Consider the following 220402-nt stretch of genomic DNA (forward strand, 5'->3'; position numbering starts at 1 on the left):
TTGCCGACCTTCACCTTGTAGAGCGGCGGCTGCGCGATGTAGATGTGGCCGCGCTCGACCAGCTCGGGCATCTGCCGGTAGAAAAACGTGAGCAGCAGCGTGCGGATGTGGGCGCCGTCGACGTCGGCGTCGGTCATGATGATGATGCGGTGGTAGCGCAGCTTGGCGACGTTGAAGTCGTCGGCCCCGCCGCCTGCACTGCTGCCGCCCGCGCGGCCGATGCCGGTGCCCAGAGCGGTGATCATGGTGAGGATTTCGTTGCTGGTGAGCAGCTTCTCGTAGCGCGCCTTCTCGACGTTCAGGATCTTGCCGCGCAGCGGCAGGATGGCCTGGAACTTCCGGTCACGGCCCTGCTTGGCGGAGCCGCCGGCGGAGTCGCCCTCCACCAGGTAGACCTCGCACAGCGCCGGGTCCTTCTCCTGGCAGTCGGCCAGCTTGCCCGGCAGGCCCATGCCGTCGAGCACGCCCTTGCGGCGTGTCATTTCGCGGGCCTTGCGCGCGGCTTCGCGGGCACGGGCCGCTTCGATGATCTTGCCGCAGATGGTCTTGGCGTCGCTCGGGCGCTCCTGCAGGTAGTCGGTGAGCAGGCGCCCGACGATGTCCTCGACCGGCGCGCGCACTTCGCTCGACACCAGCTTGTCCTTGGTCTGGCTCGAGAACTTGGGCTCGGGCACCTTTACGCTCAGCACGCAGCACAGGCCCTCGCGCATGTCGTCGCCGGTGACCTCGACCTTCGCTTTCTTGGCGAATTCGTTTTCTTCGATGTACTTGTTGATGACGCGCGTCATCGCCGCGCGCAGCCCGGTGAGGTGGGTGCCGCCGTCGCGCTGCGGAATGTTGTTGGTGAAGCACAGCACCTGCTCGTTGTAGCCGCTGTTCCACTGCATGGCGACTTCGACGCCGATGTGCGTGCCCGGGATGCCGCCGTAGGTGTCGGCCGGCTTCTCGCCCATGGCGTAGAAGACGTTCGGGTGCAGGACGGTCTTGCCCTTGTTGATGAAGTCGACGAAGCCCTTGACGCCGCCGGCGCCAGAGAAATCGTCTTCCTTGCCGCTGCGCTCGTCCTTCAGGCGGATGCGCACGCCGTTGTTCAGGAAGCTCAGCTCGCGCAGCCGCTTCGAGAGGATCTCGTAGTGGAAGTCGGCGTTCTCCTTGAAGATCTGGGCGTCGGGCAGGAAGTGCACCTCGGTGCCGCGCTTGTCGGTTTCGCCGATGACCTTCATGGGCGAGACCTCGACGCCGCTCACCGTCTCGAGCAGCCGGTTCTGCACGAACCCGCGGCTGAACTCGAGCTCGTGGATCTTGCCTTCGCGCCGCACCACCAGGCGCAGCATCACGCTCAGTGCGTTCACGCAGCTCACGCCCACGCCGTGCAGGCCGCCCGAGACCTTGTAGCTGTTCTGGTTGAACTTGCCGCCCGCGTGCAGTTCGGTCAGCGCGATCTCCGCTGCCGAGCGCTTGGGCTCGTGCTTGTCGTCCATCTTCACGCCGGTGGGAATGCCGCGGCCGTTGTCGGTGACGGAGATCGAGTTGTCGCTGTGGATGGTCACGACGATGTCGTCGCAGTGCCCCGCGAGCGCCTCGTCGATCGAGTTGTCGACCACCTCGAACACCAGGTGGTGCAGGCCCGTGCCGTCGGAGGTGTCGCCGATGTACATGCCAGGGCGCTTGCGCACGGCCTCCAGCCCCTCGAGGATCGTGATCGAGCCTTCGCCGTAGCTGCTGTCGGCGGGCGTGATCTCGATCGGCACCGCACCCTCGATCTCGGGCGTGTAGACCGGTTCGGTGTGGGGTACTTGGGGCTTGTTGTCTTCTGCACTCATTCGGATATTCCTCTGTCGCTCACGGCATTCACGGGATGTTTCGGGCTCGGGGAGCCTGTTTTTCCTGCCTCTTGAAAGCGCAAACCCGCGGAGGGCCGCGGGCTGTCTGCGCAAGGCGCTGTGTTTTCTTTTCGTCTAGATCCGCATCGGCATCACGACGTACTTGAAGGATGCGTTCTCGGGGATGGTCAAAAGCGCCGAGCTGTTCGAGTCGGCGAGGTCCAGCTTGACCATGTCCTGGCCCATGTTGGTGAGCGCATCGATCAGGTAGGTCACGTTGAAGCCGATCTCGATGCTGTCGCCGCCGTAGTCGATGTCGAGCTCGTCCTGCGCCTCTTCCTGCTCGGCGTTGTTCGATGCGATGCGCAGGGTGCCCGGCTCGATGTTGAGCCGTACGCCCTTGAACTTCTCGCTCGTCAGGATGGCGGTGCGCTGCAGGCTCGCGAGCAGCGGCGCGCGGCCGAGCGTGACGCTGTTCTTGTGGTTCTTCGGGATCACGCGGTTGTAGTCGGGGAACTTGCCCTCGACCAGCTTGGTGACGAATTCCATGCCGCCGAAGCTGAACTTGGCCTGGTTGTTCGCGAACTGCATCTCGATGGCGCCTTCGGCGTCGGACAGCAGGCGCTGCATCTCGAGCACGGTCTTGCGCGGCAGAATCACCTCCTGGCGGGGCACTTCGACGTCGAGCGTGGCCGACGAGAATGCCAGCCGGTGGCCGTCGGTGGCCACGAGGCTCAGCTGCTTGCCTTCGGCCACGAACAGGATGCCGTTGAGGTAGTAGCGGATGTCGTGCACCGCCATTGCGAACGACACTTGCGAGAGCAGGTCCTTGAGCGTCTTCTGCGGCACGCTGAAGACAGGACCGAAATTGGCGGCTTCCTGCACCAGCGGGAAGTCCTCGGCCGGCAACGACTGCAGCGTGAAGCGGCTCTTGCCGCCCTTGAGCACCAGCTTGCTCGCGCTCGACTCGAGGCTCACGGTCTGGTCGGCCGGCATGGTGCGCAGGATGTCGATCAGCTTGCGCGCGCCGATGGTGGTGGTGAAGTTGCCTTCGTCGCCGCCGAGTTCGGCCGTGGTGCGGATCTGGATCTCGAGGTCGCTGGTGGTCAGCTGGATCTGGCCGCCGGTCTTGCGGATCAGCACGTTGGCGAGGATCGGCAGCGTGTGGCGCCGCTCCACGATGCCCGCCACCGACTGCAGCGCGGCAAGGACCTTGTCCTGGGTTGCCTTCAAAACGATCATGTCTTCTTCCTCTTCTCTTTTATCTCTTCGAATCCGCTGAAGGTGCCATTCTCCGCTGTCGCGAGGCGCCGTTTCGGCCATTCCGATGACATTCGCGTGTCAGCCCTTGAGCGTCTGCTCGAGCACGTGGAGCTGCTGGTTGAGCTCGGTGAGCTGCTGGCGCTCGCCCGAGATCTTGCGCACCGCGTGCAGCACCGTCGTGTGGTCGCGCCCGCCGAACAGCTCGCCGATTTCCGGCAGGCTTTTCTGGGTGAGCTCCTTGGCCAGGTACATCGCGATCTGCCGCGGCCGCGCGATGCTGGCCGGGCGCTTCTTGCTGTACATGTCGGCGACCTTGATCTTGTAGTAGTCGGCCACCGTCTTCTGGATGTTTTCGACCGAGATCTGCCGGTTCTGGATGGACAGCAAGTCGCGCAGCGCCTCGCGCGCCAGGGCGATCGAGATCTCCTTCTGGTTGAAGCGCGAGTACGCAAGGATCTTGCGCAGTGCGCCTTCGAGCTCGCGCACGTTCGAGCGCACGTTCTTGGCGACGAAGAAGGCCACTTCCTCGGGCATCTCGGCCGATTCGGCGCGCGCCTTGTTGATCAGGATCGCGACGCGCATCTCGAGTTCGGGCGGCTCGATGGCCACGGTCAGGCCCGAATCGAAACGCGAGACCAGCCGCTCGTGGATGTCGGCCAGGCCCTTCGGATAGGTGTCGCTGGTCATCACGATGTGCGACTTCTTGGCCAGCAGCGCCTCGAACGCGTTGAAGAATTCTTCCTGCGTGCGGTCCTTGTTGGCGAAGAACTGCACGTCGTCGATCAGCAGCAGGTCGAGCGAGTGGTAGCGTTCCTTGAACTCGTCGAAGGTCTTGCGCTGGTAGGCCTTGACCACATCCGAGACGAACTGTTCGGCGTGGATGTAGAGAACTTTGGAATCGGGCCGGTCGGCCAGCAGCCGGTTGCCCACCGCATGCATCAGGTGGGTCTTGCCCAGCCCCACGCCGCCATAGATGAACAGTGGGTTGTACAGGTGACCCGGCATGCCGGCCACGTGCATGGCCGCGGCGCGCGCCATGCGGTTGGCTGTGCCCTCGACCAGCGTGTCGAAGGTCAGGCCCGAGTTGAGGCGGTTCTTGAAGCCGGCAGCGGCCGGCTCCTCGCCGGGGCCGGCCACGTCGCGGGGCACATCGGTTTCGGCCAGCACCGCGACCGGTACAGAACGCACGGGCGCCTCGCGCGGAGCAAGCGCTAACTCTACTGTGACAGGCTGGCCGTACATCTTCTCGGCCATGGCGGCGATCTTGCCGGCGTACTGGGCCCGGATCCAGTCGAGCTTGAAGCGGTTCGCCACAAACACCGTCATGCGCGAGAGATCGTCCGCGACCTGCGCCGTCAGGGGCTTGATCCAGGTGTTGAATTGCTGCTCGGACAGCTCTTGGGCGAGCTGGTCGACACAGGCCTGCCAGAGGCTTTCACCGATGCCGTCAGTCGACATGGGTGCTTGTAAAAGTAGTGCGTCCCTCGTCCATTTTTTGGTATATGTATTGTGGATATTCTCTGCTGCAAGCGGCCTGCATTCTAACTTGTCAAAACCTTATCCACACCCTTGGAAGGGCACATAAAGGCCCGCAATCCTGCTGGAAGTTTGGCGGCGCGCCGAATGTTTGCGATAATTTCGGGTTTCCCTGAAAACCTTGTTGCGTTCTTCGGGGAGCCTTCGAACCCGGTTCGATACAAGAGTCGAATAACGCTCCCAGCGCCCGCATGACTGCTGCGGCCTTCCAGGCCCGGCGGGGATACTGCGGATCTCGGGGGCACCAGCAGGAAATCTCATCATGAAACGCACTTACCAAGCTTCCAAAGTCCGCCGCGCCCGTACCCACGGCTTCCTGGTCCGCATGAAGACCCGCGGTGGCCGTGCCGTCATCAACGCACGCCGCGCCAAGGGCCGCAAGCGCCTGGCCGTCTGACGACAGCCGATCCCCTGCCGTTGCCAGCAGCCGAACCGCCCGCGCCAGCTCCCGCAGCCAGCGTTCCCGGCGCGTCCGGCCCGGCTTCCATGCAGCGGCTCAAGACCCGCGCGCAGTTCCAGGCCGTCCTCGCAGGTGCAACCGTGGCGCGCACCGCGCATTTCGCATTACATCGCTGCGCGCTCGACACCACGTCGAGCGCGCAGCCCTTGTTTGCGTCCGACGATGTCTGGCTCGGGGCCATGGTGCCCAAGCGCTGGGCGCGTCGCGCGGTCACGCGCAACGCGATCAAGCGGCAGATCTATGCCGTGAGCGCCACGCACGGCGGCGGCCTGCCGCATGCCGCCCATGTGGTGCGCCTGCGCGCAGCCTTCGATCGCAAGGAATTCGTGAGCGCCACCTCGGACCGGCTCAAGGCCGCCGTGCGTGCCGAGCTGCAGCAGTTGCTGGCGCGCGCCGCACGCCCCGCTCCGGCGCCATCGCGATGATGAAGCGCCTGCTGATCGCGCTCGTGAAGGGCTACCGCCTGCTGCTGAGCCCCTGGCTCGGCCAGTCGTGCCGCTTCGCGCCGACCTGCTCGGTCTATTCGATCGAGGCGCTCGAGGTCCACGGTGCCTGGAAAGGCAGCTACCTGACCCTGTACCGCATTGCGCGTTGCCAGCCCTGGTGCCAGGGCGGGCACGATCCGGTTCCACCGAAATCACAGCGTCGCACTGAGCGGTCAGGCTCGCTGTTTTCGTCTCTTCTCTCCTCCGACAAGAAGTCTTCGTCATGAACGATATACGCCGCACGATCCTGTGGGTGATCTTTGGTTTCTCGCTGGTGCTGCTGTGGGACCAGTGGCAGGTCTTCAACGGCAACAAGCCGACCTTCCTGCCCTCGACCAAGCCGGCCGCGGTGGCCGCCAACACCCCTGCCGACGCCGCACCCGGCGCCGGCAGCAGCGTGCCGGCTGCAGCCCCCGCGGGCGCCGGTGCCGTGCCCACGCAGACCGCGCCGGCGGCGCCGCGCGAGCAGGTCAGCGTGACGACCGACCTGTTCAAGGCGGTGATCGACAGCGAGGGCGCTACGGTCAACCACCTCGAGCTGCTGCAGTACGAGGAAACGGAAGGCAGCAGCAAGCACGTCGTGCTGTTCGACAACAGCTCGCCGGCCACGCGCTACGTGGCCCAGACCGGCCTGTTGAACCAGGGCGGCAGCGACCGCTTCCCGAACCACCTGACGCCGATGACGCCGAAGGCCGGCCCGCGCGAGATGGCTCCCGGCCAGGACACGCTCGAGGTGAGCTTCGAAAGCGAACCCTCCGGCGGCCTCAAGTACGTCAAGACCTATGTGTTCCGGCGCGCCGACTACGCGATCCGCGTGCGCCATGAGGTCGTCAACGTGAGCGACCAGCCGCGCGACGCGCAACTCTACCTGCAGCTGCTGCGCCACGGCACGGTGGCCTCGAGCACGATGTTCGGCACCAACACCTTCACCGGTCCGGCGGCCTACACCGAGGAGAAGAAGTTCCACAAGCTCGACTTCGCGGACATCACGAAGAACAAGGTCGAGCCGCCGCCCGCCGCGAACGACGGCTGGATCGCAATGGTCCAGCACTACTTCGTCTCGGCCTGGCTGCTCAAGGGCGACCCGGCCAGCGAACAGCTGCGGCGCGAATTCCGCGTCAAGGACCTTGGCAACAACCTCTACACCGTCGCGATGGTGGCCACGCTGCCGAAGATCGACCCGGGCCAGACCCAGGTCGTCAACACGGCGCTGTTCGCCGGTCCGGAGGAAGAGCAGAAGCTCGAGGCGATCGCGCCGGGCCTCGATCTCGTCAAGGACTACGGCATCTTCGCGATCATCTCCAAGCCGCTGTACTGGCTGCTGTACCAGCTGCACGGCATCCTTGGCAACTGGGGCTGGGCGATCGTGGCGCTGGTGGTGCTGCTGAAGGCGGCCTTCTACTGGCTCAATGCCAAGGCCTACGCGAGCATGGCGAAGATGAAGGCCGTCAACCCGAAGATCATGGAAATGCGCGAGCGGCTGAAGGACAAGCCGCAGGAGATGCAGCAGGAAATGATGCGGATCTACAAGACCGAGAAGGTCAACCCGATGGGTGGCTGCTTCCCGATCCTGATCCAGATCCCGGTGTTCATCGCGCTCTACTGGGTGCTGCTCTCGTCGGTCGAGATGCGCCATGCGCCCTGGATCGGCTGGATCACCGACCTCTCGGCGCCCGACCCCTGGTACATCCTGCCGATCGTGATGACGCTCACCTCGCTGTTCCAGACCTGGCTCAACCCGACGCCGCCCGATCCGATGCAGGCCAAGCTGATGTGGATCATGCCGCTCGCGTTCAGCGTGATGTTCATCTTCTTCCCGGCCGGCCTGGTGCTGTACTGGATCACGAACAACGTGCTGTCGATCGCGCAGCAGTGGTTCATCAACAAGCGCCTGGGCGTGCTCGGCAAGTAGCCGCACAGCGCCCCAGCCATCCCCGAAGGGCCGCGCAAGCGGCCCTTTTTTGCTGAAAGAATCCACCCATGCTCGCCCGCACCACCGATCCCATCGCCGCCATCGCCACCGCCCCGGGGCGCGGGGCGGTGGGCATCGTGCGCGTGTCGGGCGTGCGGCTGGCGCCGCTGGTCGATGCGATCTGCGGCCGCCCGCTCAAGCCGCGCGAGGCGACCTACCTGCCGTTCCGCGATGCCGAGGGGGCGCCGATCGACCATGGGCTGGCCATCCACTTCCCGTCGCCGGCCTCCTTCACCGGCGAGGACGTGCTCGAGCTCCAGGCGCACGGCGGCGCGGTGGTGCTGCAGCTGCTGCTGGCGCGCTGCCTCGAGGCCGCGGCCGAACCCGATCCGGTCACCGGCCGCCCCCGCCTGCCCGGGCTGCGCGTGGCCGAGCCTGGCGAGTTCAGCCAGCGCGCCTTTCTCAACGGCAAGATCGATCTCGCGCAGGCCGAGGCCATTGCCGACCTGATCGACGCCAGCACCGAGGCGGCCGCGCGCAGCGCCGGGCGCTCGCTGTCGGGCGCCTTCTCGCGTGAGATCCATGTGCTGCGCGATGCGCTGATCCACCTGCGCATGCTGGTCGAGGCCACGCTCGACTTTCCCGAGGAAGAGATCGACTTTCTCCAGAAGGCCGATGCCGCCGGCCAGCTTGCCGCGCTGCAGGCGCAACTGGCGGCGGTGCAGCAGCGTGCGCTTCAGGGCGCGCTGCTGCGCGAGGGCATCAAGGTGGTGATCGCTGGCCAACCCAATGCGGGCAAGAGTTCGCTGCTCAACGCGCTGGCGGGCGCCGAACTCGCGATCGTGAGCGCGGTCGCCGGCACCACGCGCGACGTGGTGTCGCAGACCATCCAGATCCACGGCGTGCCGCTGCATGTGGCCGACACCGCGGGCCTGCGCGAGAGCAGCGACGAGGTCGAGCAGATTGGCGTGGCGCGTGCCTGGGGCCAGATCGAGAGCGCCGATGCGGTGCTCTTCCTGCACGACCTGACGCGCGCGGACCAGCCGGCGCACGCTGCCGCCGACGCCGACATCCTTCGCCTGCTGCAGCAGAAGCTGCCCGCCAGCGTGCCGGTGCTGCACGTCTGGAACAAGCAGGACGCCGCGTCCGCAGCGGCCCCGCCGGAAGGCCTCGCGCTGTCGGCCAAGACCGGCCTCGGCATCGAGGCGCTGCGCGAGCAGCTGCTGGCGCTGGCCGGCTGGCAGGCGGTGCCCGAAGGCACCTACCTCGCGCGCGCACGCCATGTGCAGGCGCTGGGCCGGGTCGAGGGCCATCTCGCACTGGCTGCCGACCACCTGGCGGCGCGGGCCCAGTCGCTCGACCTGCTCGCCGAGGAGCTGCGCCTGGCGCAGAACGCGCTCAACGAGATCACCGGCGAATTCGGCGCGGACGATCTGCTGGGCGTCATCTTTTCGCGCTTCTGCATCGGCAAATAGCGATCCGGGTCGCGAAAACCTCACGACATGTGATCGAAACCCGCGTCCTTCGCCGATACTCCGGCGCAAAGATCCGGGGGTTGAGGAACACATGTCCATCCAGAACCTGAGCCGCGCCATTGCGGACAACAACAGCAGCGACGCCTTTGCGCTCACGCTCAACGTGCAGCAGTGGGAAACGCTCGCAGGCTACCTGCAGCCGATCGACACCGCGGTCGGCGACATCCTGATCGAACAGGGCACGCACGACCGCTCGGTGTACTTCGTCGAGAGCGGCGCGATCAGCGTGCACCGCGTGAGCAGCAAGGAGCAGATGAAGCTCGCCGTTCTCATGTCAGGCGCGGTCGTGGGCGAGGGCTCGTTCTTCTCGCGCGAGCCCCATCCGGCCAACGTGGTGGTCACCGGTGCGGGGCGCGTCTGGCGCCTCACGGCGATCCGCTTCGCCGAGATGTCGAACCGCCAGCCGAACCTGGCGCTCGAGATCGCGATGGGGCTCGGTGCGGTGATCGCCAAGCGCATGGCGCACCGGTCCAAGCGCGTCGCGGTGACCTGAGCGGGTCGTCCCACCAAGGTTTTCGGCGCAAACGGCTCAGCCCTTCTGCAGTCGCTCGATTGCCACCGCGAGCGCGGCGGGCTTGCCCGAGAGCACCAGGGTGTCGCCGTCCACCAGCACCGTGTCGCCGTTCACCGCCTGGGCGTGGCCCTGGCGCCGCAGGGTCGCGACGCGCACGCCGAGCGTGTCGAGCGCCAGGCGCGCGAGCGACTGGCCGACCGCGCGTGCGCCGGGGTTGAGCGTGAAGGTGTTGAGCCGCTCGTGGTCGATCTCGTCGGCGTTGTCGTCGTCGGCACCGTGGAAGTAGCCGCGCAGCAGGTTGTAGCGCGCATCGCGCAGGTCCTGCACCACGCGGATCACGCGCCGCATCGGCACGCCGACCAGCGCGAGCGCGTGGCTCGCGAGCATCAGCGAACCCTCGATGGCTTCGGGCACCACCTCGGTCGCGCCGGCGGCGCGCAGTTTCTCGAGATCGAGATCGTCCTGCGTGCGCACGATCACCGGCACCTGCGGCGCATGGGCGCGCGTGTTGGCCAGCACCTTCATTGCGCCTGGCACGTCGAGGTAGGTCACCACCACGGCGCTCGCGCGCGCCAGGCCCGCGGCCATCAGCGCCTGCAGCCGCGCGGCATCGCCGAACACCACGGAGTCGCCCGCGGCGGCGGCCTGGCGCACGCGGTCGGGGTCGAGATCGAGGGCCATGTAGGGAATGCCCTCACGCTCGAGGATGCGCGCGAGGTTCTGGCCGCAGCGCCCGTAGCCGCAGATGATCACGTGCTGCGCGGTGTTGATGGTCTTGCGCGCGATCGTGGTCATCTGCAGCGACTGCTGCAGCCAGTCGCTCGCCACCAGCTTGCGCACGATGGCGTTGGTGTACATCACGATGAACGGCGTCGCGAGCATCGAGAGCACCATCGAGGCCAGCACCGGATGCGCAAGCCATTCGGGCAGCAGCGCACGGTCCTGGGCCAGCGTCAGCAGCACGAAGCCGAATTCGCCCGCCTGCGCGAGGTAGAGGCCGGTGCGCAGCGACACCCCGGCCGTTGCCCCGAGCACCCGCGCCAGCAGCGTCACGAGCGCCAGCTTGAATGCCAGCGGCAGCACCAGCAGCACCGCCACCAGGGCCCAGCGCTCGACCACGATGTGCCAGTCGAGCGACATGCCCACCGTGATGAAGAAAAGCCCCAGCAGCACGTCGTGGAACGGGCGGATGTCGGTCTCGACCTGGTGCTTGTATTCGGTCTCCGACACCAGCATGCCCGCGATGAAGGCGCCGAGCGCCAGGCTCAAGCCCGCCAGTTCGGTCAGCCATGCAAGCCCGAGCGTCATCAGCAGCACGTTCAGGATGAAGAGCTCTTCGCTGCGCCGGCGCGCCACCAGCGTGAGCCACCAGCGCATGACGCGCGGCCCGCCATAGAGCAGCACGCCGATCAGCAGCACCGCCTTGACCAGCGCGTAGCCGAGGGCCGTGGCCAGCGTCTCGGGCGGCGCCCCCAGCGCCGGAATCATCACCAGCAACGGCACCACCGCCAAATCCTGGAAGAGCAGCACGCCCATGACGCGCCGCCCGTGCTCGCTTTCGAGCTCGAGCCGCTCGGCCATCAGCTTGACCACGATCGCCGTGCTGCTCATGGTCAGCGCGCCCGACAGCGACAGCGCGGTCTGCCAGCCGAGCTGCCAGGCCGCCGGGAGCCAGGAGGCGATCAGCAGCGCCCCGGCCGTGGCGAGCGCCATCGTCAGCAGCACCTGCAGCAGGCCCAGCCCGAACACATGCTTTCGCATCGCGCGCAGCTTGGGCAGGCTGAACTCCAGCCCGATCACGAACATCAGGAACACCACGCCGAACTCGCCGAGATGGCGGATGCCCTCGGAGTTCTGTGCCAATGCGAACGCATGCGGCCCGATCAGCACGCCGGCCGACAGATAGCCGAGCATCGGCGGCAGCTTGAGCGAGCGGCACGCCACCACGCCGATCACTGCGGCGAGCAGGTACAACAGCGTGAGGTCGAACGAAGACATGGCTGGATGCTAGTCGAAGGGACTACAGCAATGTCCGTGCCCTGCGCCGCCCCGTAAAATCCGGCGATGAGTTCCGCTCCCCTGCCCCCCGCGGTCAACGCCGATGCCGTGCTCGCGCGGGCGCGCGCCACCTTCGACATCGAATCCGAGGCCGTGAGCGGCCTCAAGTCGCGCGTGGGCCCGAGCTTCGTCGAGGCGGTGCAGAAGATCCTCGAGGTGCGCGGGCGCGTGGTCGTCATGGGCATGGGCAAGAGCGGCCATGTCGGGCGCAAGATCGCCGCCACGCTCGCGTCCACCGGCACACCGGCGATGTTCGTGCATCCAGCCGAGGCCAGCCACGGCGATCTCGGCATGATCAAGCCGGTCGACTTGGTGCTGGCCATTTCCAATAGCGGCGAGGTCGACGAGCTCACCGTGATCCTGCCGGTGGTCAAGCGTCAGGGCGTGCCGCTGATCGCCATCACGGGCCGCCTCGAATCCACCCTTGCGCGCCATGCCGACATCGCGATCGACGCGGGCGTGGCGAAGGAAGCCTGTCCGCTCAACCTGGCGCCGACGGCAAGCACCACGGCCCAGATGGCCATGGGCGATGCGCTGGCCGTGGCCCTGCTCGACGCGCGCGGTTTCGGCTCCGAGGACTTCGCGCGCTCGCATCCGGGCGGCGCGCTCGGCCGCAAGCTGCTCACCCACGTGAGCGATGTCATGCGCTCGGGCGACGATGTGCCGCGCGTGCCGCCCACGGCCACCCTCAGCGACCTGATGCGCGAGATGAGCGCCAAGGGACTGGGCGCGACGGCGGTGGTCGATGCGGAGGGCCGTGCCATCGGCATCTTCACCGACGGCGACCTGCGCCGCCAGGTCGAAACCGGCGGCGACCTGCGCGGCCTCACCGCGGCCGACGTGATGCACCCCGGCCCGCGCACGCTGCGTGCCGATGCCCTGGCGGCCGAAGCCGCCGAACTGATGGAAGAGCACCGCATCACCAGCGTGCTCATCGTCGACCCGGCGGGGCTCCTGATCGGCGCGCTCAGCATCAACGACCTGATGCGCGCGAAGGTCATCTGATGCCGATCGACTTCCAGGCCGAGACCTTGCTCGCCGCGCAGGACGTGCGCATCGCGTTCTTCGACATCGACGGGGTGCTGACCGACGGCGGCGTCTATTTCACCGAGCATGGCGAAACCCTCAAGCGCTTCAGCATCCTCGACGGCTACGGCCTCAAGCTGTTGCGCCTGGCCGGCATCACGCCTGCAGTCATCACCGGGCGCGACTCCAAGCCGCTGCGCGTGCGGCTCGAGGCGCTCGGCATCGAGCACGTGCGCTACGGCACCGAAGACAAGCTGCCGGCGGCCGAGGCCATGCTCGCGCAACTGGGCTTCAGCTGGGCGCAGGCCGCAGCCATCGGCGACGACTGGCCCGACCTGCCAGTGCTCGCGCGTGTCGGCTTCGCGGCGGCTCCGGCCAACGCGCACGCCGAGGTCCGCGCCACCGCGAACTACGTCACCCGCGCCCGCGGCGGCGAGGGCGCGGCGCGCGAATTCTGCGATCTGCTGCTGACCGCCTGCGGCCAGTACCGGCGCCTGCTCGACGCCGCGCGGGGTCCGGCGCCATGAAGCGTGGCTGGGACCTGCTGCGCGACGGGCTCGATCGCGCCACCATCTACCTGCCGATCATCCTGACCGCGGCGGTCGCGCTCGGCACCTACTGGCTGGTGCGCAACGCGCCCAAGCTGCTCGAGCCCACCGTGAAGGTCGCGCCCACGCACGAGCCCGATTACTTCATGCGCGGCTTCGTGATCAAGAACTACCTGCCCAACGGCGACCTGCGCAGCGAACTCCACGGCAAGGAAGGCCGGCACTACCCCGACACCGACACCATAGAGGTCGACGAGCTGCGCATGCGCTCGGTGTCGCCGCAGGGCTTCACCACGCGCGCCACCGCGAACCGCGGGCTGTCGAACTCCGACGCCAGCGAGATCCAGTTGTTCGGCAATGCCATCGTCATCCGCGACCCGGCCCTGCAGCCCAACGGCAAGACCACGCCGCGGCTCGAGTTCCGTGGCGAGTTCCTGCATGTGTACCTCGACACCGAACGGGTCACCTCGAACAAGCCAGTCACGCTGATCCGCGGTACCGACCAGTTCACCGCCGACAACCTCAATTACGACAACCTGAGCGGGGTCGCCAACCTGACCGGCCGCGTGCGCGGCGTCCTCGTGCCCTCGGCGGCCGCCGGCAAGGCGCGCTGAACGAGGCCGGGCACCGAAGAAGGCAACCATGGGCACCGCCGCACCACCGCTTGTCTTCATCACCGGCGCTTCGAGCGGCATCGGCCAGGCCCTGGCCGCCTGCTTCTACGACGCGGGCTACCGGTTGGCCCTGGTGGCCCGGCGTACAGCCGAGATCGAGGCCTGGGCCGCCACGCGCCAGCTCGATGCGTCGCGCTGGCGCATTTACGGCGCCGACGTGGCGCAGACCGACAGCATCGTTGCCGCGGGCGAGGCCTGCATCGCCGAGCAAGGCCTGCCCGACGTGGTGATCGCCAATGCCGGCATCAGCGTGGGCGTCGACACCGCCGAGCGCGACGACATCGAGGTGATGGCGCGCACTTTCGCCACCAACAACGTCGGCCTGATGGCCACCTTCCATCCGTTCGCCGCCGCCATGCGCCAGCGCGGCAGCGGGCGGCTCGTCGGCATCGCGAGCGTGGCGGCCATCCGAGGTCTGCCGGGCCACGGCGCCTATTGCGCCAGCAAGGCCGGCGTGGTCGCGTACTGCGAAAGCCTGCGCGGCGAATTGCACAAGAGCGGCGTCAGGGTCGTGACGATCTGCCCGGGTTATATCGACACGCCGCTGACGCGCGGCAACCGCTATGGCATGCCCTTCCTCATGCAGCCCGAGGACTTTGCGGCGCAGGCGCTGCGCACCATCGAGGCCGGCAGCAGTTACCGCGTGATCCCCTGGCAGATGGGCGTCGTCGCCAAGCTCATGCGCATGGTGCCGAACGCGCTGTTCGACCGCGCGGTGCAAGGGCGCGGCCGCAAGAAGCGCAGCGGCGAGCGCTGAACGCCCTGTCGCCGGACAACGAAAAAGGCTCCCGAAGGAGCCTTTTCTTTGCGTGTCCGTGTGCGTGCAGGACTCAGTAGCCGCCGTTGCCGCCACCGCCATAGCCGCCACCACCGCCCGAGCGGCCGCCGCCGCGGGGGCCGGCACCGTAGGGGCTGCGGAAACCGCCGTCGCCACCACCACCGCCGCCGCCGCCACTGCGGCCACCGCCGCCGTAGCCCCCGCCACCACCGGAGCGGCCGCCGCCACCACCGCCGCCGCCGTAGCCGCCACCACCACCGTTGCCACCGCCGCCGCCATAGCCACCACCGCCGCCGCCGCCGTAACCACCACCGCCGCCACCGTAACCGCCGCTGCGCGGGGGACGCGCTTCCATCGGGCGCGCTTCGTTGACAACGATGCTGCGGCCACCGAGCGGCTGGCCGTTCATGCCATTGATGGCCGCCTGCGCTTCCGCGTCGCTGCCCATTTCGACGAAGCCGAAGCCCTTGGAGCGGCCCGTGTCGCGCTCCATCATGACCTTGGCGCTGGCCACCGAGCCGAATTGTCCGAAAGCCTGTTCGAGATCACCGTCGCGCACCGAGTAAGGCAGGTTGCCGACATACAGTTTGTTGCCCATCCAGGGACTCCTATAAACACATGGCAGGAAAAGCGACGGAGTCCCGAAAGCATGACTCAAACGAGAGCTGTCGAGTCGCGCGAAACTGACCGATCACCGAACTGCCTCCTCGCAAATTGAAGAGGGAGGCTCGTGCATTATGGGTGAAATATGTGAAATGCAAGCAGGAATTTGCTGCCGCCTGTAGTGCCTTCAAAATTTAGAAAAAGTTAGCGCACGCTTTCGGCTGAGGGAGGGCGACCGGCCGCAGCAGGTAGAATCTGCCGCGTCATTGGGGAGTAGCCGCCTTCCATTTGCGAGAAGGGCCCGCGTCAACAGACTTGTCCTGCCCCACACGGGACATGGCGCGTGCAGTGAACACACCTGGCGAGACCTTTGACCGTGCAACTTCGGGAATTTGGCCGAAGGTGTTGCACGGTCAATTGCGTCCTTCGGCCCAAGGAACCCTTTTTCTCATGGAAGCTTTTCTCGTTGCAACCGGCGTGGTCGCGCTCGCCGAAATGGGCGACAAGACCCAGTTGCTGGCCCTTCTGCTCGCGGCGCGTTTCAGAAAGCCCTGGCCGATCGTGCTCGGCATCCTTGTCGCCACGGTCGTCAACCATGCGCTGGCCGGTGCCGTCGGCAACTACATCACGCGCTGGGTCGGCCCCGAGATGCTGCGCTGGATCCTCGGCGGGTCGTTCGTCGCGATGGCGGCATGGATGCTCATTCCCGACAAGCTCGACGACGACGAGGCACCCGCTACCTCCCACTACGGCGTTTTCGGCACCACGCTGGTCGCCTTCTTCCTCGCCGAGATGGGCGACAAGACGCAGATCGCAACGGTGATGCTGGCGGCCCGTTTCACCGAGGCGTACCTCTGGGTGGTCGTGGGCACCACGCTCGGCATGATGCTGGCCAACGCGCCCGTGGTGTGGCTCGGCGAGCGGATCGTGCGCCGGGTGCCGATCAAACTCGTGCACGGCATCTCCGCGGCAATTTTCCTCGTGCTCGGCATCGCCATGATCGCCGGCTGGCCCTGAACGAGCGGCGCCGCGCACCGTTGCGCGGCTATACTTTGTCTTGCGCCGATTTGCTTCAGCTTGCGGGCGCTTTATAAATTCAGCTAAAGACAGTCAGTTGGCGAACAACCCGGCTCGTTTTTGGCGAGGCCGGGTTTTTTCATTCATGTCGTCAACTCCTTTGGTCGTCTCCGCGCAGTCGATGCAGTTCGCGGGCCCGCTGGCCCTGCGCAGCGGTGCCTCGCTCGCGGACTACACGCTGGCCTACGAAACCTACGGCACGCTGAATGCCGAGCGCAGCAACGCGGTGCTGGTGTGCCACGCGCTCAATGCCTCGCACCACGTGGCCGGCACCTATGCAGGCCAGGACCGCTCCGAGGGCTGGTGGGACAACATGGTCGGGCCGGGCAAGCCGGTCGACACCGACCGCTTCTTCGTGATTGGTGTGAACAACCTCGGCTCCTGCTTCGGATCGACCGGGCCGATGCACGTCAATCCGGCCACCGGGCGCGTGTACGGCGCCGACTTTCCCGTCGTCACGGTCGAGGACTGGGTCGACGCCCAGGCCGTGATGCTCGATGCGCTCGGCATCCGCACGCTCGCGGCCGTCATGGGCGGCAGCCTCGGCGGAATGCAGGCGCTCTCGTGGACGCTGCAGTACCCCGAGCGCGTGCGCCATGCGGTGGTGGTGGCCAGCGCGCCCAATCTCACGGCCGAGAACATCGCCTTCAACGAAGTGGCGCGCCGCGCCATCGTCACCGACCCTGATTTCCACGGCGGGCATTTCTACCAACACGGCGTGGTGCCCAAGCGCGGCCTGCGCATCGCCCGCATGATCGGCCACATCACCTACCTCAGCGACGACGTCATGAACGCGAAGTTCGGCCGCATCCTGCGCAGCGCCGTCGAGGGCGAGGCCGAGGGGCTCGACTACCGCTATTCGACGCAGGAGGTCGAGTTCCAGATCGAGAGCTACCTGCGCTACCAGGGCGACAAGTTCAGCGAGTACTTCGATGCCAACACCTACCTGCTGATCACGCGCGCGCTCGACTACTTCGACCCCGCGCGCGCGCATGGCGGCGACCTCAGCGAAGCGCTGGCGCGCGCCACGGCCAAGTTCCTGCTCGTGAGCTTCAAGACCGACTGGCGTTTTTCGCCGGCGCGCAGCCGCGAGCTCGTGAAGGCGCTGCTCGACAATCGCCGCAACGTGAGCTACGCCGAGATCGACGCACCGCATGGGCACGATGCGTTCCTGCTCGACGACGTGCGCTACATGGGCGTGGTGCGCTCCTATTTCGAGCGCGTGGCGCACGAGATCGAGGCCGAAGCGGGCACGGAGGTGGTGCAGTGAGCGACATCGAAACCCAGCGCGTCATCGCGGCGCTCGTGCCCGAGGGCGCGCGCGTGCTCGACCTTGGCTGCGGCGACGGCGCCCTGCTCGACCTGCTGCAGCGCGAGCGCGGCTGCAGCGGCTACGGCGTCGAGATCGCCGACGGCAACGTGCTGAAGTGCATCCGGCGCGGCGTCGACGTGATCCAGTTGAACCTCGACGAGGGCCTCGCGATGTTCGACGACGCTTCGTTCGACGTGGTGCTGCAGATCGACACGCTGCAGCACCTGCGCAATGCCGAAGTGATGCTGCGCGAGACCGCGCGCGTCGGCCGCATCGGCATCGTGGCTTTTCCGAATTTCGCGCACTGGCCGAACCGGATCAGCATCGCGCGCGGGCGCATGCCGGTCACCCGGCGCCTGCCCTACCAGTGGTACGACACGCCCAACATCCGCGTTGGCACCTTCAAGGACTTCGAAGTGCTGGCGCAGAAGAACCAGCTTCGCGTGCTCGACGCTTTCGGCCTGCAGGACGGCCGCTCGGTGCGCTGGCTGCCCAATGCCCGCGCGGGCACGGCCGTGTTCAAGTTCGAGCGGGGCGGTTGAACGCGCTCGGCGAAACGTGAGCTTCACGCTGGCGCAACCGGTCCACAGCGAACTGGTCATCCGCAAGAGCCGGTTTATCGGCTGCGTGCAGCCCGTGGCCGACCGCGCGGCAGCGCAGGCCATCGTCGCCGCGCTGCGCGCTGAGCATCCCGCGGCCGCGCATGTGTGCTGGGCGCTGATGGCGGGCGGGCAGTCGGCGGCGAACGACGACGGTGAACCGGGCGGCACGGCGGGCAGGCCGATGCTCGAGGTGCTGCGCCACCAGCAGATCGAAGGCGCACTCGCAACGGTGGTGCGCTACTTCGGCGGCGTGAAGCTCGGTGCCGGCGGCTTGGTGCGGGCCTATACCGACGCCGTGGCGCAGGCGCTGCTCGGCGCCCCGCTCGTGCCGCTGGTGCGCCAGCGCAGCCTGCAGTGCGCCGTGCCCTATGCGCTCGAAGGCCTGGTGCGGCGCGAACTCGCCGCGGCCGGGGCGGTGCTCGACGGCATCGCGCACGGGGATGTGGTGCGCTTCGACTTCAGGCTGCCGGAGTCGGATGCCGAGGCCTTCATCGCACGCCTCGGCGATGCTGCGCAAGGGCGCGTCGCCTGGCAGCCGGTGTGAGCCGGCGCGGCGGCGGTGCGGGCGGCGTGGGCGGTGGCGTCATCGCGAGGATGCCGCGGCCTGCGAGCGGCACGTCGTCGTCGCCGGGTCCGCGGCGCGCCATCTCGGCCGTGACGATGCCCGTCGGTACCGCCAGCACACCCCAGCCGAGCAGCATCATGACCGACGCGATCGCGCGGCCGAGGTCGGTCTTCGGCACCAGGTCGCCGAAGCCGACCGTGGCCATGGTCGAGATGGCCCAGTAGATCGCCACCGGAATGCTCGTGAAGCCGTGGACCGGCCCTTCGACGACATACATCAGCGTGCCCATCACCAGCACCACCAGCATCACGAAGCCCACGAACACCGTGATCTTGCGCCGGCTCGCCGCCACGGCAGACACCAGCGCGCGGTATTCCACCGAGTAGCGCGAGAGCTTGAAGATCCGGAACACGCGCAAGAGCCGCAGCACGCGCACGTCGATCAGGTAGGCGAGCTCGGGTGCGAAGGCCACCAGGTAGGTCGGCAGCAGCGCCAGCAGGTCGATCACGCCGTAGAAGCTCAACGCGTAGCGCAGCGGCCTGTTCACGCAGGCGAGGCGCGCGATGTACTCGAGCGTGAACAACGCGGTGAACGTCCATTCGAGCCCGCTGAACAGCGGGCGCCATTGCTCGCGAATCGACTGCACGCTGTCGAGGATCACCACCAGCACGCTGGCCACGATCACCGCGATCAGTGCCAGGTCGAACGCGAGCCCCGCTCGCGTGTCGGCCTCGAAGATCACGGTGAACATGTCGCGCCGCCAGCCGCTCGCCGGCTTGTCGAAGCGCGCGTCGGTGGTCGACGAGACGGCGAAGGTCCGGGCAGCGGGAGCGGAATTCGGTCGGGTCATCTGGATGGAGCTGGCGAGGTCGCGAATGCCTGCGATTGTGGCAATGTGCACGCAGCCGCGATTTATTCAGTTACGTTTATTGCGCAATTAAGTGTCGTGCGCGCCAATGGCGTTCTTACGATAGACCCTTTGTTGAGGAGCTCCCCATTGGCTACACAGTCCCCCTTTTTCGGCAAGCGTGATCGTGACACCGATTCGTTGACCTCCCGTCCCGCGCCGCTGGTGGGCTCGGGCACCAATCTGTCGGGTTCGCCCGTCAATCCGTCGTCGCTCGCCGGCCAGCAGGGCGGCCTCGGCGCCACGGCGGCGGCACCCGCTGCCAAGGAAGGCGGCAGCAAGCTCACCGTCGGCCCGAACATCAAGCTCAAGGGCGTTGAGATCACCGATTGCGACACGCTCGTCGTCGAGGGTCTGGTCGAAGCCACGATGGATTCGCGCCTGATGCAGATCGCCGAACAGGGCGAGTTCAAGGGCTCGGCCGAGATCGACATCGCCGAGATCCGCGGCATCTTCGACGGCAACCTCACGGTGCGCGAGAAGCTCGTGATCCACGCGACCGGCAAGGTTACCGGCAAGGTCCGCTACGGCAAGATCGTGATCGAGGAAGGCGGCCAGATTTCCGGCGAGATCAGCTTCGGCGCCAAGGCTTCGCAAGCCTAAGGGCGCGCCGCGCCTGCTACGCGGCGGGCGGGGTCCATCCGAGGCGCTCGAGCAGGGCACCGGCCGCGGCTGGTGCCTTTTCCTTGGCGCCATTGATGAAATAGACGAACACCTCGCGCTTCTTCGGCGACGCGGTCCATGCCTGCGCGCGCTCGGCCCAGGCGTCGAGCGCCTTTGGCGCATAGCCGGTCTTCTGGCTCGCATCGGCCATCATGAGCCGCGCATAGGCGACGTCGCCTTCGGGTTCCTCGAACGAGGGGAACTTGTCCGCGTCGGTGAACACCGTCGACACCTTGTATTTCTTCGCGAGCGCCTTGTAGGCCGGCGTGATGAAGCTCTCGTGGCGCACGTCCATCACATGGCGCAGCGTGCGGCTGCCCTCCTTCTTCGGCAGCAGCGCAAGGAAGGCCTCGAAGTCTTCGGCATCGAACTGCTTCGTCGGCATGAACTGCCACACGATCGGGCCGAGCTTGTCGCCGAGTTCGCCCACGCCGCTGTCGATGAAACGCGCGATCGACTCGCCCGCGGTGGCGAGCACCTTGCGGTTGGTCGTGAAACGCGACGCCTTCATCGAGAACACGAAATCGTCGGGCGCCTCGCCATGCCATTTGCGGAAGGTCTCGGGCTTGAAGGTGCTGTAGTAGGTGCCGTTGACCTCGATGGCGCTCACCTTGCGGCTCGCATAGCCGAGCTCCTTGGCATGGGCGAGTCCCTTGGGATAGAAGTTGTCGCGCCAGGGCTCGTAGGTCCAGCCGCCGATGCCTACTCTGATGTCCGTCGTCCGCGTCGATGTTGCCTTGGTCACGTTGCGCTCCGGGTTGGGAACGCCGCACTCTACGCGGGGTTGGCGCGAGGCGCAAAATGGGCTTTTGCCTTCCTGCGGAGAACCCCGATGAACGCCCCCCTGCACCGCGAAATGCCCGCCGGCACGCTCGACGCCGAGCGCGCTCTGTCCGACGTCACCACCCAATGGGATGGCGACATCCTCCGGCAGCTCACCGACTACATCGCCATTCCAGCCAAGTCGCCGGGCTTCGACAAGGATTGGTCGGCCAACGGGCACCTCGAGACCGTGCTGCGCAATGCGGCGGCCTGGGTCGAGGCGCAGAAGGTCGAAGGCCTGAAGCTCGAGATCGTGCGCCTCGAGGGCCGCACGCCGGTCTTGTTCTTCGAAGTGCCGGCCACCGGCACCGACATGACCGGGACGGTGCTGATGTACGGCCATCTCGACAAGCAGCCCGAGTTCACCGGCTGGCGCAACGACCTCGGCCCCTGGACGCCCAAGTACGAGAACGGCCTGCTCTACGGCCGCGGCGGCGCCGACGACGGCTATGCGGTCTACGCGAGCATCGCGGCGCTGAAGGCGCTCAAGAACCAGGGCGCAGCGCATCCGCGCATCGTGGGCCTGATCGAGACCTGCGAGGAAAGCGGCTCGTACGACCTGCTGCCCTACGTCGACGCGCTGCGTGCGCGGCTCGGCGAGGTCGAGCTCGTGATCTGCCTCGATTCGGGCGCCGGCAACTACGACCAGCTGTGGCTTACGACCTCGCTGCGCGGCATGGCCAGCGGCACGCTCAAGGTCGAGGTGCTGACCGAAGGCATCCATTCGGGCGACGCCTCGGGCCTGGTGCCCTCGAGCTTTCGCATCATGCGGCAGGTGCTCGACCGGCTCGAGGACAGCAAGACCGGCCGCCTGCTGCCCGCGAGCTTCCACTGCGAAGTGCCGCCGGACCGCCTCGACCAGGCCAGGGCCACGGCCGCGATCCTCGGCGAAGAGCTCTACAAGCGATTTCCGTGGGCGCACTACGACTGCGGCGGCTCGACCATGTTCGCGCTGCCGACCACCACCGACCCGGTGGAGGCGCTGCTCAACCGCACCTGGAAGCCCACGCTGTCGGTGACCGGCGCCGAAGGTTTTCCGGCACTGAAGGATGCGGGCAACGTGCTGCGTCCCTATACCGCCTTCAAGCTGTCGCTGCGTCTGCCGCCGCTCGTCGATGCGGCCCAGGCGGTGCAGGAGCTCAAGACCTTGCTCGAGGACAACGCGCCCTACCAGGCCCGCGTCACCTTCGAAAGCGGCGGCGGCGCCACCGGCTGGAACGCGCCCACGATCACGCCATGGTTCGAGGACGCGCTCAACAAGGCCTCGAACGCGCATTTCGGTGCGTCCTGCGGCTACATCGGCCAGGGCGGCACGATCCCGCTGATGAACATGCTGAGCGCCGGTTTCCCGACCGCCCAGATGATGGTCTGCGGCGTGCTCGGGCCCAAGAGCAATGCGCATGGCCCGAACGAGTTCCTGCATGTGCCCTATGCCAAGAAGCTCACCGCCGCCGTGGCGGAGGTGATCGCGGCGCTGCCGGCGGCCCACCGCGCCGCGGCCGCCGCGTAGGGTCGGTCAGGCCTTCGCGGCGGCCGCTTTTGCCGCGGCGCGCCGGTTGCGCTGCGCGAGCCACAGCAGCGCAGCGCCCGTGATTGCCACCGGCACCAGCGAACCGTAGTTCAGCAGCTGCCAGCCCTGCGTGGTCACCAGCACGCCCGAGGCGAACGAGGTCACGGCGAGCGTGCCGAAGATGCAGAAGTTGAGCGCACCCTGCGCCCGGTCGCGCTCTTCGGCGGTGTAGGCCGTGAGCGAGAGCGTCGTGCTGCCGGTGAAGAGGAAGTTCCAGCCCACGCCCAGCAGGAACAGCGCCACCAGGAAGTGATGCAGGTCCACGCCCGAGAGTGCGACGGCGATGCAGGCCAGGTTGAGCGCCAATCCCACGCCCATGATGGACAGCGCGCCGAAGCGGCGGATCAGGTGGCCGGTGAAGAAACCGGGCGCGAACATGCCGATCACGTGCCACTCGAGCACCAGCGCCGCGTCCGAAAACGGCAGGCTGCAGACCTGCATCGCGATCGGGGTCGCGGCCATCAGCAGGTTCATCACGCCGTAGCCCAGCGCGCCCCCCGCTGCGGCGACGATGAACACCGGCTGCCGCATGATCTCGGCCAGCGGCCGCCCGCCCGCGCCCGCACCTTCACGGCGCGGCGGTGCGGGCGGAAACTCGATGAAGCGCATGAACAGCATCGACAGCAGCGCCACCGCGGCGAGCGCCACGTAGGCGCCCGCGAACGGCACCGTCAACGCCTCGCGCGTGGCGGTGGCCAGGTTGGGACCGAGCACCGCGCCGATCAAGCCGCCCGCCATCACCAGCGAGACCGCTTTCTCGCGCCATTCAGGGCCCGCGAGCTCGGCCGCCGCGAAGCGGTAGAGGCTCGCATTGGCGCTGTAGTAGCCGGCTACCACCGTGGCGAAGCACAGCAGCCAGAAGTTCTTGGTGACCGCCGCAAAGGCGCACAGCAGCGCCGAGCCGAACGCCACCGCGAGGCCGATCTGGAACGACCCGCGGCGGCCGAAGCGCCGCTGCGTGCGCGCCACCACGCCGGTGGCGAGCGCGCCGCCCACCACGTAGCCCATCACCGGCAGCGTCGCCATCCAGCCCAGCGGCGCGATGCTCAGGCCGACCAGGCCGTTGATCGCGATGAAGGTGACGTTGTTGGTCAGGAACAGGCCCTGGCAGATGGCAAGCAGCCAGAGATTGCGGTTCATGGCGGTACGGCAAGAAAAAGCGCCCCGGAGGGCGCGGGATCCACGGCGTGCAAGGCGGGGCTCACCCCTGCCTGTTCTGCAGCAGGCCGCCGAGCGTTCCGAGCAGGTCGTTCGGGTTGTCCACGCCTTGCTCCGGCAGCTTGCCGTTGGGCGTGAGCTGATCGATGAGCACCGGCAGCATGGTGGCCAGCATCGGCAGCAGCGATTGCGCGTTGATGCCGAGCTTGGCCGCGATGTTGGCGATGGTGTCGCTGCCGAGCGCGTCCTGCAGCTGGCCGCCGGAGACCGGCTGGTTCTCTCCCTTGCCGATCCACGAGCCGACCACATCGCCCATGCCGGCCTGCTCGAACTTCGAGACCAGCCCGCCGAGCCCGCCCTGGCCGCCGCTGTTGGAAAGCAGGCTGCCGAGCACGCCCGCGAGCCCGCCGAGTTCTCCCATGCCTGCGCCTGGCGACGACGGCTGCTGCTGAGAGGCGGCGCCGCCGAGCACTTGACCGAGTACCGAATCGAGCATTCCCATGGCCATTCCTTAAGAGAGTGAGAGGACCTGACGGAGCTTACTTGGTGCGCGCCGGCCGCTTGGGCAGCAGCGCAGGGCTCACGTTCTGGACGCCGACCAGGCCGAGCACCGTCACGAGCGAATTTTGCGCGCCCTTCCATGCATCTGTCACGTCGATCGATTCGCTCAGCGCGTGGAAGCCCGCGGCCTTGCCGCCGCCGCCGATGATGATGGCCGGGATGCCGTACGACATCGGCACGTTGGCGTCGGTGCTGCCGCCGCGCAGCAGCGTCTTGTGGCCGAAGGCGCTGTTCGAGCGCGTGGCCGCCTCGACGATCACCGAGTCGGCCGGCGTGCGCCCGCCGGGCCGGTCGCCGATCAGCTTGTTGCTGGCGCTCAGCGTACCGACGCTCCAGCGCTTGTTCTCCTCGGCCACGGCTTCGTCGATGGCGGCGAGGATCTTCTTCTCGGTCTCGAGCAGCGAGGCCATGTCGTCCGAGCGGATGTCGATCGCCATGCGCGCGTCGGGCGCGATGGTGTTGACCGAAGTGCCGCCGCCCACCGTGCCGACGGTGAAGGTGGTCTTCGGGAAGCTCGGCGTGCGCACCTCGGCGATCTTGGCGATCGCGCGGCCCATGCCGTGGATCGCGCTCGGCACCTGGCCGAAGGCCGCGAAGCTGTGCCCGCCCGGCCCCTTGAACGTGACTTCGTAGCGGTGGCTCGCGGTGCCGAGGATCAGCACGTTGCCGTCGGGCGAGGGCTCGAGCCCGACCATGCCGTCGATGTCCAGGTGGTCGCGGAAGATCGCCTTCATGCCGCGCAGGTTGCCGAGCTCTTCCTCGCCGACGTTGCCGACGAACAGCAGGTCGCCTACGGTCTGGACCTTCTGCTCGTTGAGCACCTTGAGCCACGACAGCAGCACCGCGAGACCGCGCGTGTCGTCCGCGATGCCGGGCGCGTGGAGCTTGCCGTCGCGCTCCTTCACCTTCACGTCGGTGCCGGCGGGAAACACGGTGTCGAGGTGGGCCGACACCAGCAGCTTCGGGCCGTTACCCGTTCCCTTGCGCAAGCCCACCACGTTGCCTTCGGCGTCGATGCGCGCATCGGCGAGGCCGAGCGCCTTCATGCGCGCGAGAAAGGCCTCGGCACGCTTCTGCTCCTTGAACGGCGGCGCTTCGATCTCGGTCAGCATCTTCAGGTCGTCGACCGAGCGCTCGTGGTCGGCCTTGACCGCCTCGAGCAGCTTCTGCACCGTGGGCGCCGCCATCAGCTGGCTGAAGGCCTTCTCCACCTCGGGCGACACCTGGGCCGGCGTGGGCGCCACGGCATTGTTCTGGGCCTGCGCGCCCTGCACCGCGCAGAACATCGCGAGGACCAGCGGGGCGAGCGGAGCAAGGCGGCGAAGGGTGCGTGGCGAGCGAAGCATGGCGTGAAGGTCCTTGTCGTGTCGTGGTGAATATCGGTGAAGAGGCAAGGCGGCCCGCGGTGGCGCTACGGCCCGGCGAGCGAGACCAGCGCGGCGAGCGCCGCGGTTTCCGCGCGCAGGACGCGCGCGCCGAGCGTGACCGGCGTGAAGCCGCAGGCCAGCGCCTCCTGTTCCTCGGTGCTGCTCAAGCCGCCTTCGGGGCCGCTCAGGACCCGCACCGCGCGGTCGGCCGGCGAGGATGCGGCGGCCTCGCCGAGGCGCCGCGTGCCGTCGGCAAGGCTCAGCACCAGGCGCAGCGCGGCGTCGTCCGCGCCGGCCGCGGCCCAGTCGGCGACCTTCGAGAAGGCCCGCACCGGATGAATCAGCGGCACGCGGTTGCGCCCGCACTGCTCGCAAGCCGCGATCGCGATGGCTTCCCAGTGCGCCCGCTTCTTCTCGGCGCGCTCGCCCGAAAGGCGCAGCACGCCGTGCGCCGTGGCCAGTGGCTGGATGCTCGCCACGCCGAGCTCGGTGGCCTTCTCGACCAGCCAGTCCATGCGTTCGTTGGCCGGCATGCCGACCGCCAGGTGCACCGGGCGCGGGGCTTCGCGTTCGATCGGGGTGTGGCCGCCGACCACGACCGAGACCTCGCTGCGTCCCATGCGCTCGACCGTCGCCTGGTATTCGCCGCCCGCGCCGTCGAACAGCGTGATCGCGTCGCCCGGCTGCAGCCGCAGCACTTGCACATGGCGCGCCGCGCCCGGCGGCAGTGCGAGCGTGGTGCCGGCGGCCAGGGGGACGGCGCAGTGGAAACGGGGCATCCGTTCTAGACCCGGCCGTAGGCAAAGCCGACCAGCGGCGAGCTACCTTCGATCTCGTCGATCACGCGCAGCAGTGGCGTGAGCTCCATGTAGCGGCTGGCGGTGGAGCGGATGTAGCCGATGAAGCGCGGCGTGTCGGCCAGGTAGCGCGGCTTGCCGTCGCGCAGCGTGAGGCGCGCGAAGATGCCGGCCACCTTGAGGTGGCGCTGCAGCCCCATCCACTCGACCGCGCGGTAGAAGGCGCCGAAGTCCGCGTCGACCGGCAGCCCGGCCTTGCGCGCGGCCTCCCAGTAGCGCACGGTGACGTCGAGCACGAATTCCTCGTCCCAGCTCAGGAAGGCATCGCGCAGCAGGCTCGCGATGTCGTAGCTGATCGGGCCGTAGACCGCGTCCTGGAAGTCGAGCACGCCGAGGCCGGGGCCGGCCGAGCCGCCGCCGGGCCGCCCCAAGGCGGCGAGCGCCCCCTCGGGGGGCAGCGAGGACACGCCAGTGCCGAGCGTGGGGGCCACATCCATCATGAGGTTGCGCGGCATGAAGTCGCGGTGCACGTAGACGCTCGGCGACGCGAGATTGCTCTCGACGATCAGCCTGAAGCTGCGCTCCAGCCGTTCCTTGAGCTTGCCCTCGACGGCGATGCCGCGATGCCGCCCGATGTACCACTCGGGGAACAGCGCCAGCTCGCGCTCGAGCAGCGCCCGGTCGTAGGGGGGCAGCACGCCGGGCCTGGAGGCCAGCTGCCAGCGGATCAGCGCGTTGATGGCCTGGCCATAGAGCGGGCGGCTCGCCTCGGGGCGGGCCGGGTCGATCACGTCGAGCATGGTCTGGCGGCCGAGGTCGTCGAGCAGCAGGAAGCCGTTGGCCCGGTCCCATTCGAGCACCTGCGGCGCCTTCACGCCGGCCTCGGCCATCAGGCGCGCGACCTGCACGAAGGGCTCGCTGTTCTCCTTGTCGGGCGGGGCGTCCATGACGATGCGCGTGCCCGCGGCGCCGCTGGCATCGACGCGGAAATAGCGGCGGAAGCTCGCATCGGCCGAGGCGAGGCGCACGCTGCCGGGCAGCAGGCCGTGCGCGCCGGCGATGCCCGCCAGCCATGCGTCGAAGGCCGCGGCGCGTCCGGGATCGGCCCAGGTCACGGGAATGGCAGGGGCGGCGGGCTTGGCGGCCGGGAGCGAAGGTGCTGTCATGGATAATCGATTCTACAAATCCGCCTGGCGCGGCAACTCCGGCGGCCCTTGCAAGTCGAACGGGTTGCCGCCGGCTCCCGCAAACCGGCCGGCCTGCCGCGCCGTCCTCCCGACGATCCTTCGTTCTGACCGATGCCTACGATCCAAAGCTTCCCCGTTTGGCACCTTGTGCATTCGCAGCGCCGCCCTGCCAGCGTGCGGGCTGCCTGCGGAACGACGCGGCGGGAGGCCTGATGCGCCAGCGTGCAGTCTTCAGGCGCTCCGGTCCGCCCCTGCCGTTGGCGCTGCTGTCGCTGGCGCTGCTTCATGCGCACGGCGCCTGGGCGCAGCCGGCCGGCGGCCTCGACGGCCCGCTCACGCTCAAGCGCACGCCGCAGCTCACCGAGACCTTGCCCGAGGCCGTGCGCAGCCAGCTGCCGAGCCTGATCACCGGCGACCGCCTCTCGGGCCGCCAGGACCTCGAAACCGTCGTCGAAGGCAACGCCACGCTGCGGCGCGGCGATCTCGCCATCTCGGCCGACCGGCTCGAGTATTACCAGCCCGACGACCGCGCCAAGGCGCGCGGCAACGTGCGCGTCAACCAGGCCGGCAACGTGTACGAGGGCCCCGAGCTCGAGCTCAAGCTCGAGACCTTCGAGGGCTTCTTCAACAACGTGCGCTACAGCTTCCTCGCGACCGGCGGCCATGGCGACGCGCAGCGCATCGACTTCGTCGACAGCAACGTCTCGGTGGCCCGCACCGCCACCTACACCACCTGCCGCCGCGAGGACTTTCCCGGCTGGATGCCGGCCTGGCTATTGAGCGCGGCCACGCTGACCACCGACACCGAGGAGAACGTCGGCGTCGCGACCGACGCGCGGCTGAGCTTCATGGGCATCAGCACGCCGCCGCTGCCGAGCGTGAGCTTTCCGCTGTCCAACGAGCGCAAGAGCGGCCTGCTGCCGCCCACGATCGGGATCGACAACACCAACGGCATCGAAATCTCGCAGCCGTACTACTGGAACATCGCGCCGAACCGCGACGCCACGTTCACGCCCACGCTCATGAGCAAGCGCGGCCTCAACCTGGGTTCCGAGTTCCGCTACCTCGAGAAGGATTACAGCGGCAGCATCCGCCTCGACCTGATGGGCAGCGACCGCCTGGTGGGCCAGCGCTACAACGAGGCGAGTGCGCTGCAGCAGCAGCAACTCGCCAACGGCGAGATCTCGGCGTCGGACCTGTCGTTCGGCCGCAGGCCCGGCACCAAGCGCTGGGGCATCTGGGCCAACCACCACCAGGATTTCGATGCCCGGGCGCTGGGGCTCGATTCGCTGTCGGCCAACATCAACATCAACCGTGTCAGCGACGACGATTACTGGCGCGACTTCACGCGCACGCCGACGCTGGCGCAGCGCCAGCTGCCCAACGAAGCCTCGCTCAACTGGAGCAAGGGCGACTGGAACGGCGGCATCCGGGCGCTGCGCTACCAGACGCTGCAGTACAGCCTGGCGCCGATCGTGCCGTCGTACGACCGGATGCCGCAGATCACGGCCAACTACAACAAGTACGACTGGCACGGTTTCGACGTTGCGCTGAACCTCGACTACACGCGCTTCCGCGTCAACAGCATCCTGGCTGGCCAGCCGGGCTTCGACGTGGTCCAGCAGTCGCAGCCCGACGGCGACCGGGCGCTCGCGGTGGCCACGATCAGCCGGCCGTTCATCACGCCGAGTTCCTTCGTCATTCCGAAGCTGCAGCTGAACACGGCCTCGTACAACTACTACCGGCCGCAGGCCGACGTGCCTCGGCTCACGCTCAACGGGATCCAGTACGTCAACGGCGTCCCGTACAACCCGAACGCGCTGTATTTCTTTCCGACCTCGAGCAACCGCACGGTGCCGACCTTCAGCCTCGATAGCGGGCTGATCTTCGAGCGTGACGCGAGCTACTTCGGGCGTGCCTTCCGCCAGACGCTGGAGCCGCGCGCGTACTACGTCTACACGCCGTTCCGCAACCAGAACATGCTGCCGAACTACGATTCGGCAGAGAACGACTTCAGCTTCGCGACCATCTACACCGAGAACGCGTTCTCGGGCAACGACCGCATCTCCGACACCAACACGCTCACGCTCGGCGTGACCTCGCGCCTGATCGACCCCGACACCGGCGTCGAGGCCGCGCGTTTCGGCGTGGCGCAGCGGCTGCGCTTCAGCGACCAGCGCGTCATCCTGCCGGGCGGCGCACCGGTGACCGACCGTGCGAGCGACCTGCTCGTCGGCGCACAGATCAACTGGACGCCCAAGTGGAGCCTGGACACGGTCGTGCAGTACAACCCCGACACGCAGCGCTCCGAGCGCGCGGCCATCAGCGCGCGCTACAACCCCGGGCCGTACCGCAACCTCAGCGCCGCGTTCCGCTACCAGGCGCCGAACACGTCGAGCACCACGAGCATCCCGCTCTCCACCGACGGCAACAAGTCGATCGACGTCGGCTGGCAATGGCCGATCAACGACCTGTGGGGCGACAAGGGCAAGGACCTCGGCCCCGGCAAGGGCCAGGGCGGTGGCCGCTGGTACGCGGTGGGTCGGCTCAACTACAGCCTGCAGGACAGGAAACTCACCGACGGCGTGCTCGGCCTCGAGTACGACGGCTGCTGCTGGATCGGCCGCGTGGTGCTGCAGCGCATCACCACCGGCCAGGTGACGGCCAACACCCGCATCATGTTCCAGCTCGAATTCGTCGGCTTCTCGAGCATCGGGTCGAGCCCCATGCAGGCCTTGCGGACGAACATCCAGCGCTACCAACCCCTGCGCCAGCCGACCGAAGGGCCGAGCCGCTTCACCAATTACGACTGAGACGAGATTGAGCAACGCCATGAAACACACACGTTCCATCCTGACCCTGGGCTGCCTGCTGGCAATGGCCGCAAGCGCGGGCGCGCAGCAGGGGCTGCGTCCCGGCGGCGGCAGCGGCATCACGGACATCATGCGCGCAGGCCCTCGCCTCGCGCCGCCGGCGCCGCGCACCGCGCCGTCGAGTGCGCCACCGGTGCAGCGCGCGGCCGAATACATCGTCGCACTGGTCAACTCGGAGCCGATCACCAACACCGACGTGCAGTCGCGCGTGACGCGCCTGGTCCGCGAAAACCCCGAGGCCGAGCGCGTGCCCCGCGCCGAGCTCACGCGCCTCGTGCTGGAGCGCCTGATCTCCGAGCGCGCGCAGCTCCAGCTGGCGAAAGAAAGCGGCATCAAGGTGGACGACGTCGCCATCGACCAGGCCGAGCAGACCGTGGCGCGGCAGAACCAGCTCAGCGTCGAGGAGTTGCGCCGCCGTGTGATGGCCGAAGGCCTCTCGCCGCGCCAGTTCCGCGAAGACCTGCGCGACCAGCTGCTGCTCACGCGGCTGCGCGACCGCGAGGTCGAGTCGAAGGTCAAGGTCAGCGACGCCGAAGCCGACGAGTACCTGCGCGACCAGCGCAACGCGCCCAACAAGGACGCGTCGCTGCAGAACATCAACCTCGCCCACCTGCTCGTCGCCGTGCCCGAGAACGCCACCGAAGCCCAGCTGGCCACGCTGCAGCAGAAGGCGCAAGGCCTCGCGCAGCGCGCCCGTTCGGGCGAGGACTTCGCCAAGCTGGTGCAGGAGAACTCCGACTCGCCCGACCGTGCCAATGGCGGCGCCATCGGCATGCGCACCGCCGACCGCTACCCGCCGCTGTTCGTTGAAGCCGTCCAGTCGACGCAGGTCAACGGCATCGCCGGGCCCATCCGTTCGGGCGCGGGCTTCCATGTGCTCAAGGTGCTCGCCAAGGCGCAGATCGGCGCGGCCGATGCCACCGTCACGCAGACGCAGGTGCGTCACATCCTGCTGCTGAACGACCCCAAGCGCACCACAGCCCAGGCCGTGGCGCAGCTGGCCGAGTTCAAGCGCCGGCTGCAGGCCGGCACGGCGGATTTCGCCGGCCTCGCGCGCGACAACTCGCAGGATGCGAGCGCCAAGGAGGGCGGCGATCTCGGCTGGTCGCGACCCGGGCAGTTCGTGCCCGAGTTCGAGGAAGCCATGGACCGACTCGCGCCCGGCCAGATCAGCGACCCCGTGGTGTCGCGCTTCGGCGTGCACCTGATCCAGGTGGTCGGCCGGCGCGAAGCCAAGCTCACCCAGGAAGAGCAGCGCGAGGCCGCCCGCGCCGTGCTGCGCGAGCAGCGCGTGGAGGAAGCTTCCAACACCTGGATGCAGGAAGTGCGCGCGCGCGCCTACGTCGAGTACCGCGAACCGCCGCAGTCCTGATGGCACGTCACGTCGCCCGCAAGCGGTTCGGTCAGCACTTCCTGTCCGACGGCGGGATCATCGATGCGATCGTCGGCGAGATCGCGCCGCAGCCCGGCGATGCCATGGTCGAGATCGGCCCGGGGCTCGCGGCGCTCACGCAGCCGCTGGTCGAGCGGCTCGGCCGCCTCACGGTCATCGAGCTCGACCGCGACCTCGCGAAGCGCCTGCGCGAGCATCCGCAGCTCGACGTCATCGAGTCGGACGTCCTCAAGGTCGACTTCGTCGAGGTGGCGGGCCGGTTCGCCACGCCGCTGCGCGTGGTGGGCAACCTGCCCTACAACATCTCGACGCCGATCCTGTTCCACCTGCTGGGCGTCGCCCACCTCGTGGCCGACCAGCACTTCATGCTGCAGAAGGAAGTGATCGATCGCATGGTGGCCAGGCCCGCCACGGCCGACTACAGCCGCCTGAGCGTGATGCTGCAATGGCGCTACGACATGGCGAACGTGCTGTTCGTGCCGCCCGAGAGCTTCGATCCGCCGCCCCGTGTCGACAGCGCCGTGGTGCGCATGGTGCCGCTCGCGCAGCCGCCGGCCGTCGACGCCGCCCGCCTCGGCGAGATCGTCCAGGTGGCGTTCAGCCAGCGCCGCAAGATCATGCGCCACACGCTCGGCAAATGGCTCGAGCAGCACGGCTTCAACGGCGAGTTCGACCTCCAGCGCCGCGCCGAGGAAGTCCCGGTGCCCGAATACGTCGCCCTCGCCCAAGCCGTCCCCCCACCCCAATAGGAAAAGCCCGCCGGAGAGGCGGGCTTTCGTTCGGGAAACACCGCGGAACTGGCTTCGCCAGGCCGCAGGTGTTGCCCCCTCGAGGGGGAGGCGGCTACACGAAGTGAGCCGCTTCGGGGGTGGGTCAGGCTGCAGCGAGCCAGTAGCCCGCGTTGAAGGGGCTGCTCATGCGCAACGCCAGCGGCGAGACGTCGACCAGTTTGTCGGTCGGCATTTTTTCGCCTTCGGGTTCTGCAGCGGCCGCATTCGCGGTGTTGCCGTTGTTGATGTCGATGCCATCGAGTGCTGCGCCGTTGGTCGGCTGAGCCTCGTTCGCCCGTTCTGCTTGGCTGGTGGATGCAGAACGGGCTACAGAAAAGAATAGAAGCACCGGAATGGGACTTTCCGGTCTCCCCAGTAGTCGGCGGCATCCCGGAAGATGTCGAGCAGTTGCTCGCGCGCTTCCTTGTCGAACTTGGCGTTGGCCGGGATCTGCTCGAGCACGATCACGAAACCGGGCTGCGGGCCCGATTTATGCAACGGATCGGTCATGCAGTCGTACAGCGCGTCGAAGTTCTTGCCGAAGTGCGCCGGAAAGGTGAATTGCTGGGCGATCAGGTCCAGCACGTCCTGCTTGGTCTGGGCATTGCCCAGGTTCGCATACAGGAAATGCTGGCCCGCCGCGTTGGCGGCGTCCTGCAGTTCGTTCACGCGGAAGGCGCGAATCGACTGCACGATGTTCGGTCTCACGGAACGAAGGGGTTGAGTCATCTCCGCTGTTTTTTCCATAGTCATCATCATTTCTTCGCAGCGCCTCGGGGCGCCGCTCATGTCTTTGTCATCGCTCATGGCGCGATTCGCCTGAAACTCGCATAGTGGTCCGCCGTGTACCAGCAGGCCTCGGGGGCTGTTTTCTGCGCGCCGCCGCAGACGATGCGCCGCGCACCGCGGTCGCGCGAGCCCGGCGTTGCCACCGTGTACTCGCGGTAATGACCGCGCCGCGCCGGCGGCAAGAGTCGCTCGCGGTTGCCGAATACCGTGCCGTCCTTGTCGTATCGGAAGGGGCCGCCGTTCAGAATGGCCTCATAGGTTCGCCGGCCCTGTGCCGGCAATTCGGACAAGGCGATGGTTTCCTGGGCAGACTTTCCGGTGCTGAACCATTCGCGGGCCCCCGCCCCCGTCGCCAACGCCGCCAGCATCAAGCCGGTGAGCGCAAACTTAGTGACTGAGGACGTGATCGAGGCGTAAGCCGCCATGGGGCACCACAAGAAAAGAGCGGGGATTCCGAACCGCGGTCAACCTTGGGGTTAACCCGCAAATTCAAGCCCGCGAGTGTGCACCACGCTGGCGAAAATAGCAAGCGACTGCTCAAAGTTTGAGCAGTGCAACGGGATGGTGCGTGGCGCCTCAAGTGGGCGGCCACTTCCCTCTATTCGCCTATCGTTCCGCGTTGGCGTCGGCCACTGTCAAGGCCGTCATGTTCACGATGCGCCGAACAGTCGCGCTGGCCGTGAGAATGTGCACAGGTTTGGCCGCGCCGAGCAGCACCGGCCCGATCGCGATGTTGCCGCCGGCCGCTGTCTTGAGCAGGTTGTAAGAAATATTGGCTGCGTCGATGTTCGGGAAAACCAGCAGGTTGGCATCGCCCGCGAGCGCGCTGTGCGGCATGACGACCGCGCGCTGCTTGCTGTCGAGCGCCACGTCGCCGTGCATCTCGCCGTCCACCTCGAGCCAGGGCGCCTGCACGCGCAGCAGGTCGAGCGTGCGGCGCATCTTCACCGCGCTGGGCTCGTTGCTGGTGCCGAAGTTCGAATGCGACAGCAGCGCCGCCTTGGGCTTGAGGCCGAAACGCATCATCTCCTCGGCCGCCATCGTGGTGATCTCGGCCAGTTCCTCGGGCGAGGGGTCGTAGTTGACGTGGGTGTCGACCAGGAACACCTGGCGGTCGGGCAGCAGCAGGCCGTTCATGCAGGCGTAGACCGGCACGTCCTGGGGCGTGCTGGCGCAGCCGCCGGGGCGCTTGCCGATCACCTGGTCGATGTAGTGCAGGTGGATCAGCGTGGTGCCCCAGGTGCCGCAGATCATGCCGTCGACCTCGTCCTTGTGCAGCAGCATCGCGCCGATCAGCGTGAGGCGGCGGCGCATCTCGATCTTGGCGGTCTGCACCGTCTGGCCCTTGCGCTCGGTCATGCGGTGGTAGGTCTGCCAGAAGTCGCGGTAGCGGTGGTCCTGCTCGACGTTGACGATGTCGTAGTCGAGCTCTTCCTTCAGGCGCAGGCCGAACTTCTCGATGCGCTGCGCGATGATGGCCGGGCGGCCGATCAGCGTGGGCCGCGCAATGCCTTCGTCGACCACGATCTGCGCGGCGCGCAGCACGCGCTCTTCCTCGCCCTCACAGTAGGCGACGCGCTTCTTGGCCGCGCGCTTGGCGGCGTCGAAGATCGGCTTCATCGTGGTGCCCGAGGCATAGACGAAGCTCTGCAGCCGGTCGCGGTACGCGTCCATGTCCTTGATCGGACGCGAGGCCACGCCGCTCTCCTCGGCGGCCTTGGCCACCGCCGGCGCGATCTTCATCATCAGGCGCGGATCGAAGGGCTTCGGGATCAGGTACTCGGGGCCGAAGGTCAGCTTTTCGCCGACGTAGGCGGCCGCCACGCGCTCGCTCTGCTCGGCCTGGGCAAGTTCGGCGATCGCATGCACCGCAGCGATCTCCATCTCGTCGGTGATCGTGGTCGCGCCCGAGTCGAGCGCGCCGCGGAAGATGTACGGGAAGCACAGGACGTTGTTGACCTGATTCGGGTAGTCGGTGCGGCCGGTAGCCATGATCACGTCGGGACGCACAGCATGGGCCTCTTCGGGCGAGATCTCCGGGTTCGGGTTGGCGAGCGCGAAGATCACCGGACGCGGCGCCATGCGCGCCACCATTGCGGGCTTGAGCACGCCGCCGGCCGACAGGCCCAGGAACACGTCGGCGCCCTCGATCACCTCGGCCAGCGTGCGCGCCGAAGTCTTCTGCATGTACACGCGCTTGTCGTCGTCCATGAGCTCGGTGCGGCCTTCGTAGACCACGCCGGCCAGGTCGGTCACGAAGATGTTCTCGCGCTTCAAGCCCACCTTGAGCAGCAGGTTCAGGCAGGCCAGCGCCGCGGCGCCTGCGCCCGAGGTCACGAGCTTGACGTCGCTGATGTCCTTGCCCGCGACCTTGAGGCCGTTGAGCATGGCCGCGGCCACCGTGATCGCGGTGCCGTGCTGGTCGTCGTGGAACACCGGGATCTTCATGCGCTTGCGCAGCTCGCGCTCGATGTAGAAGCAGTCGGGTGCCTTGATGTCCTCGAGGTTGATGGCGCCGAAGGTCGGCTCCAGTGCCGCGATGACCTCGACGAGCTTCACCGGGTCCTTCTCGTCGATCTCGATGTCGAACACGTCCACGCCGGCGAACTTCTTGAACAGCACGCCCTTGCCTTCCATCACCGGCTTGGAGGCCAGCGGGCCGATGTCGCCGAGACCGAGCACCGCGGTGCCATTGGTGATCACCGCCACCAGGTTGCCCCGCGCCGTGTACTTGAAGGCATTGGCCGGGTCCTTGACGATCTCCTCGCAGGGTGCGGCCACGCCGGGCGAATAGGCCAGCGACAGGTCGCGCTGGTTGACCATCTGCTTGGTGGCGGCGATGGCAATCTTGCCCGGCACCGGAAACTCGTGGTACTCGAGGGCAGCGCGCCGCAACTGCGCGCGCTTGTCTTCGGGCGTGGGGGTCGAGGGGGTCGAATCGGACATGGGCCGTTGCTCCTAGCAGCGCTTCTTCTGGGGGCGCCGATTGTAGACCTGGGCCTGTGGCGGCAGGCCGCGAGGCCGCGGGTGACGCCATTCTGTTAACACGCTGTGGCAATATGCGCGGTCTGGGGAAAAACACACGAGGAGCGACCATGGCCCTGATGGATTTCATCAAGAAGCAGTTCATCGACATCATCCAGTGGACCGAGTCGGGCGACGGCACGCTCTCCTGGCGCTTCCCGATGGCGGAGATGGAAATTCAGCATGGCGCCTCGCTCACCGTGCGCGAGTCGCAGGTCGCGGTGTTCGTCAACGAAGGCCAGGTGGCCGACGTGTTCGGCCCCGGCATGTACAAGCTCACGACACAGACGCTGCCGGTGCTCACGTACCTGAAGAACTGGGACAAGCTGTTCGAGTCCCCGTTCAAGAGCGACGTCTACTTCTTCAGCACGCGCCAGCAGGTCGACCAGAAATGGGGCACGCCCCAGCCGATCACGATCCGCGACAAGGATTTCGGCGCCGTGCGCCTGCGCGCCTTCGGCAACTACAGCTTCCGCATCGGCGATGCCAAGCGTTTCCACACCGAGATCTCCGGCACGCGCGAGATCTACAGCGTCTCGGACCTGGACGGCCAATTGCGCGGGCTGGTGCTGCAGAACATCAGCAATGCCATTGCCGCGAGCGGCGTTCCCTTTCTCGACCTGGCGGCCAACCAGATCCAGTTTGCGCAGGCGCTCGCCGCGCAGCTCGTGCCCGAGTTCGAGAAGATCGGCATCAAGCTCGAGAACATCACGGTGCAGAACGTCTCGCTGCCCGAAGAGCTGCAGAAGGTGCTCGACCAGAAGATCGGCATGGGCATGGTCGGCAACGACATGGGCAAGTTCATGCAGTACCAGACGGCGCAGGCCATCCCGAAGTTCGCCGAGGGTTCGGGCAACGGCGGCGGCGGCATCGCGGGCGACGCCATGGGGCTCGGCGCCGGCGTGGCGCTCGGCCAGGTGCTGGCGCAGAACCTCGCGCAGGGCCTGAGCCCGAATGCGGCGGCGCAGGCGGCCGCCACGCAGCAGCAGCCGGCCGTGGCGGTGGTGAGCCCGAACGACGTCATGACCACGCTCGAGAAGCTCGGCGAGCTCAAGACCAAGGGCATCCTGACGCAGGAAGAGTTCGACGCCAAGAAGGCCGAACTGCTGAAAAAGCTGGTTTAAACACCGGCGATGGCTGAGCAACCAGGCGCCCAGCGCGCCTACCGTGCGCCCTGCCCCGGCTGCGGCGCGCCGGTCGAATTCAGGTCCGCGCAATCGACGCATGCGGTGTGCCCGTATTGCCAGAGCACCGTCGTGCGCCAGGGCGAGACGCTCGCGCGCATCGGCAAGATGGCGGAGCTGTTCGACGACTTCAGCCCGCTGCAGTTGTTGGCCGCCGGACGCATCAACGATCAGCCGTTCACCCTTGTCGGGCGGCTGCAGTACGGCCATGCCGGCGCACGCTGGACCGAATGGATCGCGGCGCTGGAGGACGGCCGCAGCGGCATCCTCAGCGAAGACAACGGTGCCTACGTCTTCTCGCTGCCCTACGACTTGCAGCGCAGCGCGCCGCCCCCCGTCGACCTGCGCGTGGGCGCGACCAGCGCCTTCAATGGCCAGAGCTTCACCGTGTCGTCGAACGAGCAGGTCGCGCTGCTGTCGGCCCAGGGCGAACTGTCGCACTTGCCCGAACTCGGTCGCGCGTTCCCGATGGTCGAGCTGCGCAGCGAGAACGGGCTGGTGCTCGGCATCGACTACGGCACGCATCCGCCCACGGCCCATCTCGGGCGTTCGGTGCAGCTCGAAGACCTGCAGCTCACGGGCCTGCGCGACGAATCCGCCAAGGACGAGAAGGGCCGCGCGTTCAACTGCCCGAACTGCGGGGCGCCGATCACCGTCAACCTGGCTGACAGCAAGAGCATCACCTGCCGCTCGTGCAACAGCATCGTCGACCTCACGCACGGCATTGGCGGCGAACTGCGGCATGCGGCGCAGGACGAGCCGGTCCGTCCGCTGATTCCGCTCGGCAGCATTGGCCAGCTGCAGGGCGTGCAATGGCAGGTGGTGGGTTTTCAGCATCGCATGGGCGTGGAGCCCGGCGACGACGAGCACTTCGGCTGGAACGAATACCTGCTCTACAACCAGAAGCGCGGCTTCAGCTTCCTGGTCGACGCCGAGGACGGCTGGAGCATGGTCAAGCCGACCACCGGCGCGCCGCGGATGGCCGAGAACGGCAGCAGCGCCACCTACCTCGGCAAGCGCTACCCGCAGCAGTACGCCTACAACGCCGAGACCACCTACGTGGCGGGCGAGTTCTATTGGCAGGTCGAGCGCGGGCAGAAGACGTTCAACCGCGACTTCGCCGACGGCCGCTCGCTGCTGTCGATGGAGCGCTCGGCCAACGAACTCACATGGTCGTCGGGCAACAGGCTCGACAGCGGCGCGGTCTCGGCCGCCTTCAAGCTCGACGACAAGAAGGACATGTTCACGCGCAGCGACGCGCTGCCGGTCAGCGCTGCGTCGGGCATGGGCTGCGGCACCATCATCCTGATCATCGTCGTGCTCTTCATCGTGCTGATCGTGCTGAGCACCTGCAGCGGCCGCAGCAGCGGTTCGTCGACCGGCGGCTACCGCGGATCGGGCGGCTCTTACGGCGGCTACTCGAGCGGCGGCGGCCACAAATGAGCAACAACCCCACACCAACTACGACTGGAGGTCCCCATGGGATTTGAATGGCTGAAACCGGGCGTGGTCCTCGGATCGCTCGTGTATGCGCTGATCGGCGTGCTGATCTTCTGGCTGTGCTTTCTCATCATCGACAAGCTCACGCCCTACGACCTCTGGAACGAGATCGTCGAGAAGCAGAACGTCGCGCTCGGGCTGGTGGTGGCGGCCATGAGCCTGGGCATCAGCATCATCGTGGCGGCCGCCATCCATTGACGGTCGCGCAGTCCGGCCCGAAGGGCCCGCAGCCGGTCGAGATCGCGCTGCTCGCCAGCGTCTTCGTCGTGGCCGCCTGCGGCCTCGTCTACGAGCTCACCGCGGCCGCGCTGAGCTCGTACCTGCTCGGCGACTCGGTGCTGCAGTTCAGCACCATCATCGGCACCTACCTGTTCGCGATGGGTGTGGGCTCGTGGCTGTCGCGCTACTTTGAACGCCAGCTGCCGGCGCACTTCCTGCGCATCGAGCTGCTGGTGGCGCTGATCGGCGGCGCGCTGCCCGCCGTGCTGTTCCTGGCCAACGCCTACGTGCCCGGCGCCTTCCGGCTGCTGCTGTACGGGCTCGTGATGGTGGTTGGCACGCTGGTCGGGCTCGAGATCCCGCTCGTGATGCGCATCCTCAAGCGCAACGTGGTGCTCAAGAACCTCGTGTCGCAGGTGCTGACCTTCGACTACCTCGGCGCGCTCGCCGTGTCGGTGGCCTTTCCGCTCGTGCTCGTGCCGCAGCTCGGCATGATCCGCACCGGGCTGCTGTTCGGCATCTTGAATGCGGCGGTCGCCCTGTGGGCGCTCTGGCTGTTTCGCCACGAGATGCGGCGGGTCGGCGCGCACTTCGTCGCGTGCTTGCTCTCGCTGGCCGCGCTGGTGGCGGGCTTTGCAGGCGCCGACCACATCACCACGCTGGCCGAAGACCGGTTCTACCAGGAGCCGATCGTCTTCAGCGCCAGTTCGCCCTACCAGCGCATCGTGGTCACGGGCGGGCCGCTCGGACACCGCCTGTTCCTCAACGGCAACCTGCAGTTCGCGGAGCGCGACGAGTACCGCTACCACGAGGCGCTGGTGCACCCAGCGATGGCCGCCCACGGTGCGCCGAAGAAGGTCGCGGTGCTCGGCGGCGGCGACGGCATGGCGGTGCGCGAGGTGCTCAGGTACCCGTCGGTCGAATCGGTCACGCTGGTCGAGCTCGACCCGAACATGACGAAGCTCTTCACCGGGCACGAGACGCTGGCCGCGCTCAACGGCCATGCGCTGTCGTCGCCGAAGGTGAAGGTCGTCAACACCGATGCGTTCCAGTGGCTGCAGCAGCAAGGCGGGGCGGACGACACCTATGACGTGATCGTGGTCGACTTTCCCGACCCCACCAACTTCGCGATCGGCAAGCTCTACACCGGCAGCTTCTACGCGCTGCTCGACCGGCGCCTCGCGGCGAGCGGCTACGCGGTGGTGCAGACCACGTCGCCGCTGGTGGCGCGCAAGAGCTACTGGACCGTGGCGACCACCATCGAATCGGTCGGCCTGCGCGCCGCGCCGTACCACGCGCATGTGCCGAGCTTCGGCGAGTGGGGCTTCATCATCGCGAGCCGCCGTCCTTACCGGCTGCCCGACGCGCTGCCTTTGGGCCTGCGCTTTCTCTCGCCCGCCACGCTGCCCCTGATGTTCGACTTCCCGGTCGACATGGCGCGCGTGCCGGCCGAGGTGAACCGGCTGTCCAACCAGGTCTTGGTCACCACCTACGAGCGCGAGTGGGGCAAGGTGATGGGGCACGAGTGAACAGAGGCCCTGGCATGCAGCGACGCGAATTCCTCGGCGTGGCGGCGGGCGCGGCCGGTGCCTTGGCGCTGGCCGGCTGCGAACCGGCGCCTTCGGCCATCGAGGGCGGGTTCGCGGGCAGCGATGTGGCGCGCGGCCACGCACTGCGCGACGGCACGCTGAACGGCCGGCCGGTCGCGGCCACGCGCAAGGTGCGCGTGGTGATCGCCGGCGGCGGCGTGGCGGGCCTCGCGGCGGCGCGCGCGCTGCGTCTTGCGGGCATCGAGGATTTCGCCCTGCTCGAACTCGAGGACGCAGCGGGCGGCAACGCGCGCGGCGGCATGCTCGGTGGCGTGCCCTGCCCGCTCGGCGCGCACTACCTGCCGGTGCCCGGCGACGATGCGCACGAGGTGCAGGACCTGCTCGAGGAGCTCGGCCTGCGCCGGCGCGAGGCGGGCCGCTGGGTCTACGACGAGCGCACCCTCTGCCACAGTCCGCAGGAGCGTCTGTTCTTCCAGGGCGAATGGCAGGAGGGCCTGCTGCCCGTGCAGGGCGTCGGCGCGGACACGCATGCGCAGTACCGCCGCTTCGCCCGCCGCATCGGCGAACTGCAGCGCGCCGCGCGCTTCGCCATTCCCACGCTGCGCGCAGCGCTCACGCCCGCGCTGCTCGCGCTCGACGCCCTGCCCTTCTCGCGCTGGCTCGACGGCGAAGGCTTGGGCGATGCGCACTTGCGCTGGTATCTCGACTACTGCTGCCGCGACGACTACGGCGCCGGCATCGACCATGTGTCGGCCTGGGCCGGCATCCACTACTTCGCGAGCCGGCACGGCTTCCATGCGCCCGGCGAGAGCGATGCGGATGCGTCGGAGCGCGAAGGCATCCTTACCTGGCCCGAAGGCAACGGCTGGCTCACCCAACAGCTCGCCGCGCCGCTCGGCGAGCGGCTGCGCACCGGCCAGGTGGTCGCGCGCATCGCGCAGCTGCGCGGCGGCGTCGAGGTCGATGCGTGGGACGCCGCATCGCAGTCACTGGTGCGCTGGCAGGCCGAGCGCTGCATCGTTGCACTGCCGGTGTTCATCGCCGCGCGCGTGGTCGAGAACGCGCCGCGCGTGCTCGCCGACGCCCCGGCCCACATCGGCCATGCGCCCTGGCTCGTGGCCAACGTGCACCTGCGCGCGCCGCTCGCCGACCGCCCCGGTGCACCGCCGAGCTGGGACAACGTCGTCTATGGCACGCGCGGCCTCGGTTACGTCGATGCGCGCCACCAGTCGCTCGACCCGACGCCGCGCGGCACGGTGCTGAGCTGGTACCGGCCGCTCGGCCCGAGCCGCCACGACGAGGGCGCGGATGGCCGGCGCCTGCTGCTCGAACGGCCGTGGACCGGTTGGCGCGACGAGCTGCTCGCGGAGTTGTCGGTGCCGCATCCCGACCTGGCTTTGCTCGCCACGCGCATGGAGATCGTGCGCTACGGCCATGCCATGGCCGTGCCGGTACCGGGCCTGCTCGCGCGGCTCGGCGCGGCCGACGGCGATGCCGCGCACCGCGGCCACATCACCACGGGCCGCCTCTCATTCGCGCACGCGGACTGGTCGGGCTATTCGATCTTCGAAGAAGCGTTCACGCGCGGGCACCTGGCGGGGGCGGCGGTGGCATGACGCTGCCGGCCCGTGTCACTGCGCCGTCACGGCGCGGCGGCATCGTCTCGCGTTTCGAGCGAGACCTTTCGATCCATGAAGATGCGCCTTTCCGTTCTTTCCTTCGCCGCCGCTGCCGGCGCCCTGGCCGGTGCCGCCGCCGCGCAGGCCCAGACCGCGTTTCCCGCCACGCTCGCCGGCCACGCCGTGCTGCCCGCACAGAGCTTCGTCGCCGTGCCCAAGGACGCGCCGGCCGACTTGCGGCTGAGCGGCAAGTTCACCTCGGGCAAGCGCGTGGAAGCGTCGGGCACGGTCGAGGGCCTGTCGGGCGGCCGCGGCACGGGCGTGTCGCTGCCGTTCCAGGGCCAGCCGCTGCAGGGTCACTCGGGCATCAAGAAGATGGACGATGGCTCGTTCTGGGTGCTCACCGACAACGGGGCCGGCGCCAAGGCCAATTCGCCCGACTTCATGCTCTACCTGAACCGCTACAAGGTGGATTTCGCGAGCGGCAGGTTCGATCGCCTCGACACGGTCTTCCTGCACGATCCCGACAAGAAGGTGCCGTTCCGCATCGTCCATGAAGGCACGAAGCAGCGCTACCTCACGGGCTCGGACTTCGACCCCGAGAGCTTCCAGTTCGCGGGCGGCGCGCTGTGGATCGGCGACGAGTTCGGCCCGTTCCTGATCAAGGCCGACCTGAAGGGCAAGGTGCTCGCGGTGTTCGACACCCAGGTCGGCGGCAAGGCCGTGCGCTCGCCCGACCATCCGGCCGTCACCACGCCCGGCGCGCCGGGCGGCGCGGTCGATTTTCAGGTCAGGCGCTCGAAGGGCTTCGAGGGCATGGCCGCGTCGAAGGACGGCAGCAAGCTCTATGCGCTGCTCGAAGGGCCGGTGTGGAATGCCGAAGCCAAGGACTACGAGCGCGTCGACGGCAAGGAGGCGCTGCGCGTGTTGGAGTTCGACGTGGCGAGCGAGAAATGGACCGGGCGCCACTGGCACTACGTGCTCGAGGCGAACGGCCACGCCATCGGCGACTTCAACATGATCGATGGCACCACCGGCCTGGTCATCGAGCGCGACAACGGCGAAGGTACGGCCGACAAGGCCTGTCCCGAAGGCCAGAAGCGCAGCGACTGCTTCCACGACCTCGCGAAGTTCAAGCGCGTCTACAAGATCGAGATGGGCGACGCGAACGTGGGCGCCGCGGTGCGCAAGATCGGCTACATCGACCTGCTGAACATTGCCGACCCCGCCAAGCGCGCGCGCAAGCCGCTCAACGACGGCGTGCTCAAGTTCCCGTTCTTCACCATCGAGAACGTCGACGTTCTCGATGCGACGCACATCGTGGTCGGCAACGACAACAACTTGCCGTTCTCGAGCAGCCGCGAGCCGAACAAGGCCGACGACAACGAGCTGGTGCTGCTCGAGGTGGGGGCGCTGCTGCAGGCCAAGTAGCAGCGGCACGCGCCCTCAGCCGCGCATCAGCGCCTCGATCTCGTCGGCCTTCACCGGCACCCCGCGCGTGATGAGCTCGCAGGCGGTGTCGGTGACGATCGCGTCGTCCTCGATGCGGATGCCGATGTGGTGGAACTGCTCGGGCACGCCCTCGCCCGGGCGCACATAGATGCCGGGTTCGAGCGTCAGCACCATGCCTGGGCGCAGGATGCGGCTCGGGCGGTTCTTGATGACTTCGTTCGACAGCGGGTCCTTGCGCTCGCTCACCTCGCCGACCTGCGTCGGCTCGACATAGCTGCCGCAGTCGTGCACGTCCATGCCGAGCCAGTGGCCGGTGCGGTGCATGTAGAACTGGAAGTACGCGCGCTTGTCGATCACGTCGTCGACGCTGCCGACCTTGTTGGCATCGAGCAGCCCGAGGTCGAGCATGCCTTGCGAGAGCACGCGCACGGCCGCATCGTGCGGATCGTTGAAACGGTTGCCGGCCTTGGTGGCCGCTACCGAGGCGTCCTGGCTCGCGAGCACCAGGTCGTAGAGAGCGCGCTGCGGCCCGCTGAACCTGCCATCGGCCGGGAAGGTGCGCGTGATGTCGCTCGCATAGCCGTCGAGTTCGCAGCCCGCGTCGATCAGCACCAGCTCGCCGGCGCGCACCGGTGCGGCGTCGGCGCGGTAGTGCAGCACGCAGGCATTGGCGCCCGCGGCCACGATCGAGCCATAGGCCGGGTACTGCGAACCGCCAAGCCGAAATGCGTGCAGCAGCTCGGCGTCGAGGTGGTATTCGCGCACGTCCTTGCCCTCGCGCAGCATGCGCGCCGACAGCTGCATCGCGCGCACGTGCGCGTGGGCGCTGATGTCTGCGGCGCGGCGCATGATGTCCTGCTCGTGCGCGTCCTTCACGAGCCGCATCTCGTCGAGCGGGCTGCAGAGGTCGCGCTGCGCGTCGGGGCACAGCGCGCCGAAGCGCACGCGTGCGCGCACCGACTGCAGCCAGCCGTCGATGCGGGTTTCCAGGCCCTGGTGGGTGGCGAACGGGTACCAGACGACGTCGCGGTTCTCGAGCAGCTTCGGCAGCCGGGCGTCGAGCTCGCCGACCGAGAGGGCCGCGTCCACGCCGAGCGCTTCGGGCGCGGCCTCGGGGCCGAGGCGGTAGCCGTCCCAGATTTCGCGCTCCAGGTCTTTGGGCGCGCAGAACAGCGTCGCGCGGCCGTCGCCAGCCAGCACCAGCCAGGCGTTCGGCTCGGTGAAGCCGGTCAGGTAATAGAAGTAGCTGTCGTGACGGAACAGGAAGTCGCTGTCGCGGTTGCGCTGGCGCTCGGGCGCGGTCGGCACGATGGCAATGCCGTCCTTGCCGAGCTGCGAGGCGAGGCGCGCGCGGCGCTCGGCGTAGATCTGGCGTTCTGCTGGGGTCATGTTGGCGTGTTCAGTTGAAGAAGCCGCTCCGGCGTGCCCACGTCGGTCCAGGGGCCGGTGTGGAGTTCGGCGCTCACGCATTCATTGTCCATCGCGGCGCGCAGGATCGGCGCCAGCGGGGCTTTGGCGCCTTGGGGGTTGCCCGGCGGAATGTCGCAATAGGGCGGCGCGAACAGCGCGCGGCGGTAGAGGCCGATGGTCGAGAAGGTGTATTTTTTTTCGCTCGCCTGGTTCAGCGCGAGCCCGTCGGCCGAAAGCCCGAAATCCCCGCGCGGGTTGTGCGGCGGGTTCGGCACCAGCCACAGGTGGGCGAGCTTGCCACTGGCCGCGAAGCGGTCGACCACCGCCTGCTCGAACACGAAGCCGGGCGCGAACACGTCGCCCGCCGCGACCCAGAAGATGTCGCCGAGCAGCGGCAGCGCGCGCACGATGCCGCCGGCGGTCTCGAGCGCACCGCCGAAGTCGCGGCCCTCGTCGGAGTAGGCGATCGACAGCGCGCCATGCCCTTCGAGCACGGGCCGCGGTCCGAAGCGGCGCACGATCTGCTCGCCGAGCCAGGCCGTGTTGACCACCAGATCGGTGAAGCCGCCGGCTGCCAGCGCCTCCATGGGCCACTGCATCAGCGGCTTGCCCTGCACTTCGAGCAGCGGCTTGGGGCACGCGTCGGTGAGCGGGCGCATCCGTTCGCCGCGGCCCGCCGCGAGGATCATCGCCTTGGCGCTCACGACCCGACCCGTCCGCGCTGTAGTGCATTGCGTTCGCTGCGCGCAGGCTGGAACAGTGCCACCAGGCAGTCCATCAGCGCCTGCGCCTTGGCGGAATGGTCGGCACCGAAGTTGCACACGTACACGTCGAGCGTGGCGCCGCGCAGCTCGGGCCAGGTGTGCAGGCACAGGTGCGATTCGGCCAGCAGCACCGTGGCGGTGACGCCGCCCGGCCCCTGCGGCGTGGGCGGGAAGCCGTGCACCAGCTGCCCGACCGGCTGCAGCCCGGCGGCTTCGACGGCCTTGACGCAGACGGCGCCGAGCGCCTCCTTGTCGGTCAGCCACTGCATCGCGCATTGGCAGTCGTGGAGGTCGGCGGTGAGGTGCAGCCCGTGCATGGGGGCAACTCTAGCAGTCCGCGCCACCCGCGCCGGCACGTAAACCGCGTCCGCAGGGTCCCCGGTGCCTGGTCGGGTGTTCGACCGCTGCCGGAGGCGGTCCGGGCAGGCCCGGTAAAATCGCGGGTTCTCCCCAATCCACACACCCGAAAGTCCAACGCCCATGGCAAACCAAGCCCTGATGGCCAACGCGATCCGCGCGCTGGCCATGGATGCCGTCCAACAAGCAAACTCCGGCCATCCGGGCGCACCGATGGGCATGGCCGAGATGGCCGTCGCACTCTGGGGCGAGCACCTGCGCTACAACCCCGCGAACCCGCACTGGTTCGACCGCGACCGCTTCGTGCTCTCGAACGGCCACGCCTCGATGCTGCTCTACGCGGTGCTGCACCTGTCGGGCTACGACCTGCCGATCGACGAGATCAGGAACTTCCGCCAGCTGCACAGCAAGACCGCGGGCCACCCCGAGGTCGACGTGACCCCCGGCGTCGAGACCACCACCGGCCCGCTGGGCCAGGGCATCACCAATGCCGTGGGCTTCGCGCTGGCCGAGAAGCTGCTCGCGGCCGAGTTCAACCGCAAGGACCACGCGGTCGTCGACCACCATACCTACGCCTTCCTGGGCGACGGCTGCATGATGGAAGGCATCAGCCACGAAGCCTGCGCGCTCGCCGGCGCCTGGCACCTGAACAAGCTGATTGCGCTGTACGACGACAACGGCATCAGCATCGACGGACAGGTCAAGCCCTGGTTCATCGACAACACCGAAGAGCGCTTCAAGGCCTACGGCTGGAACGTGATCGGCCCGGTCGACGGCAACGACGTCGCCGCAGTGTCGAAGGCCGTCGCCAAGGCCAAGAAGGAAGACAGCCGCCCGACGCTGATCATCTGCAAGACCACCATCGGCAAGGGCAGCCCGAACCGCGCCGGTACCGCCAAGGCGCACGGCGAGGCGCTCGGCGCCGACGAGATCAAGCTCACGCGCGAATCGCTGGGCTGGACCGCGCCGGCCTTCGAGATCCCGGCCGAGGTGTACGCCGCATGGGACCACAAGGCCGAGGGCGCCAAGGCCGAAGCCGCCTGGAACGAGCGCTTCGCCGCCTATGCCCAGGCCTACCCCGGCCTGGCCGCCGAGTTCACCCGCCGCATGAAGGGCGAGCTGCCGAAGAACTTTCATCAGGTGGCGTTCGACACCGTGGTCGCCGCCCACACCAAGGGCGAGACCGTGGCCAGCCGCAAGGCCAGCCAGCTCGCGCTCGAGGCCTTCACCGCCGCGCTGCCCGAAATGCTCGGCGGCAGCGCCGACCTCACCGGCTCGAACCTCACCAACACCCAGAGCACCGCCGCGCTGCGCTTCGACGCCAAGACCGGCGCCGTGGTCATGAGCGCGCCCGCGCAGCAGCCCAACCAGGGTGCCGAGGACGAGCCCAAGCCCGACAGCACGGCCGACAAGGCCGAGCCGCCGCACGGCGTGATCGGCCGCCACATCAACTACGGCGTGCGCGAGTTCGGCATGGCCGCCATCATGAACGGCGTGGCGCTGCACGGCGGCTTCATTCCCTATGGCGGCACCTTCCTCACGTTCAGCGACTACAGCCGCAACGCGATCCGCATGGCCGCGCTCATGAAGCGCCGCGTGGTCCACGTCTTCACGCACGATTCCATCGGCCTCGGCGAAGACGGCCCGACGCACCAGTCGATCGAGCATGCGGCATCGCTGCGGCTGATCCCGAACCTGGACGTCTGGCGCCCGGGCGACACCGCCGAGACGGCCGTGGCCTGGGCCGTGGCGCTGCAGAACCAGTCGCGCCCCACGGCGCTGCTGCTGAGCCGCCAGAACATCGCCTATGCACCCAAGGGCGACCTGGGCGACATCAGCCGCGGTGCCTACGTGCTCGCCGAGCCCGAGGCCGTCGGCCTCAAGAGCAAGAAGACTGCGGCGGTCATCATCGCCACCGGTTCCGAAGTGCAGCTCGCGCTGGCCGCGCAGAAGCTGCTTGCCGAGAAGAAGATCGCCGTGCGCGTGGTCTCGATGCCCTCGACCACCACCTTCGACCGCCAGGACCTGGCCTACAAGAAGAGCGTGCTGCCGAAGAAGCTGCCGCGCATCGCGGTCGAGATGGGCTGCACCGCCGGTTGGTGGAAGTACGGCTGCGCGGCCGTCGTCGGCATCGACAGCTACGGCGAGTCGGCACCGGCGCCCGTGCTGTTCAAGCACTTCGGCTTCACGGCGGAGAACGTCGCGGCCACCGTGGAAGCGGCGCTGCGCGACTGATCCGGCGCTTGGCCCTCTTCTCGCCCGAACACTAGTTTTTCAACCTTAGGAGCAAATCAGATGGCAATCAAACTCGGTATCAACGGCTTCGGTCGCATCGGCCGCAACGTGCTGCGCGCGGCCGTGCAGAACTTCAAGAACGACATCGAGATCGTCGCCATCAACGACCTGCTCGAGCCCGAATACCTGGCCTACATGCTCCAGTACGACTCGGTGCACGGCCGCTTCAAGGGCGAAGTCACGGTCGAAGGCAACACGCTCGTCGTCAACGGCAAGAAGATCCGCCTCACGCAGGAGCGCGATCCGGCGCAGCTGAAGTGGAACGAAGTCGGCGCCGACATCGTGCTCGAGTCGACCGGTCTCTTCCTCACGAAGGAAACCTGCCAGAAGCACCTGGACGCAGGCGCCAAGAAGGTGATCATGTCGGCCCCGTCGAAGGACGACACCCCGATGTTCGTCTACGGCGTGAACGACAAGAAGTACGCCGGCGAGGCGATCGTCAGCAACGCCAGCTGCACCACCAACTGCCTGGCACCGCTCGCCAAGGTGCTGAACGACAAGTGGGGCATCAAGCGCGGCCTGATGACCACCGTGCACGCCGCCACCGCCACGCAGAAGACCGTGGACGGCCCGAGCAACAAGGACTGGCGCGGCGGCCGCGGCATTCTCGAGAACATCATCCCCTCGAGCACCGGCGCGGCCAAGGCCGTGGGCGTGGTGATCCCCGAGCTCAACAAGAAGCTCACGGGCATGAGCTTTCGCGTGCCGACCTCCGACGTGTCGGTGGTCGATCTGACGGTCGAGCTCGAGAAGGAAGCTACCTACAAGGAAATCTGCGCCGAGATGAAGTCGCAGAGCGAAGGCGCGCTCAAGGGCGTGCTGGGCTACACCGAGGACAAGGTGGTGGCCACCGACTTCCGCGGCGACCCGCGCACCTCGATCTTCGATGCCGAAGCCGGCATCGCGCTCGACAGCACTTTCGTGAAGCTCGTGAGTTGGTATGACAACGAATGGGGCTACTCGAACAAGTGCCTGGAGATGGTGAAGGTCGTGTCGAAGTAAGGCTTCGCGGCTTCAATGAAAAACGCGTCCGAGGGCGCGTTTTCTTATGGCGAATGACGCAGCGACTCAGCGCAGCTTCTCGTTCCTGCGGATCTCGCTGCTCAGTTGCGACGTGAGTCGGGTTGCGGCGCGTCGCGCGGCGAGTCCGTAGTCGCCCTTGAATTCGCCGAATTCTGCCGTGCCGTTGCCGACCGCACGCACGCGCGCGACCTCGGCGCCACCCGCGTCGCTCACGAGGCAGTTCACTTCCGCGGTGAACGACGTTGGCGGCCAGGTGAGCCACGACGACGAACTCGAGTCGGTCTTGATCTGTGGCGTGAATACCAGCGAGATGCCGGCGGCCTCGTTCGCCTTGGCATCGCCCGCGGTGCGCAGCACCACCACGTCGCGGTAGACCGCGCGCAGCGCATCGCGGATCGACTTCTCGAGGTCGCGGTAGGGGTAATAGCTCACCCGGTCGCCGCTGCCGCCCGCGGTGGTCACCTGCTGGTCGCGCTGGGCGTCGGTCATGACGTAAGCGACTTTCTTCGGTACGAGGTGCGCCACCGATCGCGGCGGCGCCGTCTCGGTGATCATGGTGATCGGATGGGAACAGGCCCCGAGCAGCGAGGCCATGGCGCCGGCCAGCAGAAGGCGGACGGTGGCCCGAAGGAATGATGGCATGGTGCGGCTTGCTCCAGTGTCAGGGCGCGATGGCCGCGATGAACTGCGGGTCGGCATACACCTCGCGCAGCAGGGCCCGAACGAGCCTTGGATAGGCCGCCTGCCCCGCAGGCACCGCCACGATGTTGGCGTAGCTCGAATCGAAGGCGATCTCGCCCCGGTAGGTCTTGCGCAGCCGCTGCGCCGCTGCGCGCGAGACCACGATCTCCACGTCCATGCGGCCGGTGCCGTTGATCACGCCGAGGTCGAGTTCGTTGACCAGCAGGCGCGCCGCGATCCGCGTCGGCGCCTTGGGGTCGTAGACCGAGATCTCTCCCAGGTCGCGGACCAGCGCGTCTTCGAGATAGCGCGCGAAGCTGCCGCTTGGCGAAAGAAGCCTTGCACGCCGCAGCGCCAGGCTGTTGACGCTCGCGTTCGGATCGGTGGGCTGTACCCTTGCCACGGCCACCGCGCCCGGACGCGTGGCTTCGAGCCGGTCGAGCGCTTCGTAGTCGGCCGCATAGGGTGGCGCGGAAAGTTGGGCGCAGCCCGATGCCAGCAGCGCCGCGGCCAGCAGCCAGCGGCGCGTCCTGAAGATCGCCATGTCCTGATTCCCTCTTCGTGATGCCTGCTCCCGGCGCGAGGGTAGCAGGCATTGCGTCGCCTGCGAAGCCGGCTTCAGACCGGCTCGAGCACGTGGATCAGCTTGCTCGCGACCAGCTCCTTGGTCTTCTCGCCGTGCGCCTTCATGTGGGGCGCCACGCCATGCGCCTGCAGATGGGCCAGCGTTTCCCACTTTTCGATGACGACGAAGGTGTCGGGTCCGAAGCTCGCCTTCGAGGCGGGGATGCCCTGCGCGTCGATGGTGGCGCCGTATTCGATGCAGCCCGCCTCGGCCAGCACCGCCGCGCGGTTGGCGGCAAAGGCCTCGAGCAGTTGCGCGCGCTGGCCGGGCTTGGCGGTGATGACGGCGACGACGTGGATCATGAGGGAAGCTCCGTAGATGGTGAATGTCTGGAACCGCCGAATCTAAGAGATCGGCCGGCCCGGCGCCGGTCCCGTGCGTGACCCTGCTTCGCGCGCAGGCCGCGCGTCAACGGTCCGCCGCATCCTTCCACAGGTGCACCAGTGCCTCTGGCGCCTCGGCCTCGGGCACCTCGAAGCTGACCGAACTCGAGTGCATGGCACTGCTGCTGCTGCCTTGCACCAGCACTTCCACGCGGTAGAAGCGCTGGTCGCCGCCCGCAGCGCCCGGACCGCTGGCAGCACCCGCGTGCGGTGCGGCGCTTTGCAACGCCGCGTCGATCTGCTGGCGCAGTTCTTCGCTGCAGTTGCCGAGCTGATAGCTGCGCGGGCGCGAAAGGCCCGGCACATAGGCCAGGCCGCCCTCGCGCGTGAGGCGCACGATCGTGGCCTGGTCCAGGGGCGGAAGCTGAATCATGATGCGGTGACTCCCACGGTGTTCCATGCGGCGCCCACGGCCTGGTGGGCCGCGCTGCCGGCGCCGAAGCGCGTCGCGGCATTGTCCAGCGTCAGCTGGGCGAAGGCCGCAAAGTCGGCATCGCGGCGCAGCCGCCGGTCGCACACGGTGTCGTACCAGACCCGGCCCGCGCTCTCCCAGGCCATGCCCTGCAGCGCCGTGGCGGCAAGATGGAAGGCGCGGTTCGGAATGCCGGAATTGATGTGCACGCCGCCATTGTCCTGCCGCGTGGCGACGAAGTCGCGCATGTGGGCGGGCTGTGGGTCCTTGCCCAGCACCGGGTCGTCGTAGGCGGTGCCCGGCTCGGCCATCGAACGCAGCGCGCGGGCCTGCACCTTGTCGGTAAAGAGCCCGGCGCCCACGAGCCAGTCGGCCTGCTGCGCGGTCTGCTGCAGCAGGTACTGCTTGACCAGCACGCCGAAGACGTCGCAGACCGATTCGTTGAGCGCGCCCGACTGGCCCTCGTAGCGCAACGCCGACTCGTGGTCGATGACGCCGTGCGTGAGCTCGTGGCCGATGATGTCCACCGCGATGGTGAAGCGGTTCATGACCTCGCCGTCGCCGTCGCCGAACACCATCTGCCGCCCGTTCCAGAACGCGTTGTCGTAGTCGACACCGTAATGGACGCTGCCGACGAGCGGCAGGCCGGCGCCGTCGATGGAATCGCGCGCGTAGACCTCGCGGTACAGGCGGTAGGTGGCGCCGAGGTGGTCGTAGGCCTCGTCGGCCGCGACGTCGCCGGTGGCGGGTTGTCCTTCGGCGCGCACCAGCCGGCCCGGCAGGTCCATGGTGTGCCCCACATCGTGGATCGCGCGCTCGGGTGCATCGCGCCGCACGTAGCCCGGCGCCGGGCCCGACGACAGCGTGTGCGAAGCCACCGCCTCGCGCAGCCCGCGGTGCTCGCGGTCGATCATCAGCGTCTGCGCCGCCCGGGCGCTCGCATGGGGGCCGGCGCGCTCGGCAAGCCGGTCGAGCAGGTACGGCGGTATGAAGCTTGGCGCGAGGATCGGCGGCGGGCGAAGCGGCATGGGTGGGTCTCCGGTGGGCCTTGTCGGCGACGCGAATGACGGTAGCAGAAAGCGTCGACCGGGATCGCTTCAGGCCTTCGGCGGCGCGCCGTGCAGATGCCGAAAGCGAAATGACGCCTGCCACAACGTTACGACTGCAACACACACTCGCCGGGACCGCGCCTTGTCGAGGCCATAGGATGGAGGGCTGTCACACCCACCGGCCTGCCCATGTTCATCGTCAGCCTCACCTACACCCGCCCGCTCGAAGAAGTCGATGCCTTGATGGACCCGCACATGACGTGGCTCAAGAAACACTATGCGAGCGGCCTGTTCGTGGCCTCGGGCCGGCAGGTGCCGCGCACGGGCGGCGTGATCCTGGCGCGATCGGGCGACCGCGAGGCGCTCGAAGCGGTGCTCGCGCGCGACCCCTTCGTGCAGGGCGGTGTCGCGCGGATGGACGTGACCGAGTTCGTGCCGAGCATGACGGCGCTCGGCGTCGAGATGCTGAAGAGCTTCTGACGCCGCCCGGCGACTGAACCTTAGTCCCCTTGCGCGCCCGGCGCTTCCTCGCGTCCGTCCGGGTGCCGCGCGAAGCGCGCGGCATCCCGGCCGTGCACCGGCGCGGAGTCGGGCCAGGGCCAGCCGCCGAACTGCGTGCGCCGGTAGTCGGCCATGGTCTGGCTGATCTCGGCCTGCGTGTTCATCACGAAGGGCCCGTACTGCACCACAGGCTCGGCAATCGGGCGGCCCTGCAGCACGAGGAATTCGCTGTCCGCCCGATCGCCGGCGGCCAGTTCCACGGCCACGTCAGCGCGCAGCTCGACTGCCGCCGGGCCCTGCACGCGCTCGCCCGCGATGTGCGCCTCGGCACCCTTGAAGAAGTACAGCATGCGCCGGGTGCCTTCGCCCGTGGCGGCCGGCAGCGTCCAGCGCGCACTGGGCGTCATCTTCACGGTCCAGATCGCGACATCGGCATCGGCCTGTGCCGCCCATGAATCAGGCGGCGGCGCGAGCGCCTCGACCGCGTCGCGACTCTCGGATGTGCTGCCGAGCCGGCCCGCGATGACCGCGACCTCGGTGCGACCACCCTTCGCGTCGTCGGACACGAGGCGCGGGATCGCGTCGGACCAGAACATCGTGAAGTGCGGCTCGGCCATCTTGTGACGTGCCGGCAGGTTGAGCCAGATCTGGAACAGCTCGAGCGGATTGGGCGCGCCCGTGTCACGCAAGGGGAACATCTCGGCATGCACGATGCCCTTGCCTGCGGTGAGCCACTGGACATCTCCGCCTCCGAAGCGCGCCGTGGCGCCCAGCGAATCGGAATGGTCGATCAAGCCCTTGCGGACGATGGTCACCGTCTCGAAGCCGCGGTGCGGATGCGCCGGAAAGCCCGGCACCGTTTCGCCGTGGTACATGCTCCAGCCGTCGGTGCGGCTGAAGTCCTGGCCGATCTGGCGGCCGGTCAGCGGCGCATCGGGGCCCATTTGCGCATTGCCCTTCGGATAGGCATCGTCGTGGTAGACGCAGAACAGGAAGGGGTCGATCGTCGCCCAGGGAAAGCCCAAGGGCTGGATCTTCACGATGGGGCTGCGGTGGTCTTTGTCGTCGGTCATGCCGGTGTTCCTTCTTGGCAAGTGGGGCATGGCCGAATCTGCCACGCCGGTTCCTTGCATGTCGGGGCGCTCGCGGCGCGCGGTAGACCCCTTTCGCGCAACGGTGAGGAGCGCGTATGGAACGATGGGCATGGCTCGGACTCCTGCGCTTCGCTTCAGGCGCCCTGCTGTGGCATCTCGGCGTTCGGGTCCATGTACACCAATTCCCAGAGGTGGCCGTCGATGTCCTGGAAACCGTGCCCGTACATGAACCCGAGGTCCTGCGGCGGGCGCGGCAGCGTGCCGCCCGCCGCCACGGCCTTGGCCACCAACTCGTCGACCTCGGCGCGGCTCTCGCACGAGAGGCACAGCAGCACCTCGGTGCTCTTGCTGGTGTCGGTGAGGCTCTTGTCCGTGAAGGTCTTGAAGAAGTCCTCGACCAGCAGCATCGCGTGGATGCTGCCCTCCTCGATGACCATGCAGGCCGCGTTCGCGTCGGTGAACTTCGGGTTGAAGCTGTAGCCGAGCGCGCCGAAGAAGGCCTTGGACTTGTCGAGGTCCTTGACGGGAAGATTCACGAAGATCTGCTTGGTGGCCATGGAGTGTTCCTTGGATCGATGAGGTGTGGATCGGATAGGGGACGGCGTGTTGTGTACGCCGTCCACAAACGATAACAAAGAAAATGTACGGCGTCCACATCTATTTTCATGCGCGCCGATTTTCGGGTTCGATCACGGCAGGGCATCATGGCCGCATGGAAATCGAGTTCAAGTTCTGCATTCCCCCCGACCGCCTGAAGTCCGTCGAGGCCGCCCTGCGGCGCGGCACCGTGGCTCGCACACGGCTGCAGGCGCGCTACTTCGACACCGAAGACCAGCGGCTGGCCGCCGCGGGCATCGTGCTGCGCCTGCGCAAGGAAGGCCCGCGCTGGGTCCAGACCGCCAAGGCCACGGGCGACAACGCACTGCACCGCCTGGAGCACAACGTCGACCTCGGTACCGTCGGCGCGGGCCGTGCGGCGCCTGCGATCGATCCGCAGCGCCACCAGGGCACGCCGGTGGGCGACCGTCTCGCCGCGGTGCTGGCCGAGCGCGGCGCCACGCTGGTGGAGCGCCAGTCCACTGACATCGTGCGGCTGACCCGCGACGTGCGCACGACGGGCGCCGGGGCCGCGGTGGTGGAGATGGCGCTCGACGTGGGCAAGGTCGTGGCGCATGCCGGCACGCCGATGCAGCGCGAATCGCCGGTGTGCGAACTCGAGCTCGAGCTCAAGCGCGGCGACGTGCAGGGCCTGGTGACGCTGGCACAACGGTGGTCGCAGCAGCATGGCCTTTGGTTCGGCACCGTGTCCAAGGCCGAACGCGGCGCGCGCCTGCTGGCGGGGCTCGAGCGGGTCCCGGCCGTCAAGGCCGAGGCGCCGCGCTTCGCCAGCGACGCCGCCAAGGGGATCGGCGGCCGCGCGATCCAGCAGGCCGTGGTGGCGTCCTGCGTGGCCCAGATGCTGCCCAATGCCAGCGAGCTCGCGGCCGGCAGCGGCGACGAGGAGCAGGTGCATCAGCTGCGCATCGGCATCCGCCGCTTGCGCACCGCATTGCGTGAACTGGCGGAACTCGATGCGGATAGCGCAGGGTTCGATGCCGCCGCCTGGGAACCGCCGCTCGTGGGTGCCTTCCGTGCGCTCGGCACCGTGCGCGATCGCGAGCAGGTGGCGCAGCTGGCCGAGGCGCAATGGCGCGATCTGCCGACCGAAGCGCAACCGCCGGCGCTTGCGGCCCCGGGGGGCGGCGAAGGCAGCGCCGACGAGGCGAACTCGCCCGGCGACGTGGTGCGCGCACCGGCCTTCCAGTCGGTGCTGGTCTCGCTGATCGGCTTCACCGCGGCGGCGCCCGATGGCGCCGGCCTGTCCGCGGGCGATGCCCGGCGTTTTTTGCGCCAGCGGCTGCGGCGCCTGCACCGGCAGGCGGTGCGTGACGGCCGGCGCTTCGAATCCCTGCCCACCGAGGCGCAGCACCGCGTGCGCAAGCGGCTCAAGCGCCTGCGCTACCTGGCCGAGTTCGTGGCGCCGCTGTTCGAGGCGGGCAAGGCCGGGCGCTACCTCGAGCGCCTGCGCCCCGCACAGGACGCACTCGGGGCGTACAACGATGAAGCGGTGGCGCTCGCGCTCTACCGGGAGGTCGCCGACAGCGACCCGCGGGCCTGGTTCGCGGTCGGCTGGTTCAGCGCCCGCCGCGCCGCGGGGGCCAAGGCCTGCCGCAAGGCGCTCGACCGGATCGCGGATGCGCCCCGGTTCTGGAAGCGGCGGTAGTTAGCAGCCGCCGGCGACGGGCTCAGTGGTGGTGCCCGTGTGCTCCATGCACATGCCGGTGCTCGATTTCCACCGGCAGCGCCTCGCGCACATCCGTCACGGTCAGGCTGAACTTCAGCGCCTTGCCGGCCCAGGGGTGGTTGCCGTCGAGCAGCACGACGGGGCCTTTGATCTTCGTCACGGTGAACACATGCTCGCGGCCGTCGTCGAGCCGGCCCTGCAGCTGGCCGCCCACCTTCACGCCGGGCGGAAAGTCGGTCTTGGGAATGGTGCGCACCAGCGATTCCTCGCGCTGGCCGAACGCGTCCTCGGGCGCGAGGTTCAGCGTGGCCTGGAAGCCCTTTTCCTTGCCTTCGAGGGCTTCCTCGATCTTGGGCAGCGTGTTCTCGTAGCCGCCGTGCAGGTAGGCCATGGGCTCGGGGTTCGCCTCGATGAGCTTGCCCTGGGCATCGGCCACCTTGTACTTGAGCGTGACGACGGTGTCTTTTGCGATTTTCATGGCGTGCATTTTCAGTGCAAACGAGAAGGTCGTGCAGCGTGCGTCCGGCGGGCGGCTGCGCCAGAATCGCTCGCACCGCACCTCTTTCGCCGCCCGCCTCCCCGCCATGAACATCGTCGACGCCTTCCTTGCCAGCGCCGCCCGCTTCGTCGAGATCCGGCGCGACATCCACGCCCATCCCGAACTCGGCTTCGAGGAACACCGCACCGCCGAAAAGGTGGCCGGGCTGCTCGCCGAATGGGGCATCGAGGTGCACCGCGGCATCGCGGGCACCGGGCTGGTGGGCGTGCTGCGCAAGGGCACCAGCGTGCGCACGATCGGGCTGCGCGCCGACATGGACGCGCTGCCGCTCGAGGAAGCCAACGCCTTCGCCCACCGGTCCACGCACGCCGGGCGCATGCACGCCTGCGGACACGACGGCCACACGACGATGCTGCTGGCCGCGGCCTGGCATCTGTCGCAACAGGGGCCGGATGATTTCGACGGCACGGTGCATTTCATCTTCCAGCCGGCCGAGGAGATGGGCAAGGCGGGCGCGAAGAAGATGATCGACGAGGGCCTGTTCGAGCGCTTCCCCTGCGACGCGGTGTTCGCGCTGCACAACTTTCCCGTCGGCGAGGTGGGCCGCTTCGCGCTCAACGAGGGCGCGCTGATGGCATCGAGCAACACCTACAAGGTCACGATGCAGGGCCGCGGCACGCATGCGTCGATGCCGCACACCGGCATCGATCCGGTGGCGGCGGTGGTCACGCTCGCGCAGCAGCTGCAGACCATCGTCGCGCGCACCATTCCGAGCACCGAACGTGCCCTGCTCGCGGTCACGCAGCTGCAGGGCTCCGATGCGCCGAACGTGATTCCCGACCTGGCTTCCGTCGGCGGCACCATCCGCACCTTCTCGGTCGAGGCGATCGACCGGATCGAGGCGCGCCTGCGCGAGGTCGCCGCGGGCGTGGCCGCGGCGCACGGCTGCACGGCCGACGTGTTCTTCAAGCGCTCGTCGCCGCCCGTCGTCAACCATGCGGCCGAGGCGCGTTTCGCGGCCGGCGTGATGCGCGAGGTGGTGGGCGACGACATGGTCACCGACGACTTCCCCGCCGTGATGGGCGCCGAGGACTTCGCGCACATGCTGCTGGCGCGGCCCGGCTGCTATGCCTTCCTGGGCAACGGCGACGGCGATCACCGGCTCGAGGGCCACGGGCCCGGGCCTTGCATCATCCACAACACCTCGTTCGATTTCAACGACGAGATCATCCCGATCGGTGCCAGCTACTTCGTGAAGCTGGTGCAGCGCTGGCTGCCGTCGGGCACCTGAAGAAGTTTTCCCTTCCCTTCCTGTTGATGATGAAAGCGGCCCCTCGATGAACTCCACGACTTCCCTCACCCGACGTTCTCTCGTGGCTGCCGCGGCAGCCGCTCTGGCCGTGGGCGGCGCCGGCCTCGCCCATGCGCAGCAGCGCGTGATCCACATCGTCGTGCCTTTCGGCACCGGCGCGGTGCAGGACACGGTGGCACGTGCCTTCAACAGCGAACTGGGCGCGGCGCTCAATGCCAGCGCCGTGGTCGAGAACCGCGCGGGTGCGGGCGGCACCGTGGGCGCGGCCGTGGTGGCCAAGGCAGCGCCGGACGGCAACACGCTCGTCCTCGCGGCCGCAAGCCACCACATCGCGGGCTTCCTCTACAACAAGCTGCCGTACGACCCGCTGAAGGACTTCGCCGGCGTGGCCTACATCGGCAACGCGGGCTATGTGCTGGCGGTGACGAGCGGGCTCAACGTGTCGAACACGGCCGACTTCATCAAGGAGGTCAAGGCCAACCCGGGCAAGTACAACTACGCGTCGGCGGGCAACGGCAGCGCCACGCACCTTGCGATGGCCTCGTTCCTCGCGAAAGCGGGTCTGCAGATGACGCACATCCCGACCAAGTCGACCGGCGAAGCGGTCAACGAGGTGCTCGCGGGCCGGGTGCAGGCGGTCATCTCCTCGAGCATCGGCGTTATGGGCTTCCAGGCCGATCAGCGCATGAAGCTGCTCGCCTCCACCGGCCAGGCGCGCAGCCCCTTCCTGCCGCAGCTGCCGACCGTGGCCGAGAGCGGCCTGCCCGGCTACGCCTTCGATTCGTGGATCGGCCTGCTCGCGCCAGCCGGCACGCCCAAGACCGAGGTCGAGCGTCTCAACGCGGCCGCCAACAAGGTGCTGGCCGAGCCCGCGATCCAGGAGCGCTTCAAGCGCCTGGGTGTGGAGCCGCGCACGCGGACGGCCGAAGCGTTCCAGAAGCTGCTGCGCGCGGACTGGGACGCCATGGGCGCTGTGGTGAAGGCCTCGGGCGCGAAGGTCGATTGACGACCCGGCTCAGCGCGCGGCGGGCACCGCCAGCGGCGGCAGTACGCCGCGCTGGGCATGCTGGCTGAGCCAGATGCTCGCGATCACCACCAGGATGCCCACGACCTGCAGCACCGACAAGGTCTGCCCGAGCAGCGCCCAGCCGAGGATCACGGCCGTCACGGGGCTCAGGAAGGTCAGCGGCGCGACGGCCGCCGATTCGAGCCGGGCCACGCCGCGGAACCAGATGATGTAGGTCACGGCGGCGCCGATCAGGCCGAGCCAGGCGAAGCCGAGCCAGTTCGTGGCCGTGAGCACGGGCAGCGGCGGCTCGAGCCAGAGCGCGAATGGCAGCAGCAGCAGACCGCCCGCGGTCAGTTGCCAGGCCGTGAAGGCCAGCGCCGAAACCGGTGGCTGCCAGCGGCGGCTCAGCACCGTGCCGAAAGCCATCGACACCGCGGCAGCGAAGGCCGCGGCAATGCCGATCGCATCGAGCCGGGCATTCGGCGTGAGCACCAGCAATGCCACGCCACCGATGCCGACCACGGCTGCGGCCACCGACAGCGCGCGCACGGTCGCGCCGAGGAAGAAGCGCGCGAGGAACACCACGAACAGCGGCTGCACGGAGGTGATCGTCGCCGCCACGCCGCCCGGCAGGCGGTAGGCGGCAAGGAACAGCATCGCCCAGAGGATCGAGAAGTTCAGCGCGCCCAGCACCGCAATGCGGCCCCACCAGGCGCGCTCGGGCAGCTGGCGCACGATCAAAAGCAACAGCAGCCCCGCCGGCAGCGCCCGCAGCAGCGCGACCGTGAGCGGATAGTTCGCGGGCAGCATCTCGGTGGTCACCACATAGGTGCTGCCCCAGATGGCGGGTGCGGTCGCGGTGAGCAGGACGTCGGTGGTGCGGCGGGTCATCGGCTCGACTGTAGCCAGATGTCGAAGACCGGGCGCCGGTCCGGCCTGCTCAGCTGTCGGGCGCGGCGGTCGGCGCGGGTGCCGGCCAGCCGAGCAGCTCGGCCAGGCGCTGCACGGTCCACTCGGCCTCGGCAGGCGAGACGCCGGCCTCGGGCGTCGAAAGCCCCGCATGGATGCGCCGCAGGATCTCGCTCTCGACCGGCACCTCGGTGTGGTGCTGGATCTGCGCGTGCGCTACCAGGTGGCTGGCGAGGTCCTCGCAGACTTCGTAGCGCTCGCGCACCACCCCGATCGGCGCCAGCAGCCGTTGCCGTGCATCGCTGTAGACCGCGAAGAACGAAGGCGGAATGAAGATCTGGTTGTCGTCGGACATCGAAGGCCTGGCAATGCAGTCGCTGCTGCGGTGGCTTGCAATGACAAAACGCGCCCGCGGGCGCGTTCGTCGTTCGTGGCCGGCTGCAGTTGCTGCGAGCCGGCCGCGCAAGCGGGTCAGCCGCCCTTCTTGGCGCGCTTGCCGGGGTTCTTCTTGCTGCGCGTGGCGGTGCCGCGTTCGAGGCTGACCTTCTGGCCGCCACCGGTCCTGGGCAGGGCGTAGCCGGCCAGTGGCGTCGGCTTCGGGCTGGCAATGCGGTCGGCTTCGGTGCGAATTTTCTTGGGCATGGAAAAGCTCGGATAAAAAAGTGGATGTTCGAGGCGCAATTAGGCCACAGCGGGGATTTTGCCTGCCAGAAGCCGAAGCAGCGGCTGTGACAGGGCTTGTTTCTCTCTAGAGTTCGAGCAGGCGCACCTTCACGCTCTTGCCTTTCACGCGCCCGCCCGAGAGCTTGCGCGCCGCCTCGGCCGCGATCTCGCGTGCCACGGCCACATAGGTCGAGAACTCGTTGACGTTGATCTTGCCGATCTGCTCTTTCGCATAGCCGCAGTCGCCGGTGAGCGCGCCCAGCACGTCGCCGGCGCGGATCTTTTCCTTGCGGCCGCCGACGATCTGCAGCGTGGCCATCGGCGGCGAAAGCGGCGCACCCTGGCCCGGCGTGAGCTCGGCCAACGGATGCCATTCGGATTCGCGGCCTTGCAGCTGCTCGATCTTGCCGACGCTGCCCATCTCGTTCATGCTCGCCAGGTTCAGCGCGAGGCCTTCGGCGCCGCCCTGCTGGCCGACGCGGCCGGTGCGGCCGATGCGGTGGATGTGGATCTCGGCATCGGGCGTCACGTCGACGTTGATCACGGCCTCGAGCTGCGCGATGTCGAGCCCGCGCGCGGCGACGTCGGTGGCCACCAGCACCGAGCAGCTGCGGTTGGCGAACTGCACCAGCACCTGGTCGCGCTCGCGCTGCTCGAGTTCGCCGAACAGCGCCAGCGCGCTGAAGCCTTGGGCCTGCAGCACCTGCACGAGGTCGCGGCACTGCTGCTTGGTGTTGCAGAACGCCAGCGTGCTGGCCGGGCGGAAATGATCGAGCAGCAGGCCGACGGCATGCAGCCGTTCGCTGTCCTTCACCTGGTACCAGCGCTGGCGGATCTTGCTGCCCTCATGCTGGGCCTGCACCGTGATCTGCTGCGGGCTCTTCATGAACTGCTGCGCGAGCTTGGCGATGCCTTCGGGATATGTCGCCGAGAACAGCAGCGTCTGCCGTTCCTTCGGGCACTGGCGCGCGACCTTGACGATGTCCTCGAAGAAGCCCATGTCGAGCATGCGGTCGGCTTCGTCGAGCACCAGGGTGTTGAGCCCGGCGAGGTCGAGGTTGCCGCGCTCGAGGTGGTCCATGATCCGGCCCGGCGTGCCCACGACGATGTGCGCGCCGTGTTCCAGGCTCGCGATCTGCCCGCGCAGCGCCACGCCACCGCAGAGCGTGACGACCTTGATGTTCTCTTCGGCGCGCGCAAGACGGCGGATCTCGGTCGTGACCTGGTCGGCCAGCTCACGCGTCGGGCACAGCACCATCGCCTGCACCGCGAAGCGGCGCGCGTTGAGGTTGGCGAGCAGCGCCAGCGCGAAGGCCGCGGTCTTGCCGCTGCCGGTCTTGGCCTGCGCGATCAGGTCCTGGCCGAGCAGCGCCGGCGGCAGGCTGGCCGCCTGGATCGGCGTCATCTGCAGATAGCCGAGCTGCATGAGGTTGGCCAGCATCTGCGGTGAGAGCGGCAGCGTGGCGAAGCCGGTCTTGTCGGCCAGGGGGCCGCTGGCTGGGGAATCGTGGGGGGTCATCGTGCGGCAGCCGAATGGGTTCGCAAAAAAGCAAAAGGCCTTGCCGCGCGCCCGAGGCCGGGCGCCGCAAGGCCCAATGGCTCGTCGCGGATCAGCGGCGAGGGCCGTTGTTGCCGGAGGTCGGCGGGGGGCCGCGGCGCTCCAGGTGACGGAAGGTGATGCGGCCCTTGGTCAGGTCGTAGGGCGAGAGTTCGAGCGAGACCTTGTCGCCCGCCAGGATGCGGATGTGGTGCTTGCGCATCTTGCCGCCGCTGTAGGCGATCAGCTGGTGGCCGTTGTCGAGCGTGACACGGTAGCGCGAGTCGGGCAGGACTTCGGTCACTGCGCCGTTCATTTCGATGAGTTCTTCCTTGGGCATTGTGCGATTACCTCTGAGTCGTCCGATAAGTGTGTGTTGGAGATGGAATCTGGCGTCTTTGTTTCAGCCGGAGCCCGGCAGCGCGAACGCGCCGTGGCACGACTGCTTGTCTTTGCGCACTGCCGGGGCAATGCGCCATTCGCTTCAACAAGAACGAAGACAGTGGTGGCATACATGGGCGCCCGGTCTGGCGCTCCAACACACTGTGAAACCGGCCTGTCACTGATTCACTGATTTACTGAATCGTCAGTGCACAGGCTGGCGGTTGACGAATAACTCCGCCGTGGTCATCGAAACGAACCCGACATTATAGCCCGCAAGGCATGACTGTTGCTTGTCAGTCCTTGCCGAGGCCTCGCGTCGGCCGCTATCCCAGGCCCAGAACGCGCCGGTTTGCCGCCACGTCCACGCCGCCAGCGGCAAAATCGTCGAAGGCCCGGTCGGCCACGCGAATGATGTGGTCGGCGATGAATTTCGCGCCCTCGCGCGCCCCGTCTTCGGGGTGTTTGATGCAGCATTCCCACTCCAGCACGGCCCAGCCCGGAAAGTCGTACTGCGCCATCTTCGAGAAGATGGCCCGGAAGTCGACTTGCCCGTCGCCCAGCGAGCGGAAGCGCCCGGCCCGGTCGATCCAGCTCTGGAAGCCGCCGTACACGCCCTGCTTGCCCGTCGGGTTGAACTCGGCATCCTTCACGTGGAAGATCTTGATGCGCTCGTGGTAGTGGTCGATGTACGCGAGGTAATCGAGCTGCTGCAGCATGAAATGGCTCGGGTCGTACAGCAGGCAGGCGCGCGGGTGGTTGTTCACCCGTTCGAGAAACATTTCGTAGCTCACGCCGTCGTGCAGGTCTTCGCCCGGATGGATCTCGTAGGCCACGTCGACGCCCGCCGCGTCGAAGGCGTCGAGGATCGGGCGCCAGCGGCGCGCCAACTCGTCGAAGGCCTCCTCGATCAGCCCCGGCGGGCGCGGCGGCCACGAGTAGAGGTACGGCCAGGCCAGCGCACCCGAGAAGGTCGCATGAGCGCTGAGCCCGAGGTTGGCCGACGCCTTGGCCGCGAGGTGCAGCTGCTCGACCGCCCATTGCTGGCGCCGCACCGGATCGCCGCGCACCTCGGGTGCCGCGAAGCCGTCGAAGCCCGCGTCGTAAGCGGGATGCACCGCGACCAGCTGGCCCTGCAGGTGGGTCGACAGCTCGGTGATCTCGATCCCGTGGCCCGCGAGCATGCCCTTGACCTCGTCGCAGTAGGTCCTGCTCTCGGCGGCGCGGCGCAGGTCGAACAGGCGTGCGTCCCAGCTTGGGATCTGCACGCCCTTGTAGCCCAGGCCGGCGGCCCAGCCGGCGATGGCGTCGAGCGAATTGAACGGGGCCTGGTCCCCGGCGAACTGAGCCAGGAATATGGCCGGGCCCTTGATCGTTTTCATGGCGTGTCTTCCTTCCGTGTCGTGGCGGCGTTGAAAGCATACTTGGCGTTTCGTCCGACCCGGTGCGAGAAGCTCAAGCGACACAATGGACTTTCCTTTTCGCACAGCTCGCCCCGAACGTTCCGAGATGCCCCAACCCGTCTCCGCCCGGCTGAAGATCGGCCTCTCCGCCTGCTTTTCGCACGCGGACCCTGCGCGCTCGCTGTTCACCAACAAGACGCTGCAGTACGTCGAGCAGTCCATCGCACACTGGCTCATGTCGGCCGGCGCGATGGTCGTGATGGTGCCCTGCCCTACGGGCGAGACCGCGCGTGGCGACACCAAGCTCTCGCACTACGCCGAATGGCTCGACGGCGTGGTGATGCATGGTGGCGCCGACGTCTGGCCCGGCAGCTACGGCGAGGCGCCGCTCAAGGACGCCTGGCTCGGCGACCGCCTCCGCGACCTCTATGATCTCGCACTGGTGGAGGCCTTCGAGCAGGCCGGCAAGCCGATCTTCGGCGTCTGCCGCGGGCTGCAACTGATCAACGTGGCTTTCGGCGGCACGCTCTACCAGGACATCGAGGCGCAGCACCAGCATCCCGAGACCCGGCGGCACCGCGACCCAGTCACCTACGACCAGAATTTCCACGACATCGAGATCGTCGAGGGCACGCGGCTGTCGAAGCTCTACCCCGAGGTGCGCACCGCGCGGGTCAATAGCATCCACCACCAGGGCGTGAAGGACCTGGCGCCGGGCTTCGAGATCGAGGCCTGGAGCCTGCCCGACCGTGTGCCCGAGGCGATCCGCCGCCGCCCCGAGAAGGGGCGCAGCTACATTGCCGCCACGCAATGGCACCCCGAATTCCACAAGTACGGCAGCACCGAGACGGTCGACGACACGCCGATCCTGCACGACTTCCTCTGGGCCTGCGCGACCGCAAAGGTGGCGCCACGCAGCGAGCCCGACAGCGGGCCCGGCCGGATCCGCGACCGTGCGGCGCGGGTGCTGCGCCAGGCGCTGCTGCGGCGCTGAGGGCCGGCCGCGCCCGCGCTGCCGGTGTTATCGGCGCTCGGAGCGGTTCGTCGTTCCGCTGACGCCGGCGTCGATGGTGCCGAACACCGTGATGCCGCTGCCCGACGAGGCCGCGGGGCCGCTGCCGCCCGCCGACCCCGTGCCCGCGCAGCCCGCCGCCAGCGCGGCGGTCAGTACGGCAAGAACAACTGCAATGAATGGCTTCACGGATAACTCCAGGCATGGGTGGGACTGAAGCCCACTATAGGCCGATGCGGCGCCGGCCGCGCCGCAACACACCCGATGGCGGCAGGGTTGTCTTCTTCGCTCAGCGCGGGTCGGTGGCCAGCAGCATCTCGACCATCGAACGCAGGTCGGCCTCGAGCCGCGCGGCGCCGCTCTCCTCGAGCGCCAGCGTGGCTTCGTCCATGTAGAGCCTGCGGTTGATCTCGACCTGGATGCTGTGCCGGTGTCCGGCTGGGCGGCCGTTGCGGCGCACCAGCTCGACGCCCTTGTAGGGATGGTTGTAGTCCACGCTGTAGCCGCGCGCGCGCAGGTGCTCGCAGATGCGCTGCGACAGCGCCGGATCGGCGGTGCTGCCATCGCGGTCGCCGATCACGAAATCGGCGTGCACGAGACCTGGGAAATCGGTCGCATGGCTGCCCGCGACCGCCGGCATCGAATGGCAGTTGATGTGGATGCTGTAGCCGTGCCGCGCATGCGCCGCCTCGATCGCCTCGGCCACGGCGGCATGGTAGGGGCGCCAGCAGTGGTCGATGCGCGCGCGGACCTCGTCCACCGTGAGCAGGCGGTCGTAGATCGGCAGCCCCTCGTCCGTGAGCTTCCAGATCAGGCCCTTGCCGAGCCGCACCTTCGACAGCACCCGCGGATCGTCCGACAGCGGCCCGTCCCACGCACCGTCGAGCAGCGAGGTGTCGAGCTCGGTGAGGTCGCGGTTGGCGTCGAGGTAGCTGCGCGGAAAGTGCGCCTCGATCCACGCGACGCCCAGGGCCGATGCGAAGGCGTAGAGCTTCTCGACGTGGGTGTCCTCGGCGCGGCGCAAGGTGGCGAGGTCGCACACCGGCCGGAAATCGTCAGGGTAGATCGTGCCGCTGTGCGGCGAATCGAGCACCAGCGGCGTGTGCCCGGCGATGCTTGTCACCTGGGCGCGGGTCTGGATCAGTTTCAGGACAGGATGCATAGGCGGTCAGTCCAGTCGGATGCGCGCAAAGGCCGCGACCTTCTTCATCTTCTCGATTTCGCTGTCAATCTGCTTCGCGAACTCGGCCGGCGTCGTGCCCGAGGCATAGAGCCCCTGCAGCGCGAGGCGTTCGCGCACCGAGGCGTCCTTCAGCGCCGTGGCCACCGCCTGCTGCATGCGCTGCGCGATGCCGGCCGGCGTGCCGGCCGGCGCCACCAGGCCGAACCACGACGGGTCGTTGTTGGCCGGGTAACCCAGTTCGCGGTAGGTCGGCACCTCGGGCAGCACGTCGAGCCGGCCGCTCCACGACACGGCCAGCGCCACCAGCTTGCCCGCCTTCACGTGCGGCAGCGAGGAGGCGACCTGGTCGAAGTACACCGGCACCTGGCCCGCGAGCACGTCGTTGATCGCCGGGCCTGCACCGCGGTAGGGGATGTGCACCATCGAGGTTCCGGTACTGCTCTTGAAGAGTTCGCCCCACATGTGGCCGATGGTGCCGTTGCCCGGCGAGGCGTACGACACCTTGCCGGGGTTGGCCTTCAGGTACGCCACGAGTTCCGCGAAGCTCTTCACCGGCAGCACCTGCGGATTGATGACGACCACGCCCGGTGCCTTGACCAGCTCGGTCACGGCCACGAAGCCCTTGACCGGGTCATAGGGCAGCTTCTGGTAGACGGCCGGGTTCACGCCATGCGTGGACAGCGTGGCCACGCCGAAGGCGAGGCCATCGGGTGCGGACCGGGCCACCTCGGCCATGCCGATGGAGCCGCCCGCGCCGGCGCGGTTGTCGATGACCACCGGCTGCTGCAGGATCTTGGCGAGCGGCTCGGAGAGCACGCGCGCGGTGATGTCGGTGGCGCCGCCGGGCGGGAAGGGCACGATCAGCCGAATCGGCCGGCCTTGGGCCAAAGACATTCCAGGAACGACCGAAGCAGCGGCCAGTGCGGAGAGAAAATAACGACGTTGCATGGGGAATCTTCCAATGAGGCGAGGGTGAAAAGGCAAGAAGTTGCCCTTCACATCAAGCAAAGGATAGACCAGTTAATATTCTGATCTGGAATGTTTTGATGGGCATCCTTCCACCATGTCGCTGCGCCGCCTGAACCCACCGCTGAACCTGCTGCGCGCTTTCTCGACGGTGGTGCGCTTCGGCAGCGTGTCACGCGCGGCGGAGGCGCTGCACCTCACGCAGGGCGCCGTCAGCAAGCAGGTGCAGGAACTCGAGCGCTGGATCGGCGTGCCGCTGTTCGAGCGCGCGCGCAAGCGGCTGGCGCTCACCCCCGCGGGCGAGCGCTACGAGAAGGCGGTGCGCGCGGTGCTCGCCCAGCTCGAGGCGGCCACGCTCGAACTCATCACCAGCGGCGACGGTGGCGGGGCGCTGCATCTCTCGACGCTGCCGACCTTCGGCGCCAAATGGCTGATTCCGCGCCTGCCCGACTTCCAGCGCCGCCATCCGCAGATCACGCTGCACTTCGTGCCTTTCGTGCATGGCTACGACTTCGAGCGGCCCGAACTCGACTGCGCGATCCTGTTCGGCGACGGCCACTGGCCCGGTGCCCGCTCGCACTACCTCGCGGGGCAGGATGTGGCGCTGATTGCGCCGCGCGCGGAACTGGCCGAAGTGCGCATCCGCACGCCGCAGGACGTGGCGCGCTGCACGCTGCTGCGCCATGTGACGGTGCCGCAGTCGTGGCTGCAATGGAGCGAGGCGCACGGCGTGCACGGGCTCGATCCGCTGGCCGGCCCGCAGTTCGACCAGTTCCAGACCATGATCCGCGCCGTGATGGTGGGCATGGGCGTGGCACTGGTGCCGCGCTGCCTGGTGCAGGACGACATCGCTGCCGGCCTGGTCGACGAGCCGCTGCCCGAAGGCGGCTACCGCGGCGCCGAAGGCTATTGGTTCTGCTACCCCGAAGGGCGCGGCCAGCTCGCCACGCTCGACCATTTCCGGCGCTGGCTGCTGGCGGACGTGGACCGGCAGGCGGAACCCGCCGGCTGAGCCGGCTACTCGGGCTTGGCGCCCGAAGCCTTGACCGCCGCGCCCCAGCGGCCGATCTCGCTCGCCACGAAGCGGTCGAACTCGGCGCCCGTGGTCGGTGCAGGCTCGGAGCCGCGATCGCGGATGAAGCGCGCCATCTGCTCGGTCTTGAGGACCTCGGTCACTTCCTGGTTCAGCCGCGCCGTGATGTCGGCCGGCGTGCCGCGCGGCGCCATCAGGCCGAGCCAGCCCACGGCCTCGAAGTCCTTCGTGCCCGCCACGCCGCTCTCGCGCACCGTGGGCACGTCGGGCAACTGCGACGAGCGCTTGGCCGAGGTGACCGCCAGCGCCACCGCCTTGCCCGACTTGATGTGCGGCAGCGCCGCCGTGACCGAGTCGACCATCAGCGGCACCTGGTTGCCGAGGAAGTCCGCCTGCGCCGGACCGCTGCCGCGGTAGGGGATGTGGGTCATGAACACGCGCGCCGCCGACTTGAACATCTCGCCCGACAGATGCTGCGTGCCGCCGATGCCCGCGCTCGCATAGCTGAGCTTGCCCGGCTCGGCCTTCGCGCGCGCGGTGAGGTCGGCCATGCTGCGGATGCCGCTCTCGGGCGTGGCCAGGAACACCAGCGGCACCGTGGCGATCAGCGAGATGCCCACGAGGTCCTTGCGCGGATCGAAGCCTGGCTTGGCGTAGAGCGTCTGATTGACCGCCATGGCGCTGCCCGCCACCACCAGCGTGTAGCCGTCGGCCGGCGAGCGCACCACGAAGTCGGTGCCGATGTTGCTGCCCGCGCCGGCCTTGTTGTCGACGATGACCGGCTGGCCCAGCCGCTTGCCGAGCTGCTCGGCGAGCGCGCGCGCGAAGATGTCGGTAGCCTGCCCGGGCGGGAAGGGCACCACCAGCTTGACGGGCTTGTCGGGCCAGGCGGCGGCCGGGGCCGCACCGGCGGCGAACGTGCAGGCCGCAGCGAGCGCGAGGGTGAAATGTCTGCGCTGCATGGCCATCATGGCGCCGACAGGTGCTTGCCCACGATGCCGGCGAGCTCGAACATCGTCACCTGGTCCTTGCCGAACACCGGTTTGAGCTTGGCGTCGGCGTTGATCGCGCGCTTGTTGGTGGCATCCTGCAGGCCGTTGGCCTTGATGTAGTCCCAGAGCTTCTTGATGACCTCGGTGCGTGCCACCGGTTCGGCGCCGATCACCGCGGCCAGCGATTCGCTGGGCTTCAGGCCCGCGCCGGGCTTGCGCGGCGTAGCCGCCTTCTTTGCGGCCGGCGCCTTCTTTGCCGCCGGGGTCTTGCCAGCCGCCGTCTTCTTGGCCGCGGCGGTCTTCTTGGCCGCGGGCGCAGCCTTGCCGAAGGTCTTGCGCGGCGGGAATTTGCTGCCCCCTTCGCGCGGTGCGAATTCGAAGGTCACCTTGCCTTCCTCGGCGTTCCAGGTCAGGAAGGCCTTGAAGGCGCGGCGCGTGCGCATGCTCACGAACTTGTCGAGCAGGTCGGTCTTGCCCGTGGCGAGCAGCTTTTCCATCTGCGCGCGCTCCACCGGCTGTTGCAGGATGATCTTGCCGGTCTTGAAGGTGCAGCTCGGCGTCGGCTGCGCGTTGGTGGGCACCGACTTCTCGCAGACGTAGTTGCTGCCGTGCTCGAACACCGGTGCGCCGCAGATGGGGCAGGGGCCCAGCGTGTCCTGCTCGCTGAAGTCGACGATCTCGCCGGTGTCGCCGTTCTTGTCGTCGCCGAAGTCGAACTCGAGCTTCCAGTTCTTGGCTTCTTCGTCGTACTTCAAGACGATCTCGGAGGTGAACGGCCAGCCCGCCTTGGAGCGGAAGCCCTCGAGCGGGCCGATGTGCTTGTCGCGCAGCAGCGCCTCGGCTTCGGCCACCTCGAAGGTGCGCCCCGCCGGCGACTTGCCGAACGAGAAGCCGCAGGGCTCCTGGCCCGCCTTGCCGGTGCAGCTGTAGCGGCGGTAGTTCTCCTTCACCACGCCGGCGCAGTTGGGGCAGGGCGTGGCGAGCGTGGCGTAGTCGCCCGGCACGGTGTCGCGGTCGTATTCCTTCGCCTTCTTGACGATGTGCTCCGTCATCTTGGCGATCTCGCGCATGAAGGCCTCGCGGCTGAGCGCGCCCTTCTCCATCTGCGCGAGCTTGTATTCCCACTCGCCCGTGAGTTCGGCCTTGGAGAGTTCTTCCACGCCCAGGCCACGCAGCAGTGTCATCAGCTGGAAGGCCTTGGCCGTCGGGATCAGCTCGCGGCCCTCGCGCAGCATGTATTTCTCGGCGATCAGGCCTTCGATGGTGGCGGCGCGGGTGGCTGGCGTGCCCAGGCCTTTTTCCTGCATCGCCTCGCGCAATTCGTCGTCGTCGATGGTCTTGCCGGCGCCTTCCATCGCGCCCAGCAGCGTGGCTTCCGAGTAGCGTGCCGGCGGCCGGGTCTTGAGCGCCTTGAGGTCGGCGGACTCGGTCTGCACAGTTTCGCCCGGTTTCACCACGACGAGGTTCTTGCCGTCCTTCTCGTCGTCGTCGTTGACCGCTTCCTTGCCCCAGATCGCGAGCCAGCCCGGCTTGACCAGCACCTTGCCGTCGCTACGGAACGGGTACTTCTTGCCGCCCGCTTCGACCGTGCTGATACGGGTGGTCACCTGGAATTCGGCGCTCGGGAAGAACACCGACATGAAGCGGCGCACCACGAAGTCGTACAGCTTCTGCTCGGCGTCGGACAGGCCGCTCGGTGCCTGCAGCGTCGGAATGATCGCGAAGTGGTCCGACACCTTGGTGTTGTCGAAGATGCGCTTGTTGGGCTTCACGTAGCTGCCGTCGACGGCCTGCTGCGCGAACGGCGCCAGGTGCTTCATGCCGCTGGTGGCGAGCATCTTCATCGTGTCCTTGACGACCGGCAGGTAGTCCTCGGGCAGCGCGCGCGAATCGGTTCGCGGATAGGTCAGCGCCTTGTGGCGCTCGTACAGGCTCTGCGCCAGCGCCAGCGTGGTCTTGGCCGAGAAGCCGAAGCGGCCGTTGGCCTCGCGCTGCAGCGAGGTCAGGTCGAACAGCATCGGCGAGGCCTGCGTGGTGGGCTTGCTCTCCTCGGTGACGGTGGCGGGCTTGCCGCGCGCCGCATCGGCGATCTCGCGCGCTTCGCGCTCGCTCCACACGCGGTCGGCGCGGATCTCGGCGTCGGCCGCGCCGTCGGGGCCCGGCAGCGGCTTCTTGAAGTTGGCGTCGAACCACTTGCCGGGGTACTGGCCGGCCTCGGCCTGGAACACGCCGTGGATTTCCCAGTAGTCGCGGCTCACGAACTTGCGGATCTTTTCCTCGCGCTCGACCACCACCGACAGCGTGGGCGTCTGCACGCGGCCCACGGTAGTCAGAAAGAAGCCGCCGTCGCGCGAATTGAACGCGGTCATGGCGCGCGTGCCGTTGATGCCCACGAGCCAGTCGGCTTCGGAGCGCGATCGCGCGGCGTCGGCCAGGCCCTGCATCTGCTTTTCGGTGCGCAGCGCATCGAAGCCGTCGCGGATGGCCTGCGGCGTCATCGATTGCAGCCACAGCCGCTTGACGGGCTTGTTGAGGCCGGTCTTGCCGCCCGCGTACTGCTCGATCAAGCGGAAGATCAGCTCGCCCTCGCGGCCCGCGTCGCAGGCATTGATGAGCTGCGTCACGTCCTTGCGCTTGGCCTGCTTGACCACGGCGTTCAGGCGCGTCTTCGTCTTGTCGACCGGCTTCAGGTCGAAATGCGGCGGAATCACCGGCAGGTTCGCGAAGCTCCACTTGCCGCGCTTCACGTCGAATTCCTCGGGCGCCTGGATTTCGACCAGGTGACCGACGGCGCTGGTCACGACGTAGCTTTCGCTCTCGAAATGCTCGTCGTGTTTCTCGAACTTGCCGGCGACCGGCGTCAGCGCACGGACGATGTCCTGCGCCACCGACGGCTTTTCTGCGATTACCAACGTCTTCATCAACATTTCCTAAAAAACAGTTCCCAGGCCGCCGCCGAGCCGCCTCAAGGCGGCCTGCGGCCCTCTCGGGGGGCAGCGACGACACGGAGTGCGGAGCGTGGGGGCCACATACAATCTGCGGCTTCCCGCGTGCGCACGCGCGCACGCGCATGTGTGCATATTCAACCTAACAGACTTCGGCGATGCCTTCCAAATCCACACTTTCCGGCGGCCGCCGCATCCAGACGCGGCGCTCGACCGTCCATGGCAACGGCGTCTTCGCCGTCCAGGACATCGCGGAAGGCGAGAAGCTGATCGAATACAAGGGCGAGGTCATCAGCTGGAAAGAGGCGCTGCGCCGCCATCCGCACGACCCCGCTCAGCCGAACCACACCTTCTACTTCCACATCGACGACGGCCGCGTGATCGACGGCAACGTCGACGGCAACGCCGCGCGCTGGATCAATCATTCGTGCGATCCGAACTGCGAGGCCGACGAGGTCGATGGGCGCGTTTATATCAAGGCGCTGCGCAACATCGCTGCAGGAGAAGAGCTCAACTACGACTACGGCCTGATCATCGACGAGCCCTATACGCCGAAGCTGCTGTCCGAATTTCCGTGCTGGTGCGGTGCGGAGAATTGCCGCGGCACGCTGCTGACGCCGAAGGACGAAGACGAGGAAAAGAAAAAAAAGAAGAAGAAGAAAAAAGCCAAGAAGGCCGAGAAGAAAGCCGAGAAAAAGGCTGACGAAAAAGCCGAAAAGAAGGCGGACAAGAAAGCGGAAAAAAAGAAGTCCGGCAAGGCCAGGAAAGACTGAGCGCATGACCACCACGGCCGCCTGGTTCGAGGACCGCATCGCCGCCGCCGTGGCGCCGCTGCTGCCGGGCTTTGCGGTCGAGATCGCGGCCGAGATCGATTCGACCAATGCCGAACTGATGCGCCGCGCGCGCGCCGGCCGCACCGCGCCCGTGCTGCTGGTGGCCGAGCACCAGACCGCGGGGCGCGGCCGCCTCGGGCGGCCCTGGCACAGCGCGCAGCCGCAGGGCGAGAGCGCCGGCCCCTCGTCGCTGATGTTCTCGCTGGGCCTGCCGCTCGCACCGCGCGACTGGTCGGGGCTGTCGCTCGCCGTCGGCGTGAGCGTGGCCGAGAGCCTCGATCCCTCGGGTGAGGCGAAGGTCGCGCTCAAGTGGCCCAACGACCTGTGGGTCGACGACCGCAAGCTCGTCGGCATTCTGATCGAAACCGCCATGCCGCAAGGCGTGCAGGCGGCCGTGCCGGCACCGCCGCGCTACGTCGTGATCGGCATCGGCATCAACATTGGCCCGCGCGATGGCGAGGGCATGCGCACGCCGCCCGCGTGGCTGCGTCAGTGGCGCCCCGAGGCCCGCGCGCCCGAGGTGCTGGCCGAGCTGGCCGCGCCCCTGGTGCGCAGCGTGCAGGACTTCGAAGCGCGCGGCTTCGCGCCCTTTGCCGAACGTTTTGCCGCACGCGATGCGCTGCGCGGGCGCGAGGTCCAGCTCAGCGACGGCACGGCCGGCCTGTGCGAGGGCGTGGCCTGGGGCGGCGAACTGCAGGTGCGCACCGCCGAGGGGCTGCAGATGATCTCGAGCGACGAGGTCAGCGTGCGACCGCGCGGCATGGCCTTCTGACTAACGGGCGTTCGCCATGAAGCTGCGTCTCGTCCTCGTCGTCCTGGTGCTCGCCAACGTGGGCTACTGGCTCTGGTCGCGCGGCGACCTCGCGGGCTTCGGCATGGCGCCCGCGAGCCTGGACGAGCGCGAACCGCACCGCCTTGCGCGCCAGGTCCATCCCGAGTGGCTCCAGATCCGCAAGGACGGCGGCAGCGTCGCCCCCTGACGGCGCTGCTGGTCGGTCAGGGCGCCGCTGCCTCGCCCTCGAAGCGCACCGTGAAGCGCGCGCCCGGCGGCTGCCGCTCGGGGTGCGCATCCTCGAGCTTCACCTGCGCATGGTGCAGGTTGGCGATCTCGCGCACGATCGGCAGGCCCAGCCCCGAGCCGTCGGCTTCGTTGCCGAGCACGCGGTAGAAGGGTTCGAACACGAGCTCGCGATCGGCCTCGGCGATGCCGGGCCCGTTGTCCTCCACCTGCAGCAGCACCACCTGGCCGAAGGGATCGGCCAGCACCCGCGCGGTGATGACGCCCGGGCGCTCGGCGGTGGAGGGCGTGTAGTTGATCGCGTTGTCGAGCAGGTTGCGCGCCAGTTCCTTCAACAGCGTCGGATTGCCTTCGACCACCACACCCGGCGCGCCTGGCTGAGCCCCGTCGTAGCCCAGGTCAACGCGTTTCTCGATGGCGCGCGGCACCGCCTCGCGCACCACCTCGATCATGAGTCGTGCGAGATCGCAGGGCTGGCGCGCGGTGCCCGCACCGGTGCTCTCGGCGCGTGCGAGCGAGAGCAGCTGGTTCACCGTGTGGGTGGCGCGCACGCTCGCGCGGCCGATCTGCTTGAGCGACTGCTTGAGCTCGTCCGCGTTGGCGCCTTCGCGCTGCGCCAGGTCGGCCTGCATGCGCAGGCCGGCGAGCGGCGTCTTGAGCTGGTGCGCCGCGTCGGCGAGGAAGCGCTTCTGCGTGTGGATCGAGTCGTTTAGCTTGTCGAGCAGCTCGTTCACCGAGGAGACCAGCGGCACCACCTCGAGCGGCACCGACGATTCGTCGAGCGGGCTCAGGTCGCCGGGGCGGCGCTCGCGGATGCGCGCCTCCACCACCGACAGCGGCTTGATGCCGCGCACCAGTGCCAGCCAGATCAGCAGCACCGCCAGCGGCATGATCGCGAACTGCGGCAGCAGCACGCCCTTGATGATCTCGGTCGCGAGGATCGACTGCTTCTCGCGCGTCTCGGCCACCTGCAGCAGCGCAGGCGCCGCATCGTCGTTGCTGGCCAGCCAGAGCGAGGCCACGCGAACCTGTCGGCCGCGCATCTCGCCATTGCTCAGCATCACCACGCCCACGACCGGCGGCTCGTCGAAGCTGGGGTGCGGCACGTCGGCTTCGCCGCTCAGCAGCTTGCCGCGGTTGTCGAGGACCTGGTAGTAGACGCGGTCCGCACCGTCGGCACGCAGGATCTCGCGCGCGGCCTGCGGCAGCACGAACGCCGTCTGGCCCTGCTGCACCGTGGCGAGCCGCGCCAGCGTCTGCACGTTGTATTCGAGCGCCCGGTCGAACGGCGCATTCGCGATGCCCTGCGCCACGAGCCAGGTCACGCCGATGCTCACCGGCACCAGCAGCAGCAACGGCGTGAGCATCCAGTCGAGGATCTCGCCGAAGAGGGAGCGCTGTGCGCGCTGGAAGAGTTTCAAGCGGAAGCCCTGCAACTAAAAGAATCGAAAGCGTGACGTAGTGCGAATGCGAGGGAGTTCCTGGCGCAATCCGCGCGCCGCCCGGTTGTAGTCTCGCCGGGCAGTTTCTGCGATTCGAACAATATTCAGGAGGTTTCCATGAGAGATTATTTGCCGCGCGGGTGCCCCAAACCGGTTTGGGCGGCCACGACCTTGGCGCTGGGCATCGCATTGACCGGCTGCGGCGGTGGAGGCAGCGGTGGCGGCGGCGGACTACCGGTGTTTCCAGTGGCTTCTGCGCCTGCACCGGCTCCCGCACCTCGTCCAGACCAGGAGCCGTTTCCTGGCAGCGAGCCGCTGCCTTCGTTGGCGGCACCGCAACCGGGTTCGACTGCTGCGGCGGGCAATGGCAGCGAAGGCCTCTACTATTCGACGACCGAAATCGTGTTCCTGGGTGGAGACGGCAGCATCGCGACGAAGTTTCCGAGCGGAATCTTGTGGGGGTCGATCGCGGTCGATCGCCTGAACTGGTCTTTCAATGCAGATACTGAGTACTGGCCGTACTCTTTGCCGACTGAGTCGGTAACGGGTTCCGGCACATTCGAGCCGCAGAAATCCATGACGGGCAACCATGTTCGAGGGACTTCCGCCTCTCGCCCATTCGGGCCCTTCGAATACGAGGTCAGCAACGCATTGGCCGTTTCGCAGGAAAGTGTCCTTGGTCGTTGGTCCAGTTTGGACAAGAACGAGTCTCTCAGCATTTCTATCGATGTCGGCGCGCAAGGCGCTTTCACGGGAGAGACAGCGGGCGAGCAGATTGGCGTCTGCCGTATCTCGGGCGCGATCACGCAGGCGCAGCCCGGCACGGCCAAGAACATGTATGGCTTTACCATGAATGCGGTGGATGCCAGCAACAGCGACAGCGAGAAATGCCTGCTGATAACGGACTCCGCCTATCAGGGTCCGGCTGCTATTGCATTTTCTGCCGCTGGCTTCTATGACATCAACGGCTACTATCGAAACATCGTGTTCCTGGCTCGAAATCGGAAGGGGGGCATGTTCTGGGCCGCCCTGCGCAAACAGCGGTGAGGCCGCAGAAGATCCAGGGCATCAACCTTGGATCTTCTCCAGACAGTAGCCCAGTCCGCGCACGGTCGCGATGCGCACCGGCCCCTTCTCGATCTTCTTGCGCAGCCGGTGGATGTAGACCTCGATCGCGTTGAGGCTCACTTCCTCGCCCCATTCGCAGAGGCGCTCCACCAACTGGTCCTTGCTGACCAGGCGCCCGGCGCGCTGCAACAGCACCTCGAGCAGGCCGAGTTCGCGCGCCGAGAGTTCGACCATCTTGCCTTCGATGGTGGCGACGCGGCCGGCCTGGTCGTAGACCAGCGGGCCGTGGCGGATGGTGTTGCTGGTGGCGCCCATGCCGCGCCGCGTGAGCGCCCGCACGCGCGCCTCGAGCTCCTGCAGACTGAACGGCTTGGCCATGTAGTCGTCGGCGCCGTGGTCCAGGCCCTTGACGCGCTCCTCCACGCTGTCGGCCGCGGTGAGCACCAGCACCGGCAATTGCGAACCGCGTGCGCGCAGGCGCTTGAGGATCTCGATGCCGTGCAGGCTCGGCAGGCCGAGGTCGAGGATCAGCAGGTCGAACTCGTTGTGCGTCATGAGCGCGGTATCGGCCTGCGAGCCGTTCGCCACGTGGTCGACCGCCGCGCCGGAGGTGCGCAGGCTGCGCAGCAGAGCGTCGGCCAGCACCTGGTCATCCTCCGCAATCAGAATCCGCATGCGCAACCTCCGGCCGGTTCGGGCGCCGCGCTGGCGCCCTTCACATTTGTATGTCTCCGGCCGAGTCTAGCCCGCTGTGTAGGCTTCGAGACCGATGGTTACCACGGTGGCGACGTCATGGCCGACGCTGTCGCGGAACTCGCGTTCGGCCTGCGTCACGGCACTGCGGAAGGCGTCGAGCCAGGCCAGCCCGTCGGCGGTGAAGCGCACGCGACGCGCCCGCGCGTCGAGCGGATCGGGCCCGCGCGTGACCAGTCCCCAGGCCTCGCACTGGTCCACCAGGGCGCCCATGGCCTGCTTGGTCATGCCCGCGCGGTCGGCCAGGTCGGTGAGGCGTGAACCCTCGCGCGCCAGGTGCCGGGTGATGTGGATGTGTGCGGCACTCACCTGCGCGCGCGCCGCGAGGTTCGAGAGCGCCAGCGGCACCTCGACGTCGTGCGCCATGAGTTCGAGCACGCGCGCGTCGAAGCGCCGCATGGCGTGGCCCAGCAGGCGGCCCAAATGGGTCTGTCGCCATGCGTCGGGGTCGGGGGGGAATGCAATGTCGGCCACGGGCAAATGGTAAAGCAAACTGACCAAAAAATGGGTTTACTCGAATTCACCAAGCCCTACACTACTGTTCAAGCATCCAGCCTGTGATTAAAAGCAGAGCGCTGGCAGTCGCACACAAGTCATTGATTTTTCAGGAGTTTCCACATGGACACAGTCGTCAAGGGCGCAAGCATCTCGGTCGCCAACAGTGAAAAGGCCAAGGCCCTGCAGGCCGCGCTGGCGCAGATCGAAAAGCAGTTCGGCAAGGGCACGATCATGCGGCTCGGCGAAGGCGAAGCGCTCGAAGACATCCAGGTGGTCTCCACCGGCTCGCTGGGCCTGGACATCGCCCTGGGCGTCGGCGGCCTGCCGCGCGGCCGCGTGATCGAGATCTACGGCCCGGAATCGTCGGGCAAGACCACGCTCACGCTGCAGGTCATCGCCTCCATGCAGAAGCAGGCCGGCACCTGCGCCTTCGTCGATGCCGAGCACGCGCTCGACGTGCAATACGCCCAGAAGCTCGGCGTGAACCTGTCCGACCTGCTGATCAGCCAGCCCGATACTGGCGAGCAGGCGCTCGAGATCGTCGATTCGCTGGTGCGTTCGGGCGCGGTCGACCTGATCGTGATCGACTCGGTCGCCGCGCTCACGCCCAAGGCCGAAATCGAAGGCGAAATGGGCGATTCGCTGCCCGGCCTGCAGGCCCGCCTGATGAGCCAGGCGCTGCGCAAGCTCACCGCCACGATCAAGAAGACCAACTGCATGGTCATCTTCATCAACCAGATCCGCATGAAGATCGGCGTGATGTTCGGCTCGCCCGAAACCACCACCGGCGGCAATGCGCTGAAGTTCTATGCCTCGGTGCGCCTCGACATCCGCCGCATCGGCACCATCAAGAAGGGCGACGAGGCCATCGGCAACGAAACCAAGGTCAAGGTGGTGAAGAACAAGGTGTCGCCGCCCTTCAAGACGGCCGAGTTCGACATCCTGTTCGGCGAGGGCATCAGCCGCGAGGGCGAGATCATCGACATGGGCGTCACGGCCAAGATTCTCGACAAGTCGGGCGCCTGGTACGCCTACAACGGCGAGAAGATCGGCCAGGGCCGAGACAACGCGCGCGAGTTCCTGCGCGAGAACCCCGAGCTGTCGCGCGAGATCGAGAACAAGGTGCGCGAGTCGCTGGGCATTCCACTGCTGGCGGCCGATGCCGACGCGCCGCCGCCCGAAAAGGCCGAGAAGCCTGCGAAGGCGGCCAAGGCCGACAAGGGCGAGTAAGGCGAGGGTGCACCGCCGTTGCAGGCCGTGCACGCGAAAGAGACGCATGGCTTTCGGTGCTCCTTCCCTCAAAGGCCGGGCGCTGCGGCTCCTGAGCCAGCGCGAGCATTCGCGCGCGGAACTCGAACGCAAGCTGGCAAAGCACGAGGAAGAGCCCGGCACGCTGGCCCGCGCGCTCGATGAACTCGCCGCCAAGGACTTCATCAGCGAGCCGCGGGTGGTGGCTTCGGTGCTGCACCAGCGTGCCGCGCGCTCGGGCGCATTGAAGGTGCGGCAGGAGCTGCAAGCCAAGGGCATCGCGCCCGAAGCCATCGCCCAGGCGGTGGCAAGCTTGCAGGACACCGAAGTCGAACGCGCCACCGCGCTGTGGCGCCGCCGTTTCGATGCGCCGCCTGCCGATGCGAAGGAGCGGGCGAAGCAAACGCGGTTCCTGCTCGCGCGCGGTTTCTCGGGTGCGGTGGTGGCCAAGGTCCTCAGGAGCGATTTCGATGAACCCACAGACGACGAATGACGAAACCCACGGCGCGCCATCGCGCGTCGTCACGCAGCGCGTGACCTGCGACTGGCGCCGCGCCTATGCACTCGCCGCCGATCCGGCGCGGCTGCCCGACTGGGCCAGCGGCCTGGCCCAAAGCGCGCTGGTGCCGCAGGGCGATCACTGGACGGTGAGCACGCCAGAAAGCGGCGAGGTCCGCATGCGCTTTGCGCCCGCCAACGACTTCGGCGTGCTCGACCATTGGGTGGCGCCCGAAGGCGTGCCCGAGGCCTACCTGCCGTTTCGCGTGATCGGCGTGGCGCCGGGCGTGTGCGAGCTGCAGTTCACGCTGCTGCGGCAGCCGCACATGGACGATGCCGCGTTCGAGCGCGACGCCGACTGGATCGCGCGCGACCTGCAGTCGCTGCGCCAGCTGCTCGAAGCGGCCTGACGCGCGGTTCGCTGTTGGGCGTCTGAGCGGCGCTCAGAGCGCCAGCATCAGCTTGAGGTTCTGCACCGCGGCGCCGCTCGCGCCCTTGCCGAGGTTGTCGAGCCGCGCGATCACCACGGCGTGGTGGTGATCTTCGTTCGGGAACACGCGCAGCTCGAGCTGATTGGTGTCGTTGAGCGCCAGCGCGTCGAGCTTGCCGTCCTCGGTGGGCGGCAGCACCTTGACGAACTGCTCGGGCGTGTTGCTCTTTGCGTAGTGCGCGGCCAGGGCCTCGTGCAGGTCGCCGGCCTTGGGCTTGCCGGGCAGCAGGTCGAGGTGCAGCGGCAGCTGCACGAGCATGCCTTGCTTGAAGTTGCCGACCGAGGGGATGAAGACGGGGCGGCGGGTGAGGCCGGTGTACGTCATGATCTCGGGGATGTGCTTGTGCTTGAGGCCGAGCGCGTAGGTCTCGAACAGCGCCGCCTCGCCTTTTTCGTAGGCCTCGATCATGGTGCGGCCGCCGCCCGAATAGCCGCTGACCGAGGGCAGCGAGATCGGGAAGTCGGCTGGCAGCAGGCCCGCGTCGACCAGCGGACGCACGATCGCGATGGCACCGGTGGCGTAGCAGCCAGGATTGCCGACGCGGTCGGCCGCGGCCACGGCCTGCCAATGGCCGGCGACGAGTTCGGGGAAGCCGAACACCCAGCCGGGCGCCACCCGGTGCGCGGTGGAGGCGTCGATGATCTTGGGCTTCTTGCCGGGCAGCTGGTCGATCAGCGCGACCGACTCGCGGGCCGCATCGTCGTGCAGGCACAGCACCACGAGATCGACACCGGCCATGAGCTCGCGCTTGGCGTTGACGTCTTTTCGCAGCTCGGGCGCAATGCTCACGAGTTCGATCTGCGGCATCGTCTGGAGCCGCTCGCGAATTTGCAAGCCGGTGGTACCGGCTTCGCCGTCGATGAAAACCTTGGCCATGATGGGGTGCCCGATGTGTACGTATTGACCGCAACCGCGCGTCGAGTATTGGTGCGGCGCACCATGATACAGTCCGCGGTTGTTCGCCGCCCCCAGCCGCCAGGCTGCCGTCGCCCGCGAGCAACAGAGCAGAAACAGCTTCAGACGCCAGATCTCCCGTTCTCAACCCCCTCCTTCCGAGAGACATCCCTCATGAAGATCCACGAGTACCAAGGCAAGGAAATTCTTGCCAAGTTCGGCGTGCCGGTGCCGCGCGGCATTCCGGCCTATACGGTTCAGGAGGCGGTCGAGGCCGCCCAGAAGCTTGGGGGCCCGGTGTGGGTCGTCAAGGCCCAGATCCACGCGGGCGGCCGCGGCAAGGGCGGCGGCGTCAAGGTGGCCAAGTCGATCGACGACGTCAAGAAGCTGGCCGGTGAGATCCTCGGCATGCAGCTCAAGACGCACCAGACCGGCCCCGAAGGCCAGAAGGTGCGCCGCCTCTACATCGAAGACGGCGCCGACATCCACAAGGAATACTACGTCTCGGCCGTGACCGACCGCGCGACGCAGAAGGTCGCGTTCATCGCCTCGAGCGAAGGCGGCATGGACATCGAGGAAGTGGCCCACTCCACCCCCGAGAAGATCATCACGGTGTATGCCGACCCCAAGGAAGGCCTGACCGACGCGCAAGCCAAGGAAATCGCCGACGGCATCGGCATGCCGGCCGATTCGACCGCGCAGACGGTCGACATCCTGAAGAAGCTCTACGCCTGCTACATGGAGACGGACGCCTCGCTGGTCGAGATCAACCCGCTCAACCGTGACAGCAAGGGCAAGGTCATGGCGCTGGACGCCAAGTTCAACTTCGACAGCAACGCGCTGTTCCGCCACCCCGAGATCGTCGCTCTGCGCGACCTCGACGAAGAAGACCCGGCCGAAGTCGAGGCCTCGAAGTTCGACCTGGCCTACATCAGCCTCGACGGCAACATCGGCTGCCTGGTGAACGGCGCGGGCCTGGCCATGGCCACCATGGACACCATCAAGCTGTTCGGCGGCGAGCCGGCCAACTTCCTGGACGTGGGCGGCGGCGCCACCCCCGAGAAGGTCACCGAAGCCTTCAAGATCATGCTGAAGAACAAGAACGTCGAGGCCATCCTCGTCAACATCTTCGGCGGCATCATGAAGTGCGACACCATCGCCACCGGCGTGATCGCAGCCTGCAAGGCCGTGAACCTGCAAGTGCCGCTGGTCGTGCGCATGAAGGGCACGAACGAAGCCGAAGGCAAGAAGCTGCTGGCCGATTCGGGCCTGCCGATCATCAGCGCCGACACCATGGCGGACGCGGCCCAGAAGGTTGTCGCAGCGGTCAAGAAGGCCTAAGGAACAAGTCATGTCGATCTACATCAACAAAGACACCAAAGTCATCACGCAAGGCATCACCGGCAAGACCGGCCAGTTCCACACCGAGAAGTGCCAGGAATACGCGAACGGCAAGAACGCCTTCGTGGCCGGTGTGAACCCCAAGAAGGCCGGCGAGTCGATCTTCAACATCCCGATCTTCGGTTCGGTGAAGGAAGCCGCCCAGCAGACCGGCGCCACCGTGTCGGTGATCTACGTGCCGCCGGCAGGCGCAGCCGCCGCCATCTGGGAAGCCGTCGAGGCCGACCTCGACATGGCGATCTGCATCACCGAAGGCATTCCGGTTCGCGACATGCTCGAAGTGCGCAACAGGATGAAGGCCAAGGAAGCCGCCGGCGGCAAGAAGACGCTGCTGCTCGGCCCGAACTGCCCCGGCCTCATCACGCCCGACGAAATCAAGATCGGCATCATGCCCGGCCACATCCACCGCAAGGGACGCATCGGCGTGGTCTCGCGTTCGGGCACGCTCACGTACGAAGCCGTGGCACAGCTCACCGAAATCGGCCTCGGCCAATCCTCGGCAGTCGGTATCGGCGGCGACCCGATCAATGGCCTGAAGCACATCGACGTGATGCAGGCCTTCAACGACGATCCCGATACCGACGCCGTCATCATGATCGGCGAGATCGGCGGCCCCGACGAAGCCGACGCCGCCCGCTGGTGCAAGGACAACATGAAGAAGCCGGTCGTCGGCTTCATCGCCGGCGTCACGGCGCCTCCGGGCAAGCGCATGGGCCACGCCGGCGCGCTGATCTCGGGCGGCGCCGACACGGCCGAAGCCAAGCTGGCCATCATGGAAGAGTGCGGCTTCACCGTGACCCGCAACTTCTCGGAACTGGCCAAGCTGCTCAAGGCGAAGATCTAAGCTTTCGCGTCCTCGCGCAACCACGCCAAAAGAAAAGCGCCCGCATGACCTGCGGGCGCTTTTTTCGCTGCGGGGCCATCGCGCAAGGCAGTACGCTCATGATCAGGCCCATGGAACACTTTTCGATCATCGTCATGCTGCGGCGCGCCTGAACCAAGATGGCGACTGTCGGCGCGTCCTTCTTTACCGCACGCCCCCCGCTTCACTGGGAGTTCGCGGCGCTGACCGATGTCGGCCTCGCGCGCACCCACAACGAGGACGACCTGCTGGTCGACCCGGCGCTCGGCCTGGCGGTGCTGGCCGATGGCATGGGCGGCTACAAGGGCGGCGAGGTCGCCAGCGCCATGGCCGTGTCGCTGGTGCAGGCCAGCTTTGCGCGCTGGTTCGCGCAAGGCGGGTTGCAGGCGCCCGCCCGCGTGGTGCGCCGCGCGCTGCAGGCGGCCACCGACAAGGCGAATGCCGCGATCCTCGGCGCCGGCATGCGCAATGCCGATCTCCAGGGCATGGGCACGACACTCGTGCTGGCGGCGTTCAGGCCGCAGCGCGTGCTGGTCGGCCACATCGGCGATTCACGCTGCTACCGGCTGCGCAACGACAAGCTCGAGCAGCTCACGCGCGACCATTCGCTGCGGCAGCAGCAGCTCGACGCCGGGGCGATCACCGCCGAGGAAGCCCTGGTTTCCCCGCACCGAAACTTGGTCACGCGCGCCGTCGGCGTCGAGCCACAGGTGGTGCTCGAGACCCACGAGCACACGGCCCGGCCCGACGATCTCTACCTGCTTTGCTCCGACGGGCTCAGCGAGATGATTCCGGATGCGCAGCTTTTCACGCTTTTGACCCAGGACATCGGGCTGCAGCAGAAGGCCTCGCTTTTGATTGCAGTTGCAAACGACAATGGCGGCCGCGACAACATCGCTGTTGTCCTGGCCAGGGCGCGCACAGAAAACGACGCGCCGGAAGCCGCATAGTTGCAGGCTTGGCGACGGCGCGTCGCCCCGGCCTGCGGTCGACACAGGAAATCATGCAATCGGGGACTCGGCCATGCCGAAAATGATCATTGCGATCGAAGGTGAGGTCGTCGGGCAATTGGCGCTCGCCAAGGATCGGACCACGCTCGGACGGCGCGCCTACAACGACATCGTGATCGACAATCCCGCTGTCAGCGGCGAGCATGCGCTGCTCCACATGACGCGCGGCGGCGAAGTCGAAATTGAAGACCTCAACAGCACCAACGGCACCTATATCAACGGACACGTGGTCCAGAAGCAGGTGCTTCGGGAGAACGACGTCATCGACATCGGTGGCTGCCGGATCCATTTCCGCGCGCGCAACAACCCGGCGGCAAACGCAGGGGCAGCGCTCGAAGCGTCCGTCAGCAGCGGCTTCCCCGAGCCCATCTCGCTGTCGTCGGCGCCCACGGAGGCCGGTGCCTTGGTCGTTTTCGGCACGCCAGTGCTGCGCGTGCTCTCGGGCAGCGAGCCCGGCCAGGAGCTCCCGCTGCAGAAGGTGGTCACCACCATCGGCCGGCCGGGCGTGGCCGTGGCGGTGGTCACGCGCCGCCGGCAGGGCTATGTGGCCGCCAGCGTCATGGGCGCCGTCACGCTCAACGGCGCGCCGCTTGGCACCGAAGCCGTGGCGCTGCAGGAGCGCGACGTGCTCGAGCTCAGCGGCGAGACACGCATGGAATTCGTGCGGGTCTGACGGGCCTCGCCTTGCTGCACGCCCTCGCGAGCGTCTGACGCGATGAAAGCGCTGGGGCGACACTGGCCGCGCATTGCCATCACGCTGCTGCCCGTGCTGGTGGCGCTGACCCATGCCATGGGCGCATGGCACCTGAACGCGCTCGACCGCCTCGACCGTCTGATCTACGACACCCGCCTGCGCGCCACGATGCCGCGCACCTTCGATCCGCGTATCGTGATCGTGGACGTCGACGACGACAGCCTTGCACGGCAGGGCCAATGGCCCTGGGGGCGCGACACGCTCGCCCGGCTCACCACCGAACTCATGCAGCGGCAGCAGGCCGCCGTGGTGGGATTCGACGTGATGTTCATCGAGCCGGACCGCAGTTCTGGCCTGGACCAGCTTCGCCAGATCGCCCGCGGTCCGCTGCGGGACGTGCCAGCCCTCGGCGCCGAAGTGGAGCGGCTCGCGCCCGTGCTCGACAACGACCTTGTCTTCGCCAGGGCGCTCGAAGGCCAACCCGTGGCGCTCGGCTACTACTTCACGCGCACCGAAACACCGACCGCGAAGGGGGCTTTGCCGGCGGCCCCGCTGCTCGAGGCCGGCGCGTTCCCGCCCGGCAGCGGCTACGCCACCGGCTGGAACGGCTTTGGCGCGAGCCTGCCCGTGTTGGCAGCCGCCGCCCCGGCCTCGGGTTTTCTCAACACGCTCCATCACGCGGCCAGCGACGGCGTCATTCGTTCCGTTCCGCTCATCGCCCGCTACCGGGGAAAGCACGGGCAGCCGGGCTACTACGAGTCCTTCGGGCTCTCGGTCTACCGGCTCGCCAGCGGATCGCCGGCCGTGCTGCCGGCCTTTGTGGATGGGGCCGGTGAGTCGCGGCTCCATTCGCTGATCGTCGGCGACCTGCGCGTGCCCGTGGACGACGCCGCTCGTATGCAGGTTCCCTACCGGGGCCTCGGCGGCGCGCAGGGCGGATCATTCCGCTATGTGCCAGCCGCCGCTGTGCTGGAAGGACAACTCGCCCCCGGCGAACTGCAGGGGCGCATCGTGCTCGTGGGGGCCACGGCGCCTGGCCTGCAGGATCTGCGGGCCACGCCCGTGAGTTCGGCATTCCCGGGCGTCGAGGTGCATGCCAACCTCGTCTCGGCCATGCTCGACCGCCGCCTGCTCACCGTGCCCGACTACGCCACAGGCTACGAGGTGCTCAACATCATCGCCGCGGGACTCATCCTCGCGCTGGGCCTCACGCTGCTCCAGGCGCCGCGGGCCGTGCTGCTCGGTATCGGCACCATCGCCGTCCTCGTGGGGGCCAACAACTGGCTCTACCTCGGCTTCGGCCTTGTGCTGCCGTTGGCCTCGATGCTGGTCATGGCGACGTCAGCCTTCGTCCTCAACATGGGGTGGGGCTATTTCGTCGAGGCCCGCGCGCGGCGCGGTCTGGTCCGGCTGTTCGGCACCTACGTGCCGCCGCAGCTGGTCGACGAGATGCTGGTCCAGCCGGGGCGCTACAGCATGCGCGCCCAAAGCAGGCACATGACCGTGATGTTCTGCGACATGCGCGAATTCACACGCATCTCGGAGCACATGCCGCCGGCCGACGTGCAGGCCTTCCTCAACAAGCATTTCAGCCGGCTTGCCAGCATCATCAGCACCCACCGCGGCACCGTTGACAAATACATGGGTGACTGCGTCATGGCCTTCTGGGGCGCACCCATCGAGACGGCGGACCATGCCACCCTGGCCGTGCGCGCCGCGCTCGACATGGCGCAGGCCGTGCGCGAACTCAACAGGAGCCATCTGGCCGACGGGCGGCCCGAGATCAGCGTGGGCATCGGCATCAACAGCGGCGTGATGAGCGTGGGCGACATGGGTTCGGCGGCGCGCCGCAGCTACACCGTGGTGGGCGACGCCGTCAACCTGGCTTCGCGCCTCGAAGGACTGAGCGCTTACTACGGCGTGGAGATCGTCGCGAGCGGTGCCACGCGTGAACTGGCACCCGGATTCGTCTGGCAAGAACTCGACAGCGTTCTCGTCCGGGGCAGGGCGCAGCCGGTGTCGGTGTTCGCGCCATTGGCGCTGGAGCCCGGGCAGGAATCGAGCAGTGACCGCATGCAATCCGAGACGCTGCAGCGCTGGGCCGGGGTGCTCGCCGCCTACCGCAGCCAGGACTGGGCGACCGGCCGAAACCTGCTCGACCCTTTGCTCGCCGAGGATGCGAAAAAAGTCCTTTACCAGCTCTACGCCCAGCGTTTAGCCTCGATGGCGTTGCGGCCCCAGGACCCTGAGTGGGATGGTGCAACCCGGTTCGAAAGCAAATGACCACGCACTGAAGCAGGGGGTCTTCCACAATGCAGGTTCGCGTGCTGGGTTGCTCTGGTGCCATTGCCAAAGACTGTCGCACCACCTCGTTCCTGGTCGACACCGACTTGCTCGTCGATGCCGGCACAGGCGTCGGCGACCTCACGCTCGACGAAATGGCGCGCATCGACGACGTGGTGCTCACCCATTGCCACCTCGACCATATCGCCGCGCTGCCGTTGCTGCTCGATGCCGTCGGCGGACGCCGCAACCGGCCGCTGTGCGTGCATGCGCTGCCGGCCACCATCGCGGCGCTTCGCGCCCATGTGTTCAACAACGTCATCTGGCCCGATTTCGAGCGCATCCCGAGCACTACTGCGCCCTTCGTCAGTTTTCACGAGATCGCCGTCGGGCAGAGCCTGACCGTCGGCAGCGCCATCGCCAAGCATGTCGAGGTGCTGCCGGCCGTGCACACCGTGCCGGCCTGCGGCTTCGCCGTCTGCCACGCCGGTGGCGGCGCTCATTGGGTCTTTTCGGGCGACACCGAACGCAACCCGCCGTTCTGGGACCGCGTCAATGCGCTCGACGTGGCCGTGCTCGTGATCGAAACCGCCTTCAGCAACCGCGAAAAGGCGCTTGCTGAGCGCAGCCTGCACCTGTCGCCCCTGGCACTCGCCGAAGAACTGGCCCACATCGATCCGGGCAAGCACTACCCGATCTACATCACCCACACCAAGCCGGCGGAGACCGAAGAAATTATGAGCCAGATCCAGGTGCTGAACGGGCAGCTCGCAGGGCTGGGGCAGCGGGATATTCGGTGGTTGAAGGCGAGTGGGGTATTGAGTCTTTGAGGCGAGGCCCGCTTGAGCGACATCTTTGTCGCTGGCGCTGAACAAAGTTGTCGCTATTTGTAAAGGATCGGAAATTTATCACTTGGTTTGTTTGCAAAGCGCTCCGCGTTGCGGGTCACAGATGCTGCGGAATGCATCGCAGCTTCGGCGCGTTGCCGGGGTGGTTAGCAAACCAATCGGGAGTGATAAATGAAGCGTCTTTCTATTGCACGTCATGTGCAGAAGGGTTTTACCCTTATTGAATTGATGATCATGGTGGCGATCATCGGGATTTTGGCGGCTATTGCAATTCCTCAATACCAGACCTACGTGGCGAAATCGCAAGTCTCTCGCGTGATGGCAGAGGCAGGTGCAATGAAGACCGCTATCGAAGCCTGCATCCTTGAAGGGAAGACTGCCGTGGGGATCGCTGCCGGAGAATGCGACCCGCAAGCGACTGGTTCCAACTTGGTAACGGGCACCACTCAAGGGAATGCCATTGCGACTGGTACAGGTGTCCCGCAGGTCACCAATCCGCTCGTCGCCGCGACAACGATTACCGCCACGTTTGGCAACAACGCAGCAGCGGCTCTAGCAGCGGCCAATTCAAACCAGCTCCGTTGGACTCGTGATGCGAACGGTTCATGGTCTTGCACGACCAGCGTCTTGGCAAAATACCGTCCCTCTGGCTGCTCTGCTGGCCTTTGATGACCTTTAGCTTCTTCTCAAAAGCCGCCTGCAAGGCGGCTTTTATATGTAGCTCTCCTGCAGATCCGTATCCGCGCAAATTTGCTGCAGCTTCCTACTCCACAGTCGTCACTTCCCGCCAATTCAACAAACGCAGCGCAGACCCCTTGCCGAAATCGATCGGAGGCTGGGGCTTTTTCTCCTCTACATCGCCGCCCATACCACGGGTCTCGCCGCCCTCGTTATAGATCTGCAGATCGATGATCGCGGAGCCATGGCTGTAATACGCCGCTCCGTTGACTAGCGCTGTGGTTCCCGAGCCGAAGTTCACTGCGTAGATGCGACTTTGACCCGACGGGCTGCATGCATTTCCCGTCGTGAGCAGGCTCGAAAACAGCACCACGCCGTTGAACGAAGTCGGGTTCAGTACCATGCGCCACGCAATGGTCGTGGACTCGTCGACGAAATCATGGAACCAGCCGCGCGTGTCGCCGAAAGTGACCTCGGTCTTCTCGGTGAGGTGGTCTTCGGTGAGCTGCGTCAGCATGCTTCGCGTGATCGGGAAGGTGCCGGCGGAAGCGAAGCTCGCCGCATTGCCGTCCACGATCGCATAGAAGCTCTGCATGGCCGTCGAGCTGATGTCCACAGTGTCGAGCAACCGGCCGGTTCCGAACAGGACGTAGCGCTTCTTCGACTTAGGATCGATTTCGACCAATGGTTGGGTCGTGATCGGTTGCGCATTGCCGTTGGTGGTCGCATCCGTTAGCGTCGCGAGCTTCAGCGGCGACGGGTAGGAGCCCGAACTGCCCTTGGCGGCTGTCACGTCGAACCGCCAGAGTTGCCCGTTCAGGTCGCCGGCATAGATGGCATCGGCGGTGCCATCGGTGAAGTCGGTGATATAGGCGGTCGCCTGCGCGAGACCGTCCGACGCATTGCCGGTTTGCACTTTCTCGAGCAACGCCCCGTTCCTCGGGTTCACGAAGTAGACGTAGCCGAAGCCGTCGCCGTTGTTGTAGCCCGAGGTCAGCACCACCACCCAGCCGTACTTCTTCGTCTTCAGCACGACCGGCGTACCGAAGCTGAAGCCCAGCGTGTTGCCGACGCCGGCCGTGGCCGCGGTGAACTCCCAGAGCACCTTCGTCTTGACGGTGTCCTCGGTCAGCATGTTGGCGGGGTCGGTGATGTCGATGGCGTAGAAGCCCTTGCCGCCTTTGCCAAGGCCGCCGATCAGCAGCGTACGCCAGTTGGCGCCGCTGCCGCTTGCCGCGGTCGTAAAGGTGCCGCCGGCGCTGTTGAAGTCGAGGTCGAAGGCCCTGGGCGTTGCATCGACGTAATAGCGGTGATCGTATTCGGGATTGCCGAGCTGGCGCAGTCCGTCGATCGTCGGCGTGGCCGGGTTGCTGGGGCCTGAGAACAGGGGGCTGGGCACGTAGGCGAACTGTTCCTTGCCGGCGTTCGTGCCTTCGAGGGCACCGTTGAAAGCGTGCAGCATGCCGTCGTTGGCACCCACGTAGACCATGGTCGGCCGGTTCACGTAGGTTCTCTTGAACGCGGCGTATCCTGGATTCACGGTGTTCGAGAGTGGGGCTGCAGGTGGGCCGACGGGCGTGACTTTGGCGTTCACGACGTCGCCGAGCAGCAGCGTGCGACGGCGGTAGGGCTTGCTGTCGTCGGTCGCGGTTCGTTCCTTGCTGCGGTCTCCGCGCAGGTAGTTGAGGAAGTCCGTGCTGTCGTTCCCGGTCGCCCAGGGCGTGTCGAGCGCGGACAGCTGTGCCGACGTGAGGTTGCCGGCGCGGAACGGCACGCCGGCCGTGCCGTTCCACGTCACCACCTGGCGCGCGGTGTCCCAGCCGGTGCCGGCCAACTGGACCTGCAACGTGCTCGCGGTATTCCAGCGCTCATCGGTGGTCGGAACGTCCTTCGGAAAGGTGAGCAGGCTGCCGCTCACGACGCCAGTCCATCCGTTGGAGTCGTATTGGGCCGCATAGGACGCAGCGCCCGACGATGAGATCTGCGCGCTCGACAACGAGAACGAGGTGGTGAAGGACTTGATGGCATTGGCGATGCTGGCGAAGGCGCGGGTCAGGCCGTCCACCATGGCGTCGGGCCGCCCGGCCGTGAAGTAGTTGTCCGGGCGGGGCTGGGTCGTGCCCGTGCTGCGCGTATCGGTGAGCATGTCGGTGCTGGTCGCCCACCAAGCCTGCGGGATGGGGCCCGTGAAGGTGTAGGGATCGAAATCCTTCAGGTCGGAGGGGATCTTGAGACCGCCGAACTTGGCGGCCAGATAGAACTGGTTGTTGGCCTGGAATGCCTGCTCGAGCACGTCGACCCAGTAGGTCTGGACCGTCTGCTTGCCGATGGTGTTGGGCTGGTCGGCCACGTCCGGGCGGATGTCCTTGGCGTTGGCGTCATACGCAAGTCCGGCCATGCGCGCCGAATTGTTGCTGCAGCAATTGTTCGAGATGTTCGTTCGCGTACCGAGGTTGTCGCCCATGCCCTGCAATTGGCCCACCTTGTTGGTCGCCGTGACTGCATTCACGGAAGCGTCGTCCCTGACCTTGGCTGGAAGATCAGGCTCGTCGGCTTTGTTCGTGTTGCCCGGCACGTTCTTGTCGCCGTGGGTGTAGATGTCACCGATGCCCAGCACGAAATTCCGCTGGCACGAATACTGGATGGGATCGTCCCAGTTCTTGATGACCGGAAAACCGTCGAGGCGCGTGGCGGTGGTGGCTTTGTCCGTGGTGTTGAGGTTGCTCCACTCCGGCACGTTGCCCAGGTTCCGGTAGTAGCGCAGCGCGGCGTAATAAAGCTCGCTGACCGGGTCGTTCGACTTGTAGTTGCCCGGCACCAGCTGGCCGAACTTGTTCAAGTAGTTGATCACGCCGCTGTCGCTGATTGTGACGCCGTTGGCACCACTCGCCTTTGCGTCCTCGGAATCAGGGTTGGGGACGAAGACCCCGTTCTCGTCCCACTCCCTCAGCAGGTTGGTGACGTCCGGAACCCCAGGCTCCGGCTTCGTCGGACCGACGAATTTCTGACGCGCCCGCAACACGGCGCCATCGCGCCCGTTGCCGGTTTCGTTGAGGTAGCCGAAGGCGCTGAAGCGCATCCTTCGCGCGTACTGCTGGATCAGGCCCTCGGGCTTCCAGCCAGATGCGTACTGCTTGCAATTGCTTTCCACGCCACCCGGAGCGGTCGGCACGCACACCCGGTTGCGCATCGTGTAATCCTTGGAACCCGCCGCGCTGACATTGCTGGTGAAGATGCTGAAGGCATCGTCGCCTGGCTTCTTCCACCAGAACTGCAGCGTTGCATCGCCACTGTTCTCGTAGTACTCGATCTTGACGTCGAAGCTCTGCCCCGCGGTCAGGGTCACCGTCGTGTCGTAGCTGGTCGCACCCTGGTCGATCCACTTGTCGATCTTGAGAACGTCCGAGATCCACAGGCGCACGCCATCGTCCGCTCGGACGCGGAACGTGTAGGTGCCGGCGACCGGCGCGGTGAAGGCGCCCGTGTACCGTGCCGTGAAGTTGTTCGCGCCCACGTCGGATACAGGCTCTTTCGTGCCCCACGTGTGGTCGGCGGTGTCCTCGGCCACAGTTGCTGTCGGCTTGCCGGAGAAGCCCTTGTTGGCGTTCTTGTAGTACTCGCCCTTCAGCGCCCCGCCAGTGGTTGTGACGCGCATCGCATAGGCAAGGCCATTGACTGCGACGGAAAGGCTGGTCGCGGAAATGAAGGGGGTTGCGCCGGCGATCTCGGCCACAGGCAAGGTGCGGTCGGGAAAGAGGCCCTGACCCGAGTGGTAGCCTTTTTCGAGGATGGTCTCGCTGGGCGTGTCCACCACGCGTCGGCCGCCGGTCATCGCCCATCGGAACGGATCGATGGTCGCGGTCGCGGCCCAGTTCAGGAAATTGCCGCTCCAGGTGCCGGTGACCGCATTGCACTTGCGCCCCGTGGCGACGCCCGTCGGGTTGAAGTAGCTCTTGTCGCCGGTGTTGGTTTCGTTGCGCGTGGTGTCGGCGACGTAGCTGTAGCACTTGTTGGGATCGAAATAGCCCAGGAAGGTGCTGGCGCTGGAATAGTTCGCCGTGTGTGCCGTGCGCGAGGCGGTCGGCCACTCCACTGACAGTGCCAGTGCCAGGTTGCCGGGCACGTTCGAGGTCGAGAACACCGGCTGGTTCGCCAGGCTGGCTGCATGGACGGCGCCGCCCAGGCCCAGCAGGCATGCAGCGGCGGCGAAGGCCCGGGTCAGGCAAGGCACAGGAGTGGACGATGAGTTCATGGCAGGTGCGCGATGCGTCATTCGGGATTTCGGAAAGAGGTCTGCAGGAACACCTGCGTGTCGCGTGGGCCATCCACCCGGATGCTCAGCCGGTAGACGACGGCCTTGGGTGGCGCCGGGCGCCCGGACTCCTGCACGCTGCCGCCGCGCACATCGTTGCTCGCGGGCGCATACACGCAGTTGGCCTTGCCCGGCACGCCGATGTCGTTGCAGAGGCGGTCGATGACGTAGCGCACGCGGACCTGATCCTTGCGCGCGGCATCCTGGATGTCGTTCGCCGTGCTCGCCACCACGTTGAATGCATCGTCGCTGCCGAGCAGCACGGTCGGGATGCCGCGCCCGTTCGACGGCAGTTCCTTCGCGCTGTAGTTGAACGCCTTCGCACTGGCATGGTTGGCCGTGTCGGCAGAGAGCGCACCGCCGGTGTCTTTGTCGAACAGCGCCAGCACCTTGGCCGCGGCCTGTTCGCCCTGGTTGACCAGGTCGCGCTTGAACGCCAGGTTGCCGGCGCTCGACAGCGAGGTGTTCATCGATCGCACCACGGCCACGCCGCCGGCGAGAAGCACCACCAGCACGATCAGGCACAACAGGAGCACGACGCCGCGTTGCTCTGCGCGGTGGGGATGCCGGGAAGGACGAAGGATCATGATCTGGACAGCAGCAGCATGTTGCGCAGCGGGACGGTGAATTCGACGACGCGGTACCGGTACTTGCGCCGGCCGTCTCCGGCCGGAAACGCGACCGCGTCGCGGGCCACGTCCGTGTCGGCAAAGATCTCGGGAATGCCGAAGCTGACGTCGTCCTTCTCGGCAATGCTGCTGCGCAGGATCACCGCAACACGCACGGCCGCGATCTTCTTTGCCGCCTTGGCAAGGTCTTCGGGCGTCTTCCCCGTATTGGCCATCAAGCCGGCCAGGTCGTAGTCCGTCGCATCGGGGGCGGCCCAGCCGTCCAACGTTCCGTTCTCGTCCGTGTCGATGCCGTAGATCGCGTGCATCTCCATGACGCCATCGGCGAGAGCCTGCGACTCGTCATTGCCGTTGATCCGCAGCAGGTCGTGGCTCATCAGCGTGCGGTCGCTGTTCACCCCGAACAGCGTGAACTGGATGTTGCCGCCGGCGTCCGCGATGTTGCCCAGCATGGTGAGATTCGCCGAGCCGCCGATCACCAGGTCGGACAGGGTGGTTCCTGCGCCCGCTGTGTAGTAGTCGCCCTTCAGCGTCAGCAGTTCGTTGGCCGCGGCATCGGCGAAGGCGGGGTCGACCTGCTCGACCAGGCAGTCGGCGACGTCGGGATTGCTGACCAGCGCCACGTCTCGTGCCTTGATGCGCACCGTGTTGTCGAGGCGCAGGATGTCCGCGCTCGCACCGAGAGAAATGATCTGACGCGGCACGTCGCCCGCCGCCGCGTCGCTGCCCATCACCATCAGCACGTCCGAGACGCCGTCGGGCGACTGGCCCTTGCCGATCACCACCGGCAACACGCGAAGGTTGGCGGCGCCGGCCGCACCGCCGAGGAACTTCTCGAACGGCGCCGGAAACGCCGTGGTGCGCGGCAGGATTGCGGCGTTCTTGCGCTTGGCCTGTACCTTGCACCCGAACACGCCCAGGTTCCACGACTGGGTCAGGCCGGAGCCGGCGCTTCGCAGGGCGCGATCAAGCACGTGGGCCGCATAGGCGCCCGTCTGCCCCATGTCGTTGACCGCGGTGGTGGTGCGCTTGGTCGATTCGCCGAAGATAACGGCGCTGGTGACGGCCAGTGTCACCACGAGCCCGATGGCCATGGCGACCAGCAGTTCGACCAGCGTCAGGCCGCGCGCGTGCCGGGCCCCGAAAGTGTGCAGCTTGTAGCTCATGGCGGCAGGACGACGATGCGCGTCGTGAGTTGGCTGTCGGTGTCGTGCGAGGGCGCGCGCCATTTGATGGTCACGTTGGCCGCAATGCCGTCGACCTCCACCTCGCCGACGCCGGCGGGCAGGCCGCCGGTCGTCGGCTCGGCCACGCGCTCTTTCCATTGGTCGAGCTTTTCGGCGGGAAGGGTCGCCGATCCATGGAGCACCATCTGGGCGGCGACCTCGTTGGCAAGCAACGCCGCGCGGTTGCGGTCTTCGGCATCGTTCGAAAAGCCGATGGCGCGCGCCTGCAGGCCGATGAGGCCCAGCAAGCCGAGCGAAAACAACAGCACCGAAACAAGTATTTCGAGCAGCGCCACGCCGGCTTGCGCACGGCGGCGAAGAGGGCCCGGCTTTCTCTTGTTCATGACTGGCAACCGTCCGGATGGCTGTCCGAAAGAGTCTTGGCGGGATCGCAGAGGCGCACCTGGCCGCCCAATGCCACCGTGACCTTCAACTGGCGATCGCCTTCGACCTCGTCGCTCATGCGAACGGTGAAGGCATGCACCGGAGGCGTTCCGGACGGGAGCTCGCACTCCGCATCGGTCACACCGGGGCTGGCATTCTCAGCCAGGCGGCCGATCGAACTGAAGCAGAGCGCCATGGGCCCGTCGATCACCACACCCGAGCCGACATCACGCAGGATGCCGGCTTCGATGAAAGCGCTGCCCCCCCCCAGCCGCCAGTGCCACCGTGCTGATGGCCCAATTGCTTCCGTTCGCCTTGGCCGTGTAGCCGTTCGCCTTGGGCTTGTCTTCCGTCAGCGAAAAGACCACCTGGCGGCTTCGGCGCGTGGCCTCGGCCTGGGCGTTCCGCAGTCCGTTCTGGAGCGAATCGGCCACCGTGCGGACCTTGTTGTTGCGCACCCAGCCGATCATCGACGGCATGGCCAGCGCACCCAGCAAGGCCAGGATCGCCACGGTGACGATCATCTCGACCAGGGTGAAGCCCCGCGCGCGCGGGAGGGCCCGCTGGTTCAGCACGCCTGCCCTTTCTTCACGATCCAGGAGGTGTCGCAAGTGCTGGTCCAGCCCGACCATCCCGAGGGCATCTTGGCCGTGGCGCGGACGTTCTGGTGGTCGATCGTGTAGATCACATCCTCGGCGGGTCCCGACCCGGTCGCCCTGAGCCTGAAGGTCGTGGCGGTGGGCGCGTCGGCGTCTGCGCAAGAGACCTCGAATTTGCCGAAGGTGCGCTTCTTGACATCGACGCCGGCATTGCAAGGCGGCAGGATGGTTGCGGAAACCTTCGCGTAGGTCCGGTTGTCCTGGTAGTAGCGTTCCATGTCGGCGCGCATGGCGGCCAGTGCGTTGGTGCCGTCGACCAGATGGCCGCGTCGCACATAGTCCTGGTAGCTGGGGATCGCGATGGCGGCAAGGATCCCGATGATCGCGACCGTGATCATCACTTCGATCAAGGTGAAACCTTGTAGATGCTTCATGCGCGGGTGCGAAATAGGGTGGTTCATGGCAGATCTTTCGCGCTCGGGCATGCGCCGAAGCGCCCAAGACACAGTTGGGTGACGTTCGTCCAAGAATGTCTCCAAATGTTTCTTTTTGCAAAACCGCTCGTCTCCCGCTCACAGCCATTCGTCGGCCGCTCGTCGGCACAATCGGCCGAATGACTTCCCGCGCAGCCACGTCCGTCGAGGCCGTCGCTCTTTCTCCGAACGTTGTCCTCGGCCTCCGTGCCGGGCTGGTGGCGTTTCCCTTCCTCTGCCCGCTGGTCGCGGGCCCTTCGGTCCAGGCCTGGCAACTCCTCGCCACCTGGCTCTGCGTCGCGGCGATGCTGTTCGCGATGCCGGCCGGCCTGCCGGCGCGCCGTGTCCGGGCTTGGTTGGCCGCTTGCGCGGCCGCCATCGTGCTGTCTTCCTTGTTCGTGGCCTCACCCGGCACGGCGGCGCTGTGGCTTCCGCCCGTGGTGGCGCTCGGCGGCGTGGTGGCCGCGGCCTGCGTGGGTGCCGGCATGGCGCGCGGCGGCCCGTCGATGGCGGCCGTGCTGGCCTGGGGCGTGCTGGTCGCGGGCCTGGTCAGCGCGGTGCTCGGCCTGCTGCAGTACTACGGCCTGGCCGAGCCGCTGGTGCCCTGGACCACCACGCCCGCGCTGGGGCAGGCTTACGGCAACCTGCGCCAGCGCAACCAGTTCGCCACGCTGATCAGCATGGCGCTGGTGGCGGCACTCTGGATTCATGCGACACGGCAGCAGCCATCGGCGCGGGGCGGCCGCTGGTCGGCGTCGGCCATCCTGCTGCTGCTCGTGGCCGCGGCTGCGTCGACATCGCGCACCGGCTTGCTCCAGCTGCTGTCGATCACCGGCGTGGTCTCCTGGATTGCTTGGCAGGAGCGGTGCAGGGCGAAAACAAAACCAGAAGGAAGTGCCCGCTTCGTGCTGCCGCCTTCCTGGGCCTTGCTTGCGATGATTCCGATCTACTTCGCCTTGGCCTGGCTGCTGCCGCAGCTCGCTGCTGGCGAGGTCGAAGGCATGATGCGCCGACTGCAGGAGGGCGCGCCCGGCGACCACACGCGGCTGGTGCTCTGGCGCAACGTGCTTTCGCTGATCGCCGAGCGCCCCTGGGTGGGTTGGGGCTGGGGCGAGCTTTCGTTCGCGCACTTCAGCACCTTGTACGAGGGGTCGCGATTCCCCGAGATCCTCGACAACGCGCACAACCTGCCGCTGCACCTGGCGGTCGAGCTGGGCGTGCCGGTGTCGGTGCTGGTCTGCGGCAGTTTCGCGTGGATGGTGTGGGCGGCACGGCCCTGGCGCGAGCATGATCCCGCTCGGCTCATGGCGTGGGGCATGCTGGGCGCTGTCACGCTGCACAGCCTGCTCGAATATCCGCTCTGGTATGGGCCGTTCCAGCTGGTCTTCGGGCTCTGCCTCGGCCTGTTGTGGCCCAGGTCGCCCAATGGGAAGCCGCGCGCCAAGCCGCGGTGTCTCGCGCCGCCGGTGCCGGCTTCGGCCGCCGCGGCCGTGCTGCTCGCAGTGGTCGGCTATGCCGGCTGGGACTACATCCGGGTCAGCCAGATCTACCTGCCGCGCGACGAGCGCCTGCCGGCTTACGAAGACGACACGCTCGCCAAGGCGCGGCGATCCTGGCTGTTCGCGCGGCAAGCGGGCTTCGCCGGGCTGACGCTCACGGCCGTGACGCCGGCCAACGCCGCCGCCGTGCACGCGCTGGCCGAGCGGACGATGCACTTTTCGCCCGAGCCACGCGTGATCGTCAAGCTGATCGAGAGCGCCGAACTGCTCGGCCGGCACGCCGAGGCGCGCGCCCAGGCCGAACGCTTCCGCATCGCCTTTCCGGGCGAATACGAGCGCTGGCTACGGGGCGAAGCCACTGACCGCCGCGGCGCGCCGTAGCGCCCAAAGCTGTCAGCCGGCCACGTAGCTCCCCGACTTGCCGCCGTGCTTCTCGCGCACATGCACGTCGGTGATCCGCATCCCCCGGTCCACGGCCTTGCACATGTCGTAGATGGTGAGCAGCGCCACCTGCACGGCGGTCAGGGCTTCCATCTCGACACCGGTCGGGCCCACGGTCTCCACCGTGGCGGTGCAGGTCACTTGCGGTGCCTGGCCCGTCTCGGCCAGCGTGAACGCGAGCGCGACGCGCGTGAGCGCCAACGGGTGGCACAGCGGGATCAGGTCGCTGGTCTTCTTGGCCGCCTGGATGCCGGCGATGCGCGCGATGCCGAGCACGTCGCCCTTCTTCGCGGTGCCCGTCTGGATCAGGGCCAGCGTGGCGGGCTGCATCTCGATGCGGCCGGTCGCCACGGCCACGCGGTGCGTGGCGGGCTTGGCCGCAACGTCGACCATGTGGGCCTGGCCCTGCGCGTCAAAATGGGTGAGGGAACTACTCATGGGGTGAACATTCCGTGGGGAGATGCATCATACGAGCCCGAGCCATCGACGAGGAATGCCGCGCTTGACGACCACTTCTGCCAAGACCCCGAGACCCTCTTCTGCCGTGCCTGTGCTGCGATCGCTCTGTGCGGCCGTGCTGATCGCGTCGCAGGTGCTGCTGCCGGTGCCGGCCCGGGCGCAGCTGCAGGTGCTGCCGGGCCTGGGCGATGGCGGCGAGATGACCGCCAGTGCCGAACGCCAGCTTGGCGACCAGATTGCGCGCGAGCTCTATCGCGACACCGACTACGTCGACGATCCGGTGGTCGGCGCCTACGTGCGAGAGATCTGGCAGCGCTTGCTAGCGGCAGCGCGCCAGCGCGGCGAGCTCACGCCCGAGCTCGACGAGCGCTTTGCCTGGGTGGTGCTGCTCGGGCGCGACCGCAACATCAATGCCTTTGCGCTGCCGGGCGGCTACCTCGGCCTGAACATGGGCCTGATCGCCGCGGTGGGCAGCCGCGACGAACTGGCGACGGTGCTCGGCCACGAGCTGTCGCACGTCACGCAACGCCACATCTCGCGCATGATGAATCAGCAGGGCAAGCAGATGCCGCTGATGATCGCGGGCCTGATCCTCGGCATGATCGCGGCCAGCAAGAGCCGCAATGCCGATGCGGGGCAGGCCGTCATCATGGGCAGCCAGGCGCTCTTCATGCAGAACCAGCTGAGCTTCTCGCGCGACATGGAGCGCGAGGCCGACCGCGTGGGCTTCGGCGTGATGACGCAGGCCGGCTTCGCGCCGCAGGGGGCGGCCACCATGTTCGAGAAGCTGCAGTACGCCTCGCGGCTCAACGACAACGGCTCGTACCCGTACCTGCGCAGCCATCCGCTCAATTCCGAGCGCATTTCCGACATGCAGGGGCGCTTCCAATTTCGCATGGATGCAGTCGAGCCCTTGCCGCTCGCCATGGACCACGCGATGGTGGCCGCGCGCGCCCGCGCGCTCACGCGGCCGGGCGTCGATGTGCTGCGGCTCTGGATCGATGCGGCCGGCAGCGGCGAGTTCGCGCGCAGCAGCCCGGCCCAGCAGGCGGGCACGCTGTACGCCGCGGCCTTCGCGGCCAAGGAACTGCGCGACCACAAGGCCGCCGGTGCGTTGGCCGAGCGGCTCGCGGTGCGCACGGCCGACGACGCTTCCGCCGCCAAGCTGGCCCGCTGGCTGCAAGCCGAGATCGCATTGGCGTCCGGCGATGCGCCGCGCGCCGCTGGCCTGCTCGATGTCAAGTCGAAAGAGCGGCCCGAGATGCTGCTCGCGGCCGATGCCGCCGTGGCAACGCGCCAGCCCGCGCCGCTGGTGCCGGTGCTGCGCGACTGGGTGGCCGCGAACCCGCGCGACGCGACGGCGTGGCGCGCGCTGGCCAGCCTGTACGGCGCGCAGAACGACACGGTGCGCGCCGTGCGTGCTGAGGCCGAGGCCAACGTGGCGATCCTCGACTATCCGGCGGCGCGCGACCGCCTCAAGGCGGCGCAGGAACTCATGCGCCGGCCGGGCACGCCCGTCGATCACTACGAGGCCTCGATCATCGACAGCCGCGCGCGGGCGGTCGACGTGCTGGTCAAGCGGCAGGCGGAAGAGCCGCCGCTCAGGTAGCGCGGTGGCTCAGCGTTTCGAGAGCAGGCCGCCGAGCGCGGCCTCGATGAGGAGGCCCAGCAGCGAATAGATCAGCGAGCCGATCAGTGCCGCCAGGAAGCCATTGACCTGGAAGCCTCCGAGCAGCCCCGAGGCGGCCCAGAACAGCAGCGCATTGATCACGAACAGGAACAGCCCGAGCGTGACGATCGTGACCGGCAGCGTCAGCACCACCAGCACGGGCCTGACGACCATGTTGAGCAAGCCGACGATGGCGGCCGCGATCAGTGCCACCCCGAAGTTGTTGATCTGGACGCCGGGATAGATGTAGGCCACCGCAAGCAGCGCCACGGCACTGAGCAGCCATTTGATGATGATGCGCATGGCCGCAGGATAACCCAGGCACCCTGAAAAACAACGAGCCCCGGGGCGTTGCCGCACCGGGGCTCGTCGGGGAAGCGCTGCGCGCCTATTCGGCCAGTTCGTTGGCCAGCACCAGCAGCGTGCCCATGCCCATCACGGCACCCGGGAAGGTCCAGCCCGACTGGCGCCGCGGCGCCTGGTCGGGCGTGATCGGCTCGAGGTCGACGCCGATCTTGGGACGCCGGGCGTCGACGACGTGCGTGGCGGCATGCTCGCGCTTCAGCTGCTGCGTGAGCTCGGTGAGCGGCCCCTTGGCGAGCACCGGCGTGACCTGCCCGCCATTGCGCTCGAGCAGCGGCAGCAACTGAGCCTGCACCTTGCTGAACCACTTGGCGCGCCAGTTCTCACGCGCGCTATGGCTCACCCATTTGCTGATGCGGTGTGTCATGCGGGGTGCGCAGGCAACGAGCACCCAATGCCGGGCCACCACGCTGTCCGCGTCCGGAGCGAGTTCGGCGAACTGCTCTGCGGCGTAGCCGGCGTCGTCGACATAGAGAATGATCTTTTCCACGGTCCGCTCCTCGGTGGGATGGTGAGAGTGGCAGAGGCTGCCCGCTGGGCGAGTGCGGCCTCTGCGGCGATCAGCTGCCGGTGCTGGTGGCGGTTTCGGCAGGAGGATGCCGGCGCGCCTGGCGCATGGCCACCCACTTGCCGATGACCAGCACCAGCAGCGCACCGAAGATGCCCGCGCCGTAGCGGATCAGGTCGGTCTGCGGCACCTTCGGCACCCAGGTCCAGGCGGCGGTGTTCGCCAGGGCGGGGTCGGACACGGCCATCGTGCCGGCAATCCAGCCCAGCAGCATGCCACCGAGCGTGATGATCATCGGGAAGCGGTCCATCAGCTTGATGACCAGCTGGCTGCCCCAGACGATGATCGGGATGCTCACGAGCAGGCCGAAGATCACGAGCGGCATCTGGTGTGCTTCGCCGGCGCCCTGTGCGGCACCCGCAATGGCGATCACGTTGTCCACGCTCATCACGAGGTCGGCAATGATCACGGTCTTGACCGCACCCCAGAGCTTGTCGCTGGCGGCGATGTTGCCGTGCGCATCGTCATGGTCGGGCGCAAGCAGCTTCACGCCGATCCACAGCAGCAGCACGGCACCGGCCAGCTTCAGGAACGGAATGGCCAGCAGCGTGAGCGCAAAGAAGATCAGGATGACCCGCAGCACGATGGCGCCTGCCGTGCCCCACAGGATGCCCTTCGTGCGCTGGGCGGGTGGCAGCTTGCGGCATGCCAGGGCGATGACGACGGCGTTGTCGCCGCCGAGCAGGATGTCGATCATGATGATCTGACCGACCGCGACCCAGAATTCCGGGGTCATGAACTGTTCCATAGATTCCTCTTGTCTTCGTGCGTGGCCGTCGATTCCGGGTGGAAGCGGCGGTCCGGCGCATGCGTTGCGTTTCGATTCATCCCGTGCAGGAAGTTCGAAGCGTGACGAAGACCGGGGTGACGACCGGGAGTCAGGAACGCTTCGACCAAACCTGCGCAGGTTCAAATCGAAGGTCTTGCTCGACGACACGCACCCCAAAGCAAGGCACGCGTCGCCCGACAGGCCGGAAGTGTTGTGCTTCGTATTGACGACCTGTCGATTCCCGCCATCGTGAATGGCAGTCGGGAGCTACTCCCCTTCGTGCGCGAATTAGATCATCGCGGCCCCCGATCTGGCAACCGAAAGTTTTCGGCAGTTTTGCACGGCTGGCTGGAAAGCCTTGTTAAATCTGCCTTGTGAGCTATCGAATTCATAGCGCTGATTAACCTCCGGCGGCCCTCGGGAATTGCGGGACTATGATCGCCGCTCGCTGTTTCTTCTCTCCCATGGCCGCCATTCACATCACCGACATCGAGGCCGCCATCAACCATTGGCGCGCCAAAAGTCCCTCGCCTGACGGCATCACCCTGGCGCCGGAATTGCGCGCACTCGCCGAGGTCTACGCCCTCATGGTGTTCCACCACGAGGACGAGGTCGCCGAAGCCGGTTTCCCCGCCGAGGCCTGGGCCGCCTGGCTCGACTGGTACCACAGCACCCCCGACACGCCCTGCATCGCGATCTGCTCCACCAGCCAGGGCGACGACGAATGCAAGGGCTGCGGCCGCAGCTTCGACGAGGTGCAGCACTGGCCCGCGATGACGCCGGCCGAAAAGCGCGTCACCTGGCGCCGTATCACCATGGAAGATTCGGCATGGCGCTTCAACCGCTATGCGGAACGTGCGCGCGAGGTCGAGCCGCCGCAGTGGCCCGACGACCCGGCCGAGCCGCTCGGCCCGGACGACACCCCCTGAAAGGCCAGCGCATGCGCCGCCTCGCCCAAGCCCCCAACCTCGCGATCGCCACCCTGTGGGTGCATGCCTTGCGCGAGGAGGGCATCGAGGCCAGCGTGCAGCGCGAATTCCTCGGCGCCGCGATGGGCCACCTGCCGCCCGATCAGTGCCTGCCCGAGATCTGGATCGACGACGACAGCCGGTTCGAGCTGGCGCAGCAGGTGCTGCATGCGGCGCAGCACCGGCCGCAGCGCGATTGGCGCTGCAGCTGCGGCGAGCGCGTCGAGGGGGGCTTCGAGCAGTGCTGGCAGTGCGGCCGCATGATGCCGGCTGCCTGACGAAAAACCGAGAGAGGCGCCCCGCCTACTTCCAGCGCTTCAGCTCGACGTCGATGCTGCGGCTGGCGTCGCCCAGCGTCAGCGTGTTCTCCTGGATCGTCGCCTGCAGCTGCATGCTGCGCTGCGCGAGCAGGGCCAGCGCCTGCGAGGCTTCGGTGGGCACGCGGTACACCTGCAGGTTCTGAGGCCGCGCAAGCTTGCCTTCAATGCCGCGCCACCAGATCTCGGCCGCATGGTTAAAGCAGTAGACGATCACCTCGTCCGCCTTGCCGCAGGCCTTGATGACGGGTTTGTCCTCGGGCTGGCCGACCTCGATCCAGAGCTTGGTCTCGCCCGTGAAGTCGCGCAGCCAGACGTCGGGCTCCTCGACGTTCGACAGTCCCGCGCCGAAGGCCAGCGTGCCGTCGCCGTGGCACACGTCCTGCAGCTTGTGCGCATTGAGCGCCAGCGCGACGAGCCGGATCATCATGCGCTCGTCGGTTTCGCTGGGATGGCGCGCCAGCGTCAGCGCATGGTCGGCGTAGTAGCCGTGGTCGATATCGGCCACCGCGACGGTGGCCTTGAAGATGGTTGATTTGAGGGCCATGGGTGCGCGAGTGTAGGCGCCCCCTCAGATTCGATTGGCGAGCTCCGCCGCCTTGCCCACGTAGCTCGCGGGCGTCATGGCCAGCAGCCGCGTCTTCTCGGCCTCGGGAATGTCGAGCGAGCGGATCAGCCCGTGCAGCGCCTCGGCCGTCACCGTCTTGCCGCGCGTCACTTCCTTGAGCTGCTCGTAGGCGCCTTGCACGCCGTAGCGGCGCATTACCGTCTGGATCGGCTCGGCCAGCACTTCCCACGAGGCATCGAGATCCTCCGCGAGCGCTTCCTCGTTGATCTCGAGCTTGCCGAGGCCCGTGGCCAGGCTGGCATAGGCCAGCGTCGCGTAACCGAAGGCCACGCCGATGTTGCGCAGCACGGTGCTGTCGGTCAGGTCGCGCTGCCAGCGGCTGACCGGCAGCTTCTCGCTGAGGTGGCGCAGCACCGCATTGGCCAGCCCCAGGTTGCCTTCGGCGTTCTCGAAATCGATCGGATTGACCTTGTGCGGCATGGTCGAGGAGCCGATCTCGCCCTTCTTGAGCCGCTGCTTGAAGTAGCCCAGGCTCACGTAGCCCCAGATGTCGCGCGAGAAATCCACCAGGATGGTGTTGGTGCGCGCCACCGCGTCGAACAGCTCGGCCATGTAGTCGTGCGGCTCGATCTGGATGCTGTAGGGCTGGAAGCTCAGGCCCAGGCCGAGCGGCGCGGGCGTTTCGACCACCTTGCGGCTGAACGCCTCCCAGTCGAAGTCGGGCCAGGCGGCGAGATGCGCGTTGTAGTTGCCCACCGCCCCGTTCATCTTGCCGAGCAACTGCACGGCCGCGATCTGGGCGCGGGCCTTCGACAGCCGCACCGCCACGTTGGCGATTTCCTTGCCGACCGTGGTCGGGCTCGCGGTCTGGCCGTGGGTGCGCGACAGCATCGACACGCCTGCGAACTGGTGCGCCATCTCGCGCAGCTTGGCGATCAGCCCGTCGATGGCGGGCAGCAGCACCTTCTCGCGGGCGGCCTGGATCTGCAGCGCGTGGCTGGTGTTGTTGATGTCCTCGCTGGTGCAGGCGAAGTGGACGAACTCGGCGGCAGCCAGCAGTTCCGGCCGCGCCTCGAACTTGGACTTGATCCAGTATTCGACCGCCTTCACGTCGTGGTTGGTGGTCTTTTCGATCTCCTTGATCGCGAGCGCATCAGCTTCGGAGAAGTGCGACACCAGGCCCAGCAGGTACTTGCGGGCGCCGCCCGTGAGCGGCTTGAATTCGGCGAAGCCGCAGTCCGACAGTGCGATGAACCATGCCACCTCGACCTGCACGCGCCGGTGCATGTAGCCCTGTTCGCTCATCAGCGGGCGCAATGCCGCGAGTTTGGCCGCATAGCGGCCGTCCAGTGGGGAGAGGGCGGAGACGGTGGAGAAGCTCATGCCCGAATTTTAGGCGGGCCGCCGTCCCGCATCCGCGACAGTTCGCAGGCTGCACTTTTCGGCCTTCCCCTAAAATGGCATCGAACAAACGTTACCAATCCAGAGGGAGAGAGTCTTCATGAAACTGATCGGATCGGCCGCCAGCCCCTATGTGCGCAAGGTGCGCGTGGTGTTGGCCGAGAAGCGGCTCGACTACCAGTTCGTGCTTGAAGACGTCTGGTCCGCTGACACCACCATCGCGCAGTCCAACCCGCTCGGGAAGGTGCCTTGCCTCGTCATGGAAGGCGGCGACGCGATGTTCGATTCCCGCGTGATTGTCGAATACCTCGACACCCTGTCTCCCGTGGGCAAGCTCATTCCCCAGCAGGGCCGTGAGCGCGCCGAGGTCAAGACCTGGGAGGCGCTGGCCGATGGCGTGATGGATGCGGGCGTGCTGTGGCGCCTCGAGGCGACCTGGAGCGGCCGCGGCGACGCCGAGCGCAGCACGGCCTGGATCGCGCGCCAGCGCGCCAAGGTCGAGGGCGGCATTGGGGCCATGGCCAAGGGGCTCGCCGACAAGCCCTTCTGCAGCGGCATCCACCTGAGCCTTTCGGACATCGCGGTGGGTTGTGCGCTCGGCTGGGTCGGGCTCCGCTTTCCCGAGATCGACTGGCGCGGCGCGCACGGCAATCTGGCCAAGCTGTACGACAAGCTGATGCTGCGGCCCAGCTTCATCGATACGCAACCGTGAAAAAAGGCGCCTCTGGCGCCTTTTTCAATGGCGGGAAGCCTTTCAGCTGCGCCTGTTCCCATCAAACAATACAAAAATGCTGCGAGGCGCCCCGACGCGAAGGAGGGAGGGAGGGAGGAGGAGAAGAATCACCTCGGGATTTCAACCAGACTGGACGCCTGGAAGACCTCGCAACATGAAAAACCGGAGAGCATTTGGCTGCCCACGCTCGTTATGAGCACAGTGTGCCAGCCCGGTTCCCGCCCCAGTGGTAAACGTTTGTGACCATCGGTTGCGACACGTCATCAGGTTTCAGTTCGCTGCGAGCTGGCCTTCGATGGCCTTCACGAAGGCGGCCTCATCCGGCGCCGTCATGCTCGACCAGGCCTGCACCACTTTGCCGTCGCGCCCGATCAGGTATTTGTAGAAATTCCATTTCGGTGTCGTGCCCGAAGCGAGCGCGAGCTGCTTGAACAGCGGGTTGGCCTCCGCGCCGCGCACCGAGGTCTTGGCGAACATCGGAAACTTCACGCCGAAGGTGCTTTCGCAGAAATCGGCGATTTCCTTGTTGGAGCCCGATTCCTGCGAGAAGTCGTTGGACGGAAAACCGAGCACCACGAGGCCGCGCGCCCGATATTTGCTGTCGAGTGCCTCCAGCCCCTTGTATTGCGGGGTGAAGCCGCAGAAGCTCGCGGTGTTCACCACCAGCACCACCTTGCCCGAATACTGGCACAACGACTGGGGTTTCTCGTCCTGCAGGCGCGGGAACGAGTGCTGAAGCACTGCCGGGCACGCGGCGCCTGCGGCCGCCGCCGCGGCTGGCGGGTTCGCTGCACCGGCGGAGGCCTGCGCGAGCGCGGTGCCGGGGGCCAGCAGGCCTGCAGCGATGGCGGCAAGCGGCCAACGAAAGGGGATTCGCATGGGAACTCCTGGTGTCAATAAGTGCACGAATCCGGCGTATCGGACACTGCGTACAAACGCATCATCGCCCGTCTGTCACAGGCAGGCCAAGCTCAGCCGACTAAAATCGACGGCCTTAGAAAGATTTTGATGCTTTATCCAGAACTCTTCAGACAACTCGAATCCGTCCGCTGGGACATGGACAAGGACATTCCCTGGCAGTCGTTCGATGCGTCACTGCTGTCTGATGAGCAGGCGCAAACCATCAAAATGAACGCCATCACCGAGTGGGCGGCGCTGCCGGCCACCGAGATGTTCCTGCGCGACAACCGCCACGATAGTGATTTCTCGGCCTTCATGTCGATCTGGTTCTTCGAGGAGCAGAAGCATTCGCTGGTGCTCATGGAGTACCTCAAGCGCTTCAGCCCCCAGCATGCGCCGACCGAGCAGGAGCTGCACGAGGTCCGCTTCGATTTCGACCCGGCGCCGCCGCTCGAGACGCTGATGCTGCACTTCTGCGGCGAGATTCGCCTCAACCACTGGTACCGCCGCGCCGCGCAGTGGCATACCGAGCCGGTCATCAAGCACATCTACACCACGCTGAGCCAGGACGAGGCCCGCCATGGCGGCGCGTACCTGCGCTACATGAAGCGCGCGATGGAAAAATTCGGCGACGAGGCGCGTGCCGCCTTCACCAAGGTCGGCGTGCTGATGGCCAGTGCACGCCGCACCGCGCAGGCGCTGCATCCGACCAACCTGCACGTCAACAAGGCGCTGTTCCCGAACGACACGATCCAGAGCCGCATGCCCGACCCAGACTGGCTCGAGCACTGGCTCGACAAGCAGATCAAGTTCGATGCGGTCTGGGAGAGCAAGGTCGGCGAGCGCATCCTGCACAACCTGAGCCTGCTGATGGACCGCAGCTTCAAGACCGTGCAGGAACTCAACCGCTACCGCAAGGAACTGGCCGCGACCGTCGCGCCCAAGTCCGAGTACCAGGGCGCCTGAGCCCGGTCGGCCCTGCCCGGGCGGCGCGCCTGTCACAAAACCGGTTGGTCGCCCGTCTTGCGAGCATGGACGACCCGACCCTCGCTTTCGACAGCCACCGCCGCCGCCTTCAAGGCATCGCCTACCGCATGCTCGGCTCCGTTGCCGAGGCAGAAGAGGTTGTGCAGGACGCCTGGCTGCGCTGGCATGAAGTCGACAAGGCCCGCCTCGAGAGTGCCGAAGCCTGGTTGGTCACCGTCGTCACCCGCCTCTCGATCGATCGTCTGCGCGCCGCCAAGGTTCAGCGCGAGCATTACATCGGCGCCTGGATGCCAGAGCCCACGCTCACTGAGGGGCCGACCTCGCCTGAAGCGCTGCTCGAGCGCGCGGACAACGTCTCGATCGCCTTCCTTGCCGTGCTCGAACGCCTCGCACCGGAGGCACGCGCCGCGTTCCTGCTGCGCGAAGTGTTCGACGCCGACTACGACGAGATCGCCAGCACGCTCGGCAAAAGCGAGGCCGCCTGCCGGCAGCTGGTACACCGCGCGAAGGCCCAGCTGCAGGAGGCGCGCCCGCGCTTCGTGGTGCCGCGCGAGACCCACGAGCGCCTGCTGCGCGCCTTTGCCGATGCCGCGGCGCGCGGCAGCCTGCACGATCTCAAGGCGCTGATGGCCGAAGACGCCGAGCTGATCGGCGACGGTGGCGGCAAGGTGCAGACCTTCAGCAAGGCGCTGCGCGGCAGCCGGCGCGTGGCGCTGCTCTACTTCGCGCTCTGGCGCCGTATGGGCGCGGCGGTCCGTATGGAATTCGTCGACATCAATGGCGAGCCGGGCCTGCTGCGCTTCATCGACGGGCAGCTCGAATCGGCACAGACCTTCGAGATCGACGGCGAGCGCATCGCGCGCATCCGCGTGCAGCGCAATCCGGACAAACTGGCGCGCATTGCAAGCCGCTATGCGTCGAAATAGGCAGGCTGCCCCGGCTCAGCGGCGCTCGACCACCACAGGCGCGATGCGCAGGTTCTCGCGCAGCTGCGAAACGACCTCGCCGGCCGCTTCGCGCGACACAAAAGGCCCGGCCTGCAGCCGGTGCGTGCCGGCCTCGCTGAACACCCGCAGTTGCGGCGCCAGCGCAGGCAGCCCACGCGCCGCCTCGCCCAGCAGGCGCTGTGCACCGTCTTGCTCGCGGAACGCGCCGAGCTGTACCCAGAAGCCGGCGGTCGAAGCCGGGGAGGGCGTTGCGGCGGATGCCGGGCTGGGCGCTGTCGGTGCGGCCAACGGTTCCAGCGGCGCGAGGTCGGTCACCACGATCGGCGCCCGCGGCGGCGGCGTGTCCGGCGCGGCGGGCAGCGCGGCCTGGGCAGCGGGCGCGACCGGCGTCGGCGGCGTCACGGGCATGGTCACCGCTTCGGGCGCATTCGCCGCCACCGGCGCGACCCAGGCTGCGGGCACCGCTACCGAGGCGTCGGCGACGCGCGGCGTCGCGGCACGACCGGCCGCGGCATAGGTGGTGCTGCCCGCGTCGCGCCGCCAGGCGCCGGTGCTGATGTCTTCGTTCGTGATGCGCTCGATCTCGACCGGCGCCACGCCGCGCAAAAGGTCGAGCTTGAGCGCCGCGGTGTAGCTCAGGTCGATGATGCGGCCGTCGACGAAAGGCCCCCGGTCGTTCACGCGCACGATCACCTCGCGGCCGTTGGCCGGGTTGCGCACGCGCACGTAGCTCGGCAGCGGCAGCGTCTTGTGCGCGGCCGTCATGGCGTACATGTCGTAGGGCTCGCCGCTCGCGGTCGATGCGCTGTGGAACTTGCGCCCGTACCACGAGGCGATGCCCGATTCGCGGAAAGGCCGGTCGTCGGTGATCGGCTGGTAGGCGCGGCCCAGCACCGTGTAGGGCTTGCTCGTGCCGCCGCTCGCGCGGATGGGCTCGATGCGGGGCTCGGCGTCGGGCACGCGGTCGAGGCCGGCGGGAATGCTCGCCGCCGGTCCGTCGCGGCCGCCGCGCGGACCGCTGGCGCAGCCCGCGAGAAGCACCGCGAGCGCCAGCGCGCATGCGGCCCAGGGTGCATGAAGACGGGCGGCGGCCCTCATCCGCCGAACACCGCTTTCCAGAGCGCGAGCATCGCGTCGCGTTGGGCCGCCAGCGCCGTCGGCGCGACCTGGGTCGGTTCCTCGTTGAGGCGCGCGCGGTGCTGCACGCGCCGCAGCTCGCGGTAAGCGGTGGCGGCCGCGCGGCCGACCCCTTCGGGCAGCAGCCCCGCCGCTTCGGCGCGCAGCAACAGTGCGATGTTGCCGAGGTTCGGTATGAGCTCCGGGTGTTCCGCCGACGACGACAGCACGAGGAACTGCAGCACGAACTCGGCGTCGACCATGCCGCCGGGGCTGTGCTTGACGTCGAATCGGTCGGCCTTGACCGGCCGGGCGCTGCGCACCTTGTTGCGCATCGCGATGATCTCGGCCTTCAGCGCCTCGCGGTCGCGCGGCGCCACGATCACGGCCTCGCGCACCTGGTCGAAACGCTCGCCGAGCGCTGCGCTGCCGAGCACGTAGCGCGCGCGCGTCATCGCCTGGTGTTCCCAGGTCCACGCGGTGTTGCTGCCGCGGCCAAGCTGGTAGCGCTCGTAGGCTTCGAAGCTGGTCGTCAGGAGGCCCGAGTTGCCGTTGGGTCGCAGGGCCGTGTCGATCTCGAACAGGTCGCCTTCGCGCGTCTTCACGGTGAGCCAGTTGATCAGCTTGCGCACGTAGGCGGCGTAGACCTCTCCGGCGCGCTCGTCGTCGTCGTCGTAGACGAACACGATGTCGAGGTCGCTTCCGTAGCCCAGTTCCTTTCCGCCGAGCTTGCCGTAGCCGATGATCGCGAACTGCGGCACCTCGCGGTGCCGGTTGCGCACATGCGGCCAGCACCAGCGTGCCGTCACGCGCAGCGTGGCGTCGGCCAGCGCGCTCAGGTCGTCGGCCACCTGCTCGACCGTGAGCCGGCCGTCCACGTCGCGCGCGAGCGTGCGGAACACCTCGGCATGGTGGGCGTGGCGCAGCAGGTTCAAGAGCCGCTCCTCGTCGGCCTCGCCGGTGCGGGTCAGCGACGCATGGCGCGCCTCGAGCTCGCTCTCGAATTCGGCCGCGACGAAGCGGCCCGAGAGCATCTCGTCGCTCGCAAGTTCGTCGATCACGCCCGGGTGCTGCATCAGGTAGCGCGCGGGCCACTTGGCGGCGCCCAGCAGGCGCAGCAGGCGCTCCTGTACGGCGGGCCGCTCGACCAGCAGCGCCAGGTAGCTTTCGCGCCGCAGCAGCGGTTCGATCCAGTCGGCCCAGCGCAATGCAGCCTCGACGTGGCGCGGCGTCTGCCCCGGTCCGTCGCCGTCGGGTTCCTCGAGCCATTGCCCGGTGCGCTGCACCAACTGCCGCAGCCGCGCGCGCGTCTCGTCGCGCAGCGCCATCATGCGCGGCTGTTCGCACCAGTCGTGGATGCGCGCCGCAAAGGCGGGCGGCAGGCGATCGAGCAGGTCGGCCAGATCGGTCGGTGCAGCGGCGTTCTTGCCGCTGCACTTGCCGTTGCAGGGTTTGTCGCCGCCCAAGAGCTTGTCGAACTCCTGCGCGACGAACTCGCGGTGCGCATCGAGCTGCTCGAGGAACGGGCAGCAGTTGGCGTAGCCCATGGTCTGTGCGACCCAGCGCAGATCGTCGTCGGCCACCGGCAGCATGTGCGTCTGCTGGTCGTCGAGGTACTGGATGCGGTGCTCGACGCGGCGCAGGAACTCGTAGGCCGTGGCCAGCGTGTCGGCGGTCTCCTGCGGCATGAGGCCTGCGCGCGCCAGCCGTTGCAGCGCATCGAGCGTGGGCCGGGTGCGCAGTTCGGGGAACTGCCCGCCGCGTACTACCTGCAGCAGCTGCACGGTGAATTCGATCTCGCGGATGCCGCCGCGCGAGAGCTTCACGTCGTTCGCGCGCTCGGGCCGCCCGGCGCTGCGCCGCGCCGACTGCTCGCGGATCTGCCGGTGCAGCGTGCGCAGCGAATCGAACACGCTGTAGTCGAGGTAGCGGCGGAACACGAACGGCAGCACCGTGGCGCGCAGGCCCTGCGCGAGTCCCTCGGACACGATGGCGCGCGGCGCCACGACCCGGCTCTTCATCCAGGCAAAGCGTTCCCATTCGCGCCCCTGCACCTGGAAATACTCTTCGAGCGCATCGAGCGAGACCACGCTCGGGCCGGAATTGCCGTTCGGCCGGAGCGCCAGGTCGACGCGGAACACGAAGCCGTGCTCGGTGGTGTCGCCCACCAGCGCGTAGATGCGCTTCACGGCGCGCCCGAAATACTCCTGGTTCGACAGTCGGCCGCGGCCGTCGGCGTCGCCCCCGGTCTCGCCGTCGGCGTCGTAGAGGTAGATCAGGTCGATGTCGCTCGACACGTTGAGCTCGCGCGCGCCGAGCTTGCCCATGCCCACCACCCAGAGCTGCGCGCGCTGCCCGTCGGGCCCGAGCGGCGCGCCGTGCAGCGCGTCGAGTTCCTGGCAGGCGTCGCGGCAGGCGACGTCGAGCGCGAACTCCGCGAGTTCGGTCACCGCGGTGGTCACCACGGCCAACGGCGCCTGGTGGTCGCAGTCGAGCGTGACCAGCCGCTCCATGACGAGCTGGCGCACGGTGCGCAGCGCATCGCCCACCGCGTCGCCGCGCGCGCGCAGCGCGTCGTAGGCCGCGGCCATCGCTTCGCGCCGCGGCGCGCCGGGCGCGAGCAGCCGCAGTTCGTCCGCATAGCGGCGCCGCAAGCGCTGCACGAAACGCGAGTAGGAGGAAAGGGGCGCGGCCTCAGGCGCAGCGGATGGCGTGGATGGCAACTGGTTCACACTGTTATCGGCTCCCGAGGAACCCGTCTGGATGCTGGCGGTCATAATTCCGGACACAGCGCGATCCTCAATGAACGACACGGCGTCTCCCCCTTCACGTCTGCTCAAGATCACCGCTGCGACCGCGCGCTGGCTGCTGGGTTTGCTGATCGCTGCATGGCTTCTGCTGGCGCTGTCAGTGGTTGTCCTACACGCGTGGATTGTGCCGCGAATCGGCGATTACCGTGGCGCACTCGAGGCCCAGGCCAGCAGGGCCATCGGGGTACCGGTTCGCATCGGGTCGATCACCGCGCGGTCCGACAGCCTCTTTCCGGCCTTCGAACTGCGCGACGTGGTGCTCCATGATGCCCAGCAGCGAGAAGCCCTGCGCCTCGTGCGGATCGTTGCGAGCGTCTCGCCGCGTTCGCTCTGGCGCCTGAACTTCGAGCAGCTCTACATCGAGGGCCCGCAGATCGACGTGCGGCGCGACGCGATGGGCAAACTGCACGTGGCGGGCCTCCACATGGCCAACGACACCACCGGAGAGACCCGTGCGGCCGACTGGTTTTTCGCCCAGCGCGAACTCGTGATCGAAGGCGGCACGGTGCGCTGGACCGACGAGCAGCGCCAGGCCGAGCCGCTGCTCCTGAGCGACGTGCGCTTCGTCGCGCGCAACGGCGGCCGGCGCCACGCGCTGCGGCTCGACGCCACGCCGCCCGCTGGCTGGGGCGAGCGTTTCACGCTGCGCGGCCAGTTTCGCCAGCCGCTGCTGTCGGTGCGCTCCGGCCGTTGGCAGACCTGGGACGGGCAGATCTACGCCGACTTGCCCTACATGGACGTGACCCGCCTGGGCCGCTACGTGTCGATCGATGCGCGCATCCGCGAAGCCAACGGCGCGCTGCGCATGTGGGCCGACGTGAAGGACGGCCAGATCGTCGGCGGCGCCGCCGACCTTGGCCTGCACCGCGTCGATGCCTCGCTGGGCCGCGGCCTGCAGCCGCTGGTGCTGCGCTCGGTCACGGGGCGACTCGCCGGCCAGCTCAGCGAAGACCATCTCGAGTTCTCGACCGCGGCCCTGCAGTTCGACACCGCCGACGGCATGCGCTGGCCCGGCGGCAACCTGTGGCTGCAGCATTCGCCCGCGCGCGGGCCCACGCCCGAGCACGGCGCGCTGCGCGCCGACCGGCTCGACCTGGCGGCGCTTGCGCTGATTGCCGACCGCCTGCCGCTGGGCGAAGCCACGCACCGGTTGCTCGACGCCTACGCGCCGCGCGGGCTGGTCGAGCGCATCGAGCTGAACTGGCAGGGCTCGCTCGGTGCGCCCGAGCGCTACCAGGCCAAGGGCCGGATCAGCGGCCTGCGGGTTGCCGCGCAACCTGCCGAGGCCGGCCCTCCGCCAGCCGCGGGCACCGCCGCCCCGGCTCCGCACGCCAACGCCGGCGCGCCCGGCCTGAGCGGCGCCACGCTCGAGTTCGACGCCACCCAGGCGGGCGGCAACGCAGCGCTCGCCATCGCGCAGGGCACGCTGGAATTTCCTGGCGTGTTCGAGGAACCGGTCGTTCCGGTCGACCGGCTCTCGGCCCAGCTCCAGTGGAAGCTCGACAAGGGCGCCGCGCAGTTGCAGGTGTCGAAGCTGCGCTTCGCCAATGCCGATGCCGAAGGCGAGGCCGAAGCCAGTTGGCGCACCAGCGACCCGGCCGTGTCGGCCGGCCGCTCGCGCTATCCGGGCGTGCTCGATCTCCAGGGCAAGCTGGTGCGCGCCGACGGCACGCGGGTGTACCGCTACCTGCCGCTCGACATTCCCCAGCACACGCGCGACTACGTGCGCAGCGCCGTCACCAAGGGCGTGGCGAGCAGCGTCGATTTCCGCGTGCGCGGCGACCTGCACGACATGCCTTTCATGGACCCGAAACAGGGCGAGTTCCGCATTGCGGCCAAGGTCGCCGGCGTCGACTACGCCTATGTGCCGCCGGCCTCGGCGCTCGCGGCCGCCACGGCCTCGAAGGCGACCAGGCCCGCGGCCCCGGCCGCGCCTGAACCCGTGTGGCCCGCGCTCACCGGCGTGTCGGGCGAACTGGTGTTCGAACGCGCGGGCATGCTGGTGCGCAATGCGCGCGGCAAGCTGGCCGGCACCGCGGGCATCGAAATCACCCGGGCCGAGGCGCAGATCGCCGACATGTCGCACGATGCCTCGCTTTTGCGCGTCGACGCCCAGGCCCGGGGCCCGCTCGGCGAGCTGCTGCGCGTGGGCGCGCCGCTGGTCGGGGGCGACACCGGCGAGGCACTGGCGCGCGTCCGCGCCGCCGGCCCTGCCGACTACCGGCTGCGCCTAGAACTCCCGCTCGCCGCGCTCGATGCGGCCAAGGTGCAGGCCAGCATCGCGCTGTCGGGCAGCAACGAACTGCAGCTCGTTCCGGAGGCGCCGTCGTTCACGGACTTGAAGGGCGCGGTCGGGTTCACCGAAACCGGCTTCTCGCTCGCGAGCGTGCAGGGTCGGCTGCTGGGCGGCGACATCCGCATCGAGGGCCGGGGCCGCTTCGCCGGGCCGAACCGCGAGGTGGCGCTGAAGGCGCAGGGCACCGCGTCGGCCGAAGGCCTGCGCGGCGCGCGCGAGGCCGAGTGGCTCACGCGCATCGCCGCCAAGGCCAGCGGCAGCACGCCCTATGCGGCCACTTTCTCGATGCGCGACGACGTGCCCGAGTTCTCGCTCACCAGCACGCTGCAGGGTCTGGCGCTCGACCTGCCTGCGCCGCTCGTCAAGACGGCCGACGAGGCGATGCCGCTGCGCATCGAGAAGAAGGTGCTGCAGCGCGAGACGCGCAACGGTGTGGCCGTGCCCCTGCAGGACCAGCTCTCGATGGCGCTCGGTCGCATCGGCGAAGCGCAATACGTGCGCGACATCTCCGGCGCCGAGCCGCGGGTGCTGCGGGGCAGCATCGGCGTCGGCCTGGCGGAGGGCGAGACCGCGAGCGTGCCGGACAACGGCGTGCTCGCCAACGTCAATGTGACCAAGCTCGACATGCCGGCCTGGCAGGCGCTGGTCGGCCAGGCCGCCGCGGGCGGCAGCAGCAGCGGCGGCACGGGCGAAACGGCGGGCGCTGAAGAGGCGTCGATGGGCTACCTGCCCACGCGCATCGCCGTGCGGGCGAAGGAGCTCGGTATCGCGGGCCGCACGCTGCACGATGTGGTGCTCGGCGGCACGCGCGACGGGGCGCTCTGGCGCGCCAACATCGACGCCACCGAACTCAGCGGCTATGCCGAGTACCGCCACACGCAGGCCGGGCGCCTCTATGCGCGGCTCGCGCGGCTCAAGATAGCGCCCACCGAGGCGAAGCAGGTCGAAACCCTGCTCGATGAACAGCCGGGCACGCTGCCGGCGCTCGACATCGTGATCGACGACTTCGAACTGCTCGGCAAGCGCCTCGGCCGCGCCGAGATCGACGCCGTCAACCGCGGCGGCGCAGGCCGCGAGTGGCTGCTCAACAAGCTGAGCTTCACGGTGCCCGAGGCCAGCTTCTCGGCCAAGGGCACCTGGGCCGCCACGCCCGGGCGTGGCGAGCAGCAGCGCCGCACGTCGATGAGCTTCAAGCTCGAGATCGCCGACGCCGGCGACCTGCTCACGCGCTTCGGCATGCCCGGCGTGCTGCGGCGCGGCAGCGGCCGGCTCGAAGGCGAGGTCGAGTGGCGCGGTTCGCCGTTCTCGCTCGACTACCCGAGCCTCGGCGGACAGCTGCAGGTCAACGTCGGCGCGGGCCAGTTCCTCAAGGCCGATCCGGGCTTGGCCAAGCTGCTCGGCGTGCTGAGCCTGCAGGCCCTGCCGCGGCGGCTCACGCTCGATTTCCGCGACGTGTTCAGCCAGGGCTTCGCCTTCGACTTCATCCGCGGCGACGCCCGCATCCGCAGCGGCATCGCCAGCACCAACAACCTGCAGATGAAGGGCGTCAATGCGGCGGCTCTGATGGACGGCTCGGCCGACATCGTGCGCGAGACGCAAGACCTTCGCGTGGTGGTAGTGCCCGAGATCAATGCCGGCACGGCCGCCCTGGTGGCCACGGCGATCAATCCGGCCATCGGCCTGGGCACCTTCCTCGCGCAGTGGGTGCTCAGCAAGCCGCTCGCTGCAGCGGCTACGCAGGAGTTCCACATCGAAGGCACCTGGGCCGACCCGAAGATCGCCAAGGTGCCGCGCTCGATCTTTCCCGAGCCGCAGAGCCTGCTGCCGGCGCCGGGCCTCGGCGGCAAGTGAATGGAGACCTCACCATGAAAGTCGCAGCCCTCCAGATGGTCTCGGCCATCACCCGCGAAGCCAACCTTGGGCGCGCCCACGAGCTGCTTGCGGCGGCGGCGGCCGCCGGCGCCGAACTCGCGGTGCTGCCCGAATATTTCTGCACGATGGGCACACGCGACACCGACAAGCTCGGCCTGCGCGAGACCGCCGGATCGGGCCCGGTGCAGGACTTCCTCGCCGATGCCGCACGCACGTTCGGGCTCTGGATCGTCGGCGGCACCTTGCCCATCGAGAGCCCCGAAGCCGAGCACGTGTTCAACAGCTCGCTCGCCTACTCGCCCGAGGGCCGCTGCGTGGCGCGCTACGACAAGATCCATCTTTTCTACTTCGACAACGGGGCCGAGCGCTACGACGAGCGCCGTGTCATCGCGCCGGGCAGCGAACCCGTGGTGTTCGACCTGCCTTCGCGCGACGGCCACCGCTGGCGCGTGGGCATGAGCGTCTGCTACGACCTGCGCTTTCCCGAACTCTACCGCGCGCTCGCTCGCCAGGGCGCGGACCTGCTGCTGGTGCCGAGCGCGTTCACGCGCACGACGGGCGCCGCGCACTGGGAAGTGCTGCTGCGCGCCCGCGCCATCGAGAACCTGGCCTGGGTGGTGGCGCCCGCGCAGGGCGGCACGCACGAGAACGGCCGCCAGACCTGGGGCCAGTCGATGGTGGTCGATCCCTGGGGCTCGGTGGTGGCCCAGCAGGCCGAGGGCGAAGGCGTGGTGCTGTTCGACATCGACGCCGGCCAGGCCGGACGCATGCGCGCGCAGTTGCCCGCGCTGTCGCACTGCGTGCTCTGATGCAGGCCCTGAGCGTCGCGCCGCCGCGCTGGGCGACCTCCGCCTTCGTGCGACTGCGCTCGCTGTGGCAGCGCTGGTTCCTCTGGCTGATTCTGGCGGTGCTGGTGTCGGCGCTGCTGGTCACCGTGGTCTGGCTCGCGGGGCGGCACGAGGTGGAGCAGGTGCAGGCGGCGCTCGACCGCGACACCAGCGATGCGGTGGCCGACCTGCGCACCGGGCTGCAGCGCAATGGCCAGAGCCTGCGCGCCACCCAGGCCCTGGGCATCGACCGCGCGCACTGGACCGAGGCCGCGGCCGCGCTGTTGCGCGAGCACCGCGAGTGGCTGCGGCTCGAATGGCGCGATGCGGCGCTGCGCCCGCTTGCCGCGGCCAATACGCCCTACCGAACGCGGCTGATCGACGACGCGAGCCGCGGCGCCGGCCAGCCGGACGTGGCGCTGGCCTGCGCGGCCGCGCGCAAGCTCGGCGCGCCCGCCTATTCGCCGAGCCACTACGTGCCGGTGCTCGCCGGCGCCGGCATCGAGGTGATGGAGCTCTGCGTGCCGATGGACGCCGGCGGCTTCCTCGTGGCCAGCTACTCGCTGCGCGACACGCTCATCGAGCTGGTCGGACCCGCGCTCACGCGCGGCCAGGAAGTAGCCTTCACCGAAACCGACGGCACGCGCCTGGCGGCGCTCGGCACCTCGCGCCGCACCGGCACGCGCGTCTTCACCTCGCAGCAACTCATCGACCTGCCCGGCAACGCGCTGATGCTGCGCGTCGATGGCTGGCGCGCGGCGCCCGACCTGTTCCCGAACGTGCTCACGGGGCTGGTCACCGCGATCTCGATCGCGCTGGTGTCGGTGCTGGTGCTGCTCGCGCGCGACACGCGGCGGCGCCTGCGCGCCGAGCGCGACCTTGCCGACGCGCTCGCATTCCGCAAGGCCATGGAAGACTCGGTCATCACCGGCCTGCGCGCGCGCGACCTGCAGGGGCGCATCACCTACGTCAACCCGGCCTTCTGCGAGATGGTCGGCTTCACGCCCGAGGAACTCATGGCCGGCAGCGGCGCGTCGATCGAGGCGCCGTACTGGCCCACGGAGCTGGCGCACGAATACCAGCAGCGGCAGGTGCGGCGCCTCGCGGGCGGCATGCCGCCGCGCGAGGGCTTCGAATCGGTCTTCATGCGCAAGGACGGCACGCGCTTTCCGGTGCTGATCTTCGAGGCGCCGCTGATCAACGCGCAGCGCGTGCAGACAGGCTGGATGAGCGCCTTCATCGACATCAGCGAGCAGCGCCGCATCGAAGAGCTCTCGCGCGCCAGCCAGGAGCGCCTGCAGGCCAGCGCGCGGCTCGCCACGGTGGGCGAGATGGCCTCGCTGCTGAGCCACGAGCTCACGCAGCCGCTGGCGGCCATCGCCAGCTATGCCACCGGCTCGCTCAACATGCTCGGGCCGCAGGCGAGCGGTCCGCAGGCCGAAGTGGCGATGGCCGTGCGCCGCATCGCCGAGCAGGCCGACCGTGCCGGCCAGGTGATCCGCAGCGTGCACGACTTCGTGCGGCGGCGCGACCGCACGCGCGAGGCCGTGGCGCCGCAGGCGCTGATCGACGCGGTGCTGCCGCTGGTGCGGCTGCAGGCGCGCAAGCTCGGCGTGAGCATCGAGGTGGTGTTCGAGGACCGGCTCCCTGCGGTCATGTGCGACCGTACGCTGGTCGAGCAGGTGCTGCTCAACCTCGCGCGCAACGCGATGCAGGCCATGGACGCGCCCGACAGCGGCCGCCGGCTGCTGCGGCTGCGCGTGGCGCGCGCGGTGGCCGTGGGCGGTTCCTCGGGCGCCGAGGACGTGCGGCGCTGGCTCGAATTCTCGGTCACCGATTTCGGCTGCGGCATCAGCCACGACGTGGCGGGCCGGCTCTTCACGCCGTTCTTCACCACCCGCGCGGACGGCATGGGGCTCGGCCTCAGCCTGTGCCGCACCGTGGTCGAGCAGCATGGCGGCGTGCTGATGTTCGAGCCCAATCAGCCCCGGGGCACGGTGTTCCGGTTTACCCTGCCGAGCACATGAAGAAGAACGGCACACGGCCGTTCATGGAATGGATATGCAACCGCTGATCGATGGATTGATCTTTATCGTGGACGACGACGCCAGCGTGCGCGAGGCCCTGGCCTGGCTGCTGCGCTCGCGCCGTCTCGAAAGCGAGCACTTCGCGAGCGCCGAAGCCTTCGAGCAGCGGCTGGCCGAGGGCCCGCTGCCCGCGCAGCCGCTGTGCCTGCTGCTCGACGTGCGCATGCCCGGCACCAGCGGGCTCGTGTTGTTCGACCGGCTGGCCGAGCGCGGGCTGCTCGCGGCGATGCCGGTGATCTTTCTCACCGGCCATGCCGACGTGCCGACCGCGGTCGACGCGGTGAAGCGCGGCGCCTTCGATTTCTGCGAAAAGCCGTTCTCGGACAACGCGCTGGTCGACCGCATCGAACAGGCGCTCGGGGCGTCGCTGCGCGCACTCGAACGGCAGCAGGCCCGGCGCGGGCTTGTCGAGCGCATCGCCGAACTGACCGAGCGCGAGCGCGACGTGATGCGGCTCGTGGTCGAAGGGCTGCCGAACAAGCTGATTGCCGATCAGCTCGCGATCAGCGTGCGCACGGTGGAGGTCCACCGCGCGCGCGTGTTCGACAAGATGGAAGTGAAGTCGGCGGTCGAGCTGGCCAACCGCCTCAGGGACCTCTAGCAGGCTGCCAGGAGGTTCAGCTCTTCTCGGCGACGAAGATCTCGACGCGGCGGTTCTGTGCGCGGCCGGCCGGTGTGGCGTTGTCGGCGAGCGGCTCGCGCGATCCGCGGCCGTCGGTCGTCACTGCGGTGGTCGAGACGCCGCGCGCCACGAGGTGGTTGCGCACGCTGTCGGCGCGGCTCACCGAGAGGCGCTCGTTGCCTTCTTCGCTGCCCGTGTTGTCGGTGTGGCCGACCACGCGCACGCTCGCGGCGGCGGCGCTGCGCAGGCCTTCGGCCACCTTGTCGAGGACCTGGGCAAGATTGCGCTTCACGTTGGCGCGGCCCACGTCGAAGGACATTTCATTCGGAATCACCAGGTGGAGCTGGTTGTCCGTGGTCTGCTCGATCACCATGCCGGTGCCCTTGGTCGAAGCCTCCAGCTCGGCCTTGAGCGCCTCCAGGCGCGCGGTCCAGCTGTTGGCTGGCGCGGCGGTGGTGGCCTGCCCGTCCGCCGGTGCGGCGGCCTGGCCTGGTGCCGTCGACTGCTGCGAAGCACAGCCCGCAACGAACAATGCGGCCGCAGCCGCACCCGAAACAACAAACTTCCTCATGAGTTTCCCCTCTTTGTGAGCATTGAAACGATGGCAATGGAGCGCCGGCCGCTCCGCCCGGCCGGCTTTTTATTTTGACTGTGCCAGGTTACCGTTCGATCAACCCCGCGGCGCGCGCTCGCCCACGTAGATCTCGACGCGGCGGTTCTGCGCCCGGCCGGCTTCGGTGTTGTTGCTGGCCACCGGCTCGTGCGAGCCGCGCCCTTCGATGCGGAACGCGGCGGCGCTCACGCCGCGCGCCACGAGGTAGTCGCGCGTGCTCGCGGCACGGTCGACCGACAGCGGGTTGTTGATCGCGTCGGAGCCGGTGCTGTCGGTGTGGCCGATGATGCGCACCTCGGCGTTCGGGTTGCCGCGCAGGCCGCTCGCGAACTGGTCGAGCACCGGTGCGAAGTTCGACTTGATGTTGGAGCGGCCCACGTCGAAGGACACGTCGCTCGGGATGGCGAGCTTGAGCTCGTTGTTCGGCGTCTGGGTCACGGCCACGCCGGTGCCCTGCGTGGCGGCTTCCATCTGGCGCTTCTGGTTTTCCATGCGCTGCGACCACAGGTAGCCGCCGAGCGCGCCGGCGGCGGCGCCGACTGCGGCACCGGTTCCGATCGCGCCGCGGTTGCCGCCGGTGGCGGAGCCGATGGCCGCGCCGCCGAGCGCACCAATGCCGGCGCCGATGCCGGTGTTGCGCTGCGTGTCGGACATGCCGGCACATCCGGAGAGGACGAGGGCGGCGGCGGAAGTGGCGAGTACGAACTTTTTCATGGTGATCCCTTTCAAGGTTGAATCAGGCGGGACACAGCTTAGCCTCGGCAAGCATGCGATGGTACGGCCTTCCAGAATTGCTTGAAAGTAGAAAACCATTGCAAGAACCCCATGAATACTGCGATGATTGCTACTAAAGTAATAGCGATAGAGCGAATCTCCGACATTCCGCCGCGGTCTTCGGCTACAGAAGAAATTCACATTTGATGCGGCGGCTTCCGTTCGTCGGGCGCCTTGTCGTCGGCGGCGCCGTCCTCGTCGTGCAGTTCGCCCTTTTTCCGGCCCGAGAACATGGTCCACCAGACGATCAGGATGAGCACGAGCCCGGCCAGAAGGGCTTCGAGCAAAATCAAACCCATGAAAAAAAGACTCCAGTGGCTGTCGGGACTTGCAATCGTAGCAACGATCGCAGGCTGTTCCGTCAGCCCGCGCGCGCCCGATACGCCGGTGGCCCCACCTGTCGTCGTCACGCCCCCGCGTGACCTCGGCCCGCTCACCGGCTCGATGGCGCACCCCAAGAGCCGGTGGGTGCCGGTCGGCTGGTCGGAGCTGCCGGGCTTCAGCGACGATCCGCTGCACGAGGCCTGGATTGCGCTGCTCGCCAACTGCGCGCGGCCCAATGCGGCCTTCGCGCCGCTGTGCCGCGAAGTGCGCGAGCTTGCCATTGCCACGCCGGAGGAGCAGCGCCGCTGGATGACCGAGCGGCTCCAGCCCTACCGCGTGGAGTCGCTGGCCGGCGCGAGCGAAGGCAAGCTCACGAGCTACTACGAGCCGGTGTACGAGGCCTCGCGCGTGCCGACCGCCACCTTCAACGTGCCGATCTATCGGGCGCCCGAGGGCCTGGTGGCGCGCCGTCCCTGGTACACCCGGCAGGAGATCGACACCCTGCCCAACGCCCAGGTCGCGCTGCGCGGCCGTGAGATCGCCTGGATGGCCGACCCGATCGACGCGCTGATGCTGCACATCCAGGGCTCCGGCCGGCTGCGCATCACCGAGCCCGGTGGCGTGCAGCGCACCGTGCGCGTGGCGTACGCGGCCACCAACGAACAGCCCTATCGCAGCGTGCAGCAATGGCTGATGTCGCAAGGCGTAACGAAGGTCGGCCGCTGGCCCGACGACACCAAGGCCTGGGCGGCGCAGAACCCGCAACGCCTGACGCAGCTGCTGTGGAGCAATCCGCGCTACGTGTTCTTCCGCGAAGAGGCGCTGAACGAGCTCGACGCCGCCTTCGGGCCGCGCGGCGCGCAGGGCGTGCCGCTCACCGCGGGGCGTTCGATCGCGGTCGACCGCGAGAGCATTCCCTACGGCACGCCGGTCTGGCTGGCCTCTAGCGGCCCGGCCGCCCAGTTGCAGAAGCTGGTGGTGGCGCAGGACACCGGCAGCGCCATCGTCGGTGCGGTGCGCGCCGACTATTTCGCGGGCACCGGTCCCGACGCCGGGCGCTTCGCCGCAAGCATGAACCAGCCGCTGCGCCTCTGGGCGCTGTGGCCGCGCCAGACGCCCGTGCCCTGAGCGCCGCGCTGTGCTGCGGCCTCGGATGCCGCAGCGCAGCGGGCGTGTTTTCATCTGGCCGTCATACGAAGTGCCTACCTTCGCGGGTTGTTCCTTTTCAACCCACGAAAGCATTGCGCATGACCGCAAACAATCGCACCGACGCCAACGGCATCGACCTCGACGACATCGGCACCAACCCCACTTCGAACCCGTCCTTCACCGACCTGATCGCCTCGCGCCTGAGCCGCCGGCAGCTGTTCGGCCTGGGTGTCGGCACCGCCGGCACCGCACTGCTGCAGGCATGCGGCGGCGGCAGCGGCGGTGGCGTGGCTTTCCCGATCATTCCGCCCGCTCCGGCGCCCGCGCCCGCACCAGCGCCGATGAAGCTGAACTTCAACCCCGTGGCCAAGAGCCTGGCCGACGCGGTCATCGTGCCGGCCGGCTACACCGCCAGCGTGCTCTATCGCCTGGGCGACCCGATCGCTGCCGGCGTGCCCGCGTACAAGAACGACGGCACCGACGATGCGACCACCTTCGACCGCCGCGCCGGCGACCACCACGACGGCATGACCTTCTTCGGCATGGACGCATCGAACAAGTGGGATGCGAAGAACGCCTCGCGCGGCCTGCTCGTGATGAACCACGAAGCGATCACGCCGCTCTTCCTGCACCCCGCAGGCCAGACGGTCGATGCAGGCATGCGCACCAGCCCCGACGAAGTGCTGCGCGAGTTCTACGTGCACGGCGTCAGCGTCGTCGAGGTCAACAAGAACGGCAACAACTGGAGCTACAAGCAGGATTCGCGCTTCAACCGCCGCGTCCACACCCTGACCGAGATGCACTTCTCGGGCCCCGCCGCCAAGACCGACTACCTCAAGACGAAGTACTCGACCGACGGCAGCAAGACCCGCGGCACGCTCAACAACTGCGCCAACGGCACCACGCCGTGGGGCACCTACCTGACCTGCGAAGAGAACTGGGCCGGTTACTTCCGTCGCATTGCGACCACCGACGACCCGGCACGCTCGGACAAGGAACTCGCCTCGTTCAAGCGCTACGGCGTGGCGAGCAACGGCCGCGAACTCTGGGCCACCGTCACGCCCGACACTGCCGACGACCTCTACGGCCGCTGGAACACCGAAGTGAAGGGCGCCACCGCCACCGACGACTACCGCAACGGCCACAACACCTACGGCTGGGTGGTCGAGATCGATCCGTTCAACCCGATGAGCACGCCCAAGAAGCGCACCGCGCTCGGCCGCTTCGGTCACGAAGGAGCCTGCCTCGGCCCGGTCGTGGTCGGCAAGCCGTTGGTCTGGTACATGGGCGACGACTCGCGCAACGAATACATCTACAAGTTCGTTTCCGCCAAGGCCTGGGACGCGGCCGACATCGGCGGCGGCATCGCGGCCGGCGACAAGTACATGGACGACGGCAAGCTCTACGTCGCGCGCTTCAATGCCGACGGCACCGGCACCTGGTTCGAGCTCTCGCTGGGCATGAACGGCATCACCTCGGACAACGCGAAATACGCGTTCGCCGATGCGGCCGACGTGGTGACCAACGCCCGCCTAGCGGCCGACGCGGCCGGCGCGACCCCGATGGACCGCCCGGAGTGGGCCTCGGTCAACCCCAAAACCGGCGACGTCTATCTGACGCTGACCAACACCAATGACAGGTCACGGCCGATCGGCGCCACCGACGCCGCCAACCCGCGCTTCTACAACGACAAGAAGATGGATGGCTCCGACCAGAAGGGCAACCCCAACGGCCACATCGTTCGCTTTGCCGACGACAACGCCGACCCGGCGTCGCTGAGCTTCAAGTGGGACGTGTACCTGTTCGGCGCGCGCGCCACCGCCCCGGCCGACGTCAACCTGTCGCAGCTCTCGGCCGAGAACGACTTCTCGAGCCCGGACGGCCTGTGGTTCAGCGAGGCGGCCCCCGGCCTGCTGTGGCTGGAGACCGACGACGGCGCCTACACCGATGTCACCAACTGCATGCTGCTCGCCGCGTTGCCCGGTGCGGTGGGCGACGGCGGCGCGAAGACGATCACCAACGCCGACGGCGCCACCACGCGCACGCAGGCCACCTTCGTCGGCAAGGCGCCGGGTACCGAAGGCCTGCGCCGCTTCCTCGTGGGACCGAAGGACTGCGAGATCACCGGCATTGCCGAATCGGGCGACGGCCGCGCGCTGTTCGTGAACATCCAGCACCCGGGCGAAGGCACCGAGAGCCTCACGGACCCCTTCATCAGCAACTGGCCTGAAGGCGGCAACGCCCGCCCGCGCTCGGCCACCGTGGTCATCACCAAGGACGACGGCGGCCTGATCGGCCTGTAAGCAGTAACACCAGCCTTCGGGCTGGTTGGCTTCTATTTCAACGGCGCTACCGGCAACGGCAGCGCCGTTTTGTATCTGACCTGCTTCAACGCAAAGCTCGAGCGGATCTTCTCGATCCCCGGGATCGGCGTGAGCTGCTCGAGGATGAACTTCTCGAGCGCCGCCATGTCGGCCACCGCGATGCGGATCAGGTAGTCGCTGTCGCCGGTCATCAGGTAACACTCCATCACCTCGTCGTGCTCGGCGATGCGCTGCTCGAAGTCGGCGAGGGACTGCTTGCTCTGCGTCGTGAGGCTGATCGAGATGAACACGTTGAGCCCGAGGCCCAGCGCCTTGGCATTGGCCAGCGCGACATAGCGGTCGATCACGCCCGCGGCCTCGAGCGCCTTCACGCGCGCGAGGCAGGGCGATGGCGACAGGTGCACGCGGCGCGCGAGCTCGACGTTCGACAGCGCTCCGTCGCGCTGCAGTTCGTCGAGGATGCGCAGGTCGATAGCGTCGAGTTGCATGAAATTCTGCAAATGTGGGTATCTGGAGAATTTTATGCCGCTACGTCGGCAAGGACTTGCGTGCGGCGGTAGCAAATTCGCCGCGATGCAGCCTAAAGTGCTTGCATGAATGCCCCGATTTCCGCCGACCAGATGCGCGCGCTGCTCCTCGACGAAACGCTCTCGCACGACCCTGACCCCGCCGAGACCGCCGAATGGCGCGAGTCCTTCCTGGCGCTCGCGCAGGTCCACGGCCCGCAGCGCGCGCGGCAGATGCTCGACGAACTGGCGCGGCTCGCGCGCCAGCAGCGCATCGGCTGGCAGCCCGAACTGGCCACGCCGTACGTCAACACCATCGCCGTGGAAGACCAGCCGCCTTTTCCCGGCGACCTCGCGATCGAGGAGAAGCTCGCGTCGCTGATGCGCTGGAACGCGCTTGCCATGGTGGCCAAGGCCAACCAGGCGTATGGCGAACTCGGCGGCCACATCGCGAGCTACGCGAGCGCGGCCGACCTGTTCGAGACCGGCTTCAACCACTTCTTCCATGCGCGTGGTGGGCAACATCTCGGAGACCTCGTGTTCTTCCAGCCGCACAGTGCGCCCGGCGTCTACGCCCGCGCCTTTCTAGAAGGCCGCCTCGGCGAAGAAGACCTCGCGCACTACCGCCAGGAACTCACCGCGCCCGCGTTCACCGACGGCAGCGGCGCGCGCGGCCTGTGCAGCTATCCGCATCCGTACCTGATGCCCGACTTCTGGCAGTTTCCGACCGGCTCGATGGGCATCGGGCCGATCAGCTCGATCTACCACGCGCGCTTCATGCGCTACCTCACGCACCGCAACCTGCTCGGCTGCGAGGGCCGAAAGGTGTGGGGCGTGTTCGGCGACGGCGAGATGGACGAGCCCGAATCGATGAGCGCCCTCACGCTGGCCGCGCGCGAGAAGCTCGACAACCTCGTGTGGGTCGTCAACTGCAACCTGCAGCGCCTCGACGGCCCAGTGCGCGGCAACGGCCGCATCATCGACGAGCTCGAGAAGCTCTTTGCCGGCGCCGGCTGGAACGTCATCAAGCTCATCTGGGGCAGCGACTGGGACGGGCTCTTCGCGCAGGATGCGAGCGGGGCACTCGCGCGCGCGTTTGCCGGCACGGTGGACGGCCAGATGCAGACCTTCGCGGCCAAGGACGGCCGCTTCAACCGCGACAACTTCTTCGGCCAGAACCCCGAGCTCGCGCGCCTGGCCCAGGGCATGACCGATGCGCAGATCGACCGCTTGAAGCGCGGCGGCCACGACCTCGTGAAGATCCATGCCGCCTATGCCGCGGCCGCCGCGCACAAGGGCCGGCCCACCGTGATCCTTGCCCACACCAAGAAGGGCTACGGCATGGGCAGCGCCGCGCAGGGCAAGATGACCACGCACTCGCACAAGAAGATGGGCGACGTCGACCTCATCGAGTTCCGCGACCGCTTCAGCCTGCCGCTGAGCGATGCGCAGGCCACCGCGATGGACTTCTACCGCCCGAGCGAAGACAGCGCCGAGATGCAGTACCTGCGCCAGCGCCGGGCCGCGCTCGGCGGCGCCATGCCGCGGCGCGAGACCGCCTGCGACGTGGTGCCCAAGCCCGACATCGCGGGCTACGCGCAGTTCGCCACCGCGGCCGCCGGCAAGGAGATGAGCACCACCATGGCCTTCGTGCGGCTGCTCGGCAACCTGCTGAAGGACAAGGCGCTCGGCCCGCGCATCGTGCCCATCGTGGCCGACGAGGCGCGCACCTTCGGCATGGCCAACCTGTTCAAGCAGGTCGGCATCTATTCGAGCGTGGGCCAGCGCTATGCGCCCGAGGACATCGGCTCGGTGCTGAGCTACCGCGAAGCCACCGACGGCCAGATCCTCGAGGAAGGCATCAGCGAGGCCGGCGCCATCGCGAGCTGGACCGCGGCCGCCACGAGCTACAGCGTGCACGGCCTCGCGATGCTGCCGTTCTACATCTACTACTCGATGTTCGGCTTCCAGCGCGTGGGCGACGCCATCTGGGCCGCGGCCGACCAGCGCGCGCGCGGCTTCCTGCTGGGCGCCACCTCGGGCCGCACCACGCTCGGCGGCGAGGGCCTGCAGCACCAGGACGGCAGCAGCCACCTCGTGGCCGCGACCATTCCCAACTGCAAGGCGTACGACCCGGCCTTCGCGGGCGAGATGGCCGTGATCGTCGACGCCGGCATCCGCGAAATGATGGTCGAGCAGCAGGACGTGTTCTACTACGTCACGCTCATGAACGAGAACTACGCGCAGCCCGACGTGCCCGCGGGCGCGGAAGGCGACATCCTGCGCGGGTGCTACCGCTTCGCTGCGTACGCGCCCGCGAAAGGCAAGGCGAAGAAGAACAGCGGCAAGGTCACGCTGATGGGCTCGGGCGCGATCCTCACCGAGGTGGTCAAGGCGGCCGAACTGCTGGCCGCCGAAGGCATCGAGGCCGAGGTGTTCAGCGTCACGAGCTGGAGCGAGCTGGCACGCGACGGGCTTGCCTGCGAGCAGCGCGAAATGGCGGGCGAAAAGGAGGCCGGCACGCCCTTCGTGGCGCAACAGCTCGGCGCCGGCAAGGGCCCGATCATCGCCGCCACCGACTACGTGCGCGCCGTGCCCGAGAGCGTGCGCGCCTTCCTGCCCGAGGGGCGCCGCTACCTCACGCTCGGCACCGACGGGTTCGGCCGCAGCGACACGCGCGCGGCGCTGCGCGGCTTCTTCGGGGTGGATGCCGCGAACATCGCCAAGGCGGCGCGGCACGCGTTGAACTGAGCGTTGGCGGCAATAGAGCGGGGCCTGCGTTAGAGTCGTGCAGGCGCCCCTTCCCCGGCCATGCCTACACGCTCCAGACCTTTGCTCCCAACCATCCGCCAGGTGCCGTGTGCGGCACCCGACGGGCGACCGGCTCGCGCGCGTCACGCCCGATGCGAACGGTCGAGGTTGTGCTTCTCTTTTCTTGGAATTTGACAAGATGACCACCATCGGATTGATCGGCCTCGGGGCCATGGGCGGCGGCATGGCGCGCTCGCTGCGGCGCGCAGGCCATCAGGTGCGCGTGTTCGATGTACGCCCCGAAGCGGCGCAGGCGTTTGCAGATGAAGGCGGCACGGCCTGTGCGTCGCCGGCGGAGGTGGCTGCCGGGTGCGAGGTGCTGGTGTCGGTGGTCGTGAACGCCGATCAGACAGAGGCCGTGCTGTTCGGGGCCAGTGGCGCGGCCGCGGCCATGAAACCCGGCAGCGTGTTCGTCATGTGCTCCACCGTCGATCCGAACTGGTCGATCGCGCTCGAAGCCCGGCTGGCCGCGCTCGGCGTCCTCTACATCGACGCGCCCATCTCGGGCGGTGCGGCCAAGGCCGCGAGCGGCGAGATGACGATGATGACCGCCGCCACGCCCGAGGCCTATGCCAAGGCCGGCGCGCTGCTCGACGCGATGGCCGCGAAGGTCTATCGCCTCGGCGACCGCGCGGGCGCCGGCAGCAAGGTCAAGGTCATCAACCAGCTGCTGGCCGGTGTTCACATCGCCGCGGCGGCCGAAGCCATGGCGCTGGGGCTGCGCGAGGGGGTCGACCCGGCCGCGCTCTACGAGGTCATCACGCACAGCGCGGGCAACAGCTGGATGTTCGAGAATCGCATGGCGCACGTGCTCGCGGGCGACTACACGCCGCTGTCGGCCGTGGACATCTTCGTGAAGGACCTGGGCCTGGTGCTCGACGTGGCCCGCGCAAGCAAGTTTCCGCTGCCGTTGTCGTCCACCGCGCACCAGATGTTCATGCAGGCATCGACCGCGGGCTTTGCACGCGAAGACGACAGCGCGGTCATCAAGATCTTTCCGGGCATCGAATTGCCGGGCGCGAAGAAGAAGCCCGGCGACTGAACCACCAACACACACAACGAACCTGCAGGACATCGACGACATGAACATCCTCATCACCGGCGGCTGCGGCTTTGTCGGCGCCCGCCTCGCCCGCACGCTGCTCGCGGGCGGCCCGCTCGCGCTGGCCGGCGGCGCGGCACAGCCGATCGCCCGCATCACCCTGGCCGATCGCGTGCCGCCGCCGGCCGACCTGGCGGCCGACGCGCGCGTGCAGTTCCTGCAGGGCGACCTGCTCGAGCAGGCCACGGGCGGCGCGCTGCCGATCGCCGACACGCAGCTCGTGTTCCACCTGGCCGCCGCGGTGAGCGGCGAATGCGAGGCCGACTTCGACCTCGGCATGCGCAGCAACCTCGACACCACGCGTGTGCTGCTCGACGCCTGCCGCCGCGCGGGCCACGCGCCGGTGTTCGTCTTCTCCAGCTCGGTCGCGGTGTTCGGCGATTCGCCCGAGCAGCGGCTGCCGGCCGTGATCGAGGACACGACGCTGCCCACGCCGCAGAACAGCTACGGCATTCAGAAGTTCATCGGCGAGCAACTGGTGGCCGACTTCGCGCGCAAGGGCTTCGTGCAGGGCCGCAACGTGCGGCTCATGACGGTGTCGGTGCGGCCGGGCCGGCCCAACGGCGCGGCCTCCAGCTTCCTGAGCGGCATGCTGCGCGAGCCGCTCGCGGGCGAGCGCGCGCGCTGCCCGGTGCCGCCCGAAACCGCGGTGGCGCTCGCGTCGCCCGGCAACACGGTCGCGGGCCTCATTCGCGCCGCCACGGCCAGCGCGGCCGAATGGGGCGCGCGCACGGCGGTCAACCTGCCGGCGCTGACGACCACGGTGCGCGAGATGGCCGCAGCGCTCGAACGCATCGCGGGCAAGGAAGCCACCGCGCTGATCGACTGGGAACCCGACGCGGCCATCGCGAAGATCGTCACCAGCTGGCCGAGCCGCGTGCATGCGGCGCGCGCCGAGGCACTGGGCCTGAAAGCCGACGCGAGCTTCGACGCCATCCTGCGCGACTACGTGCGCGAGAACGCGCAGGCGGTCAAGCTCGCGGTGAAGGGCTGAGCGATGGCTGCCAAGCTGCTGCTCGGCTGCATCGCCGACGACTTCACCGGCGCCACCGACCTGGCCAACAACCTCGTGCGCGCGGGCATGCGCGTGGTGCAGGCCATCGGCGTGCCGGAAGCGCGCCGCGCCGGGCCGCCCCAAGCAAGCGCGCGCCCCCCCGGGGGGCAGCGAGGACACGAAGTGCCGAGCGTGGGGGCCGAAATTCAGCCCCTCGATGCCGAGGTCGATGCGGTGGTGGTCGCGCTCAAGTCGCGCACCATCGCGCCGGCCGAGGCCGTGGCGCAGTCGCTCGAGGCGCTGCGCTGGCTGCAGGCGCAGGGTGCGCGGCAGATCTACTTCAAGTACTGCTCCACGTTCGACAGCACGCCGATGGGCAACATCGGCCCGGTGACCGAGGCGCTGATGGCAGCGCTGAACTGCGACTTCACCATCGCCACGCCGGCTTTTCCCGACAACAAGCGCACGGTGTTCAAGGGCTACCTGTTCGCGGGCGACGTGCTGCTCAGCGAGAGCGGCATGCAGAACCATCCGCTCACGCCGATGACCGATGCGAACCTCGTTCGCGTGCTGCAGGCGCAGTCCACGCGCAAGGTGGGGCTCATCGACCATGCGGTCGTGGCGCGCGGCGCGGACGCCATCACGGAACGCATCGCGTCGCTGAAGGCCGAGGGCGTCTCGATCGCCATCGTCGATGCGGTCTCGAACGACGACCTGCTGCGGCTCGGCCCCGCGCTCGCGGACATGCCGCTGGTCACGGCTGGTTCGGGCGCGGCGATCGGGCTGCCGGCCAACTTCGGCCTTGCGCCGTCCTCGCAGGCCAGCGCACTGCCGGCCGCGGGCGGGCTGCGCGCCGTGGTGTCGGGCAGCTGCTCGCTCGCGACGAACCGGCAGGTGCTCGATTTCATCCAGCGCGGCGGCGCGGCGATGGCCGTCGATCCGTTGCGCATCGCCGCAGGCGTGGACGTGGCGGCCGAGGTGCTGGCCTGGGCTGCACCGTTGATCGGCCGGGGCCCGGTGCTCGTCTACTCCACCGCCGAGGCCGGTGCCGTGAAGTCGGTGCAGGGCCGGCTCGGCGTCGAGGAGGCCGGTGCGATGGTCGAGCGCACGATCGCGGCGATCGCGCGCGGGCTGGTCGAGCACGGCGTGCGCCAGCTCGTGGTGGCCGGCGGCGAAACCTCGGGCGCCTGCGTGCAGGCGCTGGGCATCGCGCAGATGCAGATCGGCCCGCAGATCGACCCCGGCGTGCCGTGGTGCCATGCGCGCACCGGCGTCGCGGACGGCGCCGCGATGCACATCGCGCTCAAGTCGGGCAATTTCGGCGGGGACGATTTCTTCACCCGCGCCTTCACGGTGCTGGCATGACGGAAGAAGCCCACGCCCGCGAGGAAATCTGCCGCGTCGGCCGCAGTCTGTTCGAGCGCGGCTACGTGCATGCCACGGCCGGCAACATCAGCGTGCGGCTCGACGACGACGGCGGCTTTCTCATCACGCCGACCGATGCCTGCCTCGGCTTCCTCGATCCGGCCCGGCTGGCCCGGCTCGATGCCGAAGGCCGGCAGACCGGCGGCGACCGCGCCAGCAAGACGATCGCGCTGCACATGCGCATCTACGCGGCCGCGCGCCGCTTCGATGCCGGCACCGCCTGCGTGATCCACACGCACAGCACGCATTGCGTGGCGCTCACACTCGGCAAGACTCAAGGCGAAGAGGGCGCCGAGCTGCTGCCCGCGCTGACGCCGTATTTCGTCATGAAGGTCGGCCATGTGCCGGTCGTTCCTTACCACCGTCCCGGTGCGCCCGAGGCCGCCGAGCGCGTGGCCGAGGCCATCGAACGCTTCGGTGCCGCGGGCACGCCGATCCGCGCGGTGATGCTCGCGCGGCTCGGCCCCAATGTGTGGCACGACACGCCGGCCGCCGCGATGGCCGTGCTGGAAGAACTCGAAGAGACCGCGCGGCTCCAGCTGCTCGCCGGTGCCGCGCGGCCCGCGCCGCTCGGTACCGAACAGATCGACGAACTGCGCCGCAGCTTCGGTGCGCGCTGGTAGCCGGCCGTAGTAAAAACACGCCATGCCTCAATTCGCCGCCAACCTCTCGATGCTCTATCCGGAGCTCGCTTTCCTCGACCGCTTCGAAGCCGCCGCGAAGGACGGCTTCAAGGCCGTCGAATACCTGTTCCCTTACGCCTTCGCCAAGGAAGACATCGTGGCGCGCCTGCGGCACAACGGCCTGGCGCAGGTGCTGTTCAACGGCCCGCCCGGCGACTGGGACCACGGCGAGCGCGGCCTTGCCTGCCTGCCGGGCCGCGACGCCGAATTCCGCGAGGGCATCGCCCGGGCCATCGACTACGCGGTGGCGCTCGACTGCCCGCGCATCCACGTGATGGCGGGCCTCGTGCCCGAAGACCTCGAGCGCGAGGCCGTGCAGCCGGTGTACGTGGACAACCTGCGCTGGGCCGCGGCCGAGGCCGCCAAGGCCGGGCGCGACGTGCTGATCGAGCCGATCAACACGCGCGACATCCCGCGCTTCTTCCTGAACCGCCAGGACCATGCACACGAGATCGTCGACATGGTGGGCGCGTCCAACCTCCAGGTGCAGATGGACCTGTACCACTGCCAGATCGTCGAGGGCGACGTGGCGATGAAGATCCGCAAGTACCTGCCCACGGGCCGCGTGGGCCACATCCAGATCGCCGGCGTGCCCGAGCGCCACGAGCCCGACATCGGCGAGCAGAACTACCCCTATCTGTTCGAGCTGATCGACGCCGTCGCGGCGGAATGCGGCTGGCAGGGCTGGGTCGGCTGCGAGTATCGACCGAAGCGCGGCGCCGAACCCGGCGGCACCTCGGCCGGGCTCGGCTGGCTGCGCGCCTGGCAACAGCGCGCATGAAGCTCGAATCGTTGCGCATCCCGCCGCGGCTGCGCGGCTTCGACGCGCATCAGGATGTGCAGCTCTTCGACGTGACGCTCGCGGGCGACCGCGTGCAGGCCATCGACGCGAGCGCTTCGCAGGCCCCGGCCGGCGCGCGCGGCACGCTGCTGAGCGCGCAGGTCGAGGCGCATGCGCACATCGACAAGAACTACACCGTGCAGGAAGTCGGCGCGGCCGAGGGCGACCTGTTCGCCGCCATCGCGCGCATGGACCGCCACCGCGCAGGCTGGACCGGCGAGACGCTGCGCCCGCGCATGGAACGAGCGCTGCACGAGGCCTGGCGTTCGGGCGTGCGCGCGCTGCGCACGCACATCGACTGGGTCGAGGCCCAGGCGCCGGCCGCGCTCGCGGTGTTCGAGGCGCTGCGCGCCGAATGGCACGGCCGGGTCGAGCTGCAGTTCGTCTCGCTCACGCCGCTCGACGTGTTTGCCGACCCCGAGGCGGGCGAGCGCATCGCCCGGCAGGTGAAGCGCGCGGGCGGCACGCTCGGCGCCTTCGTCTACCGCAATGAAGGGCTGGTGCACAAGCTGGGCCGCGTGTTCGATCTGGCGCAGGAGCACGGGCTGGGGCTCGACTTCCATGTCGACGAAGGGCTCGACGCCGATGCGAGCGGGCTGCGCAGCATCGCGCAGCTGGTGCGCGCGCGCGGCTTCGGCGGCGGCGTGGTCTGCGGCCACTGCTGCTCGCTGTCGGTGCAGGACGATGCCGTGGCGCAGGAGACGCTCGCACTGTGCGCCGGCGCCGGGCTCCACATCGTCGCGCTGCCGACCACCAACCTCTACCTGCAGGGCGCCTGGGACCGCACGCCGGTGCCACGCGGCATCACGCGCCTGCGCGAAGCGGCGGCACGGGGCTTGCGTGCGAGCCTGGCCACCGACAACGTGCAGGACGCGTTCTATCCCTATGGGAGCTACGACCTTCTCGAAACCTTCGGCCTCGGCGTGCAGATGGCGCACCTCGCGCCTGCCGAAGACTGGCTCGACGCGATCACCGTCGCGCCGGCCAGGGCCCTCGGGCTGGCCTGGGACGGGCGCATCGCGCCGGGTTGCCCGGCCGACCTCGTGCTGCTCGCGGCCGTGGGCGAGCATGAACTCATCGGACCGCGCGGGCGCGAGCGCACCGTGATCCGCGCCGGTCGCATTCTGGAGACGACACCATGAGCATGGGCAAACCGATGGCCAACTATGCCGCCGCCAAGCGCGTCGGCGATTTCGTGTTCCTGAGCGGCGTGGTGGCTGTCGACCCGGCCACGCGCCGCGCGGTGGCCGGCTACGACGCGCTGCCCGACGAGGGCCGCACCGCGCTGCAGGGCCTGGGCTATGCCACGGGCCAGATGTCGGTCGACATCTTCGAGGCGCCGATCGTGGCGCAGAGCTGGTTCGTGCTCGAACGCATCCGCGAGATCGCGGCCGAGCATGGCGGCACGATGGAAGATGTGGTCAAGCTGGTGCAGTACTTCCGCCACCTGCCGCACTACGCGTTCTACAACCGCGTGCGCGGGCTGTTCTATCCGGGCGATCCGCCGGTCAGCACGGTGGTCGAGGTGTCGCGCTTCCTGCCGGGCGACGAGGTGCTGGTCGAGGTGGAAGCCACCATGTATTTGCCCCAGCCGCAGCAGCGCATCACCTGACGCCGGCGCCCTTCAGCAGGAAGTCGGTCACCTGCTCGATCAGGTAGCGCCGATCCTTGTCATCGCCCTGCTGCGCCGTGTCGCGGAAGTACGCAGCCTGCGTGGCGTGGTCGGCGTAGAACTGGGTCACGGCCCAGATGTGGAACAGCACCAACATCGGGTCGGCCTCGTCCATCAGCCCCTGGTTCATCCAGTTGCGAATCACGGCGGCGGCCTGGTCGGTGCGCTGCTTGCTCGTGTCCATCATGTCGCCCAACACCGGCGCGCCGCGCATCATCTCGGCCGTGAAGATGCGCGAGCGCAGCGGATGCTCGAACGAGAACACCATCTTGCGCTGGATCAGGTCGCCGAGCACCTTGCGTGGGCCGAAGGCCTCGTCGGCAAAGCCGAACACCACGATCCAGTCGTTGAGGATGTCCTGCAGGATCTGCCGGTAGAGCGCTTCCTTGCTCTCGATGTAGTAGTGCAGCTGCGCCTTCGAGAGGCCGGCCTTGTCGGCAATGGCCTGTGTCGAGGCGCCCGCGAGCCCTTCGCTCGCGAAGACCTCGATCGCGGCCTGGTTGATGAGGCCGAGCACCTGCGTGTACTTGCGCGAGCGGCCGCGCGTGGCGGGGACTTCCGCGTCGCCGCTTTCGCTCACAGCTGCAATTCCAGTTCGGTGCCGCTCGCGCGCGAGCAGCAAAGCGCCACCTTGTGGCGGCGCTCGCTGGCCGTGAGGCAGAAGTCGCGGTGTTCGGCCGCCGTGCCGTCGCCTTCCACCACGCAGGTGCCGCACAGGCCCTGCTGGCACGAGACCGGAATGTCGATGCCCACGTCGTGCAGCGCATCGACGGCGGTCTGGTCGGCCGCCACCGGCACGGTGATGCCGCGCCGCGCGAGCTTCAGCGTGAACGGCAGGCCCGGGGCGGCGCCGGTGTCGGCCGGCGCGGCGAAGTACTCGGCATGCAGCGCGTCCTCGGGCCAGTGCGCGGCCGCCTCGCGCACCGCCTGCATGAAACCGCCGGGGCCGCAGACGTAGAGCTGCGCACCCGGCGCCCGCTCGGCGAGCAGCGCGCGCAGGTCGATGCGCTGCGCTGCGTCGCCCTGGTCGAGGTGCAACCGCAGGTGCGGCGCGAGCGCGGGCGCGCGCAGCGCTTCGGCAAAGGCCAGGTGTTCCTCGCTGCGCGCGAACACGCAGAGCGTGAACGGCGCGCCGCGCGTCGCGAGCGCCTCTGCCATCGCGAGCAGCGGGGTCAGGCCGATGCCGCCCGCGAGCAGCAGGTGGTGCAAGGCCGCTTCGCGCAGCGGAAAGGTGTTGCGCGGCGCACTGATCGCGAGCAGGTCGCCCTCGCGCACCCGCTCGTGCATCGAGGCCGAGCCGCCGCGGCTCTGGGCCTCGCGCTTCACGCCGATCAGGTACGGCGCGGCGGCGCCCGATGGCGCACGCGCGAGCGAGTACTGGCGCGAGAAGCCGCCGGGCATGTGCACGTCGATGTGCGCGCCGGCCTCGTAGTCCGGCAGCGGCCGGCCCCAGGGATGCGCCAGCGCGAAGGCGAGGATCTCGGGCGTCTGTCGCGTGATGCGTTCGACGCGGACGGTGAGGGTGCGTTCGAGGCTCATGATGGTGTGGGTGTCAGATGCGTTGCAGCTTGCGCGCAACGCGTTCGATGAAGTGCGTGCGGTCGTGTTCGGTGACGGCGTTCATGTCGTGCAGCTGCAGCCATGTGACCTTGCAGCGCCATGCGAACAGCGCCCGCAGCGCCCGCGTGAACAGCCGCCGGCCCGGATCGCCGATCAGCATCACGAACCAGCGCGGCGAGCCGCCCGTCGTCACCACCGTGAGCCGTCGGATGTGCCGCAGGCCCGACGACACGACCTGGCCCTTGCGCTCGGCCGGAAGGAAGGCCACGCCGGGCAGCCACACCCGCTCGAGCCAGCCCTTGAGCATCGAAGGCGGTCCATGGAACCAGGTGGGATAGACGAACACCAGGTGCTCGGCCCACAGCAACGCCTCGACGTGGGGCTTCACGCGTTCGCGGATCAGGTCGGGGTTGTCGAGGTAGGCGATGCGCTCTTCGCGCGTGAGCGTCGGGTCGAACCCCTCGGCATAGAGGTCGATCGCGCGCACCGGGTGCCGGGGTTCGAGCGCCGCGAGGGCGGTGCGGTAGAGCGCGTGGTTGAAGCTGTCAGGATTCGGATGGCAATGAACGACGAGCGTTTTCATGAAAAGGGCCGGTTCGCACAGCGTTTGCTGGCGATACGGGGTCAGAGCCCAGGAAACAAGGGACGCGCGGTGCCTTATGGCAACCCAGGCGCCGGCATCTGACCCCGGCGCAAGCACCGCGCGGCCCGCGGAAAATGACGGCGTTGCTTACTTGCCCGTGAGCTGCTTGCGCAGGTCCACGCCCACGCTCTTGTTGACGAACTGCGTCGTCACGACCTTCGAGAGATCGACTTCACCGGGCTTGTAGAGGCCGGCCTTGACCATCTTGTCGTAGAAGTCCTTCACGCGGGCCTCGTCCATGGCGCCGATGCCCTTGGTGAGCGACTCGCCGCTGTCGACGATGCCCATCTTCTTGATCAGCGCGATCGAGCCTTCGAGCGCGGGCACCGGCGAATCGGGGTTGGTCTTGGCGATCAGCGCGTTGGCGGCCTTGTTGTCGCCGTAGAGGTAGTTGTTCCAGCCGATGATCGACGCCTCGATGAACTTGCGCACGGTCTCGGGCTTGTTCTTGATGAGGTCGGCACGCGTTTCGATCGTGGTCGCATAGGTCGAGAAGCCGTTGTCGGCCAGGAGCTGCACCACCGGGTCGAAGCCGGCCTGCGCCTTGATCGATAGCGGCTCGGAGATCGCATAGCCCTGCTGGATCGACTTCTTGTCGGCCAGGAACGGGCCGACGTTAAAGGTGTAGGGCTTGAGCTGCGCATCCTTGAAGCCGTGCTCCGACTTCATCCATTGCCAGAAGCTGAACTGGCCGTCCTTGCCGATGAAGGCCACGGGCGCCTTGGCCATGTCCTTGAAGGTGTCGAAGCCCTGGCCCGGGTGCGCGAACATGGCCTGCGGGTCTTTCTGGAAGAAGGCCGCCACCACCACCGTGGGCACGCCGTTCTTCACGTTGTCGAAGGACTGCAGCAGGTTGCCCGTCATGAGGAAGTCGACCTTGCCGGCCGGCAGCATCGGCCGGTTGTTGACCATCGGGCCGCCCTGCTGGATCTCGACGTCGAGGCCGTACTTCTTGTAGGTGCCGTCCACCAGCGCCTGGTAGAAGCCGCCGTGGCCGGCCTGCGCCTTCCAGTTGGTGGCGAACACCACCTTTTCCTGCGCCTGCGCGGCGAAGGCGGCGCCTGCGAGCGCCAGGCCGAAGGCCAGCGGGCGAAGATCGAGAGCGGGGATGCGCATGGGATGGACTCCTGTGAGGGGGTGGAAAAACGAGAGGGATCTTTCAGCGTGCAACGGCCATGTCGGGCGTCCAGCCGCGGGTCTTGCCGGGGTTCATCAGCCCCATGGGATCGCTGCGCTTCTTGAACTCGATCTGCTGCGTGTCGATGGCCTTCATGCCGCCGTCCTCGATGGTGACCACGTGCGGATTGAAGATCTTGCAGCCGCCCTGCGATTCGATCTCGCGGATCACCTCGTACTGGTGGGCTTCGCCCTTCCAGCGCACCAGCAGGATGCCGAAGGTGCCGCATTCGCCGCCGGCGCGCGCGAAATCCTGGTGCTGCAGCACGTCGTCGCCGAAGATCGCGAGGTGGCGCTCGACCACGGCCGGATCGAAGGGCTGGGCATAGGCCACCTGCAGGTAGGTCCAGCCGCGGTCGGCCTTGAGCGCCTGCAGCGTCGTGTGGTTGAACGCGCACTCGTAGGCCGGCGGCAGGCCGTCGGCGAGCAGCTCGGCCTCGGTGCCCGCGACGGAGATCGTGCCGCCGTGCGCTGCGGCGAGCGCGCGGAATTCGGCCATCGATGCGGGCGACACCATCGTGAACACCGCATGCCGATAGGCCGGAAAGCGGTCGCGCATGGCGGTGTAGTAGGGCGAGAAGCGCGCCTCCACGGTCGAGAGCAAAAAGATGTCGAGCGTGGGCGCCTGCGCGGCGATGCCGAAGTCGAGCGCGCCGCGGTAGGTGTCGAACAGCACCGTGCAGTGCACCCAGTCGACGGCCGGGCTCAGGGCCACTTCCACGTCGAGGATCACGCCGTTGGTGCCGAAGGCATGCTGCACCTGCTGGATCTCGTCGCCATGCAGTTCGATGACGCGCGGCTGGCGCTCCACCGTCATCACGCGCGCGTGCAGCATGTTGCCGGGGTCGCGCAGGATGCCGTGGCGGAACGAGCCGATGCCGCCGAAGCCGCCCGCGATGAAGCCGCCGATCGAGGCCACGTGCCACGTCGAGGGCCACATGCGCAGCGCCTGGCCGGTTTCGCGCGCCGCGAGATCGATGTCGTGCATGCGGGCGCCGGCCTCCACGCGCATGCGGCCCGGCTGGATGTCGAGCACGCGGCACATGCCGGTCACGTCGAGCACGATGCCGCCTTCGAGCGGCACGCACTGGCCGTAGTTGCCGGTGCCGCCCGCGCGCACGGTGAGCGGCAGCTGCCACTTCGCGGCCACCGCCGCGGCCTGCCGCACGTCGTCCTCGGTGCCGACCTTGACCACGAGGTCGGCCACGCAGCCTGCGAGCTGCGCGGTGAGGATCGGGCTGTACCAGTAGAAGTCCCTCGACAGCTGCTTGCGCTGTGCGGGTGCGGTGACGAGGTTGAGGCCGCGCAGGTCCTGCTGCACGGCGTTCCAGTCGACATTCTTCGACATGACAGCTGCGAATGTCATTGGACCCCCGCGTCCGGCATCGCACTGCCGTGGAACACCGCGGAACCGGCTTTGCCGGGCCGCTGGTGTTGCCCCCGGTAGGGGGTTGGCGTAGCGACACGAAATGCGCGAAGACTGGGGGCGAGCCTACCTTTCACGGCGCATCTCGCTTTCATGCCAGTGGCCGAGCACCAGGCGACTGAGGGCCGCGAACACGATGAAGATGACGATGCCCAGCAGCGACACCAGCAGCAGCGCCGCGAACATCATCGGGATCTCGGTGCGAAAGCTCGACTCGAGGATGCGCGACGCGAGGCCGGTCTCCTTGCCGGCCGTGCCGGCCGTGAACTCGGCCACCACCGCGCCGATCAGGGCCAGCCCGCCCGCGATCTTCAGGCCCGCCATGAAGTACGGCAGCGCGCTCGGCGCGAGCAGGTAGCGGAAGGTCTGCCACGGCGACGCCTTGTAGAGCTGGAACAGGTCGCGCAGGTTGCTGTCGGCGCTTTTCAGGCCGACCACGGTGTTCGACAGGATCGGGAAGAAGGCCACGATCCAGGCGCACAGCAGCAGCGCCGCCGTGGTGTTCGAGACATAGATCAGGATCAGCGGCGCGATGGCGATGATCGGCGTCACCTGCAGGATCACTGCGATCGGGAACAGGCCCACCTCGACCCACTTGAAGAGCGCGAACGCGATCGCCAGCGCCACGCCGCCGACGATGGCCGCCGCGAGCGCCAAGAGCGTCAGCCGCACGGTGAACCACAGCGCACTCGACAGCGACCCCCAGTTGTCGAACAGCGTGGTGAGGATCAGCGAGGGCGAAGGCAGGATGTAGTGCGGGATGCCGTTGGCGCGCACCATCCATTCCCACAGCAGCAACAGCACGGCGACCACCACCGCGGGCACGGCGATGCGCAGCATCGACTCGCGGCGCTGCGCGCGGTCTTCGTGGGCGCGCAGCAGTTCGGCGGAGGGCGCGGCGGCCTCGGCGATGGCGGCCGCGCCGGCGGCGGGGCGTTCAGTGATCGACGTCATGCAGGGCTCCATGCAGCGACTGCGACACGGCGGTGCAGTGCGCGTTGTAGCGGCTCGAGGTGCGGAAGTCTTCGCCGCGCGGATAGGGCTCGTCGATGCGGATCTCGTCGATCACGCGGCCCGGGCGCGCGGCCATCACCACGATGCGGTTCGACAGGTACACCGACTCGTAGACGCTGTGCGTGACGAACACCACCGAGAAGCGGTGCTCGCGCCAGATCGCGAGCAGGTCGTTGTTGAGCTTGATGCGCGTCATCTCGTCGAGCGCGGCAAAGGGCTCGTCCATGAGCAGCAGGCGCGGATGGGTGACCAGCGCACGCGCGATCGACACGCGCATCTTCATGCCGCCCGACAGTTCGCGCGGGTAGACGCCCGCAAAGCGCGAGAGCCCGACCATCTCGAGCGCCTGCTCGACCACGGGCGCCGCCGCGTCGCGCGAGGTGCCCGCGAGCTTGAGCGGCAGCCACACGTTGTCGAACACCTTGGCCCAGGGCATGAGCGTGGGTTCCTGGAACACGAAGCCGAGGTCGCGGTCGCTGCGGCTGTGCTTGGCCATGCCGCTGTTGGCGCCCGACCACTGGATCTCGCCCGCGCTGAGCCGGGTGAGGCCGGCGATCAGCCGCAGCGCGGTGCTCTTGCCGCAGCCCGAGGGTCCGAGAAAGCTGACGAAGTCGTGCTCGCCGATGTCGAGCGTCATGCCCTCGAGCGCGAGCGTGCCGTTGGCAAAGCGCTTGCCGACCTGGCGCAGGCGCACCAGCGGCGTGGCGGTGGTCGTGGTGTCGTCGGGCGGGGTGCTGGGGGTCATTGCCATGCGGGCTGGTTGTCGAGGCGCGAGAGCGGGAAGCGGTCGACCTCGCGCAGCAGGTCCACGAAACGCCGGCCGACATGGTCGAGCACCGCGGCGCCTTTCTCGGCGGTGGCGCGGGTGGCGTCGCCGGCGGCGCCCGCGGGGTTGATGTCGTGCATCTGCCAGCCGAGCTTGCCGCTGGGCGTGATCGACAGGTACTTGTTCTCGGCCGCGAGGTCTTCGGTCATCGAATGGAAGTTCTGGAATCGGTCCTTCTGCACATGGTCGGGCGTGAGGTGCAGCATGACCGAGCTTTCGAGGTCGCCGGCATGGATGCCGTGGCGCCCCTCGTGCGCGGTGAACAGGCCTTCGGGCAGGCCCAGCGTGTACCAGTTGGCGGCCACGACCATCATGCCGTGCGCCTCGCGCAGGTCGCGCGCCACGATGTCCATCACGCTCATCTGGCCGCCGTGGCTGTTGTAGAGCACCAGCTTGCGCACGCCGGCGCGGGCCACGCAGGCGCCGATGTCGGTCCACAGCGAGATCAGCGTCGTGGCCGACACCGTCAGCGTGCCCGGATAGCGCGAATGCTCGTTGCTCTTGCCGTAGGCCACGGTCGGCAGGAAGAGCACCGGCAGGTCGTCGGGCAGGTGCGGCAGCGTGGCGCGGACCATGCCGTCGATGGTGGCCGTGTCGGTCGACATCGGCAGGTGCGGACCGTGCTGCTCGGTGGCGCCGACCGGCAGCACGGCGATGAGCCGTTCGCGGTCGAGGCGGGAGAATTCTTCGCTGGTCAGGTCCGACCAGAAGCGGCTGCGCAGGGGGGCGGATTTCATCGTGGCGGTCCTCGTAGTCGAACGAGCGTGATGATGGGCTAAATTGTCCGATCGGTCAAAAAAACGTAGATCGGTATTTACCCGACGGGCGCGCGCGGCGGGCAGCCAAAGCAGACCGACCGGTCAAATTTCAGCGCCGCACCACGTACCGGGTCACGGCGGGCGGCGATTCGCCGATGTGGAACGCCAGCCGCCGTTCGCGCAGCGCCATGTCGGCCGCCGTGGCCCGCGTGAAGCGGCGCAGGTGGTCGGTCCAGCTTTCGTCCACGATCTGCTCGAGATAGCGCCCCGGCTCGGCGATGTCGTGCAGCAGCTCCCAGCCGATCGCGCCCTGGCCGAGCCGGGCGCGCCGGGTCTGCTGCATCACGAGGTGGAAGGCGGCCGCGCGTGCCGGGTCGATGATGTATTCGATGGTGATGATCACGCGCCCGCTTTCCTCGGGCCTTTCGGCCGGCGGGCCCGCCGCCCAGCCGGCGCGCGCCGGGCTCATGTCCGCCTCTTCGCCCGAGACATCGGTCACCCAGCGCAGCGCGGCCAGCATCACCAGCGTGCCGCTCACCGCGGCGATCTCCAGGCTGGTGCGCAGGTCGCTGACCGTGGCCACCTGGCCCCAGAGCGCCGCGCCGATCGCGCTCGCGCCCATGATCGCCATCTGGTAGGTCGACATGCCGCGCGCGCGCACCCAGTCGGGCAGCGCCAGCTGCGCCGACACCGAGAGTGAATTCGCCACCGTGATCCAGGCCATGCCGCCGAAGAACATGGCCGGCACGGCGACCCACGCATTGGGCGCGAAGGCCATCACCGCGGTGGCGGCCGACTGCAGCAGCGTGCCGCGCAGCACGAGCTGGTCGCGGCCCAGCGCCTGGCGCAGCCGCGGCAGGAACAGCACGGCGATGATCGCGCCCGCGCCCATCGCGGCCAGCAGCAGGGTGAAGGTGCCGGCACCGCCGCCCTTGAGGTTGCGCGCCAGCAGCGGCAGCAGCGCGAGCAGCGCGGTCGAGTGGAAGAAGAAGATGGTGATGCGCGTGAGCACCGCGCGCATGCGCTGCGACTGCCAGACGAACTGCACGCCCACGCGCATGGCGCTGATGAGCCGCTCGCGGCCCAGCGGGTTGGGCGTGTGCTCGCGCCGCCAGCGCAGCACCACGAAGCCCGAGGCCACCGACAGCACCGCATTGAGCGCGAACACCCAGACGCTGCCCGCGCTCGCGATCAGCATGCCGGCCGTGAGCGGGCCGATGATGCGCGAGGCGTTCATCGCGATGCCGTTCAGCCCGAGCGCGGCCGGCAACTGCGGCCGCGGCACCAGCTCGGGCACGATGGCCGAGAACACGGGCCAGCGCAGCGCCAGGCCGATGCCGTTGGCGAAGGTCAGCGCCAGCAGCAGCGGCGCGGTCATCACGTCGAGCGAAATGGCCACGCACAGCACGATCGCGGTGCCCGCCAGCCAGAACTGGGTGGCGACCAGCCAGCGCCGCCGGTCGAGGATGTCGGCCAGCGCGCCGCTCGGCAGGCCCAGCAGGAACACCGGCAGCGTGGAGGCCGACTGGACCAGCGCCACCCAGATCGGCGAGCTGGTCAGCGAGGTCATGAGCCACGCCGCCGCCACGTCGTTCATCCACATGCAGATGTTGGCGATCAGCCAGGTGCTCCAGAGCATGCGGAACACCGGCAGCCGGAGCGGCTCCAGCGCCGTCATCTTGGGCGGGCGCGGCTGGACGGCGGAGACAGGCGTTTCTTCGGGAGAAATGGGTGGCATGTGCCCCGATTGTGCCGGGCGCCCTGCCCGCGCCCGGTCAGCGCGCCAGATGCCCGAGCGGCCAGGCGCTGCTGGCCTTGACCTCACCGAGCGAGAAGCTGGTGTGCAGGTCCTTCACGTTGGGGAGGTTCATCAGGTGCTGGCGCGCAAAGGCTGAGAAGCTGTCGAGGTCCTGCGCCACCACCTGCAGTTCGAAGGTGCCGGTGCCGCTGATGTAGTGACAGGCCACCACCTCGGGCAGGCGGCGGATCGCCTCCTCGAGCTTGCGGGTGGCGTCCAGCGTGACCCGCTCGGTGTCGACGCGCACGAAAGCGAGCACGCCGAGCCCGATCTTGTGGCGGTCGATCTCGGCGTGATAGCCCTTGATGAAGCCGGCCTCCTCCAGCGCGCGCACGCGGCGCCAGCACGGTGCGGCCGAGAGGCCCACGCGCTGCGCAAGCTCGGCGTTGGTGAGGCGGCCGTCGGCCTGCAGTTCTTGCAGGATTGCAAGGTCGAACTTATCAATTCTTTCCATTGGCCTGCATTTTAAGCAAGATTCTTTCTGGAACCCGGATTTCCGGGGCCAAGAACGCAAACACCTGTCGCGAACCCCGGCATACACTTTGCGTGATCATGGGCTCGCGCCCGACCCGGGCACAGACCCACACCCCAAGCCAGGCCCACAAAGCCCTGCCATACGGAGACAGACACATGAACGCCCCGCTGCCCGAACACATTCGCCGCGCGCTGGAAACCGTCACGCTCGACGACAAGTACTCACTGGACTACGGCCGCGCGTTCATGAGCGGCGTGCAGGCCCTGGTCAAGCTGCCGATGCTGCAGCGCCTGCGCGACAAGCAGGTCGGCAAGAACACCGCCGGCTTCATCAGCGGCTACCGCGGCTCGCCGCTCGGCGGCTACGACCAGGCGCTCTGGAAGGCCAGCAAGTTCCTGAAGGAACAGAACATCGTGTTCCAGCCCGGCGTGAACGAAGAGCTCGCCGCCACGGCGCTTTGGGGCACCCAGCAACTGGGCTTTTCGCCCGCGGGCACCAACAAGTTCGACGGCGTCTTCGGCATCTGGTACGGCAAGGGCCCGGGCGTGGACCGCTGCTCCGACGTCTTCAAGCACGCCAACATGGCGGGCACCACCGAATTCGGCGGCGTGATCGCGGTGGCGGGCGACGACCACATTTCCAAGAGCAGCACGGCGGCGCACCAGAGCGATCACATCTTCAAGGCCTGCGGCACGCCGGTGTTCTTTCCGGCCAACGTGCAGGAGATCCTCGACCTGGGCATCCACGCCTTCGCGCTGAGCCGCTTCTCGGGCGTGTGGTCGGGCATGAAGACGATCCAGGAGATCGTCGAGTCGAGCGCCACCGCCATGATCGACCCGGACCGCGTCGAGATCGTGGTGCCGACCGACTTCGAGATGCCGCCCGGCGGGCTGCACATCCGCTGGCCCGACCATGCGCTGGAGCAGGAAGCCCGGCTGATGCACTACAAGTGGTATGCCGCGCTCGCGTACATCCGCGCCAACCGCCTGAACCACAACGTGATCGAAGGCCCGAACGACCGCTTCGGCATCATGGCCAGCGGCAAGGCCTACAACGACACCCGCCAGGCCCTGATCGACCTGGGCCTGGACGACGCCACCTGCCGCCAGCTCGGCATCCGTCTGCACAAGGTGGGCGTGGTGTGGCCGCTCGAGGCGCAGCTCACGCGCGAGTTCGCCACCGGCCTGCAGGAGATCCTGGTGGTCGAGGAGAAGCGCCAGGTCATCGAATACCAGCTCAAGGAAGAGCTTTACAACTGGCGCGCCGACGTGCGCCCCAACGTGCTCGGCAAGTTCAACGAGCTCGACGGAGATTTCTCGGGCGGCGAGTGGGCCATGCCCAACCCGACGGCCAACACGCTGCTGCGCGCCAATGCCGATCTGAACCCGGCGCTGATCGCCAAGGCCATCGCGCAGCGGCTGCGCAAGCTCGGCATCCTCGACCATGCGGGCGCCGACATGCGCGCGCGCATCGACGCGCAGATGGCGATCCTCGAGGCCAAGGAGCGCTCGATGGAGGTGCTCAAGGTGGGCGGCGTGCAGGGCGCCGACCGCCAGCCGTGGTTCTGCTCGGGCTGCCCGCACAACACCAGCACCGTGGTGCCCGAAGGCTCGCGCGCCATGGCCGGCATCGGCTGCCACTTCATGGCCACCTGGATGGACCGCTCCACCATCGGCTTCACGCAGATGGGCGGCGAGGGCGTGCCGTGGGTCGGCCAGCAGCCCTTCACGACCGACCAGCACATCTTCGCCAACCTGGGCGACGGCACCTACTTCCACAGCGGCCTGCTCGCGATCCGCCAGAGCATCGCTGCGGGCGTGAACATCACCTACAAGATCCTCTACAACGACGCGGTCGCCATGACCGGCGGCCAGCAGGTCGGCGAGCGGCCCGAGGGCCACTCGGTGCTGCAGATCGCCGAGAGCCTGCATGCCGAGGGCGCCAAGAAGGTGGTGGTCGTGACCGACGAGCCCGAGAAGTACGAGGGCGTGAACATCCCCGGCCAGGACGTGAAGGTGCGCCACCGCGACGACCTCGACGAGATCCAGCGCGAGTTCCGCGAGATGGCGGGCACCACGGCCATCATCTACGACCAGACATGCGCCACCGAGAAGCGCCGCCGCCGCAAGCGCGGCACGGCCGTCGATCCGGCGAAGCGTGTCGTCATCAACGAGTTGGTCTGCGAAGGCTGCGGCGACTGCAGCGTGCAGAGCAACTGCCTGTCGGTCGAGCCGCTCGAGACCGAGTTCGGTCGCAAGCGCGCGATCAACCAGAGCACCTGCAACAAGGACATGAGCTGCCTCAAGGGCTTCTGCCCGAGCTTCGTGACCGTCGAAGGCAGCCAACTCAAGAAGAAGGCCAAGGACAAGGCGGCATCGCCGCTCGAACTCGGCCCGCTGGCCGAGCCGGCCGTGCCTGCGCTGGCGCCCGGACAGGTCTGGGGCATCGTCGTGGCCGGCGTCGGCGGCACGGGCGTCATCACCATCGGCCAGCTGCTCGGCATGGCGGCGCACATCGAGGGCAAGGGCATCGTCACGCAGGATGCGGCCGGCCTCGCGCAGAAGGGCGGCGCCACCTGGAGCCACGCGCTGATCGGCGACTCGCAGGAGGCGATCCGCACCACGCGCGTCGGCACCGCCGCGGCCGACCTGATCCTCGCGGCCGATCCGCTGGTGGCGGTCAATCCCGAAACCCTGGCGCGCATGCGCGAAGGCCGCACGCACGTGGCGCTCAATGCGCACGGCACGCCGACCGCGGCCTTCGTGCGCAATGCCAACTGGGTCAATCCGCAGGACGACTGCGCGGGCGACATCGCAAAGGTCGTGGGTGCCGACGCGGTCGGCGCGTTCGATGCCGATGCCGCAGCCACCACGCTGATGGGCGACAGCCTCTATGCCAACCCGATGCTGCTGGGCTACGCCTGGCAGAAGGGCTGGATCCCGCTGGCGCACGAATCGCTGATGCGTGCGATCGAGCTCAACGCCGTGGCGATCGAGAACAACAAGGCCGCGTTCGCCTGGGGCCGCCAGGCCGCGGCCAACCCCGACGAACTGCAAAAGCGCGTGCCCCCGGGCCAGATCATCGAGTTCAAGAAGCGCGAAACGCTCGACAGCCTGGTGGCGCGCCGGGTCGAGTTCCTCGCCGGCTACCAGAATGCCGCCTATGCCGATACCTACCGGCAGTTCGTCGGCAAGGTGCAGCAGGCCGAGTCGGCGCTCGGCAAGACCGCGCTGGCCGAGGCCGTGGCGCGCCAGCTGTTCAAGCTGATGGCCTACAAGGACGAGTACGAGGTGGCGCGCCTGCACACCGACCGCAGCTTCCTCGGCCGTGTCGAGGGCATGTTCGAAGGCGAGATGGGCAAGGACTTCAAGCTCAACTACCACCTCGCGCCGCCGATCATCGCGAAGAAGAACGCCAAGGGCCAACTCCAGAAGCAGAAGTTCGGCCCGTGGATGCTGCCGGCGTTCCGGGTGCTCGCGCGCCTGAAGGGCCTGCGCGGCACGCCGCTCGACATCTTCGGACGCACCGAGGAGCGCCGCACCGAACGCGCACTGATCGGCGAATACCGCGCGAGCATCGAAGAAGTGCTGGCCGGCCTGCGCGCCGAGAACCATGCGCTCGCCCTCGAGATCGCCAGCCTGCCCGAGCAGATCCGCGGCTACGGCCACGTGAAGGAGCGCAACCTGGCGGCAGCGCGCGTGCGCTGGAGCGAGCTGATGGCCCGCTGGCGCGATCCGCAGCAGCAGCAATCGGCGCAGCGCGCGGCTGCCTGATTGCCGCGGTCCGGAGGGTGCCGGAGGTCTTCCGGCACCCTTTTGCTATTGAATCGGTAGCAGCCGTTAGAACCAAAGGCCTGCGCCGCGCGCCGGATAAGCGCGCGGCGCAGGCCTTTGCGACGAATACAATGCCCGCTGCTGAGCGCGGCAACACCGCTCCAGGCTTCTGAACGCGGCCTTTTTTCCCGGGCCGCGGAACCGCGGGCCCGACCCGCGCTTCTGACATTCCTCATACCCATCTGTCTGCTGGAGACTCCCTTGTTCATTTCCTCTGCTTTTGCCCAAACCGCGCCCGCTGCATCCGGTGGCGGCGACATGATGTCTTCGCTGGGCAGCATGCTGCCGCTGGTGTTGATGTTCGTGGTGCTGTACTTCGTCATGATCCGCCCGCAGATGAAGCGCCAGAAGGAAGCCCGCGCCATGATCGAGGCGCTCGCCAAGGGCGACGAAGTGGCCACGGTCGGCGGCGTGCTCGGCAAGATCACCTCGCTCGGCGACCAGTACCTGGGCCTCGAAATCGCGAACGGCGTCGAGATCAAGATCCAGCGCACGGCCGTGGTGCAGGTCCTGCCCAAGGGCGCGGTCAAGCAGTAATCGCCCACAAGATGGTGCCCGGGCCTTGCGCTTTGTCGCGCGGGGCCTCAAGTCACGCCGTGTCCTGTTTCTGAAAAGCGCTCTCTCATGAACCGATATCCGGTCTGGAAGTACGCGATCATCGTGGTCGTGCTGCTGGTTGGGTTGATCTATTCCCTGCCCAATTTCTTCGGCGAGGCGCCTGCTGTGCAGGTGTCCGCGGCCAAGTCGACCGTCAAGGTCGACGCGGCCACCCAGGGCCGGGTCGAGGAGGCGCTGAAGACGGCCGGGCTCGCGCCCGACCTGCTCACGCTCGAAGGCGGCTCGCTGCGCGCGCGCTTCGCGACGCCCGACGAACAGCTCAAGGCGCGCGACGTGCTTCAGCGCGCCCTGGTGCCCGACCCGGCCGATCCGGCCTATATCGTGGCGCTGAACCTGGTCTCGCGCTCGCCGGCATGGCTCACGGCCTTGCATGCGTTCCCGATGTACCTGGGTCTCGACCTGCGCGGCGGCGTCGACTTCCTGCTGCAGGTCGACATGAAGGGCGCCATCGACAAGAAGGCAGAATCTTTCGCGGGCGACCTGCGCACCGTGTTCCGCGACAAGGGCATCCGCGGCACCTCGGTGAGCCGCAACGGCCAGGCCATCGAGATCTCGTTCCGCGACGCCGCGGCGCGCGATGCGGCCCGGCGGCTGATCCAGGACCAGTTCCAGGACCTCGAGGCGGTCGACAGCGGCGAAGGCAGCAACCTTCGCCTGGTGGCGACCATCAAGCCCGAGGCGGCGCGCCGCCAGCAGGATGCGGCGCTCAAGCAGAACATCACCACGCTGCACAACCGGATCAATGAACTCGGCGTGGCCGAGCCGGTGATCCAGCAGCAGGGCCTCGACCGCATCGTCGTGCAGCTGCCCGGCGTTCAGGATACGGCCAAGGCCAAGGACATCCTGGGCCGCACCGCCACGCTCGAGATGCGCCTGGTGGACGAGAGCGCCGAAGGCCGCGCCGCCGAACTCAGCGGCGGACCGGTGCCCTTCGGCTCCGAGAAGTTCTTCGAGCGCGACGGCCGCCCGGTCATCGTGAAGAAGCAGGTGCTCGTCACCGGCGAGAACCTCACCGACGCGCAGCCCGGCTTCGACTCGCAGAGCCAGCAGCCCAAGGTCGACCTGACGATGGACGCCAAGGGCGGCCGGATCATGCGCGACGTGAGCCGCGAGAACTACAAGAAGCGCATGGCCATGCTGATCTTCGAGAAGGGCAAGGGCGAAGTGCTCACCGCCCCTTCGATCAACGGCGAGCTCGGCACCCGCTTCCAGATCTCGGGCTCGATGACGGTGAGCGAGGCCAACGACCTCGCGCTGCTGCTGCGCGCCGGCTCGCTGGCTGCGCCGATGGAGATCATCCAGGAGCGCACCATTGGCCCGACACTCGGCGCCGACAACATCGAGAAGGGCTTCAAGAGCGTGATGTACGGCTTCCTCGCGATCATGGTCTTCATGTGCCTGTACTACGCACTGTTCGGCCTGTTCTCGTCGATCGCGCTGGCCGTCAACCTGCTGCTGCTCGTGGCCATTCTCTCGATGCTGCAGGCCACGCTCACGCTGCCCGGCATCGCGGCCATGGCGCTGGCCATCGGCGTGGCCATCGACTCCAACGTGCTGATCAACGAGCGCATCCGCGAAGAGCTGCGCAACGGCGCGTCGCCGCAGGCGGCCATCCACGCCGGCTACGACCGCGCCTGGGGCACCATCCTCGACTCGAACGTGACCACGCTGATCGCGGGCATCGCGCTGCTGGCCTTCGGCTCGGGCCCGGTGCGCGGCTTCGCGGTGGTGCACTGCATCGGCATCGTCACCTCGATGTTCTCGGCCGTGTTCTTCTCGCGCGGCCTCGTGAACTTCTGGTACGGCCAGAAGAAGAAGCTCAAGACGGTGTCGATCGGTACCGTGTGGCGGCCCAAGACCGACGGCACGGCCGTGGCTGAAGGCAAGTAAAGGTCAAGGACAAGCGCCATGGAATTCTTCCGCATCCACAAGACCATCCCGTTCATGCGCCACGCGCTGGTGCTGAACATCATCTCCTTCGTGACCTTCGCGCTCGCGGTGTTCTTCCTGTTCCACCGCGGCCTGCACCTGTCGGTCGAGTTCACGGGCGGCACCGTGATGGAGGTCGCCTACCAGCAGTCGGCCGACATCGGCAAGATCCGCGAAGCCGTCAGCAAGCTGGGCTACCCCGAAGTCCAGGTGCAGAGCTACGGCACTTCGCGCGACGTGCAGATCCGCCTGCCTGCGCAAAAGGGCATGAACTCCGACCAGCAGAGCGCGCAGGTTATGGAAGCGCTCAAGTCGGTCGATCCGTCGGCCACCCAGCGTGGCATGGAGGTAGTCGGTCCGCAGGTGGGCGAGGAACTCACCACCAACGGACTCAAAGCCCTGGGCATGGTGGTGGTGGGCATCATGATTTACCTGGCGATCCGCTTCGAATGGAAGTTCGCCGTGGCCACCGTGCTGGCCAACCTGCACGACGTGGTCATCATCCTGGGCTTCTTCGCGTTCTTCCAGTGGGAGTTCTCGCTCGCGGTGCTCGCGGCGGTGCTCGCGGTGCTGGGCTATTCGGTCAACGAATCGGTGGTGATCTTCGACCGGGTGCGCGAGAACTTCCGGCGTTACCGCAAGATGGGCACGACCGAGATCATCGACAACGCGATCACCTCGACCATCAGCCGCACCATCATCACGCACGGCTCGACGCAGCTCGTGGTGCTCTCGATGTTCTTCTTCGGTGGCCCGACGCTGCACTATTTCTCGCTGGCGCTGACGATCGGCATCTGCTTCGGCATCTATTCGTCGGCCTTCGTGGCGGCGGCGATCGCGATGTGGCTCGGCGTCAAGCGCGAGGACCTCATCAAGGGCACGCCGCCCAAGCGCGACGGCGGTTCGGAGGACGACCCGAACGCCGGTGCGGTGGTCTGAGGCACCGGGCCGGCCCAAAGGCAAGGACGTGGGAAGGCGATGCACCCTTGTGCTGCCGCCTTTCCCGATGCAAGCTCTCGCTTGTGACGCCCTGAGCGCCGAGCCTTCCTGCCTTCCCGATCCCTCCAATGAGCATCGCGCGGTCCGACACTTCCCTGCAGCTCGCACGCGAGACGCGTGAGCGTTTCGTGCTCGCCACCGGCGGCGTCATGGCGCCGCTGGCGCAAGCGATCCGGGACCGCCTGACCCAGCAGGCCGCCGAGGTCGGCAACGCGAGGCTGATGCAGGAACGCCGCGACGACTTCCTGGCGTTCCAGGCGCAGGCCTCGCAATGGGTCTCGCTCGCGCAGGCCGGCTGGCGCAGGTCGGCGAGCGTGCCTGCGGCGGCCGCTGCGGTTCCTGCTGCTGTGCCATCGGCTCCGAAGCTGCGGCTCGAACTCATGGGCGACGATGCGATGGAAAGCAACATCCTGTCGTCCCGCCTGGCGCAGATGCTCCACGAGCAGGCCAGCTTCGAACTCAGCGACCTGCGGCTGCGCATCCAGCATCTCGAAGGCACCGGTGAGCTCAACGCCAACGATGTGCTCCGGCCGGAGACCCTGGCCAGGCTGCTGGTGGACCAGTGGCTCGCGGCCGGGCTGAGCCGGGCGCTCTGGACGCGCGTGCAGGACACGGTGCAGCAGCGGCTCGTCGGCGTGGTCGTCAAGGCCTACGAGGACGCCAACGCCTTCCTGATCTCGCAGGGCGTGATGCCGGAGATCGACCTGAAGAGCTTTGTCCGGCGCACCGGCGGTGGCGGCGGCGGCGTCAGTGCCACCGGACCGGCCTCGGTGTCGGGCGCAGCGCAGACCGGCCGCGGCCCGGGTCCCGGTTCTCCGAACGGTGCGTTCAATGGTTCTTCTGCTTCCCCGCCGCCCCCGCAGCGGGTCTTTTCGCCGTCCACGCCTGCGCTGACCACCGGCGGCTCGCCGCTGCTGGTCGCCCGGCAGCGTGCCCAGACGGCACTGCTGAGCCTCAAGCGCTTCGTTGCCGCGCGCATCGGAACCGACCTGTCCGCCCCGCGTCCCCTGCAGCCGACGACCGGCATGGATGCCGGCGCAGGCCCGAATGGCGGCGCGGGCGCGCAGACCTTCGCTGGCATGGTCGCCGAGGCCGAAGCGGCCTACCGCGCATCGGCCACGCACTACATGCAGGCGGCCTCGGCAGAGCACCAGGCCACCCTGCTGCAGCAAACCGCGGTCGACCTGCGGCGGCGCAGCAGCGAGCTCAAGAAGAAGGCGCCCACCACCGCCGACAAGGCCACGGTGGAGATCGTCGCGCTGATGTTCCAGGCCATCCTGTCCGAGGAGCGCATCCCGTTTTCGGCGCGCGTGTGGTTCGCGCGGCTGCAGATGCCGGTGCTGCGCGTGGCGATCGCCGAGCCCGAGTTCTTCGGCAGCCTGCAGCATCCCGCGCGCATGCTGATCGACCGCATGGGTTCCTGCGTGATGGGCTTCGACGCGGCCGCCATCTCGGGCAGCGCGCTCGAAGGCGAGATCAAGCGCGTGGTGCAGGTGATCGAGCAGTACCCCGAGACCGGCCAGCGCGTCTTCAAGCTGGTGTTCGACGAGTTCGTGGCCTTCCTGAACCGCTATCTCACGCAGAGCGACACCACGCAGCGCGTCATGAGCGTGGCGCAGCAGGTCGAGCAGAAGGAGACGATGGCGATCCAGTACACCATCGAGCTGCGCAAGATGCTCAACGACATGCCGGTGCGCGATGAAATCCGCGAGTTCCTGTTCAAGGTCTGGGCCGAGGTGCTTGCGATTGCCGCGCTGCGCTACGGCGCCCAGGGCGAGCAGACCGTGATGCTCAAGCGCGTGGCCTCCGACCTGGTGTGGGCCGCGAGCGCCAAGCCCAACCGCGCCGACCGCGCTCGCGTGATACAGGACCTGCCGCAACTGCTGCAGCGCCTGCGGCTCGGCATGACCCTGCTCGGCATCATCGACGAGCCGCAGGAAACCCACATCAAGGCCATCGGCGCCACGCTGTCCGATGCCTTCCTGTCGAAGACCGAGGTGATCCCCGCCGCCAAGATCGAGGCCATGGCCGCGCGCTTGGCGCATCTGGAGGATTTCGTGAAGGACCATGGCGGCGCCTCGAACCTGCCGCTCGACGCGAACAGCATCGAGCTGCTGCTGGGCATGGACGCGGCCTCGATCGAGGTGGTGGCCGATGCGCCGGGCGGCGCCGCTTCCGAAGACATGCTGGCATGGGCCCATGCGCTCGAGGTGGGCAATTGGTTCATGCTCGATCACAACGACCGCGTGAGCCAGGTGCAGTTCGTCTGGCGCAGCGAGCGCAAGCAGCTGCACCTGTTCGCCTCGGCCGACGGCCGCAGCTTCCTGATCCAGGCCGGCCGTCTCGCCAGCTATCTGCAGGCGGGGCTGCTGGTGCCCGCCGAGGACGAGACGCTCACCGCGCGCGCCACGCGCGAGGCGCTCGCGAAGCTCGACGCCAATCCGGAGCGACTTCTGAACTAGGCGCTCAGTGTGCCGTGCGCCCTTCGCGGCTCTCGCAGAGTTCGTCGAGCACCAGCGCGTCGGGCTCGATGCCCGTGCTCCAGTGCACCATCAGCACGATGATCTTGAGGTCGTCGAGCGCGACCGGCGCATCGGGCGCCGCCATCGCGCGCTCGACCACGATCTCGCGCAGGCCGCAGGGCAGCAGCTTCGAGAGTTCGAGAAAGCGGATGAAGCCGAGGCACTCGGCACCGAGGTGCTCCTGCTCGGCCTGTGAATAGACGCGCATTGCGTCGCTCGACTGCGGCAGCGCCGCTTCAGGGGGGCCGCTCAGCGTGACCGTGGCGGTGTGGCTGTCGCCCGCATGGCGTTTGATCTGCAGTCCCTGAGTGGCCAGGCTCAGGCCGTCGAGCCATTGCAGCGCATCGTGGATCTCTTCGGGATCGAAGCCATGCGCGCTGAGCTTGCGCCCCAATTGTTCGGGTTCGGGGCAGGCATCGCCGCGCCAGTAGTTTTCGTAGACAAACACGAGCACTTCGAACATGAGGCCAATATAGCCGATGCGCGTGGCGCGCCTTCAACGGCTTTTGCCCGGCAGCCTCTAGGCCGATGCCGTGCGCTGGAACAGGCCGCCGGGCAACCGCGCCACCAGCCCGTCGAGTTCGAGTTCGAGCATCCTGGCCTGGAGCTCGGCCGCGCTCCAGCCGGTGCGCGCGCTCAGCACGTCGAGGTGGACCGGGTCGAAGCCGAGCGCGTCGAGCAGCGGATGCGCAGGGTCGGCGCCATTGGCATCCGCAGCCTCCGCGGCCGAGCCGGAGCCCGCTTGCGCCATGCGCGGCGCTGGCAGCTCCTCGAGGATGTCGTGTACCGACTCGACCAGCTTCGCGCCCTGGCGGATCAGGGCATGGCAGCCGCGCGATTGCGGCGAGTGGATCGAACCCGGGATCGCGAACACTTCCTTGCCTTGTTCGGAAGCGAGGCGCGCGGTGATCAGCGAGCCCGACTGCAGCGCGGCCTCGACGACCAGCGTGCCGCGCGCCAGTCCGGCGATGAGGCGGTTGCGCCGCGGGAAGTTCTGCGTCAGCGGCGGTGTGCCGAGAGGGAGCTCGCTCACGATCAGCCCCTGGCGCGTGATGCGCTGCGCGAGCTCGCGATGGCGCGCGGGATAGACGCGGTCGAGGCCGGTGCCGACCACCGCGACCGTGGCGAGCCGCGGCGCATCGCCCGCCGCATCGAGCGCGCCCAGGTGCGCAGCCCCATCGACACCGAGCGCAAGGCCCGACACCACCGGCAGACCGGCCTCGCCGAGTGCGCGTGCAAAGGCGCGCGCATTGGCCGCCCCTTGCGGCGTGGGATTGCGGCTGCCCACCACGGCAATGCTGTGGCCGAGCTGGTTCAGGTCGAAGGCCGCAGCGCCCAGCACATAGAGCATCGGCGGCGGGTCGGCCATTTCGAGCAGTGCGGCGGGATAGCCCGCATCGCCGAGCGTGACCACCCGGCGCGTGACGTCCTCGTCCGGCGCCGATTGCAGCCATTGCCAGGCCTGGTCGATGTGGGCCTGCAGCCCTTGCGGCAGCTGCAGCAGTGCTTCGGCCTGCGCCTGCGTCACCACGTCGCGCAGCGCATCGTGCCGCTGCGCGAACACGTTCTCGGGCAGGCCGAATGCCGCCAGCAGCCGGCGCGCGGCACCGTCGCCGATGCCTGCCGTCAGCGACAGCCGGAGCCAGCCTGCGAGTTCTGCGCGGTCCACGCGGAAAAAAGAAGCGCCGAAAGCTTCAGGGGTTGACGAGGAAGTCGCCTGCCTTCGGCGTGTCGGAGATCTCGAGCACCAGCGCGTACGAGACCTTTTCGAACGTGCGGAACACCATCAGCAGCCCGATGCGCTCGTTCGGGAGCTTGAGCGTCTCCTTGCGTTCGCCGGTGCGGTCGACGATGGTTTCACCGTTCTTCAGGATCGCCAGCACATGGCCGCTGTCGATGCCGTCGCGCGTGCCCTTGTTGATTGCCACCACCTGGTTCTGCGCCGCGAACTGCACCGCGTTGCCGTAGACCGAGATGATGCGGCCCTCGACCTGCGTCGAAGGGGCGCGTGGCGCATAGCTCACCAGCTGGCGCGGCGGTTCGGGCAGCAGCCGGTCGCCGGCGCGGATTTCCTCGCGCGACGCGATGATGTCGATGCCGGCCGGCACCACGGTGATGACGTCCTTTTCCTTGACGGTCTCGACCGTGGTCGATTCGCCGCGCTGGAGCTGAGCCTTGCCGAGGTACTGTGCCTCGTAGCCGAGGATCTCGCCCGTGCCAGGGTCCTTGAGCGGCGTGGCATTGCGGAACACCCGAAAGCTCTGCAGCGGGCCGGGCTTCTCGACGAGCGGCGTGTCGGCATTGCCGCGCGCATAGGCGCGGTCGCCGCGCGACAGCAGCACGCGGTTGTCGTTGCCCGCGACGATGCGCGGCGCCTTCTGCAGCGTGTCGGCATCGACCACGATCGGTTCGCTGAGGAAGGGCTCGATCACGCTGGGGTTCAGCGTGGGCAGCGCCATGCCGGCCAGCGAATCGAAGCGCGTGCGCGGCGAGAGCTTGATCGTGCCGCCGTCGCCGCTCGCGCCCGTGCCGCGGCGCATGCTCAGGCGCGCGCGGCCGCCGCTCTTGTCGAGGTAGAGCACCTGCCCCGGATAGATGCGGTGCGGATTCGCGATCTCGTCGATGTTCATGCCCCAGAGCTCGGGCCAGCGCCAGGGGCGCAGCAGGTACAGGCGCGAAATGGCCCAGAGCGTGTCGCCGGACCTGACCGTGTACTCGTCGGGCGCGTTCGGCGAGAGTTCGGAGAGCGGCACGCCGGTCTGGGCGATCTGCTGCGCCGTGGCGCGCTGCTGCGCCGTGATCGGGTAGTTCTGGGCCCAGGCCGTGCCGCCGCCGCAGATCACCGCAAGGGCAGCCAACGTGGCGAGAACATGCGAGCGCTGGCGGGCAGGGATTCGGAACTTGTTGTTCATGTCTGGATGGGTGAGCGCCCGACGTATCCGGGCGCATACGAATCTCACAATTTGCTACGAATTCTGCGCCCGAAGCCCTTGGCAGGGCAACGTTTTCAGCCGATCCAGGCACGGGCCGTCGTGGAATTGGCGAAAATAGCGACAACTTCTTCCGTTTTCCATGGCCAAACGAATCATTCTGAGTTACCCGGACAAGCGGCTGCACACCGTCGCGAAACCCGTCCAGGGCGTCGACGCACGCATCAAGGCCCTCGTGGCCGACATGCTCGAAACCATGTACGACGCCAATGGTATCGGCCTGGCCGCGACCCAGGTCGACGTGCACGAGCGCCTTGTCGTGATCGACGTCTCCGAAGACCGCGACCAGCCGCTGGTGCTCATCAATCCCGAGATCGTATGGGCCAGCGACGAAAAGGTGCTGAACGAGGAAGGCTGCCTCTCGGTGCCCGGCATCTACGACGGCGTGGAGCGCTCCACCGCCGTCAAGGTGCAGGCGCTCGACGCCGACGGCGAAATGCGCACCATCGAGGCCGAAGGCCTGCTCGCGGTGTGCATCCAGCACGAGCTCGATCACCTGCTCGGCAAGGTGTTCGTCGAGTACCTGTCGCCGCTCAAGCGCAACCGGATCAAGAGCAAGCTGCTCAAGCAACAGCGCGAAGAGGCGCGGGAGGGCCGGGCATGATGCGCGCGGGCCGCCTGGCAACGCTTGGCTGCGTGTTGGCCGCAGCGCTGCTCGTGGCCGGCTGCGCGAGCGAGCCGACCCGCATCGCACCGGGCACGAGCGCGGCCGAAACCCTGCAGCGCCTCGGCCCGCCCACCGGACGCTACCCGCTCGCGGGTGGTGGCGAGCGGCTGCAGTATTCGCGCATGCCGGCGGGCTTCGAGGTGACCGACATCGACCTCGACGCCTCGGGCAAGGTCGTGTCGGTGACGCAGGTGCTCAGCGAGGCCCGCTTCGGCCAGGACATCCAGGTCGACCGCTGGCGCCAGAACGACGTGCTCGCGTTCTACGGCAGGCCGTTCCAGATCACCCGCGTGAGCTCGTTCGACGGCGCTGTCTGGACCTGGCGCTACAAGGCCGTGAACGAGCGGCGCATGCTCTACATCTACATCGATCCCACCGGCGTGGTGCGCCGCTATCACACGGGCGACGACCTCGAGTTCGATCGGATCCGGGATTGACCCCGCTGAAGGTCGTCTTTGCGGGCACGCCCGAGTTCGCGCGCGTCGCCCTCGAGGCTGTCGCCGCGGCGGGCCATGACATTCCCCTGGTACTGAGCCAGCCCGACCGCCCCGCGGGGCGCGGCATGAAGCTGCAGGCCTCACCGGTGAAGCAGTGTGCCGTCGCCCACGGCTGGCCCGTGGTTCAGCCGCGCAGCCTGCGGCTCGACGGCAAGTTTCCGGACGAGGCCACAGCCGCACGCGAAGCGCTTCTGGCCGCCCGGCCCGACGTGATGGTCGTCGCGGCCTACGGGCTGATCCTGCCGCAGTGGGTGCTCGACCTGCCGCGGCATGGCTGCCTCAACATCCATGCGAGCCTGCTGCCGCGCTGGCGCGGTGCGGCGCCGATCCACCGCGCGATCGAGGCCGGCGATGCGCAGACCGGCATCACCATCATGCAGATGGACGCCGGGCTCGACACCGGCGACATGCTGCTGCGCGAGGCCGTCGACATCGGCAGCGACAGCACCGCCCGGCTGCACGACCGCCTGGCCGAGCTCGGCGGACGCCTGATCGTGCAGGCGCTTGCGAACCTCGGCCATCTCGCGCGCACGCCGCAGCCGGCCGAGGGCGTGACCTACGCCCACAAGGTCGAGAAGCACGAAGCGCAGATCGACTGGAACCAGCCCGCCGAGGCGATCGTGCGACGCATTCGCGCGTTCGATCCGTTCCCGGGCGCCAACAGCCCGCTCGACGGCGAGATCCTCAAGCTCTGGGCCGCCGACGCAGTGGCCGGGGGGGGCGAGACGCCGACGCCGCCGGGCACGATCCTGGCCGTGACCGGCGAGGGCGTCGTGGTGGCGGCGCAGGGCTCGGTCGCAATGGTCACCGAACTCCAGCGCGCGGGCGGCAAGCGCCTCGGCGTGGCCGACTTCCTGCGCGGCTTCGAGCTGAAGCCAGGGCAGCGCTTCGGCTGATGTTCCTGTCCACGGCCATTCGCCGGCGCCCCGAGTTCCGCACGGGCATCCGCCACATGTCGTCGGCCGCGCTGGGCATCGGCGCGTGGGGGCTCATGACCGGCGTGGCCATGGTCAAGTCGGACATGAGCGTGGTGGAGGCGGTGGCGATGACGCTGCTGGTCTACGCCGGCAGCTCGCAGCTTGCGGCCATTCCGCTGCTCGTGGCGGGCGCACCGGCCTGGGTCGTCCTGGCCACGGGCTTCTGCGTCAACCTGCGCTTCGTGGTGTTCAGTCTGCACCTGCGGCCCTACCTCATGCACATGCCGCGCTGGCGCCGCATGCTGCACGGCTATCTCACGGCCGACCTCAGCTATGCACTCTTCACGCGGCAATACCCTGTGCCGCCCGTCGGCACCGATGCGCAGAAAGCCCAGGAGGCCTACCTCACCGGCAACTACTTCGTGACCTGGTGTTCCTGGATGGGCATGAGCCTGCTCGGCATTGCGCTGGCCAACTTCATTCCGCAGCACTGGGGCCTGGGCTTCGCCGGCGTACTGAGCCTGGTGGCGATCGTCTGCTCGATGGCGACCACGCGGCTGCGCGTTTTGGCGGCGCTGGTCGCGAGCGCCACGGCCGTGGCCGCCTATGCGCTGCCGCTCAAGCTCAACATCGTGGCCGCCATCGGCGCGGCGGTGCTGCTGTGCTTCTGGCTCGAGAAACGGGTCGGGCTCGATCCGGTGGCGGAGGACGACAAATGAGCGCAGGCGGCACCACCGACCTTTGGACCCTCGCCGTGATCGTCGGCCTGGCCGGCGTGACGGTGCTCACGCGCTGCTTCTTCTTCATTCTCGACCGCCCCTGGGGTCTGCCCGGCTGGGCGCACCGTGCGCTGCACTATGCGCCGGTCGCCGCGCTCGCGGGCGTGATCGCGCCCGAGATCGTGATGAGCAACGGCCAGCTGATCACCACGCTGCACGACGCGCGCCTGTATGCCACCGTGGTTGGCGCCGCCTACTTCTACTGGCGGCGCGGCGTGCTCGGCACGATGCTCGCGGGCATGGCTGTGTACCTGCCGCTGCACCTGGGCCTCGGCTGGTAGGCGCGTTGCCCGTTGGCGCTCAGTCGAGCTTGACCCCGGCCGCCTGGATGATCTTGCCCCAGCGCTCGCTTTCGGCGCGCGAGAGCTTGTAGAAATCCTGCGGCGAGCCCGGCAGCGGCTCGAAGCCGAAGTCGGCGAACAGCTTCTCTACCTTCGGCGCCTTCATCGCCTTTCGCAGCTCGCTGTTGATCCGCGCCACGGCCTCGGGCGGCATGCCGGCCGGGCCGATCAGGCCGTGGAAGGCGTAGGCGTTGACGTCGCTGAAGCCGGCCTCGGCAAAGGTGGGCACGTCGGGCAGGGCGCCCGCGCGCTGCGGCAGCGCGATCGCGAGCACGCGCACCTTGCCGGCCTTGATGATCGGCAGGCCCGAGGCCAGGTCGAGCATCATGGTCGGCACCTGCCCGCCCATCACGTCGGTCATCGCGGGCGCGGCGCCCTTGTAGGGCACGTGCGTGACGTTGATGCCGGCTTTCTGCTTGAACAGTTCCATCGCCATGTGGTGCGGCGAGCCGTTGCCCGGCGAGGCGTAGTTGACCTTCTCGGGGTTGGCCTTCACGTAGCGCACGAACTCGGCCACGTTCTTGGCGGGAAAGTCCGGATGCACCACCAGCGCGACCGGGAAGCGGCCGATGGTGCCGATGTAGGTGAAGTCGCTGGCGGGCTTGTACGGCAGCTTGGCGAACATGTGCTCGTTGAAGAGCAGCGCTGCGTTCTCGGCCTGCATGATCGTGTAGCCGTCGGGCTTGGCCTGCATCATCGCCGCCACGCCGATGTTGGTCGACGCGCCGGGCCGGTTGTCGATGATGAGCGGCTGCCCGAGCGACGGCTGCATCGCCTCGGCCAGCGCACGTGCGAGGTTGTCGGTGCCGCCGCCCGCCACGTAGGGCACGATCCATTTGACCGGCTGGCTCGGGTAGGCGGCCGGCTGCGCGCCGGCAAAAGGGGCGGCGCCGGCGAGCGCGAGCGCTGCGGCAAACAGGGGAAGGTGGCGTCTTTTCATCATGTCTCTCGTCTCCGTTGCTTGGCTTGTAGTGAATGCTTGAATTCCGATGCGGCTCAGGCGCCGCGCAGCGTCTGCCAGAGCGCGCGGTCGCGTTCCGCGGTCCAGACCACCGGGTGCTCGATGCCGCTCAGCTCGTCGTAGGCGCGCGAGACGTCGAAGGGCAGCACGTGCTGGAACACGGGCCAGCTGCCGAAGCGCGGCGTCATGGCGGCTTCCGCGCGCGCGAAGCAGCCCTTGAGGGTGTCGCCCGCGGCGATGCCGGCGCGCACGCTCTCGAGCAGCGTCGAGAGAAAGGCCTGGGTGAGCGCGATCGCTTCGGCGCAGGCCGCTTCGTCCTGCAGCACCGCGCCGCGTCCCGGCACCAGCACGCGCGGCTGCAAGGCCGCGACCGCGTCGAGCGTGCCGGCCCAGTCGCCGATGTAGGCGTCGCCGGCATACACGCCGCAGTGGTTCTCGACCACGTCGCCCGAGAACAGCACGCCGCAGTCGGGCAGCCAGGCCACCGTGTCGCCGCCCGAGTGGCCGCGGCCCAGCGCCATCAGCCGGAGCTCGCGGCTGCCGAGCCAGAGGCTCATCTCGCGCTCGAAGCTCAGCGTCGGCCAGGTCAGTCCGGGAATCTCCTCGACGCCCTCGAACAGGCGCGGAAAGCGGCCGACCTCCGAGTCGAAGTCGGCCTGCCCGCGCGTGCGGATCCAGTCGAGCGTGCCGTGGCTCGCGATGATCTGGTCCACCGCGTCGAAAGCGCTCGCGCCCATCACGCGCACCGCGTGGTAGTGCGTCAGCACGATGCGCTTGACGGGCTTGTCGGTCACGGTGCGGATGGCCGCGAGGAAGTCACGCGCCATGCGCGGCGTGGGCCGCGTGTCGATCAGCACCACATGGTCGTCGCCGACCACGAAGCCGCAGTTGGGGTCGAAGTCGCTGATGTAGCCGTACACGTCGCGCGCGAGTTCGCGCAGCTGCGGCTTCTGTTCGCGCGTGTCGGAGGCCGAGGCGAAGGAGGGAGGGGCGGTCATGGGGTTTCGGGTTTCGTGGGATCTGCTTCGGCGGCTGCGCGGATGCACGCCAGCAGCAGGGCCTGGTCGCCGCACTGATTGGCCAGCAGCAGCACCAGCCGGGCGTTGAGGTCGGCGCTCTGCGCCTCGGTCCGGCCTTCGTGCGCGGCGAGCAGCGCGGCGTAGAAGCCGTCGGGGTCGGGGATGCGGGGTTCGGTGATCATCATGGTGTGGCTTCGATGGCGAGGGCGCGGCGCACGGCTGCAGCGATGGCCTCGGGCGTGGCCTCGGACAGCGTTGCGGCACGGTAGGCGTCCGGGCGAACGAGCACGAAGCTGCCGGGCGCGTGCAGGCCGAGGTGCTCGACGAGCCGGTCGTCGGCCTGCAGCGACGGCAGGCCGCTGTCGCCGCCGACCGCCAGCAGGCGCAGCGGCAGCGAGGCCGCGGCGGCTTCGGCCTCGGCGGCCTGCGCGTGCGTCGGCGCACGCCAGAGCCCGAGGCAGCCGGTGCCTTCGGCCAGCAGCTGCATCAGCGTGGTCTCGCGGCCGCCGCCCGCCCAGCGCAGCGGCAGGTTCTGCACGCTGCGCGCGCCTTCGGGCAGCAGCGGCGCCGCCGGATAGTCGTTGGCCACCGACATGCGGCCGGTGTTCACCAGCGCCCGTGCGAACGGGTAGCGCGCCGCGAGTGACACCACTGCGCGCCGCAGCGTGTGCTCGGCCGGCGAACGCGGCGCGAGAAAGCGCGCCGAGCGGCTCGTGACGGTGAGGTTTTCCTTTGCAGCGGGCTGGCGTTCAGCGTCGTAGCTGTCGAGCAGCGCGTCGCCCGCCCGCCCCTTCGCGGCCAGCGCGAGCTTCCAGCCCAGGTTCGCCGCGTCCTGGATGCCGGTGTTGCCGCCGCGCGCGCCGAAGGGGCTCACCACATGCGCCGCATCGCCGATGAAGAACACCCGCCCGTGGCGGAAGCTGTCGAGCAGGTGGTCGCGGTAGCCGTAGGGGCCGATCCAGACGAACTCGAACGCCACGTCGGGCCCGAGCTGCGCGCGCAGCCGCGCACCGGCCACTTCGGGGCGGCTGATGTGGTCGGTGTCGCAGTCTTCGGCCATCTGGTAGTCGATGCGCCAGACCCCGTCGGCCATCAGGTGCTGCCAGACGCCGCGGCCTTCGTTGAACGGCGCGTCGACCCAGGTCCAGCGCTCGGTCGGCAGCGGCTTCTCGAAGCGCACATCGCTGATGCACCAGCGGTCGGTGCTGCGGGAGGCATGGGCCTCGATGCCAAGCTGCGTGCGGATCGGGCTGTTGGCGCCAGTCGCATCGATCAGCCGGTCGGCCTCGAGGGTGTAGCGGCCCGCAGGCGTCTCGACCTCGATGCGCACGCCGTCGGCCAGCGGTTCGACGCGCACGACGCGGTGCTTCCAGCGCAGGTCGGTCAGCCCGAGTTCGAGGATGCGGTCGACCAGGAACCACTCGATGTAGAACTGCTGCAGGTTGATGAACGGCGGCTGCGCGGAGACGTTCGCGGCCTGCAGGTTGAAGCTGTAGACCTCGGCCTCACCCGAGAAGGTGCGCCCGAGCGACCAGGTGATGCCCTTGGCCGCAATGCGTTCGTAGATGCCGAGCCGCTCGAAGATCTCCAGGCTCTTCTGCGCGTAGCAGATGCCGCGCGACGAGGCGCCGCGCACGCCCACGGTGTCGTCCTCGTCGAGCAGCAGCGCGCGCACGCCGCGCTGCGCGAGGTCGCAGGCGAGCGTGAGGCCCGCGGGGCCGGCGCCGACGATCACGATCGGGTGCCGCACGACCTCTAGTCTTTCCAGTTCGGGCGGCGGCACGAAGGGCCAGCTCGGTAGTTCGTAGGCGGGTGCGAAGTTGAAGCTTTCCATGCTTTTCTACGGCGGCTACAGCGCGTGGGCGAACTCGGCGATCGCGTCGGCCGCTTTCGGCACCAGCGCGGCCTGGCCCGCGAGATAGTGGTTGCCGCCCACGATGTCGACGTTGCGGATGCGCGCGCCGCCCGCGGCCATCCAGGCATCGCGCGTGCTCGGGAAGGTCGACTGGTCGGCGGTGTAGGTCAGCAGCAGCGTCGGCACCGTGGTGCGCGCGAGGTTCGTCGGTCCGTCGGCCTGCGAGCGCGACGACCATTGCGAGAGAAAAGCGGTCAGCGACGTGGTGCGGCCCATCGCATTGGCCGAGTAGTTGACCTGCCGCGCATCGCCCCAGACGCTGCCGGCGAGCCGGTCGTTCGCGTCGAGCGAGAGGTCGACGCAGCGCGGATCGGCATGCGTGCGGTAGATCACGAAGGCCTGGTCGCGCGGCGCACCCGGCGTGACAGAGGGATTGCGCAGCATCGCGAGCCGCGCCACGCACCATTGCTCGATGCGTTCGAGCCGCGCCTGCTGGGCCGCGCCGAAGCGCGCGAGGAAATCGCGGTCGTAGGGCACGCGATGGCGCGCGTCGTACATGTCGAGTTCGGGATCGACCGAGAGCGGATCGTGTTCGTCGGTCACTGACGGATCGATCCAGTCGCGCATCAGCCGCGTGCGGCCCAGGTGCGCGGCGCACAGCGCGATGCCGTCCACGGGCGGCAGGTCGTGCGGGTGCAGGTGCGTGGGGTCTCCATCGGGAAAGTGCGTGGCGGTGAGCTGCTCGGCCTGCGCCTGGTAGAAGCTCGCGAGCGCCGCGCCGCCCGAGTTGCCGACCAGCAGCACCTTCTCGTAGCCCGCGGTGCGCAGGTACTGCACGCCGGCGCCGAGGTCCTGGATCGCGCGCTCCATCAGCAGCACCGTGTCGTTGCCCACGTAGCGCGAGTTCAGGCCCATGCAGCAGATGCCGCGTTCGGCCAGCGGGCCGATCAGGTAGTGGCCCATGAAGTTGCTGGTAGGGTGCATCACGATCGCAGCAACTTTCTTCGGCCCCGGGGGCGCCCGGTAGGCGCCGTAGATGCGCGGCCGCAGCATCTGCAGGCCCGACTGGCTCTCGAGTGCCGCACCGGGCTTCACGTCGATGACGGCCAGCTGCAGTTCAGCCATGGGCCTCCTCCTTCGCGGCGCTCAGCCCGGCCTTGCGCGCGGTCCAGGCGTCGAGCGCCGCGCGGGCGGTGCGCGCATGCGCGTCCATCTCGGCCTGCGGCACGGTGGGCGTGGTGAGTTCCACGCGGATGCCATTCGGGTCGAAGAAGTAGATCGACTCGATGATGTGGTGGTCGGTCACGCCGAGCACCTCCACCCCGGCCGCTTCGAGGCGCGCCTTGGCGGCCAGCAGGTCGGCCACCGAATCGACCCGAAGCGCGATGTGGTTCACCCAGGCCGGCGTGTTCGGCGAGGGCAGCGCCGCCGTGTCGTCGCCGAGGTCGAAGAAGGCGATGAAGGAGCCGTCGCGCATCTGGAAGAAGATGTGCACGTAGGGGCAGTACTCGCCCGTGCTCGGCACATGGTCGCTCTGGATGATGTGGGCCAGCGGCAGGCCCAGCAGGTCTTCGTAGAAGTGGCGCGTCTCTTCGCTGTCGCGGCAGCGCCAGGCGAAATGGTGCAGTCCGCGCACAGGCGGCGCGGGCGGTGGGGCCGGATGGGCGGTCGTCGGCATGGCGTGTCTTTCGTGAAGCCGCCATTGGGCGATGCCGCCTCTTATGATGCAATCGAAATTAATTCATCCATTGATGAAATAAACATATGAATCTGACATTGCGCCAGCTGCGCGCCTTTGCGGCCGTGGCCGCGACCGGCAGCTTCACTGCCGCCGCGCAGCAGCTGCACCTCACGCAGTCGGCGCTCAGCGTGCTGGTGCGCGAACTCGAGCGCGAGATGGGCGTGCAATTGCTCGACCGCCACACGCGGCGCGTGCAGCTGTCCGAAGCGGGGCGCGAGTTCCTGCCCGCGGTGCACCGGCTGCTCGGCGACCTGTCGAGCGCGGTGGCCGGCGTGACCGACCTGCGTGACAAGAAGAAAGGCCTGTTGCGGCTTGCAGCGCCGCAGCTCATGGCCTGCACGCTGATGCCGCGCGTCATGGCGGCTTACCGCGAGGCCTATCCCGACATCGACGTGCGGCTTGCCGACACGCTGCCCGAGCACCTGCTCGCGGGGGTCGTCGCGGGCGACGTGGAGCTCGCGGTGGGGCAGGACGTGGCGGTGGACGCCGCCATCGAACGCCGCGTGCTGTTTCGCGACCGGCACTGGCTGATCTGCCCGCCCGACCACGCTTTTGCGAAGCGCCGCAAGGTGCGCTGGCACGAGCTCGAGCCCTACACCTTCATCGCGCCCACGCGCGATTTCCGCCAGCGCGTGCTGCCCGAGCTCGGCCCCGCGGAGCGCGCCTACATGCTGCGCCCGGGCACGCAGGAGGTGTCGTACATGACCACCGCGCTCGGCATGGTTGCCTCGGGGCTGGGGCTCACCGTGTGCCCCACCTACTCGGCGCCGCTGGTGCGCGCGCACGGCCTGCAGATGGTGCGGCTCGAGGCGCCCGACTTCCACCGCGAGGTCTGCGTCTACAGCGCGGCGCGGCGTTCGCTCTCGCCCGCGGCGGCGTGCTTCGTCGGCATCCTCGAGCGCTTCGCGAAGGCGCAGCCCAGGGGTTGAGTGCGCACACGGAGCGAAACCTACAATGCAAGACGACCTGTTTTCCATCATCTCCAGAGACCCATGAACGTCATCCGATTCACCGACCTCTGCGCGCAGGGCCAGGCCGCCGGCCAGCGCGTTTTCATCCGTGCCGATCTCAACGTGCCGCAAGACGACGCGGGCCGCATCACCGAGGACACGCGCATCCGCGCCTCGGTGCCCTGCATCCGGCTTGCGCTCGATGCCGGTGCCGCCGTGATGGTTACTTCGCATCTGGGCCGCCCGACCGAGGGCGCCTTCAAGCCCGAGGACTCGCTCGCACCGGTCGCCAAGCGCCTGAGCGAGTTGCTCGGCCGCGAGGTGCCGCTGGTGTCCGACTGGGTCGACGGCGTCGACGTGCAGCCCGGCCAGGTCGTGCTGCTCGAGAACTGCCGCGTCAACAAGGGCGAGAAGAAGAACGACGAGGCGCTGGCGCGCAAGCTCGCCGCGCTCACCGACATCTATGTGAACGATGCCTTCGGCACGGCCCACCGCGCCGAGGCCACCACCTACGGCATCGCGCAGTTCGCCAAGGTGGCGGCGGCCGGTCCGCTGCTCGCGGCCGAGATCGACGCCATCACCAAGGCGCTGGCGCAGCCGAAGCGCCCGCTCGTGGCCATCGTGGCGGGCTCGAAGGTCAGCACCAAGCTCACCATCCTCAAGAGCCTGTCGGCCAACGTCGACCAACTGATCGTCGGCGGCGGCATTGCCAACACCTTCATGCTCGCGGCGGGCCTCAAGATCGGCAAGTCGCTGGCCGAGCCCGATCTCGTCGATCAGGCCAAGGCCGTGATCGAGTCCATGCGTGCGCGCGGCGCCGACGTGCCGATCCCGGTCGACGTGGTCACGGCCAAGACCTTCGCGGCCGATGCGCCCGCGACCGTAAAGGATGCGAGCGACGTGGACGACGACGACCTGATCCTCGACATCGGCCCGAAGACCGCCGCGCAACTGGCCGCGCAACTGCGCGAGGCCGGCACCATCGTGTGGAACGGCCCGGTGGGCGTGTTCGAGTTCGACGCCTTTGCGGGCGGCACCCAGGCCATCGCGCAGGCGGTCGCCGAAAGCAGCGCCTTCTCGATCGCCGGCGGCGGCGACACGCTCGCGGCCATCGCCAAGTACGGCATCGAGAAGCAGGTCGGCTACATCTCGACGGGCGGCGGCGCCTTCCTCGAAGTGCTCGAGGGCAAGACCCTGCCCGCTTTCGAGATCCTGTCCAGGCGCGCGGCCGGTTGAACCCGGCGGGCGGGATCTCGTGCGGGGTGCTTCCGTCGGACACACAAAGTGTATACAGTAGCGAATACAAACGGAGACCCAATTTCATGAGCACGGACCGCATCCCCCGCCACGCCACCAAGATCGTCGCCACACTCGGGCCGGCGTCCAGCACCCCTGAAATGCTGGAGCGGATGATCCAGGCCAAGGTCAGCGTGGTGCGGCTCAATTTCAGCCACGGCACCGCGCAGGACCACATCGACCGCGCGACCATGGCGCGCGAAGCCGCCCGCCGGGCGGGTCGCGAGGTGGCGATCATGGCCGACCTGCAAGGCCCGAAGATCCGTGTCGGCAAGTTCGCGCAGGGCAAGGTCTGGCTCGAGCCGGGCACGAGCTTCGTGCTCGATGCCTCGCGCACCGAGCCGGGCGACGAACAGGCCGTGGGCCTCGACTACAAGGACCTGCCGCGCGACGTGCGCCCCGGCGACCGGCTGCTGCTGAACGACGGCCTCATCGTGCTGGTGGTCGACGCGGTCAAGGGCGAGGCGGTGCACACGACCGTCAAGCTCGGCGGCGAGCTCTCGAACAACAAGGGCATCAACAAGCAGGGCGGCGGCCTCACGGCGCCGGCGCTCACGGCCAAGGACATGGAAGACATCAAGACGGCGATGAGCTTCCAGGCCGACTACGTGGCGGTGAGCTTTCCGAAGAACGCCACCGACATGGAGATGGCGCGCCAGCTGTGCAACGTGGCCGCGGCCGAATACGGCCACAAGCCCGGGCTGATCGCGAAGATCGAGCGCGCCGAAGCGATCCCCAAGCTCGAGGAGATCCTGCGCGCGAGCGACGGCATCATGGTGGCGCGCGGCGACCTCGCGGTCGAGGTGGGCAACGCGGCCGTGCCTGCGCTGCAGAAGAAGATGATCCGCATGGCGCGCGACATGGACAAGGTGGTGATCACCGCCACGCAGATGATGGAGTCGATGATCACCAACCCGGTGCCCACGCGCGCCGAAGTGAGCGACGTGGCCAACGCCGTGCTCGACGGCACCGACGCCGTGATGCTCTCGGCCGAAACGGCCTCGGGCCGCTATCCGCTCGAGACCGTGCAGGAGATGAGCCGCATCTGCGAAGCCGCCGAGGCGGCCGAAGACCAGCAGCTCGACGCCGACTTCAGCGGCAAGTCCTACAGCCGCATCGACCAGTCGATCGCGATGGGCGCGCTGTTCACCGCGCACCACCTGGGCGCCAAGGCCATCGTCGCGCTCACCGAGTCGGGTTCCACCGCGCTGTGGATGAGCCGCCACCGCGCGCACATCCCGATGTACGCGCTGACCTCGCGCCTGGCCACCCAGCGCCGGATGGCGCTCTACCGCAATGTGCGCCCGCTGCTGATGGATTCGGAAAGCGACCGCGACACCGCACTGCAGCAGGCCGAGAACCACCTGAAGAAGCGCGGCATCGTGCAAAGCGGCGACGTCTACGCCATCACCTGCGGCGAGCCGATGGGTGCCCCGGGCGGCACCAACATGCTCAAGATCTGCCGGGCGAGTTGAGCCCACCCCCGTCCCTCGCTCACTTCGTGTAGCTCGACTCCCCCTCAAGGGGGCAACACCAGTGGCCCGGCAAAGCCGGTTCCACGGTGTTCCCGGTTTTTCTCCCTCCCCTTTCGGGGGAGGGTTGGGGTGGGGGCCGACGGCGTGTCCATACCCTCGGCGGCTCGCTATCCATTGCGGAACAGGAAGCTGTAGGCGTTCAGGGCCGGCACGCCGCCCAGGTGGGCATAGAGCACCTTCGAACCGGCGGGAAACTCGCCGAGCCGCACCTTCTCGATCATTCCGTGCATCGACTTGCCCTCGTAGACGGGGTCGGTCAGCATGCCTTCGAACCGGGCGCAGAGGCGGATCGCATCGAGCGTGCCCTCGTTCGGCAGGCCGTACTCGGGGCCGCCGAAGCGGTGGTCGAGCACCACGTCCTGCGCGCCGATCTCGCGGCCGAGTTCGACGAGCTCGGCCGTGTTCTTCGCGATGCGCACGATCTGCTCGAAGGTCTGGGCGGGCTTGGCCGAGGCGTCGATGCCGATCACGCGGTCGGCGCGCCCGTCGGCCGCGAAGCCCACCACCATGCCGGCTTGCGTGCTGCCGGTCACCGAGCAAACCACGATGTAGTCGAACCTGAAGCCGAGCTCGGCCTCCTGCTGCCGCACTTCCTCGGCAAAGCCGACGAAGCCCAGCCCGCCGAGCGGGTGCTCCGAGCAGCCGGCCGGAATCGGAAACGGCTTGCCACCGGCCTTCCGCACATCGGCCATGGCTTCTTCCCAGCTCTTGCGGATGCCGATGTCGAAGCCTGCGCTGTCGAGCCGCACGTCGGCGCCGAGGATGCGCGACATCTCGATGTTGCCGACGCGGTCGTACACCGCATCCGAGTAGTTGACCCAGTTTTCCTGCACCAGCACGCACTTCAGGCCGAGGTGCGCGGCCACGGCAGCGACCTGCCGCGTCTGGTTCGACTGGATGCCGCCGATCGACACCAGCGTGTCGTAGCCGCCTTCGAGCGCTTCGGGGATCAGGTACTCGAGCTTGCGCGTCTTGTTGCCGCCGAACGCCAGGCCGCTGTTGCAGTCCTCGCGCTTGGCATAGAGCGCGACCTTGCCGCCCAGGTGCGCACTCAGGCGTTCGAGCGAGTGGATCGGCGTCGGGCCGAAGGTCAGCGCATGGCGGGGAAATTTCTTCAGGTTCATCGATGGACTCCAGGCTGGGGAATGCCATTGATCGTAGGAACAAGCCCCCGAAGGGTGGTTGCAAAGTTGGCGCGAAAACTGGCGCAAAACAGGGCAGGATGCGGTTGTTTGATCCGGTCTGTTTTGCAGGAGAGCCCATGCGCACAACAAAATTGCGTTCCCCGTCGCAGCCCGCCGATGCACTCGCGCCCGCGCTGGACCGTACCGACCGCGCCATCCTGCGTGCACTGCAGCGCGATGCCTCGGTGTCGAACGTGGCGCTCGCCGCCAAGGTCAACCTCAGCGCGCCGGCCTGCCTGCGCCGCGTCGAGCGGCTCAAGGCGGCGGGGCTCATCAGGGGCGTGGTCGCGCTGCTCGATCCCGATGCGCTCTCGCTCGGCATGCTGGTCATGATCGGCGTGGTGCTCGACCGCTCCACGCCCGAATCCTTCGCCGATTTCGAAAAAGCCGCGCAGAAGGTGTCGGGCTGCCTCGAATGCCATGTGGTCACGGGCGAATTCGACTATTTCATGCTCGTGCGCACGCGCGACAACGACAGCTTCAATCGGCTGCATGCCGAACAGCTGCTGTACCTGCCCGGCGTGCGGCAGATCCGGACCTTTGTGGTGCTCAAACAGGTGCTCTCGACCACGCAGCTGCCGATCTGAACCGCCGGCGTGCGCGTACAAGCGCGATGACCTCTCCGATCCTCGCGTCGATCCGCAAGCGCCGCTGCGCCATCGTTCCCTTGCTCGGCGCCCTGGCCGCGGCGGCCCTTTCGGCCTGCTCGCCGCTCAAGGTGCTAGACCGGCTGGTGCCCGAGGACACCTACCGCTTCCAGGGCGGGGTGCCCTATGCCAGCGCGCCGCGCCAGCTGCTCGACGTCTACCAGCCGCTCGCGGCCACGCCGCCCGCCGAGGGCGAGCGCCCGCTGGTGGTGTTCTTCTTCGGCGGCGCATGGACCAGCGGCGACCGCGCGAGCTACCGCTTTCTCGGCGAGGCGCTGGCCGCCCGGGGTGCGGTGGTGGTGGTGCCCGACTTCGGCCTCTCGCCGCGCCACACCTACCCGGTGTTCGTGCGGGACAGCGCGCTGGCGGTCAAGTGGGCGCTGGACAATGCCGCCCGGCTCGGCGCCGACCCCAAGCGGGTCTTTGTGATGGGTCACAGCTCCGGGGCCTACAACGCCGCCATGGTGGCGCTGGACGCGCGCTGGCTCACCGAGGTTGGCGCGCGCCCCGGGCAGCTCGCGGGCTGGATCGGCCTGGCCGGGCCTTACGACTTTCTGCCGATCGGCGACCCGAAGGTGCGGGTCGCCTTTCACTGGCCCGACACGCCGCGCGATTCGCAACCGATCGCGCACGTGGGCGCCGCGTCGCCCCGGGCGCTGCTGCTGGCGGCCGCGAAGGACGACCTGGTCTACCCCGAGCGCAACACCCTGCGCATGGCCGAGGCGCTGCGCACCGCGGGCGTGCCGGTGACGGTGCACCTGTACGACAACCTCAGCCATGTCACGCTGATGGGCGCCTTCGCAAGGCCCATTCAGTGGCTCGGCGGGCCGGTGCTGCCGCCTGTCGTCGATTTCCTCGGGTTGCCGTCAGTCCCGTCCCACAAGGGCGGTCGATAGAATTGCGGCAGTTTCTCCCGTCTTTCCGTCTTCATTCTTCTTCCTATTTCCCCGCGAGGTAATCCCATGGCACTCGTCTCGATGCGCGAACTGCTGGACCATGCAGCCGTCAACGGCTACGGCATTCCGGCCTTCAACGTCAACAACCTCGAACAGGTCCAGGCCGTCATGGAGGCCGCCAAGGAAACCGGTGCGCCCGTGATCCTGCAGGCCAGCGCCGGTGCCCGCAAGTACGCCGGCGAAGCGTTCATCAAGCACCTGATCCAGGCCGCGATCGAGCAGTACCCGAACATCCCGCTGGTCATGCACCAGGACCACGGCCAGAGCCCGGCGATCTGCCAGGGCGCCATCGACCTCGGCTTCTCCTCCGTCATGATGGACGGCTCGCTCAGGGAAGACGGCAAGACGCCGGCTTCGTTCGACTACAACGTCGACGTGACGCGCAAGGTCGTCGAGCTCGCGCACAAGGTGGGCGTCACGGTGGAAGGCGAGCTCGGCTGCCTCGGTTCGCTCGAGACCGGCATGGCCGGCGAGGAAGACGGCATCGGCGCCGAAGGCGTGCTCGACCATGCGTCGCTGCTGACCGACCCCGAGGAGGCCGCCCAGTTCGTCAAGGCCACGCAGCTCGACGCGCTGGCCATCGCCATCGGTACCAGCCACGGCGCCTACAAGTTCACGCGCAAGCCTACGGGCGACATCCTGTCGATCTCGCGCGTGAAGGAAATCCACGCCCGCCTGCCCAACACGCACCTCGTGATGCACGGTTCGTCGTCGGTGCCGCAGGACCTGCTCGAGATCATCCGCAAGTACGGCGGCAACATGAAGGAAACCTACGGCGTGCCGGTCGAGGAAATTCAGGAAGCCATCAAGTACGGCGTGCGCAAGATCAACATCGACACCGACATCCGCCTCGCGATGACCGGCGCGGTGCGCCAGTTCCTGGCCGAGAACCCCGAGAAGTTCGACGCCCGCGAGTGGCTCAAGCCTGCGCGCGAAGCTGCCAAGCAGATCTGCAAGCAGCGCTACATCGAGTTCGGCTGCGAAGGCCAGGGCGCGAAGATCAAGGGCGAGTCGCTGCAGGTCGTGGCCACCAAGTACGCCAAGGGCGAACTCGCACAGCAGGTGGTCTGACGAGGGCGCGCGGCGGTCGTTTCATGGTGGCCGCGTTCCGCTACAAAATCTGGTGGAACCGCCTGCGCGAGCAGCTGTGGTTTCGCCCGGCGTTGTGGAGCCTGGCCGCGATCGGCGCCGCGCTGATGGCCGCACTCGCCAACGCGTTCATCCCGTCGGGCGTGCTGCCCGACATCGCGCACGACACGCTCGAAAGCCTGCTGTCCATCATCGCCGCGAGCATGCTCACGGTGACCACCTTCTCGCTCTCCATTCTGGTCAGCGCCTACGCGTCGGCCTCGTCGTCGGCCACGCCACGCGCCACGCGCCTGGTGATGGCCAACAACGATGCACAGAACGCGATTGCCGCCTTCGTCTCGGCCTTCATTTTCTCGATCATCGCGCTGGTGGCATTGGGCGTGCGCTCTTACGGTGCCTCGGGGCGGTTCGTGCTGTTCGTCTTCACCGTCTGCGTGCTGGCCTACCTGATCCTCGCACTGCTGCGATGGATCGGCACCTTGTCCACGCTGGGCCGCATGAACCACACCATCGAAACGGTGGAAAAGGTGGCCACGCAGGCTTTGCGCGACTGGTGCGCATCGCCGGGGCTGGGCGCGCGCCTGGTCGCCGATCCGGCCGCCAACGACCTCGGCAAGCCGGTGCATGTGGCGTGGACCGGCTACCTGCAGCACATCGACGTGCCCGGCATCGAGAAAGCCGCCGAAGCCGCAGGCGCCAGGGTGCACGTGTGCGTGCGCCCGGGCAGCTTCGTGTCCCGCGCGACGGTGCTGGCGCGCCTGCTCGATGTCCCGGCCGGTCTGGACGAGCGCGCAGCGCTGTGCGACGGCGTGGCGCAGGCCTTCGTGCTGGGGCGCGAACGCACCGAGCGGCAAGACCCGCGTTTCGGGCTGATCATGCTCAGCGAGATCGCGCAGCGCGCGCTGTCGCCAGCGGTCAACGACTCGGGCACCGCCATTGCGGTGCTCGGCGCCATGACGCGCGTACTGGTCGAGGGATGCCGCCCTCGCGGCGATGACGAACCGCCGTCCGCGGCGCCGGCCGGCGAAGCGCGCCGCGTGAGCATCGTGCCGCTCGATCCGGTCGACCTGGTGCGCGATGTGGTGGAGCCGATCGCGCGCGACGGTGCGGGCTCGCTCGAAGTGGCGCTGCGCGTGCAGAAGCTGCTCGCCATCGTGGCGGCCAACACCGAAGGCGGCCTGGCTGCCGCCGCCCTCACCGAGATCGGGCATGCGCGAGACCACGCGCTTGCAGGCCTGCCCATTTCGCGCGAGCGGGAGTGGCTGCTCGCGCAGACGTTGCCGCCGCCAGCAAAGCCCTAAACTCTGCCCCCGACCCTCTCCCTCTTTCATTCCGCGTCGCCGACGCGCCAGCCGCCCCTGCCATGACCACCGTTCACACCTCCTCCATCCAGAGCCTGCCCCTGCTTGCGCGTGGGAAGGTGCGCGACAACTATGCCGTCGGCGAGGACCGCATCCTGATGGTCGCGAGCGACCGGCTCAGTGCCTTCGACGTGATCATGGGCGAGCCGATCCCGGGCAAGGGCGAGATCCTCACGCAGATGGCGCTGTGGTGGTTTGACCGCCTCGGCCAGCTTTGTCCCAACCACCTGACCGGCGAGGCGCCCGAAAGCGTTGTCACGGCCGACGAGGTGCCGCAGGTCACGGGCCGCTCGATGCTGGTGAAGCGCCTGAAGCCGATCCCGGTCGAGGCGGTGGTGCGCGGCTACCTGGCCGGCAGCGGCTGGAAGGAATACCAGGAAAGCCGCTCGGTCTGCGGCGTGCCGCTGCCCGAGGGCCTCACCAATGCGGCCAAGCTGCCGCGCGCGATCTTCACGCCTGCCGCCAAGGCCGCTGCCGGCGAGCACGACGAGAACATCAGCTACGACCGCGTGGTCGAGATCGTCGGACCCAAGCTTGCGCAGCAGATCCGCGAGATCAGCCTCGAGATCTACGAGGCGGCGGCGCAGATCGCGCTCGCCAAGGGCATGATCATTGCCGACACCAAGTTCGAGTTCGGCCTCGACGAGGCTGGCACGCTGGTGCTGATGGACGAGGTGCTCACGCCCGACAGCTCGCGCTATTGGCCGGTCGAGGGCTATCAGGCCGCGCTCGCCGCGGGCACCAATCCGCCGAGCTACGACAAGCAGTTCGTGCGCGACTGGCTCGAGGCCACCAAGATCAACGGCAAGCCCTGGGACAAGACGCCGCCCGCGCCGCGCCTGCCGGCCGAGATCATCGAGAAGACCGCCGCCAAGTACCGCGAGGCGCTCGAGCGCCTCACCGGCTGACGCTTTTCGTTCCGGCTTTCAGCGGCCGGCGGCGTTGAGCGTTGCCACCGTGCGCCCACCCGCGTCGAGCAGTGCGAGCCGCCCGGGCCCGGCCAGCCGGTAGCTGGCCGTACGCTCCAGCGCCGAGATGAACTGCGCCTCGGTGGCGGCGCGCGCGGGATCGGTGCAGGCCATGCGCGTCGAGGCCAACTGGCCGATGCGCAGTGTGATGCCGCTGCGCGTGAACGACCCCGACATGCGGTTGCAGCCGCCCGAGCCGCTCACGCGGCCGCTGGAGGCGTCGAACTGGACCTGGGCGTCGCTGCCGGGCGGCACCGGCTCGGTGCCGAGCTGCGCGAGGCGCCAGAGCGGGCCTTCGATCGGCTCGTCGAGGCTGATGCCGCTGCCGCAGCCGGCGAGGGCGGCGCCCAGAACCAGGGTCAGGGTCGCAAGGACGGGGCGGGCGAGAAAACGCATGGACGGTCTTTCCTTCTTTGCTCGAGAAATGCAACAAGTTGAATCGCCGCCATCGTATTCGACGCGGCGCTAGCCTGCCAATGCGACCGCGCCCTGCAGCCGCGCGGCCACGCAGCGCCGCACGCTCGCGGGCGTGGCGTCGTCGGCCAGCAGTGCGGGCCATTCGGCCTGCGCCTGGCGGACCGTGTCGCGCGCGATCGCCATCAGCCGCGCCGGCCGCAGCAGCCCTGCCGCGCGCAGCAGCGCGTCGAGCGCGGCCCAGTCGAAGGCGCGCAGCCTGGCGTCGATGGCGCGGTTGACCGCGTAGTCGGGTGCCGGCACGTCCTCGAAGAAGGCCGCGACGCACACCGGGTCGTACAACGGCGCCAGCACCGGTGCGACGCCGTCGGGGTAGCGCAGCGCCCAGTTCTTCAGGTGTGCGTCGCTGTTGCCGAGCAGGATGAAGGCGACGATGCGCCGCACGCATTCGCGCACGTCGCCCACCGGGTTCGGCGACAGCCGGTCCAGCACGCGCAGCATCGCGGGCCAGTCGACCGCGAGGCCGCGGCCGTATTTCTGGCGCGGCTCGTACTGCAGCACCTGCGCGAACTCCTCCATGTGGATGCGGCCACCATCGGCGCTGCGGTCGAAGCGGCGCACCGCGAGGATCTGGCCGAACGGCACCTGCTCGGGCAGGTCGGCATCGGCGCGGTCGATCACGCTGGCTTCGGCGCAGTCGAGCCCGAGCGCACCGCAAAGGCGGTAGCCCGTGTATTCGTTGGCCACCAGATCGGGATGCCGCGTGGTCGGCAGCTTCAGGATGAAGGAGCCGGCCGCGCCATGGCGCCGCACCACGTAGCGGCGGCCGTCCTGCACCGCCGAGAACTTGGTCACCACGCCCGGGATGGCCGCCGCGTCTTCGACCGGCAGCTCGACGAAACCTGGTTCGAGCACGTCGAGGCCGAGCGCGGTGTGCCAGTGCCGGACCGTCTGCGGAATGCCGTCGGCGGCCGGCACCGGCTCGACCTCGAGCGCGCCCATCAGGTCGTGCCCCGCGGCGGCCAGCAGCTCGAATTCGTCGTCGGCGCTGCAGCCGCGCTGCAGCGCCAGGCGCTCGCGGTTGTGGCCTTCGGGCAGCAGGTTCTGGAAATAGCTCGGCCAATGGCCGTCGCCGCGCGACACGCGTGCATCGCGCGCCGAAGACAGGATCGCGCGCGTGGCGGCCTCGTCGGCGCCGCGGTAGGCGAGCGACAGCGTTGGGCGCGCCGGATCGGCGATGTAGGCCTCGTCGAACGAGACGCGCAGGATGTCGCCGTACTGCGAGAGATAGCCGATGGCGCGCCGCGCCGTGCCCTCGGCGCCGCCGCCTGGCGCATGCAGGTACATCCGCAGGTAGCGGATGCCGGTGTTGAAGTCGGCGGCGGTGCTCACTGGTGCACCCTTGGCGCTGCGCGCCTTCCCGCCAAGCGGGAGCGAGCTTGCTTGGGGCGGCCCGGCGCGGTGCTCATCGGCGTTCGTCGGCGAGGCTCTGCGCGATGGACGGCGGCGCGCCCGCGCCCGGCGGCTGGCCGAGCAGGCGGCCGCCCGAGCGCACGAAGTCCTCGAGCTGCGGGCGCAGCTCGGCGGGCACGGTCATGAGTTCGAGCCCCAGCGCCCGCGCCATCTCGAGCAGGGTGGAGAGCCGCGGATCGATCTGGCCGCTTTCGATGCGCTGGACGGTCATGCGCGAGAGCCCCGCCTGCGTGGCCAGTGCGTCCTGGCTCAGGCCTGCGGCCTTGCGGGCATTCTGGAGTTCATCGGTCAAATTGCGCATCAAGGTACTCTTTGTCGGAGATATGAGTATTCATGGTAGCTAATTTGAGGCCGTTCAGCAAATAAAAAAGCGACTTAGAAGTCGCTTTTTATGAGGAATGCTTATTTATCTGCGCATCTTTGCCTGCTCAGCTTAGAACCACGCTGCTGAGCCGGCGCCGGTAAGTCGCCACCACTGGATCGTCCGGCGGAATCTGTCCGTCGGCCACCTTCGGCTTCGGCTGCTCGATCAGATCGAGGACCGCGATGTAGGTCTTGCGTGCGAGCTCTTCGTTCCAGCCCTTGTCGCGCATCAGGATCTCGAGCAACTCGTCCATGGCGTCGGTCCAGCGCTGCGCATCCATCAGCAGCTGCGCGCGGCCGAAGCGGGCATCGAAGTCGCGCTTGCCGGCGGCGATCCGCGCGTCGAAATCGGCCAGCGACGGTGCGGCGCCCGAGGCCGGTGCCGCGAGATCGATGGCGTCCATCCAGCGCTGGAGCGAATCGAGGCGGCGCACCAGCGTGGTCTTGGCGATCACCGGCGCGAACGCCACCTTGGCGTCGTCGATGCGGCCCATCTGCAGCAGCAGCTTGACGTAGTCGAAGCGCGCATCGTCGTTGGCCGGATCGGCCGCCACCGCATGTTGCAGCCGCTCGAGCGCGCCCTCGGTGTCGCCTTCGGCCAGCGCCTCATGCGCGGCGGCTTCCTCGGAGGCCGCCTCGACCTGCTCGGCGCCGGGCACATGCTTGTCGAGAAACTCGCGGATCTTCTCGGCCGGGATGGCGCCGACGAAACCGTCGACCGGCTGGCCGTCCTTGAACATCACGCAGAACGGGATGCTGCGCACGCCGAACATCTCCGACAGCTGCGACGAGATCTGCGGCACCTTGTCGGCGTCGAGCTTGGCCAGCGTGAAGCGGCCGGCGTACTCGACTTCGAGCTTTTCGAGCACCGGGCCGAGCTGCTTGCACGGTCCGCACCATTCGGCCCAGATGTCGAGCAGCACCGGTGTGGCCATCGAGGCTTCGATCAGGTCGGCCTGAAAATTTTCAAGAGTGATGTCGATCATCGGGAACAGCTGGGGGTGAAACGTAAAATTGAAACCATGAACGAAACCATTCAGGTCGGTGTGGTGATGGGCTCGAGCTCCGATTGGGAGACGATGCGCAACGCTGTCGAGATTCTCCAGCAATTCGGTGTTCGGCACGAAGCGAAGGTGGTCTCGGCCCACCGGATGCCCGATGCGCTCTTCGCGTACGCCGAAAGCGCCGCCGGCCGCGGGCTCACCGCGATCATCGCCGGGGCGGGCGGGGCGGCCCATCTGCCGGGCATGCTGGCCTCGAAGACCACGGTGCCGGTGCTCGGCGTCCCGGTCGCCAGCCGCCACCTGCAGGGGGTCGACTCGCTCTACAGCATCGTGCAGATGCCCAAGGGCGTGCCGGTCGCCACCTTCGCCATCGGCAACGCGGGTGCCGCCAACGCGGCGTTGTTCGCGGTGGCGATGCTGGCGCACGCCGATCCGGCGCTGCGCGCGCAGCTCGACGCCTTCCGGGCCGCGCAGACCGCCGCGGCCGAGGCCATGGCCCTGCCGCCGGCAGCACCCGGCACCGTCTCGCCCTTTTCGCCCCAGGGCGGGGGTGCGCTGTGAACGGCGCCGACGGCAACGGCTTTCCGCTCCTGCCGGGCGCCACGCTCGGTGTGCTCGGCGGCGGCCAGCTCGGGCGCATGTTCGTGCATGCGGCACAGCGCATGGGCTATTTCACGGCGGTGCTCGACCCCGATCCCGACAGCCCCGCCGGCCGCGTGAGCCATCACCACGTCCACACCGACTACGCCGATGTCGACGGCCTGGCGCGGCTTGCGGGCCTGGCCGATGCGGTCACGACCGAGTTCGAGAACGTGCCTGCGCCCTCGCTCGAGAAGCTGGCGGTGGCGCGGCCCGTCGCGCCCGGCGCCCCGGCGATCGCGATCGCGCAGGATCGCATGGCCGAGAAGGCCCACTTCACCCGCTGCGGCGTGGCCTGCGCGCCCTACGCGGTGATCGAGACCGCGGCGCAGCTGGCCGCCGTCGACGAGGCGCTGCTGCCGGGCATCCTGAAGACGGCGCGTCTGGGCTACGACGGCAAGGGCCAGCTGCGCGTGTCGACGCGCGCCGAGCTGGTCGACGCCTGGCAGGCCGTGGGCTGCGTGCCGTGCGTGCTCGAGAAGCTGCTGCCGCTCGAATTCGAATGCTCGGTGATCGTCGCGCGCGGCCGCGACGGCCATCTGGTGCACTTTCCGCCCCAGCGCAACCTGCACCGCGGCGGCATCCTCGCGGTGACCGAGGTGCATGCGCAGAACATGCCCAAGACCGTGGCGCAGGCGGTGGTCAATTCGGCTAAAAGCATCGCCGCCGGGCTCGACTATGTCGGCGTGCTCTGCGTCGAGTTCTTCGCGCTCGCCGACGGCTCGCTGGTGGTGAATGAAATGGCGCCGCGGCCGCACAACAGCGGCCACTACACGATGGAAGCCTGCGACGTGTCGCAGTTCGAACTGCAGGTGCGCACCCTCGCGGGGCTGCCGCTCGCTGTGCCGCGCCAGCACAGCCCGGCCCTCATGCTCAACCTGCTCGGCGACCTGTGGTTCCCCGACAGTGCCGAAAAGCCGGTCACGCCGCGCTGGAGCGAGGTGCTCGCGCTGCCCGGCGCGCACCTGCACCTGTACGGCAAGGTCGAGCCGCGCCGGGGCCGCAAGATGGGCCACCTGACACTCACCGGCGCCACGCTCGAGAGCGTGCGCGCCACCGCCGCCCAGGCGGCGCTGCTGCTCGGCCTGCCGGCGCTCTCGGCCGCTGATCTCGCATGATCCTCGACGGCCAGTCCCCCGACGCGCTCGACGAGGCCGTGCGCGTGTTGCGCGCGGGCGGCCTGGTCGCCTTCCCGACCGAGACCGTCTACGGGCTCGGCGCCGACGCCACCAGCGATGCGGCGGTCGCCGGCATCTTCCAGGCCAAGGGCCGGCCGGCCGACCATCCGCTGATCGTCCATGTCGCGGCCGGGCCCAAGGGCACCGAGGCGCTGTCGCGCTTCGCGCAGCCGCTGCCGCCGTTCGCGCAGAAGCTGGTGCAGGCCTTCTGGCCCGGTCCGCTGACGCTGATCGTCACGCGGCAGCCCGGCGTGGCCGCGGCGGCGGCCGGCGGGCAGGACACCATCGGCCTGCGCTGCCCCTCGCATCCGGTGGCGCAGGCGCTGCTCGAAGCCTGCGCCGAGCAGGGCGTGCCGGGCCTTGCGGGGCCCAGCGCCAACCGCTTCGGCCGCGTCAGCCCGACCACGGCGCAGCATGTGGCCGACGAGTTCGGCGATGCGCTGCCCGTGATCGACGGGGGTGCCTGCGAGGTGGGCATCGAGTCGACCATCGTCGATTGCAGCCGCGGCGCGCCGGTGCTGCTGCGGCCGGGCCTGATCACGCGCGTGCAGATCGAGGCCGCGCTCGGCGAGCATCTGCAGGACCGCGAGGTGCTCGAGACCCCCGAGCCGCGCGCCTCGGGCACGCTCGAGGCGCACTACGCGCCGAATGCCAAGCTGCGGCTGATGGACGCCAAGGCGATCCAGACCGGGCTCGACGTGCTCGGCCCCGGCGCGGCGCACATCGCGGTGTGGGCGCGCACCGAGGTGCGCAACCGGTCGCAGCGCGTGCTGCAGCGGCGCATGCCCGACGATGCGGCGGCGGCGGCGCACCAGCTGTTCGCGGTGCTGCGTGAGTTCGACGCCGAGGGCGTCAAGCTGATCTGGGTCGAGATGCCGCCCGCCACGCCCGAATGGGAAGGCGTGCGCGACCGCCTGCAGAGAGCGGCCGCGGCCTGAGCCGCCGCTTCAACCGCCCGCCGCCAGCACCCCCTGGAAGAAGCCGCGCGCCGAGGCCAGGCAGAACGGCGGCGCCAGCGTGCCGTGGTAGGCCAGCGTGACCGCCTGTGCCTTGTCGGAATCGCTGCCCGGAGTGTTCTGCGCCAGCGTGCTCTTGGCCTGCGCGAAGCCCGCGCGCGCCGCTGCGTAGGCGTCAGTGGCGCCGGTGTCCTCGAGGTCGACCACCGCGAGCGCGGCCGCGGGCATGCCGCGGGCGCGGAAGTAGCCGGCCGTGGCACGCGTGCTCACGAAGTTCACCGTCGGATCGTTGGCACCGCCGCACATCAGCACCGGCCGGGCCGGCAGCCAGTTGCGCAGGTCGTTGGCGCGCGCGGCCTTGCGGAAGCCGATCGCGGGCCGGCAATCGAGCGGCGTGGCCGAATTGAGCGAGGCGGCAGTCGCGGGCAGCGCGTTGCCGGGACACGGATTCGCCTGGATGTCGCTTGCGGCCTGCGTCAGGTAGCTCTGGCGGATCAGGTTGTCGGGGCCGTAGAAGATCGACAGCTCGGGGCTCACCGGCCCCGGCGTGGCGCCGGCCGGGAACAGCGCGAGCTGCGGCAGCTTGCCGTCGGCGATCAGCTGGGCCACGGGCGTGCGGCTCGGCAGCAGCGTGTCGATACCGTTCGCGTACCGCGCTTCGTAGATGTCGGCGGTGCTGTTGTAGACGTCGCCGAACTGCTGCTGCCAGCTGATCGACAGCAGCGGGATGAACAGCGTGCTGCCGAGCGCGGGCCAGCCCCGGTAGGTGTAGTCGGCGAGCAGCCCGATGGCCGACGGCGCCGACAGCGGTGCCGAGGCCGTCACCGGCTTGCCGGTGGCCTGCATCTCGCGGTGCGCCGCCATCGCCACGTAGCCGCCCTGCGAATAGCCGGTGATCAGCAGCGAGCCGGCGTCGTTGGCGCCGATGCCGGCGAAAGTCTTGCGTGCCGCCGTGAGCGCATCGACGATGTCCTTGCCCTGCTGCTCGCCGTTGAGGTAGGGGTGGTACGGCAGCGTCGACCGGTCGTAGCCCGCATAGTTGGGCGCCACCACGATGTAGCCTTGCGCCGCGAACATGGCGGCGATCATCAGCCCCTCGCCGGCGGCCGGCTGCGCGGCATCGGTCCACTTCGCAAGGTTGTAGTCGCGCGCGGCGTTGGTGCCATGCGCATACAGCACAACCGGCCGCGGCCCGTTGCAGGCCACGTCGGCGCCGGAGGGCACCATGATCGCGGCGGTGGCGTTGGTGGCCTCGTTCTTGCCGCCGACGGTGCGGTATTCGAGGTAGCGCAACTCGAAGCCGCACTTGGGCGCGCCGGCCACCTGCAGCAGCGCCTTGCCCTGGTCGCTTGCCTGCAGGCTGGCGCGGAACTGGTCGGCCGAGAGCTTGGCGGTCTGCTCGGGCGGATCGGTCACGACCGAGCCGCGGCCGGTGTCGCCGCCGCCACCTGGCGGCGGAAAGACCACGCCGATGCCGCCGCCGCCGCCGCCCCCGCCGCAGGCCGAGAGCAGCAGAGCCAGCAGGGCGAATGGAAGTCGGGGCGTTTTCTTCAAGGCGGTCTCCTGATGATGGGCGTTGGAATCGAACGACCGTCCGATTCTGTGCAGCGCCCGTGCCGCACGCAAGCAGCGCCTACCCCGCAGAAGTTTTCAGTACACCGGCCCGCGGCGCCGCTCAGTTGTCCTGCGACGCCCAGTCGATCAGCGCATCGAACGCGGCCCGCGATGCGCCGGCGTTCTCGCCGTTGGCAATGGCCACGAGCACGTAGCGCCGGCCGCTCGCGCCATGCACGTACCCGGCCACGCCCGACACGTCGCGCAGCGATCCCGTCTTCAGGTGGGCCGCGCCGCCCGAGCGCAGTGCGCGCTTGCGCAGCGTGCCGTCGACGCCGGAGGCCGGCAGCGAGGACATCAGTTCGGGCATGACCGGCGAGCGCCAGGCGGCCTGCAGCATCCGGCCGAGCGCTGCGGCGCTGATGCGCTCGTCGCGCGACAGCCCCGAGCCGTTGTCGAACACCGGCGGCGCCTCGCCAGTGCCGATGCGGTCGCGCCACCACTGGCCCATTGCGGCGCGCGAGGCTTCGAGCGTGCCGCGGTTCCTTTGGGTGAGCCCGAGCGTGAGGAACAGCTGCTGCGCCATCACGTTGTTGCTGAACTTGTTGATGTCGCGCACCACCTCCGCGAGCGGCGGCGAGGCGAACTCGAAGGCCGGCCGCAGGCCCGCGGGCACCCGGCCGTCGCGCATCTGGCCGCCGACGCGGCCGCCCATCTCGGCCCACAGCCCGCCGATGGCGCGCAGCGCGTAGGTGCGCGGGTCGGCATAGGCCACGGCCCAGGCCTTCTCGCCGCAGGCGGCGGGCAGACCCCCCTCGAAGCGGATGCGGTTCGGATCGCTGAAGTCGGGCCGGAGCGCGGCGCGCCAGTCGCCGCATTCGCCAGGCACGAGCGCGACCGTGGGCTGCATCGACACGCTCGCAAGCGGGGGCTCGTAGTTCACGCGCGCAACCTGTCCGCCGCGTTCGGGCGTGAAGGTCATGGCGACCGACTTGAAGTTCACCAGCAGCGCCTCGGGCGAGGCGTTGTAGGGGCGCAGCGGCTCGCCGTCGAAGGCGGCCGGGTCGGTGTCGGCCGTGCCCTCGAAGGCCGTGCGGTCGAGCACGATGTCGCCGGTCACCGTCGTGATGCCGAGGCCCTGCACGCGCCGCAACAGCAGCCATGCGCGCTCCAGCACCAGCTTCGGGTCGCCCTGGCCCTTGATGTAGAGGTTGCCGTTGAGCACGCCCCCGTACACGGTGCCTTCGACGTAGACCGGCGTGCTCCAGCTGTAGGCCGGTCCGAGCGTGTCGAGCGCGGCGTAGGTGGTGACCAGCTTCATGACCGAGGCCGGATTGACGGGCACCTGCGTGCGCCAGGCCAGCCGCGGCGGACGCTGCCCCTCGGCGTCGGCCACGAGCAGGGTGACCGAATCGCGCGGCACCTTGGCGCGTGCGAGTGCGGCCTCGACCTGGGGGGGGAATTGGGCAGGAAGCTGGGCGGCAGTGGGCGCAGGCGCTTGCTGGGCATGGGCACCCGCAGCGGCGAGCGTGGCCAGCGAAAAGGCGAAGGCGGTGTGGAGGAAGGCGGGGCGGAACAGGCGCATCGGCCGATTATCCCGGGCCGAAAAAACGGCCAGCGGCACGGTCCGGCCGCCGCGGCAAATCCCCGCCCCGGCGTGGGCGCCGGCGGCCCTCGATAATCGCCCGATGCCCGCCTTGCCCCGCTTCTCGCCCCGCACGCTCGGCATCGGCGCGGCCGTGGTCACCGTGCTGGTCTGGACCGCGTTCATCGTGATCGCCCGGGCCTCGGCCGCGCGCTCGCTCACGCCGTTCGACCTGGCGTTCGCGCGCATCACCGGCGCGAGCCTGGTGCTCGTGCCCTGGGGCGCCTGGCTGGTCGTGCGCAGCCGCAGGCAGCAGTCCGGCTCCGCCGACTCGCTGTTCGGGCTTTCGCCGTTGTCGCTGCGGGTCACGGCGAGCGCCGGCATCTTCGGCGGCGTGGCCTACGCCTCGCTCGCCTACAGCGGCTTCTTCTTCGCGCCTGCCGGCCATGCCGCGGTGCTGATGCCGGGCAGCCTGCCGCTGTGGACCACGCTGCTGGCCGCGCTGGTGCTGCGCGACCGCATCACGCCGGCGCGGGCGTTCGGGCTCGCGCTGATCGTGGCCGGCGCCTTCCTGGTCGGCGGGCGCAGCCTGCTGCGTGCCTTCGAGGGCGGCGAGGTCTGGAAGGGCGACCTGCTCTTCATGGGCGCGGCCTTCTGCTGGGCCTGCTACGGCGTGGTGGCGCGCCGCCACGGACTCGACGCGGTGCGCGCGACGATCGCGATCACCGTCTTCGCCCTCATGACCTACGTGCCGGTCTACACGCTGCTGGTCGCGTCGGGCGCGGTCGTTAGCCACATCGGCGACGCGCCCTGGGGCGAGGTCGCTTTCCAGATGCTGTTCCAGGGCGTGGGCTCGGTGGTGATCTCGGGCATCACCTTCACCCGCATGGTCCAGTACTTCGGGCCGGTGCGCACCACCATGATCACCGCGCTCGTGCCCGGCCTTTCGGCCTTCGGCGCGGTGATCTGGCTCGGCGAGCCGCTCTACTGGAACCTCGTGGCCGGCCTGGCGCTCGTGACCGCGGGCATCCTGTTCGGCGTGCACAAGGGTGCGGCCGGTGCGCGTGCGGCGCCGCCGGTCCCTGCGGTGCCTGTGGCGGGGCGATGCGATGCCTAGGCTCCTGGCTTTCGACACCAGCACCGAGCACCTGTCGGTGGCGGTGCGCCACGGCGAGCGCCTGTTCACGCACAGCGGCGCGGGGGGCGCGCAGGCGTCGAGCACGCTGATCCCGCTCGTGCTGCAGCTGCTGGCCGAGGCCGGGCTCGAACTCGCCAGCCTCGACGCGATCGCGTTCGGCCGCGGGCCGGGCTCGTTCACCGGCCTGCGCACGGCCTGCGCGGTGGCGCAGGGCCTGGCCTTCGGCAGCGGCGTGACGCTGCTGCCGGTGGACACGCTGCTGGCCGTGGCCGAGGAGGCGCGCCATGCCTTCGGCGCGCGCCAGGTGGTGGCCGTGCTCGACGCGCGCATGGACCAGATCTACGCCGCACGCTACGACTTCGAGGCGGGCGGCGCGCTCGGCGGCGACGCGGAAGAAGGCGATGGCGCCGCGCCGTTGCTGCTGTCGCCCGAATCGCTCGAGGTGCCTGCGGGCTGGTCTCTTGCCGGCAACGCCTTTACTGCCTACGGGCCGCGCCTTGCGCCCGCCGCTGCGCGCCACGAAGTGCTGCCGACCGCGGCCGCGATGCTGCGTCTCGCGCCGGCGCTGCTTGCCGCCGGCCGCACGGTCGATGCCGCGCATGCCTGGCCGCTCTATGTTCGCGATAAAGTGGCGCAAACGACCGAGGAGCGCGCGGCCATCAAGGCCGCCTCCGCCGCACCCCAGACCTGACCCATGAGCGCCGTTCTCCAATCCGTCGAAGCCCGCCTAAAGCCGCTCATCGTCGAGCGGCTCGAGGCCGTCTGCGCGGTCGAGCAGACGGCCTACAGCAATCCCTGGACGCGCGCCAACTTCATCGATTCGATGGCCGTCGGCTACCACTGCCAGTGCCTGCTCGCACCGACGGCCGCGCCGGTCTCTGCCACGCCCGTGACCGGGCTCGGCGAAACCCTGATCGGCTACTTCGTGGCGATGAAGGGCGTGGACGAGGTGCACCTGCTCAACATCACCGTGGCGCCGGCCTTCCAGCGCCAGGGCTGGGCGCCGCTCATGCTGGAGGCGCTCACCGGCTGGTCGCGCGCGCAAGGGGCGCAATGGCTCTGGCTCGAGGTGCGCGAAAGCAACCGCCGCGCGCTCGACATCTACATGCGCCAGGGCTTCCGCAGCGTCGGCGTGCGCAAGGGCTACTACCCCGCGCTCGAGGGCCAGCGCGAGGATGCCGTCGTCATGAGCCTGCGGCTCAACGAGTCCGGCTCCGCCTGGGGGGCGCTGCGATGAGCGCCGCATCAAGGGTGCACCAATGAACGCGGTGCAGACACTGCAGCTCGATGCGCGCCGCCGCGCGATGCTCGACGAAATGGGCGTGAAGGTCTGGTGGCCGATGCCCGCGGTCGCCGAAGAATCCGCGCCAGCACCGATCGAAACGGCCGCCGTGGCCGAAGAAGCCCCGCCCGTCGCGGCACCGCGCGAGCGTGCCGTGGCCGAGGCGCCTGCGCCCACTGCCAGGGCCGCCCCCGCGCCGCGCCCTGCACCCGCCGCGCAGCCGCTCGCCCACGGTGCCGCCGTGCTGGTCGAAGCGCCGCGCCGGCTCTATGCCGAAGCCGGCGCCGAAGCGCAGCAGGGCGGCTGGCTGGTCGTGGCCGACATGCCGCCCGAGGCCGATGGCCGCCACGGCGAACCGTTTGCGGGCGATGCCGGCAAGCTGCTCGACAACATGCTGCGCGCCCTCGGACTGCAGCGCGGCGCCACGCCCGTGCACCTGATGCGCACGCACCGTGGCGTGGCCGCCGGCCAGCCCGGCAGCCCGCGGCCGATCGCCGAGGCCTTCGAGGAACATGCCGCCGCGCTCGCGCCCCAGGTGGTGCTCGCGATGGGCCCGCTGGCCGCGCAGAGCCTGATGCAGAGCGCCGATCCGCTCGGCAAGCTGCGCGGCCGCGCCCAACCGCTGCCGCTGGCCGGTGGCGCGGCGGTGGTGGTCGCCACCTACCACCCGGCCTACCTGCTGCGCAATCCGGCCGACAAGGCGCGCGCCTGGGCCGACCTGTGCCTGGCGGCGGAACAGCAGCAGCCGCCTGCGGCCTGAGCGCCGCGCCGGGCCGCCCCAAGCAAGCTCGTTCCCGCTTGGCGGGAAGGCGCGCAGCGCCAAGGGTGCACCAGTGACCCCGCGGGCGGGTCCGTAAAATCGGACCCATGACCTTCCTAGACCAGCTGGCCGCGGCACAGCAAAAAAACGGTTCGATGCTCTGCGTGGGGCTCGATCCGGAGCCAGCCAAGTTCCCCGGCCGACTGAAGGGCGACGCGAGCCGCATCTACGACTTCTGCGCCCGCATCGTCGACGCGACGGCCGGCCTGGTCATCGCCTTCAAGCCGCAGATCGCCTACTTCGCCGCCCACCGCGCCGAGGCCCAGCTCGAGCAGCTGATGGACCACATGCGTCGCAACGCGCCGCACGTGCCCGTGATCCTCGATGCCAAGCGCGGCGACATCGGCTCGACCGCGGAGCAGTACGCGATCGAGGCCTTCGAGCGCTATGGCGCCGACGCGGTGACGCTGTCGCCCTTCATGGGCTTCGACTCGGTGGCGCCGTACCTCAAGCACGAAGGCAAGGGCGCCTTCCTGCTCTGCCGCACCAGCAACCCCGGCGGCTCCGACCTGCAGGGCCAGCGCCTCGCGGATGTCGAGGGCCGGCCCTTCCTCTACGAGCACGTGGCCCGCCTCGCGCAGGGTCCCTGGAACCTCAACGGCCAGCTCGGCCTCGTGGTGGGGGCCACCTACCCGGCCGAGATCGAGCGCGTGCGCGCGCTGGCGCCGACCGTACCGCTGCTGATTCCCGGCGTCGGCGCCCAGGGCGGCGATGCGGTGGCGACGGTGCGTGCTGGCTGGCGCGCCGATGCGCCGATCATCGTGAACTCGTCGCGCGCGATCATCTATGCCTCGTCGGACGATGACTTCGCCGACGCGGCCCAAAAGGCCGCGCGCAGCACCCGCGATGCCCTGGAATCTGCGAAGGGCTGAGCGGGAGCGGACAGCCGAACGCAGAAGCCGCAAGAGATTCGATCCATAGTTCGGCTGTTCTTTTGCGCCTTTGCGAAACCTTCGCACCTTCTGCGCTGCTTGCGGTGAATGTCGCAGAGAGCGAGACTGACCTGCTTTTGGCAACAGTAAGAATACATACTGGCAGGCTGCTCACGGGGCGAGAAGCGGCCGTCCAGCCCAATTCTAAGATTCGGGTAAAGACTTAAAAGGGGGGAATAACCATGTCATTGCTACGACGGCTACGAGGAGAGCCCAGATTCTCAATCCCCTGCTTTGGCAGGACGTTGACGTTCTACCGGCAAGGCTCAAAGATCGGCATGTTTGCGGGACTTGCGACTGTCGCGCTGTACAACCTTCCATGGAAGTTGATATCTGCAGACTGCGCGCAAGTAGCGCAACCGATGGTTCTGGTTGCGGGAGGCTATTTTGCCGCAACGCTTATTGCGTCGCGTGCGCCGCTAGATGCCGATTCGCAGGAAGCCGCTTCTCGATGGCTGTGACTGCGGCAATCGGAGAAGACCGGTCATCCCCACAAACGGCGCGCTGCCTGAGAAACTGATGCACGGTCTCCGACAGCAGCGGCAAGGAAGCCTTGCCCCCAGAATTCCGCATTTGGCCCCCCTCAACCTCGGCGCAGCCGCGTGAACGCCTCGAACTCCCAGTTGCGCATGCCCAGCAGCAGCGTGTAACCCTCGCGGTCCTTGGCCGCGAGCTTCTGGTCGGTCTGGTGCTGCTGCGCGAAATCCTGCGCCACGCGCTGCAGCCGTTCCAGGAACGCCGGCGCCAGCGAGCGGCTGATCTGCCCGTGCACCAGCAGCAGGCCTTCGGCGGGGCCGTCGAAGCCGCCCGCGTAGTAGTCGAGCACCACGTTCTCGCGAAAGAACGACATCACCGGCCCGTGTGGGCGCCAGCGGAAGGTCTTGGCAAGCTTGAGCCGGTAGCGGTTGAGCGGCCGCAGCTCGATGATGCCGATGCGGTCGAGCTGCGCGAACAGGCCGATGCACTCCGCCTCGCTGATCCTGTAGGCCGCCACGATCTGCTCGAGCGTCCACTGGCTCAGCACGCTGATCGCCGCCAGCATCAGCTTCTTGTCCTTCACCACGGCCTTTTCCTGCTCGTGCGTGAGTTCCTTCAAGAGCGGCTGGGCGTCGGCCACGCGCCGCGCCAGCTCGGCGAAGTCGATCTTCAGCGCGTGGCAGATCGCATCGACGCGCGACAGCGGCATGTCGCTGCGGGCCAGCATGCGCTTGACGCTCGATTCGGCCATGCCGAGCGAGCGCGCCAGGTCGGCGTAGGTCATGCGGGCGCTCTTGAGTTCGTTCTTCAAGGCCTGGACGAGGTCGACGGTGGTGCTCATGGGCGAAAGCGGTGGGGCCGGCAGAGGTATTAAAAAAAGATACCGAGAGGTGTGAATTCGTACCTCGTATCGATTCTGGATGCCTTCGACCGGGGCTGGCAACTAAATTCCGCCGCTCGTTCCAACCCTCTCCGAAGGCCTGCCATGCTCCTGCCCTCACTCAGCCGCCGCGAACGCGGACTGCTCTTCACCGTCCTGCTGCTCACCCTCGTGGCCTGCTTCGGGCCCGAGCTGCCGGCCGCCGATGTCGCGATCGCCGCGGTGTTCGCCGACGGCCGCAACTGGCACGGCCTGCCGAATGCCATGGACGTGCTGAGCAACCTGCCCTTCCTGCTGATCGGCGGCTGGGGCCTGTACCGGCTCAACCGCATCGACCGCACGCACCAGGCGGCGCTGGCCGTGTTCCCGCTGGCGCCGCCGGCCAACGACCCGCCGGACAACACGCTCGACTGCGCCTGGCTTTTCTTTGCGGGCCTGATCGCCACGGCCGCAGGCTCGGCCTTCTTCCACCTGGTGCCCGATGCGCCGCGGCTCGCGGCCGACCGGGCGGGCATGGCAGTGGCTTTCGCGGGGCTGATCGGCATGGCGGTCTGCGAACGCGTGAGCCAGCGCGCGGGCTGGCCGGCGGCCTGGTTCGTGCTGGGCGCGGGCCTGCTCTCGGCCGAGGTGTTCCACGAAAGCGGCAACGTGCTGCCCTGGGCGATCGTGCAGTTCGGCGGCATGGCGCTGGTGCTCACGCTCGCGCTGGCCCGGCCGATGCCGCACGCGGTCGGCCTCCGGCTCGGCGCTGTCATCTTCTTCTATGTGCTGGCGAAGGCGTTCGAACTCGGCGACCACGCGATCTACGAGGCGACGCAGCACCGGGTGTCGGGCCACACGCTCAAGCACCTGACCGCGGCGCTCGCGGGCCTGCCGGTGCTGCTGGCGCTCGGCGCGATGGAGCAAGGCTGGCGCACGCAGCTGCTGCGGCACAATCCCGACCCAGCCGCGGCCGCGGCATGAGGAGAAACCGTCGAATGACCGATCCCGCTGCTGCAGCTGCTGCTGGTGCCACCGCCGCTCCCGTGGCGCCCGAAGCGAACGCCCATGCCAATCAGTTCGCGCTTCTTGGGCAGCGGCGCTTCGCGCCCTTCTTCTGGACCCAGTTTGCGGGCGCGGCGAACGACAACCTCTTCAAGTTCGCCTTCACCGTCATGGTGACCTACCAGCTCCAGCTGAGCTGGATGCCGCCCGCCATGGCGGGCCTGGCGATTGGCGCGTTGTTCATCCTGCCTTTTCTGCTGTTCTCGGCCACGGCCGGCCAGCTGACCGACAAGTTCGACAAGACGAAGATGATCCGCTTCGTCAAGAACCTCGAGATCGCGATCATGCTGATCGCCGCCTGGGGCTTCGTGCGCGCCGACGCAGTGATGCTGCTGGGCTGCGTGTTCCTCATGGGGCTGCATTCCACGCTGTTCGGACCGGTCAAGTTCGCCTACCTGCCGCAGGTGCTCGACGCGCGCGAACTCACGGGCGGCAACGGCATGGTCGAGATGGGCACCTTCGTCGCGATCCTGCTGGGCCAGGTCGCGGGCGGGCTGCTGGTGGCGATGCCGCAGGTCGGCCACACCGCGGTGGCCGTGGCCTGTGTGCTGCTCGCGCTGGTCGGGCGCGCCACGGCGCAAGGGGTGCCGCCGGTGCCCGCCACCGACCCGGGGCTGGTGGTCAACTGGAACCCGTTCAGCGAGACCTGGCGCAACCTGAAGCTCGCGCACGGCAACATCGTGGTGTTCCGCTCGCTGCTCGGCATTTCGTGGATGTGGTTCTTCGGCGCGGTGTTCCTGAGCCAGTTCCCGAGCTTCGCGAAGGAAGTGCTGCACGGCGACGAGCAGGTGGCTTCGCTGCTGCTCGTGGTGTTCTCGGTCGGCATCGGCGTCGGTTCGCTGCTGTGCGAGACGCTGAGCCGCCGCCAGGTGGAGATCGGCCTCGTGCCGCTCGGCGCCATCGGCATGAGCGTGTTCGCGATCGACCTGTACTTCGCCTCGCGCGGGCTGCCGCCGTCGGGCGGCATGGGGCTCGCTGCCTTCGTGGGCCAACCGGCGCACTGGCGCGTGATGGCCGACCTCGCGCTGCTGTCGCTGTTCGCGGGCCTGTACAGCGTGCCGATGTACGCGCTGATCCAGCTGCGCAGTCAGCCCACGCACCGCGCGCGGATCATCGCGGCCAACAACATCCTCAATGCGCTGTTCATGATCGGCAGCTCGGTGATCGCGGGCGCGCTGCTCGGCGCCGGCTTCACGATCCCGCAGATCTTCCTTTTCACCGGCATCGCGAATGCGGTGGTGGCGTTCTACATCTTCCTGCTGGTGCCCGAATACCTGCTGCGCTTCGTGGCCTGGGTGCTGTCGCGCTTCGTCTACCGCTTCGACATCCAGGGCGACGCGCACATTCCCACCGAGGGTGCGGCGGTGCTGGTGTGCAACCACGTGAGCTTCATCGATGCGGTGCTGCTGATGGCTGCGAGCCCGCGGCCGATCCGCTTCATCATGGACCACCGGATCTTCAAGGTGCCGGTGCTCGGCTGGCTGTTCCGGCTTGCCAAGGCGATCCCGATCGCGCCGCAGAAGGAAGACGCCGCGGCCTATGAGGCCGCGTTCGCCAAGGCGCTGGCCGTGCTGCGCGAAGGCGACCTGCTCGCGATCTTTCCCGAGGGCGCCATCACGCGCGACGGCACGCTGCAGCCGTTCAAGGGCGGCGTGATGAAGATCGTCGAGGGTGCGCGCGCCGAGGGCATCGAGCCGCCGGTGATCCCGATGGCGCTGACCAACCTCTGGGGCTCGTACTTCAGCCGCATCGAACTGCGCGGCGGCCAGAACGTGGCCATGGCCAAGCCCTTTCGCCGCGGCTTCTTCAGCCGCGTGGGCCTGCGCGTCGGCCCTGCCGTGGCCGCCCACGAGGTGCGGCCCGAGGCGCTGCAGCAGCGCGTGAGCGGGCTGCTGGCCGCCGGGTAAAAGTATCTTCTGGCGATACTACCGGCGTACAAGACCTGGACCGGTCGAAGAATTAGAGCCCCGCGGTGCGGGAGCGAACCATCATTCGCTCACCTTCACTACGCCGCGAGGCTTTCATGCAAACCACCCCTTCTTCCACCGTTTCGATCCAGCGCGACACGCGGGCCTGGCAGCTCCAGGTCTGGGCTTCGTTCGCGATCGCCGTGTTCCTCTGCGCCACCGGCCTGAGCTGGCTGCCGGGCGAGGCGCTGGACCGGGCCTTCATGGTGATGGGCTACGTGTTCTGCCTCAGCACCGCCTTCATGCTGGCCAAGTTCGTGCGCGACAGCCAGCATGCCAAGGACGATGCGGCCGCCGGCCGCGACCTGCCGATGTGGCGCCTGGTGGTCTGGGGCAGCTTCTTCACCGCCATGGGCCTCACGGGCTGGGGCTTGTTGCGCATGGAGATCAACGAGACCTACAAGGCCTTTCTCGGCGTGAGCTGGCTGTTCCTCATCAGCGCGGCCTTCACGCTCGCCAAGACGCTGCGCGACCGGCACGAGGCCGACCTGATCGAAGCGCGCCTGCAGGGCCGCCGCGCCGCCTGTGCCGAAGCCCTCACGGCGGCCGAATGAAGCCACGAAAGACCGCCATGAAAAAGTCGATGATTACCTTTCTACTGGCCGCCAGCGCCCTGTTCGCCGGCACCACGCTGCCCCTGCATGCCCAGGCCCACGACGGTGCGTCCGAGGCGTCCGCGGCCCTCTCGTTGATGCCCGTGGCGTCGGTGGTGGGAGCCGCTTCGGCCGTGGGTGCCTCGGCCACCGCGGTGGTCGCGCTGCCCGCCGCGCTCTCAGTCGGCGGCTCGGTGCTGACGGTGCTGGCCGTGGAGGCTGCGGTCGACGGCACCGTCTACCTGCTCGAGCGCGCATCGGACGGTGCGCGTGCCAGCATCAAGGTCGCGGGCCGCGCCGCCGGCGGCGTCTCGGCCGCAGTCGGCACGAGCGTGCTCGTGACCGCGATCGGCAGCGGCGTGGTGATCTCGGCCGCGGGCGAGGTGCTGGCCTTCGTGCCCAATGCCATCGGCCGCGCGCTGCTGCACAACGAGAAGCTGTCATGAAGCCGCTTGCTTTTCGCGCATTGCTGCCGCTGGTGCTCGCGATCGGGCTGCCGCTGCAGGCGCAGGCCGGCCGCTCGTGCCAGGAGGTGAAGCCGACCACCGCGATGCTGGTGCAGGGCCTGCAGCTGGCCGCGCGCACCTCGGAGCGGCTCGACGCCAGCGGCGCCCGCGTGGTGCTGCTCGCCCGCGCCGGGCAGGATCTGGGCAAGTACGGCCTGCGCTATTCGCACATGGGCATCGCCTACAAGACCGACGCCGGTCCGTGGCGCGTGGTGCACAAGCTCAACCAGTGCGGCACGGCCGTGGCCGCGGTCTACCGGCAGGGGCTCGGCGAGTTCTTCCTCGACGACCCCTGGCGCTACGAGGCAGCCTGGGCCGTGCCCACGCCGCAGGTGCAGGCACAGCTGCTGGCGGTGCTCCAGGCGCCGGCGGGGCGCATCACGCGGATGAACATCGCGCCGTACAGCATCGTGGGCTACGCCTGGGGCCAGAAGTACCAGCAGTCGAACCAGTGGGCGATCGAGACACTGGCCGCGGCCATGGAGCCCGCGACCATCGCGAGCCGGTCGCAGGCCCAAGCCTGGCTCCAGTTCAAGGGCTACGCGCCCACCACGCTGCGGCTCGGGCCGCTGGCCCGGCTCGGCGGCCGCGTGGGCTCGGCCAACGTGGCCTTCGACGACCATCCGAACGAGAAGCGCTTTTCGGACCGCATCGAGACGGTCACGGTCGATTCGGTGTTCGAATGGCTGCCGCGCGCGGGGCTCGCCGCGGCACCCACCGTGCTCGGGCTCTGACCCGCGGCGCTGCATATCCGAAAAGCAAGAACGAGGAAAAACAAATGAGCAAGTCATTGCGCCTTTCAGAGAAATGGTTTCGCCGCGGGCTCTGGCTCGTGGCGCTGGTGTTCGCGAGCTTCCTCATCGGGCTCGGCGGTACGCTGGTGGGCGATCTGCCGCAGGTCGAGCGCGCGCTCGAACTCGACGACTTCATCGACCGGCCCGCGGCCGAGCCGCTGCGCAACGCGATCAAGGCATCGGAAGAGGCCGAGCGGGTCGCCTCGCGCGAACTCGAGCAGGCGCAACTGCAGCTCAACATGGCGCGCCAGGCCAGCGCCAACGCGCGCGAGACCTTCGGCAACTGGATCGCCACGCGCCGCGCCACCGCCCAGCCCGACCAGGACCCGGAGCTGATCGCGCGCACCCGCGCGCTCGATGCGCTCAAGCAGAAGGAAGACGAGGCCCAGCGCAAGCTCAACGTGCAGCGCCAGGTCGCGCTCGACGCGCGGCAGGCGGACGAGCGGGCGCGCGAGTCGCTCGCGGTGCTCGAACGGGCGGCGCAGGAGAAGCTCGAGGCCGAGTACCGCCGCGTCGAGCTGCGCGTGTTCGGCTACCGCCTGGCGCTCACGCTGCCGCTGCTGGTGGTGGCCGGCTGGCTGTTCGTGAAGAAGCGCAAGAGCACCTACTGGCCCTTTGCCTGGGGCTTCATCCTGTTCGCGCTGTTCGCCTTCTTCGTCGAGCTGGTGCCCTACCTGCCGAGCTACGGCGGCTATGTGCGCTACATCGTGGGCATCGTGGTGACGGCGCTCGTGGGGCGCTATGCCATCGTTGCCCTGAACAGCTACCTTGCGCGCCAGAAGGCGGCCGAGCAGCAGCCCGACACGGTGCGGCGCCAGGAGCTCAGCTACGACACCGCGCTCGCGCGACTGGCCAAGAACGTGTGCCCGGGCTGCGAGCGGCCGGTGGACCTGAAGAACACCGAGATCGATTTTTGCCCGCACTGCGGCATTGGGCTGTTCGACCACTGCGGGCATTGCCAAAGCCGCAAGAGCGCGTTCTCGCGGTTCTGCCACGCCTGCGGCACGGCGGCCGCGGCGGACGGCGCAGCGCCCCAAGCTGCCTGACGGCGCGGTTCAGGTCCAGCCGGCGTCGACCACGAAATCCTGCGCGGTGCACATGCGCGAGTCGTCGGCAGCCAGGAACAGCGCCATGGCGGCGATGTCCTCGGCCATCAGGCGCCCCGGCAGGCATTGCGCGGCCTCGATCTTGGCGCCGGACTCGGGCTTGACCCAGAGCTTGAGCTGCCGCTCGGTCATCACCCAGCCCGGCACGATCGTGTTGACGCGGACGCCGTCCTTGCCGAGGTCGCGTGCGAGCGAGCGCGTGAGGCCGCGCGCGGCGGCCTTGCAGGCCTGGTACACCGGATAGCCGGGGTCTTTGATCATCCAGCTGATCGAACCGAAGTTGACGATCGAGCCGCCGCCGAGTGCGCGCATGTCGTCGGCCACCGCCTGTGCGGCAAAGAACTGGTGCTTGAAGTTGACGGCCACGAGACGGTCGAAATCGGCGTCGGTCACGTCGGCCATGTCGTGCCGGCGGTCGTTGGCCGCGTTGTTGAGCAGCACGCCGACGGGGCCGAACTGGGTGCGCACGGAAGCGATGGCGGCGGCGAGCGCGGCGGTGTCGGTCACGTCGCAGGCCACGAAGCGCGCCGGGTGCTCACCGCGCAGCTGGTTGGCGAGCACGTCGCCAGCGGCGGCGTCGATGTCGCAGAAGCCGACCTTCGCGCCCTGTGCGTGGAAGGCCCGCACCAGCGTTTCGCCGATGCCGCTCGCGCCGCCCGAAATGAATACGGTGCGCCCCGCCAGCGAGGGGTAGCGGGCGGTGTACGTGGTGGAGGAGGGAGTGGTTGCGCCTTGGGTCATGGCACCAGCGTAGCGGATGCGGCTGCCCAAGTGAATCGGTGCGTGCCTACACCCCGCGCGCCCGGTCGGCCTTGAAGCGCGCGCGGAATTCGCCGAACGTGCCCGCCTCGAGCGCTTCGCGCACCTCGCGCATGAGGTTCAGGTAGTAGTGCAGGTTGTGGATGGTCGTGAGCATCGGCCCGAGCATTTCGCCGCAGCGGTCGAGGTGGTGCAGGTAGGCGCGGCTGAAGCCCTCGCGCCCGCCGTCGTTCCAGCTCACGCCCGAGGCGCCCGCGCACGCATGGCAGCTGCAGCTCGGGTCGATCGGCTGCGGATCGCTCTTGTGGCGCGCATTGCGCATCTTCAGGTCGCCGAAGCGCGTGAAGAGCGTGCCGTTGCGCGCATTGCGCGTGGGCATCACGCAGTCGAACATGTCCACGCCGTCGGCCACGCCCTGCACCAGGTCCTCGGGCGTGCCCACGCCCATGAGGTAGCGCGGCTTGTCCGCGGGCAGCCGGTGCGGCGTGTGGCCCATGATGTGCAGCATCTCTTCCTTGGGCTCGCCCACGCTCACGCCGCCGATCGCGTAGCCCGGGAAGTCCATCTCGACCAGCGCCGCGAGCGACTCTTCGCGCAGGTTCTCGAACATGCCGCCCTGCACGATGCCGAACAGCGCGTTCGGGTTCTCGAGCCGCGCGAACTCGTGCTGGCAGCGCTTGGCCCAGCGCAGGCTCAGTTCCATCGAGATGCGCGCTTCGGCCTCGGTCGTGATGTGGCCCTGGGTGTCGTAGGGCGTGCACTCGTCGAACTGCATCACGATGTCGCTGTTGAGGATGGTCTGGATCTGCATCGAGACCTCGGGCGTGAGGAACAGCTTGTCGCCGTTGACCGGCGAGGCGAACTTCACGCCCTCCTCGCTGATCTTGCGCATCGCACCCAGCGACCAGACCTGGAAGCCGCCCGAGTCGGTGAGGATGGGCTTGCTCCATTTCTCGAAGCCGTGCAGCCCGCCGAAGCGCGCCATCACGTCGAGGCCCGGGCGCATCCAGAGGTGGAAGGTGTTGCCCAGGATGATCTGCGCGCCCATTTCCTCGAGGCTGCGCGGCATCACGCCCTTGACGGTGCCGTAGGTGCCCACGGGCATGAAGATCGGGGTCTGCACCACGCCGTGGTTGAGCGTGAGCGTGCCGCGCCGCGCGTGGCTTGCGGGGTCGGTCTTGAGGAGTTCGAAGGAGAGCATCAGGGCTTCGGAAAATATTTGACGCCAGGCAGGCCGTCGAAGTGCGCGTCTTGGGTCCAAAGTGCGGCGCCGCGCGCCAGCGCCGTGGCATAGATCAAGCTGTCTGCGAATGGCAAGCCGTTGTCGGCTGCCGAAAGGCACAAAGCCGCATCAAGCTCCACCACTTCACCCTGCTGCATGTAAGCCGCGGCACGCGATGCGATCGATGCGTCGCGAATGCGGCGCAGGGTCTTGTAGACCTCATACAGGATGACGACTGGGACGATCAGCAGGCTGGGCTCTGCTGCCGCGGATTGGTAAAGCTTGGCGCGGTCGGTGGAGCCGAAGACTTCGAGCCAGCACGATGAATCCAGGATCAGGGGCCCGAGGGGCGCTTTGGCGGGGGCGCGCGCCATCAGAAGCGCTCGGGGTCGTCGATGACCTCCGTCGGGATTCCACGCAATTCGGCCTGCAGTTCCTGCAACGTGGGAACGGGAATCAGTTCAATGGCCTTGCCGTGTCGCACCACGCTGAACCGTGCACCGGGTTCGATGGCCATCTGCTCGCGAATGGCTTGGGGAATCACTACCTGGAATTTGGACGAAACTGTGACGGTCGGCATATCGATCTCCATTTGGTAAGCGCAATTATATCGATCGTCAATTCGGGGTGTTTGCCCGTGCCAGCAGCATGGCATCGCCATAGCTGAAGAACCGGTAGCGCTCGGCGATCGCATGCGCATAGAGCGCCATCACGCGCTCGTAGCCCGCCAAGGCCGAGACCAGCATCATCAGCGTGCTCTTGGGCAGGTGGAAGTTGGTGACCAGCAGGTCGACGTGCGCGAACGCGAAGCCCGGCGTGATGAAGATGCGCGTGTCGCCGCTGGCCTCGCCGCTTCGGGCCCACGATTCGAGCGTGCGCACGGTGGTGGTGCCGGCCGCGACCACGCGGCCGCCGCGCGCCTTGCACTCGGCGATGGCGCGCTGGGTGGCCTCGGGCACCTCGTAGCGCTCGGCATGCATCTGGTGCTCGGCGATGTTCTCGGTCTTCACGGGCTGGAAGGTGCCGGCGCCGACGTGCAGCGTGACGCTGGCGCGCTGCACGCCGCGGGCCTCGAGCGCGGCCAGCAGGGCCTCGTCGAAATGCAGCGCCGCCGTGGGGGCGGCCACCGCGCCGGGCACGCGTGCGAACACGGTCTGGTAGCGGCGCTCGTCCTCGGCCGAATCGGTGTGGGTGATGTAGGGCGGCAACGGCACGTGGCCGCAGCGCTCCATCAGCATGTAGGGGTTCTCGCCCGCGTCGCTCTCGAACGCGAAGCGGAAGAGGGCGCCGTCCTCCTCGGGCCAGCGGCCGAGCAGCGTGGCGCGAAAGCCCCCGGCCATCTGCAGCATGGTGCCGACGGGGGGCTTCTTGCTGACCTTCATGTGGGCGACCACCTCATTTCCCTGCAGCACGCGCTCCACGAGCAGTTCGAGCTTGCCACCCGTGGGCTTTTCGCCGAAGAGGCGCGCCTTGACGACGCGGGTGTCGTTGAAGACCAGCAGGTCGCCCGCGCGCAGCAGCGAAGGCAGGTCGCGGAAGATGCGGTCGGCCGGCGTGGGGCCGGTGCCGTCGAGCAGGCGCGAGGCGGTGCGCTCGGGCGCGGGATGCTGGGCCACCAGATCGGGCGGCAGGTCGAAGTCGAAATCGGAGAGCGTGAAGTCGCGCATGGTGCTTGAGGGTCGGACGGACCCGTGCCAAGTGGCGGAAAGAAGGGAAACGGGAAAGCGGATGGCCGGAGCCGGGCAGAATTGTCCCATGCCCGCGTCCGCGAAATCCGCCCCGTCCCGAAAGCCCCCGGCCACCGCTGCGGGTGCCGCGGCCGGTGTGGCGGCGCCGCCGCCAGCCGGCCCGCCGGGCAGCGGCCTGAGCCAGGTCCAGCGCGCGCTGCGCAAGCTCGGCCTGGTGCGCGACATCGACTTCGCGCTCTACCTGCCGATGCGCTACGAGGACGAGACGCGCATCGTGCGGCTGGCCGACACGCGCGACGGCGACCTGGCGCAGGTCGAGGGCGTGGTGACCGAATGCGAGGTGGTGTACCGGCCGCGCCGCCAGCTCATCGCCACCATCGACGACGGCAGCGACACCTGCCAGCTGCGCTTCTTCAATTTTTATCCCTCGCAGCAGAAGCAGCTCGCGGTCGACGCCCGCGTGCGGGTGCGCGGCGAGATGCGCGGCGGCTTCGTGGGGCGGCAGATGATGCATCCGACGGTCAAGGCCGCGGGCACCTCGCTGCCCGAGGCGCTGACACCGGTCTATTCGACGGTGGCCGGGCTGCCCCAGCCGGTGCTGCGCCGCGAGGTGCGCTCGGGCCTTGCGCGTGCGGTGCTCGACGAGACCATTCCGGTGCAGATCGGGCTGCGCGGCGCCTGGGACCTGCGCAGCGCGCTCAACTTCCTGCACTACCCGACGCCCGACGTGGCCATGGCCACGCTCGAGGACCACAGCCATCCGGCATGGCAGCGCATCAAGGCCGAGGAACTGCTCGCGCAGCAGCTTTCGCAGATGCAGGCACGGCGCGAGCGGGCGGCGCAGCGCGCACCGGTGCTCGACGCGGCGGCCGCGCCCGCGGGCGGCAAGGGCTCGCTGCACGACGAACTGCTGGGCGTACTGCCGTTCGGCCTCACGGGGGCGCAGGGGCGCGTCGGCGAGGAGATCACGCGCGACCTCGAGCGCGAGGTGCCGATGCACCGGCTGCTGCAAGGCGACGTCGGCTCGGGCAAGACGGTGGTCGCCGCGCTCGCGGCGGCGCGCTGCATCGACGCGGGCTTCCAGTGCGCGCTCATGGCGCCCACCGAGATCCTCGCGGCCCAGCATTTCGGCAAGCTGGTCGGCTGGCTCGATCCGCTGTTGGCCGAGCGCGGGCTGCGCGTGGCCTGGCTCACCGGCAGCCAGAAGAAGAAGGAGCGCGATGCGATGGCCGCCGCGGTCGAGAGCGGCGAGGCCGCGCTCGTGATCGGCACGCACGCCGTCATCTCCGAGAAGGTGCGCTTCCACAACCTCGCGCTCGCCATCATCGACGAGCAGCACCGCTTCGGCGTGGCGCAACGCCTGGCCCTGCGGGGCAAGGCGCGCAACGGGCGTGAACCCCACCTGCTGATGATGAGCGCCACGCCGATCCCGCGCACGCTCGCCATGAGCTACTACGCCGACCTCGACGTCTCCACGCTCGACGAACTGCCGCCGGGCCGCACGCCCGTCGTCACCAAGCTGGTGGCCGAGCACCGGCGCGACGAGGTGGTGGCGCGCATCCAGGCGCAGATCAAGCAGGGGCGGCAGGTGTACTGGGTGTGCCCGCTGATCGAGGAGAGCGAGGCGGTCGACCTGCGCAACGCGACCGCCACGCGCGACGAACTGGCCGACCTGCTCGGGCCGCAGGTCAACGTGGGCCTGCTGCATTCGCGCATGCCCACGGCCGAGAAGCAGGCGGTGATGGCGGCCTTCACCGCCAACCAGATACATGTGCTCGTAAGCACGACCGTGATCGAGGTCGGCGTGGACGTGCCGAATGCCTCGCTGATGGTGATCGAGCATGCCGAGCGCTTCGGCCTCTCGCAGCTGCACCAGCTGCGCGGCCGGGTCGGGCGCGGTGCGGCGGCCTCGGCCTGCGTGCTGCTCTACGCGCCGGGCGACAGCGGCCGGGTCGGCGAGGCGGCGCGCGCGCGGCTCAAGGCGATGGCAGAGACCGGCGACGGCTTCGAGATCGCACGCCGCGACCTCGAGATCCGCGGGCCCGGCGAGTTCCTCGGGGCGCGCCAGTCGGGTGCGCCGCTGCTGCGCTTCGCGGACCTCACGACCGACACGCTGCTGCTCGACTGGGCGCGCGAACTCGCACCGCGCATGCTCGACGAACATCCCGAACTCGCCCGGCGGCATGTGGACCGCTGGCTCGGCACCAAGGCCGAGTATCTGAAGGCTTGAGCTCGCCGCCCCTCCGGTCGCGCGTCAGCTCGGCCGCCGCGTCGGCGCGAGCGGGCAGCCCCCGCACTTCACAGGCCGCGCGAACCTCGCTACATTCGATGGCCGCTGACGCGCTCTGCGCCGGGCGCGCGCTTCCGGCACCGCCTGCAGTCCGATCCTCGGGGTCGCCCGCACTTCGACCAGCCGCCGATTCAAACCCAGCGTCCCTGCGCCATGCCGATGTATGCCGCAGGCGCCCCGTTCCTCTTCGAATCAAGGCTCACCATGATTGAAATCGATGTTGCCCATGCGCGGCAGTTCGCCCAGGCTTCGCCCGAGGTGCGTGCATGAAGACGCCCCAAAGACTTCGGGGCCTGGTCGACGAAGGCCTGATCGACAGCGTCGTTCGCCAGCTCATGAGCGGCAAGGAAGCGATGGTCTACGTCGTGCGCTGCGGCGAGGAGACGCGCTGCGCGAAGGTCTACAAGGAAGCCGACAAGCGCAGCTTCCGCCAAGCGGTCGACTACACCGAGAACCGGCGCGTGAAGAACTCGCGCGAGGCGCGCGCCATGGCCAAGGGCACGCGCTTCGGCCGCCAGGTCAGCGAGGCCAACTGGCAAAGCGCCGAGGTCGATGCGCTTTACCGCCTTGCCGCGGCCGGCGTGCGGGTGCCCACGCCGCACAACTTTCTCGACGGCGTGCTGCTGATGGACCTGGTGACCGATGCCGCCGGCGACGCCGCCCCGCGCCTGAACGACGTGGCCTTCTCGCCCGAAGACGCACTGCGGCACCACGCGAGCCTGCTCAAGGAAGTGATGCGCATGCTCAGTGCCGGCGTGGTGCACGGCGACCTGTCGGAGTTCAACGTGCTGCTGGCGGCAGACGGCCCGGTGATCATCGACCTGCCGCAGGCGGTGGATGCGGCGGGCAACAACCACGCCAAGCGCATGCTGCTGCGCGACGTCGAGAACCTGCGCAACTTCTTCGGCCAGTTCGCACCCGCGCTGCTGCACACGCACTACGGCGATGAGATCTGGCAGCTCTACGAGCGCGGGCTGCTGCGGCCCGAGACTGAATTGACGGGGTTGTTCGAGCGCGACGACCGCCCAGTCGATGTGGGCGCCGTGCTGCGCGAGGTGGACGATGCGCGCGCGGAGGAGGCGGCGCGGCTGCTGCGGATGCAGGCGCCGCGGCCATAGCGCACCTCACGACGGGAATTGCGACCTTCGGCAAGGCGATTCCATTGCTGGTGAACGCCCGTCACGCCCCTTGCGCATAATTGACGCAAGCTATGACTCTGACCGAACTCAAATACATCGTTGCGGTGGCCCGGGAGCGGCACTTCGGCAAGGCCGCCGAAGCCTGCTACGTCTCGCAGCCGACCCTCTCCGTGGCCATCAAGAAGCTCGAGGACGAACTCGAGGTCAAGCTCTTCGAGCGCAGTGCCGGCGAAGTCACCGTCACGCCGCTCGGCGAGCAGATCGTGCAGCAGGCGCAGAGCGTGCTCGACCAGGCCGCGAGCATCAAGGAGATCGCCAAGCGCGGGAAAGACCCGCTGGCCGGCCCGCTGAACCTGGGCGTGATCTACACCATCGGCCCCTACCTGCTGCCCGACCTGGTGCGCCAGGTGATCGCACGCACGCCGCAGATGCCGCTGGTGCTGCAGGAGAACTTCACCGCCAAGCTGCTCGAGATGCTGCGCGCCGGCGAGATCGACTGCGCGATCATGGCCGAGCCCTTTCCCGACACCGGCCTGGCGATGGCGCCGCTCTACGACGAGCCCTTCATGGCGGCGCTTCCGGCGAAGCACAAGTTCGCCGACCGCGAGGCCATCACCTCCGAGGAACTGCAGAACGAGACCATGCTGCTGCTCGGCACCGGCCACTGCTTTCGCGACCACGTGCTCGAGGTCTGCCCCGAGTTCGCGCGCTTCTCGAGCAATGCCGAAGGCATCCGCAAGAGCTTCGAGGGTTCGTCGCTCGAGACCATCAAGCACATGGTGGCCTCGGGCATGGGCGTGACGCTGGTGCCGCGCCTGTCGGTGCCGGCCGAGGCGCTCAAGCCCAAGGCGAGGGGGCGCAAGGACAGCGAGCAGATGGTGCGCTACCTGCCGGTGCGCGACGCGAACGATCGTGATCCGCCGACCCGGCGCGTGGTGCTGGCCTGGCGGCGCACCTTCACGCGCTACGAGGCGATCGCCGCGCTGCGCAATGCCATCTATGCCTGCGAGCTGCCGGGCGTCAAGCGGCTGTCATAGGAAGTGCGCAGAACGCGAACTTTGCCTACGCCGGCACCGTTCGAATTCGTTGATCGCTGGGATAGAGTGACGCTGTTGCGAAGCTGCGCGCCGGCTTTCACAATCACGAGTCCCCTCAAAGCCTGAAGAAAGAGATTCACGCCATGGCAAAAACCCCCAAGAAAACACCGTCATCCTCCTCGTCGGGCAAGGTGCCCAAGAAGGGCGACGCCTCCGTGGCCCAGGAGTCCGGCAGCCGCAATGCGCCGATCATCAACATCGGCATCGAGCGCCAGGACCGCGCGGCCATCGCCGAGGGCCTGAGCCGCGTGCTCGCCGACACCTACACGCTCTACCTGACCACGCACAACTTCCACTGGAACGTGACCGGTCCGCACTTCAATTCGCTGCACGCCATGTTCATGACGCAGTACACCGAGCTGTGGGGCTCAACCGACGTGATCGCCGAGCGCATCCGCGCGCTGGGCCACTACGCGCCCGGCTCGTATGCCGAGTTCAGCAAGATCGCCACCGTGCCCGACGTGCCGCAGCAGCCGCCCAAGGCGATGGAGATGGTGCGCATCCTCGTGAAGGGCCACGAGACCGTGTCGCGCATCGCGCGCGAGTTCATCCCCGTGGCCGAAGAGGCCGGCGACGACCCGACGGCCGACATGCTCACCGCGCGCTGCACGGTGCACGACCAGACCGCCTGGATGCTGCGTTCGCTGCTCGAAGATTGACGACCCGGCCTGCACCCCACGGCCTCACGCCCGCGCCGCGCCGCGGGCGTTTTGCCGTGTACCTCGACCTGATCCGCTGGAACCGGCCCGCGGGCTGGCTGCTCCTGCTGTGGCCCACGCTCGGCGCGCTGTGGTTTGCCGCCGACGGCTGGCCCGGCTGGCACCTGCTCGCGGTGTTCGTGCTCGGCACCGTCCTGATGCGCAGCGCGGGCTGCTGCGTCAACGATGTGGCCGACCGCGATTTCGACCGCCATGTGAAACGCACCGCAGCGCGCCCCGTGACGAGCGGCGCGGTCTCGGTGCGCGAGGCGCTGGCCGTCGGCGCGGTGCTCGCGCTCGGCGCCTTCGCGCTGGTGCTCACGACCAACCGGCTCACTGTGTACGCATCGTTCGCGGCGCTTGCGGTCACGCTGATCTATCCGTATGCCAAGCGCTTCGTGTCGATCCCGCAGGCGGTGCTCGGCATCGCGTTCAGCTTCGGCATTCCGATGGCCTTCGCCGCGGTGCAGGCCTCGGTGCCGGCTTTTGCCTGGTGGCTGCTCGCGGGCAACCTGTTCTGGGTGCTGGCCTACGACACCGAGTACGCGATGGTCGACCGCGACGACGACCTCAAGATCGGCATGAAGACCTCGGCCATCACCTTCGGCCGCTTCGACGTCGCGGCGGTGATGGCGAGCTACGCCGTCTTCCTGGCTATCTGGGCCTGGGCCGGCGCCAGCCGCTCGCTGGGCGTGGCGTTCTTCGCAGGCATCGCCGTTGCCGCGGGGCAGGCGCTGTGGCATTGGCAACTCATCCGCGGGCGCACGCGCGACGGCTGCTTCAAGGCCTTCCGGCTCAACCACTGGCTGGGCTTCGCCGTGTTCGCGGGCATCGTGGCCGGCTATGCCCTCGGCTGAAACGGCCCCCATGCTTGAGCGTCTCCTTCAGAAGGTCGGCCGGGAAGGGAGTTCCGAATGGCATGCCATCAGCCAGGACATGGTCGACCGGTACGCGGCGCTGTCGGGCGACGGCGAAGGCGAGTGGATCCACCTCGATCCCGAGCGCGCGGCGCGCGAGGCCGGCTACGGCGGCACGATCGTGCCGGGCTTCTTCCAGGTCTCGCACCTGATCCGGCTGACCGCCGAAGCCATGCGCACGCTGCTGCCCTTCGACGCGAACCATGCGCTGAACTACGGTTTCGACCGCCTGCGCTTCGTCCGGCCGATGCCGGTCGGCGCGCGCTTTCGGGCGCGGGTGCGCATTCTCGGCGCGACGCCCAAGGGCGACGACGGATTCCTGCTGAAGGAAGAGGTGCTGCTCGAGCTCGAGGATGGCACCGTCACGCTCGCGGCCGAGTGGCTGTTCTTTCTCGGGCCGGGCGCGCTGCCGGCGTGACCGGGCTCAGCTGCGCCCGAACTCCTCGCCGAGCTCGATGGCCCGCTGCTGCGCGGCCCGGATCGCGGTCTTGAATTGCGACTTGACGTCGGCGCCCTCCAGCGACGTGAGGGCCGCGTAGGTCGTGCCGCCCTTGGACGTCACGCGCTCCCGCAGCACCGAGGGCGGTTCGGTTGCGCTGTGCGCCAGCGCCGAGGCGCCAGTGAACGTGCCGATGGCCAGGCGCTGCGCCTGCTCGGGCGAGAGGCCCATTTCGACGCCGGCCTCGGTCATCGCCTCGATGAAATAAAAGACGTAGGCCGGCCCCGACCCCGACATGGCGGTGACCGCATCGAGCGCCGGTTCGGCGTCGACCCAGAGCAGCTCGCCCGTGGGCGCCAGCAGCTGGTCGACCAGTGCGCGGTCGTCCGCACTGACGCCCGCGCGCGCGTAGAGGCCGGTCATCCCCTGGCCGACCAGCGCCGGGGTGTTGGGCATGGCGCGCACCACGCGCTCGGTGCCGAGCCAGCGCGCGATGCTCCCCGACGGAATGCCGGCCGCCACGCTCAGGTGCAGCGCGTTCCCGGCGAAGGGCCGCACCGGCCCCGCGGCATCGGCGAAAGCCTGCGGCTTCACGGCCCAGACCACCACGGCGCAGCGCGCCAGGGCTTCGCCGGCCTCGGCCTGGGCCGCGATGCCAAACGACTGCGCGAGCTTCGTGCGCGCGGCTTCGAAGGGCTCGACCACCTCGAATGCGCCGGGCGACATGCCTTGCTGCACCAGGCCGCCGATGATGGCGCTGGCCATGTTGCCGCCGCCGATGACGGCGATCGGGGGAAGGGATGCTGGTTCGAGGCGCGAGAGGAAGGGGGCGGCGATGGTCATGGTCGATCTGAAGTGGCGAATGTGCCGCAAGGCGGGTTGTCTTCGGCGGATGGAAATTGTCGTCGCACCGGCCGCTTCTGCATCTGTTTGCCAGCGGACCGACAGGCGGCGAAGACGTCTGCAAGTGCACGCTTCTTCCTTTCGCCTTAAAATCTCGGGTCTTCTTGCCTTTCGAGCCCGTGGAATGCGCAAAGACGCGCAGCAAACGGGGGGCAAAAGAAAAGTCCGCACAGAAGGCAGTTGACATGCCTCGTTGTGCGTGCCACAATCGTGGGCTTCGCTTCAAAAAGGCGAAGCTTTCAGCCCAAAGCGGAAATGCCTCGAGTGGTTCGAGGTGTGGACGACGGGCCCAAGACTGACCGAAGTGCATCCCTTTTGGATGTGCAACGGTACAAGTTGGGAACTACTAGCAATGATCCAAACTGAATCCCGGCTCGAAGTGGCCGACAACACGGGCGCGAAATCCGTCCTGTGTATCAAGGTGCTCGGTGGCTCCAAGCGGCGTTATGCCAGCGTGGGCGACGTCATCAAGGTCAGCATCAAGGAAGCCGCTCCGCGTGGTCGCGTCAAGAAGGGCGAGATCTACAGTGCAGTGGTGGTCCGTACCGCCAAGGGCATCCGTCGCGCCGACGGTTCGCTCGTCAAGTTCGACGGCAATGCCGCCGTGCTGCTCAATGCCAAGCTGGAGCCGATCGGCACCCGCATCTTCGGACCGGTGACGCGCGAACTGCGCACCGAGAAGTTCATGAAGATCGTGTCGCTGGCACCCGAAGTTCTCTAAGGACACAACGCCATGAACAAGATTCGCAAAGGCGACCAGGTCATCGTGTTGGCCGGGCGCGACAAGGGCAAGCGTGGCACCGTCACGCTGCGCAAGGACGATTCGCACGTGATCGTCGAAGGCGTGAACATCGTCAAGAAGCACGCCAAGCCGAACCCCCTCAAGGGTACGACCGGCGGCATCGTCGAGAAGACCATGCCCATCCATCAATCCAATGTGGCGATCTTCAATGCCGCGACCGGCAAGGCCGACCGCGTGGGCATCAAGGTCACCCAGGGTGCCGACGGCAAACGCGTGGCTGTTCGCGTCTTCAAGTCGAGCGGCGACGAAATCAAGTTCGCCTAAGAGGTACTCACATGGCACGTCTCCAACAACACTATCGCGAGAAAGTCGCGAAAGACCTGACCGAGAAGTTCGGCTACAAGTCGCCGATGCAGGTCCCTCGCCTCACCAAGATCACCCTGAACATGGGTGTCGGTGAAGCTGTCGCCGACAAGAAGGTCCTCGACAACGCCGTTGCCGACCTGACCAAGATCGCCGGCCAGAAGCCCGTGGTCACCAAGTCGAAGAAGGCCATCGCCGGTTTCAAGATTCGCGAGAACCAGCCGATCGGCTGCATGGTCACGCTGCGTGGCGTGCAGATGTACGAGTTCCTGGATCGTTTCGTGACCATCGCGCTGCCGCGTGTTCGCGACTTCCGCGGTATCTCGGGTCGTGCCTTCGATGGCCGTGGCAACTACAACATCGGCGTCAAGGAACAGATCATTTTCCCTGAGATCGAATACGACAAGGTCGATGCCCTGCGCGGTCTCAACATCAGCATCACGACGACGGCCAAGACTGACGAAGAAGCCAAGGCGCTTCTCGCTGGTTTCCGTTTTCCGTTCAAGAACTGAGGCGCACCGTGGCTAAACAATCCCTGATCCAACGCGAACTCAAGCGCGACAAGCTGGTCGCCAAGTACGCTGCGAAGCACGCGGAACTGAAGGCAATTTCCAACGACGTGAAGAAGAGCGACGAAGAGCGCGCTGCTGCCCGCCTGGGCCTGCAAAAGCTCCCGCGCAACGCGAATCCCACGCGTCAGCGCAACCGCTGCGAAATCACCGGTCGCCCGCGTGGCACCTTCCGTCAATTCGGTCTGGCCCGCGCCAAGATCCGCGAACTGGCTTTCAACGGCGACATCCCCGGTGTCACCAAGGCCAGCTGGTAAGCCAGGCAGGAGCAAACAACATGAGCATGAGTGATCCCATTGCCGACCTGCTGACGCGTATCCGCAACGCGCAGATGGTGGCGAAGCCCACTGTGTCGGTCCCGTCTTCCAAGGTGAAGATCGCGATCTCGCAGGTCCTGAAGGACGAAGGCTACATCGACGGTTTCCAGGTCAAGACCGAAGACGGCAAGACCGAGCTTGTCATCACCCTGAAGTACTACGCTGGCCGTCCGGTCATCGAGCGCATCGAGCGCGTGAGCCGTCCCGGCCTGCGCGTCTACAAGGCCAGTGCTTCCATTCCGCAAGTCCAGAACGGCCTGGGCGTCGCGATCGTCACGACCCCCCAGGGTGTGATGACCGACCGCAAGGCGCGCGCTACCGGTGTCGGTGGCGAAGTGCTGTGCTACGTCGCCTAACCGAGACATCGAGGAGTCACTGAAATGTCCCGAGTAGGAAAAATGCCGGTCACCATCCCCGCAGGCGTGGATGTGTCGATCAAGGAAGACCAGATCAGCGTCAAGGGTACGGGCGGCACGCTCAACCTGGCGCGCAATGCCCTGGTTAAGGTCGTCAGCAATGACGGCAAGCTGAGCTTCGAGCCGGCCGACGAATCGCGTGAAGCCAACGCGATGAGCGGCACGATTCGCCAGCTGGTGAACAACATGGTGGTTGGCGTGACCAAGGGCTTCGAGAAGAAGCTCAACCTGGTCGGCGTCGGCTTCAAGGCTGCAGCGTCCAACAACAAGTTGAACCTGCAAGTCGGCTATTCGCACCCGGTCAACATCGACATGCCGCAAGGCATCACGGTGGCCACTGCGACCCCGACCGAAATCGTGATCAAGGGTGCTGACCGTCAGCGCGTTGGTCAAATCGCCGCTGAGATCCGCGCTGTTCGTCCGCCTGAGCCCTACAAGGGCAAGGGTATCCGTTATTCGGACGAGAAGATCGTGATCAAAGAGACCAAGAAGAAGTAAGGGGCAGCAAAATGATGTTGACCAAAAAAGCACAGCGCCTTCGCCGCTCGCGCCAGACCCGCATCCGCATCGCGACGCAAGGTGTGGCCCGTCTGACGGTGAACCGTACCAACCTGCACATCTATGCCACCGTCATTTCCGACGACGGCACCAAGGTGATTGCCACCGCATCGACGGCCGAAGCCGAAGTGCGCGCTGCAATCGGCGGTTCGGGCAAGGGCGGCAATGCCGCCGCTGCAACGGCGATCGGCAAGCGCATCGCTGAAAAGGCGAAGGCTGCCGGCGTCGAGAAGGTCGCCTTCGATCGCGCTGGTTTCGCGTACCACGGCCGCGTCAAGGCGCTGGCCGACGCTGCCCGCGAAGCCGGCCTGCAGTTCTAAACGGACACGAGATTCAAAATGGCAAAGATTCAAGCAAGAACGCAGAACGAAGGCCCTGAAGACGGTTTGCGCGAGAAGATGATCGCGATCAACCGCGTCACCAAGGTGGTGAAGGGCGGTCGTATCCTCGGTTTCGCAGCACTCACCGTCGTGGGCGACGGCGATGGCCGCGTCGGCATGGGCAAGGGCAAGTCCAAGGAAGTGCCCGCTGCAGTGCAGAAGGCGATGGAAGAAGCCCGTCGCAACCTGGCCAAGATCTCGATCAAGAACGGCACGCTGCATCACCGCGTGACGGGCCATTGGGGCGCTGCCTCGGTGGTCATGATCCCGGCCCCCAAGGGTACCGGCATCATCGCCGGCGGCCCGATGCGCGCCGTGTTCGAAGTCATGGGCATCACCGACATCGTGGCCAAGAGCCATGGTTCGTCGAACCCCTACAACATGGTTCGTGCCACGCTCGACGGGTTGAAGAACTCGACGACCGCGTCCGCAGTGGCTGCCAAGCGCGGCCTGACCGTCGAAGAAATCTTCGCCTGAGCGCAAGCTCTCGCAAGGCTGAAGGAAGCATTCAAATGACGACGCAACAACAAACCCTCAAGGTGCAATTGGTCAAGAGCCCGATTGGCACCAAGGAATCGCATCGCGCGACGGTGCGCGGCCTCGGCCTGCGCAAGCTCAACAGCGTGAGCGAGCTGCAGGACACCCCGGCGGTGCGCGGCATGATCAACAAGATCAGTTATCTGGTCAAAGTTCTGTAAGAGAGACTGATATGGAACTCAATGGCATCAAGCCGGCAGCCGGCGCCAAGCACGCCAAGCGCCGTGTCGGTCGCGGTATCGGCTCCGGTATCGGCAAGACCGCAGGCCGCGGTCACAAGGGTCAGAAGTCGCGCGCAGGCGGTTTCCACAAGGTCGGCTTCGAAGGCGGTCAAATGCCGCTGCAGCGCCGTCTGCCGAAGCGCGGTTTCAAGTCGCACCTGCTGAAGTTCAACGCCGAAGTCACGCTGACTGCCCTCGAGCAGCTCGGCCTGGCCGAAGTCGACGTCCTGGCGCTCAAGCAAGCCGGCCTCGTGGGCCAGCTCGCCAAGGTCGTCAAGATCATTAAGACCGGTGAACTCACCAAGGCCGTCAAGCTGACGGGCGTGGGTGCGACCGCTGGTGCCAAGGCTGCTATCGAAGCAGCCGGCGGCAGCGTCGCCTGATCACACTGGACTGAAAGAAGTTCTTCGTGGCAACTAACGCGGCAACGATCGCAAAGACAGGCAAGTTCGGTGACCTGCGTCGCCGGCTCGTCTTCTTGCTGCTCGCGCTCGTGGTCTATCGGATCGGCGCGCACATTCCTGTGCCGGGCATCAACCCGGACCAGCTGGCAGCGTTGTTCCAAGGCCAGCAGGGCGGCATCCTGAGCCTGTTCAACATGTTCTCGGGCGGGGCGCTGTCGCGCTTCACCGTGTTCGCGTTGGGGATCATGCCGTACATCTCGGCGTCGATCATCATGCAGTTGATGACCTACGTGGTTCCTACCTTCGAGCAATTGAAGAAGGAAGGCGAGGCTGGCCGCCGCAAGATCACGCAGTACACGCGCTACGGTGCACTCGCCCTGGCGGTGTTCCAGTCGTTCAGTATCGCGGTGGCGCTCGAGTCGTCGGCCGGCCTGGTGATCTCGCCCGGTTTTGGCTTCCGCATCACTGCCATGGTGAGCCTGACGGCGGGTTCGATGTTCCTGATGTGGCTCGGCGAGCAGATCACCGAGCGTGGGCTGGGCAACGGCATCTCGATCCTGATCTTCGCGGGCATTGCAGCTGGTCTGCCGTCTGCCATCGGCGGACTGCTGGAACTGGTGCGCACCGGTGCCATGCATGTGATCGTCGCGCTCCTCATCGTCGCGGTGGTGGCCCTGGTGACCTACTTCGTGGTGTTCGTCGAACGCGGCCAGCGCAAAATCCTCGTGAACTATGCGCGGCGCCAGGTGGGCAACAAGGTGTATGGCGGCCAATCGTCGCACTTGCCCCTGAAGCTCAACATGGCCGGCGTGATTCCGCCGATCTTCGCGTCGTCGATCATCCTGCTGCCGGCCACGGTGGTGGGCTGGTTCAGCACCGGCGAAGGTGGTTTCAGCTGGATCAAGGACATTGCGAGCGCACTGCGCCCGGGCGAACCGATCTACGTGCTGCTGTACGCTGCTGCGATCGTTTTCTTCTGCTTCTTCTACACGGCACTCGTGTTCAACAGCAAGGAAACGGCCGACAACCTGAAGAAGAGCGGTGCGTTCATTCCGGGCATTCGCCCGGGTGACCAGACGGCGCGGTACATCGACAAGATCCTGGTTCGCCTGACGCTGGCCGGTGCGGTGTACATCACCTTCGTCTGCCTGCTGCCCGAGTTCCTGATCCTGAAGTACAACGTTCCGTTCTACTTCGGCGGTACCTCCCTGTTGATCATCGTGGTCGTCACGATGGACTTCATGGCTCAGGTGCAGAACTACATGATGTCCCAGCAGTACGAGTCGCTGCTGAAGAAGGCCAATTTCAAGACTTCGTAAGGCACAGGGCACTGGGCCCGCCGGGTTGAACAGAGTTTTAGGAGAATGAAATGAGAGTTTCGGCTTCGGTCAAAACCATTTGCCGTAATTGCAAGATCATCCGCCGCAAGGGTGTGGTGCGCGTGATCTGTACCGACCCGCGCCACAAGCAGCGCCAGGGTTGATTGAAAGAGTATTAGAGGACGCACATGGCACGTATTGCTGGCATCAACATTCCGCCGCACAAGCACGCTGAAATCGGCCTGACGGCCATCTTCGGCATCGGTCGCACCCGCGCCCGTCAGATCTGCGAAGCGAGCGGCATCGAATATTCGAAGAAGATCAAGGACCTGACCGACGCCGATCTCGAGAAGATCCGCGATCAGATCGCCTTGTTCACCATCGAAGGCGATCTGCGTCGCGAGACGACGATGAACATCAAACGCTTGATGGACATCGGCTGCTATCGCGGCTTCCGTCACCGTCGCGGCCTGCCGATGCGCGGTCAGCGCACGCGCACCAATGCCCGCACCCGGAAGGGTCCGCGCAAGGCTGCGCAGTCCCTGAAGAAATAAGGATAGACCAGCATGGCTAAAGCACCTGCAAACAACGCCGCACAGCGCGTTCGCAAGAAGGTTCGCAAGAACGTCGCGGACGGTATCGCCCACGTGCATGCCTCGTTCAACAACACCATCATCACGATCACCGATCGCCAGGGCAACGCCCTGTCGTGGGCTTCGTCGGGTGGCCAGGGCTTCAAGGGCTCGCGCAAGTCGACCCCGTTCGCTGCGCAGGTGGCTTCCGAAGTGGCCGGCCGTGCTGCGGTCGAACAAGGCATCAAGAACCTCGACGTCGAGATCAAGGGCCCAGGCCCCGGTCGCGAATCGTCGGTGCGCGCACTGGCTGCGCTCGGCATCCGGATCAATTCCATTGCCGACGTGACGCCCGTTCCGCACAACGGCTGCCGTCCCCAGAAGCGTCGCCGCATCTGAGCGTCAGTCCGCAAGGCGCAGCCGGCTTTTGAGCGGCTGCGCATTTGTTTTTTTACTAAGCCCACCGCCATCCGCGCCCGCGCCGATGGCTCCCGCAGGCAACTGCGGCAGATGACACAAAGGAAAACTCGTGGCACGCTACCTCGGCCCCAAGGCCAAACTCTCTCGCCGTGAAGGCACCGACCTCTTCCTGAAGAGCGCCCGTCGCTCGATCCAGGACAAGGCCAAGTTCGACTCCAAGCCGGGCCAGCACGGCCGCACTTCGGGCCAGCGCACTTCCGACTACGGCCTGCAGCTGCGCGAGAAGCAGAAGGTCAAGCGCATGTACGGCGTGCTCGAGAAGCAGTTCCGCCGCTACTTCGAGGAAGCCGATCGTCGCCGTGGCAACACCGGCGCCAACCTGCTGTTCATCCTCGAATCGCGCCTGGACAACGTGGTCTACCGCATGGGCTTCGGCTCGACGCGCGCCGAAGCACGCCAGCTCGTGTCGCACAAGGCCATCACGGTGAACGGCCAGTCGGTCAACATTCCGTCGTACCTCGTGAAGACCGGCGACGTGATCGCCGTTCGCGACAAGTCGAAGAAGCAGACCCGCATCGCCGAAGCGCTCCAGCTGGCCCAGCAGGTCGGCATGCCGGCCTGGGTCGAAGTGAACGCCGACAAGGCCGAAGGTACCTTCAAGAAGGTGCCGGACCGTGACGAGTTCGCAGCAGACATTAACGAATCGCTGATCGTCGAACTGTATTCGCGTTAAACGCACGACAACGGGCCGCTTCGCGGCCCGCACTTGTATTTTTTGTTCCCATCGGGAGGCCCCTTCTCCCGACGGGTGCTTCACCAGCCTTACCGGTGTAACGAGCCGGGGGTATTGAGAGGAAGTCTGCATGCAAACCACCCTGCTGAAACCCAAGACCATTCAGGTCGAGCAACTTGCCGCCAACAAGGCCAAGGTCACGCTCGAACCTTTCGAGCGCGGCTACGGCCATACGCTCGGCAACGCGCTGCGCCGCGTTCTGCTGTCGTCGATGGTCGGTTATTCGGCCACCGAAGTCACGATCGCAGGCGTTCTGCATGAGTACTCGTCGATCGACGGCGTCCAGGAAGATGTCGTCAACATCCTGCTGAATCTCAAGGGCGTGGTGTTCAAGCTCCACAACCGCGACGAAGTCACGCTGAGCCTGCGCAAGGACGGCGAAGGCCCGGTGCTGGCCTCGGACATCCAGACCCCGCACGATGTCGAGATCATCAATCCCGACCACGTGATCGCGCACCTGTCGCAAGGCGGCAAGCTCGACATGCAGATCAAGGTCGAGAAGGGCCGCGGCTACGTGCCCGGCACGATGCGCCGCTATGCCGACGAGCCGACCAAGTCGATTGGCCGAATTGTGCTCGATGCTTCGTTCTCGCCCGTCAAGCGCGTGAGCTACACGGTCGAAAGCGCCCGTGTCGAACAGCGTACCGACCTCGACAAGCTGCTGGTCGAGATCGAGACCAACGGTGCGATCTCGGCCGAAGACGCGGTGCGCGCCTCGGCTAAAATCCTGGTCGAGCAACTCGCGGTGTTCGCACAGCTCGAAGGTGGCGAACTGGCCGCATTCGATGCGCCGGCACCGCGCAGCGCACAGCAGTTCGATCCGATCCTGCTGCGCCCTGTCGACGAGCTCGAGCTCACCGTGCGTTCGGCCAACTGCCTGAAGGCCGAGAACATCTACTACATCGGCGACCTGATCCAGCGTACCGAGAACGAGCTGCTCAAGACCCCGAACCTGGGTCGCAAGTCGCTCAACGAGATCAAGGAAGTGCTCGCCTCGCGCGGCCTGACCTTGGGCATGAAGCTCGAAAGCTGGCCGCCGGCCGGCCTCGACAAGCGTTGATTTTTTAGAGGCCCTCCCAAAGGGGCCAGTGCACCGGGCAGTACCTGATACGGCTGCCTGTTTTTATAAGTTAGGAAAAAGCACCATGCGTCACGGACACGGACTCCGCAAACTCAACCGCACCAGCTCGCACCGCCTCGCGATGCTGCAGAACATGATGAACTCGCTCATCGAGCACGAAGTCATCAAGACCACGGTCCCCAAGGCCAAGGAACTGCGCCGGGTCATCGAGCCGATGATCACGCTCGCCAAGAAGCCCACGCTCGCCAACAAGCGCCTGGCCTTCGACCGCCTGCGCAACCGCGACAGCGTCGTCAAGCTCTTCGGAGACCTTGGCCCGCGTTTCGCAGCGCGCCCGGGCGGCTACACCCGCATCCTGAAGATGGGTTTCCGCGTGGGCGACAATGCACCCATGGCGCTCGTCGAACTGGTCGACCGTCCTGAAATTAAAGAAGAAGCAGCTGAGCAAAGCGCTGCCGAATAAGGTATAATTCCATCTTGCCGCGCGATGGAGCAGCCTGGTAGCTCGTTGGGCTCATAACCCAAAGGTCGCAAGTTCAAATCTTGCTCGCGCAACCAATTTAAAAAACCCTTTGAGAAATCAAAGGGCTTTTTTTCTTTGCAGGGCAGAAGGCGCCGAATTGCGCTCCGATTTGTCCAACAACAAAGCCCTCGCAATGAGGGCTTTGTTGTTTCCGACGGGCGTGGGCCGGGCTCAGTCCGGAACGACGGCCGTGACCTCGATCTCGACCTTGGCCCGCCGTTCCACCAGCGCCGCCACCTGCACACAGGTCATTGCCGGGAAGTTGCGGCCCATCGCGTCGCGGTACACCGGCCCGAGTTCGGCGAGACGGCGGCTGTACTCGTCGCGGTCGGTCACGTACCAGGTCATGCGCACCATGTGCTCGGGACCGGCGCCGCCCGCGCGCAGCACCTCGGCGATGTTGCGCAGTGCCTGGCCGCACTGGTCGATGAAGTCGTCCGACTCGAACTGCTGCTGGCCGTTCCAGCCGATCTGCCCGCCGACGTACAGCGTCGTGCCGCGCGCGGCGATGCCGTTCGCGTAGCCCTTGGGAGGCAACCAGCCCTCGGGCTGAAGAAGTGTGTGGATCATGGTGTGGTGTTGTTCAGTTGTCTCAGTTTGAATCGCTGGAGCTTGCCGGTTTCGGTGCGCGGCAGTACAGCCACGAACGCGATCTCCCGCGGGTATTTGAATGGCGCGATGGTTGCCTTCACATGGTCCTGCAGCGCCTTGACGAGTACCGCATCGCCCACGTGGCCGGGCTTGAGCACGCAGAACGCCTTCACGATCATGCCGCGGTCGTCGTCGGGCTTGCCGACCACGCCGCACTCGGCCACGGCCGGGTGCTTGAGCAGGGCGTCTTCCACTTCAGGCCCGCCGACGTTGTAGCCGGCCGTGATGATCATGTCGTCGGCGCGCGCCTGGTAGAAGAAGTAGCCGTCGTCGTCCTGCACGAACGAGTCGCCGGGGTAGTTCCAGCCGTTCTTCACGTAGTCGGACTGCCGCGGGTCGTCGAGGTAGCGGCAGCCCACCGGCCCCTGCAGCGCAAGCTTGCCGACGGTGCCGCGCGGCACTTCGTTGCCGTCGTCGTCCACCACCTTGGCGGTGAAGCCGGGCACCACCTTGCCGACGGCGCCGCGGCGCACCTGGTCGCCTGCGGCGGAGATGTAGATGTGGAACACCTCGGTGCCGCCGATGCCGTCGAGCATCTCTATGCCGGTGGCCTCCTTCCAGAGCTGGCGTGTCGCGTCGGGCAGCGCCTCGCCGGCGCTCACGCAGATGCGCAGGCCCGGCGCGCCGTGTTGGCGCACGAAGGGCGCCATCTGGCGATAGAACGTGGGCGCGGTGTAGCAGATGGTCGCGCCGACCTCGTTGATCAGCTTCACGAGCCCTTCGGGCGTGAACGGCGCATCGGCAAAGTACACCGACGCGCCAGCCCACATCGGGAATACCAGCAGCCCGCCGAGCCCGAAGGTGAAAGCCAGCGGCGGCGAGCCGATCACGATGTCGTCGCTGCGCGCTTGCAGCACATGGCGCGGCCAGGT

220 protein-coding genes, 1 tRNA gene and 1 riboswitch (2 of these 222 cut by a window edge) are annotated in these 220402 nt (G+C 68.0%); of the genes, 124 read left to right on the plus strand and 97 right to left on the minus strand.

Going from position 1 to position 220402, the window contains the following annotated elements; all coding sequences use genetic code 11:
* From gyrB to dnaA, 3 genes are all read right to left on the minus strand, one after another.
* A protein-coding gene (gene gyrB, locus AC3A6R_RS12715) for a DNA topoisomerase (ATP-hydrolyzing) subunit B (RefSeq protein ID WP_487864486.1) crosses the window boundary here: on the minus strand, positions 1-1823 show its 5' portion. It extends 802 nt beyond the left edge of the window; 1823 of the gene's 2625 nt are visible here — the first part of the coding sequence; the start codon lies at positions 1821-1823; its stop codon lies beyond the left edge, outside the window.
* A gap of 135 nt (positions 1824-1958) precedes the next feature.
* Positions 1959-3065 carry a DNA polymerase III subunit beta gene (dnaN, locus tag AC3A6R_RS12720; RefSeq protein ID WP_487860755.1) on the minus strand — a complete coding sequence of 369 codons (1107 nt, stop codon included), beginning with the start codon at positions 3063-3065 and terminating at the stop codon, positions 1959-1961.
* 99 nt (positions 3066-3164) lie between these two features.
* A complete protein-coding gene (dnaA, locus tag AC3A6R_RS12725) occupies positions 3165-4544 on the minus strand; it encodes a chromosomal replication initiator protein DnaA (RefSeq protein WP_487860756.1) in 1380 nt (459 codons plus the stop codon).
* 340 nt (positions 4545-4884) lie between these two features.
* On the opposite strand from dnaA, the gene rpmH reads away from it, so the two are divergent.
* From rpmH to AC3A6R_RS12755, 6 genes are all read left to right on the plus strand, one after another.
* Positions 4885-5019 (plus strand): 50S ribosomal protein L34, encoded by a 135-nt coding sequence (gene rpmH / locus AC3A6R_RS12730; protein WP_007834827.1) that lies wholly within the window; start codon positions 4885-4887, stop codon positions 5017-5019.
* An 89-nt stretch (positions 5020-5108) separates the two neighbouring features.
* Positions 5109-5507, plus strand: a complete 399-nt coding sequence (locus tag AC3A6R_RS12735; RefSeq protein ID WP_487860757.1) for a ribonuclease P protein component — start codon at positions 5109-5111, stop codon at positions 5505-5507.
* Entirely contained in the window at positions 5507-5794 is a 288-nt protein-coding gene (gene yidD / locus AC3A6R_RS12740) for a membrane protein insertion efficiency factor YidD (RefSeq protein ID WP_487860758.1), read from the plus strand. Before AC3A6R_RS12735 ends, yidD begins: the two co-directional genes overlap by 1 nt.
* Positions 5791-7479, plus strand: coding sequence for a membrane protein insertase YidC (gene yidC / locus AC3A6R_RS12745; protein ID WP_487864487.1), 1689 nt, complete (start codon positions 5791-5793; stop codon positions 7477-7479). The genes yidD and yidC overlap by 4 nt, the downstream gene beginning before the upstream one ends.
* A 68-nt stretch (positions 7480-7547) precedes the next feature.
* Entirely contained in the window at positions 7548-8954 is a 1407-nt protein-coding gene (gene mnmE, locus AC3A6R_RS12750; RefSeq protein WP_487864488.1) for a tRNA uridine-5-carboxymethylaminomethyl(34) synthesis GTPase MnmE, read from the plus strand.
* Positions 8955-9045: 91 nt separating this feature from the next.
* A complete protein-coding gene (locus AC3A6R_RS12755; RefSeq protein ID WP_487860761.1) occupies positions 9046-9507 on the plus strand; it encodes a Crp/Fnr family transcriptional regulator in 462 nt (153 codons plus the stop codon).
* A 36-nt stretch (positions 9508-9543) separates the two neighbouring features.
* Here the strand turns inward: AC3A6R_RS12755 and AC3A6R_RS12760 are convergent, their stop codons facing one another.
* Entirely contained in the window at positions 9544-11526 is a 1983-nt protein-coding gene (locus tag AC3A6R_RS12760) for a monovalent cation:proton antiporter-2 (CPA2) family protein (protein WP_487864489.1), read from the minus strand.
* A 66-nt stretch (positions 11527-11592) separates the two neighbouring features.
* On the opposite strand from AC3A6R_RS12760, the gene AC3A6R_RS12765 reads away from it, so the two are divergent.
* The 4 genes from AC3A6R_RS12765 to AC3A6R_RS12780 are packed head-to-tail and all read left to right on the plus strand — an operon-like array spanning position 11593 to position 14591.
* The gene (locus AC3A6R_RS12765) at positions 11593-12591 is read left to right on the plus strand and encodes a KpsF/GutQ family sugar-phosphate isomerase (protein ID WP_487860763.1); all 999 of its coding nucleotides are present in this window, start codon (positions 11593-11595) and stop codon (positions 12589-12591) included.
* Positions 12591-13139, plus strand: coding sequence for a KdsC family phosphatase (locus AC3A6R_RS12770; protein ID WP_487864490.1), 549 nt, complete (start codon positions 12591-12593; stop codon positions 13137-13139). Before AC3A6R_RS12765 ends, AC3A6R_RS12770 begins: the two co-directional genes overlap by 1 nt.
* Entirely contained in the window at positions 13136-13774 is a 639-nt protein-coding gene (gene lptC / locus AC3A6R_RS12775) for an LPS export ABC transporter periplasmic protein LptC (protein ID WP_487864491.1), read from the plus strand. The genes AC3A6R_RS12770 and lptC overlap by 4 nt, the downstream gene beginning before the upstream one ends.
* A gap of 28 nt (positions 13775-13802) precedes the next feature.
* The gene (locus AC3A6R_RS12780; RefSeq protein WP_487864492.1) at positions 13803-14591 is read left to right on the plus strand and encodes an SDR family oxidoreductase; all 789 of its coding nucleotides are present in this window, start codon (positions 13803-13805) and stop codon (positions 14589-14591) included.
* A 73-nt stretch (positions 14592-14664) separates the two neighbouring features.
* Here AC3A6R_RS12780 and rbp read toward each other — a convergent pair whose 3' ends face one another.
* Positions 14665-15210 (minus strand): RNA-binding regulator, encoded by a 546-nt coding sequence (gene rbp / locus AC3A6R_RS12785; protein ID WP_487864493.1) that lies wholly within the window; start codon positions 15208-15210, stop codon positions 14665-14667.
* A gap of 259 nt (positions 15211-15469) precedes the next feature.
* Positions 15470-15659, plus strand: a riboswitch (yybP-ykoY riboswitch).
* Between the two features lie 6 nt (positions 15660-15665).
* Between rbp and AC3A6R_RS12790 the strand changes: the two genes are divergently transcribed.
* The 4 genes from AC3A6R_RS12790 (at position 15666) to AC3A6R_RS12805 (ending at position 18750) form a co-directional block, all read left to right on the plus strand.
* On the plus strand, positions 15666-16232 hold the full coding sequence (locus AC3A6R_RS12790) for a TMEM165/GDT1 family protein (protein WP_487864494.1): 567 nt from the start codon (positions 15666-15668) through the stop codon (positions 16230-16232).
* A 145-nt stretch (positions 16233-16377) separates the two neighbouring features.
* Positions 16378-17562: a homoserine O-succinyltransferase MetX gene (gene metX / locus AC3A6R_RS12795; RefSeq protein WP_487864495.1), complete on the plus strand. Its 1185-nt coding sequence runs from the start codon at positions 16378-16380 to the stop codon at positions 17560-17562.
* Positions 17559-18146: a methionine biosynthesis protein MetW gene (gene metW, locus AC3A6R_RS12800; RefSeq protein WP_487860770.1), complete on the plus strand. Its 588-nt coding sequence runs from the start codon at positions 17559-17561 to the stop codon at positions 18144-18146. The genes metX and metW overlap by 4 nt, the downstream gene beginning before the upstream one ends.
* Positions 18147-18162: 16 nt before the next feature.
* Positions 18163-18750: an IMPACT family protein gene (locus AC3A6R_RS12805; RefSeq protein WP_487864496.1), complete on the plus strand. Its 588-nt coding sequence runs from the start codon at positions 18163-18165 to the stop codon at positions 18748-18750.
* Here AC3A6R_RS12805 and AC3A6R_RS12810 read toward each other — a convergent pair.
* The gene (locus AC3A6R_RS12810) at positions 18695-19621 is read right to left on the minus strand and encodes an ion transporter (RefSeq protein WP_487864497.1); all 927 of its coding nucleotides are present in this window, start codon (positions 19619-19621) and stop codon (positions 18695-18697) included. The two genes, AC3A6R_RS12805 and AC3A6R_RS12810, sit on opposite strands and share 56 nt — an antisense overlap.
* Before the next feature lie 147 nt (positions 19622-19768).
* On the opposite strand from AC3A6R_RS12810, the gene AC3A6R_RS12815 reads away from it, so the two are divergent.
* Positions 19769-20281, plus strand: a complete 513-nt coding sequence (locus AC3A6R_RS12815) for a bactofilin family protein (protein WP_487860773.1) — start codon at positions 19769-19771, stop codon at positions 20279-20281.
* Positions 20282-20297: 16 nt separating this feature from the next.
* On the opposite strand, the gene AC3A6R_RS12820 is transcribed toward AC3A6R_RS12815, so the two are convergent.
* Positions 20298-21086: a DUF72 domain-containing protein gene (locus AC3A6R_RS12820; protein ID WP_487864498.1), complete on the minus strand. Its 789-nt coding sequence runs from the start codon at positions 21084-21086 to the stop codon at positions 20298-20300.
* Positions 21087-21173: 87 nt separating this feature from the next.
* On the opposite strand from AC3A6R_RS12820, the gene AC3A6R_RS12825 reads away from it, so the two are divergent.
* Positions 21174-22673 (plus strand): M20 family metallopeptidase, encoded by a 1500-nt coding sequence (locus tag AC3A6R_RS12825; protein ID WP_487864499.1) that lies wholly within the window; start codon positions 21174-21176, stop codon positions 22671-22673.
* A gap of 6 nt (positions 22674-22679) precedes the next feature.
* Here the strand turns inward: AC3A6R_RS12825 and AC3A6R_RS12830 are convergent, their stop codons facing one another.
* The 5 genes from AC3A6R_RS12830 to AC3A6R_RS12850 all read right to left on the minus strand — a co-directional run bounded on the left by AC3A6R_RS12830 (position 22680) and on the right by AC3A6R_RS12850 (position 27782).
* Positions 22680-23873, minus strand: a complete 1194-nt coding sequence (locus tag AC3A6R_RS12830; RefSeq protein WP_487864500.1) for an MFS transporter — start codon at positions 23871-23873, stop codon at positions 22680-22682.
* Between the two features lie 61 nt (positions 23874-23934).
* A complete protein-coding gene (locus AC3A6R_RS12835) occupies positions 23935-24393 on the minus strand; it encodes a YidB family protein (protein ID WP_487860777.1) in 459 nt (152 codons plus the stop codon).
* 37 nt (positions 24394-24430) lie between these two features.
* Positions 24431-25798: a M20/M25/M40 family metallo-hydrolase gene (locus AC3A6R_RS12840; protein WP_487860778.1), complete on the minus strand. Its 1368-nt coding sequence runs from the start codon at positions 25796-25798 to the stop codon at positions 24431-24433.
* A 65-nt stretch (positions 25799-25863) separates the two neighbouring features.
* Positions 25864-26598, minus strand: a complete 735-nt coding sequence (locus AC3A6R_RS12845; RefSeq protein WP_487864501.1) for a 16S rRNA (uracil(1498)-N(3))-methyltransferase — start codon at positions 26596-26598, stop codon at positions 25864-25866.
* 5 nt (positions 26599-26603) lie between these two features.
* Complete coding sequence (locus tag AC3A6R_RS12850; RefSeq protein WP_487864502.1) at positions 26604-27782, minus strand: aminoglycoside phosphotransferase family protein; 1179 nt, start codon at positions 27780-27782, stop codon at positions 26604-26606.
* A gap of 233 nt (positions 27783-28015) precedes the next feature.
* On the opposite strand from AC3A6R_RS12850, the gene AC3A6R_RS12855 reads away from it, so the two are divergent.
* Genes AC3A6R_RS12855 through rsmA form a run of 3 tightly spaced genes read left to right on the plus strand, consistent with a single transcriptional unit; the run spans position 28016 to position 32818 of the window.
* Entirely contained in the window at positions 28016-30616 is a 2601-nt protein-coding gene (locus tag AC3A6R_RS12855; RefSeq protein WP_487860781.1) for an LPS-assembly protein LptD, read from the plus strand.
* Positions 30617-30635: 19 nt separating this feature from the next.
* Positions 30636-32048 (plus strand): peptidylprolyl isomerase, encoded by a 1413-nt coding sequence (locus AC3A6R_RS12860; RefSeq protein ID WP_487860782.1) that lies wholly within the window; start codon positions 30636-30638, stop codon positions 32046-32048.
* Positions 32048-32818, plus strand: coding sequence for a 16S rRNA (adenine(1518)-N(6)/adenine(1519)-N(6))-dimethyltransferase RsmA (gene rsmA, locus AC3A6R_RS12865; RefSeq protein ID WP_487864503.1), 771 nt, complete (start codon positions 32048-32050; stop codon positions 32816-32818). Before AC3A6R_RS12860 ends, rsmA begins: the two co-directional genes overlap by 1 nt.
* A gap of 124 nt (positions 32819-32942) precedes the next feature.
* On the opposite strand, the gene AC3A6R_RS12870 is transcribed toward rsmA, so the two are convergent.
* The 4 genes from AC3A6R_RS12870 to AC3A6R_RS12885 form a co-directional block, all read right to left on the minus strand.
* Complete coding sequence (locus AC3A6R_RS12870; protein ID WP_487864504.1) at positions 32943-33188, minus strand: hypothetical protein; 246 nt, start codon at positions 33186-33188, stop codon at positions 32943-32945.
* On the minus strand, positions 33167-33592 hold the full coding sequence (locus AC3A6R_RS12875) for a barstar family protein (RefSeq protein WP_487861090.1): 426 nt from the start codon (positions 33590-33592) through the stop codon (positions 33167-33169). The genes AC3A6R_RS12870 and AC3A6R_RS12875 overlap by 22 nt, the downstream gene beginning before the upstream one ends.
* Before the next feature lie 50 nt (positions 33593-33642).
* Positions 33643-34053 carry a guanyl-specific ribonuclease gene (locus tag AC3A6R_RS12880; RefSeq protein ID WP_487860785.1) on the minus strand — a complete coding sequence of 137 codons (411 nt, stop codon included), beginning with the start codon at positions 34051-34053 and terminating at the stop codon, positions 33643-33645.
* A 181-nt stretch (positions 34054-34234) separates the two neighbouring features.
* Positions 34235-36574 (minus strand): NADP-dependent malic enzyme, encoded by a 2340-nt coding sequence (locus tag AC3A6R_RS12885; protein WP_487864505.1) that lies wholly within the window; start codon positions 36572-36574, stop codon positions 34235-34237.
* Positions 36575-36723: 149 nt separating this feature from the next.
* On the opposite strand from AC3A6R_RS12885, the gene AC3A6R_RS12890 reads away from it, so the two are divergent.
* The 6 genes from AC3A6R_RS12890 (at position 36724) to AC3A6R_RS12915 (ending at position 44155) form a co-directional block, all read left to right on the plus strand.
* Complete coding sequence (locus AC3A6R_RS12890; protein WP_487860787.1) at positions 36724-37776, plus strand: SPFH domain-containing protein; 1053 nt, start codon at positions 36724-36726, stop codon at positions 37774-37776.
* Positions 37777-37785: 9 nt separating this feature from the next.
* On the plus strand, positions 37786-39279 hold the full coding sequence (locus tag AC3A6R_RS12895; RefSeq protein ID WP_487864506.1) for a DUF4178 domain-containing protein: 1494 nt from the start codon (positions 37786-37788) through the stop codon (positions 39277-39279).
* Positions 39280-39315: 36 nt separating this feature from the next.
* Entirely contained in the window at positions 39316-39534 is a 219-nt protein-coding gene (locus tag AC3A6R_RS12900; protein ID WP_487860789.1) for a DUF350 domain-containing protein, read from the plus strand.
* Positions 39531-41084, plus strand: a complete 1554-nt coding sequence (locus AC3A6R_RS12905; protein WP_487864507.1) for a polyamine aminopropyltransferase — start codon at positions 39531-39533, stop codon at positions 41082-41084. Before AC3A6R_RS12900 ends, AC3A6R_RS12905 begins: the two co-directional genes overlap by 4 nt.
* A gap of 14 nt (positions 41085-41098) precedes the next feature.
* On the plus strand, positions 41099-42721 hold the full coding sequence (locus AC3A6R_RS12910) for an FAD-dependent oxidoreductase (RefSeq protein ID WP_487864508.1): 1623 nt from the start codon (positions 41099-41101) through the stop codon (positions 42719-42721).
* Between the two features lie 81 nt (positions 42722-42802).
* Positions 42803-44155: an esterase-like activity of phytase family protein gene (locus AC3A6R_RS12915; RefSeq protein ID WP_487864680.1), complete on the plus strand. Its 1353-nt coding sequence runs from the start codon at positions 42803-42805 to the stop codon at positions 44153-44155.
* Between the two features lie 15 nt (positions 44156-44170).
* Here AC3A6R_RS12915 and AC3A6R_RS12920 read toward each other — a convergent pair whose 3' ends face one another.
* The 3 genes from AC3A6R_RS12920 to speD are packed head-to-tail and all read right to left on the minus strand — an operon-like array spanning position 44171 to position 46667.
* Complete coding sequence (locus tag AC3A6R_RS12920; RefSeq protein ID WP_487864509.1) at positions 44171-45565, minus strand: aminopeptidase P N-terminal domain-containing protein; 1395 nt, start codon at positions 45563-45565, stop codon at positions 44171-44173.
* Positions 45562-46275: a nucleotidyltransferase family protein gene (locus AC3A6R_RS12925; RefSeq protein ID WP_487864681.1), complete on the minus strand. Its 714-nt coding sequence runs from the start codon at positions 46273-46275 to the stop codon at positions 45562-45564. Before AC3A6R_RS12925 ends, AC3A6R_RS12920 begins: the two co-directional genes overlap by 4 nt.
* Before the next feature lie 11 nt (positions 46276-46286).
* Positions 46287-46667 carry an adenosylmethionine decarboxylase gene (gene speD, locus AC3A6R_RS12930; protein ID WP_487864510.1) on the minus strand — a complete coding sequence of 127 codons (381 nt, stop codon included), beginning with the start codon at positions 46665-46667 and terminating at the stop codon, positions 46287-46289.
* A gap of 163 nt (positions 46668-46830) precedes the next feature.
* On the opposite strand from speD, the gene AC3A6R_RS12935 reads away from it, so the two are divergent.
* Both AC3A6R_RS12935 and gap read left to right on the plus strand, forming a co-directional pair.
* Positions 46831-48942 carry a transketolase family protein gene (locus AC3A6R_RS12935; RefSeq protein WP_487860794.1) on the plus strand — a complete coding sequence of 704 codons (2112 nt, stop codon included), beginning with the start codon at positions 46831-46833 and terminating at the stop codon, positions 48940-48942.
* A gap of 60 nt (positions 48943-49002) precedes the next feature.
* Positions 49003-50004, plus strand: a complete 1002-nt coding sequence (gene gap, locus AC3A6R_RS12940) for a type I glyceraldehyde-3-phosphate dehydrogenase (RefSeq protein ID WP_487860795.1) — start codon at positions 49003-49005, stop codon at positions 50002-50004.
* Between the two features lie 66 nt (positions 50005-50070).
* Here gap and AC3A6R_RS12945 read toward each other — a convergent pair whose 3' ends face one another.
* The 5 genes from AC3A6R_RS12945 to AC3A6R_RS12965 all read right to left on the minus strand — a co-directional run bounded on the left by AC3A6R_RS12945 (position 50071) and on the right by AC3A6R_RS12965 (position 53154).
* Entirely contained in the window at positions 50071-50667 is a 597-nt protein-coding gene (locus tag AC3A6R_RS12945; RefSeq protein WP_487860796.1) for a hypothetical protein, read from the minus strand.
* 19 nt (positions 50668-50686) lie between these two features.
* Entirely contained in the window at positions 50687-51250 is a 564-nt protein-coding gene (locus AC3A6R_RS12950) for a hypothetical protein (RefSeq protein WP_487860797.1), read from the minus strand.
* A gap of 74 nt (positions 51251-51324) precedes the next feature.
* Entirely contained in the window at positions 51325-51633 is a 309-nt protein-coding gene (locus AC3A6R_RS12955) for a putative quinol monooxygenase (RefSeq protein WP_487860798.1), read from the minus strand.
* Positions 51634-51739: 106 nt separating this feature from the next.
* Positions 51740-52087 (minus strand): protealysin inhibitor emfourin, encoded by a 348-nt coding sequence (locus AC3A6R_RS12960; RefSeq protein WP_487860799.1) that lies wholly within the window; start codon positions 52085-52087, stop codon positions 51740-51742.
* Entirely contained in the window at positions 52084-53154 is a 1071-nt protein-coding gene (locus tag AC3A6R_RS12965) for a M4 family metallopeptidase (RefSeq protein WP_487860800.1), read from the minus strand. The genes AC3A6R_RS12960 and AC3A6R_RS12965 overlap by 4 nt, the downstream gene beginning before the upstream one ends.
* Before the next feature lie 210 nt (positions 53155-53364).
* Here AC3A6R_RS12965 and AC3A6R_RS12970 point away from each other — a divergent pair, with 210 nt between their 5' ends.
* The gene (locus AC3A6R_RS12970) at positions 53365-53655 is read left to right on the plus strand and encodes a YciI family protein (protein WP_487860801.1); all 291 of its coding nucleotides are present in this window, start codon (positions 53365-53367) and stop codon (positions 53653-53655) included.
* A 20-nt stretch (positions 53656-53675) separates the two neighbouring features.
* Here AC3A6R_RS12970 and AC3A6R_RS12975 read toward each other — a convergent pair whose 3' ends face one another.
* Together AC3A6R_RS12975 and AC3A6R_RS12980 are read right to left on the minus strand one after the other, a co-directional pair.
* A complete protein-coding gene (locus tag AC3A6R_RS12975; protein WP_487864511.1) occupies positions 53676-54749 on the minus strand; it encodes a pirin family protein in 1074 nt (357 codons plus the stop codon).
* 155 nt (positions 54750-54904) lie between these two features.
* Complete coding sequence (locus AC3A6R_RS12980) at positions 54905-55327, minus strand: VOC family protein (protein ID WP_487860803.1); 423 nt, start codon at positions 55325-55327, stop codon at positions 54905-54907.
* Positions 55328-55482: 155 nt separating this feature from the next.
* On the opposite strand from AC3A6R_RS12980, the gene AC3A6R_RS12985 reads away from it, so the two are divergent.
* The gene (locus AC3A6R_RS12985) at positions 55483-57033 is read left to right on the plus strand and encodes a CYTH and CHAD domain-containing protein (protein ID WP_487864512.1); all 1551 of its coding nucleotides are present in this window, start codon (positions 55483-55485) and stop codon (positions 57031-57033) included.
* A 22-nt stretch (positions 57034-57055) separates the two neighbouring features.
* Here the strand turns inward: AC3A6R_RS12985 and AC3A6R_RS12990 are convergent, their stop codons facing one another.
* Positions 57056-57532: an FKBP-type peptidyl-prolyl cis-trans isomerase gene (locus AC3A6R_RS12990; protein ID WP_487860805.1), complete on the minus strand. Its 477-nt coding sequence runs from the start codon at positions 57530-57532 to the stop codon at positions 57056-57058.
* Positions 57533-57638: 106 nt separating this feature from the next.
* Between AC3A6R_RS12990 and AC3A6R_RS12995 the strand changes: the two genes are divergently transcribed.
* Positions 57639-58844 carry a M20 aminoacylase family protein gene (locus AC3A6R_RS12995; protein ID WP_487864513.1) on the plus strand — a complete coding sequence of 402 codons (1206 nt, stop codon included), beginning with the start codon at positions 57639-57641 and terminating at the stop codon, positions 58842-58844.
* A 46-nt stretch (positions 58845-58890) separates the two neighbouring features.
* On the plus strand, positions 58891-59871 hold the full coding sequence (locus AC3A6R_RS13000) for a tripartite tricarboxylate transporter substrate-binding protein (protein WP_487864514.1): 981 nt from the start codon (positions 58891-58893) through the stop codon (positions 59869-59871).
* 9 nt (positions 59872-59880) lie between these two features.
* Here the strand turns inward: AC3A6R_RS13000 and AC3A6R_RS13005 are convergent, their stop codons facing one another.
* From AC3A6R_RS13005 to AC3A6R_RS13030, 6 genes are all read right to left on the minus strand, one after another.
* The gene (locus AC3A6R_RS13005; protein ID WP_487864515.1) at positions 59881-60765 is read right to left on the minus strand and encodes an EamA family transporter; all 885 of its coding nucleotides are present in this window, start codon (positions 60763-60765) and stop codon (positions 59881-59883) included.
* 49 nt (positions 60766-60814) lie between these two features.
* Positions 60815-61138, minus strand: coding sequence for a hypothetical protein (locus AC3A6R_RS13010; RefSeq protein ID WP_487860809.1), 324 nt, complete (start codon positions 61136-61138; stop codon positions 60815-60817).
* A 116-nt stretch (positions 61139-61254) separates the two neighbouring features.
* Positions 61255-61425 (minus strand): hypothetical protein, encoded by a 171-nt coding sequence (locus AC3A6R_RS13015; RefSeq protein WP_487860810.1) that lies wholly within the window; start codon positions 61423-61425, stop codon positions 61255-61257.
* A gap of 106 nt (positions 61426-61531) precedes the next feature.
* Complete coding sequence (dbpA, locus tag AC3A6R_RS13020) at positions 61532-62965, minus strand: ATP-dependent RNA helicase DbpA (RefSeq protein ID WP_487864516.1); 1434 nt, start codon at positions 62963-62965, stop codon at positions 61532-61534.
* Between the two features lie 91 nt (positions 62966-63056).
* Positions 63057-63323, minus strand: coding sequence for a translation initiation factor IF-1 (gene infA, locus AC3A6R_RS13025; protein WP_487860812.1), 267 nt, complete (start codon positions 63321-63323; stop codon positions 63057-63059).
* Between the two features lie 367 nt (positions 63324-63690).
* Positions 63691-64746, minus strand: coding sequence for a sugar phosphate isomerase/epimerase family protein (locus AC3A6R_RS13030; RefSeq protein WP_487864517.1), 1056 nt, complete (start codon positions 64744-64746; stop codon positions 63691-63693).
* Positions 64747-64873: 127 nt separating this feature from the next.
* Between AC3A6R_RS13030 and AC3A6R_RS13035 the strand changes: the two genes are divergently transcribed.
* The gene (locus AC3A6R_RS13035; protein WP_487860814.1) at positions 64874-65761 is read left to right on the plus strand and encodes a gamma-glutamyl-gamma-aminobutyrate hydrolase family protein; all 888 of its coding nucleotides are present in this window, start codon (positions 64874-64876) and stop codon (positions 65759-65761) included.
* A gap of 27 nt (positions 65762-65788) precedes the next feature.
* Here AC3A6R_RS13035 and AC3A6R_RS13040 read toward each other — a convergent pair whose 3' ends face one another.
* The 3 genes from AC3A6R_RS13040 to AC3A6R_RS13050 all read right to left on the minus strand — a co-directional run bounded on the left by AC3A6R_RS13040 (position 65789) and on the right by AC3A6R_RS13050 (position 67910).
* Entirely contained in the window at positions 65789-65968 is a 180-nt protein-coding gene (locus AC3A6R_RS13040; protein WP_487864518.1) for a hypothetical protein, read from the minus strand.
* Positions 65969-66068: 100 nt separating this feature from the next.
* A complete protein-coding gene (locus AC3A6R_RS13045) occupies positions 66069-66941 on the minus strand; it encodes an N-formylglutamate amidohydrolase (RefSeq protein ID WP_487860816.1) in 873 nt (290 codons plus the stop codon).
* A 6-nt stretch (positions 66942-66947) separates the two neighbouring features.
* Positions 66948-67910: a tripartite tricarboxylate transporter substrate binding protein BugE gene (locus AC3A6R_RS13050; protein ID WP_487864519.1), complete on the minus strand. Its 963-nt coding sequence runs from the start codon at positions 67908-67910 to the stop codon at positions 66948-66950.
* Between the two features lie 115 nt (positions 67911-68025).
* Between AC3A6R_RS13050 and AC3A6R_RS13055 the strand changes: the two genes are divergently transcribed.
* Positions 68026-68940 carry a LysR substrate-binding domain-containing protein gene (locus AC3A6R_RS13055; protein ID WP_487864520.1) on the plus strand — a complete coding sequence of 305 codons (915 nt, stop codon included), beginning with the start codon at positions 68026-68028 and terminating at the stop codon, positions 68938-68940.
* A 5-nt stretch (positions 68941-68945) separates the two neighbouring features.
* On the opposite strand, the gene AC3A6R_RS13060 is transcribed toward AC3A6R_RS13055, so the two are convergent.
* Together AC3A6R_RS13060 and AC3A6R_RS13065 are read right to left on the minus strand one after the other, a co-directional pair.
* Positions 68946-69923, minus strand: a complete 978-nt coding sequence (locus AC3A6R_RS13060) for a tripartite tricarboxylate transporter substrate binding protein (protein ID WP_487864521.1) — start codon at positions 69921-69923, stop codon at positions 68946-68948.
* 5 nt (positions 69924-69928) lie between these two features.
* The gene (locus tag AC3A6R_RS13065) at positions 69929-72877 is read right to left on the minus strand and encodes a DNA topoisomerase III (protein WP_487864522.1); all 2949 of its coding nucleotides are present in this window, start codon (positions 72875-72877) and stop codon (positions 69929-69931) included.
* 179 nt (positions 72878-73056) lie between these two features.
* On the opposite strand from AC3A6R_RS13065, the gene AC3A6R_RS13070 reads away from it, so the two are divergent.
* From AC3A6R_RS13070 to AC3A6R_RS13080, 3 genes are read left to right on the plus strand one after another with little or no spacing between them, the layout of a single operon-like run.
* A complete protein-coding gene (locus AC3A6R_RS13070; RefSeq protein ID WP_487864523.1) occupies positions 73057-73671 on the plus strand; it encodes an SET domain-containing protein in 615 nt (204 codons plus the stop codon).
* 4 nt (positions 73672-73675) lie between these two features.
* Positions 73676-74503, plus strand: coding sequence for a biotin--[acetyl-CoA-carboxylase] ligase (locus AC3A6R_RS13075; RefSeq protein ID WP_487864524.1), 828 nt, complete (start codon positions 73676-73678; stop codon positions 74501-74503).
* A 16-nt stretch (positions 74504-74519) separates the two neighbouring features.
* Positions 74520-74711 carry a sporulation protein gene (locus AC3A6R_RS13080; RefSeq protein WP_487864525.1) on the plus strand — a complete coding sequence of 64 codons (192 nt, stop codon included), beginning with the start codon at positions 74520-74522 and terminating at the stop codon, positions 74709-74711.
* 16 nt (positions 74712-74727) lie between these two features.
* Here the strand turns inward: AC3A6R_RS13080 and AC3A6R_RS13085 are convergent, their stop codons facing one another.
* Positions 74728-76170, minus strand: coding sequence for a sensor histidine kinase N-terminal domain-containing protein (locus AC3A6R_RS13085; protein ID WP_487864526.1), 1443 nt, complete (start codon positions 76168-76170; stop codon positions 74728-74730).
* 138 nt (positions 76171-76308) lie between these two features.
* Here AC3A6R_RS13085 and AC3A6R_RS13090 point away from each other — a divergent pair, with 138 nt between their 5' ends.
* Complete coding sequence (locus AC3A6R_RS13090) at positions 76309-77238, plus strand: hypothetical protein (protein ID WP_487864527.1); 930 nt, start codon at positions 76309-76311, stop codon at positions 77236-77238.
* Positions 77239-77259: 21 nt separating this feature from the next.
* Here the strand turns inward: AC3A6R_RS13090 and AC3A6R_RS13095 are convergent, their stop codons facing one another.
* Together AC3A6R_RS13095 and AC3A6R_RS13100 are read right to left on the minus strand one after the other, a co-directional pair.
* Complete coding sequence (locus tag AC3A6R_RS13095) at positions 77260-77934, minus strand: response regulator (protein ID WP_487860826.1); 675 nt, start codon at positions 77932-77934, stop codon at positions 77260-77262.
* Between the two features lie 66 nt (positions 77935-78000).
* On the minus strand, positions 78001-78486 hold the full coding sequence (locus AC3A6R_RS13100) for a MarR family winged helix-turn-helix transcriptional regulator (RefSeq protein WP_487860827.1): 486 nt from the start codon (positions 78484-78486) through the stop codon (positions 78001-78003).
* A gap of 144 nt (positions 78487-78630) precedes the next feature.
* Here AC3A6R_RS13100 and recA point away from each other — a divergent pair, with 144 nt between their 5' ends.
* Genes recA through AC3A6R_RS13115 form a run of 3 tightly spaced genes read left to right on the plus strand, consistent with a single transcriptional unit; the run spans position 78631 to position 80666 of the window.
* The gene (recA, locus tag AC3A6R_RS13105; RefSeq protein ID WP_487864528.1) at positions 78631-79740 is read left to right on the plus strand and encodes a recombinase RecA; all 1110 of its coding nucleotides are present in this window, start codon (positions 78631-78633) and stop codon (positions 79738-79740) included.
* A 46-nt stretch (positions 79741-79786) separates the two neighbouring features.
* Positions 79787-80251 (plus strand): recombination regulator RecX, encoded by a 465-nt coding sequence (gene recX / locus AC3A6R_RS13110; RefSeq protein WP_487860829.1) that lies wholly within the window; start codon positions 79787-79789, stop codon positions 80249-80251.
* A complete protein-coding gene (locus AC3A6R_RS13115) occupies positions 80229-80666 on the plus strand; it encodes an SRPBCC family protein (protein ID WP_487864529.1) in 438 nt (145 codons plus the stop codon). The genes recX and AC3A6R_RS13115 overlap by 23 nt, the downstream gene beginning before the upstream one ends.
* 33 nt (positions 80667-80699) lie before the next feature.
* On the opposite strand, the gene argC is transcribed toward AC3A6R_RS13115, so the two are convergent.
* A complete protein-coding gene (argC, locus tag AC3A6R_RS13120; RefSeq protein WP_487864530.1) occupies positions 80700-81623 on the minus strand; it encodes an N-acetyl-gamma-glutamyl-phosphate reductase in 924 nt (307 codons plus the stop codon).
* A 192-nt stretch (positions 81624-81815) separates the two neighbouring features.
* On the opposite strand from argC, the gene sucC reads away from it, so the two are divergent.
* From sucC to AC3A6R_RS13155, 7 genes are all read left to right on the plus strand, one after another.
* Positions 81816-82982 (plus strand): ADP-forming succinate--CoA ligase subunit beta, encoded by a 1167-nt coding sequence (sucC, locus tag AC3A6R_RS13125; protein ID WP_487864531.1) that lies wholly within the window; start codon positions 81816-81818, stop codon positions 82980-82982.
* 10 nt (positions 82983-82992) lie between these two features.
* Entirely contained in the window at positions 82993-83886 is an 894-nt protein-coding gene (gene sucD / locus AC3A6R_RS13130) for a succinate--CoA ligase subunit alpha (RefSeq protein ID WP_487860833.1), read from the plus strand.
* A 158-nt stretch (positions 83887-84044) separates the two neighbouring features.
* Positions 84045-84854 carry a Stp1/IreP family PP2C-type Ser/Thr phosphatase gene (locus AC3A6R_RS13135; protein WP_487864532.1) on the plus strand — a complete coding sequence of 270 codons (810 nt, stop codon included), beginning with the start codon at positions 84045-84047 and terminating at the stop codon, positions 84852-84854.
* Positions 84855-84927: 73 nt separating this feature from the next.
* Entirely contained in the window at positions 84928-85587 is a 660-nt protein-coding gene (locus AC3A6R_RS13140) for an FHA domain-containing protein (RefSeq protein WP_487864533.1), read from the plus strand.
* 42 nt (positions 85588-85629) lie between these two features.
* Complete coding sequence (locus tag AC3A6R_RS13145; protein WP_487864534.1) at positions 85630-87891, plus strand: CHASE2 domain-containing protein; 2262 nt, start codon at positions 85630-85632, stop codon at positions 87889-87891.
* Between the two features lie 29 nt (positions 87892-87920).
* Positions 87921-88721, plus strand: a complete 801-nt coding sequence (locus AC3A6R_RS13150; RefSeq protein WP_487864535.1) for a 3',5'-cyclic-nucleotide phosphodiesterase — start codon at positions 87921-87923, stop codon at positions 88719-88721.
* 189 nt (positions 88722-88910) lie between these two features.
* Entirely contained in the window at positions 88911-89408 is a 498-nt protein-coding gene (locus AC3A6R_RS13155) for a pilin (protein WP_487864536.1), read from the plus strand.
* A 94-nt stretch (positions 89409-89502) separates the two neighbouring features.
* Here AC3A6R_RS13155 and AC3A6R_RS13160 read toward each other — a convergent pair whose 3' ends face one another.
* Genes AC3A6R_RS13160 through AC3A6R_RS13190 form a run of 7 tightly spaced genes read right to left on the minus strand, consistent with a single transcriptional unit; the run spans position 89503 to position 97094 of the window.
* Positions 89503-93669, minus strand: coding sequence for a PilC/PilY family type IV pilus protein (locus tag AC3A6R_RS13160; RefSeq protein WP_487864537.1), 4167 nt, complete (start codon positions 93667-93669; stop codon positions 89503-89505).
* A 17-nt stretch (positions 93670-93686) separates the two neighbouring features.
* Positions 93687-94316, minus strand: coding sequence for a pilus assembly PilX family protein (locus AC3A6R_RS13165; protein ID WP_487864538.1), 630 nt, complete (start codon positions 94314-94316; stop codon positions 93687-93689).
* Positions 94313-95524: a PilW family protein gene (locus tag AC3A6R_RS13170; protein WP_487864539.1), complete on the minus strand. Its 1212-nt coding sequence runs from the start codon at positions 95522-95524 to the stop codon at positions 94313-94315. Before AC3A6R_RS13170 ends, AC3A6R_RS13165 begins: the two co-directional genes overlap by 4 nt.
* Positions 95521-95928 (minus strand): type IV pilus modification PilV family protein, encoded by a 408-nt coding sequence (locus tag AC3A6R_RS13175; RefSeq protein ID WP_487864540.1) that lies wholly within the window; start codon positions 95926-95928, stop codon positions 95521-95523. The genes AC3A6R_RS13170 and AC3A6R_RS13175 overlap by 4 nt, the downstream gene beginning before the upstream one ends.
* Entirely contained in the window at positions 95925-96179 is a 255-nt protein-coding gene (locus tag AC3A6R_RS13180) for a hypothetical protein (protein WP_487864541.1), read from the minus strand. Before AC3A6R_RS13180 ends, AC3A6R_RS13175 begins: the two co-directional genes overlap by 4 nt.
* Positions 96180-96195: 16 nt before the next feature.
* The gene (locus AC3A6R_RS13185; RefSeq protein WP_487864542.1) at positions 96196-96543 is read right to left on the minus strand and encodes a pilus assembly FimT family protein; all 348 of its coding nucleotides are present in this window, start codon (positions 96541-96543) and stop codon (positions 96196-96198) included.
* The gene (locus tag AC3A6R_RS13190; protein WP_487860844.1) at positions 96537-97094 is read right to left on the minus strand and encodes a type IV pilin protein; all 558 of its coding nucleotides are present in this window, start codon (positions 97092-97094) and stop codon (positions 96537-96539) included. The genes AC3A6R_RS13185 and AC3A6R_RS13190 overlap by 7 nt, the downstream gene beginning before the upstream one ends.
* An 86-nt stretch (positions 97095-97180) precedes the next feature.
* Here AC3A6R_RS13190 and AC3A6R_RS13195 point away from each other — a divergent pair, with 86 nt between their 5' ends.
* Positions 97181-98920 carry a PglL family O-oligosaccharyltransferase gene (locus AC3A6R_RS13195; RefSeq protein ID WP_487864543.1) on the plus strand — a complete coding sequence of 580 codons (1740 nt, stop codon included), beginning with the start codon at positions 97181-97183 and terminating at the stop codon, positions 98918-98920.
* 12 nt (positions 98921-98932) lie between these two features.
* Here AC3A6R_RS13195 and moaC read toward each other — a convergent pair whose 3' ends face one another.
* Entirely contained in the window at positions 98933-99418 is a 486-nt protein-coding gene (gene moaC, locus AC3A6R_RS13200) for a cyclic pyranopterin monophosphate synthase MoaC (protein WP_487864544.1), read from the minus strand.
* Positions 99419-99473: 55 nt separating this feature from the next.
* Here moaC and AC3A6R_RS13205 point away from each other — a divergent pair, with 55 nt between their 5' ends.
* Positions 99474-101048: a M48 family metalloprotease gene (locus AC3A6R_RS13205; RefSeq protein ID WP_487864545.1), complete on the plus strand. Its 1575-nt coding sequence runs from the start codon at positions 99474-99476 to the stop codon at positions 101046-101048.
* Between the two features lie 9 nt (positions 101049-101057).
* On the opposite strand, the gene AC3A6R_RS13210 is transcribed toward AC3A6R_RS13205, so the two are convergent.
* The 3 genes from AC3A6R_RS13210 to AC3A6R_RS13220 all read right to left on the minus strand — a co-directional run bounded on the left by AC3A6R_RS13210 (position 101058) and on the right by AC3A6R_RS13220 (position 102787).
* Positions 101058-101411: a phage holin family protein gene (locus AC3A6R_RS13210; protein WP_487860848.1), complete on the minus strand. Its 354-nt coding sequence runs from the start codon at positions 101409-101411 to the stop codon at positions 101058-101060.
* Between the two features lie 85 nt (positions 101412-101496).
* Positions 101497-101961, minus strand: coding sequence for a hypothetical protein (locus AC3A6R_RS13215; protein ID WP_487860849.1), 465 nt, complete (start codon positions 101959-101961; stop codon positions 101497-101499).
* 70 nt (positions 101962-102031) lie between these two features.
* Positions 102032-102787, minus strand: coding sequence for a TerC family protein (locus AC3A6R_RS13220; RefSeq protein WP_487860850.1), 756 nt, complete (start codon positions 102785-102787; stop codon positions 102032-102034).
* Positions 102788-103272: 485 nt separating this feature from the next.
* Here AC3A6R_RS13220 and AC3A6R_RS13225 point away from each other — a divergent pair, with 485 nt between their 5' ends.
* Both AC3A6R_RS13225 and AC3A6R_RS13230 read left to right on the plus strand, forming a co-directional pair.
* The gene (locus AC3A6R_RS13225; protein ID WP_487864546.1) at positions 103273-103737 is read left to right on the plus strand and encodes a DUF3717 domain-containing protein; all 465 of its coding nucleotides are present in this window, start codon (positions 103273-103275) and stop codon (positions 103735-103737) included.
* An 11-nt stretch (positions 103738-103748) separates the two neighbouring features.
* On the plus strand, positions 103749-104054 hold the full coding sequence (locus tag AC3A6R_RS13230; RefSeq protein WP_487864547.1) for a putative signal transducing protein: 306 nt from the start codon (positions 103749-103751) through the stop codon (positions 104052-104054).
* Positions 104055-104079: 25 nt separating this feature from the next.
* On the opposite strand, the gene AC3A6R_RS13235 is transcribed toward AC3A6R_RS13230, so the two are convergent.
* Positions 104080-104640, minus strand: a complete 561-nt coding sequence (locus AC3A6R_RS13235) for a YaeQ family protein (protein WP_487864548.1) — start codon at positions 104638-104640, stop codon at positions 104080-104082.
* 24 nt (positions 104641-104664) lie between these two features.
* Positions 104665-106044, minus strand: coding sequence for an adenylosuccinate lyase (gene purB / locus AC3A6R_RS13240; protein WP_487864549.1), 1380 nt, complete (start codon positions 106042-106044; stop codon positions 104665-104667).
* A 118-nt stretch (positions 106045-106162) separates the two neighbouring features.
* Here purB and AC3A6R_RS13245 point away from each other — a divergent pair, with 118 nt between their 5' ends.
* On the plus strand, positions 106163-106774 hold the full coding sequence (locus tag AC3A6R_RS13245) for a glutathione S-transferase N-terminal domain-containing protein (RefSeq protein WP_487860855.1): 612 nt from the start codon (positions 106163-106165) through the stop codon (positions 106772-106774).
* Between the two features lie 291 nt (positions 106775-107065).
* On the opposite strand, the gene AC3A6R_RS13250 is transcribed toward AC3A6R_RS13245, so the two are convergent.
* Positions 107066-107674 (minus strand): glutathione peroxidase, encoded by a 609-nt coding sequence (locus tag AC3A6R_RS13250; RefSeq protein WP_487860856.1) that lies wholly within the window; start codon positions 107672-107674, stop codon positions 107066-107068.
* A 129-nt stretch (positions 107675-107803) separates the two neighbouring features.
* Here AC3A6R_RS13250 and AC3A6R_RS13255 point away from each other — a divergent pair, with 129 nt between their 5' ends.
* Both AC3A6R_RS13255 and AC3A6R_RS13260 read left to right on the plus strand, forming a co-directional pair.
* Positions 107804-108661, plus strand: a complete 858-nt coding sequence (locus tag AC3A6R_RS13255; protein ID WP_487860857.1) for a ferritin family protein — start codon at positions 107804-107806, stop codon at positions 108659-108661.
* A gap of 65 nt (positions 108662-108726) precedes the next feature.
* Positions 108727-109608, plus strand: a complete 882-nt coding sequence (locus AC3A6R_RS13260; protein WP_487864550.1) for an RNA polymerase sigma-70 factor — start codon at positions 108727-108729, stop codon at positions 109606-109608.
* Between the two features lie 15 nt (positions 109609-109623).
* Here AC3A6R_RS13260 and AC3A6R_RS13265 read toward each other — a convergent pair whose 3' ends face one another.
* On the minus strand, positions 109624-110727 hold the full coding sequence (locus tag AC3A6R_RS13265; RefSeq protein ID WP_487864551.1) for a septal ring lytic transglycosylase RlpA family protein: 1104 nt from the start codon (positions 110725-110727) through the stop codon (positions 109624-109626).
* Entirely contained in the window at positions 110724-113522 is a 2799-nt protein-coding gene (gene glnE / locus AC3A6R_RS13270) for a bifunctional [glutamate--ammonia ligase]-adenylyl-L-tyrosine phosphorylase/[glutamate--ammonia-ligase] adenylyltransferase (protein ID WP_487864682.1), read from the minus strand. Before glnE ends, AC3A6R_RS13265 begins: the two co-directional genes overlap by 4 nt.
* A 25-nt stretch (positions 113523-113547) precedes the next feature.
* Between glnE and AC3A6R_RS13275 the strand changes: the two genes are divergently transcribed.
* The 4 genes from AC3A6R_RS13275 to AC3A6R_RS13290 are packed head-to-tail and all read left to right on the plus strand — an operon-like array spanning position 113548 to position 121238.
* Positions 113548-117702 carry a YhdP family protein gene (locus tag AC3A6R_RS13275; protein ID WP_487864552.1) on the plus strand — a complete coding sequence of 1385 codons (4155 nt, stop codon included), beginning with the start codon at positions 113548-113550 and terminating at the stop codon, positions 117700-117702.
* Positions 117703-117716: 14 nt separating this feature from the next.
* The gene (locus tag AC3A6R_RS13280; protein WP_487864553.1) at positions 117717-118532 is read left to right on the plus strand and encodes a carbon-nitrogen hydrolase family protein; all 816 of its coding nucleotides are present in this window, start codon (positions 117717-117719) and stop codon (positions 118530-118532) included.
* The gene (locus AC3A6R_RS13285) at positions 118532-120577 is read left to right on the plus strand and encodes a two-component system sensor histidine kinase NtrB (protein ID WP_487864554.1); all 2046 of its coding nucleotides are present in this window, start codon (positions 118532-118534) and stop codon (positions 120575-120577) included. The genes AC3A6R_RS13280 and AC3A6R_RS13285 overlap by 1 nt, the downstream gene beginning before the upstream one ends.
* 34 nt (positions 120578-120611) lie before the next feature.
* Positions 120612-121238: a response regulator transcription factor gene (locus AC3A6R_RS13290; protein ID WP_487860864.1), complete on the plus strand. Its 627-nt coding sequence runs from the start codon at positions 120612-120614 to the stop codon at positions 121236-121238.
* Positions 121239-121254: 16 nt separating this feature from the next.
* Here the strand turns inward: AC3A6R_RS13290 and AC3A6R_RS13295 are convergent, their stop codons facing one another.
* The 3 genes from AC3A6R_RS13295 to AC3A6R_RS13305 form a co-directional block, all read right to left on the minus strand.
* A complete protein-coding gene (locus tag AC3A6R_RS13295) occupies positions 121255-121830 on the minus strand; it encodes an OmpA family protein (protein ID WP_487860865.1) in 576 nt (191 codons plus the stop codon).
* Between the two features lie 99 nt (positions 121831-121929).
* Entirely contained in the window at positions 121930-122586 is a 657-nt protein-coding gene (locus AC3A6R_RS13300; RefSeq protein ID WP_487860866.1) for a YiaD family glycine zipper/OmpA-like lipoprotein, read from the minus strand.
* Between the two features lie 197 nt (positions 122587-122783).
* Positions 122784-122945, minus strand: a complete 162-nt coding sequence (locus tag AC3A6R_RS13305; protein ID WP_487864555.1) for a hypothetical protein — start codon at positions 122943-122945, stop codon at positions 122784-122786.
* On the opposite strand from AC3A6R_RS13305, the gene mltA reads away from it, so the two are divergent.
* Complete coding sequence (gene mltA, locus AC3A6R_RS13310; protein WP_487864556.1) at positions 122944-124098, plus strand: murein transglycosylase A; 1155 nt, start codon at positions 122944-122946, stop codon at positions 124096-124098. The genes AC3A6R_RS13305 and mltA overlap by 2 nt on opposite strands.
* A 119-nt stretch (positions 124099-124217) precedes the next feature.
* Positions 124218-126422: a PhoX family protein gene (locus AC3A6R_RS13315; protein ID WP_487864557.1), complete on the plus strand. Its 2205-nt coding sequence runs from the start codon at positions 124218-124220 to the stop codon at positions 126420-126422.
* Between the two features lie 32 nt (positions 126423-126454).
* Here the strand turns inward: AC3A6R_RS13315 and AC3A6R_RS13320 are convergent, their stop codons facing one another.
* A complete protein-coding gene (locus AC3A6R_RS13320; RefSeq protein WP_487864558.1) occupies positions 126455-126931 on the minus strand; it encodes an Lrp/AsnC family transcriptional regulator in 477 nt (158 codons plus the stop codon).
* 105 nt (positions 126932-127036) lie between these two features.
* On the opposite strand from AC3A6R_RS13320, the gene mdeB reads away from it, so the two are divergent.
* The 8 genes from mdeB (at position 127037) to AC3A6R_RS13360 (ending at position 136417) form a co-directional block, all read left to right on the plus strand.
* The gene (mdeB, locus tag AC3A6R_RS13325) at positions 127037-129700 is read left to right on the plus strand and encodes an alpha-ketoglutarate dehydrogenase (RefSeq protein ID WP_487864559.1); all 2664 of its coding nucleotides are present in this window, start codon (positions 127037-127039) and stop codon (positions 129698-129700) included.
* A 109-nt stretch (positions 129701-129809) separates the two neighbouring features.
* Entirely contained in the window at positions 129810-130802 is a 993-nt protein-coding gene (gene ltnD, locus AC3A6R_RS13330; RefSeq protein WP_487864560.1) for an L-threonate dehydrogenase, read from the plus strand.
* 40 nt (positions 130803-130842) lie between these two features.
* The gene (denD, locus tag AC3A6R_RS13335; protein ID WP_487864561.1) at positions 130843-131856 is read left to right on the plus strand and encodes a D-erythronate dehydrogenase; all 1014 of its coding nucleotides are present in this window, start codon (positions 130843-130845) and stop codon (positions 131854-131856) included.
* Between the two features lie 3 nt (positions 131857-131859).
* Complete coding sequence (gene otnK, locus AC3A6R_RS13340) at positions 131860-133221, plus strand: 3-oxo-tetronate kinase (RefSeq protein WP_487864562.1); 1362 nt, start codon at positions 131860-131862, stop codon at positions 133219-133221.
* Positions 133218-133904, plus strand: a complete 687-nt coding sequence (locus AC3A6R_RS13345) for a class II aldolase/adducin family protein (protein WP_487864563.1) — start codon at positions 133218-133220, stop codon at positions 133902-133904. The genes otnK and AC3A6R_RS13345 overlap by 4 nt, the downstream gene beginning before the upstream one ends.
* A 22-nt stretch (positions 133905-133926) precedes the next feature.
* Positions 133927-134745 carry a 2-oxo-tetronate isomerase gene (gene otnI, locus AC3A6R_RS13350; protein ID WP_487864564.1) on the plus strand — a complete coding sequence of 273 codons (819 nt, stop codon included), beginning with the start codon at positions 133927-133929 and terminating at the stop codon, positions 134743-134745.
* Positions 134742-135947 (plus strand): amidohydrolase family protein, encoded by a 1206-nt coding sequence (locus tag AC3A6R_RS13355; protein WP_487864565.1) that lies wholly within the window; start codon positions 134742-134744, stop codon positions 135945-135947. The genes otnI and AC3A6R_RS13355 overlap by 4 nt, the downstream gene beginning before the upstream one ends.
* Positions 135944-136417, plus strand: coding sequence for a RidA family protein (locus AC3A6R_RS13360; protein ID WP_487864566.1), 474 nt, complete (start codon positions 135944-135946; stop codon positions 136415-136417). The genes AC3A6R_RS13355 and AC3A6R_RS13360 overlap by 4 nt, the downstream gene beginning before the upstream one ends.
* Here the strand turns inward: AC3A6R_RS13360 and AC3A6R_RS13365 are convergent.
* The 10 genes from AC3A6R_RS13365 to AC3A6R_RS13410 form a co-directional block, all read right to left on the minus strand.
* Positions 136410-137057: a TetR family transcriptional regulator C-terminal domain-containing protein gene (locus AC3A6R_RS13365; protein ID WP_487860893.1), complete on the minus strand. Its 648-nt coding sequence runs from the start codon at positions 137055-137057 to the stop codon at positions 136410-136412. The genes AC3A6R_RS13360 and AC3A6R_RS13365 overlap by 8 nt on opposite strands.
* Positions 137054-138016 carry a PDR/VanB family oxidoreductase gene (locus AC3A6R_RS13370; RefSeq protein WP_487864567.1) on the minus strand — a complete coding sequence of 321 codons (963 nt, stop codon included), beginning with the start codon at positions 138014-138016 and terminating at the stop codon, positions 137054-137056. Before AC3A6R_RS13370 ends, AC3A6R_RS13365 begins: the two co-directional genes overlap by 4 nt.
* A gap of 13 nt (positions 138017-138029) precedes the next feature.
* On the minus strand, positions 138030-138620 hold the full coding sequence (locus AC3A6R_RS13375; protein ID WP_487864568.1) for an NAD(P)H-dependent oxidoreductase: 591 nt from the start codon (positions 138618-138620) through the stop codon (positions 138030-138032).
* 147 nt (positions 138621-138767) lie between these two features.
* Positions 138768-139796 carry an ABC transporter substrate-binding protein gene (locus tag AC3A6R_RS13380; protein ID WP_487860896.1) on the minus strand — a complete coding sequence of 343 codons (1029 nt, stop codon included), beginning with the start codon at positions 139794-139796 and terminating at the stop codon, positions 138768-138770.
* A gap of 43 nt (positions 139797-139839) precedes the next feature.
* Positions 139840-141204: an FAD-binding oxidoreductase gene (locus AC3A6R_RS13385; protein WP_487864569.1), complete on the minus strand. Its 1365-nt coding sequence runs from the start codon at positions 141202-141204 to the stop codon at positions 139840-139842.
* 144 nt (positions 141205-141348) lie between these two features.
* A complete protein-coding gene (locus AC3A6R_RS13390; RefSeq protein WP_487864570.1) occupies positions 141349-142236 on the minus strand; it encodes an ABC transporter permease in 888 nt (295 codons plus the stop codon).
* Entirely contained in the window at positions 142220-143047 is an 828-nt protein-coding gene (locus AC3A6R_RS13395; protein WP_487864571.1) for an ABC transporter ATP-binding protein, read from the minus strand. Before AC3A6R_RS13395 ends, AC3A6R_RS13390 begins: the two co-directional genes overlap by 17 nt.
* The gene (locus AC3A6R_RS13400; RefSeq protein ID WP_487864572.1) at positions 143038-143859 is read right to left on the minus strand and encodes a creatininase family protein; all 822 of its coding nucleotides are present in this window, start codon (positions 143857-143859) and stop codon (positions 143038-143040) included. The genes AC3A6R_RS13395 and AC3A6R_RS13400 overlap by 10 nt, the downstream gene beginning before the upstream one ends.
* A 130-nt stretch (positions 143860-143989) precedes the next feature.
* Positions 143990-145618, minus strand: a complete 1629-nt coding sequence (locus AC3A6R_RS13405; RefSeq protein ID WP_487860901.1) for an MFS transporter — start codon at positions 145616-145618, stop codon at positions 143990-143992.
* A gap of 37 nt (positions 145619-145655) precedes the next feature.
* On the minus strand, positions 145656-146132 hold the full coding sequence (locus AC3A6R_RS13410; RefSeq protein ID WP_487860902.1) for an Lrp/AsnC family transcriptional regulator: 477 nt from the start codon (positions 146130-146132) through the stop codon (positions 145656-145658).
* 176 nt (positions 146133-146308) lie between these two features.
* On the opposite strand from AC3A6R_RS13410, the gene AC3A6R_RS13415 reads away from it, so the two are divergent.
* The 5 genes from AC3A6R_RS13415 to AC3A6R_RS13435 all read left to right on the plus strand — a co-directional run bounded on the left by AC3A6R_RS13415 (position 146309) and on the right by AC3A6R_RS13435 (position 155994).
* Positions 146309-149926 (plus strand): indolepyruvate ferredoxin oxidoreductase family protein, encoded by a 3618-nt coding sequence (locus AC3A6R_RS13415; RefSeq protein ID WP_487864573.1) that lies wholly within the window; start codon positions 146309-146311, stop codon positions 149924-149926.
* Positions 149927-150187: 261 nt separating this feature from the next.
* Positions 150188-150523, plus strand: a complete 336-nt coding sequence (yajC, locus tag AC3A6R_RS13420) for a preprotein translocase subunit YajC (protein ID WP_487860904.1) — start codon at positions 150188-150190, stop codon at positions 150521-150523.
* Between the two features lie 87 nt (positions 150524-150610).
* On the plus strand, positions 150611-152494 hold the full coding sequence (gene secD, locus AC3A6R_RS13425; RefSeq protein ID WP_487860905.1) for a protein translocase subunit SecD: 1884 nt from the start codon (positions 150611-150613) through the stop codon (positions 152492-152494).
* A gap of 18 nt (positions 152495-152512) precedes the next feature.
* The gene (gene secF, locus AC3A6R_RS13430) at positions 152513-153472 is read left to right on the plus strand and encodes a protein translocase subunit SecF (protein WP_487860906.1); all 960 of its coding nucleotides are present in this window, start codon (positions 152513-152515) and stop codon (positions 153470-153472) included.
* A 128-nt stretch (positions 153473-153600) separates the two neighbouring features.
* Positions 153601-155994, plus strand: a complete 2394-nt coding sequence (locus tag AC3A6R_RS13435; protein WP_487864574.1) for a DUF1631 family protein — start codon at positions 153601-153603, stop codon at positions 155992-155994.
* Positions 155995-155998: 4 nt separating this feature from the next.
* On the opposite strand, the gene AC3A6R_RS13440 is transcribed toward AC3A6R_RS13435, so the two are convergent.
* From AC3A6R_RS13440 to AC3A6R_RS13450, 3 genes are read right to left on the minus strand one after another with little or no spacing between them, the layout of a single operon-like run.
* Positions 155999-156517 (minus strand): Smg family protein, encoded by a 519-nt coding sequence (locus AC3A6R_RS13440; protein WP_487860908.1) that lies wholly within the window; start codon positions 156515-156517, stop codon positions 155999-156001.
* 57 nt (positions 156518-156574) lie between these two features.
* Entirely contained in the window at positions 156575-157723 is a 1149-nt protein-coding gene (dprA, locus tag AC3A6R_RS13445) for a DNA-processing protein DprA (protein ID WP_487864575.1), read from the minus strand.
* 25 nt (positions 157724-157748) lie between these two features.
* A complete protein-coding gene (locus AC3A6R_RS13450) occupies positions 157749-158966 on the minus strand; it encodes a LysM peptidoglycan-binding domain-containing protein (protein WP_487864576.1) in 1218 nt (405 codons plus the stop codon).
* 160 nt (positions 158967-159126) lie between these two features.
* Between AC3A6R_RS13450 and def the strand changes: the two genes are divergently transcribed.
* The 5 genes from def to AC3A6R_RS13475 are packed head-to-tail and all read left to right on the plus strand — an operon-like array spanning position 159127 to position 162185.
* Positions 159127-159648: a peptide deformylase gene (gene def / locus AC3A6R_RS13455; RefSeq protein ID WP_487860911.1), complete on the plus strand. Its 522-nt coding sequence runs from the start codon at positions 159127-159129 to the stop codon at positions 159646-159648.
* A complete protein-coding gene (locus AC3A6R_RS13460) occupies positions 159645-160148 on the plus strand; it encodes a hypothetical protein (RefSeq protein ID WP_487864577.1) in 504 nt (167 codons plus the stop codon). The genes def and AC3A6R_RS13460 overlap by 4 nt, the downstream gene beginning before the upstream one ends.
* A gap of 5 nt (positions 160149-160153) precedes the next feature.
* Positions 160154-161104 carry a methionyl-tRNA formyltransferase gene (fmt, locus tag AC3A6R_RS13465; protein WP_487864683.1) on the plus strand — a complete coding sequence of 317 codons (951 nt, stop codon included), beginning with the start codon at positions 160154-160156 and terminating at the stop codon, positions 161102-161104.
* Complete coding sequence (locus tag AC3A6R_RS13470; protein ID WP_487860914.1) at positions 161104-161844, plus strand: AzlC family ABC transporter permease; 741 nt, start codon at positions 161104-161106, stop codon at positions 161842-161844. The genes fmt and AC3A6R_RS13470 overlap by 1 nt, the downstream gene beginning before the upstream one ends.
* Positions 161841-162185, plus strand: coding sequence for an AzlD domain-containing protein (locus AC3A6R_RS13475; RefSeq protein ID WP_487864578.1), 345 nt, complete (start codon positions 161841-161843; stop codon positions 162183-162185). Before AC3A6R_RS13470 ends, AC3A6R_RS13475 begins: the two co-directional genes overlap by 4 nt.
* A 19-nt stretch (positions 162186-162204) precedes the next feature.
* On the opposite strand, the gene AC3A6R_RS13480 is transcribed toward AC3A6R_RS13475, so the two are convergent.
* From AC3A6R_RS13480 to AC3A6R_RS13505, 6 genes are read right to left on the minus strand one after another with little or no spacing between them, the layout of a single operon-like run.
* A complete protein-coding gene (locus tag AC3A6R_RS13480) occupies positions 162205-163185 on the minus strand; it encodes a Bug family tripartite tricarboxylate transporter substrate binding protein (RefSeq protein ID WP_487860916.1) in 981 nt (326 codons plus the stop codon).
* A gap of 56 nt (positions 163186-163241) precedes the next feature.
* Positions 163242-164204, minus strand: coding sequence for an MBL fold metallo-hydrolase (locus AC3A6R_RS13485; RefSeq protein WP_487864579.1), 963 nt, complete (start codon positions 164202-164204; stop codon positions 163242-163244).
* Positions 164201-164407 (minus strand): DUF2783 domain-containing protein, encoded by a 207-nt coding sequence (locus AC3A6R_RS13490; protein ID WP_487864684.1) that lies wholly within the window; start codon positions 164405-164407, stop codon positions 164201-164203. The genes AC3A6R_RS13485 and AC3A6R_RS13490 overlap by 4 nt, the downstream gene beginning before the upstream one ends.
* Complete coding sequence (locus AC3A6R_RS13495) at positions 164407-166059, minus strand: FAD-dependent oxidoreductase (protein WP_487864580.1); 1653 nt, start codon at positions 166057-166059, stop codon at positions 164407-164409. Before AC3A6R_RS13495 ends, AC3A6R_RS13490 begins: the two co-directional genes overlap by 1 nt.
* A 15-nt stretch (positions 166060-166074) precedes the next feature.
* On the minus strand, positions 166075-167205 hold the full coding sequence (locus tag AC3A6R_RS13500) for an alpha/beta hydrolase family protein (RefSeq protein ID WP_487864581.1): 1131 nt from the start codon (positions 167203-167205) through the stop codon (positions 166075-166077).
* Positions 167198-167758, minus strand: coding sequence for a VOC family protein (locus AC3A6R_RS13505; RefSeq protein ID WP_487864582.1), 561 nt, complete (start codon positions 167756-167758; stop codon positions 167198-167200). The genes AC3A6R_RS13500 and AC3A6R_RS13505 overlap by 8 nt, the downstream gene beginning before the upstream one ends.
* Positions 167759-167844: 86 nt before the next feature.
* Here AC3A6R_RS13505 and AC3A6R_RS13510 point away from each other — a divergent pair, with 86 nt between their 5' ends.
* From AC3A6R_RS13510 to pyk, 3 genes are all read left to right on the plus strand, one after another.
* Positions 167845-168750: a LysR family transcriptional regulator gene (locus tag AC3A6R_RS13510; protein WP_487864583.1), complete on the plus strand. Its 906-nt coding sequence runs from the start codon at positions 167845-167847 to the stop codon at positions 168748-168750.
* Between the two features lie 63 nt (positions 168751-168813).
* On the plus strand, positions 168814-170007 hold the full coding sequence (locus tag AC3A6R_RS13515) for a phosphoglycerate kinase (protein WP_487864584.1): 1194 nt from the start codon (positions 168814-168816) through the stop codon (positions 170005-170007).
* Between the two features lie 86 nt (positions 170008-170093).
* Positions 170094-171542 (plus strand): pyruvate kinase, encoded by a 1449-nt coding sequence (gene pyk, locus AC3A6R_RS13520; RefSeq protein WP_487860924.1) that lies wholly within the window; start codon positions 170094-170096, stop codon positions 171540-171542.
* 167 nt (positions 171543-171709) lie between these two features.
* Here pyk and AC3A6R_RS13525 read toward each other — a convergent pair whose 3' ends face one another.
* Positions 171710-172726 carry a 1-aminocyclopropane-1-carboxylate deaminase gene (locus AC3A6R_RS13525; RefSeq protein ID WP_487860925.1) on the minus strand — a complete coding sequence of 339 codons (1017 nt, stop codon included), beginning with the start codon at positions 172724-172726 and terminating at the stop codon, positions 171710-171712.
* A 137-nt stretch (positions 172727-172863) separates the two neighbouring features.
* Between AC3A6R_RS13525 and AC3A6R_RS13530 the strand changes: the two genes are divergently transcribed.
* From AC3A6R_RS13530 to AC3A6R_RS13550, 5 genes are all read left to right on the plus strand, one after another.
* On the plus strand, positions 172864-173373 hold the full coding sequence (locus tag AC3A6R_RS13530) for an Lrp/AsnC family transcriptional regulator (protein ID WP_487864585.1): 510 nt from the start codon (positions 172864-172866) through the stop codon (positions 173371-173373).
* 26 nt (positions 173374-173399) lie between these two features.
* The gene (locus AC3A6R_RS13535) at positions 173400-174329 is read left to right on the plus strand and encodes an alpha/beta hydrolase (RefSeq protein WP_487860927.1); all 930 of its coding nucleotides are present in this window, start codon (positions 173400-173402) and stop codon (positions 174327-174329) included.
* A gap of 66 nt (positions 174330-174395) precedes the next feature.
* Positions 174396-175460 carry a class II fructose-bisphosphate aldolase gene (gene fba / locus AC3A6R_RS13540; protein ID WP_487860928.1) on the plus strand — a complete coding sequence of 355 codons (1065 nt, stop codon included), beginning with the start codon at positions 174396-174398 and terminating at the stop codon, positions 175458-175460.
* A 23-nt stretch (positions 175461-175483) separates the two neighbouring features.
* Positions 175484-176779: a DUF2254 domain-containing protein gene (locus tag AC3A6R_RS13545; protein WP_487864586.1), complete on the plus strand. Its 1296-nt coding sequence runs from the start codon at positions 175484-175486 to the stop codon at positions 176777-176779.
* A 62-nt stretch (positions 176780-176841) separates the two neighbouring features.
* A complete protein-coding gene (locus tag AC3A6R_RS13550; RefSeq protein WP_487860930.1) occupies positions 176842-177747 on the plus strand; it encodes a phosphoribosylaminoimidazolesuccinocarboxamide synthase in 906 nt (301 codons plus the stop codon).
* Between the two features lie 18 nt (positions 177748-177765).
* Here AC3A6R_RS13550 and AC3A6R_RS13555 read toward each other — a convergent pair whose 3' ends face one another.
* From AC3A6R_RS13555 to AC3A6R_RS13570, 4 genes are all read right to left on the minus strand, one after another.
* Positions 177766-178203: an META domain-containing protein gene (locus tag AC3A6R_RS13555; protein ID WP_487860931.1), complete on the minus strand. Its 438-nt coding sequence runs from the start codon at positions 178201-178203 to the stop codon at positions 177766-177768.
* 69 nt (positions 178204-178272) lie between these two features.
* The gene (locus AC3A6R_RS13560) at positions 178273-179568 is read right to left on the minus strand and encodes a type II toxin-antitoxin system HipA family toxin (protein WP_487864685.1); all 1296 of its coding nucleotides are present in this window, start codon (positions 179566-179568) and stop codon (positions 178273-178275) included.
* Between the two features lie 118 nt (positions 179569-179686).
* Positions 179687-179995 (minus strand): helix-turn-helix domain-containing protein, encoded by a 309-nt coding sequence (locus AC3A6R_RS13565; RefSeq protein WP_487864587.1) that lies wholly within the window; start codon positions 179993-179995, stop codon positions 179687-179689.
* Positions 179996-180122: 127 nt separating this feature from the next.
* Complete coding sequence (locus AC3A6R_RS13570; RefSeq protein ID WP_487864588.1) at positions 180123-181043, minus strand: tetratricopeptide repeat protein; 921 nt, start codon at positions 181041-181043, stop codon at positions 180123-180125.
* Positions 181044-181079: 36 nt separating this feature from the next.
* Here AC3A6R_RS13570 and purE point away from each other — a divergent pair, with 36 nt between their 5' ends.
* The 3 genes from purE to AC3A6R_RS13585 are packed head-to-tail and all read left to right on the plus strand — an operon-like array spanning position 181080 to position 183816.
* The gene (gene purE, locus AC3A6R_RS13575) at positions 181080-181622 is read left to right on the plus strand and encodes a 5-(carboxyamino)imidazole ribonucleotide mutase (RefSeq protein WP_487860934.1); all 543 of its coding nucleotides are present in this window, start codon (positions 181080-181082) and stop codon (positions 181620-181622) included.
* A complete protein-coding gene (locus AC3A6R_RS13580) occupies positions 181619-182818 on the plus strand; it encodes a 5-(carboxyamino)imidazole ribonucleotide synthase (RefSeq protein WP_487860935.1) in 1200 nt (399 codons plus the stop codon). The genes purE and AC3A6R_RS13580 overlap by 4 nt, the downstream gene beginning before the upstream one ends.
* Entirely contained in the window at positions 182815-183816 is a 1002-nt protein-coding gene (locus AC3A6R_RS13585; protein WP_487860936.1) for an L-threonylcarbamoyladenylate synthase, read from the plus strand. Before AC3A6R_RS13580 ends, AC3A6R_RS13585 begins: the two co-directional genes overlap by 4 nt.
* Before the next feature lie 9 nt (positions 183817-183825).
* On the opposite strand, the gene AC3A6R_RS13590 is transcribed toward AC3A6R_RS13585, so the two are convergent.
* Together AC3A6R_RS13590 and dacB are read right to left on the minus strand one after the other, a co-directional pair.
* Positions 183826-185388: an alpha/beta hydrolase family protein gene (locus tag AC3A6R_RS13590; RefSeq protein ID WP_487864589.1), complete on the minus strand. Its 1563-nt coding sequence runs from the start codon at positions 185386-185388 to the stop codon at positions 183826-183828.
* Between the two features lie 121 nt (positions 185389-185509).
* Positions 185510-186973, minus strand: coding sequence for a D-alanyl-D-alanine carboxypeptidase/D-alanyl-D-alanine endopeptidase (dacB, locus tag AC3A6R_RS13595; RefSeq protein ID WP_487864590.1), 1464 nt, complete (start codon positions 186971-186973; stop codon positions 185510-185512).
* A 103-nt stretch (positions 186974-187076) separates the two neighbouring features.
* Here dacB and AC3A6R_RS13600 point away from each other — a divergent pair, with 103 nt between their 5' ends.
* From AC3A6R_RS13600 to pyrF, 5 genes are all read left to right on the plus strand, one after another.
* On the plus strand, positions 187077-188090 hold the full coding sequence (locus AC3A6R_RS13600; RefSeq protein WP_487860939.1) for a DMT family transporter: 1014 nt from the start codon (positions 187077-187079) through the stop codon (positions 188088-188090).
* Entirely contained in the window at positions 188083-188802 is a 720-nt protein-coding gene (tsaB, locus tag AC3A6R_RS13605; protein ID WP_487864591.1) for a tRNA (adenosine(37)-N6)-threonylcarbamoyltransferase complex dimerization subunit type 1 TsaB, read from the plus strand. The genes AC3A6R_RS13600 and tsaB overlap by 8 nt, the downstream gene beginning before the upstream one ends.
* A 3-nt stretch (positions 188803-188805) precedes the next feature.
* Positions 188806-189348, plus strand: coding sequence for a ribosomal protein S18-alanine N-acetyltransferase (gene rimI, locus AC3A6R_RS13610; protein WP_487864592.1), 543 nt, complete (start codon positions 188806-188808; stop codon positions 189346-189348).
* 22 nt (positions 189349-189370) lie between these two features.
* Entirely contained in the window at positions 189371-190153 is a 783-nt protein-coding gene (locus tag AC3A6R_RS13615) for a uracil-DNA glycosylase family protein (protein ID WP_487860942.1), read from the plus strand.
* 107 nt (positions 190154-190260) lie between these two features.
* Complete coding sequence (pyrF, locus tag AC3A6R_RS13620) at positions 190261-191085, plus strand: orotidine-5'-phosphate decarboxylase (protein ID WP_487864593.1); 825 nt, start codon at positions 190261-190263, stop codon at positions 191083-191085.
* 643 nt (positions 191086-191728) lie between these two features.
* On the opposite strand, the gene AC3A6R_RS13625 is transcribed toward pyrF, so the two are convergent.
* A complete protein-coding gene (locus AC3A6R_RS13625; RefSeq protein ID WP_487860944.1) occupies positions 191729-192463 on the minus strand; it encodes a helix-turn-helix domain-containing protein in 735 nt (244 codons plus the stop codon).
* A 144-nt stretch (positions 192464-192607) separates the two neighbouring features.
* On the opposite strand from AC3A6R_RS13625, the gene AC3A6R_RS13630 reads away from it, so the two are divergent.
* From AC3A6R_RS13630 to AC3A6R_RS13655, 6 genes are all read left to right on the plus strand, one after another.
* Positions 192608-193465, plus strand: a complete 858-nt coding sequence (locus tag AC3A6R_RS13630) for a hypothetical protein (RefSeq protein ID WP_487864594.1) — start codon at positions 192608-192610, stop codon at positions 193463-193465.
* Positions 193466-193479: 14 nt separating this feature from the next.
* On the plus strand, positions 193480-195453 hold the full coding sequence (locus AC3A6R_RS13635; protein WP_487864595.1) for an MFS transporter: 1974 nt from the start codon (positions 193480-193482) through the stop codon (positions 195451-195453).
* Positions 195454-195569: 116 nt separating this feature from the next.
* On the plus strand, positions 195570-196067 hold the full coding sequence (locus AC3A6R_RS13640; protein WP_487864596.1) for a YiaA/YiaB family inner membrane protein: 498 nt from the start codon (positions 195570-195572) through the stop codon (positions 196065-196067).
* 17 nt (positions 196068-196084) lie between these two features.
* On the plus strand, positions 196085-196552 hold the full coding sequence (locus AC3A6R_RS13645; protein ID WP_487864597.1) for a hypothetical protein: 468 nt from the start codon (positions 196085-196087) through the stop codon (positions 196550-196552).
* Positions 196549-197346, plus strand: coding sequence for a DUF2145 domain-containing protein (locus tag AC3A6R_RS13650; protein ID WP_487864598.1), 798 nt, complete (start codon positions 196549-196551; stop codon positions 197344-197346). Before AC3A6R_RS13645 ends, AC3A6R_RS13650 begins: the two co-directional genes overlap by 4 nt.
* Before the next feature lie 44 nt (positions 197347-197390).
* Positions 197391-198452, plus strand: a complete 1062-nt coding sequence (locus AC3A6R_RS13655; protein ID WP_487860950.1) for a serine endopeptidase — start codon at positions 197391-197393, stop codon at positions 198450-198452.
* A 9-nt stretch (positions 198453-198461) separates the two neighbouring features.
* On the opposite strand, the gene AC3A6R_RS13660 is transcribed toward AC3A6R_RS13655, so the two are convergent.
* Genes AC3A6R_RS13660 through queA form a run of 5 tightly spaced genes read right to left on the minus strand, consistent with a single transcriptional unit; the run spans position 198462 to position 202160 of the window.
* Positions 198462-199253 (minus strand): SDR family NAD(P)-dependent oxidoreductase, encoded by a 792-nt coding sequence (locus AC3A6R_RS13660; protein ID WP_487864599.1) that lies wholly within the window; start codon positions 199251-199253, stop codon positions 198462-198464.
* A gap of 46 nt (positions 199254-199299) precedes the next feature.
* The gene (gene tgt, locus AC3A6R_RS13665; RefSeq protein WP_487864600.1) at positions 199300-200472 is read right to left on the minus strand and encodes a tRNA guanosine(34) transglycosylase Tgt; all 1173 of its coding nucleotides are present in this window, start codon (positions 200470-200472) and stop codon (positions 199300-199302) included.
* Positions 200472-200867 (minus strand): PIN domain-containing protein, encoded by a 396-nt coding sequence (locus AC3A6R_RS13670; protein ID WP_487864601.1) that lies wholly within the window; start codon positions 200865-200867, stop codon positions 200472-200474. The genes tgt and AC3A6R_RS13670 overlap by 1 nt, the downstream gene beginning before the upstream one ends.
* Positions 200867-201073 (minus strand): AbrB/MazE/SpoVT family DNA-binding domain-containing protein, encoded by a 207-nt coding sequence (locus AC3A6R_RS13675; RefSeq protein WP_487864602.1) that lies wholly within the window; start codon positions 201071-201073, stop codon positions 200867-200869. The genes AC3A6R_RS13670 and AC3A6R_RS13675 overlap by 1 nt, the downstream gene beginning before the upstream one ends.
* A gap of 37 nt (positions 201074-201110) precedes the next feature.
* The gene (gene queA / locus AC3A6R_RS13680; protein WP_487864603.1) at positions 201111-202160 is read right to left on the minus strand and encodes a tRNA preQ1(34) S-adenosylmethionine ribosyltransferase-isomerase QueA; all 1050 of its coding nucleotides are present in this window, start codon (positions 202158-202160) and stop codon (positions 201111-201113) included.
* An 88-nt stretch (positions 202161-202248) separates the two neighbouring features.
* On the opposite strand from queA, the gene recG reads away from it, so the two are divergent.
* The 6 genes from recG to AC3A6R_RS13710 all read left to right on the plus strand — a co-directional run bounded on the left by recG (position 202249) and on the right by AC3A6R_RS13710 (position 208740).
* Positions 202249-204411 carry an ATP-dependent DNA helicase RecG gene (gene recG / locus AC3A6R_RS13685; protein ID WP_487864604.1) on the plus strand — a complete coding sequence of 721 codons (2163 nt, stop codon included), beginning with the start codon at positions 202249-202251 and terminating at the stop codon, positions 204409-204411.
* Between the two features lie 326 nt (positions 204412-204737).
* Positions 204738-205589 (plus strand): PA4780 family RIO1-like protein kinase, encoded by an 852-nt coding sequence (locus AC3A6R_RS13690; protein ID WP_487864605.1) that lies wholly within the window; start codon positions 204738-204740, stop codon positions 205587-205589.
* A 92-nt stretch (positions 205590-205681) separates the two neighbouring features.
* A complete protein-coding gene (locus tag AC3A6R_RS13695) occupies positions 205682-206647 on the plus strand; it encodes a LysR substrate-binding domain-containing protein (RefSeq protein WP_487860958.1) in 966 nt (321 codons plus the stop codon).
* Between the two features lie 143 nt (positions 206648-206790).
* Positions 206791-207366: a Dps family protein gene (locus tag AC3A6R_RS13700; RefSeq protein ID WP_487860959.1), complete on the plus strand. Its 576-nt coding sequence runs from the start codon at positions 206791-206793 to the stop codon at positions 207364-207366.
* Positions 207363-208262: a 4-hydroxybenzoate octaprenyltransferase gene (gene ubiA, locus AC3A6R_RS13705; protein WP_487860960.1), complete on the plus strand. Its 900-nt coding sequence runs from the start codon at positions 207363-207365 to the stop codon at positions 208260-208262. The genes AC3A6R_RS13700 and ubiA overlap by 4 nt, the downstream gene beginning before the upstream one ends.
* Positions 208263-208272: 10 nt before the next feature.
* The gene (locus AC3A6R_RS13710; protein WP_487860961.1) at positions 208273-208740 is read left to right on the plus strand and encodes a MaoC/PaaZ C-terminal domain-containing protein; all 468 of its coding nucleotides are present in this window, start codon (positions 208273-208275) and stop codon (positions 208738-208740) included.
* 6 nt (positions 208741-208746) lie between these two features.
* Here the strand turns inward: AC3A6R_RS13710 and proC are convergent, their stop codons facing one another.
* Positions 208747-209604 (minus strand): pyrroline-5-carboxylate reductase, encoded by an 858-nt coding sequence (gene proC / locus AC3A6R_RS13715; protein ID WP_487864606.1) that lies wholly within the window; start codon positions 209602-209604, stop codon positions 208747-208749.
* Between the two features lie 412 nt (positions 209605-210016).
* Between proC and rplN the strand changes: the two genes are divergently transcribed.
* The 18 genes from rplN to AC3A6R_RS13805 all read left to right on the plus strand — a co-directional run bounded on the left by rplN (position 210017) and on the right by AC3A6R_RS13805 (position 218914).
* Positions 210017-210385, plus strand: a complete 369-nt coding sequence (rplN, locus tag AC3A6R_RS13720; protein WP_009124801.1) for a 50S ribosomal protein L14 — start codon at positions 210017-210019, stop codon at positions 210383-210385.
* Between the two features lie 12 nt (positions 210386-210397).
* Complete coding sequence (gene rplX, locus AC3A6R_RS13725) at positions 210398-210730, plus strand: 50S ribosomal protein L24 (RefSeq protein WP_487860963.1); 333 nt, start codon at positions 210398-210400, stop codon at positions 210728-210730.
* Positions 210731-210741: 11 nt separating this feature from the next.
* Complete coding sequence (gene rplE / locus AC3A6R_RS13730; protein ID WP_487860964.1) at positions 210742-211281, plus strand: 50S ribosomal protein L5; 540 nt, start codon at positions 210742-210744, stop codon at positions 211279-211281.
* An 8-nt stretch (positions 211282-211289) separates the two neighbouring features.
* Complete coding sequence (rpsN, locus tag AC3A6R_RS13735) at positions 211290-211595, plus strand: 30S ribosomal protein S14 (RefSeq protein ID WP_021012929.1); 306 nt, start codon at positions 211290-211292, stop codon at positions 211593-211595.
* A 20-nt stretch (positions 211596-211615) separates the two neighbouring features.
* A complete protein-coding gene (gene rpsH / locus AC3A6R_RS13740; protein WP_487860965.1) occupies positions 211616-212011 on the plus strand; it encodes a 30S ribosomal protein S8 in 396 nt (131 codons plus the stop codon).
* A gap of 24 nt (positions 212012-212035) precedes the next feature.
* Positions 212036-212569: a 50S ribosomal protein L6 gene (gene rplF / locus AC3A6R_RS13745; protein WP_487860966.1), complete on the plus strand. Its 534-nt coding sequence runs from the start codon at positions 212036-212038 to the stop codon at positions 212567-212569.
* Between the two features lie 14 nt (positions 212570-212583).
* On the plus strand, positions 212584-212949 hold the full coding sequence (gene rplR, locus AC3A6R_RS13750; protein ID WP_487861094.1) for a 50S ribosomal protein L18: 366 nt from the start codon (positions 212584-212586) through the stop codon (positions 212947-212949).
* Positions 212950-212967: 18 nt separating this feature from the next.
* On the plus strand, positions 212968-213486 hold the full coding sequence (rpsE, locus tag AC3A6R_RS13755; RefSeq protein ID WP_319428114.1) for a 30S ribosomal protein S5: 519 nt from the start codon (positions 212968-212970) through the stop codon (positions 213484-213486).
* A gap of 35 nt (positions 213487-213521) precedes the next feature.
* The gene (gene rpmD, locus AC3A6R_RS13760) at positions 213522-213707 is read left to right on the plus strand and encodes a 50S ribosomal protein L30 (RefSeq protein ID WP_009124818.1); all 186 of its coding nucleotides are present in this window, start codon (positions 213522-213524) and stop codon (positions 213705-213707) included.
* Positions 213708-213718: 11 nt separating this feature from the next.
* Positions 213719-214150 (plus strand): 50S ribosomal protein L15, encoded by a 432-nt coding sequence (gene rplO / locus AC3A6R_RS13765; RefSeq protein WP_487860967.1) that lies wholly within the window; start codon positions 213719-213721, stop codon positions 214148-214150.
* A gap of 26 nt (positions 214151-214176) precedes the next feature.
* Positions 214177-215490 (plus strand): preprotein translocase subunit SecY, encoded by a 1314-nt coding sequence (gene secY / locus AC3A6R_RS13770; protein ID WP_487860968.1) that lies wholly within the window; start codon positions 214177-214179, stop codon positions 215488-215490.
* 50 nt (positions 215491-215540) lie between these two features.
* Positions 215541-215654, plus strand: a complete 114-nt coding sequence (gene rpmJ / locus AC3A6R_RS13775; protein WP_038201958.1) for a 50S ribosomal protein L36 — start codon at positions 215541-215543, stop codon at positions 215652-215654.
* A gap of 24 nt (positions 215655-215678) precedes the next feature.
* Positions 215679-216044: a 30S ribosomal protein S13 gene (rpsM, locus tag AC3A6R_RS13780; protein ID WP_013544105.1), complete on the plus strand. Its 366-nt coding sequence runs from the start codon at positions 215679-215681 to the stop codon at positions 216042-216044.
* A gap of 12 nt (positions 216045-216056) precedes the next feature.
* Positions 216057-216461, plus strand: coding sequence for a 30S ribosomal protein S11 (gene rpsK, locus AC3A6R_RS13785; RefSeq protein WP_009124825.1), 405 nt, complete (start codon positions 216057-216059; stop codon positions 216459-216461).
* A gap of 130 nt (positions 216462-216591) precedes the next feature.
* Positions 216592-217215, plus strand: coding sequence for a 30S ribosomal protein S4 (gene rpsD / locus AC3A6R_RS13790; protein ID WP_487860969.1), 624 nt, complete (start codon positions 216592-216594; stop codon positions 217213-217215).
* Positions 217216-217345: 130 nt separating this feature from the next.
* On the plus strand, positions 217346-218335 hold the full coding sequence (locus AC3A6R_RS13795; RefSeq protein WP_056576973.1) for a DNA-directed RNA polymerase subunit alpha: 990 nt from the start codon (positions 217346-217348) through the stop codon (positions 218333-218335).
* 85 nt (positions 218336-218420) lie between these two features.
* Complete coding sequence (gene rplQ, locus AC3A6R_RS13800) at positions 218421-218819, plus strand: 50S ribosomal protein L17 (RefSeq protein WP_487860970.1); 399 nt, start codon at positions 218421-218423, stop codon at positions 218817-218819.
* An 18-nt stretch (positions 218820-218837) separates the two neighbouring features.
* Positions 218838-218914: transfer RNA gene (locus AC3A6R_RS13805), tRNA-Met, on the plus strand.
* 136 nt (positions 218915-219050) lie between these two features.
* On the opposite strand, the gene AC3A6R_RS13810 is transcribed toward AC3A6R_RS13805, so the two are convergent.
* Positions 219051-219449 (minus strand): RidA family protein, encoded by a 399-nt coding sequence (locus tag AC3A6R_RS13810; protein ID WP_487860971.1) that lies wholly within the window; start codon positions 219447-219449, stop codon positions 219051-219053.
* A protein-coding gene (locus tag AC3A6R_RS13815) for an AMP-binding protein (protein WP_487860972.1) crosses the window boundary here: on the minus strand, positions 219446-220402 show its 3' portion. Its footprint extends 669 nt past the window's final position; the window shows 957 of its 1626 coding nt (coding positions 670-1626); its start codon lies beyond the right edge, outside the window; it ends in the stop codon at positions 219446-219448. Before AC3A6R_RS13815 ends, AC3A6R_RS13810 begins: the two co-directional genes overlap by 4 nt.

It is taken from the genome of Variovorax sp. Soil_C_19, from assembly GCF_057657255.1.

Coding starts and splice junctions, on each gene's coding strand:
- dnaN (WP_487860755.1), bottom strand. CDS start 3,065: ATGATCGTTTTGAAGGCAACCCAGGACAAGGTCCTTGCCGCGCTGCAG.
- dnaA (WP_487860756.1), bottom strand. CDS start 4,544: ATGTCGACTGACGGCATCGGTGAAAGCCTCTGGCAGGCCTGTGTCGAC.
- rpmH (WP_007834827.1), top strand. CDS start 4,885: ATGAAACGCACTTACCAAGCTTCCAAAGTCCGCCGCGCCCGTACCCAC.
- AC3A6R_RS12735 (WP_487860757.1), top strand. CDS start 5,109: ATGCAGCGGCTCAAGACCCGCGCGCAGTTCCAGGCCGTCCTCGCAGGT.
- yidD (WP_487860758.1), top strand. CDS start 5,507: ATGAAGCGCCTGCTGATCGCGCTCGTGAAGGGCTACCGCCTGCTGCTG.
- yidC (WP_487864487.1), top strand. CDS start 5,791: ATGAACGATATACGCCGCACGATCCTGTGGGTGATCTTTGGTTTCTCG.
- mnmE (WP_487864488.1), top strand. CDS start 7,548: ATGCTCGCCCGCACCACCGATCCCATCGCCGCCATCGCCACCGCCCCG.
- AC3A6R_RS12755 (WP_487860761.1), top strand. CDS start 9,046: ATGTCCATCCAGAACCTGAGCCGCGCCATTGCGGACAACAACAGCAGC.
- AC3A6R_RS12760 (WP_487864489.1), bottom strand. CDS start 11,526: ATGTCTTCGTTCGACCTCACGCTGTTGTACCTGCTCGCCGCAGTGATC.
- AC3A6R_RS12765 (WP_487860763.1), top strand. CDS start 11,593: ATGAGTTCCGCTCCCCTGCCCCCCGCGGTCAACGCCGATGCCGTGCTC.
- AC3A6R_RS12770 (WP_487864490.1), top strand. CDS start 12,591: ATGCCGATCGACTTCCAGGCCGAGACCTTGCTCGCCGCGCAGGACGTG.
- lptC (WP_487864491.1), top strand. CDS start 13,136: ATGAAGCGTGGCTGGGACCTGCTGCGCGACGGGCTCGATCGCGCCACC.
- AC3A6R_RS12780 (WP_487864492.1), top strand. CDS start 13,803: ATGGGCACCGCCGCACCACCGCTTGTCTTCATCACCGGCGCTTCGAGC.
- rbp (WP_487864493.1), bottom strand. CDS start 15,210: ATGGGCAACAAACTGTATGTCGGCAACCTGCCTTACTCGGTGCGCGAC.
- AC3A6R_RS12790 (WP_487864494.1), top strand. CDS start 15,666: ATGGAAGCTTTTCTCGTTGCAACCGGCGTGGTCGCGCTCGCCGAAATG.
- metX (WP_487864495.1), top strand. CDS start 16,378: ATGTCGTCAACTCCTTTGGTCGTCTCCGCGCAGTCGATGCAGTTCGCG.
- AC3A6R_RS12810 (WP_487864497.1), bottom strand. CDS start 19,621: ATGACCCGACCGAATTCCGCTCCCGCTGCCCGGACCTTCGCCGTCTCG.
- AC3A6R_RS12825 (WP_487864499.1), top strand. CDS start 21,174: ATGAACGCCCCCCTGCACCGCGAAATGCCCGCCGGCACGCTCGACGCC.
- AC3A6R_RS12830 (WP_487864500.1), bottom strand. CDS start 23,873: ATGAACCGCAATCTCTGGCTGCTTGCCATCTGCCAGGGCCTGTTCCTG.
- AC3A6R_RS12835 (WP_487860777.1), bottom strand. CDS start 24,393: ATGGGAATGCTCGATTCGGTACTCGGTCAAGTGCTCGGCGGCGCCGCC.
- AC3A6R_RS12840 (WP_487860778.1), bottom strand. CDS start 25,798: ATGCTTCGCTCGCCACGCACCCTTCGCCGCCTTGCTCCGCTCGCCCCG.
- AC3A6R_RS12845 (WP_487864501.1), bottom strand. CDS start 26,598: ATGCCCCGTTTCCACTGCGCCGTCCCCCTGGCCGCCGGCACCACGCTC.
- AC3A6R_RS12850 (WP_487864502.1), bottom strand. CDS start 27,782: ATGACAGCACCTTCGCTCCCGGCCGCCAAGCCCGCCGCCCCTGCCATT.
- AC3A6R_RS12855 (WP_487860781.1), top strand. CDS start 28,016: ATGCGCCAGCGTGCAGTCTTCAGGCGCTCCGGTCCGCCCCTGCCGTTG.
- AC3A6R_RS12860 (WP_487860782.1), top strand. CDS start 30,636: ATGAAACACACACGTTCCATCCTGACCCTGGGCTGCCTGCTGGCAATG.
- rsmA (WP_487864503.1), top strand. CDS start 32,048: ATGGCACGTCACGTCGCCCGCAAGCGGTTCGGTCAGCACTTCCTGTCC.
- AC3A6R_RS12875 (WP_487861090.1), bottom strand. CDS start 33,592: ATGACTATGGAAAAAACAGCGGAGATGACTCAACCCCTTCGTTCCGTG.
- AC3A6R_RS12880 (WP_487860785.1), bottom strand. CDS start 34,053: ATGGCGGCTTACGCCTCGATCACGTCCTCAGTCACTAAGTTTGCGCTC.
- AC3A6R_RS12885 (WP_487864505.1), bottom strand. CDS start 36,574: ATGTCCGATTCGACCCCCTCGACCCCCACGCCCGAAGACAAGCGCGCG.
- AC3A6R_RS12890 (WP_487860787.1), top strand. CDS start 36,724: ATGGCCCTGATGGATTTCATCAAGAAGCAGTTCATCGACATCATCCAG.
- AC3A6R_RS12895 (WP_487864506.1), top strand. CDS start 37,786: ATGGCTGAGCAACCAGGCGCCCAGCGCGCCTACCGTGCGCCCTGCCCC.
- AC3A6R_RS12900 (WP_487860789.1), top strand. CDS start 39,316: ATGGGATTTGAATGGCTGAAACCGGGCGTGGTCCTCGGATCGCTCGTG.
- AC3A6R_RS12910 (WP_487864508.1), top strand. CDS start 41,099: ATGCAGCGACGCGAATTCCTCGGCGTGGCGGCGGGCGCGGCCGGTGCC.
- AC3A6R_RS12915 (WP_487864680.1), top strand. CDS start 42,803: ATGCGCCTTTCCGTTCTTTCCTTCGCCGCCGCTGCCGGCGCCCTGGCC.
- AC3A6R_RS12920 (WP_487864509.1), bottom strand. CDS start 45,565: ATGACCCCAGCAGAACGCCAGATCTACGCCGAGCGCCGCGCGCGCCTC.
- AC3A6R_RS12925 (WP_487864681.1), bottom strand. CDS start 46,275: ATGATCCTCGCGGCGGGCCGCGGCGAACGGATGCGCCCGCTCACCGAC.
- speD (WP_487864510.1), bottom strand. CDS start 46,667: ATGCACGGGCTGCACCTCACCGCCGACCTCCACGACTGCCAATGCGCG.
- AC3A6R_RS12935 (WP_487860794.1), top strand. CDS start 46,831: ATGGCAAACCAAGCCCTGATGGCCAACGCGATCCGCGCGCTGGCCATG.
- gap (WP_487860795.1), top strand. CDS start 49,003: ATGGCAATCAAACTCGGTATCAACGGCTTCGGTCGCATCGGCCGCAAC.
- AC3A6R_RS12945 (WP_487860796.1), bottom strand. CDS start 50,667: ATGCCATCATTCCTTCGGGCCACCGTCCGCCTTCTGCTGGCCGGCGCC.
- AC3A6R_RS12950 (WP_487860797.1), bottom strand. CDS start 51,250: ATGGCGATCTTCAGGACGCGCCGCTGGCTGCTGGCCGCGGCGCTGCTG.
- AC3A6R_RS12955 (WP_487860798.1), bottom strand. CDS start 51,633: ATGATCCACGTCGTCGCCGTCATCACCGCCAAGCCCGGCCAGCGCGCG.
- AC3A6R_RS12960 (WP_487860799.1), bottom strand. CDS start 52,087: ATGATTCAGCTTCCGCCCCTGGACCAGGCCACGATCGTGCGCCTCACG.
- AC3A6R_RS12965 (WP_487860800.1), bottom strand. CDS start 53,154: ATGCCGCTTCGCCCGCCGCCGATCCTCGCGCCAAGCTTCATACCGCCG.
- AC3A6R_RS12970 (WP_487860801.1), top strand. CDS start 53,365: ATGTTCATCGTCAGCCTCACCTACACCCGCCCGCTCGAAGAAGTCGAT.
- AC3A6R_RS12975 (WP_487864511.1), bottom strand. CDS start 54,749: ATGACCGACGACAAAGACCACCGCAGCCCCATCGTGAAGATCCAGCCC.
- AC3A6R_RS12980 (WP_487860803.1), bottom strand. CDS start 55,327: ATGGCCACCAAGCAGATCTTCGTGAATCTTCCCGTCAAGGACCTCGAC.
- AC3A6R_RS12985 (WP_487864512.1), top strand. CDS start 55,483: ATGGAAATCGAGTTCAAGTTCTGCATTCCCCCCGACCGCCTGAAGTCC.
- AC3A6R_RS12990 (WP_487860805.1), bottom strand. CDS start 57,532: ATGAAAATCGCAAAAGACACCGTCGTCACGCTCAAGTACAAGGTGGCC.
- AC3A6R_RS12995 (WP_487864513.1), top strand. CDS start 57,639: ATGAACATCGTCGACGCCTTCCTTGCCAGCGCCGCCCGCTTCGTCGAG.
- AC3A6R_RS13000 (WP_487864514.1), top strand. CDS start 58,891: ATGAACTCCACGACTTCCCTCACCCGACGTTCTCTCGTGGCTGCCGCG.
- AC3A6R_RS13005 (WP_487864515.1), bottom strand. CDS start 60,765: ATGACCCGCCGCACCACCGACGTCCTGCTCACCGCGACCGCACCCGCC.
- AC3A6R_RS13010 (WP_487860809.1), bottom strand. CDS start 61,138: ATGTCCGACGACAACCAGATCTTCATTCCGCCTTCGTTCTTCGCGGTC.
- AC3A6R_RS13015 (WP_487860810.1), bottom strand. CDS start 61,425: ATGCCCAAGAAAATTCGCACCGAAGCCGACCGCATTGCCAGCCCGAAG.
- dbpA (WP_487864516.1), bottom strand. CDS start 62,965: ATGACCCCCCACGATTCCCCAGCCAGCGGCCCCCTGGCCGACAAGACC.
- infA (WP_487860812.1), bottom strand. CDS start 63,323: ATGCCCAAGGAAGAACTCATCGAAATGAACGGCGCAGTGACCGAAGTC.
- AC3A6R_RS13030 (WP_487864517.1), bottom strand. CDS start 64,746: ATGAAAACGATCAAGGGCCCGGCCATATTCCTGGCTCAGTTCGCCGGG.
- AC3A6R_RS13035 (WP_487860814.1), top strand. CDS start 64,874: ATGCCCCAACCCGTCTCCGCCCGGCTGAAGATCGGCCTCTCCGCCTGC.
- AC3A6R_RS13045 (WP_487860816.1), bottom strand. CDS start 66,941: ATGCATCCTGTCCTGAAACTGATCCAGACCCGCGCCCAGGTGACAAGC.
- AC3A6R_RS13050 (WP_487864519.1), bottom strand. CDS start 67,910: ATGCAACGTCGTTATTTTCTCTCCGCACTGGCCGCTGCTTCGGTCGTT.
- AC3A6R_RS13055 (WP_487864520.1), top strand. CDS start 68,026: ATGTCGCTGCGCCGCCTGAACCCACCGCTGAACCTGCTGCGCGCTTTC.
- AC3A6R_RS13060 (WP_487864521.1), bottom strand. CDS start 69,923: ATGCAGCGCAGACATTTCACCCTCGCGCTCGCTGCGGCCTGCACGTTC.
- AC3A6R_RS13070 (WP_487864523.1), top strand. CDS start 73,057: ATGCCTTCCAAATCCACACTTTCCGGCGGCCGCCGCATCCAGACGCGG.
- AC3A6R_RS13075 (WP_487864524.1), top strand. CDS start 73,676: ATGACCACCACGGCCGCCTGGTTCGAGGACCGCATCGCCGCCGCCGTG.
- AC3A6R_RS13080 (WP_487864525.1), top strand. CDS start 74,520: ATGAAGCTGCGTCTCGTCCTCGTCGTCCTGGTGCTCGCCAACGTGGGC.
- AC3A6R_RS13090 (WP_487864527.1), top strand. CDS start 76,309: ATGAGAGATTATTTGCCGCGCGGGTGCCCCAAACCGGTTTGGGCGGCC.
- AC3A6R_RS13095 (WP_487860826.1), bottom strand. CDS start 77,934: ATGCGGATTCTGATTGCGGAGGATGACCAGGTGCTGGCCGACGCTCTG.
- recA (WP_487864528.1), top strand. CDS start 78,631: ATGGACACAGTCGTCAAGGGCGCAAGCATCTCGGTCGCCAACAGTGAA.
- recX (WP_487860829.1), top strand. CDS start 79,787: ATGGCTTTCGGTGCTCCTTCCCTCAAAGGCCGGGCGCTGCGGCTCCTG.
- AC3A6R_RS13115 (WP_487864529.1), top strand. CDS start 80,229: ATGAACCCACAGACGACGAATGACGAAACCCACGGCGCGCCATCGCGC.
- argC (WP_487864530.1), bottom strand. CDS start 81,623: ATGGCCAAGGTTTTCATCGACGGCGAAGCCGGTACCACCGGCTTGCAA.
- sucC (WP_487864531.1), top strand. CDS start 81,816: ATGAAGATCCACGAGTACCAAGGCAAGGAAATTCTTGCCAAGTTCGGC.
- sucD (WP_487860833.1), top strand. CDS start 82,993: ATGTCGATCTACATCAACAAAGACACCAAAGTCATCACGCAAGGCATC.
- AC3A6R_RS13135 (WP_487864532.1), top strand. CDS start 84,045: ATGGCGACTGTCGGCGCGTCCTTCTTTACCGCACGCCCCCCGCTTCAC.
- AC3A6R_RS13140 (WP_487864533.1), top strand. CDS start 84,928: ATGCCGAAAATGATCATTGCGATCGAAGGTGAGGTCGTCGGGCAATTG.
- AC3A6R_RS13145 (WP_487864534.1), top strand. CDS start 85,630: ATGAAAGCGCTGGGGCGACACTGGCCGCGCATTGCCATCACGCTGCTG.
- AC3A6R_RS13150 (WP_487864535.1), top strand. CDS start 87,921: ATGCAGGTTCGCGTGCTGGGTTGCTCTGGTGCCATTGCCAAAGACTGT.
- AC3A6R_RS13155 (WP_487864536.1), top strand. CDS start 88,911: ATGAAGCGTCTTTCTATTGCACGTCATGTGCAGAAGGGTTTTACCCTT.
- AC3A6R_RS13160 (WP_487864537.1), bottom strand. CDS start 93,669: ATGAACTCATCGTCCACTCCTGTGCCTTGCCTGACCCGGGCCTTCGCC.
- AC3A6R_RS13165 (WP_487864538.1), bottom strand. CDS start 94,316: ATGATCCTTCGTCCTTCCCGGCATCCCCACCGCGCAGAGCAACGCGGC.
- AC3A6R_RS13170 (WP_487864539.1), bottom strand. CDS start 95,524: ATGAGCTACAAGCTGCACACTTTCGGGGCCCGGCACGCGCGCGGCCTG.
- AC3A6R_RS13175 (WP_487864540.1), bottom strand. CDS start 95,928: ATGAACAAGAGAAAGCCGGGCCCTCTTCGCCGCCGTGCGCAAGCCGGC.
- AC3A6R_RS13195 (WP_487864543.1), top strand. CDS start 97,181: ATGACTTCCCGCGCAGCCACGTCCGTCGAGGCCGTCGCTCTTTCTCCG.
- moaC (WP_487864544.1), bottom strand. CDS start 99,418: ATGAGTAGTTCCCTCACCCATTTTGACGCGCAGGGCCAGGCCCACATG.
- AC3A6R_RS13205 (WP_487864545.1), top strand. CDS start 99,474: ATGCCGCGCTTGACGACCACTTCTGCCAAGACCCCGAGACCCTCTTCT.
- AC3A6R_RS13210 (WP_487860848.1), bottom strand. CDS start 101,411: ATGCGCATCATCATCAAATGGCTGCTCAGTGCCGTGGCGCTGCTTGCG.
- AC3A6R_RS13220 (WP_487860850.1), bottom strand. CDS start 102,787: ATGGAACAGTTCATGACCCCGGAATTCTGGGTCGCGGTCGGTCAGATC.
- AC3A6R_RS13225 (WP_487864546.1), top strand. CDS start 103,273: ATGGCCGCCATTCACATCACCGACATCGAGGCCGCCATCAACCATTGG.
- AC3A6R_RS13230 (WP_487864547.1), top strand. CDS start 103,749: ATGCGCCGCCTCGCCCAAGCCCCCAACCTCGCGATCGCCACCCTGTGG.
- AC3A6R_RS13235 (WP_487864548.1), bottom strand. CDS start 104,640: ATGGCCCTCAAATCAACCATCTTCAAGGCCACCGTCGCGGTGGCCGAT.
- purB (WP_487864549.1), bottom strand. CDS start 106,044: ATGAGCTTCTCCACCGTCTCCGCCCTCTCCCCACTGGACGGCCGCTAT.
- AC3A6R_RS13245 (WP_487860855.1), top strand. CDS start 106,163: ATGAAACTGATCGGATCGGCCGCCAGCCCCTATGTGCGCAAGGTGCGC.
- AC3A6R_RS13250 (WP_487860856.1), bottom strand. CDS start 107,674: ATGCGAATCCCCTTTCGTTGGCCGCTTGCCGCCATCGCTGCAGGCCTG.
- AC3A6R_RS13255 (WP_487860857.1), top strand. CDS start 107,804: ATGCTTTATCCAGAACTCTTCAGACAACTCGAATCCGTCCGCTGGGAC.
- AC3A6R_RS13260 (WP_487864550.1), top strand. CDS start 108,727: ATGGACGACCCGACCCTCGCTTTCGACAGCCACCGCCGCCGCCTTCAA.
- AC3A6R_RS13265 (WP_487864551.1), bottom strand. CDS start 110,727: ATGAGGGCCGCCGCCCGTCTTCATGCACCCTGGGCCGCATGCGCGCTG.
- glnE (WP_487864682.1), bottom strand. CDS start 113,522: ATGACCGCCAGCATCCAGACGGGTTCCTCGGGAGCCGATAACAGTGTG.
- AC3A6R_RS13275 (WP_487864552.1), top strand. CDS start 113,548: ATGAACGACACGGCGTCTCCCCCTTCACGTCTGCTCAAGATCACCGCT.
- AC3A6R_RS13280 (WP_487864553.1), top strand. CDS start 117,717: ATGAAAGTCGCAGCCCTCCAGATGGTCTCGGCCATCACCCGCGAAGCC.
- AC3A6R_RS13285 (WP_487864554.1), top strand. CDS start 118,532: ATGCAGGCCCTGAGCGTCGCGCCGCCGCGCTGGGCGACCTCCGCCTTC.
- AC3A6R_RS13290 (WP_487860864.1), top strand. CDS start 120,612: ATGCAACCGCTGATCGATGGATTGATCTTTATCGTGGACGACGACGCC.
- AC3A6R_RS13295 (WP_487860865.1), bottom strand. CDS start 121,830: ATGAGGAAGTTTGTTGTTTCGGGTGCGGCTGCGGCCGCATTGTTCGTT.
- AC3A6R_RS13300 (WP_487860866.1), bottom strand. CDS start 122,586: ATGAAAAAGTTCGTACTCGCCACTTCCGCCGCCGCCCTCGTCCTCTCC.
- mltA (WP_487864556.1), top strand. CDS start 122,944: ATGAAAAAAAGACTCCAGTGGCTGTCGGGACTTGCAATCGTAGCAACG.
- AC3A6R_RS13305 (WP_487864555.1), bottom strand. CDS start 122,945: ATGGGTTTGATTTTGCTCGAAGCCCTTCTGGCCGGGCTCGTGCTCATC.
- AC3A6R_RS13315 (WP_487864557.1), top strand. CDS start 124,218: ATGACCGCAAACAATCGCACCGACGCCAACGGCATCGACCTCGACGAC.
- AC3A6R_RS13320 (WP_487864558.1), bottom strand. CDS start 126,931: ATGCAACTCGACGCTATCGACCTGCGCATCCTCGACGAACTGCAGCGC.
- mdeB (WP_487864559.1), top strand. CDS start 127,037: ATGAATGCCCCGATTTCCGCCGACCAGATGCGCGCGCTGCTCCTCGAC.
- denD (WP_487864561.1), top strand. CDS start 130,843: ATGAACATCCTCATCACCGGCGGCTGCGGCTTTGTCGGCGCCCGCCTC.
- otnK (WP_487864562.1), top strand. CDS start 131,860: ATGGCTGCCAAGCTGCTGCTCGGCTGCATCGCCGACGACTTCACCGGC.
- AC3A6R_RS13345 (WP_487864563.1), top strand. CDS start 133,218: ATGACGGAAGAAGCCCACGCCCGCGAGGAAATCTGCCGCGTCGGCCGC.
- otnI (WP_487864564.1), top strand. CDS start 133,927: ATGCCTCAATTCGCCGCCAACCTCTCGATGCTCTATCCGGAGCTCGCT.
- AC3A6R_RS13355 (WP_487864565.1), top strand. CDS start 134,742: ATGAAGCTCGAATCGTTGCGCATCCCGCCGCGGCTGCGCGGCTTCGAC.
- AC3A6R_RS13360 (WP_487864566.1), top strand. CDS start 135,944: ATGAGCATGGGCAAACCGATGGCCAACTATGCCGCCGCCAAGCGCGTC.
- AC3A6R_RS13370 (WP_487864567.1), bottom strand. CDS start 138,016: ATGAGCCTCGAACGCACCCTCACCGTCCGCGTCGAACGCATCACGCGA.
- AC3A6R_RS13375 (WP_487864568.1), bottom strand. CDS start 138,620: ATGAAAACGCTCGTCGTTCATTGCCATCCGAATCCTGACAGCTTCAAC.
- AC3A6R_RS13380 (WP_487860896.1), bottom strand. CDS start 139,796: ATGCGCATCCCCGCTCTCGATCTTCGCCCGCTGGCCTTCGGCCTGGCG.
- AC3A6R_RS13385 (WP_487864569.1), bottom strand. CDS start 141,204: ATGTCGAAGAATGTCGACTGGAACGCCGTGCAGCAGGACCTGCGCGGC.
- AC3A6R_RS13390 (WP_487864570.1), bottom strand. CDS start 142,236: ATGACGTCGATCACTGAACGCCCCGCCGCCGGCGCGGCCGCCATCGCC.
- AC3A6R_RS13395 (WP_487864571.1), bottom strand. CDS start 143,047: ATGGCAATGACCCCCAGCACCCCGCCCGACGACACCACGACCACCGCC.
- AC3A6R_RS13400 (WP_487864572.1), bottom strand. CDS start 143,859: ATGAAATCCGCCCCCCTGCGCAGCCGCTTCTGGTCGGACCTGACCAGC.
- AC3A6R_RS13405 (WP_487860901.1), bottom strand. CDS start 145,618: ATGCCACCCATTTCTCCCGAAGAAACGCCTGTCTCCGCCGTCCAGCCG.
- AC3A6R_RS13410 (WP_487860902.1), bottom strand. CDS start 146,132: ATGGAAAGAATTGATAAGTTCGACCTTGCAATCCTGCAAGAACTGCAG.
- AC3A6R_RS13415 (WP_487864573.1), top strand. CDS start 146,309: ATGAACGCCCCGCTGCCCGAACACATTCGCCGCGCGCTGGAAACCGTC.
- secD (WP_487860905.1), top strand. CDS start 150,611: ATGAACCGATATCCGGTCTGGAAGTACGCGATCATCGTGGTCGTGCTG.
- secF (WP_487860906.1), top strand. CDS start 152,513: ATGGAATTCTTCCGCATCCACAAGACCATCCCGTTCATGCGCCACGCG.
- AC3A6R_RS13435 (WP_487864574.1), top strand. CDS start 153,601: ATGAGCATCGCGCGGTCCGACACTTCCCTGCAGCTCGCACGCGAGACG.
- AC3A6R_RS13440 (WP_487860908.1), bottom strand. CDS start 156,517: ATGTTCGAAGTGCTCGTGTTTGTCTACGAAAACTACTGGCGCGGCGAT.
- AC3A6R_RS13450 (WP_487864576.1), bottom strand. CDS start 158,966: ATGAACAACAAGTTCCGAATCCCTGCCCGCCAGCGCTCGCATGTTCTC.
- def (WP_487860911.1), top strand. CDS start 159,127: ATGGCCAAACGAATCATTCTGAGTTACCCGGACAAGCGGCTGCACACC.
- AC3A6R_RS13460 (WP_487864577.1), top strand. CDS start 159,645: ATGATGCGCGCGGGCCGCCTGGCAACGCTTGGCTGCGTGTTGGCCGCA.
- AC3A6R_RS13470 (WP_487860914.1), top strand. CDS start 161,104: ATGTTCCTGTCCACGGCCATTCGCCGGCGCCCCGAGTTCCGCACGGGC.
- AC3A6R_RS13475 (WP_487864578.1), top strand. CDS start 161,841: ATGAGCGCAGGCGGCACCACCGACCTTTGGACCCTCGCCGTGATCGTC.
- AC3A6R_RS13480 (WP_487860916.1), bottom strand. CDS start 163,185: ATGAAAAGACGCCACCTTCCCCTGTTTGCCGCAGCGCTCGCGCTCGCC.
- AC3A6R_RS13485 (WP_487864579.1), bottom strand. CDS start 164,204: ATGACCGCCCCTCCCTCCTTCGCCTCGGCCTCCGACACGCGCGAACAG.
- AC3A6R_RS13490 (WP_487864684.1), bottom strand. CDS start 164,407: ATGATCACCGAACCCCGCATCCCCGACCCCGACGGCTTCTACGCCGCG.
- AC3A6R_RS13495 (WP_487864580.1), bottom strand. CDS start 166,059: ATGGAAAGCTTCAACTTCGCACCCGCCTACGAACTACCGAGCTGGCCC.
- AC3A6R_RS13500 (WP_487864581.1), bottom strand. CDS start 167,205: ATGGCTGAACTGCAGCTGGCCGTCATCGACGTGAAGCCCGGTGCGGCA.
- AC3A6R_RS13505 (WP_487864582.1), bottom strand. CDS start 167,758: ATGCCGACGACCGCCCATCCGGCCCCACCGCCCGCGCCGCCTGTGCGC.
- AC3A6R_RS13510 (WP_487864583.1), top strand. CDS start 167,845: ATGAATCTGACATTGCGCCAGCTGCGCGCCTTTGCGGCCGTGGCCGCG.
- AC3A6R_RS13515 (WP_487864584.1), top strand. CDS start 168,814: ATGAACGTCATCCGATTCACCGACCTCTGCGCGCAGGGCCAGGCCGCC.
- pyk (WP_487860924.1), top strand. CDS start 170,094: ATGAGCACGGACCGCATCCCCCGCCACGCCACCAAGATCGTCGCCACA.
- AC3A6R_RS13525 (WP_487860925.1), bottom strand. CDS start 172,726: ATGAACCTGAAGAAATTTCCCCGCCATGCGCTGACCTTCGGCCCGACG.
- AC3A6R_RS13530 (WP_487864585.1), top strand. CDS start 172,864: ATGCGCACAACAAAATTGCGTTCCCCGTCGCAGCCCGCCGATGCACTC.
- AC3A6R_RS13535 (WP_487860927.1), top strand. CDS start 173,400: ATGACCTCTCCGATCCTCGCGTCGATCCGCAAGCGCCGCTGCGCCATC.
- fba (WP_487860928.1), top strand. CDS start 174,396: ATGGCACTCGTCTCGATGCGCGAACTGCTGGACCATGCAGCCGTCAAC.
- AC3A6R_RS13545 (WP_487864586.1), top strand. CDS start 175,484: ATGGTGGCCGCGTTCCGCTACAAAATCTGGTGGAACCGCCTGCGCGAG.
- AC3A6R_RS13550 (WP_487860930.1), top strand. CDS start 176,842: ATGACCACCGTTCACACCTCCTCCATCCAGAGCCTGCCCCTGCTTGCG.
- AC3A6R_RS13555 (WP_487860931.1), bottom strand. CDS start 178,203: ATGCGTTTTCTCGCCCGCCCCGTCCTTGCGACCCTGACCCTGGTTCTG.
- AC3A6R_RS13560 (WP_487864685.1), bottom strand. CDS start 179,568: ATGTACCTGCATGCGCCAGGCGGCGGCGCCGAGGGCACGGCGCGGCGC.
- AC3A6R_RS13565 (WP_487864587.1), bottom strand. CDS start 179,995: ATGCGCAATTTGACCGATGAACTCCAGAATGCCCGCAAGGCCGCAGGC.
- AC3A6R_RS13570 (WP_487864588.1), bottom strand. CDS start 181,043: ATGATCGACATCACTCTTGAAAATTTTCAGGCCGACCTGATCGAAGCC.
- purE (WP_487860934.1), top strand. CDS start 181,080: ATGAACGAAACCATTCAGGTCGGTGTGGTGATGGGCTCGAGCTCCGAT.
- AC3A6R_RS13585 (WP_487860936.1), top strand. CDS start 182,815: ATGATCCTCGACGGCCAGTCCCCCGACGCGCTCGACGAGGCCGTGCGC.
- dacB (WP_487864590.1), bottom strand. CDS start 186,973: ATGCGCCTGTTCCGCCCCGCCTTCCTCCACACCGCCTTCGCCTTTTCG.
- AC3A6R_RS13600 (WP_487860939.1), top strand. CDS start 187,077: ATGCCCGCCTTGCCCCGCTTCTCGCCCCGCACGCTCGGCATCGGCGCG.
- tsaB (WP_487864591.1), top strand. CDS start 188,083: ATGCCTAGGCTCCTGGCTTTCGACACCAGCACCGAGCACCTGTCGGTG.
- rimI (WP_487864592.1), top strand. CDS start 188,806: ATGAGCGCCGTTCTCCAATCCGTCGAAGCCCGCCTAAAGCCGCTCATC.
- AC3A6R_RS13615 (WP_487860942.1), top strand. CDS start 189,371: ATGAACGCGGTGCAGACACTGCAGCTCGATGCGCGCCGCCGCGCGATG.
- pyrF (WP_487864593.1), top strand. CDS start 190,261: ATGACCTTCCTAGACCAGCTGGCCGCGGCACAGCAAAAAAACGGTTCG.
- AC3A6R_RS13625 (WP_487860944.1), bottom strand. CDS start 192,463: ATGAGCACCACCGTCGACCTCGTCCAGGCCTTGAAGAACGAACTCAAG.
- AC3A6R_RS13630 (WP_487864594.1), top strand. CDS start 192,608: ATGCTCCTGCCCTCACTCAGCCGCCGCGAACGCGGACTGCTCTTCACC.
- AC3A6R_RS13635 (WP_487864595.1), top strand. CDS start 193,480: ATGACCGATCCCGCTGCTGCAGCTGCTGCTGGTGCCACCGCCGCTCCC.
- AC3A6R_RS13640 (WP_487864596.1), top strand. CDS start 195,570: ATGCAAACCACCCCTTCTTCCACCGTTTCGATCCAGCGCGACACGCGG.
- AC3A6R_RS13645 (WP_487864597.1), top strand. CDS start 196,085: ATGAAAAAGTCGATGATTACCTTTCTACTGGCCGCCAGCGCCCTGTTC.
- AC3A6R_RS13650 (WP_487864598.1), top strand. CDS start 196,549: ATGAAGCCGCTTGCTTTTCGCGCATTGCTGCCGCTGGTGCTCGCGATC.
- AC3A6R_RS13655 (WP_487860950.1), top strand. CDS start 197,391: ATGAGCAAGTCATTGCGCCTTTCAGAGAAATGGTTTCGCCGCGGGCTC.
- AC3A6R_RS13660 (WP_487864599.1), bottom strand. CDS start 199,253: ATGACCCAAGGCGCAACCACTCCCTCCTCCACCACGTACACCGCCCGC.
- tgt (WP_487864600.1), bottom strand. CDS start 200,472: ATGCTCTCCTTCGAACTCCTCAAGACCGACCCCGCAAGCCACGCGCGG.
- AC3A6R_RS13670 (WP_487864601.1), bottom strand. CDS start 200,867: ATGGCGCGCGCCCCCGCCAAAGCGCCCCTCGGGCCCCTGATCCTGGAT.
- AC3A6R_RS13675 (WP_487864602.1), bottom strand. CDS start 201,073: ATGCCGACCGTCACAGTTTCGTCCAAATTCCAGGTAGTGATTCCCCAA.
- queA (WP_487864603.1), bottom strand. CDS start 202,160: ATGCGCGACTTCACGCTCTCCGATTTCGACTTCGACCTGCCGCCCGAT.
- recG (WP_487864604.1), top strand. CDS start 202,249: ATGCCCGCGTCCGCGAAATCCGCCCCGTCCCGAAAGCCCCCGGCCACC.
- AC3A6R_RS13690 (WP_487864605.1), top strand. CDS start 204,738: ATGAAGACGCCCCAAAGACTTCGGGGCCTGGTCGACGAAGGCCTGATC.
- AC3A6R_RS13695 (WP_487860958.1), top strand. CDS start 205,682: ATGACTCTGACCGAACTCAAATACATCGTTGCGGTGGCCCGGGAGCGG.
- AC3A6R_RS13700 (WP_487860959.1), top strand. CDS start 206,791: ATGGCAAAAACCCCCAAGAAAACACCGTCATCCTCCTCGTCGGGCAAG.
- AC3A6R_RS13710 (WP_487860961.1), top strand. CDS start 208,273: ATGCTTGAGCGTCTCCTTCAGAAGGTCGGCCGGGAAGGGAGTTCCGAA.
- proC (WP_487864606.1), bottom strand. CDS start 209,604: ATGACCATCGCCGCCCCCTTCCTCTCGCGCCTCGAACCAGCATCCCTT.
- rplN (WP_009124801.1), top strand. CDS start 210,017: ATGATCCAAACTGAATCCCGGCTCGAAGTGGCCGACAACACGGGCGCG.
- rplX (WP_487860963.1), top strand. CDS start 210,398: ATGAACAAGATTCGCAAAGGCGACCAGGTCATCGTGTTGGCCGGGCGC.
- rplE (WP_487860964.1), top strand. CDS start 210,742: ATGGCACGTCTCCAACAACACTATCGCGAGAAAGTCGCGAAAGACCTG.
- rpsH (WP_487860965.1), top strand. CDS start 211,616: ATGAGCATGAGTGATCCCATTGCCGACCTGCTGACGCGTATCCGCAAC.
- rplF (WP_487860966.1), top strand. CDS start 212,036: ATGTCCCGAGTAGGAAAAATGCCGGTCACCATCCCCGCAGGCGTGGAT.
- rplR (WP_487861094.1), top strand. CDS start 212,584: ATGTTGACCAAAAAAGCACAGCGCCTTCGCCGCTCGCGCCAGACCCGC.
- rpsE (WP_319428114.1), top strand. CDS start 212,968: ATGGCAAAGATTCAAGCAAGAACGCAGAACGAAGGCCCTGAAGACGGT.
- rpmD (WP_009124818.1), top strand. CDS start 213,522: ATGACGACGCAACAACAAACCCTCAAGGTGCAATTGGTCAAGAGCCCG.
- rplO (WP_487860967.1), top strand. CDS start 213,719: ATGGAACTCAATGGCATCAAGCCGGCAGCCGGCGCCAAGCACGCCAAG.
- rpmJ (WP_038201958.1), top strand. CDS start 215,541: ATGAGAGTTTCGGCTTCGGTCAAAACCATTTGCCGTAATTGCAAGATC.
- rpsM (WP_013544105.1), top strand. CDS start 215,679: ATGGCACGTATTGCTGGCATCAACATTCCGCCGCACAAGCACGCTGAA.
- rpsK (WP_009124825.1), top strand. CDS start 216,057: ATGGCTAAAGCACCTGCAAACAACGCCGCACAGCGCGTTCGCAAGAAG.
- AC3A6R_RS13795 (WP_056576973.1), top strand. CDS start 217,346: ATGCAAACCACCCTGCTGAAACCCAAGACCATTCAGGTCGAGCAACTT.
- rplQ (WP_487860970.1), top strand. CDS start 218,421: ATGCGTCACGGACACGGACTCCGCAAACTCAACCGCACCAGCTCGCAC.
- AC3A6R_RS13810 (WP_487860971.1), bottom strand. CDS start 219,449: ATGATCCACACACTTCTTCAGCCCGAGGGCTGGTTGCCTCCCAAGGGC.